Raw genomic sequence first — 230,686 nt, 5'->3', positions numbered from 1 at the left:
AGAGCTTCTACTGGATCCAGCTCTACAAGCTGGCCTGCGCCGCTCGTGAGCACGCGCCCGTCATGGCCACCACCGGCCCGTGGGTGGAGCCGACCCCCTGGCCCGGCGTGTGGTGGAACCTCAACGTCCAGCTCGAGTACTGGCCGGTCTACGGCTCCAACCACCTGGAGCTGGACGCGATTCCGCGCACCCTCGCCGAGAACACCGATGTGCTCATCGGCGGGCTGGGGCCCGAGTACCGCGCCGACTCGGCCGGGCTGCGCCGCTCCACGGACGCACAGTGCGAGGACAACGGCACGGTCCCGGTGCCCGGCGTCGGGGACTCCCCCGAGGTCGGCGATCTGCCCTGGGCGCTGCACAACGTCTGGCTGACCTACCGCCACACCATGGACCGGGGCGTGCTGGAGGATGTGCTCTATCCGCTGCTGCGCCGCTCCACCAACTACTACCTGCACTTTCTCACCGAGCAGTCGGACGGCAAGCTGCATCTGCCGAAGACCTTCTCCCCGGAATACGGCGCGGCCCCGGACTGCAACTACGACCTGGCGCTGCTGCGCTGGTCCTGCCAGACCCTGCTGACGACGGTCGAGTTGCTGGACAAGGACGATCCGCTGGTGCCCAAGTGGCGCGAGGTGCTGGAGAAGCTCGTCGACTATCCGGTGGACGAGAACGGCTTCATGATCGGCACCGGTGTCCCGTTCGCCAAGTCCCACCGCCACTACTCCCATATGCTCTCGGTCTACCCGCTCTACCTGGTCAATTGGGACCAGCAGGAGCACCGGGACCTGATCGCCCGCTCGCTGAAGCACTGGATCAGCTTCGAGGGCGCGCTGCGCGGCTACAGCTTCTCGGGCGCGGCCTCGATCTCGACCCAGATGGGGCGCGGCGATGACGCGCTGAGGTATCTGCGGGAGCTGGTGGCGCGGTTCATCCAGCCCAATACGCACTACTACGAGGCGGGTCCGGTGATCGAGACCCCGCTGTCGGGTGCGCAGGCCATCCACGACATGCTCTGCCAGAGCTGGGGCGGGACCATCCGCTTCTTTCCCGGGGTGCCGGGCGAGTGGCAGGACGTCACCCTGCACGACTTCCGTACCGAGGGCGCGTTCCTGGTCAGCGCGGTGCGGACGGGCGGCAGGACGCGCTGGGTGCGGGTACGCAGCCTGGCCGGGGAGCCGTGCCGGGTCCGCCACTCGATCGGCGGCCGGGTCGCGGTCGCCGGGGTCGGGGGCCCCGCGCCGAAGTGGCGTGACCTGGGGAACGGCGAGATCGAGCTGGAGCTGGACCGGGAGGACGAGGCAGTGATCTATCCGGCGGGCACCCGGCCGGACTTCCGGATCGCCCCGGTGAAGGTCACCACCCCGGCCGAGCCCTGGGGCCTGCCGGAGCTGCCGCAGGCGGGCGCGGTCACCCAGCTCGATCTGACCGGGCACTTCGACAACGACGCCATCACCACCGAGATGTACTACGGGGACGGCGACTTCGACGGTGCGGGCCGCACCTATCCGATGGCGCAGCTCCCGCAGACCGGGCAGACCGAGGACGACGGGATCACCTTCGCGTTCACCAACGGCAGCGAGGGCTCCGACAACAACGTCATCGCGGCGGGCCAGCAGATCACGGTCCCGGCGGGCAGCTACACGAAGCTGCATGTACTGGGCGCGGGCGACACCGGCAATGTGTCCGTGCCCGCCCGGGCCACGTACGCCGACGGCTCCACGGACACGCTGACCATCCAGCTCACGGGCTGGATGTCGGGTCCGGCGTACGGCGAGACGGAGGCGGTGCGGACCGGCCAGATCCACACCCGCACCGGCCCGTTGGGCACCAGGGCCGCGATCTTCCACCAGGTGGTGGAGCTGGACCCGGCCAAGGAGCTGTCGGCGATCACGCTGACCGCCCCCTCGGGCACCGCACGGGCCCATGTCTTCGCGCTCTCGCTGGAGAAAAACGACTGACGAAACGCGCATAACCGCATACCCACCGTGACGGCCGCCCCGCCCAGGGCGGCCGTTATTGCTCATGTGTGCAGCCGAGATGACAACTGAGGGAATTTGTTGGCACGCAGTGTCTTGCGAGGTGGCACAGCGTGCCATACCGTGAGTGGAGTCCGGGCGGCCGGCGCACTGCCAACCTTCGTGCGTCGGCTGTCCCCGCAAACCGCTTTGTGCGCCCGGACAACGCCTGCGTCACCAGGCAACCGGCGCCACCCGCGCCGCATCGAGCACCACCTCCGCCGAACCGACGGCACCGCATCAGCATCACCCGTCACGAGCCCAGCGTTCCCTCAGGCGTCCCCCCTGGACGCCTCGCCGGAGGCACCGATGAACGAGATACTTGACGCGATCCTGGCGTCGGACACAGCACCCGAGGACTTCGCGTCACTGCGCATCCCCGAGTCGTACCGCGCGGTGACCGTGCGCAAGGACGAGGCCGAGATGTTCGCGGGCCTCACCACCCGGGAGAAGGACCCCCGCAAGTCGTTGCACGTGGACGAGGTGCCGGTGCCGGAGCTCGGCCCCGGAGAGGCACTCGTCGCCGTGATGGCCAGCTCGGTCAACTACAACTCCGTGTGGACCTCGATCTTCGAACCGCTGCCGACCTTCGGTTTCCTGGAGCGGTACGGCAAGCTCTCCCCCCTGGCCAAGCGGCACGATCTGCCGTACCACATCATCGGCTCCGACCTCGCGGGCGTCGTGCTGCGCACCGGCCCCGGTGTGAACGCCTGGCAGCCGGGCGCCGAGGTCGTCGCGCACTGTCTGTCGGTCGAACTGGAGAGCTCCGACGGCCACAACGACACCATGCTCGACCCCGAGCAGCGCATCTGGGGCTTCGAGACCAACTTCGGCGGGCTCGCCGAGATCGCCCTGGTCAAGTCCAACCAGCTGATGCCCAAGCCCAAGCATCTGAGCTGGGAGGAGGCGGCCGCCCCGGGCCTGGTCAACTCCACCGCCTACCGGCAGCTCGTCTCCCGTAACGGCGCCGGGATGAAGCAGGGCGACAACGTCCTGATCTGGGGCGCGAGCGGCGGGCTCGGCTCCTACGCCACCCAGTTCGCGCTGGCCGGCGGGGCCAATCCGGTCTGCGTGGTCTCCTCGCCGCAGAAGGCCGAGATCTGCCGGCGGATGGGCGCCGAGGCGATCATCGACCGCACGGCGGAGGACTACGCGTTCTGGAAGGACGACGGCACCCAGGACCCGCGCGAGTGGAAGCGGTTCGGCAAGAAGATCCGCGAGCTGACCGGCGGCGAGGACGTGGACATCGTCTTCGAGCACCCGGGCCGGGAGACCTTCGGCGCCTCGGTCTATGTCACCCGTAAGGGCGGCACGATCGTCACCTGCGCGTCGACCTCCGGCTACACCCACGAGTACGACAACCGCTACCTGTGGATGCAGCTCAAGCGGATCATCGGCTCGCACTTCGCCAACTACCGCGAGGCGTGGGAGGCCAACCGCCTGATCGCCAAGGGCAAGATCCACCCGACGCTGTCCAGGACCTACCGGCTGGAGGACACCGGACAGGCCGCGCACGACGTCCACCGCAACCTCCACCAGGGCAAGGTCGGCGTGCTGTGCCTGGCCCCCGAGGAGGGCATGGGCGTGCGCGACCAGGCGATGCGCGAGCAGCACATCGACGCCATCAACCTATTCCGCGACTCCTCGGAGCGGACCAACAAGCACAGCCGGGACATCTGATGAGTGGCACACCCCGCCCCAAGGACCGGCCCTGGCTGATGCGCACCTACGCCGGGCACTCCACCGCCGAGGCGTCCAACGAGCTGTACCGGCGCAACCTGGCCAAGGGCCAGACCGGGCTCTCGGTCGCCTTCGACCTGCCCACCCAGACCGGCTACGACCCCGACCACATCCTCGCCCGCGGCGAGGTGGGCCGGGTCGGGGTCCCGGTCTCGCATCTGGGCGACATGCGGCGGCTGTTCCAGGAGATCCCCCTGGAGCGGATGAACACCTCCATGACCATCAACGCGACCGCGATGTGGCTGCTGGCGCTGTATCAGGTCGTCGCGGAGGAGCACGGCGCGGACATCGGCAAGCTCCAGGGGACGACGCAGAACGACATCGTCAAGGAGTACCTCTCGCGCGGTACGCATGTCTTTCCGCCGGGTCCGAGCCTGCGGCTGACCACCGACATGATCGCGTACACGGTGAACCACATCCCCAAGTGGAACCCGATCAACATCTGCAGTTACCACTTGCAGGAGGCCGGGGCCACTCCGGTGCAGGAGATCGCCTTCGCGATGTCCACGGCGATCGCCGTCCTGGACGCGGTGTTCGCCTCCGGCCAGGTTCCCGAGGACCGTAAGGGCGACGTGGTGGCCCGGATCTCCTTCTTCGTGAACGCGGGCGTCCGCTTCATCGAGGAGATGTGCAAGATGCGCGCCTTCGGCCGCATCTGGGACCGGATCACCCGTGAGCGGTACGGCATCGAGAACCCCAAACAGCGCCGGTTCCGCTACGGCGTCCAGGTGAACTCGCTCGGCCTGACCGAGGCCCAGCCGGAGAACAACGTCCAGCGCATCGTCCTGGAGATGCTGGCCGTCACCCTCTCCAAGGACGCCCGCGCCCGCGCCGTCCAGCTCCCGGCCTGGAACGAGGCGCTGGGCCTCCCCCGCCCCTGGGACCAGCAGTGGTCGCTGCGCATCCAGCAGGTCCTCGCCCTGGAGAGCGATCTGCTGGAGTACGACGACATCTTCGAGGGCTCCCATGTGATCGAGGTCAAGGTCGCCGCGCTGGTCGAGGAGACCGAGGCCGAGATCGAGCGGATCGAGAAGATGGGCGGGGCGATGGCCGCCGTCGAGTCCGGCTACCTCAAGGCGCAGCTCGTGGCCTCCCACTCCGAGCGCCGGGCGCGGATCGAGGCGGGCGAAGAGAAGATCATCGGCGTCAACTGCTACGAGTCCACCGAGCCCAATCCGCTCACCGCCGATCTCGACACCGCGATCATGACGGTGGACCCGGAGAACGAGGCGCGGGTGGTCTCGGCCCTGCACGCCTGGCGCGAGCGGCGCGACGAGGGCCCCGCCCAGGAGGCCCTCACCGCCCTCCGTAAGGCCGCCGCGGGGACCGAGAACCTGATGCCGGCGACCCTGGCCTGTGCCCGCGCGGGCGTGACCACCGGGGAGTGGTCCTGGGCGCTGCGCGATGTCTTCGGCGAGTACCGCGCCCCCACCGGGGTCGGCGGCGCGCCCCTGGCCGTCGCCACGGAGGCGGGCTCCCTGCTGTCCTCCGTCCGCGAGAAGGTCGAGAAGACGGCGGCCGAGCTCGGCGGCGGCAGGCTGCGGCTGCTGGTCGGCAAGCCCGGTCTGGACGGGCACAGCAACGGCGCCGAGCAGATCGCCGTACGGGCCAGGGACGCCGGTTTCGAGGTGGTCTACCAGGGGATCCGGCTCACCCCCGAGCAGATCGTCTCGGCGGCCGTGGCCGAGGATGTGCACTGCGTCGGCCTGTCCATCCTGTCCGGTTCGCATGCCGAGCTGGTGCCGGACGTCCTGGTGCGGCTGCGCGACGCGGGCGCCCAGGAGATCCCCGTCATCGTCGGCGGGATCATCCCGGCCACGGACGCGGCCGCGCTGCGGGCCGCGGGTGTCGCCGCCGTTTTCACCCCAAAGGACTTCGGTATCACGGAGATCATCGGCCGTATTGTCGATGAGATCCGCGCCGCGAACACGCTTCCCCCTCTGGAGGTTCTCGTATGACCGCCCCCGACCGCGCAGATGCCGCGCCCCGTCTGCGCCCTCGCCGCTCCTGCCTGGCCGTCCCCGGCTCCAATCCGCGCTTCCTGGAGAAGGCCCAGGGGCTCGCGGCCGACCAGGTCTTCCTGGACCTGGAGGACGCCTGTGCGCCGCTGGCCAAGGAGGACGCCCGGCACACCATCGTCAAAGCGCTGAACGAGGGCGACTGGACCGGTAAGACCCGGGTGGTGCGGGTCAACGACTGGACCACCCACTGGACGTACCGGGACGTCATCACGGTTGTCGAGGGCGCGGGTCCCAACCTGGACTGCATCATGCTGCCCAAGGTGCAGGACGCCCAGCAGGTGATCGCGCTGGACCTGCTGCTCACCCAGATCGAGAAGACGATGGGCTTCGAGGTCGGGCGGATCGGCATCGAGGCGCAGATCGAGAACGCCAAGGGCCTGGTCAACGTGGACGAGATCGCGGGCGCCTCGTCGCGCCTGGAGACCATCGTCTTCGGCCCGGCCGACTTCATGGCGTCCATCAACATGAAGTCGCTGGTCGTGGGCGAGCAGCCGCCCGGCTATCCGGCGGACGCCTATCACTACATCCTGATGCGGATCCTGATGGCGGCCCGCACCCATGACCTCCAGGCGATCGACGGCCCCTACCTGCAGATCCGGAACGTGGACGGCTTCCGCGAGGTGGCCGGGCGCGCGGCCGCCCTCGGCTACGACGGCAAGTGGGTGCTGCACCCCGGCCAGGTGGAGGCGGCCAACGAGGTCTTCTCGCCGTCCCAGGAGGACTACGACCACGCCGAGCTGATCCTGGACGCCTATGACTACTGCACCTCGGCGGAAGGCGGCATGAAGGGCTCGGCGATGCTCGGCGACGAGATGATCGACGAGGCCAGCCGCAAGATGGCCCTGGTCGTCGCGGGCAAGGGCCGCGCGGCCGGGATGACCCGTACGTCCACCTTCCAGCCCCCGGAGGCATGAGCCATGCAGTTCGGCCGTACCTATGAGGAGTTCACGGTGGGCGACGTCTACCGGCACTGGCCGGGGAAGACGGTCACCGAGTACGACGACCACCTTTTCTGTCTGCTCACCATGAACCACCACCCGCTGCACATGGACAGCAACTACGCCGAGAAGACGACCGATTTCGGCAAAAACGTGGTGGTCGGGAACTACATCTACTCACTGCTCCTGGGGATGTCCGTCCCCGATGTCTCCGGAAAGGCCATCGCCAATCTGGAGGTCGAGTCGCTACGGCATGTCGCGCCCACCTTCCACGGCGACACGATCTACGGCGAGACGACGGTCCTCGACAAGACGCCGTCGAAGTCCAAGACGGACCGGGGCATCGTGCATGTGGAGACCAAGGGCTACAAGCAGGACGGCACCCTGGTCTGCATCTTCCGGCGCAAGGTGATGGTGCCGACCGCCACGTACATCAAGGAGCGGGGCGGCGAGCAGCCGGGCCGCCCGGAGCTGGGAGAGCAGTGATATGAGCCGCCTGGCGCAGACCGAGGGCCTGACCGACATCCAGCGGGAGATCCTCTCCACGGTCAGGGATTTTGTCGACAAGGAGATCCTGCCGGTCGCGACGGAACTGGAACATCGCGATGAATATCCGACCGCGATCGTCGAAGGACTGAAGGAGCTCGGCCTCTTCGGGCTGATGATCCCGGAGGAATACGGCGGTCTGGGTGAGTCACTGCTCACCTACGCGCTGTGTGTGGAGGAGATCGCACGCGGCTGGATGAGCGTCTCGGGCATCATCAACACCCACTTCATCGTGGCGTACATGCTCAAGCAGCACGGCACCGAGGAACAGAAGGAGTATTTCCTTCCCAAGATGGCGCTGGGCGAGATCCGGGGCGCCTTCTCGATGTCGGAGCCGGGCCTGGGTTCGGATGTGTCGGCGATCACCAGCAAGGCGGTACAGGACGGCGACGAGTACGTCCTGAACGGGCAGAAAATGTGGCTGACCAACGGCGGCACCTCCACTCTGGTGGCGGTCCTGTGCCGGACCGGTGACGCCCAGGAGGGGGTCGCGCCGCACAAGGCGATGACCACCTTCCTGATCGAGAAGGAGCCGGGCTTCGGCGAGGTCCGGCCCGGTCTGACCATCCCCGGCAAGATCGACAAGATGGGCTACAAGGGCGTCGACACCACTGAGCTCATCATGGACGGACTGCGCATTCCGGCCGATCGGGTGCTCGGCGGGATGCCGAACCGAGGTTTTTACCAAATGATGGACGGAGTCGAGGTCGGCCGGGTGAATGTCGCCGCCCGCGGCTGTGGTGTCGCGCGGCGCGCATTCGAGCTGGGCGTTGCATACGCACAGCAGCGGCATACCTTCGGTAAGCCGATCGCGCAGCACCAGGCCATCCAGTTCAAACTGGCCGAAATGGGAACAAAGGTCGAGGCGGCCCATGCGATGATGGTCAATGCGGCCCGGAAGAAGGATTCGGGCGCGCGCAACGACCTCGAAGCGGGAATGGCCAAGTACCTCGCGTCGGAGTACTGCAAAGAGGTCGTGGAGGACGCCTTCCGCATCCATGGCGGGTACGGCTTCTCCAAGGAATACGAGATCGAGCGCCTCTACCGAGAGGCACCGATGCTTCTCATCGGCGAAGGTACCGCCGAGATTCAGAAAATGATTATTGGACGGAGGCTCCTGGAGGAATACCGAACCCAAGACTGAACGTCCCTTTTGGGGTGGTATCCGAGAGAAGAAGGTCACACCGCGCCGAGGGTCTTCGGTCACTGACCAGCCACCGACAGGCCCCGGCGCTTGCCCAGTTACCGCTCGCAACCGATACCATCCGTGAAAGCCGCCGTCCCCAGTCTTGCGTCGCGGCATCCTCCGCTACGAAGGTCATCCATGCCCCACAGCCAATCCTCTGCACAACGCGACAGCCCGGTCGGTGTACGCCTCGCGCGCGGAGCATCGCCGTGGCTCCTCCCGACCGTCGCCACCGCGGCGGTCAGTCTTGCTCGGGCCCGCCGCTCCGGACGCTGGACGGCGGTCGCCGTGCCCGCCACCGCGCTCGCGGCGGGCATGCTGTGGTTCTTCCGCGACCCCGAGAGAGAGATCACGCAAGGCCGTGTGATCTCTCCGGCCGACGGTGTGGTGCAGAGCATCATGCCGTGGAAGGACGGGCGCACCCGCGTCGCCATCTTCATGAGCCCGCTCAATGTCCACGTCAACCGCGCCCCGCTGGCCGGCACGGTGACCTCCGTGGAGCACATCCCCGGCGGCTTCGTTCCCGCGTTCAACAAGGAGAGCGAGAACAACGAGCGGGTCGTCTGGCACTTCGACACCGAGCTCGGCGACATCGAGATGGTCCAGATCGCCGGTGCGGTCGCCCGGCGTATCGTGCCCTATGTGCCACAGGGCACGAAGGTCGAACAGGGTGAGCGGATCGGTCTCATCCGCTTCGGCTCGCGGGTCGACATCTACCTTCCCGAGGGTGTCGATGTCGCGGTCGAGGTCGGCCAGGCCACCACCGCGGGGGTGACACGCCTTGACCGTGATTGATCCCGACACACAGGCCGCCTGGGTCCCCGAGGCCGAGGTGGACGCCGTCGACGAGACGGACGACATGCCGCTGTCGACGCGACTGTCGATAGCCGACACGCTGACCCTGGGCAACGCCACCTGTGGCTTCCTGGCGGTCTACTTCACCACCACCGGCGTCCTCATCCCGCACCTGACGGGCAGCGAGGACGGCGGGATGACCCGGCACAGCGCGGCGTCGGCCGTGATGCTGATGCTGCTCGCCTCCGTCTTCGACCTCTTCGACGGACTGGTCGCGCGGAAGCTGCGCAGCTCGGCGATGGGCGCGGAGCTGGACAACCTCTCCGACCTGATCAGCTTCGGCCTGGCCCCCGCGTACTTCGTCCTCGTCTGGGGCATGGTCTCCGACGACGCGTATCAGCGGGTCTCGGTGGTGGGCGCGATCGTGGTGCTGCTGGCGGTGGTGCTACGGCTTGCCAGATTCTCCTGTGTCACCCTGCGTGACGGCGTCTTCCAGGGCATGCCGAGCCCCTTCGGCGCCCTGACGGTGGTCTCGGTGGTCCTGCTGGGCCTGCCGTTCGTGCCGACGCTGCTCGCGATCATCGGCGTCGCCTGGCTGATGGTGAGCCGGGTGGAGTACCCCAAGCCGCGCGGCCGGCTCGCGGTGGCCATGCTCGGCTGGATCGTCACCAGCATGGCGCTGCTGGCGGCCTGGGCCTTCGAGGCCCCCGGCGGCGAGCTGCTGCTCCAGTCGGCCTGCGCCCTGCAGGTCGTCATGGGCGCGGTGATCCCCCTCTTCGCCACGGCCCGCCGGGTGAACGCCTTCCGTGACAACCGCCGTGAGGCGAGGGCAGCGCAGCTGCCGTAGCGGCCTTCGGCCGCACCTGCCGGATGGGGTGGGCCCGAGCATCGCGCTCGGGCCCACCCCATCCGGCTTTCCCCGGCCCGCCCGCGCAGCGCCTTGACCTCGGGTACCACCCGGCCCAGCCCTCGTGCATCACCGGCTTGCGCGCCGCGCCAGTCGTCCAGGTCGACCGCCACGAGGCGGCGAGCCCACCAGCCGTCGCGTGGGGGTGGGTTTCCCGCGCGGGCCCACGACGTCCGGGGGACGACTGGCGTTACGGCCCGACGTCGAGGATGCGCACCGTCCGCCCTTTCCACTCGTCCGCCGCGGCCGTCGCGACCCTCGCCCCATCGGGGCGCTCTGGGGTCGGCTGAGCAACGTAGGACGTATGGGCAATCGCCCACCCGGCAGGGTCGCGCGCCACCGCGAGGGCAGCAGGCAGGTCCAGGTCCAGGATCCTGAGGCTGGGCAGAGCCGCGAGGTGCTCGGCCGTCCCAGGTCGGGCGCGGTCGGCCTCGACAAGGGCACAGGCGGGTGCGTAGAGGAACCAGCCCGGCTCCGCGTGAGCTCGGTGGACCAGGCGGGAGAGCAGGACATTGCCCCGCCCGGCGGCCACCATGGCCGTGTCGTCCAAAACGATGTGCAGAACGTCGGTCACCGGGGAGCCGCCTCACCCAGACGCCGGTCCAGGTCGGCGTCGAGGTCTGCGATATCGGCTTCGCTCGGGTCGTATCCGTTCCACTCACGCAGCACGGCGCGCGCCTTCTCGGCTCGCTCGGCGCGCTCGGCGGGGGTCAGCGCGGTCTCGGCAATACGAGCCAGGTAGGCCCGTAGGGAGAGCCCCTCGGCTGCCGCTATCTCCGCGAGCCGGTCTCGCGCCTCTGCGGGGATGCGGATGTTGGCGTCGGCCATGACAAGGCTCCTTCTGCTCATGACGGAAAGCGTACGGGTACGTACCCACACCCGTACCCAACTTCCTCGAGCCGATAAGCCTCAGGTCAGGAAGTCCGCCGCCAGGCGTTCTGCCGCGCGTTCCAGGAGGGGGCCGGCCTCGGCGATGCAGCGGGCCGGGTCCGGCTCCAGGTCGGTGAGGGGGTAGGCGCGGCGGATGCCCGCGTTGCCCAGGGCCACCGGGGCGAGGGCCAGACGGCCGCAGACCGCGACCACCTCGATGCCCCGCGCCCGGGCCGCCGCCGCGACGCCCGCCGGGGCCTTGCCGTGCAGGGTCTGCCCGTCCAGCGAGCCCTCCCCCGTGATCACCAGGTCCGCGCCCTCCAGCGCGGCGGGGAAGCCGAGGACGTCGAGCATCACCTCGATGCCGGGGCGGAAGGCCGCGCCCAGGCCGACGAGGGCGCCGAAGCCGATGCCGCCCGCCGCGCCCGCGCCGGGCGCGAGGGCGTACTCGGCGGCCGAGGCCCCGACCGCGCGCTCCAGGACGCGTACGTAGTGGGCGAGGGCGGCGTCCAGGGCCGCCACATCGTCCTCGCCCGCGCCCTTCTGCGGGCCGTAGACCGCCGCCGCGCCCTTCGGACCGGTCAGGGGGTTGTCGACATCGCTGGCCAGGACGGTATCGGTGTCGGCCAGCCGCGGGTCGAGGCCGGACAGATCGGCCGTGGCGAGGTCGCGCAGCGGGCCCCCGCCCGGCGCCACGGGCGTACCGTCCTCGCGCAGGAAGCGCGCGCCGAGCGCGCTGAGCATCCCCGCGCCGCCGTCCGTCGTGGCGCTGCCGCCGACGCCGAAGACGATCGTGCGGGCGCCCGCGTCGAGCGCCGCGCGCAGCAACTCGCCGCTGCCGTACGTGGTCGCGGTGAGCGGCGCGAACACCCCGGCCGGCAGATGGCGCAGCCCGGACGCCTCGGCCATCTCCACCACGGCCGTGGTCCCGCGCAGCGCGTACGCCGCCGTCACCGGCGCGCCCAGCGGCCCGGTGACCCGCGCCTCGCGCCGTTCGAACCCGGCCGCGACCGCCGCGTCCACCGTGCCGTCCCCGCCGTCGGCGACGGGCAGCGCCGCGATCCGCAGCCCCTCGCCGCCTTGGGGCGCGCCGCGGCGCAGCCCCGCCGTGACGTGCTCGGCGACCTCCACCGCCGTGAGCGAGCCCTTGAACTTGTCCGCGGCGATCAGTACGCGCTTCGGGGGCGTCGCCTGCCCCTCCGCCCACGTCTTGGTCTCTGTCGCGGCCGCTGCCTCCGAAGCGTCCGTAGCGTCTGAAGTCTCCGTACCGCCCGAAGTCTCCGTCGAAGCGTCCGTCACCTTGGTAACTCCTCGCATTCGCACAGGCGGTCGCGCCGCTGTGACCCTATCCGGCGCGGGCTCACCGGTACACCCACCTCATATGGGTACACCTGACCCATGGCCCTCAGCGGGAGCGCACTCGCGGACCGGATCCACGGCGGCTGGCTCGGCCGGATCGCCGGGAACATGCTCGGCAAGCCCATCGAAAACGGCGAATACTGGACCCGCGACCGCATCGACCGGTATCTGCGCCGCGCCGACGCCCTGCCGCTGACCGACTACCTCCCCGCGCTGGAGCCGCCGCCCGACCCGGTGGAGTTCGCGCTGCGCCCCGAGTGGCGGAGTTGCGTCCGCGGCCGGATCCACGGCAGCTGCCGCGACGACGACGTGGACTACTCCGTCCTCGGCCTGCACCTGCTGGAGACCCACGGCCCCGGCTTCACCACCGAGCAGGTCGGCGAGGTGTGGCTGCTGCGGCTGCCGTATCTGCAGACCTTCACCGCCGAGCGGGCCGCCTACCGCAACCTCACGGCCGGGGTGAAGCCGCCGCTCAGCGCGACCCTCGACAACCCCTACCAGGAGTGGATCGGCGCCCTGATCCGCGCCGACGTCCACGGCTGGGTCAACCCCGGCGATCCGCACCGGGCCGCCGCGATGGCCCGCCGGGACGCCGTCCTCTCGCACACCGGCAACGGGGTGTACGGGGCGATGTGGGCGGCCGCGCTGATCGCGGCCGCGTTCACGGCGGACGGTCCACGCGCCGCCGTCGCGAGCGCCCTGGACCGGATCCCGCCGCGCTGCCGACTGGCCCGTACGGTGCTCAGGGCCGCGTCCCTGCACGACGCGGGCGTGGCGTGGGCGGACGCGCTCGCCCAGCTGGAGCTGGAGACCGCCGGGCTGCCCTGGATCCATGTCGTCCCCAACGCCGCCGTTCTTACGGCCGGACTGCTCTACGGCGCGGGCGACTTCACGACGACGATCGCCCTGACGGTGCGCGGCGGTCTGGACACCGACTCCAACGGCGCCACGGCCGGGTCGGTCGCGGGGGTGCTGTGCGGCGCGGCGGCCATCCCGCGGCAGTGGACCGAGCCGCTGGAGGACCGGGTGCGCAGCGCCGTCTTCGGCTTCGACGGCGCCCGCATCAGCGACCTGGCGGCCCGTACCCACCGGCTGGCGGTCGCGGTGGAGCGCTAGCCGGTCTCAGTCGGCCCGACGACGGTGTGGGCCGGCCGGATCGGCGATCCGGTCCAGCCACTCCCGCAGGAGGCCGCGTTCGGACGCGGTAAGGGCGTCGGTCCGGGGCAGTGCGGCGCGGAGGGTGACGGCGGCCGCGACGGGACCGGGTTCGGCGGCGGCGGGGGCGGGGGCGTCCGTGGTGATCGCCGCGATGGCCGCCTCGCGGGCGGTGCGGGACAGCTCCGGATCGCGGCGGTCCTCGGGCGTGGCGATGAGCGTGAGCGTCGTACCGCAGCCCGCCGCGTGGACGAGGGCCGCGGCGCGCTCCTCGGGGATGGCGAGCCGCCCCGCCTCGGCGATGCGCCGGATGAGCCGGGCGAGCATCTCGAAGGCGGCGACGGAGGCCGGCGAGGACACGCCGGGGCGGTGCCCGCCGTACATCAGCGAGTACAGCGCCGGGTTGGCCAGGCCGAGGCCGATGTGCAGATCCCAGCCGGCACGCAGGTCCTCGACCGGGTCATCGGTGGGTTCCTCGGCGGTCTTGCTGCTCAGGTACTCCGTGAAGCCGTAGGCGACGACCGCGTCGAGCAGGCCCTGCTTGTCGCCGAAGAGCCGGTAGATGGTCGGCGGCTGCACCCCGGCGGCGGAACTCACCGCCCGGGTCGAGACGGCGTCGGGCCCGCCTTCGGACAGCAGCCGGGCGGCGGCCGTGACGATGCGTTCGCGGTGTCCGTCGCGGTCGCGGCTCGAGTCATGGCCACGGTTCGCGTCGTGGGTCCCGTCACGGCTCCCGTCCGCCGTGGTGACGTCCTCGCTCTCCATGCTTCCGACGATAACAGAATCGCGTTAGCGGTCATTCGTTTCCGGTGATACGTTGACTGCGATATCACTGGAAACAGCGAGGAGAAATCGCCATGATCATCGTTACCGGAGCCAATGGCCAGCTCGGCCGGATGGTCGCCGAGCGGCTGCTGAAGCGCGTCCCCGCCGGGGAGATCGGCGTCAGCGTGCGCGACGTGGTGGCGGCACGGGACCTCGGCGCGCAGGGCGTGCGCGTCCGCCGGGGCGACTTCGACGACCCGGAAACCCTCCCCCACGCCTTCGAGGGCGCCTCGCAGGTCCTGATCGTCTCGACGGGCACCACGGGCGAGGCCGCCGTCCGAGGCCACCGCGCGGCCATCGACGCCGCGGCGGCGGCCGGGGCCAAGCGGATCCTCTACACGAGCCACATGGGCGCGAACCCGTCCTCCCCCTTCCACCCGATGCCCGACCACGCCGCCACCGAGGAGGCGCTGCGGCGGTCCGGTGTCCCCTTCACCTCGCTGCGCAACGGCTTCTACGCCTCATCGGCCCTGGAGCTGGTCAGGGCCGCGCTCGAAACGGGCGTCCTGGCCGTGCCCGAGGACGGGCCGGTCGCCTGGACCGCCCATGCCGACCTCGCCGACGCGGCGGTCCTCGCCCTCACCGACGAGGTCCTGGACGGCCTGAGCCCCGCGCTCACCGGCCCCGAGGTGATCGACATGGCCGGTATCGCGGAGATCCTCACACGGCTGACGGGCCGCCCGATCCGCCGGGTGGTCGTCTCCGACGACGACTACCGCGCGCAGTTGGTCGCCCATGGCGCGCCCGAGTCGGCGGCCGACCTCCTCGTCGGCCTCTTCGCCGCCAGCCGCGATGGCGACTTCGCGCCGGTCGACCCCACGCTCGCCGAACTGCTCGGCCGGCCCACGGTGCGCCTGGAGGACTACCTGAAGTCGGCTGTCGCGCCGCCCCGGTGACGTACCGGACCTAACCCCGGGCCCGGCCGGGGAAAGGCGCTCGCCGTCGGCCGTGCGGCGTGCGTACGCTCGCCGCATGAGCAGCGAGACAACGCACCGGCCGCTGGTGGCGATCCTGAGCGGGGCGGGCATCTCCACCGACTCCGGGATCCCCGACTACCGCGGTCCGCAGGGGCTTTGGCGGCGTGACCCCGAGGCCGAGAAGCTCGTGACGTACGAGTACTACATGACCGACCCGGAGATCCGGCGCCGCTCCTGGCAGATGCGGCGCGACAGCGAGACGCTGCGCGCCCGGCCCAACGGGGCGCACGAGGCCGTCACCCGGCTGGAGCGCTCGGGGGTGCCGGTACGGGTGATCACCCAGAACGTGGACGGGCTGCACCAGATCGCCGGGATGCCCGCGCGCAAGGTGCTCGAACTGCACGGCACCGCGCGGGCCGTGCTGTGCACCCACTGCGAGGCGCGGTCCGGGATGGAGGAAGCGCTGGAGCGGGTTGCGGCGGGGGAGGCGGATCCGGCGTGCCAGGACTGCGGCGGGATCCTGAAGTCGGCCACGGTGATGTTCGGGGAGAGCCTCGATCCGGAGGTGCTGACAGAGGCGGTCGCGGTGGCGCAGGCGTGCGAGATCTTCATCGCCGTCGGCACCAGCCTCCAGGTCCAGCCCGCGGCCTCGCTCGCCGGGCTGGCCGCCGAGCACGGCGCCCGGCTGATCATCGTCAACGCCGAGCCGACGCCGTACGACGAGCTCGCGGACGAGGTCGTCCGCGAGCCCATCAGCACGGCTCTGCCCGCCCTGCTGGACCGCATCGCCGCGGGCTGATCTCTGACTTCAGCTTCAGCTGATCACCGACTTCAGCTTCAGAAGAGGCCGGGCAGTTCTTGCCGCGCCTCGAACTCCAGCAGCCGCCGCTTGCGGTCCAGACCGCCGCCGTAGCCGGTGAGGCTGCCGCTGGAGCCGACGACGCGGTGGCAGGGGACGATGATGCCGACCGGGTTCTTGCCGTTGGCCAGGCCCACCGCGCGGGAGGCGGTCGGCTGGCCGATGTGGTCGGCCAGCCGGCCGTACGACCAGGTCTCGCCGTACGGGATGGCCCGCAGCTCGGCCCAGACGCGGCGCTGGAAGGGCGTGCCGTCCAGGTGCAGCGGCAGGTCGAACTCGGTCAGCTCGCCCGCGAAGTAGGCCGTGAGCTGGCGGATGGTCTCGGCGAAGGGGGCGTCGGCTGGGTCGCCGGGGCCGCCGAAGGTCTCCTCGGGTGGGCGGTGGCGCTGCTCGACCATGTAGAGGCCGGACAGGTCGGTGCCGGTGGCCACGAGCGTGAGGGGGCCGTAGGGGCTGTCGATGGTGGTGTGGGTGCGAATCACGGTGTTCCTCGGCGGGGTCTGGGTGCTGGGTGCTGCGTGCGGTGCGGGTCCGGCGGCTTAGCGGTGTAGCGGGGCGCCGTTTCGTTGCCGGGTGCGGCCCGGTGGCCGCTTTGTGCCCACCCGTCCCGCCCCGCGGAACGATTGCCCACAAAGCGGTCCGCTCTCCGGCTGGAGGCGGGTCATGCCGCGGGCAGGCGGTTGATGGCGTGGGCGGCGTCCGTCGCCCAGAGGTACTGGACGGCGTACGCGCGCCAGGGGCGCCAGCGCGCCGAGTGGCGGGTGAGGGCGCCGGGCGTGGCGGGCAGCCCCAGTTCGGCGGCGGCGCGCCGCACCCCGAGGTCGGTCGGGACGAAGGCGTCCGGGTCGCCGAGGGCGCGCATCGCGATCACCTCTACGGTCCAGGGGCCGAGCCCCGGCAGCGTGCCCAGGGCCGCGCGGGCGTCGTCCCAGTCACTGCCGACGCCAAGTGCGACCCGGCCCTCGGCGAGCGCGCCGACCAGCCCGGTGAGGGTGGCGCGGCGGGTGCGGGGCATGGCCAGCGTCTCGGGGTCCAGTCCGGCGAGGGCCTGGACGGACGGGAAGAGGTGGGTCAGGCCGCCCGCCGGGTCCTCCACCGGCTCGCCGTGCGCCGCCACCAGGCGCCCGGCGTGGGTGCGGGCGGCGGCCGTGGACACCTGCTGGCCGAGCACGGCGCGCACCGCGAACTCGTCCGCGTCCACCGCGCGCGGCACCCGCCGCCCCGGGGCCTTGTCGACCAGCGGCGCCAGTTGGAGGTCCGTACGCAGCAGGTCGTCCACGGCGGCCGGGTCCGCGTCGAGGTCCAGCAGCCGCCGGCAGCGGCTGATCGCCCCGGCCAGGTCGCGGAGGTCGGCCAGCGAGAGCTGGCAGGCGATGTGGTCCGGCCGCGGGCTCAGGGTGACCACCCCGGGCCCGTACGGCAGCCGCAGCGTCCGCCGGTAGGCGCCGTCGCGCCACTCCTCGACCCCGGGGACGCCGGTGGCGGCCAGATGCCCGAAGAGGTTGTCCGGGCACAGCGGTGCCCGGAACGGCAGCCGCAGCGTGAGCGCCCCCGGCACGCTGGTCCGCGGCCCGCGGGTGGCCCGCTGCCGCAGCTCGGTCGGGGAGAGCGCGAAGACCTCCCGTACGGTCTCGTTGAACGCGCGGACGCTGGCGAACCCGGCCGCGAAGGCGATGTCCGCCATCGGGAGCGCGCTGGTCTCGATGAGCAGCCGGGCGGTCTGCGCCCGCTGCGCCCTGGCCAGCGCGAGCGGGCCCGCGCCGAGCTCGGCGAGCAACTGCCGCTCGACCTGGCGGGTGCTGTATCCCAGCCGGGCCGCCAGGCCCGGCACCCCGTCCCGGTCCACCACGCCGTCGGCGATCAGCCGCATGGCCCGCGCGACGAGGTCGGCGCGCTCGTTCCACTGCGGCGACCCGGGGCTGGCGTCCGGACGGCACCGCTTGCAGGCCCGGAACCCGGCCTGCTGGGCGGCCGCGGCGCTGGGGTAGAACCGCATGTTCTCGGCCTTGGGCCCGACGACCGGACAGCTCGGCCGGCAGTAGATCCCGGTGGTCACGACGGCGACGAAGAACCACCCGTCGAAGCGGGCGTCCTTCGCCTGTGCGGCGCGGAGGCAGCGGTCGGTGTCGGTGTGCATGGGTCCAGCATCCGTCAGCGGGCGGGTCCGTTCTCGCGGGAATCCGACATCGACCTCACGGGGCGACGCCCGCCCGTGTCGGCCCGCGCCATGTCCCCGTTCCGGCGGTGTTTGGTGCGAAGGGGCAGACCGGGGGCCTGATGATCGGCATGATGAGGAATGTGACGGAACACCGTGAGATACCCCTGGCGAACGGCACCACCGTACGGCTGGAACTGGCTCCCGTAGGGGACGCCTCTTTCGAGGACGCGTACGGCGGCGTCGGTGGCGTGACCCCGGTGGGGCGCGGTGCGCAGGCCGCGGTCACGCTCGCCAACGCCAGTCTGAGCGTCATCCTCCAAGGGCTGGGGTCGGTGCTGGAGGACGTGCACGACGCCGTCCGCTCGACTCCCCATCCGCCCCAGGAGTTCACCGTGCAGTTCGGGGTGCAGGTCGGCCAGGACCTCAAACTCGGCATCGTGGGCGCCAATGGGAACGCCAACTTGACGCTCTCGGCCACCTGGAGGCCGTCGGAGCAGCCCGAGCCGACGGTGCCACCGCAGCCGCCACAGCCGTCCCGGCCCGGCTCCTCGGCCTGAGCCATGGGGTGGTTCCACGCGCACGGGTCCTTGTCGCGGCCCGCCGTATCCATTCTCGCCAAGGCCGACGGAAGACCGGCGGGCGCGGGCGTCCTGCTGCCCCGCCGCCATCTGCTGACCTGCGCTCATGTGGTCAACAGCGCCCTCGGAAAGGACAGGCTGGCCCCGGATCACCCGGGCCCGATCGCCGTTCCCGTACGGCTCCACGGACCGGAGCACACCGTCGAGGCCGAGGCCGAGCTGGCGGTCTGGATACCGCCCCGGACGGACGACGGCGGCCTGGGCGCCTTCGAGTGGAACGGCGACCTCGCCGTACTGCGGCTGTCCGCGGCCCTGCCGCCCGCGATCGAGCCGCCGCGCTGGCACCCGATGGCCCAGCGGCAGCTCGTACGGGCCTGGCACGGCAGCGGTGAGCCAGGGGTCTTCGCCGATGCCGAAGTGAGCGAATGCGACGGGCGGTTCGGCTACTTCGACGGCGCCGAGCGCGCCCTGGACATCGAACCCGCCTACAGCGGCGGCCCGTTGTGGTCCAACGAGGAGGGCGCCGTCGTCGGGCTCGTGACGGCGAAGCTCCGCATCCAGGGGACGCTGCGCCGCGCCTGGGGAATCCCCTGGCAGCGCGTGGCGCGGGAGCTGCACGACGCCGGGGCGGGCCATCTGCTGCCCCGGCAGCTCGAGGAGGACGTACGCGACCTCCCGGGCTACGCGGAGCTCGTCTCCCTGCTGGACGGGCCGCTGCCGCGGTCCGAGGGCTGGATACGCTCCTGCCGGACGGTCGCCCGGCAGTGCGGCCTCGACCATCGCGCGGACGGCGTGCCCTCCGCCGACGAGTTCGCCCATCTGCTGCTCACCCGGGGGCGTGCCCTGCCCGCGCTGGTCGAGGCGGTGCGCGGCACGGCGGGCACGGCGGCCGACGACCTCCTCGCGATCGGACGCCGTTGCGGTCTGCCCAAACTGCTCTCGCCGGGTGAGCACGAGCGGCTGCTGGTCCTGCTGCGCGCCCTGCCCACGGCCGCCGCGGCCGGTGTCCCCGGGGCCGTACGGGCGGCGCTGCCGCTGGCGGCACTGCCCGCGGCGCTGCTCACGGGCGGTGACGGCGGACATGGCGGCGACGGCGGCCACTGTGGTGAGGGCGGGAACGGCACCGGCCCCGGCGGACGGTTCGAGGCTCTGATCGCCCATCTGGAGGGGCTGCACGGCGACAGCTCGCCGATCGACGACGGGGTCATGGCCGTGCCGGGGCTGCTGCGCGCCGTGGAGTTCGTGGCCGCCGGGTGCTGTCCGGCGGACCGGCGCACCCCGCTGCGGCGGTGGAACGCGGCGGTCGCCCGCCGCCTCGGCGTCCATGACGCCGCCATGACCGAACGCCGCCTCGAGGCCGAGCAGTGGGCACAGAGCGCCTCCCGGGGCTCCGCGCCCCGCGTCGTGGCGAAGCTGGACCTCTGCGGGGCCCCATCGGGCGGCACGTCGGCGACGGCGCGGGAGGAGCCGGAGCGGTACCGGCTGCGGCTGTGGTGCGACGACGGGGACGGGCTGCGCCAGGTGTCGGACGACAGTGAACGGCCGCGCGGCGCCGAGGAGGTGGCCCAGGAGATCTTCGCCGCCGTGGGCTCACTGCGCCGCCCCGACCCCTCGGGGCCACGGCCCGTCATCGAACTGATCGTGGACCGGGACGCCCTGGAGGTGCCCGTGGACCGCTGGAAGGCCGCGGGGCCGGGCGCGGTGCTCCCCATGCGGCTCGGCACTCCGTACCCCCTGGTCGTCAACTGCCCCGAGCTGCGGGAGCTGAACGGCGGCACCATGCTCGACCAGTGGCGGGAGCGCTGGGTCCGGCTGGACGCCGAGGAGCCCGTGCACATCGACGACGCCACGGCCCCGGACCCGGAGGCGGTGTGCGGGCTGGTCATGGAGCGGCTCACCGCCCGGGTCACCATCGATGTGGCGGCCCACCGGCGCACCGGGGTGGTGCAGATGTGTCTCGCCGCGGGCATTCCGGTGGTGCTGTGGGATCGGAGCGGGGAGGCGGGATCCCCGGCCGTGCGGCACACGGCGGAGGTGAGCACCCGTGAACTGCCCGAAGCGGTAAGGACTTATCGCACGAAAACCCTGCAGAGACCCGGGGAGTACAGCGGGCGGCCGGTGCTCGCCTGGGCCGACGCCGGACGGGCGCTGCCACGGCTGGACCTCGCGGACCCGACGGAGTGACGGTGGGAAACCCAGGGACCATGGGACGCGATGGCCGTGCCGGGCGGGGACGGCGGGACGTGATGACGACAGGAGGCGCGCGATGTCCGCTGAGGCGGACCGAAAGGGAGGTTCCCCGATGAATCCACGGGAACGGCACGACTGGCGGCTGTTCCGGGGGGACGGCGTGCCCCGGCACGTGGAGATGCCACCCGCCCCGCCGTGGCGCCGCTTCGGCGGCGGGGAGCCCACGGCCCCGGACACGGGAGCCCCCGACAACGCGCAGGGGTCGCCCGCGTCCGGTCCGGCGGGCCCGGCGCCGTATCTCATCTCGCCCGAACACGCCGACGTGGTCAACGCCGCCCTCCATCTGCGGCGCCCGCTGCTCGTCACCGGCAGCCCGGGGACCGGCAAGTCCTCGCTCGCGCGGGCGGTCGCGCATGAGATGTGGCTGGGCGAGGTGCTGCGCTGGCCGGTCAACAGCCGTTCCACCGTGCAGGACGCGCTCTACCGCTACGACGCGATCGGGCGGCTGCGCGAGACGGCCCTGACCCGCGACCGTGGCGAGGCCGAGCCCGACATCGGCAGCTTCGTACGGCTCGGGCCGCTGGGCACCGCGCTGGTGCCGAACGAACGCCCCCGGGTGCTGCTCGTCGACGAACTCGACAAGGGCGATGTCGACCTTCCGAACGACCTGCTGACCGTCTTCGAGGAGGGCGAGTTCGAGATCCCCGAGCTGGCCCGGCTGCCGGAGGACCAGTCGGTGGTGGAGGTGCTCACCGCACGGGCGGGCGAGCGGGCCACGGTGCGTCGGGGCCGGCTGGTGTGCGAGGAGTTCCCGGTCGTGGTGATCACCAGCAACGGCGAGCGCGACTTCCCGCCCGCCTTCCTGCGCCGCTGCGTACGGCTGGAGCTGCCCACCCCCGACGAGGGGCGGCTGCGGGCGATCGTCACCGCACATCTGGGGGACGACGCGCTGGAGGAGGTCGATCAGTTGCTGGACGCCTTCCTCCGTCGGCGCGCGGCCCGCGAGCTGGCGACCGACCAACTGCTGAACGCCGTGTTCCTGCGGGCGGGCGGCATGGACGTGACGGCGGACGGGCTCCTGGAAGCGGTGCTGCACCGGCTGGGCGGGGCGGTGTAACGACGCATGGGCGGGGGTGACGCTGGGCGGGGCGGCGCCGAGCCGAGCGGCGCAGGGCGGGGCGGCGCCGAGCCGAGCGGCGCAGGGCGGGGCGGCGCAGGGCAGGACGGCGCAGGGCAGGACGGCGCAGGGCAGGACGGCGCAGGGCAGGGCGGCACCGAGCGGTTGGGACGGCTCGACGAGGCGATGGTGGTCCTCGCCTCCAGCGGTCTCGAATTGTCCAGGGAGGAACTGCTCGACGCGCTCTGGCTGGCCGGCCGGCTGCCCGAGGACGGCGTGGAGTGGGCGCCCCTGGCCCGCGCGGTGACAAGTGGCGGGACGGCGCTGCCCGCCACGCGCCCCGAGACCGCCCGTCCCCCCGCCACGGCCTCCCCGGCCGCGTCCGCCCAGCCGTCCCCCGAGCCGACCGCCCCCGCCCGTACCCCCGAGGCCGACGGCCCCGGCGCCCAGCCGTCCGCCCCCGCGAAGGGGCGCCCGGACGACCCGCCGGACCAGCCCCGGCCCCGCCCCCGTGGCGATCAGCGGCCGCGCGGCCTGTACGGCGGAAGCCAGGGCCCCGATGGCCAGGGCCCCGATACGGAAGGGGCGCCCGACGCGCGGCGCGCACTGCCGCTGCGCGTGCCCGAGGACAAGGCGCTGCGCCAGGAGCTGTCCATCGGCCGTGCCCTGCGCCCGCTGAAACAGCACCGCCCCAATCCGCTCAAGCGGGAGTTCGACGAGGCCGCCACCGCCACCGCGCTCGCCGAGACCGGTCTGCCGGACGTGGTGACCCGCCCCGCCCGCGAACGCTGGCTCGATCTCGCGCTCGTCATCGACGACGGGATGTCGATGCTGCTGTGGCGGCGGCTCGCCGTCGAACTGCGCACGGTGCTGCAGCGCTCGGGCGCGTTCCGCGTCGTACGCGTCCTCGGGCTGCACACGCGCGGCGCCGGCGCACCCGCGCTGCGCGCCCGGCCCTACGCCCCGGACGCGCCCAGGCTCCCCACGACGGCGCTCTCGGACCCCTCCGGACACACGCTGGTGCTCGTGGTGAGCGACGGGGTGGGGGGCGCGTGGCGCGACGGGCGGATGGGCCAGGTGCTGGCGCGCTGGGCGGGGGTCGGCCCCACGGCGGTGGTGCACGCGCTGCCGCCCCGGCTGTGGGAGGGCTCCGGGATCCGGGCGCGCCGCTGGCAGGTGCGGACCCGCAGACCCGGCTCGGCCAATACGGACTGGACGGTCGCCGATCCGGTGCTGCCCGCCGCCCTGGCGCGTTTCGAGGGGGTGCCGGTGCCGGTGCTGGAACCGGACGCCGGACCGCTGGCCGACTGGGCCCGGCTGATCGCCTCCGCGAGCGGTACGGCCGTCCTGCCGCTGCTGGACCCGGGGCGCGGCAGCCCCCGCCCCGCCCCGGCCGCCACCGGCCCCGGCCCGGCCACCGCCCCCGCCGTCTCCGGCCCGGCTGCCACCCCGACCCCGGCCGATGAGCTGAGCCGCGTGCAGCGCTTCCGGGACGCGGCGTCCCCGGAGGCGTACCGGTTGGCGGCCCATCTGGCCGCCGTGGCCCCGCTGCCGGTGCCGGTGATGCGGATGGTGCAGAAGGCGGTGGACGGCCGGACCGACACCGGACGTCTCGCCGAGGTGTTCCTGGGCGGCCTGATGCACCCCGTCGAACCGCCCGCCTCGGCGGGACCGGACCCGCTGCCGCCCGAACACCGGCCCTTCACCTTCGCCGACGCGGCGCAGCGGGCGCTGCTGGGCGCGGTACCGCTGCCCGAACTGGTCGCGACCAGCAGGCTGATCGGCCAACGCCTGGAGCGACTGGCGGGCCGCTCCCCCGACTTCCCGGCCTGGCTCGCCCACTCTGCCGGCAGCGACCGACTCCCGCCCGGCGCCCGCCCCTTCACGGCGGTAGAGCAACGGCTGGCGGCCCGGCTGGGGGCACCACCGCAGCCGTCGGTGTTCACGACCCCGACCGCGGCGGTGCAGTGGCGCCGTCTGGAACCCCGCGACCCGCGGGTGATCGGTCCGTACCGCCTGCGGAGGGCCGGCCCCTGGGGCGCGCGCGTCGTTCCCTATCTGGGCCGGGACGCCTATGGCGAGGAGGCCGTCGTCACCGTCCTTCCCGGGCTTCCCGCACCGCAGGCCGCGGCCTTGCTCGGGGTACAGGCGGAGGCACTGCGCCGGATGGACGGACGCCATGCGCCCCGGCTGCTGCGTGAGGGGCTGGACGAGGACGTTCCATGGGTGTCCGAAGAAGCGTTCCTCGGGCACCGGCTGCACGATGTCCTTTTCGAGGACGCCGATCGATGGGACGGGCACACCGCCCTCGCGCTCGCCCGGCGGATCGCGGACGCGGTACGCGTGTGCGCGGCCGAGGGGATGACGCACGGCGACCTCACCGTCCATACCGTGCATGTCGCCGGTGAGGACATCTTCGTGACCGGCTGGTCCTCGGCCTGCATCGACGGCGCCCCGTCCCCGTCGTCCCTCGGGCACCGTCGGCCCACTCCCGAGGACAATGTCGGAGACTTGGGCGACATCCTGCTGTGCCTCGGCGGCGGGGGGCAGATGTATGGGCACGGCCAGGACGCCTATGACATGCCGCGCTGGAGCGGCGCCGCGTGGCAGCCGGTCCGGGGCATGGTGATGGCATGTCTGGAGAGGCAGGGCCGCCCGACGGCCGCGCGGGTCTGGGAGTTCCTCACCGACTTCCGGCCGGACGCCGGGACACCGGAGTCCAGCGCCCGACGCCCCCGGACCGAGCGGCCCATCGTCTGCGCGCGGTGCGGCAGTCCGCTGGCCCCGGACGACCGCTTCTGCGATACGTGCGGTGGGGATGTGTTGACGACCCCACCACAGTCGGCGCCGCCCGACTCCGCTCGCGCCTCCCTCCCGGAGCCCGAGAGCGCCCTGCCGTCGATCAACGCGTATCGGGCCTACCGCAGGCTCGGCGGCAGCCGGGGCGACGGCGTCTATCTGGCCCGTCGGCCGGGCGCGTCGAACGATGTGGTGATACGCATCGCCCCTGACGGCACCGCCCAGGGCGCCGGGCGGCGACTGAGGGCCGAGGCGGACGCGCTGCGGCGAATGGCCGGGCACTACGCCCCCCGGCTCTTCGTCGACGCTTCTTCGCTCAACCCTCCGGGGCTCGTGGTGGAATGCGTCCGGCTCCCCGACGGCTCACCGGCCCCACCGCTGTCCTCGCTCATGGGCCGGAGGCCCGACGGCTCACTCCGGTTGGACGCCGTGCGGGCCGCCACCATCGGCCTCCGTATCGCCGAGGCGGTGAACATGTGCTCGCTGAAGGGCGTCGTTCCCGGGCCGCTCACGGCGGACACCGTGCTCGTCACCGACAGCACGGTGAAGCTGATCGGCTGGACCGACGCGAGCATCGGCAACCGCCTCCCGGGAGCTCCCACCGCCGCGGACAGCGTCTACGCCCTGGGCCAGATCCTCCGCGACCTGAGCGACGCACAGCCGACCGGTGACCTCATCCGCACCATTGAGCTATGGCGCAACCCCCAGCTGCTCTCGACCATCTCCGCCTGTCTGGACGACCGGCCGGGCAGGCGACCGTCGGCGGGGCGGGTGGCGGACGTCTTCGTCCAGTGCCTGGCGACCATGCCGGCGTCGATGTCGTACGAGGCCGAGACCTCGGACACCCCTCAGCCGCCGGCCGAGACGCCGGACGCCGAGCCCGGGTCCCCGGCGGACCCCGGGCCGGCGCTCACGACCGCTCCCGAGCCGCCGCCGAAGCGGTCCGGGCCCGCGTTCACCCGAGCCCTGCGGTCCCTGTTCCAGCGCGGCGGGAGCGCCCCCGAGGCCGACGTGGCGCACAAGCTGGAGCAGGTGCGCCTCCCTCGCACCGACAGCTGCCACCTCGCGGTCATCAGCCGCGCGGTAGGGGCCGGTCGCACCACCACGGCCATCGCGCTCGGCAATGTCCTCGCGAGCGCGCACCAGGGCGAGGTCATCGCGGTCGACGCGATTCCCGGCGGGGACGCCCTGAGCCGCCGTGTTCAGCGTGAGAGCGAGGCGACTGTCCATGATGTGGCCCAGGCCGTCCTCTTCGGCGATTTCAGGTCCGCCCGGCGCTTCACCTCACAGACGCCCGGCGGGCTCGAAGTCCTCGCCGGCGACCCGCGCCCGTCCATTCTGCGGAACCGCAACCACAAGGTGGACAACCGCGAATACCGCACTGTCATCGCCGCTCTGCGCCGACGCTATCCGGTCATCCTGTCCGCTTCGGACACCGGTGGGCTCCGCGACTTCGTGCCCGAGCTCCTCGACCTCACCGACCAGCTGATCATCGTCACCAGCCCCTCCGTGGAACGCATGAGGAGCGCGCACACGACCCTGGACCGGCTTATCGAGGGCGGACGCAGGGACCTCGTCCAGCGCGGCATTGTGGTGCTCAACACACATCGCGAAAACCCTCCGGCGGACCCCGAGGGCCTCGCGGCGGGTTTCCGGGTCCGCTGCCGCGGCGTGGTCGTCGTACCGTACGACCAGCATCTGGCAGCTCCGGGCGAGATCGACCTCCACCGGCTGGCGCCCAGGACCCTCGACGCGTACCTCGAACTGGCGGCGCTGGTCGCGGAGGACTACCCCGGGGCCCGGGATTGAGCGGTCCGCGGAGGGCCTATCCTCTACGCCATGTCCGCCGATTTGATCCGCATCGTCTCGCGCTCCTCCCCCATGGCCCTCGCCCAGGTCGAACGGGTCCGCACCGAGCTGGCCGCGCTGCGACCGGGCATCCGTACGGAGGTCGTGCCGGTCACCACCTCCGGCGACCGGTGGATGGGCGATCTGTCGAAGCTGGGCGGGAAGGGGGCGTTCACCAAGGAGGTGGACGCCGCGCTGCTGGCGGGCGAGGCGGACCTCGCGGTGCACTGCATCAAGGACGTGCCCGCCGACCGGCCGCTGCCCGCGGGCACGGTCTTCGCCGCATACCTCAAGCGGGACGACATCCGCGACGCCGTGATCCACCCCCAGGGGCTGACCCTCGACGAGATGCCCGCGGGAGCCCGGATCGGCACCTCCTCGGTCCGGCGCGTCGCCCAGCTCGCCATCACCCACCCGGATCTGGAATGCGTGCCGATGCGCGGCAACGCCAACCGCCGGCTGGAGAAGCTGGACGCGGGCGAGTGCGACGCGCTGATGCTGGCCGTCTCGGGGCTGGAGCGGATCGGCCGTACGGACCGGATCAGCGAGATCCTGCCGGTGGACACCATGTGCCCGCCCATCGGGGCCGGGGTGCTGGGGCTGCAGTGCCGCGAGGACGACGCCGAGACGATCGAGGCCGTGGCCGGGCTCGGCGACACCGACGTCTGGAAGGAAATCACCGCGGAGCGGATGCTGCTGCATGTGCTGCAGGGGCACTGCAACTCCCCCATCGCGGGCTATGCCAAGGCCGAGCGCGACGGGCGGCTCTCGCTGCGCGCCCGGGTCTTCAGCCCGGACGGCAAGACGGTGCTGGACGCCCACGAGTGGGCGGGCCCGCTGGACCCGGCCACCCTGGGCACGTCGGTCGCGGTGGCGCTGCTGCGGCAGGGCGCCCGCGAGGTCATCGACACGATCCCGCACTGAGGCGGCTCCCGCCGCGGTCCGGGCCCTACCTCCTTCTGGTACCTCCGCCTGGGCCTCCGTCCGGGCCCTACCGCGCCCGCAGCCTCCGCCATACCGCCCGCGCCGCGTGGTGTCCCGACATGCCGTGGACGCCGGGCCCCGGTGGGGTGGCGGAGGAGCACAGGAAGACCGCCGGGTGGGCGGTGGCGTACGGGACGCGGGCGAGCTTGGGCCGTATGACCGCCTGGATGCCCTCGAAGGCGCCGCAGGCGATGTCCCCGTCAATGTAGTTGGCGTTGCGCGCGGCGAGTTCGGGCGGTCCGGCCACCGCGCGGGCCAGGACCAGATCGCGGATGCCGGGCGCGAAGCGCTCGATCTGACGCTCGATCACCTCCGTGGCGTCGCCCTTCCACCCGCTGGGCACATGGCCGTACGCCCAGAAGGTGTGCTTGCCCTTTGGGGCCCGGGAGGGGTCGAGAAGGGTCGGCTGAGAGGTGATCAGGAACGGGACCGAGGGGGCGCGCCCGTCGACGGCGGCCCGTAGCGCCGCGCCGATCTCGCCCGAGGTGGGGCCGACATGGACGGTGCCCGCGCGCCGGGCCTCGGGCGCGGTCCACGGCACCGGGCCGGACAGCGCGTAGTCGATTTTGAAGGCGCCGGCCCCGTAACGGTAGTGGCGGTAGGCGTTGCCGAGACCGGCGATACGGGCCAGGGCGCGCGGCGAGGTGTCGAAGATGTACGCGCGGGCGGGCGGCAGCTCGTCGAGCCGCTTGACCTCGGTCGAGACGTGGATCGTGCCGCCGTTCTCCCGCAGATACGCCCCCAGCGCGTCCACGATCGACTGGGAGCCGCCGCGCGGAATCGGCCAGCCGACCTCATGGGCCGCGACGGCGAAGATCAGGGCGGGTCCGCTGGTGACCAGCGCGCTGGTCGGCGCGATGGTGTGCCCCGCCAGCCCGGTGAACAGGGCGCGCGCCTTCTCGTCACGGAAGCGCAGCGGCCCGGCGAGCAGTGAGACCGGCTGCAGCGCGTGCAGCCCGAAGCGGGCCCAGGTGATCGGGTCGCGGGGCGCCCCGTCCCAGGGGGTGCGCAGTATATCGGGGGCGAGGGTGGCCCATTTGCCCAGGTAGGGCGCGATCAGCCGACGGTAGGTACCGGCGTCGCGCGGACCGAGCGACCTGGCCGTCTCGCCGACCGAGCGGGCCAGCACCGCGGCCGTGCCGTCCGGGAAGGGGTGGGCCAGCGGCAGTTCGGGGTGGAGCCACTCCAGGCCGTGCCGGGCGAGCGGCATCCGGTCGAAGGCCGGGGAGCCGATGGCGAGGGGGTGCACGGCGGAGCAGGGGTCGTGCCGGAAACCGGGGAGGGTCAGCTCTTCGGTGCGGGAGCCCCCACCGATGGTGTCCGCGGCCTCGAAGATCTCCACCGCACAGCCGCGGCGGGCGAGTTCGACGGCCGCGGTCAGCCCGTTCGGCCCGGCTCCCACAACGACCGCGTCGAGCATGGACGGCACCTCGGCCCCCTCGTCCTTGAGGAATCGGTGGAACGATCAGCTGGCGGCGGCCAGCAAGCCCAGGATATGCGCAACGGCCGCCTCGTCCCTGGCCGCCGTGAAAGGAAGGGCATTGCCCCCGGTGATCCGGAACGGCTCGCGGCCGAGCGTGGCATGCGCCCCGCCCGCCTCGCCGACCAGCAGCAGACCGGCGGCGTGGTCCCAGGCGTTCTCCCAGGTGAAGGCGACGGCGTCGAGCAGCCCCCGGGCCACGTTCAGATACTCCAGGCCGGCCGAACCGCAGGGGCGCACCTCAACTCCCGGCACCTGCAGGCCCGACAGGGCGCGCTTCTCCGCGTCGGTGGTGAAGTCGTAGTGGGAGACGGCCACGTGGAGGACCGCGCCGGGCTCCGGGGAGCCGCAGTGGATCGGCTCGCCGTTCAGCAGGGCGCCCCCGCCGCGGCGGGCGATGGCCATCTGGTCGAACACCGGGGCGTAGGTCCAGGACGCGAGGAGCTCTTCGCCGTGGGCGAGGGTGACCAGCGTCGCGAAGCCGGGGTCGCCGTGGACGAACTGCCGGGTGCCGTCGACCGGGTCGACGATCCATACGGGCGCGTCGCCGCCGAGGGCGGTGAGCACGGCCGGGTCGGCGTGCACCGCCTCCTCGCCCACCACCACGGAGCCGGGCAGCAGCTTGGTGAGGGCGCCGGTCAGATGCTCCTCGGCCTGCCGGTCGGCGATGGTCACCAGGTCGTGCGGGCCCTTCTTCTCCACGATCTCGTGGGCGGCGAGCTGCCGGTAGCGCGGCATGACCTCGTCGGCGACCGCCGTGCGGATCGCCTCCTCCACCGCGCCGAGATCACCGGCGAGAAATTCATCGATCATGCGTTCATCGAATCATGTCTCAGCGACGGCAGGTGGCATACCGGCTGCCAGACGGTGTCATCGAGGTGAAGGGAGCGACCGCCGCAAATCCCTTTTTTTTGACCGGCATCCCGGTTCACTCCGCCGGCCTGCGGAAACGGGCGCGGTGCGGGGCGCCGCGGGCGCGGGCGCGGGAACGAGCGCGCCGCCACGCGCCAGGGGCCCGGGTACGGGCACGCCGCCGCGCGCCAGGAGCCCGGGTACGGGCACGCCGCCGCGCGCCAGGAGCCCGGGTACGGGCACGCCGCCGCGCGCCAGGAGCCCGGGTACGGGCACGCCGCCGCGCGCCAGGGGCGGCACGGGAACGGGCCCGGGGCCGGGCGCCGCGGGCGCGGACGGCAGCGCTCCCAGACACCCCCGGCCCGGGAACGAGCACACTGCCGAGCGCCGGAACGAGCGCACGCCGCCGCCCGCCAGGAGCCCGGCAACGGACACGCCACCGCGCGCCAGGGGCGGCACGGGAACGGGCCCGGGGCCGGGCGCCGCGGGCGCGGACGGCAGCGCTCCCAGACACCCCCGGCCCGGGAACGAGCACACTGCCGAGCGCCGGAACGAGCGCACGCCGCCGCCCGCCAGGAGCCCGGCAACGGACACGCCACCGCGCGGGGCCCGGGGGCGGACGACCCGTCGACTGCCAGGGGTGGCACAGGAACGGGCGCGGGGTCGGGCAGGGGGTCAGCGGACGCGCTGGGCGGGGCGGCCGGCGGCCGGGTCCGGGCTGGGCTCCACCGGGCCGCGGGCCCGGGCGCCGGTCGTGACTAGGCCCAGGGTCACGATGGCGAGACCGCAGCCCGTCATGATCGCCCAGCCCAGATGGCTGGCCTCGGGGAAGCCGGAGGCGAAGGGGCCGTGCACCCGGGCGGTGGAGACCGAGCCGAGGACGGCGACGCCGAGGGCCGCCCCCACCTGGCGGCCGGTGGAGGTGACCGCGGCGGCCACTCCGGCCTGGGAGCGCGGCATCCCGGACACGGCCGAGTAGGTGAGCGGGGCGTCGAGCATGCCGAAGCCGATGCCGAACGCCACATAGGCGATCACGAGGTACCAGATCGGGGTGTCCGCGCCCACCTGGGTCAGCAGCAGTCCGCATCCCGCCGTACCCGCTCCGGCGATCACCATGGGGACGCGCGGGCCGCGGGCGCCGACGATACGGCCCGCGAGCGGTGAGGAGACCAGCGTCATGGCCGCCATCGGCAGCGTGAGCAGCCCGGTGTGCAGCGGGGAGAAGTCCCGTACGTCCTGCAGATACAGGGCGTTGAGGAAGAGGAACCCGGCGAGCGCGGCGAAACCGCACACCGCCGAGGCGATGGCGCCGCTGAAGGCCGGGCTGCGGAAGAAGCGAACGTCCAGCAGCGGTTCGGCGCGGCGGAGTTCATACCGGATGAGGGTGGCGGCGGCGACGGCCGCGACGGTGAAGCAGCCGACGATCTGTGCCGAGCCCCAGCCCCTGACCGGGCCCTCGATGATGCCGAACGTGAGCGTCGCCAACAGCACGATCACCAGGAGCTGCCCCACCGGATCGAGCCTGCGCGGCCGGGGAGCCTTGGACTCGGGGACGAAGAGCGCGGTGAGGACGAGGGCGAGGGCGGCGACCGGGAGGTTGACCCAGAAGACGGCCTGCCAGCCGGTCGAGTCCACCAGCGCACCACCGACGACGGGCCCCAGCGCGATGCTCACCCCCGCGACCGCACCCCACAGCCCGATCGCCCTGGCCCGCTCCTTGAGGTCGGTGAAGGTGTTGGCGATGATCGAGACCGCGACGGGGTTGAGCATGGCGCCGCCCATGGCCTGCACCATCCGGAAGGCGATGAGCGAACCGGTGTCGGTGGCGAGCCCGCACAGCAGCGACCCCAGGCTGAACAGCAGCAGCCCGGTCTGGAAGGTCCGGCGCCTGCCGAACCGGTCGGCCATGGAGCCGGAGAGCATCAGCAGACTGGCGAGCACCACGGTGTAGGAGTCCACCGTCCACTGCAGCCCCGAGGGCGAGGCGTCCAGATCGTCCTGGATGGACGGCAGGGCGAGATTCACGATGGTGGTGTCGAGGCCCACCATGAACAGGCTGATGCAGCAGATCCCCAGGATCAGCCATTTGTGGCGGTGGTGCGGCGGCGGGCCGCCTCCCTCGCCGTCCGCGTCGCCCGGGGTGGCTTGGCTCGTGGCGCCGACCATGGTTCGCCTCCTGATCGGGGCGGGTCATGCCCCGGCGCACGGACCGCTGCGACCTCCGCATCGAAGGGTCCGCCCGCCGGGGGTGCCTCGCCTGGTTCCGGACTATGCCTTGCGGCCGGTGATCACGACGGTGTCCGCGCCGAGGGGCAGCCGTCCGGTGGGCTCGAAGCCCACGGCGCGGAACCACTGCTCGTACTCGGCGCCCGTGTAGACCATGCCCTCGCCGGAGGCGATGGTGTGGAAGTAGGCGGACAGCATCGCCGCCCGCTCGGGTCCGGTGCCGTCGTCGTCCTGGCGCGGGGTGACCACGTAGATCCCGCCGCCGGGAGGGAGAGCGCGGGCGGCCTTGGCGAGCAGTTCCTGGATCCGCTCGGGGGACCAGATCTCCAGGAAGTGAGCGAAGAGCACTCCGTCGCAGCCGGTCGGGAACTCGTCGCGGAAGGCGTCGAGGCTCACCGCCCGCGCCCGGTCGGCCAGCCCGAGCTTCTCGATCTTCTCGTTGGCGGCGGTCGCCACGGAGGGCAGATCGGCGATGGTGATGCGCAGGTCCGGCCAGCGGGCGGCGAGGCTCGCGGCGTTGATGGCCGTTCCGCCGCCGATGTCCAGGAGGTGGCCGCACCCCGAGAGGTCCAGCTTCTCCCCCAGCTCGGCGCCCACGAGCCTGCTCACCGACGACATCATGGTGTGGAATGTGCTCTCCAGCTCGGGATTTTCGGCGAGCCGCCCGTAGAGAGTGGGCGCCGTCCCCGGAATTTCCCGCCGCAGTCCGATGTTGGTGTCTTCCTTGAGGGATTCACAGAACCAGGCCATCGCCCGGTAGATACCGTGTTGTTCCCAGGGAATGTTGGACGCGGGCGACTCGTCGAAGTTCGCGGTCAGTGGCTTCGAGAGCGGGGTGGTGTGGTAACCCTCGCCGTCCTTGCGCAAAAGCCCGAATACCGTACAACCGAGAAGGAGGATGCGGGTGGGCTGCTCCTTGAGGTCCAGCCGTGCGGCGATCTCCCGTACGGCCAGGCCGGGCTCCTTCTCCACCAGCGCGAAGAGCCCCAACTGGAATCCCGCACTCAGAAACTGAAACCGATAGTGGGCCTTGTAGAGCCCTCTGAGCTCCACTTCTATCGGTACCTCGGTTTGCGTCATGCCCAACCCTTCTCTGACAAGGAGTCGTTCAGCCGACGGCATATCAGAGCACAAAATCCGAGGTGATTGTAGCCATGTTCGAAGGTTTCAGGGGACGGGAGTGTCTTTTGTTCTCCGGGCCCAAAAAACGGAATTGACCCTTCCTTGGGAAAAGGGCCTTTGTCGGGCTGGGAGGCGGAACCGCGAGAAGGGTACGGCGAATGATCCCGGGAGGCCCGGGTGCCGGCCGGTGGTCGGCCGGCCGGCGGACGCGCGGTGCGCGGGCGTACGGGTGCGCGGGCGTACAGGTGCGGGTGCGCGGGTGCGCGACTGAGCGGTCAGCCGGTGAGCGCGGGGATGACCCGCTCGCCGTACGCGTCGAGCGTGCGCTCCTTCGCGTCATGCATCGCGTAGACGGCGAACTGGTCGACCCCCAGGGCGCGCAGCCGCTCCAGCTTCTCGATATGCGCCTCGGCCGGGCCGAGCAGGCAGAACCGGTCGACGATCTCATCGGGGACGAAGGCCGTGTCCGGATTGCCGCTGCGGCCGTGGTGTGCGTAGTCGTACCCCTGCCGCTCCTTGATGTACGCGGTCAGGGACTCGGGCACGGCACCGGAGTGCTCGCCGTAGCGGGAGACCAGGTCGGCCACATGGTTGCCGACCATGCCGCCGAACCAGCGGCACTGCTCACGGGCGTAGGCCAGGTCGTCGCCGACATACGCGGGGGCGGCGACGCAGATGGTGACCGCGTCCGGATCGCGCCCGGCCTCGGCGGCGGCGGTGCGCACCGCCTTGACCATCCACTCCGTCAGGAAGGGGTCGGCGAGCTGCAGGATGAACCCGTCGGCCTTCTGCCCGGCCAGCGCGAGCGCCTTGGGGCCGTACGCCGCCATCCACACCGGCAGCCTGCTGTCCTCGATCCAGGGGATGCGCATCGGGCTGCCGTCCACGACGGCCTCCCTGCCCTCCGCCAGATCGCGGATGGCGTCGATGGCCTCGCCGAGGCGGGCGAGGGTGTTGGGCTTGCGCCCGGCCACCCGCAGCGCGGAGTCACCGCGGCCGATACCGCAGACGGTGCGGTTGCCGTACATCTCGTTGAGGGTGGCGAAGGTGGAGGCGGTCACCTCCCAGGTGCGGGTGCCCGGATTGGTGACCATGGGGCCGACGATCAGCCGCTCGGTCCGGGCCAGGATCTGGCTGTAGATGACGAACGGCTCCTGCCACAGCACGGCGGAGTCGAAGGTCCAGCCGTGGCCGAAGCCGTTGCGCTCGGCGCGGCGCATCAGCTCGACGACGGCCGAGGCGGGCGGATCGGTCTGCAGGACGAGTCCGAAATCCATGCTCGCTCCCTGGCTCAGTCGAGGTACTGACAGGTGTCGCGGATGAGGAACTGGCCGTGCCCGGCACGCCCGGTGTACTCCCGCCGGTCGATGACGGGGACACCGCGCGACAGCACGGTCTCGACCTGCCCGGTGATTCGCTTGCCCTCGTACGCCGAGTAGTCGACGTCCATGTGGTGGGTCTCGGCGGACAGGGTCTGCTGGGCCCCCGGATCGTAGACGACGATGTCGGCGTCGGTCCCGGGAGCGATGGTGCCCTTCCGCGGATAGAGGCCGAACATCCTGGCCGGGGTGGCGCAGGCGATCTCGATCCAGCGGCGGCGGGAGATATGGCCGTCCACCACGGCCTGATGGAGCAGATCCATCCGGTGCTCCACCCCCGGCATACCGTTGGGGATCTTGGAGAAGTCGCCCCGGCCCAGTTCCTTCTGCCCGGTGAAGCAGAACGGGCAGTGGTCGGTGGAGACCACCTGGAGGTCGTTGGTCCGCAGCCCCCGCCACAGCGCGGCCTGGTGCTCGACGGGCCGAAGCGGTGTGGAGCAGACGTACTTGGCGCCCTCGAAGTCCGGTTCCGCGAGGTTGTCCGTGGACAGGAACAGATACTGCGGACAGGTTTCGCCGAAGACCGGAAGCCCCAGGTCACGTGCCTGCGTCAGCTCCGCGAGGGCCTCCTGGGCCGACACATGGACGACATACAGCGGGGCGCCGGCCACCCGGGCGAGCTGGATGGCGCGATGGGTCGCCTCCGACTCCAGCAGCGCCTTGCGGACCTCACCGTGGTAGCGGGGGTCGGTCCTGCCCTCGGCCAGGGCCTGTTCCACCAGGACGTCGATGGCGATGCCGTTCTCGGCGTGCATCATGATCAGCCCGGCGTTGGCGGAGGCGCGCTGCATGGCCCGCAGGATCTGCCCGTCGTCGCTGTAGAAGACCCCCGGGTAGGCCATGAACAGCTTGAAGCTGGTCACGCCCTCCCCCACCAGGAGATCCATCTCCTTGAGCGCGCTTTCGTTCACATCGGAGAGGATCATGTGGAAGCCGTAGTCGATGGCGCAGTTGCCCCGCGCCTTCAGGTGCCAGGCGTCCAGCCCCTCGCGCAGGGCGTGGCCCACCGTCTGGATGGCGAAGTCCACGATGGTGGTGGTGCCGCCCCAGGCCGCCGCCCGGGTGCCGGTCTCGAAGGTGTCGGCGGCGTAGGTGCCGCCGAACGGCATCTCCATATGGGTGTGCCCGTCGACCCCGCCCGGGATGACGTACTTGCCGGTCGCGTCGATCGTACGGTCGGCCGTCCAGCCCTGGGCGTACGCGCTGCCGGACGAGGCGAGGGCGGCGACCTTCCCGTCCTCGATCAGCACATCGGCCAAGGTCTCCTCGGCGGCGGTGACGACCAGCCCGCCGCGGATCACGGTACGGGACATCAGCTCACGCTCCTTCCGGACCGGGTGGTCTTGAGGGCGGCCTCGAGGATCTCCGCGCCCTCCTCGGCCTCGGCGACGGTGAGGCTGAGCGGCGGGGCGATCCGCAGCACGCTGCTGTTGTGCCCGCCGCCCTTGCCGATGAGCAGCCCGCCCTCCCGGGCGGCCTCCAGAACGGCGGACGCGCCCTCGGGGTACGGGTCGCCGGTGCCCGGCTCGACCAGCTCGATGCCGATCATCAGCCCCCGGCCGCGGACCTCGCGCACGGTGTCCAGACCGGCGCAGGCCGCGCGCAGCCGCTCGATCAGCAGCCCGCCGACCCGGCGGGCATTGCCCTGCAGATCGTGTTCGACCAGATGGGTGAGGTTGGCCAGACCGGCGGCCATCGTGATGGGGCTGCCGCCGAAGGTGGAGATGGAGTTGGCGCCCAGGCAGTTCATGACCTCGGCGCGGGCGACGACACCGCCGATCGACATGCCGTTGCCGATGCCCTTGGCGAAGGTGAGGATGTCGGGCGGCCCGGAGCGGTCGTGTGCCTGCCAGCCCCAGAAGTGGTCGCCGGTGCGGCCCCAGCCCGTCTGCACCTCATCGGTGATCCACAGGATGCCGTGCCGGTCGAGCACCTCGCGGAAGGCGGCGAACAGCCCGTCGGGCGGCGAGGTGAAACCGCCGACGCCCTGGACCGGCTCGGCGATCAGCGCGGCGACATTGCCGTGCGCCTGGCCGAGGACGTCCTCGAGATCGGCGACGCACGCCTTGATGAACTCCCCGTCGGACAGCCCGGCGAACGGCCCCCGGGTGCGCACCCCGCCATGCACGTACAGCGTCTGCAGCGGGGACAGGCTGGTCGGCGACCAGCCGCGGTTGCCGGTGATGCCGACGGCCGAGAAGGAGCGGCCGTGGTAGCTGTTGCGCATCGCCAGGATCTGGTTGGAACGGCGGTAGGTGGTGGCGAGCAGCAGGGCCGTGTCATTGGCCTCGGTGCCGGAGGTGGTGAAGAAGACCCGCGGGTCCGGGATGCCGGACAGGGTGGCGACCCGCTCGGCGAGGTCGACCATGGGCCGGTCGAGGTAGAGCGTGGACGTGTGCAGGATCCGGCCCGCCTGCTCGCTGATGGCCTTGGTGACCTCGGGGAGGGCGTGCGCGGTCATGGTGGTGAGGATGCCGCCGAAGAAGTCGAGGTAGCGGTTGCCCTCGGCGTCCCAGACATGGCGGCCCTCGCCGTGGGTGATCTCGATGGGGCGCTGGTAGTAGACGGCGAGCCAGTCGGGGAGCACGGCTTGGTGCCGGGTGTGCAGGGCCGCGAGGGTGCCGCGGTTGGCATCGCCGCTGCCCGTGGCATCGCTGCTGCTCACGGCATCGCTGCTGCTCACGGCGTCGCTGCTGTTGCTCATGGCTTCACCAGCCCCTCGTAGGCGTCGGGGCGCCGGTCGCGGTAGAACGCCCACTGCTGCCGGACCTCGTCGATCAGACCGAAGTCGAGATCACGGACGATCAGCTCCTCCTCCTTGTCGCTGGCCACGTCGCCGACGAACTGGCCGCGCGGATCGACGAAGTAGCTGGTGCCGTAGAAGTCGTTGTCGCCGTACTCCTCGATGCCGACGCGATTGATCGCGGCGATGAAGTACTCATTGGCGACGGCCGCGGCGGGCTGTTCGAGCTGCCAGAGGTAGGCCGACAGCCCACGGGAGGTGGCCGAGGGGTTGTAGACGATTTGCGCCCCGGCCAGGCCCAGCGCACGCCAGCCCTCGGGGAAGTGGCGGTCGTAGCAGATGTACACCCCGACCCTGCCCACGGCGGTGTCGAACACCGGCCAGCCCACGTTCCCCGGCTTGAAGTAGTACTTCTCCCAGAACCCCTTGACCTGCGGGATGTGGTGCTTGCGGTACTTGCCCAGATAGCTGCCGTCCGCGTCGATCACGGCCGCGGTGTTGTAGTAGAAGCCCGACTGCTCGAGCTCGAAGACCGGCACCACGATCACCATGCCGGCCTCCCGCGCCAGCTCCCGCATCCGCTGCACGGTCGGCCCATCCGGCACCGGCTCCGCCCACCGGTAGTGCTCCGCCTCCTGCACTTGGCAGAAGTACGGCGCGTTGAACACCTCCTGGAAGCCAATCACCTTGGCGCCCTGCGCGGCCGCCTGCCGGGCGTACTCCTCATGCTTCGCGATCATCGATTCGGTATCGCCGGTCCAGGTGGCCTGGACGAGAGCGGCACGTACGAGGTTGGCCATGATCAGCTCCTCAACCTATGTCTACGCACGTAGAATCCGGCTTTGAAGAACGTAAGAGCGCACTGACCACTCTGGCAATACCGCCGCCGTTACTCAACGAAGACGATCACGTTTCCTGTTTTATCGGCTTGCGGGGTGAGCGGATGGGTGCGGGTTTCGTCTCGCGCCTCCGGCGCAAATGAGCAGCGGCGGCGGGAGTGGAGGGCGCGGGCCGCGTCGCCGACCGCCGGGCCGGTTGGGTGGACCTGGGCGGCGGCTCTCGCAATCCGGAGTTGAGACCCATTCGGGCTAACGGCCCCTCTGGGTACCCCCCGAAAAAAACGCCTGATCTGAAGCAACTAATTTGTCAAACGTTTTCAGGAGGGGTACCCCAACCCCCCCTCGGCTGTCCGGCGCCGACCCCAGCCCTCGGCCAGGGAGGCCGCCACCGGGGCCCACACCCACCGGCCCGGCGCCCGGCAGCGGCGCCGCGCCCACCATCACCGCCGCCGCTGCTCAAATGCGCCGAAGGCGCGAAACGGCGCCGCACCCAACCACGAGCGCCACCCGGAGCTCAGGCTCACGCCAGACCGGGTACGCCCGGCAGCCCAGCGGCGCGCAGCGCATGGGCGAGATCGTGGTGACTGCTGGAGGACACACCGGCGGCAGCATCGAGCAGCAGGGGCACCAGCGTGGCGGGGTCCTCTGCCGCCGCCCGCACCACCTCCTCCGGCGCACGGGCCCGCACCAGCGCCTCCAGCAGAAACACCGCCCTGTAAGGGGCGCCCGCCGCGAGGAGCGCCTGGGTGGTGTGGGCCACCTCGGGGACGGGGCGCGAAACGCTCTGCCGTAGCAGCCGCTCGCCGTCGGCCTCGCGGTCCGCCGCGACCAGCGCTTCGGCGGCTGCGGCGAGCCGTGCGGGCGGCAGACACGCCATCTCCCACAGCAGCGTGGACACATCGGCCCCGAGTCCGGCGCGCTCCAGCTCCTCCGCGAGGACGGGCAACCGTGGGGCGGGCCAGGCGGCGGCCTCGCACAGCACCACATGGGCCTCGCCGGATCGGCCTGCCGCCCGGAGTCGGCCGAGCCGTGCGACGGCCTCCTGAGCGGCACGTCGCGCGGCGGCGCGCTCCGCCGCCTCCCGGGCAAGCCGCCGCCCATCGTCCGCCGCCTTGTCCCGCCTACGGCGTTTGCCGCCGCCCTCGCCGTCGTACGCCCCGGCGAACCGAGCACCGCGCGGGGTCGCGGTGACTTCACTCCCGCTCTCCGCCGAGGGCGGGGCAGGCGAGGACGGCGGCGGGGCCGCCGTGCCCCCGCCTCCGGCCCCGGCAAACCGCGCCCCGCGAGGTCTCGGCGCCGTGCCCACCTCCTCGACCCCAGCGAACCGCGCCCCGCGCGGCCGAGGGGAGGCAGCGGCAGGCGCAGGCGGCATGGGCTCCCGGCCCACGGGCGGCTCGAAAGACGCGTCCGCGCCCGAACCCACACCAGACGCGGAGGTACCCGGTGCCATGGGCCCCGCCGTCGGGGCCAACGGCCGGGGCGCCAGGGCGGGTGCGGTCGGGATGGGGTCCGTCGGGGCCGTCGGCCAAGGCGCCGGGGCGGGCGCGGTCGGCGTGGGGCCCACCGGGGCCGTCGGCCAAGGCGCCGGGGCAGGCGCGGTGGGGTCCGTCGGCGGGGTCGGCGCGGCGGGGGGCACGGGCTCCGGGGCCGGTGGATGGGAGGGGCGGGACCCGAGGGCGGTGAGGCGGGCGTGGAGTTCTTCGGTGCGGGCCGTCGCACGACGCCAGTCGTCGTGGGCCCAGGCCAGCTCCGCGCCGAGGCGTTCGCGGTCGGCCGCGGCCTCGGCGGCGGACAACGCCGCCTGGAGGTCGCGTTCGCGACGGTCGGCGTTCCGCTGTTCGCGGAGCATGCCGTCCAGGCGGTCCCGGAGCGCCTCGCGGCTGCCGGGTCCGGCGTCGTGGGCCGCGACCGAGGCACGGTAGAGGGTCGCCGCGCGGGCCGCCGCCTCCTGGGCGGTCCCGACGCCGCGCTGGGTGGAGAGGTCCTGCAGCAGGGATTGGACGACGTCCCACGGCGGCACCTCAAGGCCGTCGAGACAGGCCCGCAGCCCCTCGGGGTCGCGCAGGGCGAAGACGCCGTACCAGCCCGTCCCCGCGTCCAGCCGCCTCGTCAGCGCCCGCAGACATCTCGCGAACTCCTCGGCCTCGGCCGGGAGTTGCCCGCTCGCCATGGCCTCCCCTCCCCCTCGGACGATGCACGGCCCAAGGCCACGCATTCGACACCCTGCGTGTTACGGAATCGGTTACGGCTGCGCTACGAGCGCTTTTCCTGCTCCGCACACGACAGGCAAACTTGCAAGTTTGTCTGTCGAACTCCTAGGCTGAGGGCATGGCCACGTCTGATCACCCGCCCACCGAGCCCGCCCTTCGGTCAGAGCTCGCCCACCAGCCAGAGAGCGAGCCCCGGTCAGAGACCGAGCCCCGGCCAGAGACCGGCCCGCAGGCCGAAGAGCGCATCGCCGTCGACCTCGCCGCGGTCGTCAGTCAGCTGATGCGCCGTATGCGGGCGGCCTCCTCGCAGGGGGCGCTCACCCCCTCCCAGCGCGCGGTGATCAGCCGGCTCTACACCGAGGGGCCGACCACCACCGCCGCGCTGGCCCGCGCCGAGCTGGTCCGGCCGCAGTCGATGCGCATGATCCTTGCCGCGCTGGAGGAGCAGACCCTGGTGGAGCGGGCCCCGCATCCCACCGACGGACGGCAGGTGGTCTTCTCGATCACCGAGCGGGGGCGGGGAGCGATCACCTCCGTACGGCAGGCCAAGCAGAGCTGGCTGCTCGACGCGATCGACACCCGTCTCGACGCCGATGAGCGCCGCACCCTCGCCGAGGCCACCGATCTCCTCAAGCGGCTGGTCCAGGAATGACCGGCACCGCGGGCAAGCCCGCCGTACCCCCGGCGACCGGGACGGGGGCCACGGGGGCCGCGAACCCGGTCCCGGGCAACCCCGCCGACGCCACCGACCCCTTCGGCCCCCGGCTGATGGCCCCGCTACTCATCGGCTCGGTCCTCAACCCCGTCAACTCCACGATGATCGCCACCGGACTGGTGGCCATCGGCCATGACTTCGGCGTCGGCGCCGCCCGGACCGCCTGGCTGGTCGCCTCCCTCTACCTCGCCAGCGCCGTGGCGCAGCCCGCGATGGGCCGGCTCGCCGATCTGTTCGGGCCGCGCCGGATCTTCCTCTGCGGGCTGCTCGTGGTGTGCGCCGCCGGGCTCGTGGGCGCGCTCGCGCCCGCGTTCGGCTGGCTGATCGCCTCGCGGGTGCTGCTCGGCATCGGTACATCCGCGGCGTACCCCGCGGCGATGGCGCTGCTGCGCGCCCAGTCCGTCGCCACCGGACGCGAGACACCGCGCCCCGTGCTCGGCCGGCTCTCGCTCGCCGCGCTCGGCAGCGCGGCGGTCGGGCCGGTGCTGGGCGGGGTGCTCACCGCGACGGCCGGGTGGCGGGCGATCTTCGCGGTCAATGTGCCGCTGGCCCTCATCGGCATCGCCCTCGCGCTGCTCTGGCTCCCCAGGACCCGTATGGCGGGCGCGGACGGCGAGGACGCCGGGGCGCGGACGGCGGGCGCGGCCTTCGATCCGCTGGGGATCGCGCTGTTCACCGGCACCCTCACCACCCTCATGATCTTCCTGATGGACCTGGGGCGGCCCAACTGGGCACTGCTGCCCGTCGTCCTGGTCCTCGCGGCGGCCCTCACCTGGTGGCAGTTGCGCCGCCCCCGCCCCTTCATCGATCTGCGGATGATCGGCCGCAACCGCTCCCTCGCCCTCACCTACCTCCGCCACGGCACGGCGTACCTGGTCATCTACATGGTCATGTACGGATACGCGCAGTGGCTGGAGGAGGGGCACGGCTACTCCGCCTCCCGGGCCGGACTGATCATGCTGCCCATGTCGGGCGCGGCCGCCGTGTGCTCACTGCTCGGGGCCCGTACGAAGGGCATCTACGCACCGCTCGTCCTCGCGGCCGTCCTGCTCGCCGCGGGGAGCGGGGTGCTGCTGCTCGCCGACGAGTCCACCCCGCTTCTCGCGCTGCTGCTGGCCGCGGTCCTCTTCGGGCTGCCTCAGGGGCTGTCCTCGACCGGCAACCAGGCCGCCGTCTACACCCAGGCCCCGCGCGAGAGCGTCGGCGCGGCGGCCGGGCTGCAGCGCACCTCGCAGTACCTCGCCGCGATCACCGCCGCCGGGCTGATCGGGCTCTTCTACGGACAGCGGGCGACCGCCGCCGGGCTGCACGGCATCGCCATGGTGGCGGGTGCGCTCAGCCTCGCGGTGCTGCTGCTGACCGCCACCGACCGGGCCCTGCGCACCCGCGCCCGTACCCGCACCTGACCACCACCCCCTTCCCTCATACGCCCACAGACCCACAGACCCACAGACCCACCCCCGGAGGCACCATGCCCGCCACCACGCTCGACCCGAACACCGCCCTGGTCCTCGTCGACCTCCAGAAGGGCATCACCGGACTCCCCACCGTCCATCCCACCGCCGAGGTCATCGAGCGCGGCGCCCGGCTGGCCGCCGCGTTCCGCAAGCGCGGACTGCCGGTCGTCCTCGTCCGGGTCGTGGCCGGGGCGCCGGGCCGCACCGAGGCGCAGGGGGGCGGCGGAGGCGGGCAGTTCCCGGCCGACTTCGCCGACCTCGTGCCGGAACTCGGCCACGAGGACGGCGACGTCGTGGTCACCAAGCACACCTGGGGCGCCTTCCACGGCACCGACCTCGACCTCCAGCTCCGCCGCCGCGGGGTGACCCAGGTGGTGCTCGGCGGCGTCGCCACCAGCATCGGCGTGGAGTCCACGGCCCGTGGCGCGTACGCGCACGGGTACCACGTGACTCTGGCGACCGACGCCATGACCGACATGGACGCCGAGGCGCACCGCAACAGCGTCGAGAAGATCTTCCCCCGGCTCGGGGAGACCGACTCCACCGACGCGATCATCGGCCTGCTGGGCTGAGAAGCCGCGGAGCTTGGGTCGGCGGGCTCCTGGATCGCACCAGAGCCCGCCGACCCGCCGCGTCAGATCAGCGCTTCGGGCTGACCACCATCGCCGAACCGCCGCCCCGCCGTTCCGTCTCGGCCGCCGCCAGCCACCGTCCGCCGGACAGCCGCTGCACACCGGTCGCCGCCCCGATCTCGGGGTTCTGCTTGAAGGAGTGGCCGAGCGCCTCCAGCTTGGCGCGCTCCGGGCCGTTCCACAGCCCCGGTTCCAGCTCCGTCTGGGCCGCGTTGCGCTGGCTGGCGCGCGGTGCGGCGATCGCGTCCACCAGCGGCATGCCCCGGTCGAGATGGTTCAGCAGGGTCTGCAGCACGGTGGTGATGATGGTCGCCCCGCCCGGGGAGCCCAGCGCCAGCACCGGCTTGTGGCCGTCCAGCACGATCGTCGGCGACATGGACGAGCGCGGCCGCTTCCCCGGGCCCGGCAGGTTCGGGTCGTGGACGGCGGGGTCGGCGGGCGCGAAGGAGAAGTCGGTCAGCTCGTTGTTGAGCAGGAAGCCACGGCCGGGGACGGTGATCCCGCTGCCGCCGGTCTGCTCGATGGTGAGGGTGTAGGCCACGACATTGCCCCACTTGTCGGCGACCGTGAGATGCGTGGTGTTCTCGCCCTCGTACGTGGTCGGGGCGGCGTGGCCGCGGGTGTCGCAGGAGCCGGGCGCGGACGGGCTGTTCGGGTCGCCGGGCGGTACGGGGCTCTTGAGCACCGCGTCGTCCTTGATCAGGCAGGCCCGGGAGTCGGCGAACCGCTGCGAGGTGAGCCCCTTGGTGGGGACGTCCTCGGCGGCGGGGTCGCCGACCCAGCGGCCCCGGTCGGCGAAGGCGATCCGGCTGGCCTCGATATAGCGGTGCAGATACTCGAGGTCGCTGAGCTTGGAGAGGTCGGTCTTCTCCAGGATGTTGAGCGCCTCGGCGACGCTGGTCCCGCCGGAGGACGAGGGCGCCATGCCGTACACGTCCAGACCGCGGTAGGCGGTCCGGGTCGGGGCCTGCCGCTTCGTTCCGTAGGCCCGCAGGTCCTCGGCCGTCAGATCGCCCGCGCGCACGACGCGCTGCGCCTTGGGGTCGACGGGCGGCTTGCGCACGGTGTCGACGATGTCGCGGCCCAGCTCGCCCTTGTAGACGGCGCCGACGCCCTTCTTGGCCAGCAGCGCGTACGTACGGGCGAGGTCGGGGTTGCGGAAGGTCGAGCCAACCGCCGGGAGCTCGCCGCCGGGCAGGAAGAGCTTGGCGGTGGCCGGGAAGTCCTTGAAGCGGGCCTGGTTGTCGGCGGTCTGCTGCCGGAAGGTGCTGTCGACGGTGAACCCGTCGCGGGCCAGCCGCTCGGCCGGCCTGAGCACCTGCCCCAGCAAGCGGGTGCCCCAGTCCTTCAGGGCGTCGTTCCAGGTGGCGGGGGTGCCGGGGGTGCCGACGCTCAGCCCGCTGGTGACGGCGTCGGCGAACGGCAGCGGTTTGCCGTCCTTGCCGAGGAAGAGCTTCTGGTCCGCGCTGCGGGGCGCGGTCTCGCGGCCGTCGAGCGTGGAGACCTTGTGCCGCTTGGCGTTGTAGTAGACGAAGTAACCACCGCCGCCGACACCCGCCGAGTACGGCTCGGTGACCCCGAGCGCGGCGGCGGTCGCGACCGCCGCGTCCACCGCGTTGCCCCCGTGCCGCAGCACGTCGATCCCGGCCGCCGAGGCGTCGGCGTCCACGCTGGAGACCGCGCCGCCGTAGCCGACGGCCACGGGCGTCTTGGCGGGAGCGGGCTTCGCGGTGTCGTCCTGCTCCTGCCCGGCGGCACCGGCCGGGACGACGCCCAGCACCGCGACCATTCCGGCCGCGGCCGCCAGCGCGGGCAGTCGGCGCCGGACGGCCGCCGCGGCGGAGGCGCGAGTGGTGGACGTGGTTGACGATGCGGCTGGTCGTGCGGCGTGCCCCATCCGTGACCTCCAAGCGAAACGACAGGGAGCGGAGCCTACCCGCGAGCCTCATGCCCACGACAGGGGTAGTGGATCGCCGATCCGTCCCGCCATTCGTACATGTGTCCGTTCCCGCCTTCGTTCACCCGTACGCTCGAACGCGTACCCGATCGGCCGCTACGATGCGCGGCCATGACAGACACCCTGCAGGACCTGATCGCCTCCGCGGCGGCCCTGATCGTGGGCCTGGCTGCCGGCTGGGCCGTGCACTCGGCGTTCGGGCGCCGCAAGCGCGCCCGCGAGCAGCGCTTCTTCGGTCTGCCGGACGGTTCGGAGTGCGTGCTGGTCACCCACCGGGACAGCACCTCGGCCCACTGGAGCATCCCCCGCCATGACGCGCTCGCACTGCTCGGTCTCGCGTCGATCGTGGAGAACTGCGGGGCGCATACCGAGGTCGCCCCGCATGACACGGGGCTGCAGGGCTTCGGCGCGCGCACCGAGTTCTGCGTCGGCGATCCGACCGCGCACCGCAGGCTCGCCGCCCATATGACCAATCTACTGCCGGGCGTCACCGTGCACCCGGGGGACGACTCCGGCACGGACCGGGGGATGTTCACCATCGCCGGTACGCACTACCGCCCGGAGCCGGGCACGGTCGAGTATGTGCTGCTGGCCCGGCTGACGGCGGGCGACGACAGCCGGCCGGTCTTCCTGGCGGCAGGCCAGCGTCCGGTCACCCATCGCGCCGCCGTCCGCCATCTCGTCCGCAACCGCGCCCGGCTGGCCCGGAAGTACGGCGCGCAGGGCTCCTTCTGCCTGCTGCTGAAGGTGGTCAACTCCCAGGCGTACGGCCCGGATCTGGTGGAGCTGGTCGCGGATGTGACCAAAGCGGCGACCGCTCCGGCGGGCCCCCGCGCCGCCGCGAAGGCGGCCGCGAAGGACGACTGAGCCCAGCCAAGGACGGCTGAGCCCAGCCAAGGGCGACTGGGTCGGCCAAGGACGACCGGCTCAGCCGCGGACCCGGCCGAACAGGCGCGCCCCGCCCATCAGACACAGCGCCGCCAGGGCCAGGGTGACGGCCGCCCCGACGGCGACCGTGGTGTTGGCGTAGTGCCCCAGGAACACCTGGCGCACCGCGTCGACCGTATAGCGGAACGGCACGGCGCGCGAGACGCCGTCCAGCCAGCCGGGGGCCAGGGCCATCGGCAGCATCAGGCCGGAGAGCAGCATCAGCGGCATGGCCGCCGTGTTGGCGATGGCGGCGAACTCCGGGGACGTACGGACGTTCATGGCCAGCCCGTAGGAGAGCGCGGACAGCGCCGCCGCGAGCACGGCCACGAACAGCAGGCCGATCAGCACACCGGGGAGCGGGGCACGCAGCCCGAAGGCCAGACCGAGCAGCACCAGCAGTACCGACTGGGCCACGAGCTGGACGACATCGCGCAGGGTGCGGCCGAGCAGCAGCGCGAGCGGGCTGACCGGGGTGACCCGCATCCGGTCCAGAACGCCGAGGTTGCGGTCCATCAGCAGTCCGAGTCCGACGTACGACCCGCCGAGCAGGGCGAGCTGGACGAGTACGCCGGGGACCAGCGTCTGCCAGGACGATCCGCTGACACCCATGTCGAGTCCGGTCAGCAGCGGGCCGAAGAGGGCGAGCAGGAGCAGCGGCTGCAGCATCCCGAAGAAGAGATTGGTCTTCGAGCGAAGCGTCGAGCCCAGACAGCGGCCGAAGACGATGCCGGTATGGGCGAGAAGAGTCATAAGGGGCCCTTGGGTGCGTCGGATGTCGTGGCCGGCACTACGGGGTGTCCGGCGGACCACGCGGCGGAGCCGCATGGCAGGGTCTTCGCCCCTGAACCCCGGGGCCTGGGGTCGGGGGCGGAGCCCCAGTTGTGGGAAGGGGCGGGGAGGGGAACAGCCCGCCGCAGGCGGCAGGACCCGCCGAACACCCCTCAGACGGCGAGGGGTTGCTCGGCCGTGGACCGGCCGGTGATGGCGAGGAAGGCGTCCTGGAGACTGGCGGCCGGATCGCCCGCATAGCGGCTCTTGAGCTCGGCGGAGGTGCCCTCGGCGACGACCCGCCCGGCGTCCAGGACCACGATCCGGTCGGCGAGCGCATCGGCCTCGTCCAGATAGTGGGTGGTGAGGAAGACCGTGGTGCCGTGCTCGGCGCGGACGCGCCGCACCAGGTCCCGCAGCTCGGCCCGGCTGCCGGGGTCGAGACCGGTGGTGGGCTCGTCGAGGAAGACCACCTCGGGCCGGTTGACCAGGCCCAGCGCGATCTCCACCCGGCGGCGCTGACCGCCGGACAGGGCGGCGGTCGGGCGGTCCATGAGCCCCGACAGGCCGAGCTCACCGGCGAGTTCATCGGCCCGCCCGGCCGCCGCGCCCCGGGACATCAGATGCAGTCGGCCCTGGGTGACCAGCTCCTCGCGTACGGAACACGCGGGGTCCAGGCCGCCCGACTGGGCCACATAGCCGATCCGCCGCCGCACGCCCGCCGGATCGCGAAGCAGATCGCGCCCGGCGATCTCGGCCTCGCCTCCGCTGGGCGGCAGCAGGGTGGTGAGCATGCGCAGAGTCGTGGTCTTACCGGCTCCGTTGGGGCCCAGGAAGCCGAGGATCTCGCCGCGGCCGACGGTCAGATCGATGCCGCGGACGGCGTGCACGGGGCCGCTGCCCAGCGAGAAGGTCCGGGTGAGGCCGCGGACGCGGATGACGGATGAGGACATGCCCACGATCAGAGCACAACACGCCCCAAACTTGCAATCGACTTAAAGATGAGAAGCGAATGCAAGTTTGCAACGGGATACACTGACGGCCATGAGCGAAGGACTGCGGGAACGGCACAAGCGCCGTACGCGCCGACGGATCGCGGACGTGGCCACCGGCCTGTTCCTGGAGCGGGGCTTCGACCGGGTCACGGTCGCCGAGGTCGCCGCGGCCGCGGAGGTGTCCGTCAACACCGTCTACAACTACTTCCCGGCCAAGGAGGATCTGGTCCTGCCGCCCGACCAGGCGTCCCCGCGGCGGCTCGCCGACATCGTGCGCGAGCGCCCGCCCGGCCGGTCCGCCGCCCAGGCGGTGCTGGACCGGCTGCGCGAGGAGGTGGAGCGCCGCGATCGCTCACTGGGGCTGACCGAGGGCTTCGGCCCGTTCTTCGCGATGATGCGGGCCGCCCCCACGCTTGTCGCCCGGCTGGAGGAGCTCGGCCACCGGATGAACGACGAACTGGCCGCCGTGCTCGCCGAGGAGACCGGTACGGCGCCGGAGGATCCGCTGCCGCGCGTGGTGGCCGCCCAGATCAGCGGCTATCACTCACTCATCTTCGGCGAGATCGGCCGGCGCGTCACGGCGGGCGAGCGCCCCGACGCCATCGCCAAGGCCGTGACGGAACTCCTCGACGCCATCGAGGAGATGCTCGGCGCGCCGATGCTCGGCTACGCCGTACGGGAGGAGCGACCGTGTTCCGAGTGACCATCCGCGGGGCCTTCGAGGAGCTGGGCGAGGAGGATCGCGAGGCGCTGCGCACCGCGGTCGGCTCCTTCCAGGTGGGCTTCACCGAGGCGGGCACCTTCACCTGCGACCAGAGCCTTTCGGCGTTCACCTTCCGCTGCCAGGTTCCGGCGGAGGAGCCGGACGACGGCGAACCCGAGGCGACCGAACGGGCCATCGCGGCGCTGGCCGCGCACGGCTACCCCCATCGGATCCTGCGGGTCGGGGTGACGGACATGCGGGACATCAAGATCCGCCGCAAGGGCAAGCGGAGCTGAACTGCCGTAGGGCGAGCGGGACTCGGCACGGGGCGCGATCCAGCGGCAGGCGGGATTCCGTGCGGGACAAGGCGAGCGGGACTCGGCACGGGCGGCCTCAGCGCGGGACCAACTCGGCCTCAGGCGGCACTGAGCAGCGTACGGACGCGCTCGGGCGGGGCCGGACCCTCGCGGATCCGGCCCCCGGATAGCGCCCCGGGCCGGGCCGGCCCCGGCAGCCGACCACGGCCTCTATCGTTACCCAGGCGTAACTTACCGCGCTATTACCGCCGGTAAACCCCCGAGTTACCGTCAGGTCACCAGCACCGGTGCTCCCCTGCCCCCACGGCACCCCCACCAGGAGCCACAGTGACCCCTGCCCGCAAAGCCCTGCCCCCCACGATGGCCGCCGCCGTCTCGGTGACCGTCCTGGCCGGCGCGGCCTTCGGCCTCGCCCCCTCCGTCCAGGCCGCGGCACCGGCCCCGACCACCGCCACGACCGCCTCCGCCTCCGCCTCCTCGGGCGTCTCCATACGGTTCGTCGACATCCCCGGCGACGGCGGCGTGAAGCTGGCCGCCAACGTCGTGGCCCCCGCGGACGCCGACGCCTCCCGCCGTCTGCCCCTCGTCGTCCTGCCCACCAGTTGGTCCCTGCCCCAGGTCGAATATCTCGCCCAGGCCAAGAAGCTCGCCGAAGCCGGGTATGTGGTCCTCACTTACAACAGCCGCGGCTTCTGGCAGTCCGGCGGGAAGATCGAGACGGCCGGGCCGCCCGATATCGCCGACGCGTCCAAGGTCATCGACTGGGCGCTCGCCCACACTCCCGCCGACCCCGACCACATCGGCATGGCCGGGCTCTCCTACGGCGCCGGGATCAGCCTGCTCGCGGCCGGTGCCGACCCGCGGATCAAGGCCGTGGTGGCCATGAGCGGCTGGGCGGACCTGGTCGGCTCGATCTACAGCGGGCGCACCCAGCACGCCCAGGCCGCCGGGCTGCTCGCCGGGGCCGGGGAGCTGACCGGCCGGCCCAGCGATGAACTCCGGCAGATCCTCGACGACTTCTTCTCCTCCGACCTCGCCAAGGAACCGGAACTGATCGCCTGGGGCAAGAAGCGGTCCCCCGCCGCCCAGCTCGACCGGATCAACGCCAACGGCGCGGCCATCATGCTGGGCAACTCCTGGGGCGACTCGATCTTCCCGCCCAACAGCTACGCCGACTTCTTCGAGAAACTGGCCGGCCCCAAACGGCTGGAGCTGCGGCCCGGCGACCACGCCACCGCCGAGCTCACCGGGCTGCTCGGACTGCCCAACACCACCTGGAGCCACGCCCGGCAATGGCTCGACCGCTACCTCAAGGGCGAGCGCAACGGCATCGACACGCAAGCGCCGGTGCAGCTGATGTCCCGTACGGCGGGCGGCGACGACTACGAGGGCTACCCAAGCTGGTCGGCCGTCCCCTCCGGGCAGCGCCGCGTCCCGCTCGCCACCACCGAGAAGATCACCGCCAACCACGACTCCGGTGCCAACGCCGGAACGGTGCTGCTGAGCGGCGCCCTCGACCAGTTCCTGAAGGTCCCGCCGCTGGCCTCGATCCCGCTGCTGCCCCGGTCCCACGCGGCCGTCTGGCAGACCGGAGCCTCCGCGCGCGAGCAGCGCGTCCGCGGCACCGTGAAGCTCCACACCACCGTGACCAGCGACCGCTCGGACGGTACGGCGGTCGCGTATCTCTACGACGTGGGCCCGCTGGGCGCCGGCAGGCTCATCACCAACGCCCCGGTCACCTTCCACGACCGCACCCCGGGCACGCCGTTCGGAGTGGACCTGGAGCTGTTCTCCACGGCGTACGACGTCCCGGCGGGCCACCGGCTGGCGCTGGTCGTCGACACCGTCGATCCGCTCTACATCGAGCACAACCCCGACGGCGCCCATCTCACGTTCTCGTCCCCGGCCGCCGACCCGTCCTACCTCACGGTCCCGGTCCGCGATTGAGGCACCCTCCGGCCGCCCCGGCTCAGCCGCGGGTGTCCCCCGGCATCGGGGCGGCCGGTTCGGCGGCGGCGACCTCGACCTGGCGGGTCTTCACACTGCGCCGCTCCCGCTTGGCCACCCAGTTGGCGAACCACGACAGCAGCATGCACATCCCGATGTAGATGGGTGAGATCACCATGACCACCGGGATGAACGGCAGGTCGTAGTCGAGATTGGACGCGATCAGCTTTCCGGCGTGCAGAAACTCCTCATAGGTGATGAGGAAGCCGAGCGAGGTGTCCTTCAGGGCCACCACCAATTGGCTGATGATGGCCGGCAGCATCGCCCGCACCCCCTGCGGCACCAGCACGGACGTCATGACCTGGGTCTTCCGCAGCCCGAGCGAGTACGCCGCCTCGCGCTGGCCGCGGTCCACCGAGTTCACCCCGGCCCGGAACACCTCGGCCAGCACCGAGCCGTTGTACAGCGTCAGCCCGGTGACGAGGGCGGGCAGCGGCTGGACCTTCAGCGCCACGAAGACGAAGAAGATCATCACCAGAACGGGCATCGCCCGGAAGAACTCCACCAGCAGCGTGGCCACCCAGCGCACCGGGCGATGCTCGGAGAGCCGCCCGGCGGCGAGCACCCCGCCGAGGGCGAGCGAGAGGACCGCGGCCATGCCGAACGCCTTGAGGGTGCCCGCGAGCCCGTTCAACAGCAGTTCCTGGATGCCCTTGTACTCAAACGGCATCCACTTGCGGTAGGCGAACTGGCCGGTGTGGATGAGGAGATAGATGACCCAGCCGAGCAGGACCAGCAGCACGGCCGTCCCGGCCAGCGCGTAGATCCGGTGCCGGCGCCGGGTGTGGGGGCCGGGGACGTCGTAGAGGGCGGTGGTCGAGGGGGCGGTCATCGCTGCACTCCCCAGCGCCGCTCCAGCAGGGCGAAGATCGCGCTGATGGCGAGGGTGATGATCAGATACCCGACGGCGATCCAGACGAAGGACCAGATGATGCTGTACCCCCGCTCATTGAGGGGTTTATAGGTGCCGAGCAGTTCGGTGACGCTGAACGACCCGGCGATGGCGGAGTTCTTGGCAAGCGCGATCAGGGTCGACCCGATCGGCGGGATGACCGAGCGGAACGCCTGCGGCAGCACCACCGCGCTCAGCGTCTGGTCGAACGTCATGCCCAGGCTGCGGGCCGCCTCGCCCTGCCCCACCGGCACCGTGTTGATGCCCGCGCGGACCGCCTCACAGATGAACGCCGAGGTGTAGCAGCCGAGCGCCATCACCGCGAAGACCGTGAACGGCAGCACCAGCCCGAAGCGCGGCAGCCCCAGCATCACCGCGAAGAACAGCAGCGTCAGCGGGGTGTTGCGGAGCACCATCACCCAGGCGGTGCCGAAGGCGCGCAGCGAGGCGACCGGCGCCACCCGGAAGGCGGCCATCAGGATGCCGAGCGCGAGGGCGAGCAGCGAGGCGTAGACGGTCAGCTCCACGGTACCGAGGAAGCCCTTGCCGTAGAGCGAGAAGTTCTGGGTGAGCACGTCCATGGGAGGGCCTTCAGCCGGTGCGGTAGCGGTCGATGGGGGGCGGCTTGGGGGCGGGCACACCGGAGAGGCCGAGGGTCGCCTCGTACGCCTTCTTCCAGTCGCCGTTTCGCTCATGGACCTGGATCGCGTCGTCCAGCGCGAAGCGCAGCGCGTTGTCCCGCTTGGGCACGCCGATGCCGTACGGCTCCTTGGAGAAGGGCCGGCCCACCACCTTCAGCTCCTCGGGGGCCTTGGCCGCGTAGCCGAGCAGGATGGTGTTGTCGGTGGTCACCGCGTCCACCTGGAAGCTGAGCAGATTGTCCACGCACACCGAGTACGTGTCGTACGCGACCGCGTGGGCCTTGGGGTAGTCGGTCTGGATGCGCTGCAGCGGGGTCGAGCCGGCCACCGAGCAGACGGTTTTGCCCGCGAGGTCGGCGGGGCCGTGGATGTCGTTCTCGTCGGTGCGCACCAGCAGCGACTGACCGGCCATGAAGTACGGCCCGGCGAAGCCGACCAGCCGTTTGCGCAGCGGATTGATGGTGTAGGTGCCGACGTAGTAGTCGATCTGGCCGCTCTGGAGCGCGGTCTCGCGGTTGGCGGAGGCGATGGTCTGGAACCGGATGGTCTTCGGGGCGAAGCCGAGGGAGGCGGACATCATGCGGGCGATCTCGATGTCGAAACCCGAGTAGCGGCCGGTGGCCGGGTCCCGCTCGCCCAGATAGGGCTGGTCCTCCTTGACCCCGACGGTGAGATGGCCGCGCCGCTCGGCCCTGCGCCAGGTGGGCGAGGAGGGCAGCCGGAAGCCGGTCGCCACCTTGTAGGTGGGCAGCTTCTCGGCCCGGGGTCCCTTGGCGGGCGGACTGCCCTCCTTGCCGCAGCCGACCATGAGCAGCAGGGCCAGGGCCGTGGCGAGGGCGGCGGTCGCGCGGCACAGACGCCTCATGTCCGTCATCACCGGCTCAGTGCTTGAGGATCTTGGACAGGAAGTCCTTGGCCCGCTCGCTCTCCGGGGCCCTGAAGAACTCCTCCGGCGAACGGTCCTCGACGATCCGGCCGTCGGCCATGAAGACCACCCGGTTCGCGGCGGAGCGGGCGAAGCCCATCTCATGGGTGACGACGACCATCGTCATCCCTTCGTGGGCGAGCTGGCGCATCACCTCCAGCACCTCGTTGATCATCTCCGGGTCGAGGGCGGAGGTCGGCTCGTCGAAGAGCATCACCTGCGGATCCATCGCCAGTGCGCGGGCGATGGCCACCCGCTGCTGCTGACCGCCGGAGAGCTGGGCGGGGAACTTCCCGGCCTGGTCGGCGAGTCCCACCCGGTCCAGCAGGTCAAGGGCGCGCCGCTCGGCGTCCTGCTTCCCGCGGCGGCGGACCCTGGTCTGACCGAGCATCACATTGGCCACCACGGTCCGATGGGCGAAGAGGTTGAACGACTGGAAGACCATGCCGACCTCGGCCCGTAGCCGCGCCAGCTCCTTGCCCTCGTCGGGCAGCGGCCGGCCGTCGACGACGATGGAGCCGGACTGGACGGTCTCCAGCCGGTTGATGGTCCGGATCAGGGTGGACTTGCCGCCGCCGGAGGGGCCGATGATCACGACCACTTCGCCGCGCCCGACGGTGAGATCGATGTCCCGCAGAACGTGCAGCGCGCCGAAGTGCTTGTTGACGCCGTGCAGCTCGATCAACGGCTCACCGACGGCCATACCCGGCCCCACCCACCTTCCGCTGTGTCCCGATCAGCGCAAGCTACCCGGACAACTATGGAGCTTTGGGTACGGACACGCGTCGATGGGCGGATACCGCCCGACAGGGTTCACGGGGCCGCCGCCGGGGCTCCGCCCCGGACCCCGCTCCTCAAACGCCGGAGGGGCTGGATACCCCGCTACGCCTCGGCGACCTCGGCGTAGCGCTGGCACAGTTCGGGGGCGCCGTCGGCGGCCCACTGCTGACCGGCCTCCACGACGTCGACCTCCCGGCCCGAGGCCAGCATGACGACGGGCCGGCCGTTGGGCCACACCTGCCAGACGGCCCCGGGGACGGTGCGGACGATGACCGTGCCGAGGTAGAGACCGGCGTCGTTGCCGAGCCAGGGGAGCTCGTCCGGGTCGTCGCGCCAGCGCGGCGCCATCTGGTCCAGCGCCTCCAGGGAGGCTGTCGAGTCGTCAAGTCCGATGCCCGCGGCCGCGGCCCGCGCGCGCAGCAGCTCGCATTCGGAGAGCAGTTGGGCGACGCCCTGGGGGTCCTCCTCCTGGGCGCCCATCAGGGCCGTGCCCGAGGCGGGGCCGCGTCGCTTGCGCCAATTGCCCAAGAAGGAGATGTTCATACGACTCAGCGTGGCATCCGCGCCACCGGCGCACCACAGGGCGCGCGGTGTGAGCTGTGACCCGATGCTTGTTGGGCGGCGCGAAAGCGACACGGCGCGGCGCGGCGCGAGACGTGACCCGTTGCTTGTCTTGACGACACCCACCCGCCTTTCTACGTTCTTCCCGCGCCTGTCGAATCACCGGTCAGGTTGGTTGCGAGAGGGGACACTTATGCGCGTCGCGAGACCCTGGACAGCCGCCGGGATCGTCGCGGGAGGTGTCACTCTCGCACTCCTCGCGCCCTCCTCCGCCGCACCGGCCAGCGTGCCGACCCAGCCGACCCGGCCGACCCAGAAGCCGCTCCCTTTGGAGCGGCTTTTCGACAACCGGGCGGTCAGCGATGACGCCCGGCCGGATGACGCCGACTTCGACGGCGCGGGCGCCTCGCTCTCCGCACAGGATCTGCGGGCCGCCGGCTGGACCCCGGGGCGGGACATCGCCCTGGACTCGGCGAGGCTGGCCTGGCCGCGGAGCGCGGGGGCACGGCCCGACAACGTGATCGCCGATGGACAGGCGGTGCGGGTGCGCGGGCGGGGCGAGGCGTTGACCTTCCTGGTGGCGGGCAGTTCACCGGACGGGCCCGGCGCCGGGGCGAGTGGTGTCGGCACGGTGCGCTACCGGGACGGGTCGAGCCGCCCGTACACGCTGAGCGCGCCGGACTGGCGGGCGGGCCCCGCCGCCACCAAGGCCGTCGGGCTCCCCCATCTCAACACCACCGCCGGGCAGCGGCAGGAGACGGCCCGGCTGTACGCGGTGACGGTGCCGCTGGAGCGCGGCCGGGATGTGGCCTCGGTGGTGCTGCCGAGGGATCCGGGCCCGGCGGCCGATCTCCATGTCTTCGCCGCGGCGGTGCGGCAGCCCGCGGACGGCTGGACCGGGAGCTGGGCGGCGAGCACCGCCGGGTACACCAAGGTCGGGCCGTGGACCGATCAGACGCTGCGGCTGGTGGTGCACACCAGCGCGGGCGGGCCGAGGGCCCGGGTCCGGCTGGAGAACACCTTCGCCGCATCGCCCGTGGAGATCGGCCATGCGACGGTCGCGCTCCAGGCGAGCGGCGCGGCGGCGCAGGGCGCACCGGTGCCGCTGACCTTCGGCGGGCGGCCGGGGACGTCGGTCCCCGCGGGCGCGCAGGTGTTCAGCGATCCGGTGGACTTCCCGGTTCCGGCGGACGCCAATCTGCTGGTGAGCATCCATCTGCCGGGTCCGGTCGCGGCGGTGCCGGTGCACAGCCAGGCGACCCAGCGGTCGTATCTGAGCGCGGCGGGCAGCGGTGACCGGACCGGTGAGCCGGGCGCCGAGTCCTATACCGGCACCCTCACCACCTGGCCGTTTCTGACCGGGGTCGATGTGCGGGGCGGGCCGGGTTCGGTGGTGGCGCTCGGCGACTCGATCACCGACGGCACCAAGTCCACCAATGACGCCAACCGCCGCTGGCCCGATGTGCTCTCGCGCCGGCTGCGCGGCCAGTCCGAGATCCCGGCGTACGGCGTGCTCAACGCGGGCATCTCCGCCAACCGCGTGGTCGCCGACCGCTATCCGGGCGAGGGCGTCTCCACGGACACCGGCGGGGTCAGCGCACAGCACCGGCTGGAGCGGGATGTGCTCGCCCAGACCGGGGCCCGTACGGTCGTCGTCTTCCAGGGCATCAACGATCTGCGCCGAGGCAGCTCGGCCGAGGAGCTGATCGCGGGGCTGCGGTCGCTCGCGGCGCGTATGCATGAGCGCGGGCTGCGGGTGGTCGGGGCGACCATCGCCCCGTGCGAGGGCGAGTCGCTGTGCACGGCGGACGCGGAGGCGCGGCGCTCGGCCGTCAACGCCTTTCTGCGGGACAGCGGCGGGGCGTTCGACGCCGTGCTGGACTTCGACGCGGTGGTGCGGGACCCCGGGCATCCGGCGCGGATCCTGCCCGCCTACGACAGCGGGGACCATCTGCACCCGGGGGACGCGGGGTTGCGGGCGATGGCGGAGTCGATCGACCTGCGGAAGCTGGTGGGGTAAAGGGGCGCCTCGGGGGGCTCCCGCGTATGGGGGCTCCCCGTGGAGCACGCCCCCGGGGTCACACCTCCAGGTCGACCCCGGGGTCACACCTCCAGGTCGACGACGACCGGGGCGTGGTCGGAGGCGCCCTTGCCCTTGCGCTCCTCGCGGTCCACATACGCGTCGCCGACCGCCTTGGCGAACACCTCGTTGCCGTAGACCAGGTCGATCCGCATACCGCGGTTCTTGGGGAAGCCCAGCTCCCGGTAGTCCCAGTAGGTGAACGGGCGGTCGTACTTCAGCGGCCGGGGCACCACGTCCGACAGCCCCGCCTCGCGCAGCGCCGCCAGGGCCTCGCGCTCCAGGTCGGTCACATGGGTCAGCCCGTCGAAGGCGGAGCGGTCCCAGACGTCCTCGTCGGTCGGCGCCACATTGAAGTCGCCGAGGACCGCGAAGGGGCGCTCACCGGCCGCGTCTCCGGCGACGGCCGTGCGCAGCGCCTCCAGCCAGCGCAGCTTGTAGTCGTAGTGGGGGTGGCCGATCTCCCGGCCGTTGGGCACATAGACCGACCAGAGGCGGACCGGGCCGCAGGTGGCGCCTATCGCCCGCGGCTCCTGGCCGCCGTCGTAGTCCGGGCCGCCGGGGAGGCCCACGGTGACGTCCGTGAGACCGGCCTTGGAGACCAGCGCCACTCCGTTCCACCGCCCGGTGGCGTTGACCGCGGACTCGTAGCCGAGCTCGCGCAGCGGCTCGTACGGAAAGGCGGACTCGGCGCACTTGGTCTCCTGGACGCACAGGACGTCCGTGCCGCTGCTCTCCAGCCAGGCGAGCAGCCGGGGCAGCCGGGCGGTGATCGAATTGACGTTCCAGGTCGCGATGCGCATAGGGGACAACCTACATCCCGGCTATGACAGCCCGCCCGGCCCGCACAGGGCGCCGCTCTTGGCCTGGTCCCGGCCCTCAGAGGGTGAGGGACTCGCCCGGTGTCAGCCGCAGATGCTCGGCGCCGCCGGTGCCCGGTCCGTCGGGGCCGAGCATGCGGCCGTAGACCATGTGCGCGAGGTCGGACAGCAGGGCGTCGTGGATGTCGACGGCCCGGTGCGGGTCGACCGCGCGGACGTAGTCGAGGACCTCGGCGAGCTTGTTCCAGGGGGCGTGCACCGGCAGCATCAGCGTGTCCACCTGCCGTCCGGCGGGCACGGTGAGCGCGTCGCCGGGGTGGAAGAGCGTGCCGTCCACGAGATAGCCCACATTGGTGATCCGCGGGATGTCGGGGTGGATGACGGCGTGGAGCTGGCCGTGCACCTCGAGGTCGAATCCGGCGGCGGTGAAGGTGTCGCCCTCCCCGACGGTGTGCACCCGCCCGGGGAACGCCGCCGAGATCTGGCCGGAGACGCTGGAGAGCGTCCAGATGTGGGCGGCGGGGTTGGCGTCGAGCGCCATGCGCAGCCGCTCCTCGTTGAAGTGGTCGAAGTGCTCGTGGGTGACCAGGATCGCGTCCGCGCCGACCGCGGCGTCCTCTTCGCTGAAGGTCCCGGGGTCGATGACGAGCGCCTGCCCGTCCTTCTCGATCCGGACGCAGGCATGGCCCTTCTTGGTGAGCTTCATGGAGATCATTGTGCTCCCGCGGGCCCGGTGACCGTACTAGCCCTCCGGGCTTGTCTCCTCGCGGATGATCCGCTGGGCCACGGCGAAGGCGGAGTTGGCGGTCGGCACCCCGCAGTAGACGCCGGTGTGCAGCAGCACCTCCTTGATCTCGGTGGGGGTCAGCCCGTTGCGCAGCGCGGCGCGGGTGTGGAAGGCGAGTTCGTCGAGGTGGCCGCGGGCGGCGAGGGCGGTGAGGGTGACCACGCTGCGGGTGCGCCGGTCGATTCCGGGCCGGGTCCACACCTCGCCCCACGCGTAGCGGGTGATGAAGTCCTGGAAGTCTCCGGTGAACTCGTCGGTCAGGGACTGCGCGCGGTCCACATGGGCGTCGCCGAGCACCTCGCGGCGCACCTTGATGCCCTGGTCGTACGCGTCGGAGTGGGCGTCCAGCAGCGGCTCGGGCACATTGTGGCCGTAACTGACGATCTCGGCGCCGGGCGGTACCGGGGAGAGCACGGGCTTGACCGGGGGCGCGGGGATCGCGGTCATCCCGGTCGGGTGGTCCGGGGACTGCCAGGAGCTGGAGAAGTGGCGCACCAGCAGATCGGTGACGGCCATCGGCTGTTCGACGGGGGTGAGATGGGAGGCGCCGGGGACGAGCGCGAGCCGGGCGTCGGCGATGCCGGCGACCAGGACGCGGGCATCGGCGGCCGGGGTGACCTGGTCGTCGGCGCCGGCCACCACCAGGGTGGGGATGCCGATCCGGCCCAGCTCGGCGCGGATGTCGAAGGCGGCGAGGGCCTCGCAGGCGGCGATGTAGCAGCCGGGGTCGGTGGTGCGGACCATCTGGACGGCCCAGTCGACGATGGCGGGCTGCGCGGCGGCGAAGGCGGGGGTGAACCAGCGCTCGGGGGTGGCGCGGGCGATCGGGTCGAGGCCGTTGGTGCGGACCACGACGCCGCGTTGCCGGAAGGAGTCGGCGGTGCCGAAGCGCGGGGAGGCGGACACGAGGGCGAGTGAGCCCACTCTCCGGGGATGTCGGAGCGCGAGCTCGGCGCCGATGGCCCCGCCGATCGAACAGCCCGCGTAGCCGAAGCGTTCGACCTCGAGCTGGTCGAGGGTGGCCAGCAGCCGGGCGGCGAGCTCGGCCACGGAGGGGGCCGGATGGGCGGGCGCGCCGCCGTGGCCGGGGAGGTCGAAGCGCAGGATGCGCCAGTGGCGGGAGAGCTCGGGTATCTGGCGGTCCCACATATGCCAGGTGGTGCCCAGCGACGGTCCGAGGACGAGCAGGGGCCCGTCCTCGGGTCCATCGGTCCGGTACTGAAGTGTCTTCGTCTCGCTCACCCGAAAACGGTATCCGACAGAGGTGGCGGGGGTTTCGGGCGTGATGCACCCAGGATGTGAAGGACCTACGGCGTGACCGTGGAGACCACGTAAACCTTGGGATGCGCCGGATTGTCGAACTTGACCGTGATCCTCAACTTGGGTTGCGGATCCTTCTGCTTGAGCTCCATTCCGGCCCAGTCGTGACCAGCCTCCCCGACCTGCCAACCGACCTTCTTCGCCTGGTCGCCGGTGATGGTCACCTTGCCCTTGTCCAGGGCGGAGCGGCCGGTGCCGATCCGGTGCAGGAACGAGTCGAGTCCGTCGCGATCCGTGACGAACTGCACGTACAGCGAGCTGACCTTCCAGGAGTTGGTCTCGTAGAACGCGACCTTCTTGGAGTAGGGCGGCACCGGCACGTCGTATATGCGCCGCTGCACCCGGGTCGGATAGCCCGCCTCAAGGCCCTTGGCCGACGCCGCCGCCGCCTTGTCCTCACCGCCGTTGCGGCTCTGGATGGCGGAGATCACCAGATAGCCCGCCGGGATCGCGATCAGCAGGGAGACGATCACGGCCTTGAGCCAGCGGCGGGACGGGCGGCCGCCACCGGGCGTGGACCCGCCGGACATCGACCCGCCAGGCGTGGGCCCACCGGACGTGGACCCACCAGGCGTGGGCGCGCCGGGCGTGGCCCCGTCGGGGTGCCTGCCGTCGGCGGCGAGGGGCATCGGGGCGCCGGGGCGCTGCTCGGCGGCGGTCATTCGCGGCCTGCCTGACCCCGCGGCGCCAGCCGCAGCGGGGAGGAGGACCCGGCGCGCTCGTACCGCTCGACGCGGCGGCGGTTGGCGCGGCGGAAGCGGCGGGCCACCAGCCGGGCGAGGTCGGCGGCGCCGACCATCCCGGCCTCGGGGCCGAGCTGCGCCTTGACGATCCGGGCCTCCGGCCGGTACCCGCGGCCGGTGAGGGTGCGCCGGAAGGCGTCCCGGGCGGGGCCGATCAGCAGATCGTCGGCGGCGCTGACGCCTCCGCCGATGACGAAGCAGGAGGGGTCGAGGGCGGCGGCGAGATTGGCGATGCCGACGCCGAGCCACTGGCCGATGTCCTGGAGCAGTTCGATACACATGGCGTCGCCCTGCCGGGCCAGCTCGGTGATCAGCGGTCCGGTGATCTCCTGGATGTTGCCGCCGACCCGGTCGGTGATCCCGTACGCGACCGGCGATTCGGCGGCGGCCAGTTCGCGGGCCTCGCGGACGAGGGCGTTGCCGGAGCTGTACTGCTCCCAGCAGCCGCGGTTGCCACAGGGGCAGCGGTGGCCGGCCGGGACGACCTGCATATGGCCGAACTCCCCCGCGACGCCGTACTTGCCGCGCTTGACCTGGCCGTCCTCCAGGATCGCGCCGCCGATTCCGGTGCCGAGGGTGATCATGACGAGATGGTCCTCGCCGCGTCCGGCGCCGAACCGCCACTCCGCCCACGCGGCGGCGTTGGCGTCGTTGTCGACCATGACCGGGACGTCGAGCCGCTCGGCGAGCCGGTCGCGCAGCGGTTCGTTGCGCCAGGACAGATGCGGGGCGAAGAGCACCCGGTTGCGGTCGGCGTCCACCCAGCCCGCGGCGCCGATGCCCACGGCGTGCACATCGTGCCGGTCGGAGAGGTCCAGCACCAGTTCGGTGATGGTGTCCTCGACGACCTTGGGGCTCTTGGACTTGTCCGGGGTCTCGGTGCGCAGCTTCTCGAGGATGGTGCCGTCGGCGTCGACCACCCCTGCCATCACCTTGGTGCCGCCGATGTCGATGCCGACCGTGGGCACCCGGGGCGCGCTGAGATGCGAGCGGCGCTCACGGGTGCCGACGGTCCGCAATACGGTGGCCCGGGCCGAGCCCCGGTGCACTCGTTCGCGGTAGATGCTCATCGGCCGGCCCCCTCGCCGGTGTGGGGGGTACGGTCGCTGCGGGTACGTGCTCGCAAGAGTTCGTCGTCCCTGCGGGGGTATCGGGAGGCCGCGCGGCCTCGGGTGCGTCGGTCGTGGCGGGTGGGGCCCGCCGTGCGATTGTGCCTCACCCGTGCCTCACGCCGCATGGCGAGCCTACGGCCCGCGGCCCGCGGAGGCGCCGGAACACGGCCGTCGGCCCGGCCGCTCAGCCCTTCGCGACCCCTTCCGAGAGATCGGGGGCGGGGGTGCGGGCCAGTTCATGGCTGAGCTGTTCCAGCTCGCTGCCGCCCGCCATCTGCCGGGTGAGCTCCTCCAGCGCGATCTCGTCCTTGGCGTGGCTGCCCGCCATGGCACCTCGCTTGAGCAGCACGAAGCGGTCGCCGACGAGATAGGCGTGGTGCGGGTTGTGGGTGATGAGGACCACGCCGAGGCCCGCGTCCCGGGCGGCCGCGACGTACTTGAGCACAACCCCGGACTGCTTGACGCCCAGCGCCGCCGTCGGCTCGTCGAGGATGAGCACCTTCGCGCCGAAGTGGACGGCGCGGGCGATGGCGACGCACTGGCGCTGACCGCCGGAGAGGGTGCCGATGGGCTGGTCGACGTCGCGCAGATCGATGCCCATGCGCAGCAGTTCACGGTGGGTCGTGGCGCGCATCGCCTCCACGTCCAGGCGCCGGAGCGGTCCGCGGCCCTTGTGGATCTCGGAGCCGAGGAAGAAGTTCCGCCACACCGGCATCATCGGGACCACGGCGAGGTCCTGGTAGACCGTGGCGATCCCGCGGTCGAGGGCCTCGCGCGGGGAGCCGAGCCGGGTCTCCTCCCCCTCGATGGCGAAGGTGCCGCCGTCGTGCTGGTGCAGCCCCGCGACGATCTTGATGAGGGTGGACTTGCCCGCGCCGTTGTCCCCGAGGACGCAGGTGATCTCCCCGGCGTGCACCTCGAGGGAGACGCCGTCCAGGGCCTGGACGTTGCCGTAGTACTTACTGATGTCACTGAGCGCGACCAGAGGCGTCCGGGACGCCCGAGATGTCTGGGACGTACTCATTTGCTCTCCTCCGCCCGCTTGCGGACCCACCAGTTGAGCAGCGTGGCGAGCAGCAGCATCGCCCCGAGGAAGAACTTGAACCAGTCGGCGCCCCACTGCGCGTAGACGATGCCCTTGTTGGTCATGCCGAAGATGAACGCGCCGACGGCCGCGCCGACCGCCGAACCGTAGCCGCCGGTCAGCAGGCAGCCGCCGATGACGGCGGCGATGATGTAGAGCAGCTCATTGCCCACGCCCTCGCCGGACTGGACGACGTCGTAGTTGAACAGCAGATGCTGGCCGGAGATCCAGGCGGCCAGCGCGACGCCCAGATAGAGGCCGATCTTGGTGCGCTCCACCGGTACGCCGACCGCGCGGGCCGCCTCCTTGGCGCCGCCCACCGCGAAGATCCAGTTCCCGGCACGGGTGCGCAGCAGGATCCAGGTGGCGAGCGCGATCAGGGCGAACCACCACAGGACGGTGATCTGCACCTCGACGTCCCCGATGGTCAGATGCGAGGCGAAGACCTTATGGGCGGAGGGGAAGCCCTCCATGTCGGCGATGGTCTTGGTGGAGACGGTGTCGCTGATCAGCTTGGTGAAGCCGAGGTTGCAGCCCTGGAGGATCAGGAAGGTGCCGAGCGTGATGATGAAGCTCGGCAGATTGGTGCGGACCAGCAGATAGCCGTTGAAGAAGCCGATCGCGAGGGTGGCCAGCAGGGACACCCCGGCACCGACCCATACGTTCGCCGTCATCTGGTACGAGAACATCGACGAGATCAGCGCCGAGCTGGTCACCAGGACGCCGGTCGACAGATCGAACTCCCCGCCGATCATCAGCAGCGCGACCGGCACCGCCATGATCCCGATGGTCGAGGAGGCGTACAGCACGGTGCTGAAGCTGGACCACTGGAGAAAGGCGTCGGCGACGATCGAGAAGAAGACGAAGACGGCGACGGCGCCGACGACCGCGCCCAGCTCCGGCCGCCCCGCGAGCCGGCGCGGCAGCGAGCCACGGACCGGCTGCCGGCTCGCGAGTTCTTCGACGGGCGGTGCCTCCGCGCTCATCGGGTGCCCCGCTTCGTGTACGACGCGAGCTCGGCGGCGTCGTCCTTGGTGATGATCTGCGGTCCGGTCAGCACCGGATTGCCGCCGCCGAGCACATCGGCGTTGTAGCGGTTGAGCCACAGCAGATCCACGGCCTCATAGCCCTGGAGATACGGCTGCTGGTCCACGGCGAAACCGAGCGTGCCGTCCTGGAGCGCCGCGGCGACCTTGGCGTTGAGGTCGAAGGTGTCGATCTCGGCCTTGCTGCCCGCCTGGTCCGCGGCCTTGGCGGCGGTGTCCGCGAAGGGCGCGCCGAGGGTGAGCACGGTGTCGATGCCCTTGTCCGACTGGAGCTTGGCCTCGATCGAGGACTGCACATCGGGCATGTTGGTGCCCTCGACGTAGATCTTCTCCATCTTGCCGTCGAAGGTCTTGGCCGCGCCGTCGCAGCGCTGCTCATGGCCGACGTTGCCCTGCTCGTGGAGCACGCACAGGGCCTTCTTGCGGCCCCGCTTGTTGAGCTCGTCGCCGACGGCCTCGCCCGCGATGGTCTCGTCCTGGCCGACGTGGGTGAGCGCGCCGAACGCCTTGGACACCTCGGAGCCGGAGTTGACGGTGATCACCGGTATCCCGGCCTTCTGCGCCTTCTTCACCACGGCCTTCATGGCGTCGGGCTTGGCGAGGGTGACGATCAGGCCGTCGACCTTCTGGTCGATGTAGGACTGGACCAGCTGGGACTGCTCCTTGCCCTCCTCGTTGTGGGCGTAGAGGAACCGGATGTTGTCCTTGACCGCGGCCTGCTTGGCGCCGCTCTGGACGATGTCCCAGAAGGTGTCGCCGTCGCCGGAGTGGGTGACCATCGCGAAGGTCCACTTCGGGGTGTTGACCGCCGCCCGCCCCCCGGCGGCCGCCTCCCTCGCGGCCCGCTCCTCGGCACGCTTGCCGCCCGTACTGCTGCAGCCCGCCAACGCCGTACCCAGCACCGCCGCCAGCACGGCGGCGGTCATCGCACGTGCCCCTCTCCGCACCTTCGCCACGAAGACCCGCCCTTCTCACTGTGTGTTCGTCCCGCTGTCACCTTCGCGGCCGGGTCCGGCATGATCGGGCCCGGCCGCCGCCAAGTATCCGTTACCGGCCCTGGCCGGGGCTTCCGGGGTGCTCGGCGGCGCCGCGTACGGTGAAACCCGTGGCGGGCCCGGTGCCCGTCCGGCTGGAGGACTTGTAGCGGGGGACGCGGGACACGTCAAGAACAGCGGCGGGGTACGGCGGGAACGGCGGCCCGCCTGGGCGAGAACAGCGGCCGGTACGGCGGGAGCGAAGGGCTCAGGGGCGTACGAGGAGCTGGAACTCGAAGGCGTAGCGCGAGGCCCGGTAGGTGTGCGAGCCGAATTCCACGGCCCGGCCGGTGTCGTCGAAGGTCGTGCGCTCCATGGTCAGCAGCGGCGCCCCCTCCGGCTCCCCGAGCTGCTCCCCCTCCTCGGCGGTGGCCGCGCGGGCGCCGACCGCCTGGCGGGCGCTGTGCAGGGTGATCCCGGCCGCGCGCATCAGCCGGTAGAGCCCGGTGCCCTCCAGCTCGGCGCTGTCCAGCTTGAGCAGGCCCACGGGGAGGTGGTTGCGCAGATGGGCCATGGGCTCGCCGTGCGCCAGCCGCAGCCGCTCGATCAGCACCACCTCGGCACCCTCGGAGATGCCGAGCGCGGCAGCGACCTCGGCGGTCGCGAGCTCGGTCGTGTTCAGCAGCACCTGGGTGGCAGGGCGCTGACCGGCCGCTTCCAGGTCGTCGTAGAGGCTGCTCAGCTCCAGCGGGCGCTTGACCTGGCTGTGCACCACCTGCGTGCCCACGCCCCGGCGGCGCACCAGCAGCCCCTTGTCGACCAGCGACGAAATGGCCTGCCGGACGGTGGGGCGGGACAGCCCGAGCCGCCCGGCCAGCTCGATCTCATTGCCCAGCAGGCTGCCGGGCGCCAGCCGCCCCTGCTCGATCGCCGCCTCGAGCTGCTGGGACAGCTGGAAATACAGCGGGACCGGACTGCTGCGATCCACGCTGAGCTGGAGCGCCTCAGCCCCGCCCGAAGAGTCTTCTTCCTCCATAGCCACGGGGCGAGGGTATCCGGATGAGCACATGACGGGAAGTCGTGAAGTTCTGTTGTCCGGACAAACTACGCACAGTCGACCCGCCGGGGCCGACAACGCTGTCAGCCAAGGGGCCGTCCCGCCTCCTGAGGGGTCTGCTCGCGCAGCCGGGCGGCGGACCGGGCCAGCCGTATGGCGCCGACCACCGGCAGGGCGAGCGCTATCAGGAGGGAGGCCACGAACGCGGGGGCGCTGATCCCGTCGAACGCCAGGGAGAGGGCGGCCGCCAGCACCGGCACCGTCACCAGCGGCGACAGGACGAACAGCGTGGCCTGCCGCTTCTCGCGCCGCACCCACGGCGCGGACCGCCACAGCCGGACGAGCGCCCCCAAGGCGGCGACCAGCCCCAGCGGTATGCCCACGCCCGGGACCAGGCACAGCGGCACCGGCAGCACGGCGAGGCCGAGCGTCAGCCAGGTGCCGCCGGGGTTCTCCGGCTCGGGGGGAATGCTGCCGGACTCCTCGGCCAGCGCGTCCGCCGCGATCTCCTCCGGGGTTCCGATCCAGTCGAGCGCCCGCCGTACCCGCTCCTCGCTGATCGCCGGGCCGCCGTCCGCGGCGGGATCCTCGGTGACGTCGTCCGCGGCGGGATCCTCGGTGACGTCGTCCGCCAGCGCCGCCGCGATCTCCTCGCGCAGATCCTCGAGCAGTTCCTCCCGCCACGCGGCGGGAAGCGCCGCGGTCCGCCGCTCGACCGAGGCCAGGAAGGTCCGCACGAGGGGGTGGCTGAGGGGGCTGCTCATATCGTCTCTCCGGATGCGAGGAAACGTTCACCGGTCCGGGGCATTACAACCGGCATCCGTCAGCGTGTAGCACCCGCGCAAGGGCCGCGCCCGAATTCGCGCAAATGCGCATCCCGCTGTGGGCGACAGGCTAGTGTCCTGCGCCGGTAGTTGATCGTTAGTAGTGGTGTGACTTCTGCTGCTGGTGCATCAGTTCCTCGTCGGGGCCCGAAGCTGGAGCCGTTGCTGCTCTGTGATGAGGAGCGGGCGGTGTTGGAGCGGTGGACGCGTCGGGCGACATCGGCCCAGGCTCTGGCCCTGCGCGCGCGGATTGTGCTGGCGTGTGCGGGGCCGGAGGTGCCGCCGATTGTGGCGGTTGCTCGGGATCTGCGGGTGAGTGCGGACACGGTCCGCAAGTGGCGGCGCCGGTTCCTCGCTGAGCGGCTGGATGGCCTGGCCGACGAGCCGCGGCCGGGCCGGCCGCCCACCATCAGCATCGATCAGGTGGAGGCGGTCGTGGTCACCACGCTGGAGGAGATCCCGAAGAACGCCACCCACTGGTCCCGTAGGTCGATGGCCGAGCACAGTGGCCTGTCGAAGTCGACCGTTGGCCGGATCTGGCGGAAGTTCCAGCTCAAGCCGCACCAGACAGACACCTTCAAGCTGTCGACGGACCCGTTGTTCGTGGAGAAGGTCTACGACGTCGTCGGCCTGTACTTCAACCCGCCCGAGGGCGCCGTGGTGCTGTCGGTGGATGAGAAATCGCAGATCCAGGCTCTGGACCGGTCCCAGCCGGTGCTGCCGATAATGCCGGGCATGCCCGAGCGCCGGACCCATGATTACGTGCGCAACGGCCTGACCACCTTGTTCGCCGCGTTCGACGTCGCCACCGGCGAGGTCATCAGTGCTCTGCACCGTCGGCACCGGGCAGCGGAATTCAAGAAGTTCCTGATCAGGATCGACAAGGAGGTGCCCGCGCATCTCCAGGTCCATCTGATCTGTGACAACTACGGCACCCACAAGACCCCAGCGATCAGGACGTGGCTGGCCAAACACCCCCGCTTCCACATGCACTTCACCCCGACGGGCTCCTCCTGGATCAACCAGGTCGAGCGGTGGTTCGGCTTCCTGGCCGACCAGAAGATCCGCCGCGGCGCACACAAGAACGTCCAGACCCTTGAAGCCGACATCCGCACCTGGGTCAAGGACTGGAACGCAGACCCCAAGCCGTTCATCTGGACCAAGACCGCCGAGGAGATCCTCGAATCCCTCGCCCAATTCTGCCGACGGATCTCCGGCGCAGGACACTAGTAGGCGGCCCTGTCGCCCCCGCTGTGGGTCATGGCCCGGTCCATCTCGGCACCGGTGAGCCCGGCGGGGAGCGGGGCGGTGCCGGAGCGGGCGCGCAGACCGTCCAGGACGAGCGCGGCGACGCGGCGGGCGGCCCGCTCCCAGGCGTCGGGCGGGAGTTGGGCACGGGCGAGCGTCGCGCCGGTGACGACGAGGTCGGCGGCGGTGGCATCGGGCCGGATCGAGCCGTCGTCGATGCCCCGCTTCAGGACCGCGGCCAACGACCTGGAGATCCGCGGGCCGAGAGGGTCGGCCCCGTTCTGCGGATGCGGGCCGAGGGGGTCGGCCCCGTTCTGCGGGCGCGGGCCGGGGGCACTGAGCAACGGCAGGGCGAGATGGCGACGTTCGGCGAGGAGCCGGTCCAGGAAACCGGCCAGCGCGTCCAGCGGTGGCGCCGCGCTGGCCTCGGCCTCCTCGGCGAGGTCGGCCACGAGCTGGTGGGCGCGGTGGACGACGGCCGCGTATAACTCGTCGCGGTCGGCGAAGTTCCGGTACAGCGTGGCGATGCCGACCCCGGCCTCGCGCGCCACCACGTCCAACGGCACGGCGGGCCCATCGCGGAGCAGGACCCGCTCGGCCGCGTCGAGAAGGGCGGCGCGGTTGGCGACGGCGTCCGAGCGGCGGCGCACGGGCTGGGCGGGACTCATGGTGCCATCTTCCCGCTCCGGGCACCGCGGGGGGCGGCGGACGCAAGAGTCCTACGGCGATGCCCAGATTTTCAGCCGCCGCCCGTCCGCCGCCGGTTCACTGCCCCATCCGCCCCATCCGCCCCTCGCGGCTTCACCGCTTCACCGCTTCACCCATTCATCCTCGTACTTCTTGTACGTACCGTCGTGCGTGGCCAGATGGACCCACTGGTCGACGTACTCCTTGAACTGCGCGTCGCCGCGCGGCAGGGCGTACGCCTTCTCGGAGAAGGAGAACGGCTCGTCGGGGTGGACCGCGCACAGCTCCGGGTGGATCGCGGACTGGTAGCGGGTCTCGCTGGCGTCCGTCATCATCACATCGGCGCGGCCCGCGATGATCTCGTCGAAGATCGTGGTGTTGTCCGGATGGACGGTGAGAGTGGCCCGTTTGACATGGGCTCGGGCGAACTCCTCATTGGTGCCACCCGGGTTGACCACCACCCGCACGCCCGGCCGGTCGATGTCCTCCAGCGTGCGGTACCTGTCCTTGTCCGCGCAGCGCACGATCGGCGTCTTGCCATCGGTGAGATACGGCTCGCTGAAGGACGCCTTACGGGCGCGGGCCAGGGTCACCGACACCCCGCCCATGCCCACGTCGCAGCGTCCGGCGGCAAGGTCGTCCACCAGGGTGGCCCAGGTGGTGGGCACGAACGCCGGTTTGGCGTCCAGGCTCTTGGCGAGGTCCCCGGCCATCTTGATGTCGATGCCGGTGTAGGCGCCGGACTTGGGGTCGCGATGGCTGAAAGGCCGGTAGTCGCCCGTGGTGCACACCCGCAGCACCCCGCGCTCGGGCACCCGGTCGAGCAGGGTGCCGCGCTGCGGCCGGGCGCGGTCGGCGGCGGACGCCCGCGGCGACTCGGGCTTGGACGTGGAGCCGACGGCCAGCGCCGAACCGGCGGCGGTGGCGGCGAGCACGGCGGCGAGGGCGGACAGCATGACGGTACGTCTCACGGCACCTCCTGGGCGCGAGCGGGCGGCCGGTACGAGCCGCATGATCACAGCGCGCTCAGGGTGGCAGAACTCCCGCCCCACGGGAAGCCGTTGACCGCCCGCTGGGATACGCGGACGTACGGCTCGGGCACCGCCATTCGTACGACCCGCGCCCCGCCGTCCGTACAGCCCGCGCGCCCCCTGTCAGTACGGCCCTCCCCGCCGTCCGTACAGCCCGGGCACAGCGGTCCGTACGGCCCGCGCCCCCGTCCGTACAGCCCGCGCACAGCGGTCCGTACGGCCCGCGCCCCCGTCCGTACGGCCCGCGCGCCTCCTCAGTACAGCTCCGGCGCCGAGTCCAGCGGTGGTGCCACATCCGCGAGGCGGGCCAGCAGCTCGGCGGCGCGCTTGCCCACGGTGTCCCGGTCGCCCTCGGACAGCGCGGAGCCCATTCCGCACGCGACGGCCCCGGCCGCGATCCAGTCCGGGGCCTCGGCCAGCGTCACCCCGCCGGTGGGGACCACGGCGGCCTGCGGCAGCGCGGCCCGTACGTCGCTGACCCATCGGGGCCCGTAGGCGGAGGCGGGGAAGAGCTTCAGGGCGTCCGCGCCCAGCTCCATCGCGTGCACCGCCTCGGTGGGTGTGGCCACGCCGGGGAAGACCGGCAGACCGTAGCGGTGGCCGGTGCGGATGACCTCGGGGTCCAGGCTCGGCGAGACGAGGAAGCGGGCGCCCGCGTCCACCGCCATCCGGGCCGAGGCGGCGTCGAGCACCGTGCCCGCGCCGATCACCGCGTCATCACCGACCTCCCGGATCAGTGTGGTGACCGCCTCCAGGGCGAAGGGCGTGGTCAGCGAGATCTCCAGGCTGGTGATACCGGCGGAGAGCAGACTGTCCGCCGTGGCATGGGCGTGGTCGTAGCTGTCGCTACGGACGATGGCGAGAACGCGCTGCGCGAGCGCGGCCCGGGTGATCTCCCAGCGGTACACGGCGGTCGCCGCCTTCCTCTCCCAAGTGCTGCTGGCGATGCCGCCCCGGATTGCCTCCGGGATATGCGGCGGTTTCGGTGTGCGGTGGACGATGTGCGGTGCTGTGATGCGCTTGGTGGATCGATATCTGGCTTGTCGGTGTTACCGGCGCTGTCCGCGCCGTCTGCGCTGTCTCCGTTGTCCGCGTTGCCCGTGTTGTCTGTGTCGGCTCAGCGGTACACCGCGTCCCCGCCCTTGGACAGCTCGGCGAGCGCCCGGTCCCGCGCGGCGGCGGTGGGCAGCCCGTCCGTATCGGTGGCGGCCTGGACGACGAGGGCGGCCACGCACACCGCCTCGGCGAGCGCCTGGTGCTCGTGCAGCCCGCGCAGGCGGGCCGACAGATAGCCGGCCGCGAAGCCGTCACCGGCCCCGATCGGGTCGACGACCGGCACCGCGTGGGGCGCCTGGTCCCAGCCGCCGTCCGCGGTGAGGACGGTCGAGGAGTGGTCGGCGCGCTTGATCACGACCTCGTCGGCCCCGCCGCGCAGCAGCTCCCGCGCGGCCTCGTCGGCGGGTTGGGCGGTCAGCAGCTCCAACTCGTCCTCGCCCGCCAGGACGATGTCGGCGTCGCGCAGCAACGGGCCCGCCGTCTGGGCCCACTGCGCCGCGCCGCCCAGCTTGTGTCGTACGTTCGGATCGAAGGACACCTTGGCCCCGGCCGCACGGGCCAGCTCCACCAGGCGCCGGCTCGCGGCCGCCGCCGTCGGCGAGAGCATCGGCGTGATCCCGGACAGATGCAGCAGCCGGGTGCCTTCGAGGGCCTCGGGGCGTATCTGCTCGGGCGTCAGCCGGGAGGCGGCCGATCCCATGCGGTAGTACTGCACATCGATGGCGCGGTGCGCATGACTGTCCCGCATCAGCAGCCCGGTGGGGGCGTGGTCGTCCACGATCGCGTGGGCGACGTCCACACAGTCGGCGCGCAGCTCGCGCAGCACCGCCTCCCCCGCGGGGTCGGCGCCGACCCGGCCGAGCCAGCGCACCCCGTGGCCGAGCCGGGCGAGGCCCACGGCCACATTGGACTCGGCCCCCGCCACCGACCGGCGGAAATGCACGGCCCGGTCCAGCGGGACCCCGGGCTCGGCGAGCAGCAGGAGCATCGCCTCCCCGCACGTGACCACTTCCGGACCGTTCGCCACCATGCCTCCCCGCACGTCCGCTGCTAACCGAGACGGTATCGGGAAGCAACGACAATGACCCGCGCGGGGTTCCCGGGGCGGTGACCGTTATCGGGGCGGCGACGGGGCGAAGGGCGGTCCGAGGGCGGATCCGAGGGTGGATCTGAGGTCGGGCGCAGACTGCGTTGCGGCCGCTGCCCTGATGAGGGGCAGCGGCCGCGGTGCGGGGGGTGGCGGTCTTCGGTGGGGCCGCGTCAGCAGCCGCGGTCGACCAGGTCGAACGAGGCGTAGTGGTCCGAGGTGTAGTAGTCCTCGTCCGTCTGCTTACCGGTGACGATGCGCCGGGCGCCACGGTCGTCGGAGCCCGGGGTGATCACGGTGTACTCGTGGTAGTAACCGGAGGACTGGGACGGAAGGACGCCTTCACGGTTCTGGAAGACGGTGCCGTCCTGGGGGAACGGGTAGGGGCCACCCTGCTCGATCAGGTCCAGGGTGTCATGGGCCTGGGACGGCAGATCCGAGTAGCAGATGTCGCCGACGGCCGCGATGACCTGCGACGACACAACGGTCTGCGAGGCCGCCGGGGCGACGGCGGTGGCCGCGGTGGCCGTGCCGCCGATGATCAGCGTCGAGACGAGGGCGCCGAGGGCACCGATGCGAGCGATCCGTGGGGGGATTGTCATAGACATAGCATGACGCGCGTAGACGCTGTCGTGTCAATGCCAAGTGACCGCCGTTCGCCGGGAGTTCACAAGAACTGCGCGAAGCGCCAGAGGAGGTAACGAAAGCGCAACCTCCCGTCGCCTCGGCGCGCTTCTTGCCTCTCAGGCAAAACTTTTGCCCGAGAGGTCAAAACTGGCTATACCGGAGACATGCACCCGCTCCCCCACGGTCCCGACGAGGGGCCCACGGACGGACCGGCCGACGGTCACCCCGGCGGACCGTCCGCCGAACTGCCCACCGTCGCTCCCCGCCTGCGTGACCTGCGGCGGCGCAGTGGTCTGACACTCGAGGCCGCCGCCCATCGCGTCGGGCTCTCACCCGCGCATCTGTCGCGGCTGGAGACGGGCCGCCGCCAGCCCTCGCTCCCGATGCTGCTGACCCTGGCCCGTACCTACGGAACCACGGTATCCGACCTGCTCGGCGAGGAGACCTCGGAACGGGACCCGGTCGTGCGGGCCGACCGCATGGAGGCGCAGGAGGCGGGCGGCTGGACCTACTGGCAGGCCGGCGGCTCCGGCCGGGCCATGCAGGCGCTGCGGCTGCATGTGCCGGAGCGCTCCGGCGCCCAGGAGGGCCTGGTGCGGGTCCACCCCGGCGAGGAGTGGCTCTACGTCCTGGGCGGCCGGCTGCGGCTGACCCTCGGCGAGACCGTGCACGCCCTCTCCCCGGGCGACGCGGCCCATTTCGACTCGCTCACCCCGCACCGCATCGCCGCCGCCTCGCCCGGCGGCGTGGATCTGCTCTTCGTCCACACGCTGCTGCAGAGCGGCGCGGCCGAGCTGTGCCTCGGCGACGCCCCTCGCCGAGGAAGGCCCGGTACGCCATGAAGGAGGACGAGAACGACATGACCGCGCACCACATGAGCCCGAGCGATACCCGGACGGACCCGACGGTGCATGCCCGGACCGGCCCGAACGAGGAGGACCGGGCGCCGATGAGCTTCACGGTCCGGGTCTTCATCTACCTCGTGGGCGTCCACTTCATCGCCGCTTTCCTCTTCTTCCTCTTCTACGTCGCGGGCGGGTAATCAGAGGCGGGGGCCCAGGGGCCCAGCCGCTCGTCACCCCGCGTGGGTGGAGAACATCCCACCCGTCGGCCCCTGCTTGTCGCCGCCCTGCGCCTTCTTCAGGGCGTTCGCCAGGCCCTCGATGGTGAGCGACTGCAGGATCACCCGCCCATTGCCCTCCAGCGTGGCCAGCGACAGCCCCTCGCCGCCGAAGACCGCGTTCATCAGCCCCTGGCGGTTGAGCCCGCCGATGCGCTCCACGCCGTACCGGATGCCTTCCTCGAAGGCCACGATGCAGCCCGTGTCGACCTCGATCCGGCCGCCGAAATCGGCCGGATTCAGGTCGATGAAGTTGCCCGCACCACAGATGATCACGGTGCCGTGCCCGGTGAACTTCTCCAGGATGAATCCCTCGCCGCCGCTGCGCCCGGTCTTCCCGCCCTGGAAGGCGATCCCGAACTCCACAGTGGACTCGGCCGCCACGAAGGCGTCCTTCTCCGCGAACCACGCCCGCGCCCCGTCCAGCTCCAGCGCCCGCATCTCACCGGGCAGCACCCCCGCGAAGCCGACGGTGCCCTCGCCGCCGGTGGCGGTGAAGTACTGGAACGCCAGCGACTCCCCGGCCAGCGCCCGCTGCCCCACCTGCATGGCGGTGCCCATGGCCTGGCGCAGCATCCCGCCCATCCCGCCGCCCCCGGCGCTCCCGCCATTGCCCCCGGCGGCCTGACCGCCGCCCCCGCCGGGCCCGGACAGCCGGGTCTCCATCGTCACGTTCGCCGTCTTGAACAGGAACTTCCCGGCCTCGCAGTAGACGGTCTGCCCCGGCTGCAGGGTGCAGACCGCCATCTGCATGGCGTTGCCGACGATCTCTTGCCGCAGGGTCACAGCCAATCTCCTCGAAGGTCGTATCAAGCGCGTCGGCCCGGGTCGGTCGCATCGGCCTCATCGGCCTCATCGCTCCCGTCCGTACCGTCCGTCGCGTCCGGTGCTGCCAGATGGTGTCAGGTGATGTCGTAACCGGACATCCGGGTCAACGTCCGACCCGGATGTCCGGGTTCCGGGAGCTTGGCACAATGCCGGTCGTGGCCCGGCCCCGGGGGCGATGCTGAAGGGAGCATGGCGATGAACACCAGCGCTGCGACGACGGCCCGCACGATGTGGGCCCTTTTCGAGCCGATCCACGCGGTCGCGTACTTCGCGCCGGAGGCCGAGGCCGCGTACGAGGACGTGGGGCTGCGCGGCTTCTGGCGCGGCTACTTCGCGGGCCGCGCCGCGCCGCTCGGACCGGTCGGGCCGGAGCCCGTCGTGGCGGCCTTCTTCACCTTCGCGCCCGCCATGGTCGCCCGCGCCCTGCCCGACGTCTGGTCCCTGACCACGCCCGGGCGGGCCCTGGAGCTCCGCCGTACGGGCGCCGCGGCCGCCCTCGACCGGCTGCTCGCCGGGCGCGAGCGCGAGGTGGAGCGCGCCGCCGAGACCCTGGTCCCCCGCGCGGCGGGCCTGGAGGGGTCCGGCCGGGTGCTGGCCGCCGCGAACGGCGCGCTTGACTTCCCCGACAAGCCGGTCGAGCGGCTGTGGCATGCGACGACCCTGCTGCGCGAGCACCGCGGCGACGGCCATGTCGCGGCCCTGGTCGCCGCCGGTCTCGACGGCTGCGAAGCCCTCGTCCTCCGATCCGCCGTCGACCTCCCCCGCACCGAACTCCAGCCCCACCGCGGCTGGACCGACCAGGAGTGGGACGCCGCCGCCCGGCGCCTGACCGACCGGGCCCTGCTCACCCCGGACGGCACCGCGACGCAGGCCGGACGCGAGCTGCTCAGGACGGCCGAGACCGCGACGGACCGAGCGGCGGAACGCCCTTGGCGACCGATGGGCCCTGACGAGGTGGCGACCCTGGTACGGCTCCTCACCCCACTGGCCACCGCCTGCGCCGCCGCCCTGCGCTTCCCCAACCCGATCGGGGTCCCGGAGCCGACGGGGAGCCGGCGGGCTTGAACCTGGTCGACTGTCCGGACCTGGCACAGGAGGTCCGCCGGGGTGGTGGGAGGCGAGAGTGAGAACCGAAGGCTAGCCGCCGCTCAGCTCCGCATGGCGTGCGGTGAGCCGCTGCGCGCCGTGTTCGGTCAGCGTTCCGTGCAGTCGCAGGCGGGCGACGCCGCCGTCCGGGTAGATGTCGATCCGGACGTGGGTCACGGGCGGGGCCGCGTCGAGGAGGAAGCGGTGGACCGTATCGGGCTGGAGGCGGGTGCGGGGCAGGAGTTCGGTCCAGGCCGGGGAGGTGTGGTCGGCCGGGTCCGCGCCGGAGGTGGCGTCGAGGCCGTACAAGGCCGCCCAGCCCGGTGCGTTGCCCTTGTAGCAGCCGGTGTCGATCTCCACGGCGCGCAGGGACGCCTGGGCGGTGAGGCGGTAGCGGACCCAGTCGTGGCCCGTGTCGCGGCGGCGGCGGGTCTCCCAGCCCTCGTCCATCTTGTGGGAGCGGCCGGGCTGGATGGAGTTGGCGGGCGGGGAGTAGAAGCGGTCGGAGGCGTCCTCGGCCGCGCCGCCGTGCTCCAGCGCCACCACGTCGAAGGTGCCGAGCGCGGTGAGCCACGCCGGGTCGGGGGCGACCTCGCCGTGGACGCGGAGGCGGGCGATGCCGCCGTCGGGGTGCTGCTTGAGGCGGAGATGGGTGAAGCGGCGGCCTACGGAGACCGGGAAGCCGTTGGCCGCGTGGCCGCCGATCCGCGTACGGGGGACGAGTTCCGTCCATACGACGTCGTCGGCGAGGAGTTCCTCGGGGGACGGGGTGCCGTACACCGCCGTCGCCTCGACGCTCACCGCCCGCGGGTAGTTGCCGCGGAAGTGGGCGGTGTCGACGACGATGCCGTGGACGACGCCGGGCGCGCCGAGGCGGATCAGGGCCCAGTCGTGGTCGTCCTCGGCCGGATGCGGGGTGTCGGCCGAGGCTCCGCGCCGCCGCCGGGTCTCCCAGCCGTCCATGACCTTGCCCTTGTGGCCGAAGGCGGCGGGGTCGAAGTGCGGGGGTTCGGGCTTCAGCAGATTCTCGCGCTCGGCGAAGAACTCGTCGTTGGCCGCGACCACGCTTCCGCCGAGCCGCCGGTCGGCCAGGTCCACGAGGTGGGTGAAGGGGAGGTCGGCGGTCCGGTAGTCGGCGTACGGATCGCCACCGCCGTACGGGGCGGCGTCGCCGGTGAAGCGGGGGGTCGGCGCGGTCATGTGCGGGGCTGCCTTTCCAGGAGTCGGCCGGTGGGTTCGCTCGTCGCGCCACGGTCGGCGATCGCGCCATGGTCGGCGATCTTCCGGCCGCGCAGCCAGGTGGACCGTACGACGCCGTAGAGCGTTCTGCCCGCGTAGGCGGTGACCCGGTTGCGGTGGTGCAGGGCGGCGGGGTCGACGGTGAAGGTCTCGTCGGGGGCGAGGACCGCGAAGTCGGCGTCGCGGCCGGCCTCGATGGCGCCCTTACGGTCGAGGCCGACGAGCGCGGCGGGGCCGGTGGACATCCAGCGGGCCACGTCGTGGAGGGTGTGGCCGCGCCGCCGGGCCGCCGTCCAGACGGCGGGGAGGCCGAGCTGGAGCGAGGAGATGCCGCCCCAGGCCCGCCCGAAGTCGTCCACCTTGAGGTCGGCCGTACAGGGCGAGTGGTCGGAGACGACGCAGTCGATCTCACCGGCCGCCAGGCCCGCCCACAGCGCGTCCTGGTTGGCGGCCTCCCTTATGGGCGGACAGCATTTGAACTCCGTGGCGCCGTCGGGGACTTCCTCGGCGGTGAGGGTCAGGAAGTGCGGGCAGGTCTCCACGGTGATCCGGACGCCCTTACGGCGGGCGTCGGCGATCAGCGGCAGCGCGTCGGCGGACGAGAGGTGCAGGACGTGGACGCGGGCGTCCAGCTCGTGGGCGAGGGCGATGAGGCCCGCGATGGCCTCGTTCTCGGCGGCGCGCGGGCGTGAGGCGAGGAAGTCGGTGTAGCGGGGGCCGGTCGGCGGCGGGGCGCCGTCGATGAGATGGGGGTCCTCGGCGTGGACGATCAGCAGTCCGCCGAAGCCCGCGATCTCGCGGAGGGCGGTCTGGAGCTGGTCGGGGGCGAGCGGCGGAAACTCGTCCACGCCGGAGGGGAGCAGGAACGCCTTGAACCCGAGGACGCCCGCGTCGTGCAGCGGCTCCAGGTCCGGGGCGTTCCCGGGCACGGCGCCGCCCCAAAACCCGATGTCGACATGGGCCGACCGCCGGGCGACGGCCCGTTTGACCTCCAGGGCCGGGACGGTGGTGGTCGGCGGGACGCTGTTGAGCGGCATGTCGACGAGGGTGGTGACGCCGCCGGCCGCGGCGGCGCGGGTGGCGGAGCCGAACCCCTCCCAGGCGGTGCGGCCGGGGTCGTTGACATGGACGTGGGTGTCGACGAGGCCGGGGAGCAGGACGTCGTCGCCGAGGTCCTCGACCCTCGCGCCGTCCGGGTCCGGGGTGTCGTACGGCCCGACGGCCACGATGCGGCCGCCGGCGACGGACACGGAGGCCGCGCGCAGTCCGTCCGGCGTGACCACCCTGGCCGAGCGCAGCACCAACTCCACGTCGGGCACCGATATCCTCCTCGCCTCCACCCTCGCCGATTCCGCGAAACGGAATCAACTTTCCGTTGAATGATTCACTCGGTGGACGGCCCGGTCAAGGCCCCACCTGCCGCGACCTGCGACGGAATCGGCGCATCGACCCCTGTCCCGCCGGTCCGGATCCTCGCGGACCTCAGGGCATAGATACCCCCGGCGAGGGCCATTCCGAAGACCCAGGAGAACGGGGCCAGGTCCTCGAACCCCTTGACCAAGGCCAGCACCGCCGCTATCGCGGCCGAGGGCACGAAGGCGATGATCGCCTCCGGATTGAAGCCCTTGCGGTAGTAGTACGCGCCCGACGCATCGGCGCTGAAGAGCGCGTCGACGTCGATATGGCCGCGCCGCACCAGGTAGTAGTCCACGAGCAGGATGGCGACCAACGGGCCGAGGAAGGCGCCGAGGGCGCCCAGGAAGTACTGGATGACGATCGGGCTGGAGTAGAGCTTCCACGGCATGACCACGATCGCGAGCACCGCCGTGATCATGCCGCCGCGCCGGAAGTCGAGATACTTCGGCGCGAGATTGGCGAAGTCGTACGCGGGCGAGACGAAGTTGGCGACGACGTTGATGCCGATGGTGGCGACCATGAACGACAGCACGCCGAGCACCGTGACCACGGGGTTGTCGATCTTCGCGATGATCTCGACCGGATCGGAGATCGCCGCACCGAACACCGAGATCGTGCCGGCCGTCATCAGCACGGAGACGACGGCGAAGGCGGTGAAGTTCACCGGCAGCCCGAGCAGATTGCCGCGCCGGTAGGCCCGGTGATCCGGGGTGAACCGCGCGAAGTCGGCGTAGTTGAGCACGAGGGTGAGGAAGGTGGCGACCGTCAGGCTGACCGCGATCAGGCTCTGATGGAGCTGCTCGCCCCCGCTGAGCCCGGTCAGGCTGTCGGTGAGCGAGATGTCCCCGCCCGCCTTGGCGATCAGCCATACGGCGAGCGCGAGCATCACCAGCCAGACGACCGGGCCGGTGGCCAGGTCCTGCACCTTGCGGATGAACTCCATGCCCCGGGTGAGCAGCACCGCCTGCAGCAGCCACATCACCAGGAAGGCGATCCAGCCGAGGGTGGACAGACCGAGGATGGAGTCGTGGTCGTAGTCGGCGAGCGAGGGCGCCAACTGGACGCCGAGGAGGACCAGGGCTTCGGAGGCCAGCCAGGTCTGGATGCCGTACCAGGCGACCGCCATCACCGCCCGCAGCAGGGCGGGAATGTTGGCCCCGTACACCCCCCAGCTGGCCCGCGCCAGGACCGGGAACGGCACCCCGGTGCGGTGGCCGGCGTGGCCCATGCGGTTCATGAACCAGTAGAGGATGGTGACTCCGGCCAGCAGGGACAGGAACACCTCCCAGGTCGGCAGCCCCAGCACGAACAGGCTCGCCGCGAAGGCGTAGTTGCTGATCGCGTGGGTGTCCGACATCCACATGGCGAAGATGCTGTACGTCCCCCAGGTGCGCTCCACGGCGGGGGCGAGGTCCTCGTTATAGAGACGGGGGTCTGGTGTGGCGGGTGATGCCATGGCGCCCTCCGGGGAACTGGGACGGAAATTCTTTTCCGCATGACGGTGCCGCGAAGGTGTTGCCGATCGATTACGCGGGAGTTGCCGTGAACGTCGCCCGTGGGCCCGGTCCGCCCGGCGGATCGGAAACCCTCGGATCGCGGATCGGAAAACCCTCGGATTCAGGACGGGCGGGCGCTGATGGGCCAGCCGCCGATGGCCTTGGGACGGGGCGCGGCGAAGGCGCGCACCTTGCTGGTGGAGAGCCCGAGCCCGACGACCGCCTCGGCGAAACGCACCGCGGCGGCGACGCCGTCCACCACCGGAACCCCGCCCAGCGCCGCCGAGACCCGCTCCTGGAGCCCCGCCATGCCGCCGCACCCCAGACAGATGACCTCGGCGCCGTCCCGCTCCACGACCTCACGCGCGGTCCGGACGATGAGCTCCACGGTGCGCTCGGGGTGCGCCTCCAGCTCCAGGACGCCGAGGCCGGTGCCGCGCACCGCCGCGCAGCGCCCCAGCAGCCCCGCCACCAGCAGCCGGTCCCGGATCTGCGGAACGGCCCGGTCCAGGGTGGTGACGACCCCGTAGGCATGGCCGAGCATCATGGCCATCTGGGCGGCGGACTCGGTGATGTCGAGGACCGGCACGTCGAGGAGTTCCTGCGCCGCCTCGCGGCCCGGTTCACCGAACCCCGCCATCACCAGGGCGTCGAAGGGCTCTTCCCAGGTGGCCAGCCGGTCCAGTACGGCGGCGGCGCTGAGACATCCCTCGAAGTGGCCCTCGATCGACTCCGGCCCCCACAGCGGCTCGGTCGCGACAATCTCGGTGCCGGGGCTCGCACTCGCCTCCGCGATGGCCCGGATCGCTGCCGTCATGGAGACGGTGGTGTTGGGGTTCAGCACGAGAATGCGCATGGAGCTCCCCTGGCGATTCCATACAATGGAAAGGTAATTTCGCGCCGCAGAAATGTAGCCAGCGATGCCCCCGCGGTCAAGGGGGCCCCGTGTCCGGGAGCGGCCAGTCCCCGGCCGGTCCGGCACACCCGCCGTGACCGGCGCGGACCGTCAGTGCAAGCCCGCTGTGGGCGTCGCCGGGGACCGGTAGGCTGCCCGTGGCCGGTCGGCAGCGGATCGTCACCGTATGCGGGCCGGTGCCGACCGCTGTGAAAGGAACACCGACGTGCCGTCCGCCGAGTCCAAGACCGCCGCCACCACCGCCGGATCCGGTGGCGTCCAGTCCCTGGAGCGCGCCTTCGACCTGCTGGAGCGGATGGCCGACGCCGGGGGCGAGGTCGGGCTGAGCGAGCTCTCCACCAGCAGTGGGCTGCCGCTGCCCACCATTCACCGGCTGATGCGCACGCTGGTGGCCTGCGGCTATGTACGCCAGCAGCCCAACCGCCGCTATGCCCTCGGGCCCCGGCTGATCCGGCTCGGCGAGAGCTCGGCCCGGCTGCTGGGCACCTGGGCGCGGCCGTATCTGGCGCGGCTGGTGGAGGAGACCGGCGAGACCGCGAACATGGCGCTGCTGGACGGCGATGAGGTGGTGTACGTGGCGCAGGTGCCCTCGCGCCACTCGATGCGGATGTTCACCGAGGTCGGGCGGCGGGTGCTGCCCCACACCACGGGCGTCGGTAAGGCGCTGCTGGCGAGCACGCCCCCCGAGGAGGTGCGCGCCCTGCTGGCCCGTACCGGCATGCCCGCGGTGACCGAGAAGACGATCACCTCGCCGGACGAGTTCCTCGACGCGCTGCGGCAGGTCCACGAGCAGGGCTACGCGGTGGACGACAACGAGCAGGAGATGGGCGTGCGCTGCCTCGCGGTCCCGGTGCCCGACTCCCCCGCACCGGCGGCCATCTCCATCTCGGGCCCGGCGGGCCGGGTGACGGACGAGGCCACACAGCAGATCGTGCCGATCCTCAAGGAGGTCGCGGTCGAGCTGTCGGGGGCGCTGGCCAGCACCGGGTCCGCCTGACGGCGGAGGGGACCGGCGGGCGGGCCACCGTCCGCGCGGCTCGATGAGGTGCGGCCTGCGCGGGGCGCACGGGACCGAGTGCGGTGTCGGCGCTGCCGGAAGCACCACCGGGCAACCGGGCGTCCCACTCGACGCAGGCGCGCGGCCGGGCATCCCGCTCGACGCACGCGTCGTCCCATCGCCCGGCGGAAGGCCATGGGGAGCTGGCCACCGGGGCGGGCGGGGCAACGGGGGCAAAGCCACAGGGCCGCCCGCGGCCGGGCGGGACCACGGGCCCCGCTCAGTCTCGCCCGCTGCCCGGCTGCGGCACGTTGTTGAACTGGTCGATCGCCGCGCGGACGCCCGTCAGGGCGGAGCCCAGTGCGCTGACCGAGCCCAGCGCGCCCGCGATGAGCAGCAGCGAGCGGCGCAGGCGGTGCAGCTCCGGTGCGCCGGTGCGGGCCATGGCATCGAGCGCGGCCAGCTCGTCGTCCGCGATCGCCCGGTCCGGTAATTCCGCCGGGTGGGCGGCCAGATCACGCCTGAGCCGGGCCACGGCACGGCGCAGCTCGGCCGCCCTCGGATCGTCATCGGTGCTCGCCACTCGCCTGGCTTCCACGACTGCGGCGCCCTCCACTGACAAGGCACCGGGTTCACCCCAGAGCCTCGCGCCATCGTTGGCCAACACTGCCCTTCGCCCCCTCGCGCCCTCTCCCACAGCCTGCCCCCTTCCCGCATGGCCGCCCCAGCCCTCCACCTCGCGTGGATTCGGACACAAGGGGCCGCGGATCAGTTAACGCCACTCAGTGCACGACGCGCTATACGGAGAGCGAAAATCAGACCGGCTGGGATGAAGCCCCCGCACGGCCCCCAGGTGCGGTAAGCAGGGCCCATGGATCGCACAACGGATGACTCCGCGCAGGTCGCCGGGATCGTACTGGCGGCCGGGGGCGGCCGGCGGCTGGGCGGGCGCCCCAAGGCCCTTTTGACGCATCGGGGGCGGCCGCTGGTGGAGCACGCCGCGCGGGCGCTGCGCGAGGGCGGCTGCGCGCCCGTGCACATCGTGCTGGGCGCCGCGGCCGAGACCGTACGGGCACGGGCCCGGCTGCCCGGGTATGTCCTGGTCGACAACCCCGACTGGGAGCAGGGCATGGGCTCCTCGCTGCGGGCCGGGCTCGGCTCACTGGCCGGTACGGGGGCGCGGGCGGCGCTGATCGCGCTGGTGGACCAGCCGGGGATCGGCGCCGAGGCCGTGGCGCGGGTGGTGGCCGCGTATCACTCGCCGTCGACCCTGGCGGCCGCCGCGTACGGCGGGGAGCGGGGGCATCCGGTGCTGTTCGGCGCGGACCGGTGGGCGGATATCACGGCGAGTGCGGAGGGCGACCGGGGGGCACGCGCCTATCTGCGGGCGCATCAGTCCGCGATCACGCTCGTCGACTGCTCGGATATCGCCCGTACGGACGACATCGACACCCCCGAGGACTTGACGCTGCTGGAATGAGACGTCGAGGGGGCAACGGACGCGGCGTTCAACAGAAGATTGAACTTCCACTATGAGAAACTTATTATCCACAAGACAGAATCACTGCGAGCGTCCAGCTGAGACTCGTCTAAGGAGTGACAGCCCATGTCCGCACCAGCGCCTTCCCCGCTGGCCATCGTCGACGCCGAACCGCTGGAGCGTCAGGGGGAGGTGCTGACCGACGCGGCCCTGGCCTTCCTGGCCGAGCTCCACCACCGCTTCACCCCGCGCCGGGACGAGCTGCTCGCGCGCCGCGCGGAGCGCCGCGCCGAGATCGCCCGCACCAGCACCCTGGACTTCCTCCCGGAGACGGCCCACATCCGCGACGACCCCGACTGGCGCGTCGCCCCCGCCCCGCCCGCCCTCGAGGACCGCCGGGTGGAGATCACCGGCCCCACCGACCGCAAGATGACCATCAACGCCCTCAACTCGGGCGCCAAGGTCTGGCTCGCCGACTTCGAGGACGCCTCCGCCCCCACCTGGTCGAATGTGATCGGCGGCCAGCTCAATCTGATCGACGCCTATGAGCGCCGGATCGACTTCACCTCCCCCGAGGGCAAGAGCTACGCACTGCGGCCCGACGATGTGCTGGCCACCGTCGTCACCCGGCCGCGCGGCTGGCATCTCGACGAGCGCCATCTGCGGGCCGCCGACGGCCGCCCCGTCCCCGGCGCCCTGGTCGACTTCGGGCTGTACTTCCTCCACAACGCCCGCCGGCTGCTCGCCCAGGGCAAGGGGCCGTACTTCTACCTCCCCAAGACCGAGTCGCATCTCGAGGCCCGCCTCTGGAACGACGTCTTCGTCTTCGCACAGGACCATCTCTCGCTTCCGCAAGGGACGATCCGCGCCACCGTTCTGATCGAGACGATCACGGCGGCGTACGAGATGGACGAGATCCTCTACGAGCTCCGCGACCACGCCTCCGGGCTCAACGCGGGCCGCTGGGACTATCTCTTCTCCATCGTCAAGAACTTCCGCGACGGCGGCCCCGGTTTCGTCCTCCCGGACCGCAACGCGGTCACGATGACCGCCCCGTTCATGCGCGCCTATACCGAACTGCTCGTCCGCACCTGCCACAAGCGCGGCGCGCACGCGATCGGCGGCATGGCGGCCTTCATCCCCTCGCGCCGCGACCCCGAGGTCAACGCGGTCGCGTTCGACAAGGTCAAGGCCGACAAGGACCGTGAGGCGAACGACGGCTTCGACGGCTCCTGGGTCGCCCATCCGGATCTGGTCCCGGTCGCCCGCGCCTCCTTCGACGCGGTCCTCGGCGACCGGCCGCACCAGAAGGACCGGCTGCGCGAGGACGTCCGGGTCACCGCGGCCGAGCTGATCGACGTCGCGTCGCTCGACGCCAAGCCCACGCATGACGGCCTGCGCAATGCCGTGCAGGTCGGCACCCGCTATATCGAGGCGTGGCTGCGCGGCCTCGGCGCCGTCGCGATCTTCAACCTGATGGAGGACGCGGCCACCGCCGAGATCTCCCGCTCCCAGATCTGGCAGTGGGTCAACGCGGGGGTGGTCTTCGAGAACGGCGAGAAGGCCACCGCCGATCTTGTCCGTAAGGTCGCCGCCGAGGAGCTGGCGGCGATCCGCGAGGAGGTCGGCGAGGACGCCTTCGCCGCGGGCAAGTGGAGCCAGGCGCACGATCTGCTGCTGAGGGTCGCGCTGGACGCGGACTACACGGAGTTCCTGACGCTGCCCGCGTACGAACTGCTGGGCTGAGCCGGTCCGTTCGGCCGCGAGGGCCCCGGACCGTACAAATACGGTCCGGGGCCCCGGTCGCCCTTACGGCGTGTAGAGCTGGGAGCGCGGCACGATCTGCTGGGGCACGCTGGGGCTGGACCACAGCAGCTTCATATGCGCCTCTCCGGTCTGCTCGGTGTACTCGATCTTGATGGCGTGCTTGGCTCCGGCGCGCAGCGCGACGGTCGCCTTGTCGACCTGTGGTTCATGCGGGGTGGTGTTGTCGATGACCAGACGGCCGTCGATCCACACCCGCGCGGTGTCGTCGGAGACGGTCGTGAGCGTGTAGGTCTCGCTGTGGCGGGGCTGGAGGAAACCGGTCCAGCGGACGCCGAAGTGGTCGGCGGGGACATCGGCGGCCGGGGAGCCGGCAAACCTCCAGATGTGGTTGACGGCCGGGTCGGTCCGGGTGACGGCCGGGGGCCCGGTGAAGGTCTCATTGGCGAAGACCTCCTCCCGCAGCCCCTCGCCCCGGCCCTGGGGCGCGGCCGGGGCCGGTTTCACCGTCAGCTCGATCACCGAGGCGGTGGGGTCGGCCGGTCCGCCGGAGGGGGTGAGATCGAAACCGTCGCCCGCCTTGGCCACCTCGACCCGCTGTCCGCTGCCCAGCACCCGGGCGCCGGTCACCGTGAACGGCGCCCGGGCGGTGAGGTGGAGGGGCTGCCCCGCGGCGGGCCAGGAGGTGACGGACGCGTACAGCCGGTCGCCCGACCGGCTGACCGCGCCCCAGGACGGCTCGTCGACCAGCCCGGTGGCCCCGGCCCCGTACACCGCGCGGCCCTGGCCGGAGGTCCGCAGCCAGGAGCCGATCTCGCGCAGCCGGTCGACGGAGGGCTGGGGAATGCGGCCCAGTTTGTCGGGGCCGACATTGAGGAGGTAATTGCCGCCACGGCTCGCGATATCGAGGAGATTGCGGGTGAGGGTGGCGGGCGACTTCCAGTCCTGGTCGTATTTGGCGAAGCCCCAGTGGCCGTTGAGGGTCATGCAGCTTTCCCACAACTGCCCGGCCACGGGCGCGTCCGGGATTTCCTGCTCGGGCGTTCCGTAGTCGCCGTCGACGACGCGCCGCTTGCCGACCCGGTTGTTGGTGATCAGATCGGGGTCGAGCCCGTGCAGATACGTCTGCAGCCGCTCGCCGTCCCGCGCCGACCAGGTGTTGGTGGGGTTGTCCGCGTCCCATTCCCCGTCGAACCAGAGCAGCGCCGGATGGTAATTGTCGACCAGCTCCTTGAGCTGGGCGTACATCCGCTTCTCATAGCGGGGGAAGGTGGCGGGGTCGGCGAAGTCGGGGTCGTGCCAGTCCCAGATCGAGTAATAGAAGCCGAGTTTGATCCCGGCGGCGTCCGCGGCGGACTTCAACTCGGCCAGGATGTCCCGCCGTTGGTCGAAGGAGGAGTGGTCGCGCAGATTCCAGGTGTTCTGCTTGGTCGGCCACATCGCATATCCGTCGTGGTGCTTGGAGGTGATGACGATGTAGCGCTGCCCGGCGTCCTTGGCCGCCTTCACGACGGCCTTGGCGTCGAAGGACGCGGGATTGAAGTCCTGGGCGGCGTCCTCGTACTCGCTCATCGGGATCTGGCAGCTTCGCTTGATCCACTCCGCGTCGCGGCAGACGGTCCCGTCCGCCCGCTGGTATTCGCCCTCCAGCTGGGAGTAGGCGCCGAAGTGGATGAACATCCCGAAGCGGTCCTGCCGCCACCAGCCGGTGCGGTCGGAGGTGAACGGATCGTCGGTCGCGTAGTCGGTGCCGGGTCCGGGCTCCCGCGCCGTCGCCGGCGCCGACGGCGCCGCGGTGGCGGCGGAAGGGCCGCTGAGGATCGTGGCCAGCACCATGCCGAGCAGAAGGCTGAGCGCTCGGAGGGGGATGACGGCTCGTCGTCTGGACCTGCGCATGGCGGCTCCTGTGCTCATGGGTGGTCGGACAGGAGGGCTGGCCAGCCGCGTACGGGAACCTAGAACCGTAAAGATGGGATGTCAACGGGGCCCGAACGCACCGATGGGCCACCGGTGACCGCGAGAAGCGGCTCACCACGGCGACCCATCCGATGAATCGGCGCGGTGTTCAGTTGTCCGCCGCGATACGGGCCAGGCGTCGCGCCTCGGTGCGTGCCTCCCGCGCGATCTCCTCCTCGTCCACGGTGAGCAGCCGGCCCGACTCCACCACCGCCGCGCCGTTCACCAGCGACAGGGTCACCGGGGCAGGGGCGCCCAGGACGAGGGCCGCGACCGGGTCGGCGATCGACGAATGGCCGAGGCCGTCCAGCTTCCACAGCACCAGGTCGGCCAGTTTGCCCGGCTCCAGCGAGCCGATCTGGTCCTGGCGGCCGAGCACCCGCGCACCGCCGTAGGTGCCAAGTCGCAGCGCCTGACGGACGTTCAGCGCCTTCTCGCGGTGGCCGCCGAGCCGGTTGACCAGCAGCGCGTTGCGCAGTTCGGTGTGCAGCTCACCGGATTCGTTGGAGGCGGTGCCGTCCACGCCGAGGCCGACCGGTACGTCCGCGGCGAGCAGATCGGGGACGCGGGCGATCCCGGCGGCGAGCCGGGCGTTGGACGAGGGGCAGTGGGCCACACCGGTGCCGGTCCGGGCGAACGCCTGGATGTCGGTGTCGCTCATGTGGACGCAGTGGGCCATCCACACGTCCTCGCCCAGCCAGCCGGTGGACTCGAAGTAGTCGGTCGGCCCCATCCCGAACCGCTCCTGGCAGAACTTCTCCTCCTCCACCGTCTCCGAGCCGTGGGTGTGCAGCCGTACGCCCTTGCGGCGGGCCAGCACCGCGGCCTCGCGGAGCAGTTCGGTGGAGACGGAGAACGGCGAGCAGGGCGCGACCGCGATCCGCAGCATGGCGTCGAACCCCGGGTCGTGGTGGGTGTCGATGGCCTTCTCGGTGGCGGCCAGCGCCTCCTCGGTGGACTCCACGGCGAAGTCCGGCGGCAGCCCGCCGTCGGAGGTGCCGAGGTCCATGGAGCCGCGGGCGGCGGTGAACCGCACGCCCAGCTCGCGCGCCGCGCGGATCTCGGCGTCCAGCAGATCGCCGCTGCCGCGCGGAAAGACGTAGTGATGGTCCATGGCGGTGGTGACCCCGCCGCGCACCATCATCGCGAGCGAGCCGCGGGCCGCCGCGTGGATCATCGGCTCGTCGATCCGCGCCCAGATGGGGTAGAGCGCGACCAGCCAGTCGAAGAGGTTGCTGTCCTGGGCCAGGCCGCGGGTGAGCCACTGGTAGAAGTGGTGATGGGTGTTGACCAGGCCCGGGGTGACCAGATGCCCCGTACCGTCGATCCGGCGGACGACGCCCTCCAGCCCCTGCGGCGCGCGCCTCTCGCCCACTGACTCGATGCGGTTGCCGGCGACGACGACATGGCCGGACGCGTACTCGGTGTCCTGCGCGTCCACGGTGGCGACGGCGCAGTTCTCGATGACGATGCGGTGCACGGAGCGTGGCCCTTCCGTCGGGTGGGTCGGTGGGGAGCCGTTCAGTCGGTGGGGAGCCGGGGCTCGGCGCCGTCCCGCAGCACGGTGGCCTCGATGAGCCCGTACGGCCGGTCGGCGGCGAAGTAGACCTCGTTGTCGTTGGTGAGGCCGAAGGGTTCCAGATCGACCAGGAAGTGATGCTTGTTGGGCAGCGAGAGCCGTATCTCCTCGACCTCGGGGCGGCGCTCGATGACCCGCGCGCCCATCTCGTAGAGCGTCTGCTGCAGCGAGAGGGAGTAGGTCTCGGCGAACGCGCTCAGCAGATGGCCGCGCGCCTCCTCGTGGCCGTGGTCCCAGTCGGGCATGGGCCGGGTGTCATCGCTCCAGCCGTAGCGCCAGCGGGCGTGCACATCGGTGGCCAGGACGCGGTCGCGGGTCTCCTCGAGCGTGGTGTACCGGTCCTTGACATAGCCCCAGAACTCGGAGTCCGTGGTGTTCAGGACGGTGAGGCCGGTGAGCCCGGAGACCACCTCCCAGCGCTCACCGTCGTAGGCGATCTGGGCGGTACGGACCTCCTGGCCGCGGCGGACGAAGGAGTGCGCGGCGCTGCCGGCCGTCTCGATCCGCTCCCAGGCGTACTCCTCGATACGGATGCGGGCGCGGTGGATGGGCTCCTGGCTGGTGACGAAGTGGCGGGCCAGCCGGATGCCGAACTCCTCGGCCGTGTCGATGCCGTGCTCCTTGGCGAAGGCGTACACGGTGTTCTTGGTGGCGTCGGTCGTCAGGACGTTGGCGTTGCTGCCGGAGAGGTGGACCGCGTCCATCTCTCCGGACAGCGCCACCGAGACATTGAGGTCCTTGAGGTGGTGCACGGCGCCGTCGCGCACCACCCGCACGACGCGGGTTTCGGCTTTGCCGTAACTGTTCGGGCCGAGCGTGGGCATGGGTGCTAGCTCCCTCGGTAGACGGAGTAGCCGAACGGGGTGAGCAGCAGCGGTACGTGGTAGTGCTCGCCCGGCTCGACGGCGAAGGCGACCGCGACCTCAGGGAAGAAGGCGTGGGTCAGATACGGCCCGGTCTCGAAGCGCAGCCGTGCGTGGGTGGTGCCCTCGGGGAGGTCGGGCAGATCCTTGCAGCGCCCGTCGGCGTCGGTCAGGGAGTCGGCGTGCGCCGTCCACTGCGCCCCGGGCCCCGAGCGGACGGACAGCTCGACGACCACGCCCACCGCGGGGCGGCCGATGCTGGTGTCCAGGATGTGCGTGGACACGGAGGTGGCGCCGCTCGCCATCACCGCTCTCCTTCCGCCGGGGCCCGCGGGGCCCGAAGGGTTTCCGTCAGCCGGGTCAGCCGGATGCGGTTGATCTTTCCCAGTTCGGTGCGGACGATCTCGCGCTCGGTGTCGGCGTCATGGTGGATCCGCGCGCGCAGGGCCGCCAGCATCTCCTCGCCGGTGCGGCCGGTGGCACAGATCAGGAAGACATGGCCGTGGCGCTCCTGGTACGCGAGGTTCAGCTCCAGCAGCTCCGCGCGCTCCGCGTCCCGTACCCCGCTCTGCTCGCGGGCCGAGGCGGCGTCGCCCGGCGCCGGCCGCCCGATGGGCGGATGCGCGGCCATCGCCTCGGCCAGGTCGGCGGCGGTCAGCCCGGCCATGGCCGCGTCGGCGGCGGCGAGCAGCTCCCCGACCGTGGCGTACGGCCGCCCGCGAGCGACCGCGGCGCCCCAGGCCCGGCTGGCGCACACCTCGTGCAGCAGCCCGGCGGCGTCGCGGTCGTCCACCGCGTTGAACCGGGCCAGCCCCGGCGGAGCACTGGAAGTCACTCTCGCAAGCTAGAAGGCGCCCTCGCCGGGCGTCAACACTTTGTTGAAAAATGCGCGTAACGGCGGGGCGCGGTCAGTCCCCGCTCTTCTCCCGGTTGAGGTAGTTGTAGACGGTGAAGCGGCTCACGCCGAGGGCTCCGGCGACCGTCTCGACGCCGTGGCGCACCGAGAAGGCGCCACGCTGTTCGAGGTGACGGACGACGGACTGCTTGGTCTTGCGGTCGAGGGCCGAAAGCGGCACGCCATGGCGGCGCTGGAGGTCGGCGAGGATGTGGTCGAGCGAATCCGAGATATGCGGCAGCCTTACGGCGACCACCGGGCGGCCCTCCCAGGAGAGCACCACATCGTCGCCCCTGGCCCGGTCCGGGGCGATCATCTCGCCGCCCATGGCATCCACGAGCGGTTGCACCGCGGCGGCGAAGGGGTGGTCGGCGGGTACGCTCACGCCTCGCCCTCCCCGATCACGTTGACCTGGAGCGAAATCCGGGTGGCACCAGCTTCGAGGGAGCCGCGCAGGAGCCGGTCGACGGCCGCCAGCACCGCCTCCGCCCCGCCTTCCGCGGTGTTGCCGAAGGGGCCGACGTCGACGGCGTCCAGCGGGGCGGCCTGGACGGTCTCGCGGGCCACGACGGCGTGCGGCGGCACCTCGTCGAGGTCGAACGGTTCGGTGGTGAACTCAACCCTCAATCTCACGCCGCAAACCTACTGCGTCAGCCGTAACACGGCGCCCCCATCGCGGGGGACAGAACGCCCAAGTACCTCGCCGCGGCCGCCCGCTTCGGGGAGCATGGACGCATACCGCATCCGCCCCCCGTCCACGGAGCGCCCCGATGACAGACAACGTGCCGGTGCGTTGTCCCGCGTGCCGTCGCGAGCAGTCGTTCACGCCGCCCACCTTCCCCTGTTCGTGCGGCGCGCCGGTCACCCTGCCCGTCCTCCGCGACGGGGCTCCGGCGGAGGTCGGCCACCGCACCTGGGAGAACCTCTGGGTGGCGGTGAACTGCCCGTCCTGCGGCCACCAGGGCCACTGGCCGCAGCCGGAACTGGGCTGCGACTGCGGCGCGGTGGTCCGCGTCCCCGTCGCCGCCGCGCCGCCCCCGGCCGGCCCGGGCGCGGTGGCCGGGCACGGCGGCCCGGTCGTGCGGCGCCCCGCCTTCCGGCCGGTGACGATCCGTACGGCGCGGGACGCGGTCACCGCCGCCGCGCTGTATCTGAAGTGGCTCGGCTTCCACAGCCTGCGGCCCTCGGAGGACCGGGCCGCGTCCGGGGTGGACCTCTACGGGACGGGCGTCGTCGCCCAGGTCGATCCGACCACCCGTCCCACCGGGCTGCGGGACATCGAATGCCTGTGGCTGAACGGGCTCCAGAAGTCGGCCATGAGCGTCTTCTTCTCGCTCGCGGGCTATGCGCGGGAGGCGCGGGCGCGCGCCGACGCGCTCCATCTGCCGCTGTTCATCATGGACCTCACCGGCACCCCGCAGCCCGTCAACGACCCGGCGGACGTACTGATCCGGATGGGTCCGCCGGACGGCTGACCCCGGTCGGCTCTTGCGCTCAGGACCGGGGAACGCTTCCGTTGAGGCACCGCCCTCCACCGTTCACCCGTCCCATCCGCTCGACCGGCCGGAGGCCGAAACGATGGCTGCTCCGTGGTACCCGAGGTCATGGGCTCCGCTCGTCGCCGCCCTGACCCTGCTTCTGGTGACCGGCTGCGGGGGCGGCGATGTGCCGCCGCCCACGGTGGAGAGCTCCTCGGCCGCACCCGGGCCGCCGTCCGGCGCCACACCGGGCACGCCCACCCCGCTCACCAGCCCTGATGGCACCGACGACGGAAAAGGTGTGGAGGAGGACATCGACGCGGCGGTCTCCGTCACCACCACCTACTGGCAGACCCACTGGCCCGAGCTGTTCACCGGCGGCTACAACCCGCCCAGGATCCTGGGGGCCTACGACGGCGACACCCCCGGTACGCCGGTGTGCGGCAGTGAGCCACTCCCCGACGACAACGCCGTCTACTGCCCGGACGGCGACTACATAGCGTGGGACATGGACCTGATGCGCTGGGGCCATGCGCGGGGCGACGCCTGGGTCTATCTGGTGATCGCCCATGAGTGGGGCCACGCCGTCCAGAATCGTCTGGACGCGGGCCTGGTCGACCTCGCCCGTGAGCTGCAGGCCGACTGCCTGGCCGGGGCGGTCCTCTTCGGCGCCGCCCAGGACGGGACGCTGACCTTCGAGGAGGGTGATACCGAGGAGCTGGCGGACGCCCTGACCGCACTCGCCGACAGGACCCCGTGGACCGACATCTCCGACCACGGCGACGCCTCCCAGCGGGTCTCCTACTTCAGCCGCGGCGCGCGATCCGGGGCGAAGTCGTGCCTGCCGAACGTCGTCCAGTGACGGGCGGGGTGGGGGCCCCTGCTGTGGCGGGGGTGTGGGCCCCTGCTGTAGTAGAGGGGCCCGCAACTCATCAGCTCGGCGCGGTCTGCGGCTCGGCCCGCTCGACCAGCACTTCGGATCTGGCCGGACCGGCCTCCGAGCGGGTCTCGGGCAGCAGCTCCCGGGCGGCCGCCTCGCGCAGCTCGACCTTGCGGACCTTGCCGCTGACCGTCATCGGGAAGCCGTCCATGAGACGCAGATAGCGGGGGACCTTGTAGTGGGCGAGGCGGCCCCGGCAGAAGCGGGCGAGCTCATCGCGGGTGAGGGTCTTGGCGCCCTCGCGGAGGATGACGCAGGCCAGGACCTCCTCGCCGTACTTCTCGTCCGGTACGCCGACGACCTGCACATCCGCCACCTTGGGGTGGGTGTGCAGAAACTCCTCGATCTCCCGCGGATAGACGTTCTCCCCACCGCGGACGATCATGTCCTTGATCCGGCCGACGATCTGGACGTATCCCTCGCCGTCCATCACCGCGAGGTCGCCGGTGTGCATCCAGCGCGCCGAGTCGATCGCCTCGGCGGTCCGCTCGGGCTCCTGCCAGTAGCCGAGCATCACCGAGTAGCCGCGGGTGCACAGCTCGCCGCGGGTGCCGCGGGGCACGGTCGCCCCGGTCACCGGGTCGACGATCTTGACCTCGACATGCGGCAGCACCCGGCCGACCGTCGAGGTGCGGCGGACGAGGTCGTCGTCGGGCCGGGTCTGGGCGGAGACCGGTGAGGTCTCGGTCATGCCGTAGCAGATGGACACCTCCGTCATATGCATCTCGGCGACCACCCGCCGCATCACCTCCACCGGGCAGGGCGAACCGGCCATGATCCCGGTGCGCAGCGAGCTGAGGTCGAAGGTGGCGAAGTCCGGCAGGGCCAGCTCGGCGATGAACATGGTGGGGACGCCGTACAGCGAGGTGCAGCGCTCCCGTTCGACGGCGGCCAGGGTGGCGACGGGGTCGAAGGTGGGGGCGGGGATGACCACGCAGGCGCCGTGGCTGGTGGCCGCGAGGTTGCCCATCACCATGCCGAAGCAGTGGTAGAAGGGCACCGGCACGCAGATCCGGTCCTCGGCGGTGTAGCGGACCGTCTCCCCCACGAAGAAGCCGTTGTTGAGGATGTTGTGGTGGGAGAGGGTGGCGCCCTTGGGGAAGCCGGTGGTGCCGGAGGTGTACTGGATGTTGACCGCGTCGTCGCAGCTGATCCGGGCCTCGCGCTCGGCGAGCCGCTCGGGGGGCACACCGGCCCCGGCGCGCACCAGCCCGTCCCAGGTCCGGTCGCCGATGTAGATGACATCGCGCAGCGAGGAGCAGGCCGATCGCACCTGCTCGACCATCCGCCGGTAGTCGCTGGTCTTGTGCTCGATGGAGGAGACCAGGACCGAGATTCCGGCCTGCTGGAGTACGTACCGCAACTCGTGGACGCGGTATGCGGGGTTGATATTGACCATGATGGCGCCGATGCGGGCGGTGGCGTACTGCAACAGCACCCATTCGGGGCAGTTGATGGCCCAGATGCCGACCCGGTCGCCCTTGGCGACCCCCTTGGCCATCAGCCCGAGCGCGACCTCCTCGACCGACCTGCCGAACTCGGCGTAGGTCCAGCGGCGGCCGGAGGGGACGTCGACGAGCGCCTCGCGGTCGCCGTACAGCTCGACGGCACGGGTCAGATTGGCGCCGATGGTGTCGCCGAGCAGCGGGAGGTCGCCGGCTCCGCTGGTGTAGGAGAGCCCCGCTGGGCTTGGTGGGTCAGACGTGAGGTCGGTCATGGGAGCTCCTTGGGTCATGGGCACGTACGCCTTCACGGTCACGTACGCCTTCACGTTCGTGCGGGTGGGTCATCATATGAGCGTCAGTCATCAGATCTCCTCATAAAACTCGATACCGCCACCCTGTGCCGTACGTTCGCGTAGCTCGATCCGGCGAATCTTCCCGGAAACCGTCTTGGGGAGGTCGGCGAACTCCAATCGGCGGATCCGCTTGTACGGCGCGAGCACCGCCCGGGAGTGCGCGAACAGCGCCTTCGCGGTGTCCGGGCCGGGCTCCCAGCCCTCCGCCAGCACGATGTACGCCTTCGGCACGGCCAGCCGCACCGGGTCGGGGGCCGGTACGACGGCGGCCTCGGCGACCGCCTCGTGCTCCAGCAGCGCGCTCTCCAGCTCGAACGGCGAGATCTTGTAGTCGGACGCCTTGAAGACGTCGTCGGCGCGGCCGATGTAGGTGATGTAGCCGTCCGCGTCGCGCGATCCGATGTCTCCGGTGCGGTAGTAACCGCCCGCGGTGGCCTCGGCGGTGCGCTCCCCGTCGCCCTCGTAGCCGGTCATCAGACCGACGGGACGGCCCTCGGGGCCGGTGAGGTCGAGGCAGATCTCGCCCTCCTCACCGGGCCGGCCGGTCACCGGATCCAGCAGGACGACCCGGAACCCGGGGGTCGGCCGTCCCATCGAGCCGGGCTTGAGCGGCTGTCCGGGGGTGTTGGCCACCTGAACGGCGGTCTCGGTCTGGCCGAAGCCGTCCCGGATGGTCACCCCCCAGGCGCGCCGCACATGCTCGATCACCTCGGGGTTGAGCGGCTCGCCCGCGGCCAGGGCCTCCCGGGGCGGGGTGCGAAGCTGGGTGAGATCGGCCTGGATGAGCATCCGCCAGACGGTGGGCGGGGCGCAGAAGGTGGTGATGGAGCAGCGGTCCATCTCGGCCATCAGGCGGGTGGCGTCGAAGCGCGCGTAGTTGTGGACGAAGACGGTGGCCTCGGCGTTCCAGGGGGCGAAGAGATTGGACCAGGCGTGCTTGGCCCATCCGGGCGAGGAGATGTTGAGGTGGACATCGCCCGGCCTGACCCCGATCCAGTACATCGTCGCCAGATGCCCGATGGGATACGAGATGTGGGTGTGCTCGACCAGCTTGGGGCGGGCGGTGGTGCCGGAGGTGAAGTACAGCATCAGGGGGTCGGTGGCGAGGGTCGGCCCGTCGGGGACGAAGGGCTCGGTGTCCCCCGCGTCGTCCCCGGCGCCGCTCGCCGTGGGGTCCACCGTGATGCCCGCGGTCCCGGCGTCCTCGTAGGCCAGCCAGCCCTCCGGCGCGCCGCCGACCGCGATCCGGGTGTAGTCGCCCGGCACCTCCGCGAACTTCTCCGTGTCCGCGCCCCGTACGACCACATGCGCCGCCCGGCCGCGCTCGATGCGGTCGGCGAGGTCGAGCGGGCCGAGCAGCGGGGTGGCGGGGATGACGACGGCGCGCAGCTTCATCGCGGCCAGCGCGGTCTCCCACAGCTCGACCTGGTTGCCGAGCATGACCACGATGCGGTCACCGGCCCGGACGCCGCGGTCGCGCAGCCAGTTCGCGGCCCGGTTGGAGCGGCGGCGCAGCTCCTCGAAGGTCAGCCGGATCTCGCTGCCGTCCTCCTCGGCGATGTGCAGGGCGGTACGGTCGCCGCTTCGTCCGGCGATCCCGTCGAACCAGTCCAGGGCCCAGTTGAACCGCTCCGGGCGTGGCCAGCCGAACCCTTGGTACGCCGCCGCGTAGTCCTCCCGGTGGTCGAGCAGGAAGTCCCGTGCCTCGCGGAAGTCGTGAGCCGGATTCATTGCTGTCACTTGTCCTCCTGAATGGCGTACCGCTCGCTAGCATCGTGCGACGGGTGATCTGAGTCTCACTACCCCCGGACGGGGGTGGCGCTGGATGCGGGAGGTGGCCGTGACGGGATCGGACGGGGCCGTCGACGTACGGAGCACGCTGCAGCGGATGCGCCGGCGCGGTGGCCTGCCCGTCGCGTTCGGCGGGCTGTTCTCGGGCTCACGGCAGTTCCGGATCTCGGAACTCACCGGCACCACGACCAACTCCCTGCGGGGTCTGGCCATCACACCCGGCAACGGCCTCGGCGGCAAGGTCCTCACCATGTCCCGGCCGATCTCGGTAGCGGACTACCCCACTTCACGGGCGATCAGCCATGAGTACGACGCGGCGGTGGGCGCGGAGGGGCTGCGCTCGATGCTCGCGGTGCCGGTGGTGGTGCGCGGGCGGGTGCGCGGGGTGCTGTACGGCGCGCTGCGCCGGCCGCTGGTGCTCGGTGACCGGGCGCTGAGCGCGGCCGTGGAGTCGGCGCGCGAACTGGAACGCGTACTGGAGAGCGAACTGGCGCAGGAGCTGGCGGTGCGGGAGGAGGCGCAGCGGCTGCTGACGGAGGCGCGCCAGCGGCGGGGGCAGCCGCCGGGACCGCAGTGGGAGCCGTCGGCGGAGGAGACCGACCCGGCGGTGTGGGAAGAGGTGCGCGAGGCCCACGGCGATCTGCGGGCCCTGGCGCACCGGGTGCCCGACCCCCAGCTTCGCGAGGAGATACTCACCGCCTGCTCCCGGCTGGCCAGGGCCTCGTCGAGGCGCGGCCGGGAGCGGCAGCACCGGCACGGGGTGGAGCTGTCGCCGCGCGAGGTGGACGTGCTGGCGTGTGTGGCGTCGGGGGCGACGAATTCGACGACGGCGGAGCGGCTGGGGTTGCGGCCGGAGACGGTCAAGAGCTATCTGCGGTCGTCCATGCGGAAGTTGGGGGCCAACACCCGTCTCCACGCGGTGGTCGAGGCTCGCCGTGCGGGGCTCTTGCCCTGACAGACGGCGGGTGCGGGCGCCGGTGGCGGCTTCCGTGGCCCGGGGACGACGCTCCCGCGAAAAACGCTTGATCTGAGGCAACTATTGCGTCGCCCACCGCTCCCCCGGGACGCACCACGGTCATATAGGGCGATATCCTGCACTGAGGTCAGTGCTCGCGACAGGAGGTGAGGTCCATGGACAGTGAACCTCCCAGTCGTATGCCGCTAGGCGCCGCTCCGGCCCGGACGCGCTGAGCGCGACGCCCGGCTCGACCCGGAGGTGGCGCCCCTCCGACCGAGCCCGCTATCCGTAAAGGACCCCATATGTCCGAGCGCCGCCGCACCCCCCGCCCCACGAGGCGGTACCCCTGGCTGCGCCCCGGTGGGGCGAACCGGGCCGACGCCGCCCCGCACCCCGCCTCGGCGCCCCCGGGTCCACCGCGCGACGACCAGCGGACCGCCTCCGCCGATGGAACCCCGCGTGAGCCGGACGAGCGCAGCGTGGTGGACGCCGCCGTGTACCGCGACGGCCGCCGGGTCGGCACCCCCGGCACCCTGGCCGCCACCTACGGGCGGCTGCGCGAGGAGACGGGTGCGATGGCGTGGATCGGGCTGTACCGGCCGAGCGAGACGGAGCTGCTCTCGCTCGCCGCGGAGTTCGATCTGCACAAGCTGGCCATCGAGGACGCGCTGGAGGCCCATCAGCGGCCCAAGCTGGAGCGCTACGGCGAGACGCTGTTCGTGGTGCTGCGCGCCGCCCGCTATCTCGACGCGCTCGAGGAGGTCGACTTCGGCGAGCTGCATGTCTTCGTGGGCCCCGACTTCGTCATCACCGTCCGGCACGGCGCCGCCCCGGACCTGTCCGCGGTGCGCGCCCGGATGGAGTCGGCCCCCGAGCTGCTGGCGCTGGGCCCGGAGGCCGTGCTGTACGCGATCCTCGACGCGGCCGTGGACGGCTATGCCCCGGTGGTGGCGGGGGTGCAGAACGACATCGACGAGATCGAGACCGAGGTGTTCCGCGGCGACCCCGAGGCGTCGCGGCGCATCTATGAACTCTCCCGAGAAATGGTGGAGTTCCAGCGCGCCACCCGCCCCCTGGTCGGGATGTTGCACGGGCTGATGGCGGGTTTCGACAAATACGGCACCGATGAGGAGCTGCAGCGCTATCTGCGGGACGTCGCCGACCACGTCACCCACACCAGCGAGCGCGTGGACGGCTTCCGCTCGGCCCTCACCGACATCCTCGCCGTCAACGCCACCCTGGTGACCCAGCAGCAGAACGCCGAGATGCGGGCGCTGGCCGAGGCGGGTTTCGAGCAGAACGAGGAGGTCAAGAAGATCTCCGCATGGGCGGCGATTCTGTTCGCCCCCACGCTGGTCGGCACCATTTACGGGATGAACTTCACCCATATGCCCGAGCTGGACTGGGTGTGGGGATACCCGTTCGCGGTCGCGCTGATGGCGGTGGTCTGCGTCAGCCTGTACGTCATCTTCAAGCGCCGCGGCTGGCTCTAGACTTCTCCATCGATCGAACGGGCCCCGGCACGGCCGAGGCCCGTTCGGCTGTCGTGGGTGTGCGCGCGGCTCCGCGGTGGCGGGAGATGGGCAGCCGGGCGGTACGTGCCTACGGCGTGATCGTGATGGGGCCGTAGTCCGAGAGATTGGTCAGGTTCATCTGGGCGGGCGTGGTCGCGGCGGTGGTGCTCGCCGGCATCACGATGTTGCGCAGGGTGACCCCGGTGATGGGGGCACCGGGCCGGCCGTTGATGCGCGCGACGGTGGTACCGGCGTTGCGGACCTTGACGTTCGAGATCGTGACGCCCGTGACCGGACCGACGCCCTGAGTGTTGCCGGTCATCAGGGCCAGCCAGGTCCTGTTGCCGTCGTTGGCGAAGTCCAGTCGCTCGATGTCGATGTCGTCGAAGCGGATGCTCGTGGCGCTCGAAGCTCCGTATTTGTGGTGGACGCCGATGCCCACGGCGGCGTCGTAGACGACGACGTGCTGGAATGTGACGCCGTCCTGTGACTGGATGACGCCCTGGCCCACCTTGGCTCCGTAGCAGTAGGTCCAGGAGACCAGGTCGTCGAAGGTGACGTTCTTCAACGGGCGTGCGGTACCGGGGACGGACTCGTAGATGTCGGCGACATCGCCCCAGGTCTTCGTGCTGAACGGGTCGTCCAGCCCGATGCCGATCGCGTGGGTGACGGTGACGTTCGTGGACTCGGTGACGTCGATCCCGTCGTTCTCACCCATGTCGAACCTGTTGAAGAGCTTGATGTTGCGGAACGTCAGGTTCGAGGACCGCAAGGGGATGACCGCCCAACTGCTCGACTCCCGGAACGTGATGCCGTCGACCGTGAATCCGTCGGTGTAGATGGGCATGAGGAGATTCACGCCCAGGTTGCTGGGCTTGAGCGAGGCCGCTCCGTTGCCGTCGATGATCCCCCGGCCGTAGATCTTGATGTTCGACGACGAGTAGCGGGTGGAGATGAACCAGGTGAGGTCACGCCCCTGGGAGCTCTTGTGTCCGCCCACCACGTAGTGGCCGGCCTCGCCGGTGTAGCGGAGCACCGCGCCGGGGGCGAGGTAGAGGGCGAGGTTGCTGCGCAGGTACAGGTTGCCCAGCGTGTAGACACCGGCGGGCACGTAGACGATGCCCTGCCCGCCGTTGGCGGAGCCCCACGCGGCGGCGTCGTTCAGCGCGGTCTGGAAGGCCGTGGTGCTGTAGGCGCCGGTGTTCGGCCGCACGTTGTACGGGGCGCTCTGCACGTTGAAGATCCCGGTGCCGCCGGACGACGGACGGTTGGTCTCCGCTGGGTCGGCGGCGATCACCAGGTTGGGGCGGCCGTCCAGTTTGACGATCAGGTAGTCGTCGTTCCGCACGGTGAAGGTCAGGGTCGAGCCGCTGACCGACCCGCTGATGTTCAGCTTCTGCGGACTGATGCTGTACGAGCCGATATCGGTGTTGTTGGTCTTGGTCACCGCCATGGTGGCGGTGCCGGTTCCCAGGGCGAACTGGGCGATGTCGTATCCGGGGTACTTGGTGACGGGGACGGACGTTCCGTTGACGGTGAGCGTGTAGTCCGTCGACGCCGAGTAGATCGACGCGACCGGGTACGCCGCCACGCTCGCCGACACGGCCTGGGCGGGACGGGGGAGTCCCAGCAGAGCGGCAACGGCCAGCAGGAGAGCGGTCAGTGCGAGAGCCGGACCGCGTGCGGTACGGCTCTCGGCTCCGCCGTGCGCCGTGAACGGTGATCTCATACGGATTCCTTCCATACCTGGTTGGTGCCGCCGTCGCAGGTCCAAAGCTGCAGCTTGGTGCCGTTGGCGGTGCCGGAGTCGATCGCGTCCAGGCAGGTGCCGGAGCCGAGGTTGACGATCGTGCCGTCGGAGCGCACCCGCCACTTCTGGCCGTAGGTGCCGTCGCAGTCGTGGATCTGTACCGCGGTGCCGTTGGCGGTGGCTCCTCCGGCCGCCTCCAGGCAGCGGTTGGCGAAGACGGTCAGTTCACCGCTCACTGTGGAGTACCAGGTCTGGTTGGGGCCGCCGTTGCAGTCCCACAACGCCGGGCGGGTGCCGTTGGCCTGGTTGCCGCCGGGCAGGTCCAGGCATCGGCCGGACTGTTTCCCCTGGTAGGCGGCGGTGGTGTTCGCGCGGTACCAGGTCTGGTTGGGGCCGCCGTTGCAGGTCCAGATCTGCAGCAGGGTGCCGGTGGTGGTGCCGCCCCCGGTGGCGTCCAGGCACTTGCCCGAGGTGGGGTTGACCACCGTGCCGTCGCTGTTGACGGTCCACTGCTGGGCCGCCGAGTTGTTGCAGTCGTAGATCTGCACCGCCGTACCGTCGGCCGTGACGCCGCCCTTGACGTCCAGGCACTTCGCTCCGCCGTAGACCGTCAACTGACCGGCCGGGGAGGCGGTCCAGGTCTGGTCGGCCTGGCCGTGGCAGTCCCACAGCGCCACCTGCGTGCCGTTGGTCTGGCTCGCCCCCGGCACGTCCACGCACAGGCCGGACTGGCTGCCCTTCAGCGCGCCCGCCTGGCCCCGGGAGGAGCAGGTCGACATGCCGGATGTATAGGGGCAAAGGGCCGTTACGAAGCCGCCGTTGGCGGCCTCCGGGACTGACAGGGTGTCGGAGCTGGTGACGACGCGGGTCTCATGGGTCAGGCCGCCGGAGCCGTCGCGGACCGTCTCGGCCAGCCACTGCCCGGTGCCGAGGAAGGAGAGCTGGGTCTGGAAGGTCTTGGCGGACAGGGCCGAGATGCCGCCGACGAACCAGCGCCCTCCGGAGCGACGGGCCAGGTACGTCTCCTTTCCGGGGCTGCCGCCGAGCGGGCGCGTCTCGTCCCAGGCGGTGGGGAGCTGGTCGAGGATGCGCAGCGCCTCGGGGTGTGCCTCGTAGCTCTCGGGGCTGTCGGCGAAGTGCTGCCAGCCGGACTCGAACACGACGGAGGTGGCGAGTTCGTGGGCGTCGGTGGTGTCGCGGCCGGTCATGCTGAACACCACGGGAGTGAAGTCCATGCTGGAGATCACGTTCCGGGTGTAGGGCAGGAAGGTGTCGAAGGCGGCGCGGTTGCGGAACTGTTCCGCGCCGTACACCGCCTCGGCGGCGACCACCTGGGGCCAGGTGCGCTGCATGCCGCGCGGCATGGCGGTGCCGTGGAAGTTGACCATGAGCTTCAGGTCCGCGGTCCGCGCGAGAACGGCGTCGTACCACTGCAGGGTCGGCTGGGTGTACTCGTCGATGAAGTCGACCTTCACCCCCGCCACTCCCCAGTTCTTGACCTGCGGCAGCCACCGGTCGCGCTGTGCCGCGGTGCGCAGATCGGAGGAGTTGAACCACAGGATGACCTGGACGCCTCTGGCCTTGGCATAGGACACGACGTCCGGGACCCAGGAGGACGACCAGCCCTCGTCGATGAGGACATAGCTCCAGCCGTGGCGCTGGGCGAAGTCGATGTACTGCTTCTGCCGGTCCTCGCTGGACGGGCTGCCGTGTTCGCTCAGCCAGGACCAGGCGACGGCGCCGGGCTTGATCCACGAGGTGTCGGTGACCTTGGAGGGCGCGGCCAGGTCGTCGACGATCGTGGACTGGGTGACGCTCGCCAGGTCGCCGATCGCCGCCGTGCGCCACGGCGTCGACAGCGGCAGCGTGGTGGTGATCCCGCCCTCGAGCTGGGCGGTGTAGGTGGCGGAGCCGGACGTGTGGGACAGGTAGGAGGCGGCGTACCGACCGTCGAGGTCCGTCTCGGCCACCAGCGCGTAGGCGTCGCCGACCTGGAACAGCGCGGGCAAGTGGTACGTGTTCGTGGGAGCGGCGGCGGCGGTGGTGGCGAACCACTGGCCCTGGTCCTCGCGGTCGGGCGGCACGAGCCATGCGTTCGAGGAGGCCGGGACCGTCCACGACGACGCCTCACCGGTCACGGTCACCGATCCGCTGCCCGGCAGCACGTAGCGGTAGGCCACACCGGTGTCCGAGGCACGGACCACGACGTCGAGCCGGGCGCCGCCGGTGCCCGAGAAGGACAGCGTCGTCTCGGTGTACGCGGTCTGCCGGTTGCGCTGCTTGCCCGTGGTCATCGTGTACGACTCGGTGACCGTCCGGTCGCCGCGCCGCAGGAACGTCAGGTTCTTCGTCAGGTCGACGGCGCTGGTGCGGATCCCTATCGGGGACGGGGACAGCACGGTCTGGCCGTGGCTCGATGCGGCGAAGGTGAGGGTGCCGTTGTCCAGCATGACCTGTGCCGCGGTCGGGGAGCCCGCGGACGGGCCGGTGACGGTCCAGCCGGTGGCCGCGGCCGCGGCGTGCGCCGGCACGACCAGGAGGGCCAGGGGCAGCAGCAGTGCCGTCAGGCAGCATTGCAGCAGGCGTCTGAGCGGGGTGGTGGGCATGGGCCTCCTTCATCGAGGTGAGTGGTGATGACGGCAGTTGGTGAAAGCGCGGCCCGGCGGGGGCCAGGGCGGTTAGGACAGCCGCCAGATCTGGTTGGCGCCGCCGGTACAGGCCCAGATCTCCAGCGCCGTGCCATTGGCCGTGCCGTGCCCGACCGCGTCCAGGCACTTGCCGTCGAACGCCCGGCCGCCCTGACCGCCGTCCACGGTGATCGTCGTGGCCGTTGCCGCGCGGGCCGGCGGGACACCGGCCGTGCGAAGGGCGGCCACAAGAGCCGCGAGCCACAGGGGCAGGAGGCTTTTCAGGGTTCGCTGCACAGCGTCGTCCTTGTCCAGTGGGGGTGAGGACCGCTTCGGAGAGCTCTCGCATGGGCGCAACGTCGAACCGTGCGTGCAGGTTTGGGCGTCAGTGTGGAGTCCTGTTGATTCACCGTCAAGGTCTGTACCAAAGAACCCATTTGGATCAGTTGGAATGTGTTGATCCCGTCAGGCCGCAAGCGGTCGACGTCGAATGCCTTGGATCAGGACTCCACCCACGACTCGCGGTCGTCCTGATGGCGGTGGTCCGCGTCAGTCTGTACGTCATCTTCAAACGCCGCGGCCGGCTCTGACGGTGCCACAACTCCCCGGCGGGATCGGCGATTCAAGGGATTTCCTCGATGAATCGTTGATTCAGCCGCTTTCCGTAGCCCCTCCCCCTCGTTTGTGCTTCGATGCCGTGCGGCACGGCACGGCACGGCACGGCACGGGCAGGCGAGCGACGGGAGTACGCGTATGGACCGGCGAGGGTTCCTCAGGGGCGCGGCCGCGCTGTCCACCGCGGGGCTGGTCACCGCCGTCGGCGGTACCGCGACGGCCACGGCCGCCGCGCCGCCCCGGCTGTCGGCCGCCCAGGACTGGCTGTCGGCCATCGCCGACGCCACTCCGGTCCAGCGGCTGACCCTGCCCGGCACCCACGACTCCGGCGCCCGTTTCGGCGGCCCGTGGACCGAGTGCCAGAACACCACCATCGCCGACCAGCTCGGCAGCGGCATCCGCTTCCTGGACGTCCGCTGCCGCGCCTTCGAGAACGCCTTCCCCATCCACCACGGCGCCTTCTACCAGAACCTCAACTTCGACGATGTGCTCGGCGCCTGCCGCTCCTTCCTCTCCGCGCATCCGTCGGAGACCGTGCTGATGCGGGTCAAGCAGGAGTACTCGGAGGAGAGCGCCGCGGAGTTCCGCCGGATCTTCGACATCTATCTGGACGACAAGGGCTGGCGCTCGCTGTTCCGCCTGGACAACACCCTCCCCACCCTGGGCCAGGCCCGGGGCAGGGTGGTGCTGCTCGCCGACTCGGACAACATGCCGGGGGTGCGGTACGGCGACGGGGGGCTCTTCGACATCCAGGACGACTACATGGCGGAGCCGTTCGGCAAGTACCCGAAGATCGAGGCGCAGTTCCGCAAGGCGGCGGCCCAGCCCGGCAAGCTCTTCATGAACTATGTCTCCACCGCCGCCCTGCTGCCGCCCCGCTCCAACGCGGACCGGCTCAACCCGCAGGTGAAGTCGTTCCTGGAGGGCGCCGAGGCTCAGGGCTGGACCGGGCTCGGGATCGTTCCGATGGACTTCCCGAACACCGCGTCCGGCCTGGTCGACGCCCTCGTCCGGCACAATCCGGCCGGCTGACCGCGGAGCGTCAGCGGCCGGGGAACCGGCGGAAGACCTTGACCGACGGTTCCGCGTAGCGGACCAGTTCCAGCGCCTGCTCGGGGAACCACTCCCCCGCGTCGGGGTTGACGGTCCCGCGCACCGGGTCCAGGGGCCCGTCGGTGCCGCGCAGGCACCGCCCGTCCGACTCGCCCGGCGTCTTCACCCACAGCGCGGCATCCAGCAGTGCGTCGCCCGTGCGGGTGGTGGGACGCCTGCCCAGGCCCCGCGCCGGGGGGTTGCACCACGACTGCGTGTCGGCGTGCGCCCCGGCCCTGGGGGCCCAGGGGCCCTGGCCGTTGCGGCTGGTGTCGGTGACGAAGTGCTTCATACGGCCCGGGTCGTCCGGTACGTGGGCGTGCAGCCAGCGGCGGGCGTGCCGCCGTGACCAGCTCTGGTCGGCGCAGTCCTCGGGGTCCCCGCCCTCGTCGGCGTAGGCGAGGCAGGAGGAGATCAGCCGGCCGTACCAGGCGCTGTCCGGGTCGGTCTGGTAGTGGGAGACGTTGAGGGCGAAGCCGGTGGCGCGGTCGATCCCGGCCTTGATGAGACGCGGCACGATGCTCCTGACGGAGTGCCAGCCGGCGTGGCCCGCGTCCAGGTATACCGAGGTATTGCCGAGCGCGGTAAGGGAGTCGACCGCGTAGTTGATCTCGGAGTAGCGGGCTGCGGTCTCCTGGTCCTCGACCACCGGGGTGTCCAGGTCGCCCACGTCCTCGAGGTCGGGGGTCATGGGGTCGGGCGTGGGGAGCGGGGGCAGCTCGGGGAGGGTGCTCGGCTGCTCGGCGGAGGGCTCGGGGGCGGGGCTCTGAGACGCGGAGGGCTGGAGGCCGGAGGGCTCCTGGGCCTCGGCGGGCTTGGGGGCCGGGCTCTCGGAGGCGGGGAGTCGCGGGTCGGGGAGCCGCGGGTCGGGGGACTGGGCGTCCGGGGACTGCGCGGTGTCCTGGCCGGTGCCCTGGGCGTCCGATGCGGCGGGCGGGGCCGTTGACGCGCCGGGGTCGGGCAGCGGGGGCAGATCGGTGGGCGGTGCCTCGGCGGCGGGCTGCTGCTCGATGGCCGTCTGCTGCTCGCCGGCGAGTTGTTCCTCGGCGGGCTGCTCCGCGGCGGGCTGCTCCTCGACGGCGGTCTGATCGGCGTTGGATTCGTCGGCGCAGTCGGAGGGCAGCAGCGCCAGCGAATCGGGTTCGAGGACGATGAGCACCTTACGGCCGCCGATGCCCTCGGCGACGGCGTCGATCCACGCCTCGTACGCGGCGAGTCCGTCCGCTCCCCCGCTCGAGTAGCTGCCGCAGTCACGGCCCGGGATGTTGTAGAGGGCGAGGACCGGCAGCTTCCCCTGCACGTCGGCGCTCCGCGTCGTCCTGCGGACCAGCCGCTCGATCTGCTCCGGGGTCTCGTCCCCGTACCAGACCGCCTGCGGCGTCCGCACCATGGCGAGGAGCCCGGCGGAGTCGCGGAAGTCGCCCCGCCAGGCGAGCCGGGCCACCTGGCGGAAGGAGTCCCGGTCGGGGGGCGGGGCATAGAGGCGGGCGATGCGGGAGGAATCGTCGTCGTCCTCCCGCGCGGCCGCGCTCACCACGGGGCTGATCAACAGGGGCAGGGTGGCCGCGGCCACGACGGCCGTCGACACGGTGAGAATCTTGCGTCTCTTACGCACGTGCGCACTCCAGGGGGCGGCAGAACCAAGGTCGATTTCTGACTCTCACTCAGAAACCGGCGTCCGGCAAGAGAAGCCTCCGCCAGGTGGCGGAGGGTTTTTCCCGCTCAGGAGTGGCCTTATGTCAGACGATCCTTCTGTGATCTGATCTGATGTCAGGTGACGTCAGGTCACGTCAGGCGACCGAGTCGATCCGGTCCGAGGCCGCCCGGGTGTCGTGGTGGATCGGGGTCCGGGCACCCGTCAGCGGTGTTCCGCTGCCGCCCCGCCGGTTCGCGACGATCTCGCCGGCGATGGACAGCGCGGTCTCCTCGGGCGTACGGGCGCCGAGGTCGAGGCCGATCGGGGAGCGCAGCAGGGCCAGCTCCGGCTCGCCCACCCCGGCCTCGCGCAGCCGCCGCAGCCGGTCCCGGTGGGTGCGGGCGGAGCCCATCGCGCCGACGTACGCCACGGGCAGCCGCAGCGCCCGCTCCAGCAGCGGCACGTCGAACTTCGGGTCGTGGGTGAGCACGCACAGCACCGTGCGGGCGTCCACCTCGGTCTTCTCCAGATAGCGGTGCGGCCAGTCGACGACCACCTCGTCGGCGTCCGGGAAGCGGAGCGCGGTCGCGAAGACCGGACGGGCGTCGCAGACCGTGACGTGGTAGTTCAGGAACCTCCCGATCCGTACGAGCGCGCTCGCGAAGTCGACCGCCCCGAAGACGATCATGCGCGGCGGCGGGACGCTGGCCTCGGCGAGCAGGGTGACGGGCTGCCCGCAGCGGCTTCCCTCGGCGCCGATGACCACGGTCGCGGTGCGCCCGGCGTCCAGCAGGGCGCGGGCCTCCGCGGCCGCCGTACGGTCCAGCTCGGGGTGGCCGCCCAGGGTGCCGTCCCAGCCGTCGTCCGGGCGGACGAGCAGGGCGCGGCCCAGCAGCTCGGGCGGGCCGTCCACGATCCGGGCCAGCGCCGCCGTCCGGCCGTCGGCGGCGGCCGACGCGGCGGCGGCCAGCACCGGGCGCACCCGGCGGTCGGCCGCCGGGGCCGGGGTGACCAGGACATCGATGACTCCGCCGCAGGTCAGGCCGACCGCGAAGGCGTCCTCGTCGGAGTAGCCGAAGGTCTCCCGTACGGTCTCGCCGGTGCGCAGCGCCTCCTGGCACAGCTCGTACACCGCGCCCTCGACACAGCCGCCGGACACGCTGCCGATCGCCGTGCCCTCGGCGTCCACGGCGAGGGCGGCCCCGGGCTGCCGGGGCGCGCTGCCGCCCACGGAGACCACGGTGGCGACGGCGAAGTCCCGGCCCTCCTCGCACCAGCGGTGCAGCTCGGCGGCGATGTCCAGCATGGTGATCAGCTCCTTGGGCGGCGCATCGATACGCGGCACATCGATATCCGGAACAACGCACTCGGCTCCCGATATCTGCCCTCAGGTACCCGTCAGGTGCTCCGGGCGCACGGGCACGCGCTTCAGGGGCAGGCCCGTCGCCGCGCGGATGGCGGCGACGACGGCCGGGGTCGAGGAGAGCGTGGGCGCCTCGCCGACCCCGCGCAGCCCGTACGGGGCGTTGTCGTCGGCCAGCTCCAGCACGTCCACCGGCATGGCGGGGGTGTCCAGGATGGTGGGGATCAGATAGTCCGTGAACGACGGATTGCGCACCCGCGCCCCGTCCGCCGAGACGACGATCTCCTCCATCACGGCGAGCCCGAGCCCCTGCGTGGAACCGCCCTGGATCTGCCCGACCACCGACAGCGGGTTGATCGCCTTGCCCACGTCCTGCGCCGCCGCCAGCTCGACCACCTTGACCAGGCCCAGCTCGGTGTCGACCTCGACGACCGCGCGATGGGCGCAGAAGGAGTACTGCACATGGCCGAAGCCCTGGCCGGTGCGCAGATCGAACGGCTCGGTCGGCCGGTGCCGGAACTCCCGCTCCAGGTCGATCGCCTCGTCGCCGAGGATCCCGGCCAGGTCGCCGATCACCTCACCGCCGTCGGTGACCACCTTGCCGTCCGCCAGCCGCAGCCGGGCGGGCTCCGCCCAGGCGGGGTGGGAGGCGCCGAACCGCTCCCGGCCGCGCCGCAGCACCTCCTCCCGGACCGCCTCGCAGGTGTGCTTGACGGCACCGCCCGTCATATACGTCTGGCGGGAGGCGGAGGTGGAACCGGCCGAGCCGACCCGGGTGTCGGCCGGGTGAATGGTGACCTGGTCGACGCCCAGCTCGGTGCGGGCGATCTGGGCGTGCACGGTGACGCCGCCCTGGCCGACCTCGGCCATCGCGGTGTGCACCAGGGCGACCGGCTCGCCACCGATCACTTCCAGCCGGATCCGGGCGGTGGAGTAGTCGTCGAAGCCCTCGGAGAAGCCGACGTTCTTGATGCCGACCGCATAGCCCACCCCGCGCACCACGGCCTCGCCGTGGGTGGTGTTGGACAGCCCGCCCGGCAGGGCCCGTACGTCCACGGGGCCGCCCGCCGCCTCCCACCCGCGCTCGGGCGGCATCGGCAGCGCCTTGACCCGGCGCAGCAGCTCGGCGACCGGGGCCGGGGAGTCGACGAGCTGTCCTGTGGGCATGGTGGCGCCCTGGGACATGGCGTTGCGCTGCCGGAACTCCACCGGGTCCAGGCCGAGTTCGGCCGCCACCGCGTCCATCTGCGCCTCGTAGGCGAAGCATGCCTGGACGGCGCCGAAGCCGCGCATCGCCCCGCAGGGCGGGTTGTTGGAGTAGAGCGCGATGGCCTCGACGTCGACGTTCTCGACGACGTAGGGGCCGATCGACAGGGAGGCGGCGTTGCCGACGACCGCCGGGGAGGAGGAGGCGTACGCCCCGCCGTCCAGGACGATGCGGCACTGGACGTAGAGCAGCGTGCCGTCGCGGCTCGCGCCGTGTTCATAGGTGAGCTTGGCGGGGTGGCGGTGGACATGGCCGAAAAAGGATTCGTACCGGTTGTAGACGATCTTGACGGGCTTTCCGGTCCGCAGCGCCAGCAGACAGGCGTGGGCCTGCATGGACAGGTCCTCGCGCGCGCCGAACGCCCCGCCCACCCCCGACAGCGTCAGCCGCACCTTGTCGGCGGGCAGCCCGAGGACCGGGGCGAGCTGATCGCGGTCGACATGCAGCCACTGGGTGGCGATGTAGAGGTCCACACCGCCGTCCTCGGCGGGCACCGCGAGCCCCGACTCCGGGCCGAGGAACGCCTGGTCCTGCATGCCCACCTCGTAGTCCCGGCGGACCACCACATCGGCGCGGGCCCGGGCGGCGGCGACATCGCCGCGCAGGACGGGCTGGCGGTGCACGATGTTCGGATGCGGGGCGTGGGCGGCGTGGTGGTCCCGGCGGCCGGGGTGGAGCAGCGGCGCGTCCGGCGCGGTGGCGGTGGCCTCGTCGACGACCAGCGGCAGCTCCTCGTACTCCACCGCGATCCGGGCGGCGGCGCGGCGGGCGGTCTCGGGGTGGTCGGCGGCGACGATCGCGACGGGCTCGCCGTGGTAGCGGACCCGGTCCTTCGCGAGCACGGGCTGGTCGTGGATCTCCAGGCCGTAGTGGGTCTCGGCGGGCAGATCGTCATGGGTCATGACGGCGTACACCCCGGGCAGGGCGAGCGCCTCGGCGGTGTCGATGGCCCTGATCGCGGCGTGGGCGTACGGGCTGCGGAGGGTGAAGCCCCACAGCATGTCCTCGTGCCACAGGTCCGAGGAGTACGCGAACTCGCCGGTCACCTTGAGGGTGCCGTCGGGGCGCAGAGTGGACTCGCCGATCGTCCCCCTGGTGGCGCCGGTGGCCTGGGTGAGGGCGGTGGGGGCACTGGCGGTGCGGTCGGCTGCCATGGTCAGACCGCCTTCCCGGTGCGGGCGGCCGCGAGCCGGACCGCGTCGAGGATCTTCTCGTAGCCGGTGCAGCGGCAGAGGTTGCCGGAGAGCGCCTCGCGGATATCGGCGTCGGAGGGGTCGGGGGTGCGCTCCAGCAGCTCATCGGCGGCCACGAGCAGTCCGGGGGTGCAGAAGCCGCACTGGACGGCGCCGGCGTCGATGAACGCCTGCTGGACGGGGGCCAGCGGGGCGACCTGCCCGGGGCGGGATGGCTCGGGGCGGGATGGCTCGGGCGGCCGGGGACGGACGGCCTCGGGCTCTCCGGGGTGACCCGCCCCAGGTTCCCCGGAGCGGATGGCCTCGGGCTCCGCGGGACGGACCTCGGGCTCCCCGGTGCGGCCCGTCCCGGGCGCTCCGGGGCGGACGGCCTCGGACACGCCGGAACGGCCCGTTCCCGGCTCCCCGGAGGGGCCTGCCCCGGGCTCCCCGGGGCGAACGGCCCCAGCCGCGTGGGCGGCCGACCGCTGCCGGGCGTGGTCCGCGAGTCCCTCGACGGTGACCACTTCGCGGCCCTCGGCCTGCCCCGCCGCCACCAGACAGGCGCATACCGGCACCCCGTCGAGGCGGACCGTGCAGGATCCGCATTCGCCCTGCTCACAGGCGTTCTTCGAACCGGGAAGCCCCATCCGCTCGCGCAGCACGTACAGCAGGGACTCGCCCTCCCAGACGTCATCGGCCTCGTACGGCCGCCCGTTGACCGTGATGTTCACGCGCACTGTGCGGTCCTCCCGTCTCCCTCGCGATACGCCTCCCAGGTCCAGCCGAGCGTGCGGCGCGCCATGACCCCCACCGCGTGACGGCGGTAGGCGGCACTGCCGCGTACGTCGTCGATCGGGCGGCACGCCCCGGCGCACAGCTCGGCGAACCGCCGGGCCATCGACGGGTCGAGGGGCGCCCCGCTGTCCCAGAAGCCGCCCTCCTCGAGCGCCGCGCCCAGGAACTCCTCGGCCTCATGGGCCCGTACGGGCGTGGGCGCGGCCGATCCGATGCCGGTGCGCACGGTGCGGGTGCGCGGATGGAGCGCGACGGCGAAGGCACAGACCGCGATCACCATGGCGTTCCGGGTGCCGACCTTGGAGAACTGCTGCGGACCGTCCGCCTTCTGGATGTGCACCGCCCGGATCAGCTCATCGGGCTCCAGGGCATGGCGCTTGACCCCGGTGAAGAACTCCTCGACGGGGATGCGCCGGGTGCCGCGCACCGAGGCCGCCTCCACCTCGGCCCCGGCCGCCAGCAGCGCGGGATGCGCGTCCCCGGCGGGCGAGGCGGCGCCGAGGTTGCCGCCGACGGTGCCGCGGTTGCGGATCTGCGGTGAGCCGACGGTGTGCGCGGCGAGCGCCAGCCCCGGCAGCTCGGTCCGGAGCTCCTCGATGATGCGCGTGTACGGGACGCCCGCGCCCAGCCGGACCGTACGGTCGGTGGCCTCCCACTCGGCCAGTTCGGCGACGCGGGTCAGATCGAGCAGATACTCGGGCCGCCGGTGATCGAAGTTGATCTCGACCATCACATCGGTGCCGCCCGCGATGGGCACGGCGGTGGGGTGCTCGGCCTTCGCGGCGAGCGCCTCCTCCCAGCCGGCGGGGCGCAGGAAGTCCATGGGTCTCTCTTCTCGGATCGTCGGCGTCGCCGTCGGCAGGCGGGAGCCCCCTCCCAGAACTCTGCACGCGACTCAACGCCAGTAGACCGAGGTGTGGGCCACATGGTGCAGTCACCGAAGACATGAAGCAATTGGCTGGCCAGGGGGCGGGTCTTGTAGATTCGAACGAACGGCGGGGCCCCGAAACCTCGCGGTATTCGACCGGCAACACGGAACAAGATCGGCTGGCATCCCATGCGGCTGCGCGCACTGCTGGAGAACGACACCCTGGGCCTGCGCCTACTCGGTGGCGAGAGCGAGCTGGACCGTACCGTACGCGGCGTCATGACCACCGACCTGCGCGACCCCAGCCGCTATCTCTCGGGCGGTGAACTCGTGCTGACCGGGCTCGCGTGGCGGCGTGAGCCGGAGGACTCCGAGCGGTTCGTCCGCATCCTCGCGGCGGCTGGGGTGGCGGGGCTGGCGGCGGGCGAGGCGGAGCTGGGTGCCGTACCCGAGGATCTGGTGCTGGCCTGCGGACGGCATCGGCTGCCGCTGTTCTCCGTGGTCGAGGACGTCGCGTTCGCCACGATCACCGAGCATGTGGTGCGCCAGGTCTCCGGTGAGCGGGCCGGGGATCTGGCGGCGGTCGTCGACCGGCACCGCCGGCTGATGACGTCCGGGCCCGCGGGCGGCGGCCCCGAGGTGGCCCTTGACCTGCTCCGCTCGGACCTGGACCTGACCGCGTGGGTGCTCTCCCCCACCGGCCGCCGGATCGCCGGACCCACCGCCGCCGGAGCGGCGGCGGAGCCGCCCGCGGCGGTCCGCGCCCAGCTTGCGGGCGAGCATCTGGCCGCCCGGCGCGACGGGCGGCGCGGCCCGCACCGGATGACCGCCGCGGACGGCATGACGTACTCCCTCTTCCCCATCCGCAGCGGTGACACGGGCGAGGAGGTGCGCGAGACCGTGCTCTCCGACTGGCTGCTGGTGGTCGGCGCGGACGCCGACGAATGGCCGGAGGAACGGCTGGATCTGCTCTACGGGGTCACCCAGCTGATCGCGGTCGAGCGCGACCGGCGGAACGCGTCGCGCACCGTGCGGCGCAGGCTCGCCCAGGAGGTGCTGGAGCTGGTCCAGACGGGCGCGCCCCCCGCCGAGATCGCGGCCCGGCTGCGGGTGGCCACCCCGGTGCTGCTGCCGGGGCTCGGCACGGCGCCGCACTGGCAGGTGGTGGTGGCCCGGGTGGAGTGGGGCGTCACCGCGGAGGCGGAGCGCGGCGCGGACGGCGGGGCGCGCGAGGGCACCGCGGGCTCCATGCGGGACGGCGCCACGCGGGACGGCGCCGCACGAGACGGCGCCACGCGGGACGGCTTCACTCGTGAGGGCGGGGCCGTCCTCGGCGCCCGGGCCGCCCAGTCGCTGCTGGAGGAGATCCTGGTCGCCCCGGCCGCGCCCGGGCCGGAGCTCTCGGACCGGATCGCCGTGGCCCACACCGGGGACGAGGCGGTGGCACTCGTCCCCCTCCCGGCGCTCACCGACGGCCCGTGGGAGGGCGGCGGCATGGACCACGCCACGGCGGGGCTGCAGGCCGACGCGCTGCTCACCGCCGTCCGGGAGCCGCTCTCCCGCGGTCTGGACGGCGACGGCCGGCTGACCCTCGGCGTCAGCGCCGCCGTCCACTCCGCCGACGGGCTGCGCGGCGCCCTGGAGGAGGCCCGGCACGCCCGGCGCGTCGCCGCCGCCCGCCCCGGGCGGGTCTGCGCGGCCGGGCATCAGGAGCTGGCCTCGCACGTACTGCTGCTCCCCTTCGTCCCGGACGATGTGCGGCGCGCCTTCACCGCCCGGCTGCTGGACCCGCTGCGCGAGTACGACCGGCGCCACCGGGCCGAGCTGATCCCGACCCTGGAGGCGTTCCTGGACTGCGACGGCTCCTGGACGCGCTGCGCCTCCCGGCTGCATCTGCACGTCAACACGCTGCGCTACCGGATCGGCCGGATCGAGCAGCTGACCGGGCGCGAGCTGTCGCGCCTGGAGGACAAGCTGGACTTCTTCCTCGCGCTGCGCATGAGCTGACGCCCGGCGGGGCGTGGCCGTGGCCCGGGGACACGCCCGGACGCGTGACAACGCGCCATCACTCTTGCCAGGGGTTTGTGAATTGATTCACACCAACCTCTTGGCCGGGCGCGCGCATTCATGCTGAGATTCGCCCACAGCTTCCGGCTCGATGGCGCGCTTGGGGAGGGCAATGTGGCGGACACCGCCATGTCACCACCTGGATCGTCCGATCCTCATTCCGAGGTACCGGCGGGGCGCGGGTTCGACCCGCTCGTGGACGACCCACTCGACACGGCGGTGTGGCGGCTGCGTTCGCGCGGCTGCTGGAAAGACGCCGCCGAACTGCTCACCCCGCATGCGGTGGACGACGCCGCCGCCGCGCTCAAGCGCAGCGCCGTCCTGATCGAACGGTGCATGTACACCTCCGCGGGCTGGGACGCGGCCGATGACGCCCTGCGGGCGGCGGAGGCGCTCGCGCTCACCGACACCGAGCGGGGCGCGACCGCGTGCGAACGCGGCTATCTGGCGTACGCGTCCACGCTGGTCGGGGTGCGGGACCGGGCCGACGAGGCGCGGACCGCGCTCGGACGCGCCGCCGCGCTGCTCTCACCGGGCTCCCCGATCCGGCCGCTGCTGGACTTCCGGCGCGGGCTGATCTCCCAGCACCTCGCCCACAACCCGACCGGCGCCCTGGCCGCCTTCCAGCGCGCCCACGCGGGCGCGGCGGCCCACGGCGACACCCTGCTGCGCTCGTTCACCTGGCGCCATCTGGCCGCCATGGCGGAGGCGGACGGCGATCTGCCCGAAGCGCGCCACGGCTTCGCCGAGTCGCTGCGGATCCGTGAGGAGCTGGGCTATCTGGTCGGCATCGCCCCGGCCCTGGCCGCCCTGGCCGATGTCGAACCCGACCCCGACGAGGCCACCCGCCTGCGCACCGAAGCGGCCCGCCTGGTCCGCCTCCTGGGCGGCGTCCCCGTCTGGCTCGCGGAACAGCTCACCCCTGCGGACACCACCGACTGACCCGCACCGGCCGCCCCGGGGCGGGGCACACCACGCCCCGGGGCGGGGCACACCACGCCGCGGGGCGGGGCACACCACGCCGCGGGGCGGCCGGATCAGCCCCCGCCTTCGACCCGAGGTCCGTCGGTCCACCGGGCAACGCCCGCGAGGCCCGACGGCAACGTGGCGGACCTGTCACGGCCGTCACGGAGGCGGCCGCCGCGCCTTCACCCCGCCGCCGCCGCGGGCGTCCGTACGACCGCGCCCACGACGGAGCAGGGCGGGGTGGGTCCACCTCCCGCCCCGGCCAGGGCGAGGCCCTCGGAGGGGGTGACGCACGCCGAGCCCGGGCGCAGCGGGCGGCCGCCCGCGCGGCAGGGCGGATGCCGACCGGGAGCCGGTCGGCTCCGGCCCGGGCGGGACGCCCCCGGAGGCAGTGGTGCGCACGGGCCCGGGGACGGCCGGGGTGTGGGGGCCTACGCTCCCACAGCCCTCAGACCGTCGGGACGAAGTGGGCGCGGGTGAGGGATTCGACCGTGTCGAGGTCGCGGGCGGCCAGGGCGTCGAGGAGGGCCATATGCTCCTCCGCGTCGGCGACGAGGTCGGCGGTGCGGGTCGCCCGGCCGCAGGCCAGGGGCCACTGGGCGCGGCGGTGCAGGTCGTCGGCGACGATCACGAGCTGCTGGTTTCCGGCCAACCCGAGCACGGTCTGGTGGAAGGTGCGGTCCGACTCCAGATAGGCGGCCCGGTCACCCGTCATGGCGGCAGCCGCCGTCGCCTCCGCGAAGGGCCGCAGCCCGGCCCAGCGCTCGGGCGCGATCGCCTCCGCCAGGCTGAGCATCACCGGGACCTCCAGCAGCGCCCGCACCTCGGCGAGCTCGGCCAGATCGCGCTCGCTGCGGCGGGAGACCCGGAAGCCGCGGTTCGGCACCACCTCGACGGCGCCCTCGCCCGCGAGCTGCTGCATGGCCTCCCGTACGGGGGTGGGCGAGACGCCGAAGCGCTCGGCAAGGACCGGGGCCGAGTACACCTCGCCCGGGATCAGCTCACCGCCGGCCAGCGCCTCCCGCAGGGCATCCAGGATCTGGCCGCGCACCGAATGGCGGCGCGGAGACCTGCGTGCCGCGGGCACGCCACAGGAGGGCGGCGGCTCCATCGCCACCTGTGCTTCGGACTGCTCCACTCCGGTCCTCCTGACATCCCGTCGAACGATATGCGGAGGCCGCTCCCGGGCAAAGCCCGTAAACATCATTTAAGGTCGCGGTAACGTTACGCCGCGTACACGGACCGTACGCCGACGGCAAGCCGATCGGTCGGATTACCCGCGATCGAGTTCCGTGAATAGAATCAAGCCGCTTGCTCAGCGCGAGTGTTCGGATCGCATCGCACCTATTCGCGTGTCCCCCCGCCTACTTGGCGGCCTCTTGTCCCAAAACCGCTCGAGGCCCGGCAGGATTCCGCCAGGATGTCGCGCGCGGTAGGCCGCACTGCGGCCAGAACTTCATGGAAGCCAATCAAGGGGCACCGGATGAGACTGACCGACATATCGCTGGTTCTGCCAGTCGTCGTGGCGCTCGCCGGCGTCGTGGGGGCGGCGGTTGTCCTCGCGCGCGGCCGACGGAAGAAGGACGAGAGCGTCATCACCGACTCCTGGGAGCGCAGCGAAGAGCGTCGGCGCCGTAAGGAGGCCGTCTACGGGATGGCCGCCTATATCCTGCTGTTCTGCTGCGCCGGGGTGGCCGCAGCGCTCTCCTTCCAGGGCCTGGTGGGCTTCGGGCGGGAGAACCTCGCGCTGACCAACGGCTGGGAGTACCTGGTGCCGTTCGGCCTCGACGGCGCGGCGATGTTCTGCTCGGTGCTGGCGGTGCGGGAGGCCAGCCACGGTGACGCGGCGCTCGGCTCGCGCATGCTGGTGTGGCTGTTCGCGGGTGCGGCGGCCTGGTTCAACTGGGTGCACGCGCCGCGCGGCATGGGCCACGCGGGCGCCCCGCAGTTCTTCGCGGGCATGTCGCTCTCGGCGGCGGTCCTCTTCGACCGGGCCCTGAAGCAGACCCGCCGGGCGGCGCTGCGCGAGCAGGGCCTGGTGCCGCGGCCGCTGCCGCAGATCCGCGTCGTCCGCTGGCTGCGCGCTCCGCGCGAGACCTTCGCCGCATGGTCGCTGATGCTGCTCGAGGGCGTGCGGACGCTGGACGAGGCGGTCGAGGAGGTCCGCGAGGACCGGCGCGAGAAGGAGCACAACCGCACCCGCCGGCGCGATCAGGAGAAGCTGGACCGGGCCCGGATCCGGGCGATCAACCGGCAGCACCGGATGTGGGGCCGTCGTGGCGGCCGTCAGGTGGAGGTCACCGCCGCCGCGCAGCCCGCGCAGCTCAGTTCGGAGCCTGCCATAGGCGAGAAGGTGCTGGAGACCGCCGGGGCCCCGGACCAGGGTCAGCTCTCCGCGGCCTCCGCCCGGCCCGCCCTGCGGTCCGCGGGTGGCGCCGAGGCCGGGCTCGGCGACCTGGACCGCGACCGGAAACGGGACCGCGACCGGGATTTCAGCTTCGGCTTCGGTGAGAAGGACAAGGACTCCGAGGCCGGCCGTCCCCACACCATCGACCTCACGGCCGAGGACGACACGCTCACGATCCCGCGGCTGGACTCCCTCGAGGAGAAGCTGGCGCAGATCGAGCGCGCCTTCGGCTGAGCGGGCGGCCGGGGCGGGGACGCGTGTCCCCGCCCGCCGCTCGGCGGCTCCGTAACCCCACGGCCTACGCGCCACGCGTCGCACGTCCCCAACGCGGCGCACGCCCAACGGGCCACGCGCCGTGGAGCGCGGCTACGGAACGCCTTCCGCTTCGAGTTCGAACCACAAGACCTTGCCCACCCCGTGCGCCCGCACGCCCCAGGCGTCCGCGAGCGTATGCACCAGCAGCAGTCCGCGCCCGGATGTGCTGTCCTCCGCGGGCCGGTCGCGCAGCGTCGGATGCCGGGACACGAAATCCCGCACCTCCACCCGTAATCGTCCGGTGACGCGCGCGCCCGGCCCGTCCCCCAGCGAGGCCGTGATCTGTGCGCCATGGCCGGTGTGCACCAGTGCGTTGGTCACCAGCTCGCTGGTGAGCAGCTCGGCGAGGTCGCCCCGGCCGGGCCCGCCCCAGTGCCGCAGCAGCTCGCGCAGCTCCGCGCGGACCTGCGCCACCACCGCCAGATCGTCGTGCGCCAATCGTTTGGTCAGGACCGGGCCACGCTCCACCGGAACAGCCTCCGCAGCCTCCGCGGCCTTCGGCCTCGCATCCGGCCGACCGTGCCCGGGCATCCGGCCCGGCCGTACAGGCTGACGCTTCATCCTCCCCCGCCCCGGCCGCCCCGAGGCGGCGGCCAGCGTCAAATGTCGTCGAACACGCTCACGGAAATGCATGCCCGGGTGTTGCCATCCACACACCGAGGGAAATGCTGGGAGTGATCCGCTGAGTGATCCACCGAGCTCGAGCCGAGGAGCCGTGATGCACGACGACCGACCATTGGTGGAGGGCCGCCTGGACCGCGCGCTGCGCCAGTTCATCAGGCCCGCCCAGTACACGGCCCGGGTGCCGCTGACCCTCTCCGCGTGGCGCACCCCCGGTGAGCCGGTGCCGGTCGCGGAGGCGCTGACCGGCACCTACGAGCCGTTCACCACCGGCACGGACTGGGGCAGTCCGTGGTCGACCTGGTGGTTCCGGCTGGAGGGCAGCGTGCCCCAGGAGTGGGCGGGGCGGCGGGTGGAGGCCGTCATCGACCCGGGCTTCACCGACGACGCCCCGGGGTTCCAGGCCGAGGGGCTGGTGTACGACGCGGAGGGCGTGCCGATCAAGGGCATCCATCCACGCAACCGCCATATCCCGGTCGCGGCCCCCGCGGCCGGCGGCGAGCCCGTACGGCTGCTGCTGGAGGCCGCCGCCAACCCGTCCGTGCTGCGTGACGGCTTCATCCCGACCCGGCTCGGCGATGTGCTGACCGCCGGGGACGAGCCGCTGTACCGCTTCGCCTCGGCGGAGCTGGCGGTCCTCGACGAGACCGTCTGGCATCTGATCCTGGACATCGAGGTGCTGTCGGAGCTGATGGGCGAGCTGCCGGCGGACCGGCCGCGCCGCCATGAGATCCTGCGCGCCCTGGAGAACGCGCTGGACGCGCTCGATCTGCACGATGTCCCCGGCACCGCGGCCGCCGCCCGCGCCGAGCTGACCGACGCGCTCAGCCGTCCCGCGCACTCCAGCGCGCACCGGGTCTCGGCCGCCGGGCACGCCCATATCGACTCGGCGTGGCTGTGGCCGCTGCGCGAGACGGTGCGCAAGGCGTCCCGCACCTTCGCCAATGTCACCGCGCTCGCGGGCGAGTACCCGGAGCTGGTCTTCGCCTGCTCACAGGCGCAGCAGTACGCCTGGGTCAAGGAGCACCAGCCGCATATCTGGGAGCGGATCAAGAAGGCGGTGGCTGACGGCACCTGGGCGCCGGTGGGCTCGATGTGGGTCGAGTCGGACGCCAATATGCCCGGCGGCGAGGCGCTGGCCCGGCAGATCGTGCACGGCAAGCGGTTCTTCCTGGAGGAGCTGGGGGTGGACACCGAGGAGATCTGGCTGCCGGACTCCTTCGGCTACACGGCCGCCTTCCCGCAGCTCGCCAAGCTGGCGGGGGTGAAGTGGTTCCTCACCCAGAAGCTGTCGTGGAACCAGGTCAACAAGATGCCGCACCACACGTTCTGGTGGGAGGGCATCGACGGCACCCGGGTCTTCACCCACTTCCCGCCGGTGGACACCTACAACGCCCAGTTCAGCGCCTCCGAACTCGCCCACGCCGAGCGGAACTTCGCCGACAAGGGACTGGCGACCCGCTCGCTGGTGCCCTTCGGCTTCGGCGACGGCGGTGGCGGTCCGACCCGCGAGATGATGGAGAAGGCTCGGCGGCTCGCCTCCCTGGAGGGCTCGCCGACCGTCGAGATCCAGCCACCTTCGGTGTTCTTCACGGAGGCCGAGCGGGAGTACGGGGCCAAGGCGCCGGTGTGGTCGGGCGAGCTGTATCTGGAGCTGCACCGGGCCACGTACACCACCCAGGCCAAGACCAAGCAGGGCAACCGGCGCAGTGAGCATCTGCTGCGGGAGGCCGAGCTGTGGGCCACGGCCGCCGCGCTGCACGCGCCCGGCTACGCGTATCCGTACGACGACCTGGACCGGATCTGGAAGACGGTGCTGCTGCACCAGTTCCACGACATCCTGCCCGGCTCGTCGATCGCCTGGGTGCACCGCGAGGCGCGGGACAGCTATGAGCAGGCGCGCGCCGAGCTGGCGGGGATCGTCGCGGAGGCGGTTGCGGCGCTGGGCGGCGACGGGCCCGCCGTGCTCAACGCCTCGCCGTACGAGCGCGAGGAGATCGCCGTCCTGGACGCGGAGACGGCGGCCGCCCTGCCGTCCGGGGCCCCGGTCCAGCCGCTGGGCGACGGCCGTACGGCGGTCGCGGTGCGGGTCGCCGGGCTGGGCGCGGCACCGCTGGGCGCCGCCCCGCGGGCGGCGGCGGCCACCACCACCGGCGCGCCCCACGGGGCACCGCCGGTGACCGCGCTGAGCGACGGTCAGTCCATCGTCCTCGACAACGACCGGCTGCGGGTGACCATCGACGCCGAGGGGCTGCTCACCTCGGTGCTGGACCTGGACGCGAGCCGTGAGGTGCTGGCCCCGGGCGCTCGCGGCAACCTTCTCCAGCTCCACCCCGACCACCCCAACCACTGGGACGCCTGGGACATCGACCGGCACTACCGCCGCAGCCACACCGATCTGACCGACGCCGAGTCCGTCGAGCTGATCGAGTCCGGTCCGCTGCGCGCCACGGTCCGGGTCATACGGTCCTTCGGCGCCTCGCGCATCACCCAGGAGCTGACGCTGGCCGCGGGCGACCGGCGCCTCGACATCGCCACGGAGGTGGACTGGCAGGAGTCGGAGAAGGTCCTCAAGGCGGCGTTCCCGCTGGACATCCACGCCCAGGTGTCCACCGCGGAGATCCAGTTCGGCCATGTGGACCGCGCCACCCACACCAACACCAGTTGGGACGCGGCCCGGTTCGAGATCTGCGCGCACCGCTGGCTGCGGGTCGCCGAGCCCGGCTACGGGGCGGCGGTGCTCAACGACTCGACGTACGGCCACGATGTGACCCGTACGGCGCACGACACGGACGACGGCGAGGTACTGGGCACCACCGTGCGGCTCACCCTGCTGCGCGCCCCGCACAGCCCCGACCCGGAGACCGACCTGGGCGTCCACCGCTTCCGCTACGCCCTGCTGCCGGGCGCGGGCGTCGCCGAGGCGGTCGCCGAGGGGCTCGCCCTCAACCTGCCGCTGCGCGCCCTGCCCGCCGGACCGGCCGAGCGGGCGCCGCTGGTGTCGGTGGACAACCCCGCGATCACGGTCGAGTCGGTCAAGCTCGCCGAGGACCGCAGCGGCGATGTGGTGGTGCGGCTGTACGAGTCCCACGGCGGCCGGGCGGCGGGCACGCTGGTCACCGGCTTCCCGGTGCTCGGGGCGGATGTGACGGATCTGCTGGAGCGTCCGCTGCACGAGGCGGCCACGGGTCCGGGCGGGCTGACGCTGGCCCTGCGCCCGCACCAGATCCTCACGCTGCGGCTGCGGCCGGTGCGGTGAGGGGGCCGGTGCGGTGAGGGACTGATACAGGGGCCGGGGCCGGGCGGCGGTCAGTGAGCGGCTGACCGCCCGCCCGGCCCACGGCCTGGAGTTTGCGCCCTGGAGGCTGATCACGGGCGCGGCATGTTGCGGAGGTTCGAGCGGGCCATCTGGACCATCCTGCCGACGCCCCCTTCCAGCACCATCTTGCTGGCCGAGAGCGCGAAGCCGGTCACCATCTCCGCCTTGATCTTGGGCGGGATGGACAGCGCGTTGGGGTCCGTGACGATGTCCAGGAGCGCGGGCCCCTTGTGGCGCAGTGCGGCGCGCAGCGCGGACCGCAGGTGTTTGGGCTTCTCCACCCGCTCGCCGTACGCCCCGGCGGCGCGGGCGATCTGGGCGAAGTCGGGGTTGCGGTAGCCGGTGCCGTGCGCGGGCAGGCCCGAGACCAGCATCTCCAACTCGACCATGCCCAGCGCGGAGTTGTTGAAGAGGATCACCTTCACCGGCAGGTCGTACTGGACGAGGGTGAGGAAGTCGCCCATCAGCATGGTGAATCCGCCGTCGCCGGACATCGAGACCACCTGGCGGCGGCGGTCCAGGAACTGGGCGCCGATCGCCTGCGGCAGCGCGTTGGCCATCGAGCCATGGGTGAAGGAGCCGATCACCCGGCGGCGGCCGTTGGGGGACAGATAGCGCGCGGCCCACACATTGCACATCCCGGTGTCCACGGTGAAGATCGCGTCGTCGGCCGCCTCCTCGTCCAGCATCGAGGCCACGTACTCCGGGTGGATCGGGATGTGCTTGTCCACCCTGCGGGTGTACGCCTTGACCACGCCCTCCAGCGCGTCGGCGTGCTTCTTCAGCATGCGGTCGAGGAAGCGGCGGTCGGTCTTCGGGCGCACCTTCGGCGTCAGACAGCTCAGCGTCTCGCGGACATCGCCCCAGACGGCCAGGTCCAGCTTGGAGCGGCGGCCCAGATGTTCGGCTCGGACGTCCACCTGCACGGTCCGCACATCGTCGGGCAGGAAGGCGCCGTACGGGAAGTCGGTGCCCAGCAGGATCAGCAGATCGCATTCGTGGGTGGCCTCGTACGCCGCGCCGTAGCCGAGCAGACCGCTCATGCCGACGTCGTACGGGTTGTCGTACTGGATCCACTCCTTGCCGCGCAGGGCGTGCCCCACCGGTGCCTTCACCAGCTCGGCGAAGGCCATCACCTCGTCATGCGCCCCGGCGCAGCCCCGGCCGCAGAACAGCGTCACCCGCTCCGCCTCGTTGACCATACGGGCCAGCCGGTCGATCTCCGCGTCGCCCGGGCGCACGGTGGGCCGGGAGGTCACCAGGGCGTGCTCCTCGGCGCGCTCGGGCGCCGGGCGGGCGGCGATGTCGCCGGGGAGGGCGACCACGCTGACCCCGCTGCGGCCGATCGCGTGCTGGACGGCGGTCTGCAGCACGCGCGGCATCTGCTGAGGGTTGGAGATCATCTCGCAGTAGTGACTGCACTCCTGGAACAGCCGCTCGGGGTGGGTCTCCTGGAAGTAGCTGGTGCCGATCTCGCTGCTGGGGATGTGCGAGGCGAGGGCGATGACCGGGGCCATGGAGCGGTGGGCGTCGTAGAGCCCGTTGAGCAGATGGACATGCCCGGGGCCGCAGGAGCCCGCGCAGGCGGCGAGGGACCCGGTGAGCTGCGCCTCGGCACCGGCGGCGAAGGCGGCGGTCTCCTCGTGCCGCACCTGGATCCACTCGATCGCGGCGTTGCGGCGGATCGCGTCCACCACGGGGTTGAGGCTGTCGCCGACGACCCCGTACATCCGCCGCACGCCGGCGCGCACCAGGATGTCCACGTATTGCTCCGCCACGGTCTGCTTGGCCATCGCGCGCCCTCATCCCTTTCGTCCCGGGTCGGTCGGACCGGTGACGCTCGTCCGGTCACCTTTCGTCCATCAACCCATGGACGGCGCGCTTACGCCTCCCAGACGGCGGCCGCCGTACGGTCGTCGGCGTATCCCTTCACCCCCGTCTGGGCGTCGGCGAGGAACGCGGCGAGGCCCGGCGCCTCCGCGGTGTCCCAGCGTTCGGCCAAGCGGTCGGCGAGGGCTGCCTCGCCGCGCAGGGGTTCGGCGAGGCCCGCGCTGCACACCAGAAGGGTGTCGCCCGGTCGGGCGACGGAGGCGCGGAAACGGAAGGGTTCGTGGGCGGGATCGGGGTTGGGGGCGGGCGCGGAGGGTGCGGCAGGCCCGGCGGATGAGGGATCGGCCTGCGTATAAGGCGGTTGGGGCGGGAGGGGCGGTTGGGGCTGTTCAGGCGGTTGCTGGGCGGTGGGGCGACCGCTGCCGTAGCCGAGGACGGGGCCGCCCACGGTGTCCCGCTCGCCCCCGGCCGGTTCCAGGTCCTGCCAGACGCCGTCCCGCAGCCGGAACAGCCCGCCGTCGCCGACGCCGAAGAACACCCGGGTACGGCAGGCCGGATGCGCCGGAAGCAGCAGACAGCGCACCGACGCGGTGTGGTCGGCGGGAGCGAGGCCGCGTACGGTCGCGCCGGCGCGCAGCCGTCCGTAGGCACGGCCGGTGAGCCGGTGCAGCCCGGAGCTGAGGGCGCCGCGGTTGGCGGTGTGGATGTCCTCCGTCAGCCGGGCCTGATTGCGGCCGACCGCCGCGGCGATCCACTCGCACAGCTCCCGTGCCACCCGGTGCGCCCCCGGCGCCGCGGGCTGCCCGCTCGCCATGGCCACCAGGACGAGGGCGCTGTCCCCGATCCCGAACCGCACCGCGAGCAGCGCGTCCCGCCGCGGCTCGCCCCGGTAACGGGCCGAGTCGCCGCGCAGTGAGGTCGCCCGGAGCGTCAGCGTGCCGTAGCGGGCGCCCTCCAGCACGGTGTCGGGGACCAGGTCCCGGAGCTCCTCGGGGTCGACGACGGGAAGCGTGGTCGGCTCGGCCTCGTACGTGGGCGGCTCGTCGCCGACGTACGAGGCCGCCGCGGACCGCCAGGGCCGGGAGGGGTCGGGGTGGAGGTCGGGCCGGGGCGGAACGGACGCCCGGGCGCCACGTGGAGGCGGCGATGGCGGCGATGGCGGCGATGGCGGCGGCGGGACGGAAGCCCCCGCACGCCCGGGTGCACTCCCCGGACCGGAGCGTCCGGGTGCGTCCCCTGAACCGGTGCGGTCGGGTGCGCCTCCGGGGCCGGAGCGTCCGGGTGCGCTCCCTGGCCCCGCGCGGTCGGGTACCTTTCCCGGGCCCGCGCGTCCGGGTCCGTCCCCTGAACCGGTGCGTCCCGGTGCGCCCCCTGAACCCGCGTCACCCTGTGGGGCACCGGCTCCCGCGCGGCTCTCTGCTGCACCGGAGCCCGCACCACCCTGGGAGGGCAATGCGGCGCCGGGGCCCTCGTCGCCCTGCGCGGACCCCGAACCCGCGCCGCCCCAAGCCGCACCCGAGCCCCCGCCGCCCCAAGCGGCACCCGAGCCCGTACGTCCCGGTACGGCACCGGAACCCGCGTTGCCGCCCTGCGTTGCATCGCCGGACCTTCCGCCGCCCCGAGAGGGCGGGGCCGCTCCGGAGCCCGCATCGCCCCCGCGCGCGGCGCCAGGCCCCGCCCCTTCCCGGAAAGGCGATGCGGCACCGGGCTCCTCGTCGGCGGGAGATCGCCACCCCTGCGGGCCACCTCCCGTGTCGGCGTCGGAGCCCGGGGCGGCGTCGCCCGGTTCCCCCGTCCGCGGGCCCCAGGGGGCGCCCGCGGCCGGTCTCTGGTTGTCGGCGTCCTCGGCGCCGGCGAGCGTGCGGGAGGCCGAATCGAACCGGTCGTCCACGGAGTCCGAGGCCGCAGCGGGCCCCGCGTCGGCACGCCGTGGGTCGTACAACTCGCCCCACCAGTCGTCCTCATGACGGCGTCGGTCGCCCTGCTGGCTCATCCCCACATTGTCCACAGGGAGGCTCCACGGGAACACCACGCGATGACCGGCACGAGGCCCGCCCAAGACCCGCTCAAGCCCGCGGGATGTGCCCTCGGGGACATCGGGCGGAGCCAAAAAACAGACCAGGAAGGGGCCAGGGGCCGGGCCCAAGGCGATCCCACGCACCCCGAACGCGATGCGGCCCCTCGCGCCCCAGGCCCAAGGAGACCCCATGTGACCCGGGCCCATGTGGCCCGGGGCCCACGTGCCCTGGGCCCACGTGCCCTGGGCCCCAGTGGGCCCAAAGCGGCCCACGCCCCCGCCCTCAGCCCTCAGCTCAGCCCCGGTACGCCTCCAGGAGCCGCAGCCAGACCTCGCTGATCGTGGGGAACGACGGCACCGCATGCCACAGCCGCTCGATGGGCACCTCGCCCGCAATGGCGATCGTCGCCGAGTGGAGCAGTTCGCTGACCCCGGGCCCGACGAAGGTGATGCCGATCGGATGACCCCGGTCCAGGTCGACGACCATACGGGCCTGGCCGCGGTAGCCGTCCGCGTACAGCACCGCGCCCTCGACCCTCCCCATGTCGACGTCGACGACGCGGATGCTGCGGCCCTCGGCCTCGGCCTGCTCGGCGGTCAGCCCGACCGCGGCGACCTCCGGGTCGGTGAAGACGACCTGCGGTACGGCCGCCTTGTCCGCGGTGGTCGCGTACTCGCCCCAGCGGTCCGTGTCCAGCCGCGTGACGCCCCGCGCGCGTGCCCCGATCGCCGCGCCCGCGATCCGCGCCTGGTATTTGCCCTGGTGGGTGAGGAGCGCCTGGTGGTTGACGTCGCCCACCCCGTACAGCCAGCCGTCCGGCACGTCCCGCACCCGGCAGGTCTCGTCGACCGTCAGCCAGCCGCCCGGTTCGAGGCCCACCGTCTCCAGGCCCAGGTCATCGGTGTGCGGGGTGCGCCCGGTGGCGAACAGCACCTCGTCCGCCTCGAGCCGTTCCCCGCTCTCCAGGGTCACCGTGACCGGTCCGTCCGTCCCACCCGGCCGGGCGAGGTCCTTCACCGACGTACCGGTGCGGATCTCGACCCCGGCCTCCCTCAGCGTCTCGGCCACCAGCTCGCCCGCGAACGGCTCGATCCGCTCCAGCAGCCCGGAGCCGCGCACCAGCACGGTGACGCGCGAGCCGAGGCCGTTCCAGGCCGTGGCCATCTCGCAGGCCACCACACCGCCGCCCACGATGATCAGCCGCTCCGGCACCGAGGAGGAGCTGGTGGCCTCCCGGCTGGTCCAGGGGCGGACGTCGGCGATCCCGGGCAGGCCGGGCAGCGAGGCCCGGGTTCCGGTGCAGACGGCCACGGCGTGCCGGGCGGTGAGGATCCGCTCGTCGCCGCCGGATCCGTCCGGCGGCGTCACCGCGACCCGCTGCGGCCCGACCAGCCGCCCGTGGCCGCGCACCAAGTCGATTCCGGCCGACTCCAGCCAGGGGAGCGCACCGTCGTCCTTCCAGTTGCCGACCTGCTTGTCGCGGTACGCGAAGACATCGGCCGCGGACAGCGCTCCGCCGACCGCCTGCCGCAGCCCCGGCACCTGGCGTGCCTCGGCCCGCGCGAGCACCGGGCGCAGCAGCGCCTTACTGGGGACGCAGGCCCAGTACGAGCACTCACCGCCGACCAGTTCACGCTCCACGATCGCCGTGGAGAGCCCGGCCGCGCGGGTCCGGTCGGCCACATTCTCGCCGACCGGGCCCGCGCCCAGCACGATGACGTCGTACTCGTCCCTGGCCTGGTTCATCGCAACTCGCTCTCTCGTTCCGTATCACCGTCTCAGGGCCATCGTGGCGCCGAGTTACCGCGCACAGCCACCCGAATCGGCGTTTCGGTCGAGCGCTCTTGGCGCAGGTGGTGCCGGTCCCTCAGCTCATGCGCGCCGGTCGCGGACGCGCGACAGTGATCGCATGACTGTTTTCGCGGAACCCGAGGCCGGATATCTCAGATCGCAGCGGATCGGCCGGTTGGCCACCGTGGACGCGGACGGCCAGCCGCAGGCGAACCCGGTGGCGTTCTTCCTCAACGAGGACGGCACGGTCGACATCGGCGGCTTCGCCATGGGCAGGACGAAGAAGTGGCGTAACACCGGGACGAATCCGAAGGTGGCGCTGGTCGTCGACAGCCTGGTGAGCGAGCAGCCGTGGATGGTGTGCGGGGTGGAGATCCGCGGGGAGGCGGAGCGGCGTGTGGGGCCGCATGACCTCGGCGCCCAGGCGAGCGACGAGGTCATCCGGATCCATCCGCGCTGGGTGTACAGCTGGGGGCTGGAGGACGTGCCCGGGGCCACGAGCCGGACCGTGAGCTGACGCAACGATCCGGGCCGTGAGCCGACCGGCGCCGATGCCTCCGCACGCCGATGAGCCGACGCCCGGACGCCCAGGCCGACCAGACGGGGTACCCGACCGGCGTCACCCCACCGACGTAACCCGACGGCACCTGCCCCCAGCCCCCCGGGGGGGCGCCCCCAGGGCGTACCGCTACGGCTTGCGCATCGGTCCGCGCTTGCGCTCCATCATGTGGCGGCCGAGCGCCTGCCGCTGCTTCCAGTCCCGCCGCATCTCGGCTCGCAGCCGCGCGTCCGTACGGGCCGCGAGCCGCTCGTTCTCCCGCAGCAGCTTGCGGTAGCTCTCCAGCCGCCGCTCCGGCAGCGAGCCGTCGTCGATCGCGGCGAGCACCGCGCACCCCGGCTCGACCTCGTGTGCGCAGTCGGGGAAGCGGCACCGCTCGGCGAGCTCCTCGATCTCGGCGAACGCCTGTGCGACACCGCCTTCGGCGTCCCACATCCCCACCCCGCGCAGCCCCGGGGTGTCGATCAGCACCCCGCCCGAGGGCAGGGGCAGCAGATCGCGGGTGGTCGTGGTGTGCCGCCCCTTGCCATCGCTGTCACGGATGGCGTGTACGTCCTGGACGGCCGCGCCCACCAGCGCGTTCGCCAGCGTGGACTTGCCCGCGCCGGACTGGCCGAGCAGCACCGAGGTGCCGGGGGCGAGCAGGGCGCCGAGCTCCTCCAGCCCCTCCCCCGTGGCGGAGCTGACCGGCAGCACCCGCACACCGGGCGCCGCCGTCTCGGTGTCGGACACCAGATGGCCCAGGGTGTCCGGATCGGGCACCAGGTCGGCCTTGGTGAGGACGAGCAGCGGCTGGGCGCCGCTCTCCCAGGCCAGCGCGGTGAACCGCTCCACCCGGCCCAGGTCGAGTTCGGCGGCGAGGGAGACGGCGATGACGGCGTAGTCGGCGTTGGCCGCCAGCACCTGGCCGTCCGAGCGCTTCGACGAGGTGGACCGTACGAGGGCGGTACGGCGCGGCAGCAGCGTCCGGACGTAGCGCGGATCGCCCTCGGCGTCCACGGCGGCCCAGTCGCCGGTGCACACGATCCGCATCGGATCGCGCGGCGTCACCAGCTCGGTGTCCGCCCGTACGGTGCCCAGGGGCGTGACGAGATCGCACAGGCCACGGTCCACGCGGAGCACCCGCCCGGGCATCAGGTCCTGCGCGGCGTACGGGGCGAACGCGTCCGCCCAGCCGTCGTCCCAGCCATAGGCGGTGAGAGCGTGCGAAGACGCGGAGTCAGGGGAAGTGTTGAACACGGAGGAAACCCTTCGAAGAGCGGCCTCCGAAGAGGTGTCAGCCGGAGGCCGCAGGGGTGGAAACGAGGAACTCCTGAACGCGAGCGGCGCTCGCCACCGTGACCGTCATCAATGTCCTCACCTCCTGCTTTCCTCAACGCGTAGCAACACGGGCCAACACTGAACGGGGAAACCGTAGCCCATCCCCGCGCGAGGGCGCCATCCATTTTCTTTCGTTGAAAGCGAACGGTCGCCACCAACGGCCCTATCAGCAGCGGAACATGGCTCCCGCACAGGGTTCCCGAACATGCTTGCGCGTCTCTCGGACGCTGAGGTACCTTCACGACAGTTGATCTTTGTCGTGCCATGACCACCATCCAGCCGTCATGTCAATCGGTTATTCGCGTTCCGCCGTTCCATCGAGTCATCACGTCACCGATCAAGGCCGGATTGCACGGTGCGATAAATACGTCAGGTCACCAGGTCACGGGGGAGTGTACCTAGTTGTCCACAGTCGCCGATTCGCCATGGCATCACCATTTCCATGATTCGGTAGCGGTCATCGGTTTCTCTTGTCGTTTACCGGGAGCCCGGACGCCCGAGGAATTCTGGCGGCTGCTCAACGACGGCGCGGACACGGTGACTTCCGTACCGGAAGATCGATGGGCGCCACATCAATCCGGCGGCGGGTCCGGGCCCGAAGCCGAAGCGGGGATGGAATTCGGCGCCTTCCTGGACCGGGTGGACCACTTCGACGCCGACTTCTTCGGTATATCGCCGCGCGAGGCCGCCGTCATGGACCCCCAGCAGCGGCTGATGCTCGAACTCGGCTGGGAAACCCTGGAAGACGCGGGCCTCACCCCGGCCCGGATCGCGCAAGGGCGGACAGGGGTGTTCGTCGGCGCCATCAACGACGACTACGCCACGTTGCTGCGGCGGCACGGCGATTCCGCGGTCACCCATCACACCCTGACCGGCCTCCAGCGCGGCATGATCGCCAACCGGCTCTCCTATCTGCTGCGGACCCGCGGCCCCAGCATGGTGGTGGACTCGGGTCAGTCGTCCTCGCTGGTCGCGGTGCACACGGCCTGCCAGAGCCTGCGCAACGGCGAATGCGACACCGCTCTCGCGGGCGGTGTCCACCTCAATCTCGCGTACGACGGCGCGCTCAGCGCCGCCCGCTTCGGTGGGCTCTCCCCGGACGGCCGGTGTTTCACCTTCGACGCCCGGGCCAACGGCTTCGTCCGAGGCGAGGGCGGCGGTCTGGTGCTGCTCAAACCCCTCGCCCGCGCGCTCGCCGACGGCGACCGGATCCATGGGGTGCTGCGCGGCGGCGCGGTCAACAACGACGGCGGCGGGGACAGTCTCACCACCCCCAGCCGGACCGCCCAGGAGGAGGTGCTGCGCCGGGCGTACGCCGCGGCCGGGGTCGGCCCCGACGAGGTGCAGTACGTCGAACTGCACGGCACCGGCACGGCCGTCGGCGACCCCATCGAGGCGGCGGCGCTGGCCGAGGTGGTCGGCACCGCGCGCACGAAGGACCGCCCGCTGCTGGTGGGGTCCGCCAAGACGAACGTGGGCCATCTGGAAGGGGCCGCGGGCATCACCGGCCTGATCAAGGTCCTGCTCTGCCTCAAGGCGGCGCACCTCCCGCCCAGCCTCAACTTCCACACCCCCAACCCCGCGATTCCGCTGGAGGAGTGGAATCTGCGGGTGCAGACCGAGCTGTCGGCGTGGCCGCGCCCGGATGCGCCGCTGATCGCCGGGGTGTCATCCTTCGGCGTCGGCGGGACCAACGCCCATGTGATCGTGGAGCGGGCCCCGGCGGCGCGGCTCGCGGAGGGTGGCGCGGGCGTGCGGGGCGGTGTCCCGGGCGTGCGGGGCGGTGCCGGGGGCGCCCGCAGCCGTGTCCCCTATGCCCTGGCCGGTGGGGTGCTGCCGTGGGTGGTCTCGGGTCGGTCGGCCGCCGGAGTGCGGGCGCAGGCGGCGCGGCTACGGGAGTTCACGGCGGACGGTGAGGTCTCCCCCGCCGACATCGCTTGGTCGCTCGCGGAGCACCGAACGGCACTGGAACACCGTGCCGTGGTGGTGGCCGGGGACCGCGACGGGTTCCTGGCCGGGCTGGACGCGCTGGCCTCCGGTGAGCCCTCCGCCCATGTGGTCAATGGGGTGGCCGCGAGCGAGTCGACCGCGGGTCCGGTGTTCGTCTTTCCGGGTCAGGGATCGCAGTGGGTGGGCATGGCCGCCGAACTGCTCGACGTCTCGCCCGTGTTCGCCGCATCCATCGACCGGTGCGCCCGGGCCCTGGCCCCGCACACCGACTGGGACCTCCTCGACGTTCTGCGGGAGACCGAGGACGGCGCCGCGCTGGAGCGGGCGGAAGTGCTGCAGCCCGCGCTCTGGGCAGTGATGGTCTCGCTGACGCGGGTGTGGCGTTCGCTCGGCGTCGTCCCGTCGGTGGTGGTGGGCCACTCACAGGGCGAGATCGCGGCGGCCTGCGCGGCCGGAGCGCTGTCCCTGGAGGACGGCGCCCGGCTGATCGCCGTGCGCAGCCGACTCGCCGGGGCGCTGATCGGCCGGGGCGGTCTCGCGTCCATCGGCGCGTCGGCGGAGCGGGCGGCCGAGCTGTTCGCGGGCCGGGACGACGTATGGATCGCCGCGGTCAACGGTCCCGGCGCGACGGTGGTCGGGGGCAGCCTGGAGGGGCTGGCCGAGGTCATGGCCAGGGCGGAGGCCGCCGGGCTGCGCCACCGCGCGGTGGCCACGGCGTATGCCTCGCACACCCCGCATGTCGAGGCGATCCGCGAGGAGTTCCTGCGGCTCGCGGCGCCGATCGCCCCGCGCGCCGGGGACGTGCCGATGTACTCGACCGTCACCGCCGCCCCCATCGCGGGCGAGGCGCTGGACGCCGCGTACTGGTACCGCAACCTCCGCGAACAGGTCCGCTTCCACGGCACCGTCCAGCGCCTGATCGCCGACGGCAACTCCTTCTTCCTGGAGAGCAGTTCGCACCCGGTGCTCGCCACCGCCGTCCAGGAAACGGGCGGCCTCGCCGTCGGCACTCTGCGCCGGGGCGAGGGCGACACCCGGCGACTGCTCCTCTCGCTGGCCCAGCTCTGGGTGTACGGGGCCGCCCCCGACTGGGCGACGGTGTTCGCCGGGACCGGCGCCCGCCGGGCCGAGCTGCCCGGCCGGGCCTTCCAGCGGCGGCGCCACTGGTTCGACACCGTGGCCTCCCCGGCGGCCACGGACCGCGCCCCGGGCCTTGCCCCGGACCTCGCCCAGGGCCTCGATGTGGCCCATCAGGTGCGGGCCCAGGCCGCCGCCGTCCTCGGACATACGACGGCGGCCGAGCTCGACACCGGGCGGACCTTCAAGGACCTCGGCTTCGACTCGATCTCGCTCAGCGATCTGTGCAACCGCATCAACACCGCACTGGGCACCCGCCTCTCCCCCGCCGCGCTCTTCAGCCACCCGACCCCGGCCAGGCTCGCGGAACACCTCGCCGCCACCACGTCCACGTCCGCCGCCGGGCCCGCGCCCTCCGGGGCACCCCCCGCACCCGCCGCGGCCACCGGCAGGGACGAGCCGATCGCCATCATCGCGATGAGCTGCCGCCTCCCCGGCGGTGTGCGGTCCCCGGAGGACCTGTGGCGGCTGGTGGCGGACGGACGGGACGCCATCTCGCCGTTCCCGGACGACCGGGGCTGGGACCTCGAACGGCTGCACGCCGCCGAGGGCGCCGGCAGCAGCTTCGCCCGCAGCGGTGGATTCATCGACGGGGCCACGGACTTCGACGCCCGCTTCTTCGGCATCTCCCCGCGCGAAGCCCTGGCGATGGACCCTCAGCAACGGCTGCTGTTGGAGACCTCCTGGGAGCTGCTGGAACGCGCGGGCATCGCCCCGGGCGCGCTGCGCGCCAGCCGTACCGGTGTGTTCGTCGGCACCATGGACCAGGAGTACGGGCCACGGCTGCACGAGGCGCCGGAGGCGGTGGACGGCTATCTCCTCACCGGCAAGACCGCCAGTGTCGCCTCGGGCCGGATCGCCTATCTGCTCGGGCTCACCGGGCCCGCCATCACCCTGGACACCGCCTGCTCGTCCTCGCTGGTGGCCCTGCATCTCGCGGTGCAATCGCTGCGGCGGGGCGAATCCTCACTGGCCCTGGCCGGCGGGGTGACGGTCCTCAACACCCCGGGAATCTTCACCGAGTTCAGCCGCCAGGGCGGGCTGTCCCGCGACGGCCGGTGCAGGGCGTTCGCGGCCGGGGCCGATGGCACCGGAATGGCGGAGGGCGTCGGCATGCTGCTGGTGGAGCGGCTGTCCGACGCCCGCCGCAACGGCCGTCGGGTGCTCGGGGTGATCCGTGGCACGGCGGTCAACCAGGACGGCGCCTCCAACGGCCTCACCGCGCCCAACGGCCTCTCGCAGGAGCAGGTGGTCCGGCAGGCGCTGGCCGACGCGCATCTCACGCCGTCCGATGTGGATCTGATCGAGGCACACGGCACGGGCACGGCACTCGGCGATCCGATCGAGGCACAGGCGCTGCTCGCCACGTACGGCCGGAACCGGCCCGACGATCGGCCCGTACTGCTGGGCTCGGTGAAGTCCAACATCGGCCATACGCAGGCGGCGGCCGGGGTCGCGGGCGTCATCAAGTCGGTCATGGCGATGCGGCACGGGGTCGTCCCCGCCACGCTGCATGTGGACGAGCCGACCCCGCATGTCGACTGGGCCTCCGGCGGTGTGGAGCTGGTGACCGAGGGGCGTCCGTGGCCGGAAGCCGGACGGGCGCGGCGGGCCGGGGTCTCGTCGTTCGGCATCAGCGGGACCAACGCCCATGTGGTCCTGGAAGAGCCTCCACCGGCCGCCGTCCCCTCCCCCGCTGCCCGTCCCGCCACCTCGGCCGTGTCCGTGCGGACGGAGGGGGTGCTGCCATGGGTGGTGTCGGGCCGGACGCCCGCCGCGTTGCGGGCGCAAGCGGCCCGGCTACGGGAATTCACCGCCACCGCCTCCGACGCCTCGCCGTCGGACGTCGGGTGGGCGCTGGCGACACAACGGGCCGCCCTGGAACACCGTGCGGTGGTGGTGGCCGGGGACCGGGACGACTTCCTGGCCGGGCTGGACGCGATCGCCTCCCGTGAGCCCGCGGGCCAGGTGATCGGCGGCGCGGTCCAGGGTGCGTCGGAGGGCGCTGCTGGTCCGGTGTTCGTCTTTCCGGGGCAGGGGTCGCAGTGGGTCGGTATGGCCGCCGAACTGCTGGTTGTCTCACCGGTGTTCGCCGAATCCATCGACCGCTGTGCTCAGGCCCTGGCCCCGCATATCGGCTGGGATCTGCTCGATGTGCTGCGGGAGACCGGGGATGACGCGGCGCTGGAACGGGTGGATGTGGTCCAGCCCGCCCTCTGGGCCGTGATGGTGTCCCTCGCCCAGGTGTGGCGTTCGCTCGGCGTCGAGCCCTCCGCCGTTGTAGGCCACTCTCAGGGCGAGATCGCGGCCGCGTGCGTGGCCGGTGTGCTTTCCCTGGAGGACGGCGCACGGCTCGTGGCACTGCGCAGCCGCCTCATCGCGCGGGAACTGGCCGGACTCGGCGGCATGGTCTCCCTCGCCACCTCCACCGACCAGGCGCATGAGCTGCTGACCGGCCGCGATGACGTATGGATCGCCGCCGTCAACGGACCCACCGCCACCGTCGTCGCCGGAAGCCCCACCGGGCTCTCCGACGTCATGGCACAAGCCGAGGCCACCGCGATCCGGGCCCGAGCGGTCGCCGTCGACTACGCCTCCCACACGCCCCACGTCGAACGCATCCGGGAACAGCTCCTCCAGCTCGCCGCGCCCATCACCCCCCGCACCGGCGACATCCCCATGTACTCCACCGTCACCGCCACCCCCGTCAACGGCACAACCCTCGACGCCGAGTACTGGTACCGCAACCTCCGCCAACCCGTCCGTCTCCACCACACCCTCCAAGCCCTGCTGGGAGACGGCCACACCCGCTTCCTGGAGTCCAGCGCGCATCCGGTCCTGACCACCGCCGTCGAGGAGACCGGCCACGCCGCCGACCGGCCCGTCCTCGCCACCGGCACCCTGCGCCGTGACCACGGTGGCGTCCGGCAACTCCTCGGCGCGCTCGCCACCCTGTGGGCCCATGGTGTGGACCCCGACTGGACGGCGGTGTTCGCATCCGGCGCCACCGCACTAGTCGATCTGCCCACCTACGCCTTCCAGCGCGAGCGCTACTGGCTCACGCCCATCGGCCCCGCCTCCGCCGTGCGGGTCGATCTGCCGTCCGCCGCGGCGACCGAGGGGCCCGAGGCGGCCGAAGGACCCGAGGCGCTCGACGGCTTCGCACGCCGGGTGACCGACGCGGCCGAGGGCGCGTCGCGGTTGCGGGTGGCGCTCGACGAGGTGTGCCGCCACGCGGCCGCCGTGCTGGGTCTGTCGTCGGTGGGCGAGGTGGAGACGCGGAAGGTCTTCCGGGACCTCGGCTTCGACTCGCTGACCGCCGTGGAGCTACGGAACCGGCTGGCCACGGCGACGGGTGCGGCGCTCGCGCCATCCGTCGTCTTCGACCATCCGACGCCCCTGGCGCTGGCCGAACATCTGCTGGACCGGATCACGGGCCGGGACACCGCCGGAGCGGACCCGTACGCGACGGGCGCCGTTGTGCCGGGGGCCGTTGTGCCGGGGGCCGCCGCCATGGACGAGCCGATCGCGATCGTGGCGACGAGCTGCCGTTTCCCCGCGGGCGTACGGTCGCCCGAGGACCTGTGGCGGCTGCTGATGTCCGACCAGGACACGCTCTCCCCCTTCCCGGCGGATCGCGGCTGGGATCTCGACGCGCTGTACCACCCCGACCCCGAACGCCCCGGCAGCAGCTATGTCCACCAGGGCGGATTCCTCCCGGACGCCGCCGACTTCGACGCCGACTTCTTCGGCATCTCACCGCGCGAGGCGACGGCGATGGACCCCCAGCAGCGGCTGCTGCTGGAGACGTCCTGGGAAGCCCTGGAACACGCGGGCATCGACCCGCTGTCGCTGCGCGGCAGTCGCACCGGGGTGTTCATCGGCCTCGTACCGCACGGCTATGGCGGTGAGGGCGCCGACACCAAGGGCGCCGAGGGCTATCTCTTCACCGGGGCCGCGGGAAGCGTGGCATCCGGCCGGGTCGCCTACAGCCTCGGGCTGACCGGCCCGGCCGTCACGGTGGACACGGCGTGTTCGTCCTCGCTGGTGGCGCTGCATCTGGCCGTACAGGCGCTGCGCAACGGCGACTGCGGGATGGCGCTCGTGGGCGGCGTCTCGGTGATCTCCACACCGGGTGTGTTCTCCGAGTTCAGCCATCAGCGCGGGCTCGCCCCCGACGGCCGCTGCAAGCCGTTCGCGGCGGCGGCGGACGGCACCGCGTGGGCGGAAGGCGCGGGCGTACTGCTGGTCGAACGGCTGTCGGAGGCCCGCCGCAACGGCCACCAGGTGCTGGCCGTCGTCCGTGGCTCGGCGGTCAACCAGGACGGTGCCTCCAACGGCCTCACCGCGCCCAACGGTCCCGCCCAACAGGCGGTTGTCCGGCAGGCGTTGGCGAACGCACGCCTGACGCCCTCCGACGTGGATGTGATCGAGGCACACGGAACGGGCACGGCCCTGGGCGACCCCATCGAGGCCCAGGCCCTGCTCGCCACCTACGGCCAGGACCGATCCGCCGACCGGCCCGCGCTGCTGGGCTCGATGAAGGCCCATGTCGGCCACACCGGCGCGGCGGCCGGGGTCGCGGGCATCATCAAGATGGTGCTGGCCCTGCGCCACGGTGTCGTTCCACGCACCCTGCATGTGGACGAGCCGACCCCGCAAGTGGACTGGGCCTCCGGCGCGGTGACGCTGGTGACCACGAACACGCGCTGGCCCGAGGCCGAACGGGCACGCCGCGCGGCAGTGTCCTCGTTCGGAGTCAGCGGCACCAACGCACACGTCATCCTCGAAGCGGCACCACGCGCAGAGACCACGACCGAATCCACGCCCACCGAGGGCGCGCTGCCGTGGGTCATCTCCGCACGCTCCGAGCCCGCGCTACGAGCACAGGCAGCGCAATTGCGCGCCTTCGCCGCCACCAGCGACCGGCATCCCGCCGACATCGGCTGGACCCTCGCACAACACCGCGCCGCGCTGGAACATCGGGCGGTGGTCGTGGCCGCCGACCGGGACACGTTCCTGGCCGGCCTGGACGCCATCGCCACCGGCGAACCCGCCGCCCATGTGGTCAGCGGAGTGGCCCCGGCAGAACCGCCCTCCGGCGCGGTCTTCGTCTTTCCGGGGCAGGGATCGCAGTGGGTCGGCATGGCCGCCGAACTCCTCACCACCACACCGGTGTTCGCCGAGTCCATCGACCAATGCGCCCAGGCCCTCGCCCCGCACATCGACTGGAACCTCCTCGACGTCCTGCGCGAGGCCTCCGACGACACCGCGCTGGAACGGGTGGACGTGGTCCAGCCCGCCCTCTGGGCCGTCATGGTGTCCTTGGCGCAGGTGTGGCGTTCGCTCGGCATCGAGCCCTCCGCCGTCATCGGCCACTCACAGGGCGAGATCGCCGCCGCATGCGTAGCCGGTGCCCTCACCCTCGAAGACGGCGCCCGACTCATCGCCCTCCGCAGCCGCCTCATCGCGGAGGAACTCGCCGGACACGGCGGCATGGTCTCCCTCACCACCCCCGCCGACCAGGCACACGAGCTACTGACCGGCCACGACGACGTATGGATCGCCACCGTCAACGGACCCACCGCCACCGTCATCGCCGGAACCCCCACCGCACTCACCGACGTCATGGCACAAGCGGAAGCCACCGGGATCCGGGCCCGAGCGATCGCCGTCGACTACGCCTCCCACACCCCTCACGTCGAACGCATCCGCGACCAACTCCTCCAGCTCGCCGCACCCATCACCCCGCGCACCGGCGACATCCCCATGTACTCCACCGTCACCGCCACCCCCATCGACGGCGCAACCCTCGACGCCGAGTACTGGTACCGCAACCTCCGCCAACCCGTCCGCTTCCATCAGACCCTGCACACCCTCCAGGCCGACGGACACACCCTCTACCTCGAAACCAGCCCCCACCCCGTCCTCACCACCGCCATCCAAGAAACCGGCACCCACGCCACCGGCACCCTCCGCCGCAACCACGGTGGCCTCCAGCAACTCCTCACCACCCTCGCCACCCTCTGGACCCACGGCCTCACACCCAACTGGCCAACCCTCCTCACCCCCCACACCCCCACCCCAACCAACCTCCCCACCTACCCCTTCCAACGCCACCACTACTGGCTGGACACCGCGGCCCCGCACCGGCACCGCGATACGGCGGGCCCGGATGCGCACGCGGGTTTCTGGGCGGTCGTGGAGCGCGAGGACCTGGAGGGGCTGGCGCGGACCCTGCGGTTGGAGGAGTCACAGGCGGAGTTGACGACCCTGCTGCCCGCGCTGTCGGCGTGGCATCGACGGCAGAGCGCGGCATCCACGATGGATGCGTGGCGGTATCGCGAGGACTGGAGGCCGCTACCCGAGACCACCGCGCCCGCGCTGTCCGGCACGTGGCTCGTGGTCCTCGCGCCGGAGCAGAAGGGCGGGGCGCTGCATGAGGCGGTCGCCACGGCCCTGAACCGGCACGGGGCCATGGTGGAGACGGTGGTCGTGGCGCCCGACGATCCGCGCCGCTGGGCCGACACCCTCGCCGCGCTCGCCCCGCACACCACGGCGCCCGTCGTCGGTGTGCTCTCGCTGCTCGCCCGTGACGAGGCCGCCGGGCTGCACCGCACCCTGCGGCTGATCCAGGGCCTGGAGGCGGCGGGTCTGTTCGCGCCGCTGTGGTGTGTCACCCAGGGCGCGGTGTCCGTCGGCGGCCACGATCCGCTGACCGGCCCGGCGCAGGCGCTGGTGTGGGGTCTGGGCCGGGTGGCGGCGCAGGAACTCGCCACTCGCTGGGGCGGGTTGGTGGATCTGCCCCAGGAGCTGGACGAACGGACGACGGCCCGGCTGTGCGCCGTACTGGCCGCCGGTGCCCACGAGGACCAGGTGGCGGTCCGCGCCGCCGGGATCCTCGGACGCCGTATCGTCAGGGCGCCACGCCTCGGCGATGTGCTCGACGACGGCTGGGCCCCCGGCCCTGGCACGGTCCTGATCACCGGTGGCACCGGAGCCCTCGGCAGCCAGGTGGCCCGTCGGCTCGCGGCCCGTGGCGCCGAGCATCTGCTGCTCGTCAGCCGCCGGGGCGACACCGCGCCGGGAGCGGCCGAGCTGGTGGCGGAGCTGACCGCCTCGGGGGCCAAGGCGACGGTGGCGGCCTGCGACGTCGGGGACGCCGACGCGCTCCGCGCGCTCGTGGCTTCGATTCCGGCCGCGTACCCGCTGGCCTCGGTCTTCCACACGGCGGCCGTCCTGGACGACGCCGCCATCTCCGCCCTCACCCCCGAGCAGGTGAACCGCGTGCTGCGGGTCAAGGCCGATGCGGCGTGGCGGCTGCATGAGCTGACCCGGGACCTGGAGCTGTCCGCGTTCGTGCTGTTCTCCTCCCTGGCGGGCACCGTGGGCATGGTGGGCCAGGGCAACTACGCGCCCGGCAACGCCTATGTGGACGCCCTGGCCCGCCACCGCCGCTCGCGGGGGCTGGTGGCCACCTCCGTGGCCTGGGGTTCGTGGGGGCGGGGCGGTATGGCCGAACGGGACGCGGTGACCGAGCTGCGGCTGCGCCATGGCGTACCGCTGCTGCCGCCGGAGTCGGCGATCCGTGCGCTGGAGGCGGCGCTGGCGGACGGCGAGACGGCCCTGGTGATCGCCGATGTCGACTGGGACCGCTTCGCCCACGCCTACACCGCCGCCCGCCCCAGCCATCTGCTCGATGAGATCCCCGAGGCCCGGCGGGCGCTCGGCCCGGTCGACGGTGCGGGGGCCGGGGCTCCGGGCGGCGATACGGTGGCCTCCCTGCGCGACCGGCTCGCCGACGCGAAGCCCGAGGAACGCGAACGGCGGCTCCTCGATGCCGTACGCGGCCAGGTGGCCGCCGTCCTCGGCCATGACTCGGCCGAGGCCGTGGGCACCAGGCGGCCGTTCCTGGAGCTCGGTCTGGACTCGGTTACCGCGGTGGAGCTGCGCAACCGGCTCGGGAGCGTCACGGGGCTCCGGCTGCCCGCCACCATGATCTTCGACTTCCCGACGGTGGCCGAACTCGTCGGCTATCTGAGCACACAGCTCTTCCCCGGCACCGCGCCCGATACCAGCGGCCCGGATGGCGCCGTCGAAGCGGCCACGAGCGATGGCACGGCCGAACTCGACCGTTTGGAACGGCTGTTGGGGACACTGCCGAGCGACGCCCCCGCCCGTTCCGAGATCGCCGACCGACTGCGCCGGCTGCTCCGGTCCGCCGTGGACTCCGTGGACACCGTGAACGCCGTCGAGGAACCGGTGGCGTCCGAGGACCTCGAAGCGGCCACCAACGACGAGCTCTTCGACTACATCGAGAAGGAATTCGGGATCTCCTGACCCCGTTCCGCCCCGCCCGCTCACCAGCCGGTCTGTCCCGCCTAACCACCTCTCACCGCCGACTCTTCGCATGGAGCACCGACATGGACGATGTGCACAAGCTCCGCCACTATCTGACCCGTGTCACCGCGGAGCTCAAGGAGACGCGGGCGCAACTGCGGGCGGCGGAGTCGGCGGCCGGTGAGCCGGTGGCGATCGTCGGAATGAGCTGCCGCTACCCCGGCGGAGTGGCCTCACCCGAGGCGCTGTGGGAGCTCGTCGAGGGAGGCGGGGACGCCATTTCCGGGTTCCCGGCCGACCGTGGCTGGGATCTGGCGGCGCTGGTCGACCCGGACGGCGAACGGCCGGGCACCTCGTACACCGCCGAGGGCGGATTCCTCCATGACGCGGGCGAGTTCGACGCCGACTTCTTCGGCATCTCACCACGTGAGGCGCTTGCCATGGACCCCCAGCAGCGGCTGCTGCTGGAGACCTCCTGGGAGCTGTTCGAACGATCGGGCATCGATCCGGAGTCGCTGCGCGGCAGCCGGACCGGGGTGTTCATCGGCGCCAGCTTCCATGACTACGGCAGCAGGCTGCCCGCGATCCCGGAGGAGGTCGAGGGCCATGCCATGACCGGTGTCGCGGGCAGTGTCGTCTCGGGCCGTATCGCCTACACCTTCGGGCTGACCGGCCCGGCCCTCACCGTGGACACCGCGTGTTCCTCCTCGCTGGTGGCGCTGCATCTGGGAGTGCGGGCGCTGCGCAACGGCGACTGCGGGATGGCGGTCGTCGGCGGTGTCGCCGTGATGTCCACACCGGATCTGTTCACCGAGTTCAGCAGGCAGCAGGGGCTGGCCCGGGACGGCCGGTGCAAGGCGTTCGCGGCCGCCGCGGACGGCATGGGCGCGGCGGAGGGCGTGGGGCTGCTGCTGGTGGAACGGCTCTCCGACGCCCGCCGCAACGGCCACCAGGTGCTCGGCGTGATCCGTGGCACGGCGGTCAACCAGGACGGCGCCTCCAACGGCCTCACCGCGCCCAACGGCCCCGCCCAACGGCGGGTGATCCGGGACGCGTTGGCCGACGCGGGCGTGGCTTCGTCCGAGGTGGATGTGATCGAGGCGCACGGAACGGGCACGGCGCTCGGCGATCCGATCGAGGCCCAGGCCCTGCTCACCACCTACGGCCAGGACCGGCCCGCCGAACGCCCCGCGCTGCTGGGCTCGGTGAAATCCAACATCGGCCACACCCAGGCCGCGGCGGGCATGGCCGGTGTGATCAAGATGGTCCTGGCCATGCGCAACGACGTGGTGCCGCGCACCCTGCATGTGGACGAGCCGACCCCGCAGGTGGACTGGGCCTCCGGCGCGGTGACGCTGGTGACCGCGAACACACCCTGGCCCGAGGCCGAACGGGCACGCCGCGCGGCAGTGTCCTCGTTCGGAGTCAGCGGCACCAACGCACACGTCATCCTCGAAGCGGCACCACGCGCAGAGACCACGACCGAATCCACGCCCACCGAGGGCGCGCTGCCGTGGGTCATCTCCGCACGCTCCGAGCCCGCGCTACGAGCACAGGCAGCGCAATTGCGCGCCTTCGCCGCCACCAGCGACCGGCATCCCGCCGACATCGGCTGGACCCTCGCACAACACCGCGCCGCGCTGGAACATCGGGCGGTGGTCGTGGCCGCCGACCGGGACACGTTCCTGGCCGGCCTGGACGCCATCGCCACCGGCGAACCCGCCGCCCATGTGGTCAGCGGAGTGGCCCCGGCAGAACCGCCCTCCGGCGCGGTCTTCGTCTTTCCGGGGCAGGGATCGCAGTGGGTCGGCATGGCCGCCGAACTCCTCACCACCACACCGGTGTTCGCCGAGTCCATCGACCAATGCGCCCAGGCCCTCGCCCCGCACATCGACTGGAACCTCCTCGACGTCCTGCGCGAGGCCTCCGACGACACCGCGCTGGAACGGGTGGACGTGGTCCAGCCCGCCCTCTGGGCCGTCATGGTGTCCTTGGCGCAGGTGTGGCGTTCGCTCGGCATCGAGCCCTCCGCCGTCATCGGCCACTCACAGGGCGAGATCGCCGCCGCATGCGTAGCCGGTGCCCTCACCCTCGAAGACGGCGCCCGACTCATCGCCCTCCGCAGCCGCCTCATCGCGGAGGAACTCGCCGGACACGGCGGCATGGTCTCCCTCACCACCCCCGCCGACCAGGCACACGAGCTACTGACCGGCCACGACGACGTATGGATCGCCACCGTCAACGGACCCACCGCCACCGTCATCGCCGGAACCCCCACCGCACTCACCGACGTCATGGCACAAGCGGAAGCCACCGGGATCCGGGCCCGAGCGATCGCCGTCGACTACGCCTCCCACACCCCTCACGTCGAACGCATCCGCGACCAACTCCTCCAGCTCGCCGCACCCATCACCCCGCGCACCGGCGACATCCCCATGTACTCCACCGTCACCGCCACCCCCATCGACGGCGCAACCCTCGACGCCGAGTACTGGTACCGCAACCTCCGCCAACCCGTCCGCTTCCATCAGACCCTGCACACCCTCCAGGCCGACGGACACACCCTCTACCTCGAAACCAGCCCCCACCCCGTCCTCACCACCGCCATCCAAGAAACCGGCACCCACGCCACCGGCACCCTCCGCCGCAACCACGGTGGCCTCCAGCAACTCCTCACCACCCTCGCCACCCTCTGGACCCACGGCCTCACACCCAACTGGCCAACCCTCCTCACCCCCCACACCCCCACCCCAACCAACCTCCCCACCTACCCCTTCCAACGCCACCACTACTGGCTTTCGGCGGCGGAGCGAATCGGGGATCTCGCGGGCGCGGGGCTGTCCGTGGTGGGTCATCCGCTGGTGGCGGCCGGGGTGAGCATGGCCGAGGGCGGCGGGTTCGTCTTCACCGGCCGGCTCTCCAGCCGTACGCAGCCATGGCTGGCCGACCACACGGTGCTGGGCCGGGTCCTGGTGCCGGGCGCGGCCCTGTTGGAGCTCGTGCTGGGGGCCGGGCAGCACATGGGCGCCGAACGGCTGGAGGAGCTCGTCCTGCATGCCCCGCTGAGCGTGCCGTCCGACGACACCGCCCTCGACCTCCAGGTGGCGATCGACGCGGCGGACGAGCGGGGCGCGTATGCCGTACGGCTGCACTCCCGGCCACACCGCCCGGGGCAGGACGACGACCCGGCGGACTGGGTGTGTCATGCCACGGGGACGCTGACGGCGTCCCCGCCGCCGCCCGGCGACGAGCACATGGGCGCGGAGCCCGAGGCCCAGTGGCCGCCCACCGGCGCGGAGCCGGTGGACATCGGCGCGTTCTACGAGCGGCTGGCGGACCACGGCTATGGCTACGGCCCGGTGTTCCGTGGCGTGCGGGCCGTGTGGCGCCGGGGCGAGGAGATGTTCGCCGAGGTGGGGCTTCCGGAGTCCGCCGCCGGTGACGTGGGGCGGTTCGGTGTGCATCCGGCGCTGGTGGACGCGGCGCTGCAGACGCGGCTGGTGGCGCTGTTGGAGGGCGATACGGAGCGGATGATGCCGCTGTCGTTCTCCGGGGCGCGGCTGCACGCCACGGGCGCGACCGTCGCCCGGGTGCGGACGGCGCCGACGGGGCGGACGGGGGCGACCGGGCCGGGCGGGATCTCGGTGCGGATGACGGATCTCGCCGGTCTGCCGGTCCTCACCGTCGATGAGGTGGTCTCGCGTCCGCTGGCGGCCGACGCGCTGACGGTGGCAGCCGGACCGGCCGCCGACTCACTCTTCGAGGTGGCGTGGGCACCGCTGCCGCTCCGGCCGTCCGAGGCCACGGAACACTTGGCGGTGCTCGGTGACACCGCCCTGCCCGCCGCACCCGACGCGTCCGTCCACCCAGACGTTGCCGCGCTTCTCGACGCCGTACGCACGGGCACACCCTTGCCACCGCTGGTGCTGCTGCCCGCTCTCGCGGCGTCGGCACCGGACGGTGCCGCCGATGTGCCCGCCGCGAGCCGGGAGCGGCTGGCGGCCGTGCTGGAGACGGTGCGGGAGTGGCTGAGCCATCCCGAACTCGACGGCGCCCGGCTGGCGTTGGTCACCCGAAACGCGGTAGCGGGGTTCTCGGGCGAGCGGGCCGATCTGGCGCTGGCCGGGGTGCGGGGGCTGTGGCGTTCGGTGTGTTCGGAGCACCCGGGCCGGTTCGCGCAGGTGGATCTGGACGGTGCGCCCGAGTCGGCGGCGGCGCTGACCGCCGCCCTCGCCACCGGTGAGCCCGAGCTCGTGGTGCGCGCGGGAGCGGTGTCCGTGCCACGGCTGGCCCGGGTCTCGCCGTCGGACCCCGGAGTGCTGGCCGTCCCCGACGGGGCCGCGGCCTGGGGCCTGGACCTGGACACCGGGGGCACGGTCGAGGGGCTGCGGCTGGTGCCCGCTCCGGGAGTCGAGGAAGCCCTGGCCGCTGGCCAGGTACGGATCGCGGTACGCGCCACGGGCGTCAACTTCCGCGATGTCCTCGCCTCGTTGGGCGTCGTTCCCAGCGTGGTTCCCAGCGGTGACGGGCGCTTCGCCGCCGAGGGTGCCGGTGTGGTGCTGGAGATCGGCCCCGGTGTCGACGGCCTCGCGGTGGGCGACCGGGTGATGGGCCTGGTGTCGGGCGCGTACGCGGGCCCGGTGGCGGTGGCCGATGCCCGGATGGTCGTGCGGATGCCGCGCGGCTGGACGTATCCACAGGCGGCGTCGGTGCCCGCCGCGTTCCTGACCGCGTACTACGCCCTGGTCGAGCTGGCCGGGGTGCGCGCGGGCGAGTCCGTCCTGGTGCATGCCGCCGCGGGTGGCGTGGGGATGGCGGCGGTGGGGCTGGCGCGCCATCTCGGGGTCGAGGTGTACGCGACGGCGAGCGAGCCGAAGTGGCCCGTGGTGCACGGCATGGGCGTTCCGGCCGGGCGGGTGGCCTCGTCGCGCACTCTGGAGTTCGCCGAGCGCTTCCGTGCCGAGACCGGTGGCCGGGGCGTCGATGTCGTCCTGAACTGTCTGGCCGGGGAGTTCGTCGACGCCTCGCTGGCGCTGCTGCCGCGCGGCGGCCGGTTCGTCGAGATGGGCAAGACGGATGTCCGGGACGCCGATGAGGTGGCAGCGCGGTGGCCGGGCGTCGGCTATCGGGCGTTCGACCTCGGCGAGGCCGGGGCGGAGCGGCTGGGCGCGATGCTCACCCATCTCGCCGAGCTGTTCGAGGCGGGCGTGCTGGCGCCGCTGCCGGTGACGGCATGGGACACCCGTCGCGCGCGGGAGGCGTTCCGCCATGTCAGCCAGGCGCGGCACACCGGGAAGGTGGTGCTCACCCCGCCCCGGGACGCGATCGACGGCACCGTGCTGATCACCGGTGGCACGGGGGTCATCGGCTCGGCGGTGGCCCGGCATCTGGTCACCGGCCATGGCGTCACCGACCTCGTCCTCGTCGGCCGCCGAGGGCCGGACGCTCCCGGCGCGCGCGAACTCATCTCCGAACTGGCAGAGTTGGGCGCCACGGCCCGTGTGGTGGCGTGTGATGTGTCCGACCGTGCGGCGCTGGGCGCGCTGCTGGACGGCCTGCCGCGGCTGCGCGGTGTGGTGCACGCGGCCGGGGTGCTGGACGACGGTGTGGTCTCCGCGCTGTCCCCCGAGCGGCTGGACACCGTGCTGCGCCCCAAGGCGGACGCGGCCTGGTATCTGCATGAGCTGACCCGGGACCGGGATCTGGCGCTGTTCGCGCTCTGCTCCTCCGCCGCCGGGGTGCTGGGCGCGGCGGGCCAGGGCAACTACGCGGCCGCCAACGCGTTTCTGGACGCCCTCGCCCGGCACCGCCGTGATCAGGGCCTGCCCGCGCACGCGCTCGCCTGGGGCCTGTGGGGTGAACGCGGCGCGATGACCGGTGGCCTGGGCGCCACCGACCTCGACCGGATGCGCCGTCTGGGAGTGCGGCCACTCACCGCCGACCAGGGTCTCGCGCTCTTCGACGCGGCCATCCGGGCACCCCGTGCGCTCAGCGTTCCGGTGCGGCTGGATGTCGCCGCGCTGCGTCGCCACGGCGAGCCCGCGCCGCTGCTGCGCGGACTGGTCCGTACGACGGTCCGGCGCGGCGCCGCCAACACGGCCACGGGCGGCGGTCTGCGGGATCGCCTGGCCACACTGTCCGCGGCCGACCGCGAACGGACGCTGAGCGACCTCGTACGGGCCCAGGCCGCCGTGGTGCTCGGGCACCAGGGCGGTGACGCGGTGGCCGAGGACCGTTCCTTCAAGGACCTGGGCTTCGATTCCCTGACGGCCGTGGAGCTGCGCAACCGGCTCGGCACGGCCACCGGGCTGCGGCTTCCGGTGACCACCGTCTTCGACCATCCGACCCCGGCCGCACTGGTGGCCGAGCTGCTGCGGCTGCTGGTGCAAGACGGCGAAACCACCGCCGCCCGGCCCGCCGCCCCGGCCCGTGCGACCGTGGCCGCCGATGACGACGACCCGATCGCGATCGTCGGCATGAGCTGCCGTTTCCCCGGCGGGGCGCGCTCACCCGAGGAACTGTGGCGGCTGCTCGCCGAAGGGCGGGACGCCATGGGCTCCTTCCCCGACGACCGCGGCTGGCACGCCGAGCTGGGCCGCCCCGGCGCCACCGGGGACTTCGCGACGATCGGTGGCTTTCTGTACGACGCGGCCGACTTCGACGCCGAGTTCTTCGGCATCTCGCCCCGTGAGGCGCTGGCCACGGACCCGCAGCAGCGGCTGCTGCTGGAGACCACCTGGGAGGCGTTCGAACACGCGGGCGTCGACCCCACCACCCTGCGCTCCACCGCCACCGGGATCTTCGCGGGGCTGATCTACCACGACTACGCCACGCGCTTCCCCGAGCAGTTGGCCGACGGCTTCGAGGGCTATCTCGGCAACGGCAGCGCGGGCAGCGTGGCCACCGGCCGGGTCGCCTACGCCCTCGGGCTCGAGGGCCCGGCCATCACCGTGGACACCGCCTGCTCCTCGTCCCTGGTGGCGCTGCACCTGGCCGCGCAGGCGGTCCGGCAGGGCGAATGCACCCTCGCGGTGGCCGGCGGGGTGACGGTCATGGCGACCCCGCGGCCGATCGTCGAGTTCAGCAGGGTCGGCGGGCTCGCCCCCGACGGCCGCTCCAAGGCGTTCGCCGCCGAGGCCGACGGGATGGGCTTCGCCGAGGGCGTCGGCATGCTGGTGGTCGAGCGGCTGTCCGACGCCCGCCGCCACGGCCACCGGGTGCTCGCGCTGGTCCGGGGCTCCGCGCTCAACCAGGACGGTGCGTCCAACGGCCTCACCGCGCCCAACGGCCCAGCCCAACAGCGCGTCATCCGGCAGGCGTTGGCGAACGCGGGCCTCATGCCTGCCGATGTGGACGTGGTCGAGGCACACGGGACGGGCACGCCGCTGGGCGACCCGATCGAGGCGCAGGCCCTGCTGGCCACGTACGGCCGGGACCGGCCCGCCGACCGGCCGGTGGTGCTGGGTTCGGTGAAGTCCAACATCGGCCACACCCAGGCAGCGGCCGGGGTCGCGGGTGTCATCAAGATGGTGCTGGCCCTGCGCCACGGTCTCGTACCCCGCACGCTGCACGCCGAACGCCCCACCGCGCAGGTGGACTGGACGGCCGGGGCACTGCGACTGGCCGCCGAGAACGAGCCCTGGCCCACGGCCGGTGGGCCCCGGCGCGGCGCGGTGTCGTCGTTCGGCATCAGCGGCACCAACGCCCATGTGATCCTGGAGGAGGCGCCGGACGCGCCCCTTTCCCACACCCCCGGTGAACCGACACGGGTAGCCGTGCCGTGGGTGCTCTCGGCGAAGAGCGCCGACAGCCTGCGCGACCAGGCCCGCCGGCTGCTGGCGCGGCTGGCCGCCGACCCGGACCTGGCGCCCGTCGATGTGGCCCGCTCGCTGCTGTCCCGGGCCGTCTTCGGCCACCGCGCCGTGGTGATCGGCCGCACCCGGGAGGACTTCCTGGACCGGCTGGCGGCGCTCGGCCGTGGCGAACCGGCCACCGGCGTGGTGCGGTCCGTCTCCCCCGAACACTCCGTCTCCTCCGACCGCTCCGCGTCCCCCGAACGCTCCGCGTCCGCCGACCGGTCGGGGCCGGTGTTCGTCTTCCCCGGACAGGGCTCGCAGTGGGCCGGGATGGCGGCCGAACTCCTCGACAGCTCACCGGTGTTCGCCGACTCCCTCACCACCTGCGCCCACGCGCTCGCCCCGTATGTCGAGTGGTCGCCGCTCGATGTGGTGCGCGGACGTCCGGGCGCGCCGTCCCTGGACCGGGTCGATGTGGTGCAGCCGGTGCTCTGGGCGGCCATGGTGTCCCTGGCGCGGGTGTGGCGGTCCCATGGGGTCGAACCCGCCGCCGTGGTGGGGCATTCGCAGGGCGAGCTGGCGGCGGCGTGCGTCGCGGGGGTGCTCTCGCTGGACGACGCCGCCCGCGTCGTCGCGCTGCGCAGCCGGCTGATCGGGAGCGAACTGGCGGGGCGCGGCGGGATGGTCTCGCTGCCCCGCCCGGTGGACGAGGCCGAAAAGCTGGTGGCGCCCTGGGGCGAGCGGATCTGCGTGGCCACCGTGAACGGGCCCGGCTCGACCGTGGTCGCCGGGGACGCGGCGGCGCTGGACGAGCTGATGGCGGTGTGTGAACGGGACGGGGTACGGGCGCGCCGTATCCCGGTGGACTACGCCTCGCACACTCCGCAGGTCGAACGGATCCGTGAGCGGCTGCTGGAGCTGGCCACGCCCGTCACGCCCCGCCGCGGCGCGCTGCCGATGTACTCGACGGTGACCGGCGCCCTCCTCGACGGTGCGAGCGCCGACGCGGAGTACTGGTACCGGAACCTCCGCGAGACCGTGCGATTCGAGCAGGCGACACGCGCCCTGGCCGCCGCCGGGCACACGGTGTTCGTCGAGGTGAGCCCGCACCCCGTGCTGATCCCGGGGATCGAGCAGACGGTCGAGCAGGCCATCGAGCACACGCCGCCGGACACCTCGGCGGCCCGCGCGGCCGTGGCGGTGGGCACACTGCGGCGGGACGAGGGCGGCCGGGAACGACTGCTCACCGCGCTCGCGGAGCTGTTCGTGGCCGGGGGCGCGGTGGCGTGGCCGACCACGTTCGAGGGCGGGCGGCCGGTGGACCTGCCGACGTACGCCTTCCGCGCGCGGCGGTATTGGCTGGACGCGCCCGAGCGCACCGGGGACGCGGGCGGCGCCGGGCTCACGGCGGTGGACCATCCGCTGCTGGCGGGGGCGGTGGCTCCGGCCGGGAGCGACACGGTGCTGTTCACCGCGCGGCTCTCGCAGACCACGCACCGCTGGCTCGCCGACCATGCGGTACTGGGCGGTGTGGTGCTGCCCGGCAGCGTGTTCCTCGACTGGGGGCTGTACGCGGGGCGCGCGGTCGGCTGTCCGTATCTGCCCGAACTCACCCTCCAGGAGCCGCTGTTCCTGCCCGCCACCGAGGCGGCGCAGCTCCAGATCCAGGTGGGCGGGCCCGACGAGGAGGGCCGTCGGGTGCTCACCGTGCACTCCCGCCCCGAGTCCGCGGCCGGGGACACGGCGGACGGCTGGACGTGCCATGTGCGGGCCGTCGTGGCACCGGACGGCCACGCGAGCAGCGAGGACGGTGGCCAGGGCGGCGCCGACCCGGCCGCGTTCGCGGAGCTGGCGGCCGTGTGGCCGCCGCCCGGTGCCCGCGCCGTCGACCTGACGGGCTTCTACGACCGGCTGGCGTCCGACGGCTTCGACTACGGCCCGGCCTTCCGCGGTCTGCGGGCGGCCTGGCGGCGCGACGGGGACGTCTTCGCCGAGGTGGCCCTCGGCGAGGGGGCCGGTGGCGGCCCGGTGGACGGCTTCGCGCTGCACCCCGCGCTGCTGGACACCGCCCTGCACGCGATCGGCCTCGGCGGGTTCTTCGACCGGGCGGAGGCGGCGGGCGCGCCGATCCGGATGCCGTTCTCCTGGACCGGTGTCCGGCTGCACTCCACCCCGGAAACTCCGGACGCCACTCCACCGGCCGCCGTACGGGTGCGGCTGTCCGCCGCCGGACCGGATGCCGTCGGCGTCCATCTCACGGACGGTGACGGTCAGCCGCTCGCGCACATCGAGGAGTTGACGCTGCGGCCGGTGTCCGCGGACCGGCTGCAGGCGGCCGCGGAGGAGCGTGCGGCCCGCCCCGTACGGCGCGTGCGGCCCGGCCCCCGGCCGCAGGACACCGCCGCCGCCCAGCGCGTCCTGGACGCCACGCCCACGGAGCGGGAGCGGCTGCTGGCGGAGCTCGTCCGGGAACAGCTGCGCGCGGTGCTCCACCACGAGGCGGCGGCGGAGATCGGCCCGGACACCGAGTTCCTGGCGCTCGGTATGGACTCGGTACGCGGAATCGATCTGCGCGACCGGCTCGCCACGCTGCTGGGGCTCCGGCTGTCGGCCACGGCGACGTTCGAACACTCGACCGTGGACCAGCTCGCCGGGCATCTGGCCACCTTGCTCGCCGAACACCTGACCACGTTGGCGGTCAGCCCGGCCGCCACCCGCCCGAGCGTCCCGGTGGCCGAGGAACCCGCACCCGCGGAGCAGGCCACCCCGGAGCAGACCCCGCCGAAAGCCTCCGCACCCCCGTCCGCCGTTGAGCTGGAGCTGGCGAAGGCCACCGCGGCCCCGGCGGCGGACCCCTACGACAGCCTCACCACCCTCTACCACCAGGCGTACGCCATGGGCCGGGCCCAGTCGGCGGGCATGGCGCTCATCCAGGCCGCGGGCCGGCTCCGGCCGTCCTTCACCGCCGAGGACGCCGCCGGCCACACCCTCCCGCCGGTGAAGATGGCCGGTGGCGACGGCACCCGGGCGACGCTGGTGTGTCTGCCCGCCATCACCGCCACCGCCGGGCCGATCCAGTACGGAATGATGGCACAGATGTTCGAGAGCAGGCGGGATGTCCTCTCGCTGGTCAACCCCGGCTATCTCGAAGGCGAGTTGGTGGCCGACAGCTTCGACGCCCTGATCGAACTGCACCTCCACCAGCTGCGCGCCGCCATCGGCACCGAGCGCTATGTCCTGGTCGGCCACTCCATGGGCGGGCTGCTCGCCTACGCCCTCGCGGAACGGGCCGAGCGGGCGGGGCTGCCGCCCGGCGCGGTCGTGCTGCTCGACACCTTCGAGGCCACCCACCAGTTCTCCGAGAAGACCCACATCGCGCTGAACGAGGGCCTGGACTCCCGGGAACAGCTACTGGGCGACTTCGCGCTGACCGGCGCGAAGCTCTCGGCGAGCGGGCGCTACAACGCCATGCTGATGGAGGAGTGCGTGCTGCGGCCCGTCGAGAGCCCGACGTTCTTCCTGAGCGCGGCCGAGCCCATGCCCCACCAGGACGAGGGGTTCGAGGGCGACGCGTGGCGCGCGTCCTGGCCCTTCCCGCACACCGCCAAGGCCACCCCGGGAGACCACTTCACGATCATGGAACACCACCTCCCCCTGACCACCGGCGCCATCGAGGAATGGCTCACCGAACGCGGTCTGTGACCCGACGAGCCGCGCGCTTCGCCGACCGACCCCGACCGTTTCGACATCCGCCGGGACGCGCGGGGCCACCTGGGCTTCAGCCGGTGCCCTTGGGCGCGGTGCTGTCCGTGGCGCCGCCCGAGCCGTCCGCCGCGGACCGTACGTCCGGACGCCTCGGCGCCTGCCGGGGCGTCCGGGGCTCCCCGGACGCCTTCCCCGGGGGCTCCGGGGGCTCCGGGGGCTCCGGGGGCTGACCGGCGGGCCTCCCGGCCGACGACTCCGAGGGCTTGCCCGGGGGCTTCCCCGCAGGCTTCCCGGCGGCCTTCTCCGCCGCCTCGCGCTTGGCGTGCAGCCGGGAGCGTATGTCCCCGTGCGGCAGGAACTGGGCCCAGCGCTCGGGGAACTCCGACGGCGGGGTGATCTCCGCCGCGCCGTCGTCCGCCGTGCGCTGGTCCTTCGCCCGCAGCCGGGCCGCCTCCTCCCGGGCACGGGCGGCGCGCTCCGCCCGCCCGGCGGCCGTGGCCACCGAGGGCCAGACCCGGTCGATCGCGGCGTTGACCGCCGCCCCGACCAGCACCGCGAAGGCGGACACCCCGATCCACAGCAGCACCGCGACGGGTGCGGCCAGCGAGCCGTAGATCGTCGGGCCCTCGACCGTATGGACCAGGTAGATCCGCAGCAGAAAGCTGCCCAGCACCCACATCGCGAGGGCCACCAGCGCCCCGGGGATGTCCTCCCGCCACGGCGAGCGCACCGGGACGGACACGTGGTAGAGCGTGGTGAGGAAGGCGATGGACAGCACTATCACCACGGGCCAGTACAGGACCCGTACCGGGTCCGCGCTGGACGGCAGCAGGCCCAACACCGCCTCCGGCCCGATCACCATCAGCGGCAGCGCCACCGCCCCGACCAGGAGCGCCACCAGATAGAGCAGGAACGACAGCAGCCGGGTCCTGACGATCCCGCGCCGCCCCTCCAGCCCGTACATGATGGTGATGGTGTCCACGAACACGTTCACCGCGCGGGAGCCGGACCACAGGGCGATGGCGAAGCCGAGCGAGATCACATCGGGGCGGCCGCCCTTGATGACATCGTCCAGCAACGGGCGGGCGATCTCCTTGACGCCCCGGTCGGACAGCACGGTCGCGGAGGCGTCGAGGATGTTCTGCCGGATGGTGGCCACCGTGTCGGTGCTGGTCCACGCGTCGAAATAGCCGAGCAGCCCGATCAGGCCGAGCAGCAGCGGCGGCAGCGACAGCAGGGTGAAGAAGGCCGCTTCGGCGGCGAGCCCGGTGACCCGGTACTCCATGCAGGAATCGACGGTGTCCTTCAGCAGCAGCCAGGCCATCCGGCGCTTGGACACATTGCGGTACAGGGCGCGGGCTTTGCGGAGCCGGCCGGACGGCTTCGGTGTTTCTTCTGCTGGCTGCACCTTCTCACCGTATCGGGCCTGTTCACCGCCGCTCATCCGGTGACCAGGCCGAACCTTTGGCAAAGGCGTCGGCGGAGGGGATGCCGCGCCGACTCGGCACCACCCTCCGCCCGCCGGGCCCACTGTCTGTGCCGGATACAGCCATGCGCAAAGGTTGCGCCGCGTTGCAGCCGTCCGGACGGCCGGTGGGAGCGTGCGGCCGCGAGTCAGCAGCCTCCGCAGTTGTAGTAGGTCACGTCCCAGTGGTTGCTCTCGCGCGCGTAGACGTTGCCCGAGCCGGACTTGTACTGCTGGGCGCCGTCACCGGGGCGCGGGCCGATGTTGGTGAAGGTGCCGGTGATGTAGTTGCTGAGGCAGCTCGTGGGGCTGAAGTCCAGCTTGTAGCCGTTCCAGTGGCTGTACGTCCCGGAGGCGTGCCCGGTCTCCGTGCCGCCGGTGATGGTGAGCGCGCAGCCGCTGGCCCCCTTGAGGGTGATGGCACCCTGCACACTGGTCAGGTTGATCTGCTCGAACGAGGTGCAGGTGGAGTTGTTACGGTCCGAGCAGCCCCCGCTGGAGGTCCAGGAGATCCCGGCGCCGCGCAGCCGGTTCGCCGCGTCGGAGTGGCTGAGCTTGGCCGCCGCGACGGCCGAGGAGGTGTCGGAGGCCACGGGGGCGCTGGGGGCGGCCACCGCGCTCTGAGCGGTGAGAACGCCGGTGGTGGCGAGGACCGCGCCGCCGAGCAGGGCGCCGAGTCTGATCCGGGTGCTGGTCACAGCCATGGTCGTCTTCGTCTCCTTCATTTGCGGATCCGTCATTTGCGGATCCGTGGGCCGTCTGGGACGGCGGCAGCACGATCCCAGCCCTCCGGGTCGGGCGGGCGACCGGCTGGGGAAATCGGGACAGCGGGATCGGAAACCGTCCGCGACCTGCGAAGACGGCGGGCGCTGGGATGGCCGATGGGATGCCGGGCGGCGCTGAGAGCGGCGATCAGCGCCCCTTGGCCGCCTTGCTCTCCTCAACCGCTTTGGACTTCTCGGCGCCCTTGTCCCCCTTCGATCCGGCACGATAGGCGCGGTCGCAGGCTTTCCAGGCGCTGAAGTCATGGGTGAGCGCCCACAGCCGATGGGCCGCCCGGATGTTCCAGTCCGGGTCCAGCGCCTGCTCCCGGGTGCCGCCCAGCTTGCGCAGGGTGCCGTCGTAGAGCTGGAAGACGCCCCAGTTCCGGGTGGCGTTGGAGTTGGGCAGGGTGTAGAGGGGATCGAGATACGAGGCGCAGTCCGCGATGCCGACCGCGCGCTCGGGGTCCTCGGTGAAGACCTCGCGGATGCGCCGGGTGACCCGCTCGGGCGTCCAGGTGTCGAGCGGCTTCCCCTCGTTCTCGTAGAGCGCCCGCTTCGTCCGCTCGTCCACCGAACCGTTCGCCGTCAGCCCGCTGCGGAGCTGGAACACCACGACACGCATCTGGGTGGCCGGTCCGAAGGCCCCGTCGATGTCGAGTTCGCCGCCCGCGCGGGCGAGCAGCGACTGGAGCTCATGCACACACCCGTCCGACTGCCCCATGCTCACCACGACCGGACAGCGGGAGGACAGCAGCAGCCGATCGTCCGAGGCCCCGTCCGAGCCGTCCGAGGACGTCAGCGCCTTGCCCACTAACAGCACGACGGCCGCCCCGGCGGTGAGCACGGCCAGGGCGAGCACGGCGATCAGTGGCCGACGGCGCCACGGCGGCGGGTCAGACCCGGGTTCCGGGGCCGACTCCGGGGCAGAAGCCGGGACCAGAGGCTCCGGCCCCGCTTCCGGCCCCGGCTCGGGCAATACGCCGCCGGTCTCCGACTCCGCCCCCGCTCCCGTCTCGGCATCCGGCCCCGCCCCCGTCTCGCCCCGTGAGACGGCCGGGACGGCAGACGCGGCGGGCCCCGTGCGGGCGGCGGATGCGGATACGGCGGCCGGGGCGCGGGAGACGTCCCGTTTGCGCTCGGCGTCGGCCAGCACCCAGCGCCGGTGCAGCTCCAGCAGCTCCTCGCTACTGGCCCCGCACACCTTGCCGAAGCGCGCGATCACCTCGTAGTCGCCGGGCACGCTCGTCCCCGAGCAGTAGCGGTGCAGCGCCGAGCCGCTGACCCCGCTACGCGCCGCCAGCGCCGCGTAGCTGCGGTTCGTCCTGCCCTTGAGCTCGCGCAACAGCTCGGCGAACTCCTCCACATCCCCGGTCCCGGACACCCCGTCCCCGCCCTCCCCGCTTGAGCGATACCCGTCAAGGCGAGTCAACGGCGTCCATGGTTATCTGTCCACCATGAGCATCACCGTGACCACCTGGCACCTGGAGCAGACCGCTCCCTCGGATCTCAGCCCGGCGGAGGAGCCGCCCGCCGCGGCGGGGGTGCGCATCGCCCGGGCCGAGGTGCCGAGCCCGGAGTTCAGCCACTTCCTCTTCACCTCGGTGGGCTCGGACGTGTCGTGGACCGACCGGCTGGTGTGGTCGCGTGAGGCGTGGGAGGAGCATCTGCACCGGCCCGGTGTGGAGACGTGGGTGGCGTACGAGCGCGGGACCCCGGCCGGGTACATCGAGCTGGAGGGCCAGGACGAGGGCGTGGTGGAGATCGTGTACTTCGGTCTGCTGCCCGCCTTCCGGGGCCGCCGCATCGGCGGGCACCTGCTGACCTGGGGGACCTCCCGCGCCTGGGACATGGCCGACCGCTGGCCGGACCGCGTGCCGACCAAGCGGGTGTGGCTGCACACCTGCAGCAAGGACGGGCCGTACGCGCTGGACAACTACCGCCGCCGGGGCTTTCGGGTCTTCGACGTCAAGACCGCGGACGAGGAGTGACCAACACCACAGCGTCTTGCGATGCGAGACAGATTCGTCCGCATAGTGGATAAAGGTGGACTCGCCAGAGACCACCATGCGACGCTTCCGTCATGTCTCGAGCTGGAATTGCCTTGGTGAGTCGACGCCACGTCGACCTCGGCCGCATGTCCAGCGCCATCTGTCCGGCGGGCTGACCCGCACCTTCACAGGGCACTGAAGCCCCGGGCAGCACCTCCGCATCCCCCGCACCCCTCGCCGCCCCCGACGACGTGGGCGAGCGCGCGCGCCTCGACATCTCCCCGCCGCATCTCGCACCGGCCACCGCCGTACACCCTGCCCGCCTGCGCACGCGCAGGTCAGACGGTGCGCGCCGACGTACCGCCCGCCGCACCAGAGTCGCTCAGAAGGACACACACCGCCATGGCTGCCACCCCGGAACGCGCAAGCGCAACGCCCCGCCGCAAGGCCGGACGCCACCGCGGCGAAGGCCAGTGGGCCGCGGGGCACTTCACCCCCCTCAACGGCAATGAGCAGACCAAGAAGGACGACGACGGTCTCAATGTGCGGACACGCATTGAGACGATCTACGCCCATCGCGGATTCGACTCCATCGACGGCGCCGATCTGCGCGGCCGGATGCGCTGGTGGGGTCTGTACACCCAGCGCAAGCCCGGGATCGACGGCGGCAAGACCGCGATCCTGGAGCCGGAGGAGCTGGACGACGAGCACTTCATGATGCGCGTCCGGATCGACGGCGGCCGGCTGACCACCGAGCAGCTCCGCGTCGTCGGCGAGATCTCGGAGGAGTTCGCGCGCGGCACCGCGGACATCACCGACCGGCAGAACGTCCAGTACCACTGGATCCGGATCGAGGACGTGCCCGAGATCTGGAAGCGCCTGGAGGCCGTCGGGCTGTCCACCACCGAGGCGTGCGGCGACACCCCACGCGTGATCGTCGGCTCCCCGGTCGCCGGGATCGCCGAGGACGAGATCATCGACGGCACCCCCGCCATCGACGAGATCCACCGCCGCTACATCGGCAGCAAGGAGTTCTCCAACCTGCCGCGCAAGTTCAAGACCGCGATCTCCGGATCCCCGGTGCTCGACGTGGTGCACGAGATCAACGACGTCGCGTTCGTCGGGGTGCGCCACCCCGAGCACGGCCCCGGTTTCGACCTGTGGGTCGGCGGCGGTCTGTCCACCAACCCCAAGATCGGCGTCCGGCTCGGCGCCTGGGTCCCGCTGGAGGACGTCCCGGAGGTCTGGGCCGGGGTCGTCTCCATCTTCCGTGACTACGGCTACCGGCGGCTGCGCACCCGCGCCCGGCTGAAGTTCCTGGTCGCCGACTGGGGCCCCGAGAAGTTCCGCCAGGTGCTGGAGGACGAGTACCTGAAGCGCCCGCTGTCCGACGGCCCGGCGCCCGAGGAGCCCGTCCAGCGGTGGCGCGACCACATCGGCGTCCACCGCCAGCGGGACGGCCGCTACTACGTGGGCTTCGCGCCGCGCGTCGGCCGGGTGGACGGGGCGACCCTCACCAAGATCGCCGACCTGGCCGAGGCGCATGGCTCCGGGCGGCTGACCACCACTGTCGAGCAGAAGATGATCGTGCTCGATGTGGCCGAGGACCAGGTGGAGCCGCTGGTCGCCGGGCTGGAGGCGCTGGACCTCCAGGTCAAGCCGTCCCCGTTCCGGCGCGGCACGATGGCCTGCACCGGGATCGAGTTCTGCAAGCTGGCGATCGTCGAGACCAAGGGGCGCGGCTCCTCGCTCATCGATGAGCTGGAGCGCCGGCTGCCCGAGTTCGACGAGCCGATCACCATCAACCTCAACGGCTGCCCGAACGCCTGTGCCCGTATCCAGGTCGCGGACATCGGTCTCAAGGGCCAGCTCGTCATGGACGCCAACGGCGAGCAGGTCGAGGGCTACCAGGTGCACCTGGGCGGCGCCCTGGGCCTGGAGCCGGGCTTCGGCCGCAAGGTGCGCGGGCTGAAGGTCACCGCCGCCGAACTCCCCGACTATGTGGAGCGGCTGCTGCACCGCTTCCAGAAGGAGCGCGAGGACGGCGAGCGCTTCGCCACCTGGGCGGCACGGGCCAGTGAGGAGGCTCTCAAATGAGCGAGCGTGCCGCGCCCTTTTACTGCCCTTACTGCGGGGACGAGGATCTGCGTCCATCGGAGGAGGGGCATGGCGCGTGGGAATGCGCGTCCTGCAATCGAGCGTTCCGCCTGTCGTTCCTCGGGCTGCTGGCCAAGGGCCTGCGGCGCGACCCGATCGATGAAGGGGACACGGCGATATGACCCGGCTTGCGCACACCGACCTCGAGGGGCTCGCCGAGAAGGCGGGCCACGACCTCGAGGACGCCCCCGCGCTGGAGATCCTGCGCTGGGCGGCGGACACCTTCGGATCGCGTTTCTGCGTCACCTCCTCGATGGAGGACGCGGTGGTGGCGCATCTCGCCTCCCGCGCCTTCCCCGGTGTCGATGTGGTCTTCCTCGACACCGGCTACCACTTCCCCGAGACCATCGGCACCCGTGACGCGGTGGCCGCCGTGATGGATGTCAACGTCATCACCCTGACCCCCCGTCAGACGGTGGCCGAGCAGGACGCCGAATACGGCGCCCGGCTGCATGACCGCGACCCCGACCTGTGCTGCGCGCTGCGCAAGGTGCGGCCCCTTGAGGAGGGGTTGCGGGAGTATGACGCCTGGGCCACGGGATTGCGTCGGGACGAATCGCCAACCCGCGCCAATACCCCGGTCGTTGGCTGGGACGATCGGCGCCGTAAGGTGAAGATCTCCCCGATCGCCCGCTGGACCCAAGCGGATGTCGACGCCTACATCGCCGAGCACGGTGTGCTGACCAACCCCCTGCTGATGGACGGCTATCCCTCGGTAGGCTGCGCGCCCTGCACCCGCCGGGTTCTGGAGGGCGAGGACATCCGGTCCGGCCGCTGGGCGGGGAGCAATAAAACCGAATGCGGGCTGCACGGCTGATGGCTGTCGACCAGGAGAACGAGATGAGCGCCCCCACGACCACCGGTGCCACGGTGTGGCTGACCGGTCTGCCGAGCGCGGGAAAGACCACGATCGCCTATGCGCTGGCCGAGCGGCTGCGCGGCGAGGGGCGCCGGGTGGAGGTGCTCGACGGTGACGAGATCCGCGAGTTCCTCTCCTCGGGGCTCGGTTTCTCCCGCGAGGACCGGCACACCAACGTCCAGCGCATCGGCTTCGTCGCCGAGCTGCTCGCCTCCCACGGCGTCACGGTGCTGGTGCCGGTCATCGCGCCGTACGTGGACAGCCGCGAGGCGGTGCGCAAGCGCCACCAGCGCGAGGGCACCCCGTATCTGGAGGTGCATGTCGCCACGTCGGTGGAGGTGTGCTCGGAGCGGGACGTCAAGGGGCTGTACGCGAAGCAGGCCGCGGGCCAGATCTCGGGACTGACCGGTGTGGACGACCCCTACGAGGCCCCTGCCGACCCGGATCTGCGCATCGAAACCCACAGGAACAGCGTGCAGGAGTCGGCGGCCGAGGTGCGGTTGCTGTTGAGTGAACGGGGACTGCTGTGAGCCACGCACGCGCGGCCATCGCAACGCGGGCCATGGCGCTCCCCGCACCCGGGGGCCATGCCCACGGCGAGGAATCCGCCGATATGACGGGAAGCTACTACCGCAGCCGAGCGAACGAAAGGGGCGCGGCATGACGACCGTGACGGCGATCAACGCGGAAGAGGGCGCGGGCCTGTACGCGCTCGCGCACTTGGACGCGTTGGAGTCCGAGGCGGTGCACATCTTCCGTGAGGTGGCGGGTGAGTTCGAGCGGCCGGTGATCCTGTTCTCCGGTGGCAAGGACTCCATCGTCATGCTCCATCTCGCGCTCAAGGCGTTCGCCCCGGCGGCGGTGCCGTTCTCGCTGCTCCACGTGGACACCGGCCACAACTTCCCCGAGGTCATCGACTACCGGGACAACACGGTCGCCCGGCACGGCCTGCGGCTGCATGTGGCCTCGGTCCAGGAGTTCATCGACGACGGCCGGCTGCGCGAGCGCCCGGACGGGACCCGCAATCCGCTGCAGACGGTGCCGCTGCTGGACGCCATCGAGAAGAACCGCTTCGACGCGGTCTTCGGCGGTGGCCGCCGGGACGAGGAGAAGGCCCGCGCCAAGGAGCGGGTGTTCTCCCTCCGGGACGAGTTCGGCGGCTGGGACCCGCGGCGGCAGCGTCCGGAGCTGTGGCAGCTCTACAACGGCCGCCACTCCCCCGGTGAGCATGTCCGGGTCTTCCCGCTCTCCAACTGGACCGAGCTGGACGTGTGGCAGTACATCGCCCGGGAGAAGATCGACCTGCCGCAGATCTACTACGCACATGAGCGCGAGGTCTTCCGGCGTAGTGGCATGTGGCTGGCGCCCGGTGAGTGGGGCGGTCCGAAGGACGACGAGACCGTGGAGCGGCGCATGGTGCGCTACCGCACCGTGGGCGACATGTCCTGCACCGGTGCCGTCGAGTCGGACGCGGTGACCATTGAGCAGGTCATCGATGAGATAGCCGCCTCCCGGCTGACCGAGCGGGGTGCGACCCGCGCCGACGACAAGCTGTCGGAGGCCGCGATGGAGGACCGCAAGCGCGAGGGGTACTTCTAACGATGACGAGCAATCTGACGTCCGAGGAGCAGGCCGCCGCGGCCGCCGTGGAGCGGTCCGCGGCCACCTCGCAACTGCGCTTCGCCACCGCGGGCTCGGTGGACGACGGCAAATCCACCCTGGTCGGCCGGCTGCTGCACGACTCCAAGTCGGTACTGGCCGATCAGCTCGAGGCCGTGGCGCACGCCTCGCGCAGCCGTGGCCAGGAGGCGCCTGATCTGGCGCTGCTGACGGACGGGCTGCGCGCGGAGCGGGAGCAGGGCATCACCATCGATGTCGCCTACCGCTACTTCGCCACTCCCAAGCGGCGGTTCATCCTCGCCGACACCCCCGGCCATGTGCAGTACACCCGCAACATGGTCACCGGCGCCTCCACCGCCGAACTCGCGGTCGTCCTGGTGGACGCGCGCAACGGCGTGGTGGAGCAGACCCGGCGGCATGCCGCGGTCGCCGCCCTGCTGCGGGTCCCGCATGTGGTCCTCGCCGTCAACAAGATGGACCTGGTGGACTACGCGGAGCCGGTCTTCGCGGCCATCGCCGAGGAGTTCACGACCTACGCGGCCTCGCTGGGCGTCCCAGAGATCACCGCCATCCCGATCTCTGCGCTCGCCGGGGACAATGTGGTGACCCCGTCGGCGAACATGGACTGGTACGGCGGCCCGACCGTGCTGGAGCACCTGGAGACCGTGCCGGTGGGCACCGACCCGTCCCAGGACCCGGCGCGTTTCCCGGTGCAGTACGTGATCCGTCCGCAGACCAGCGAGCACCCCGACTACCGCGGCTACGCGGGCCAGATCGCCTCCGGTGTGCTGCGCGTGGGCGACGCCGTCACCGTGCTGCCGTCCGGCCGGACGAGCACCGTCACCGGGATCGACGCGCTGGGCGCGATGGTGGACGTGGCGTGGGCGCCGCAGTCGGTGACCGTCACGCTCGCCGACGACCTGGACATCTCGCGCGGGGATCTGATCGCGCCGAGCGACCACGCCCCGGAGACCACCCAGGACGTCGAGGCCACCGTCTGCCATCTGCACGACCGTCCGCTGCGCGTCGGTGACCGGGTGCTGCTCAAGCACACCACCCGCACGATGAAGGCGATCATCAAGGACATCCCGTCGCGGCTGACGCTGGCCGATCTGTCGCACCACCCGGCACCGGGTGAGCTGGCCGCCAATGAGATCGGCCGGGTCGTGCTCCGTACGTCCGAGCCGCTGGCGCTGGACGCGTACGAGGACTCGCGGCGCACCGGTTCCTTCCTGCTGATCGACCCGGCCGACGGCACCACGCTGACCGCCGGGATGGCGGGCGACTCCTTCGCGGCGTCGGCCGACGGTGCCGAGGCGGCGCGGGACGACGAGGGATGGGACTTCTGACGATGGCCGGTGAGGTGTTCTCGACGTTCGCCAAGGAGGGCGGCCGCGTAGGCAGCGGGGCGCTCGGCAGCGGTCAGGGCGGGGTCGGACGATGTGTGCGCTGACGCCGCAGTCCGCCCCTGTCCAGCACCGCCGCCGAAAACCGTCTGATCTGCCGGGCGTCCTCTGACGCCGCCCCGGCCCGTCGAGAGGAACACCTCCGTGTCGTCTGCCGAGCGCCTGCTCTCCCCGCGACCAGCCAAGCGCCCCCGCCGCCACACCCGGCTCCTGGCGGCGGCGGCCGTCCTTCCCCTGCTGATGGGCGCGCTGGGCGCCTGCGGCTACGGATCGGAGAAGAAGTCCGACGAGACGGGATCCTCAGCGGTCCCCGCGGCAGGCGGTGAGAAGGTCGACGGCCTGGACAAGGTGAAGGTCGGCTACTTCGCCAACCTCACCCACGCCACCGCCCTGGTGGGGCTGCGCAAGGGCGGCCCGATCCAGCAGGAGCTCAAGGGCACGAAGGTCGCGCCGTACATCTTCAACGCCGGGCCGTCGGAGATCGAGGCGCTCAACGCGGGCTCCATCGACATGGGCTGGATCGGCCCGTCGCCGGCCATCAACGGCTATGTGAAGTCCCACGGCTCCAGCCTCAAGATCATCTCGGGTTCGGTCTCGGGCGGTGTCAAGCTCGTGGTCAACCCGAAGAAGATCAAGACACTGAACGACGTCAAGGGCAAGAAGATCGCCACCCCGCAGCTCGGCAACACCCAGGACGTGGCGTTCCTCAACTGGATCGCGAGCAAGGGCTGGAAGGTCGACGCCCAGAGCGGCAAGGGCGATGTGTCGGTGGTCCGCAGCGACAACAAGGTGACGCCCGACGCGTACAAGTCCGGTGCCATCGACGGCGGGTGGGTGCCCGAGCCGACCGCGTCCAAGCTGGTCGCCGACGGCGGCAAGGTGCTGCTGGACGAATCCTCGCTGTGGCCGGACAAGAAGTTCGTGATCACCAACCTGATCGTGAAGCAGTCGTTCCTCAAGGAGCACCCGAAGGTCGTCGAGGCCGTGCTGCGCGGCTCGGTGAAGACCAACGCCTTCATCAAGGCCAACCCCGAGCAGGCGAAGAACGCGGCCAACGCGGCGCTCAAGGAAGAGACCGGCAAGCCGCTGCCCGCCGAGGTGATCGACCCGGCGTGGAAGTCCATCCAGGCCATCGACGACCCCCTGGCCTCGACGCTGAACACCGAGGCCGCCCACGCGGTCCAGGCAGGTCTCCTGGAGAAGCCCGATCTCAAGGGCATCTACGACCTGGCCCCGCTGAACAAGGTCCTCAAGGCCGAGGGCAAGCCGACCGTCTCCGACGCGGGTCTCGGCGCCAAGTAGCCGCCCTGTTCGTCCCCGTACGCACCGTACGCATGTACACGCATGTACGCATCCATCAGGAGGTGACCGGATGTCCCCGGCACTGACCACCGAGAAGGACGACCGGGCGGGCGCCGCGGCGGCGGGCTCGGCCGGCCCCACCGGATCCGCCGGATCCGCCGGATCCGTATCGATCGCCCATGTCCACAAGTCCTTCGGCCGTCCCGGGGCGGCCCAGCCCGTGCTCGAGGACATCAACCTCCAGGTGCGGCCCGGGGAGTTCGTCTGCATCCTGGGGGCCTCCGGCTGCGGTAAGTCGACCCTGCTCAATCTGATCGCCGACCTGGACAAGCCGTCCTCGGGGGCCATCGAGGTCCCCGGCGGCCGGCCGGCCCTGATGTTCCAGGAGCACGCCCTGTTCCCGTGGCTGACCGCGGGGAAGAACATCGAGCTGGCGCTGCGGCTGCGCGGTGTGCCGCGCGCGGAGCGCAGGCCGCAGGCCGAGCGGCTGCTGGAGCTGGTGCGGCTCGGCGGCGCCTACGGCAAGCGGGTGCACGAGCTCTCCGGCGGTATGCGGCAGCGCGTGGCGCTGGCCCGCGCGCTGGCGCAGGACTCGAGCGTGCTGCTGATGGACGAGCCGTTCGCCGCGCTCGACGCCATCACCCGCGATGTGCTGCACGAGGAGCTGACCCGGATCTGGAGCGAGACCGGCGTCTCCGTGCTGTTCGTGACCCACAACGTCCGCGAGGCCGTCCGGCTGGCCGAGCGCGTGGTGCTGCTGTCCTCCCGGCCGGGGCGGGTCGTCCGCGATTGGACGGTGGACATTCCGCAGCCGCGCCGCATCGAGGACGCGGCCGTCGCCGACCTGTCCGTTGAGATCACCGAAGAACTGCGTGGGGAGATCCGCCGCCATGGCCAGCAGTAAGACCACCCCCGGCACCGCGGTCGACGAAGCCGACGGCGGGAACGGCGACGAGCAGTCCATAGCGAAGTCCGTCGAGAAGTCCACGGCGAAGGCGCGTGCGGGGAACTCCCAGGACCTGGCGGGCCTGGAGGCCGGTCTGGACGCCCTGGACACGGTGCAGATCAAGCGTGTCTCACCGGTCGAGGTGCTGGTCCAGAAGGTGCTGCCGCCCATCGTGGCCGTGGCCGTCGTCCTGGGCCTGTGGAAGGTGCTCGTCCTCGCGAAGGTCACCGACGACTACAAGCTGCCCGACCCGGGTCTGGTCTGGGACGCGCTGCGCCAACTGTGGCTGCGGGGCGAGCTGTTCGACATCGTCTGGACCAGTGTCTCGCGCGGTCTGTTCGGCTTCGTCATCGCGCTGGCGATCGGGACCCCGCTGGGGCTGATCGTGGCCCGGGTGAAGTTCATCCGCGCCGGTCTCGGCCCGATCCTGTCCGGGCTGCAGTCGCTGCCCTCGGTCGCCTGGGTGCCGCCCGCGGTGATCTGGCTGGGCCTGAACGACCAGATGATGTACACCGTCATCCTGCTGGGCGCGGTCCCCTCCATCGCCAACGGACTGGTGGCCGGCATCGACCAGGTGCCGCCGCTCTTCCTGCGAGCCGGACGCACGCTCGGCGCCCGCGGTCTGGTCAGCGCCTGGCACATCCTGCTGCCCGCCGCGCTGCCGGGTTACGTCGCCGGGCTCAAGCAGGGCTGGGCCTTCTCCTGGCGCTCGCTGATGGCCGCCGAGATCATCGCCAAGTCCCCGGACTTGGGCCTGGGGCTCGGCCAGTACCTGGAGAACCAGCGCAACAACTCCGATATGGCGGGGGTGCTCCTCGGCATCCTCATGATCCTCGTCGTCGGCATCGCCATCGAGCTGCTGATCTTCGCCCCGATCGAGCGTCGGGTGCTGCGCAGCCGCGGCCTGCTGGCGAGCGCTCGCTGACCAGAAAGCACTGACCAGAAAGCACTGACCGCAGAGCACTGACCCGAAAACCGCCGAACAGAACACCGCCGAACGGAAAGCCACGGAACGGAAAGCCACCATGTCTGCCCCGACCCTGCTGATCATCGCCCACGGCAGCCGCGACCCCCGCCATGCGGCGACCGTCGACGCGCTGCGCGCGCGGGTGCGGTCGCAGCGGCCGGGGCTGCGGGTGGAGGCGGCGTTCCTGGAGTTCAACGCGCCACGCGTACCGCGGGTGCTGGCCCGGCTCGCCACGGAGGACGCCACCGAGGTGATCGCCCTCCCGCTGCTGCTGACCCGCGCCTTCCACGCGAAGACCGACATCCCGGCGGTACTGCGCGAGGCCACCGCCCGCCACCCCCGCCTGTCCGTCCGCCAGGCCGAGGTCCTGGGCCCGTCCCCGCTGCTCATGGACGCCCTGGAACGCCGTCTGCACGAGGCGGGACTGCGCCCCGCCGACCGCCCCTCGACCGGGGTCGTCCTGGCCTCGGCGGGCTCCACCGACCCGGAGGCGATCGCGGTGATCGCTGAAATCGCGCGGGAGTGGCGGCACACCGGATGGTGCGCCGTGCGACCCGCGTTCGCCTCCGCCTCTCTTCCCCGCACCGAGGACGCCGTCCGCGCCCTGCGCGCGGACGGGGTCGCCCGGGTGGCCGTGGCCCCCTACGTCATCGCCCCCGGCCGTCTCCCCGACCGCATCGCCCACGGCGCCGAGGCGGCGGGCGCCGACCTCCTGGCCCCCGTCCTGGGCCCCGCCCCGGAACTGGCCCGCCTCCTGCTACGCCGCTACGACGAGGCGCGCACGGCACCCCCGGCCCTGCTGACGGCCTGAGAACTCCGAAACGGTGATCCGGAGGCGCGGGCGGACAAACTCAGATGCAGACCACGATCTTCCCCCGCGTGTGTCCGCGCTCGGCGTATGCGTGCGCTTCCGCGATCCGTTCGAGGGGGTAGGTCCGCTCGATGCGCGGTGTGTAGCGGCCTTGCCGGCCGAGTTCGCCCGCTTCGGCGAGGAGCGTGGAGTCGTTCTCCGCGTTGGCCAGACGCACACCCAGGCGCTGCGCGTTGGTGTAGTCGGCGATCGTCGACACGCGAGCAGGGTCGCCCACGATCGCGATGAGGTCGGCCAGGGACCCGGAGGCCGCGGTGTCGAGCGCGATGTCGACACCGTCCGGAGCCAGGGTGGCGAGGCGCTCCGCGAGGCCGGTGCCGTAGGCGGTGGGAACGGCTCCGAGCGAGGTGAGGAACTCGTGGTTGCGCTCGCTGGCCGTCCCGATCACGGTGGCGCCCTGAGCCACCGCGATCTCGACCGCGGCACTGCCCACGCCTCCGGCGGCGCCCTCGACGAGCAGGGTGCGCCCCCGCAGGGGACCGAGCGCCCTCAGCCCGCCCATCGCGGTCACGGATGCCAGACCGGCGCCAGCGGCCTCCTCGTCGGTCCACGTGGTGGGCGCGTGGGCCCAGGCCGAGAGCACGGCCAGCTCCGCTGTCGCGCCGGTGACACCGCCCAGCCCGAAGACACGGTCGCCGATGCTCACTCCCTGCACGCCCACACCGGTCTCATCGACCACACCGACGACATCACGCCCAGGAATCGCGGGCAGGTCCACCGGGAACACCTCGCGCACCGCACCGGAACGCACCTTCCAGTCGACGGGATTGACGCCGGCCGCCGCGACGCGGACGCGGATCTCGCCGGGCCCGGGATGCGGGTCCGGCACCTGCTCGACCACAAGGGTCTCCACACCGCCGTACTCGTGATAACGGGCTGCGCGCATGACGGTCTGCCTTTCCACACGGCCTGAACCGGCCGTTCGTGAGATCAGTGGGGAGAATGCTCGGCGGGCGCCGACGCCCACTACGCTAAAAGCTGACGTTGGCGTCAGGTGCAAGTCGCCCGGGCAGCATGCCCCCGATCGTGCCCAGACGCCTACCAGGGCAGTTCTCCGTTTTCGTCCTGGAAGGTTCCTGTCGGGCCGTCCGCGTCGAGAGTTGCCAAGCGCACGACGACCCTGGCACTCTCCTCCGGCGCCCTTCCGATTCCGAACGCCGCGGTCAGGTCGGTCGCGGTGGTGCCGGGCTCGACCGCGTTGAACTTGATGCCCGGCTGGGACTTGGCGTACTGGACCGTAAGCATGGTGGCCGCGGACTTGGAGGCGGAGTAGAGCGCCAGCGGCAAGCCGAACTCCGGCCGGTCCGGATTGGTCACCGCCCAGAACGACCCGGCGCTGCTCGAAACGGTGACCACGGTTGGGTTCGAGGATTTGCGCAGCAGCGGAAGCGCCGCCTCCGTGACGCGTACGAGTCCCACCGCGTTGGTGTCGAAGGCCCGGAGAGCCGTGGGACCGTCGGTGGCTCCGTCCCCCAGGATGCCCGCGTTGTTCACCAGGACGTCCAGTCGGCCCTCGGCCGAGTCGATCGTCGCCAGCGCGCCGCTCACCGACGCGTCGTCGGTCACGTCGAGCTGTACGAATCGCGCGCCGAGCGCTGCCGCCGCCTTCTCGCCTCGTTCGACATCACGCGCGCCGATGTAGACGACGTGGCCCAACGCAAGAAGCTGTCTGGCCGTCTCGAAGCCGATTCCCTTGTTGGCCCCGGTGATCAGCGTGATGGTCATGCGTGTCCTCCCGAATGTGGCCCGCGTGGGCCGTGAGCGGTGTTCGGAGTTGTTCTTTGGGCTGTCGGCGCTGATTCCGGAGGTCAGCCGGTCAGTAGGGCATTGAACGCCTCGGTATAGCGCAGGTAGAACGCGCGCAGATCGCTGTCGGACATGCGGGAACCCCTCTCAGATCTGGTTCAGCCCGCCGTCGATGTACAGGCTCGAACCGGTGATGAAGCTGCTCTGCTCGGAGGCGAGGAAGGTCACGGCGGCGGCGACCTCCTCCGGGCGCCCGAGCCGGCCCAGCGGCACACGCGTTGCCAGTTGCCGCTTGAACTCCTCCGGGTCGGGGCTGAGCCCTGACATCCCGGGTGTATCGGTCGGGCCGGGCGTGATGGTGTTGACCCGGATGCCGCGTCCCTTGAGTTCGTTGGCCCAGGTGCGGGAGAACGATCGGGTGGCGGCCTTGGTTGCCGCGTACACGCCGAGCGCCTCGTCGCCCACGTCCACGTTGGTAGAGCCGTTCAGGATGACCGAAGCGCCGTCGTTGAGCAGTGGCAGAGCCTTCTGCACGGTGAACAGCGTGCCCCGAACGTTGATGCCGAAGAGGGTGTCGAAATGCTCCTCGGTGACCTGCTCGAGCGGCACGAGCGAGGCGACGGAGGCATTCGCGAACAGTACGTCCAGGCCCCGCCCCCGGCTGCGGATCGTCTCGTAGAGCCGGTCCAAGTCGGCCAGGTTCGCGATGTCGCCGATCACCGCGGTAGCCGCCTGGCCAATCACCTGGACGGCCGCGTCGAGTTCGGTCTCGCGTCGGCCGGTGATGAAGACGTGTGCGCCCTCGGCCGCCAGCCGTACGGCACTGGCCAGGCCGATGCCGGTGCTGCCCCCGGTGACGAGAGCGGTCTTTCCCTCAAGAAGTCCCACGTGAGTAGCTCCTCCGATTTTTGTAGCGATCGCTGCGGAAGGTGGATACTAGCACTTCTGCAGCGATCGCTACGGAAGGAGTACGCTGGAAGAGTGGAGACGAAACAGAACGGCCCCATCGGCCGACCGCGAGGTTTCGACGCCGACGAAGCTCTCGAGCGCGCCATGCTGGTCTTCTGGAAGCACGGCTACGAGGGGGCCAGCACGGCCAACCTGACGAACGCGATGGGCATCTCCACCACCAGCATGTACGCGGCCTTCGGCAACAAGGAGAAGCTGTTCCGCAAGGTCTTGGAGCGCTACACCGAAGGCCCGAGCGCATACCTGGCCCGAGCCATGGAGGAGCCGACCGCCCTCGGCGTCGCCACCGCGATCCTGACCGGCACCATTCGAACCACCACCCGCCCGGCCAGTCCCCACGGATGCCTGGGTGTCCAGAGCGCCCTGACCGTCAGCGACTCCGGGCAGGAAGTCCGTGACCTCCTCGTCGCCTGGCGCAACGACGGCTGCTGCCGTGTCCGAGAGCGGTTCCAGCGAGCCGTCGACGACGGCGACCTGCCCCCGGACACCGATCCGGGGCTACTGGCCCGCTACGTCACCACCTTGGCCTTCGGCATCGCCGTACAAGCCGCGAGCGGTCTTGGCCGCGATGAACTCCAGGAGATGGCCGATGCCGCTCTGCGCAGCTGGCCACTCTCCTGAGCTCGTTCCTCAGCCTCGGGCTCGATGGCTCACCCGGCTCCGCGCCGGATGCCACGACCTCAGGAACGACGGACACGGTGCCGCCACCGGTCACGGGGAGCAGCAGCAGTTTCCCGGTGGTCGTACGCGACTCGATGTCCGCGTGGGCCCTTGCCGCCTCCGCCAGCGGGTACCGACCCCCGATCCGGACGACCAGCTCGCCCCTCTCTACGAGCGCGAACAACTCGGCCGCGCGCGCCGCGAGTTCCTCGGGTGTGCGGACATGGTCCTCGGTCACGGCGTAGGTGAGGCGGGTGCTGCGGGGGATGTCGTTCATCGCGATGGTCGGCACGTCCCCGATCAGCGGCCCGTAGAACACCAGCGTGCCGTGCGTGCGCAGTACCCGCAGCGATGCGGCGAACGTGGTCGCGCCCGCACCGTCGAAGACCACATGCACACCCTCGCCGCCGGTCAGCTCGTGCACCGGCTCGACGAACGCGTCACCGGAGGAGATCAGGACGTGGTCGGCGCCCGCGTCGGCGGCGACCCTGATCTTCTCCGGTCGCGACACCAGGCCGATCACGGTGCCGCCGCGGGCCTTGATGATCTGGGTGAGCATCATCCCGACCCCGCCGGCGGCCGCGTGCACGAGCGCGACGTCCCCCGGCTGCACGGGGTGGGACACGGTGGCGAAGTGGTGCGCGGTCAGACCCTGCAAGAGCAAGGCCGCGGCCGTCTCGTCGTCGACGGCGTCGGGCACCGGGACGACGCCGCTCGCCGGGAGCACGATCTGCTCGGCGTAGCTGCCGTGGCTATTGATCGTCAACCACGCGACACGATCCCCCGGGGCGAACCCGTGCACGCCCTCGCCCGTCTCCGCCACCACGCCGGCGCCTTCCGCGCCCGGCACCTCGGCCAGGGCCTGTCCGCGGATGGCGGTGTCGAAGAAGTTCACACCCGCCGCACGGACGTCCACCAGGACTTCTCCCGGGCCCGGGCGAGGTGCCGGCCGCTCTCGCAGCCGCAGCACTTCCGGTCCCCCTGCTTCGTTGATGACTATCGCTTTCATGCGGCCGAAGGTATGTTCCAAAAAATGTACCCACAAGTACACTTTGGTCGGTGACCATGAGGAAAGGCGCCGCGACCCGCCTGCGCATTGTCGAAGCCGCCGCGGCCGAGATCCGGGAACGCGGCACGAACGCCACCACGCTCGACGACGTGTGCCGACGCAGCGGCACCGGCAAGGGGCAGATGTTCTATTACTTCCCGGGAGGTCGGGAACAGCTTCTGCTCGCGGTCGCCGAACTCGAAGCCGAGCGAGTCTTCGACGACCAGCAGCCGTATCTGAACGAACTCACCTCACGCGCGGCCTGGGAGGCGTGGCGCGACCTCATCGTCGAGCGCTACCGCGACCAGGGGCTGCACTGCCCGCTCGGGGTGCTGATCGCCGACGTGGGCCGGTACAGCCCGGCCGCGCAGGCGGTGTCGGCGCAACTGGTGCGGCGGTGGCAGGAGTGCGTCCGAGCCGGTATCGAGGCCACGCAAGCGGCCGGCGAGGCCAACCCGGCACTCGACGCCGATCGCACGGCCGCGGCCGTGATCGCCACCGTCCAGGGCGGTGTCACCGTCCTGCTCTCCACCGGCTCCGCGGAACATCTGGAGGCCGGGCTGAACCTCTGCCTCGACCACCTGCTGTCGTAGCCCGCGACCAACGAAATCGCGTCTAGCCCTCCGCCGAGGCGAACTTCCAGGACCGGCAGTCCGGCTCGTGCCGCGAAGTCTGCTGAGGAATGAACAGCGGCTTGGCTACCGGCTGTCCGTACAAGGCGCGCAGAGCCTCGATGGCGGCCTCGTTCCCGAGGGCCACGGCTGCCGAGGGCCGGTCCGCGACGCGCCGAAGCTCTCGCAGAACGTCGGCGAGGGGCTGTTTCACCGTTCGGCCGTCGAGTGGTGATCGTTCCAGCCGGATCATTCGTCACGCCCCAGATGGGCGGCCACTTCGCTCACCCGCGCCGACAACGAGCTGTTCAACTGGCCGCTCAGCCGACGGTACTCGGCCAATTCCGCTCACCTCGTGGTCATCGGGCAACAATCCATCCCCGAGCAGCAGCTTCACCGTGTCCACCAGCTCACGTGCACCGGGACGTCCCTCGAGGCCGCGCAGGTGCTGGTCGATCAGCCAGGTGACGCCCTCGGCCAGGCAGACGTTCTCGTCGAAGAGCGTTGCCAGCCGGTCGACACGCTCGAGTCCGGCGGCGGACCGCAGGGAGGTCCCACCATCGAGTCGGCGGTACGGGCCGTACCCAAGGCACAGCCACCCCTGCGGGGTCTCCTGCCACGGCCCGGACTCGGCTCTCCGTTGAAGTGCGAAGGCGTTCGTCGTGGACGGGCGCCGCAACCGGACATGACTCTCGCCGCGCTTTGTCATCCGCTCCCAGACCATGCGGACGCTCCCGGTCTCCGGAAACCAGTCGTGGGGTGAGTCATCCGCGCTGACCCACCGGGCGTCCACATGGTCCGGCCCGACCACCGACGCCTCGACGACCGCCTTACGCGCCCCTCGTGTCATCCACTCACTGGCGTCCTTGAGCAACGCATGGGTGATGGCGGGGCCCTGCAGAACCAACGCGAGGGCTTGCAGCACCGTCGACTTGCCCGAGCCGTTCCGCCCGGCCAGCACGGTCCAGCCCGCGTAACTGCCGTCCTCACGTCGCGGGAATCGCAACCGGGCCGCCCGGTGACCGTGGAACTCCCGGACGCCGGACAGCTCCAAGTCCGTCACGTACATGTCCGTGCCCTCCTACGGACCGGAGCGAGTGCCTCTGGGCAGACTATCGATCCAGGCACCCCGGCATGGCCCATGAGCGGGGCAGCGCGCCCCGCCCTCTCGGGTGTTCAGGCGGCCTCGGCGTGGTCGAGCGCGGCGGCCCCGGACCGGCTGAGCCACACCAGCCTCGCCGTCACGCCGTCCTCGTCACCGCCGCGGGTGAACCATCGCAGGGCCCGCTCCGGCGAGTTGAGGACCATCTGTCCCGTACCGTCGGCCGTGGTCACGTGGACGGGGCCCTCATCGAAGGCCAACCCCCACGCCGCGACACACCCGTCTTTCAGCCCTGGCCGCACCTCGCGCTCCTGGACGACGGCGAAGATCCTGGGCGCGATGGCGAGGACGAGGTCGCAGAGTTCCTTGTCGAAGAGTTCTGAAGTGTCCGGTGTCTGCATGTGGGCCTCCGAGAGAGCAGGCATGAAGGGGCAGATACGCTTCCGGCTTGCTGACCACCACTACGTGATGAGCACGTCACTCACGGTAGAGCATAAGGTTATGTCGACACAACCTTATGCTCGCAGCTACGGGGCGTTGGACCTGCGTCGCCGCGCACGGCAGACTGCCGAACAGCCTGGAGGGAAGAGAGCATGCCGAGAAATCAGCCCACAGCACGACAGCGCCGACTCGGCACTGAGTTGCGGAAGATGCGCGATGCGGCTGGTGTGACCGCCCGCCGGGCGGCCGAGCTGATCGGTACGAATCCCATCCAGATGAGTCAGGTCGAAGCGGGCAAGGCCGGGATCAGCGAGGCACGGCTGCGCTATATGGCTTCTCAATACGCTTGCCTCGACACCGCGCTGATCGACGCGCTGGTTGCCATGGCCGCCGAGCGCGGCAAGGGGTGGTGGGAGGAGTACCGGGGCCTCCTCGCGCATGGCGCGCTGGACCTTGCCGAGTTGGAACACCATGCGACGTACCTGCGCATGCTTCAAGCCTCCTACGTTCCGGGGCTTCTGCAGACCGAGGCGTACATCCGGGCGCTCATGGCCTACGCCGTTCCTCCGCTACCGCCACAGCATCTCGACGCGCTGGTCTCCTTCCGCGTACGGCGGCGGGAAGTGCTGTCCCAGGACGCGGCGATCGCGTTCTCGGCGTTGATTCATGAAAGTGTCCTGCGCACCCGCGTAGCCGACCGGAAGGTCGCACGCGAGCAGCTCTCCTTCATCCTGGAGCAGTCGGAGTGCCCGAACGTCACCGTCAGGGTGATCCCCTTTGATGTGGACGGTTTCGGCGGAGCCGGGAACTCCATGCTCTACGTCGGCGGGCCCGTCCCCAAGCTCGATACCGCGCAGATCGATGCCATGCACGGCTCGTTCTGGATGGACGCTGAGTCAGAGCTCACGAGATACCGCGCGCTACTGGACAAGGCCGAGGCTTCTTCCCTCGCGGCAGAGGCGTCTCGGGATTTCATCCACCGCATCGCGCAAGAAATATGAGAGAGGTAACCATGTCGCGCCCGGCCAAGTGGCGAAAGTCCTCGTTCTCCGGCAACGGGGAGGACAACCATTGCGTCGAACTCCTCCCCGTCGACGGCAAGATCAAGCTCCGCGAGAGCGACACCCCCGCCGACATCCTCACCACCACACCGGGCCCACTCGGAACCTTCATACGCGCCGTCAAGGCCGGGGCGCTCGACCGCCTCGGGCAGTAGCCACCAGAGCGGCATCACCGGTGCAACGCGCGCACCTCCGGGTAGTCCACCTCGTCGGGCAGCCGGTAGCCCAGCGCGGTCAGCCGCGCGGCGACGTCGGCCGGGCTCCGCCCGGTCCGGCTCGCGCTGCGCAGTACGTGCTCAGGGTGGACGGCGTCCAGGAACGAGCGGTCGACCGTCTCCAGGAGCCGGATGTCCGCCACGTCCGCGACGCCGGGCTGCTTCGCGTTCTCGTGCAGCCAATGGCCCAGCGCGTCCAGGCGCTTGGCGATGTCGGCGGGGCTGCGCCCCGTGGCGAGCGCGGCGCGCAGGATGTGCCGCAACTGCACTCCTCCGACGGTGTTCCGCTCCAACCAGGGGGACCGGCCGTCGAGTTCCTCGCTGAGGATCCGCAGGTCGTCCGCCTCCAGGGTGTCCGGCACGGTACTCGGACGGGGGTGGCCCAGCTCCGCCAGGCGGGACACGATATCCGCCGGACGACGGCCGGTCTCCTGGGCGATGGCGAGGATGGGCTCACCCGGGTCCTGGAGGATCCGCTCGTCCTCGGGTTCGGGGGTGTACGGCAGCCGGATGCCGAGCGCGGTCAGTCGCGTGGCGACGGTGTGCGGGTTGCACTGCAGCGTCCAGGCCACGTTGCGCACATGCCCGATCGACGCCTCCGCGCCCCACTCCAGCCACTCGCCATTGCCCCCGGGGCCGGTGCGGATCAGCACGATGTCCCGGGTGTCCGGGGTGTCGGGCAGCGGATGGTCGGCCGGGACCGGGCAGCCGAAGGCGGTCAGCCGCCGTGCGGCCTCGGCGGGGCTTTGGCCCTGCCGCCCCGCGGAGGCGGGCAGATTCCGCAGCGACACGTGCTTGCCGACCTCGAGCCAGGAGAGGTTGAACGTATCCGCCTTGAGCAGCAGGGCGTCCCCCGGGTCCACCGTGCGGGGCAGCGGGGTGGCGGGAAGCTCGATGTCGTCATAGCCGAGTTCGGTCAGCCTCGAGGCGCCAGGCGACGGAAGCGGCATCGGGCAGAAGCGTAGCGGGGGTATACGGCGGAACGGTCAGCACCGGTAATCCGTGGAAATGCTGGGCGTGTTGCACATAGGACAAGAAGAGGCTCCCGAGGCTCCGTGTCCGACAACTGGTGCGCCATGTTCTGTCAGCGGCCTCTGACACGACCTCGGCCGTCCCCCCCGGCCGTTCACCGTACGTTCCGCGGGCCGCCCTCCTTGTGTGTCGGCCCGGCCTACGGGCGGCGCTGGACTTCCGCTCATGCGCAACGAAGAGAGCACCACCCGCCGTCGTCTCGGCGTCCGGATGGGGGCCGCACTGGGGGCCGCCGTCGTCGTCGCGGTCATCCAGCCCCCGGCGCTGGCGGCGCCGGATGCCGGATCCTGGACGACGGAGACGGTGGCCCCGGGGGTGCGGGTGCGGGCCGGGGTTCTCCGGGACGCGGACGCCAAGCCGGTCTGGACCGTCACCGTGCAGGGGCCCGGCTCCGCGCCACTGGGCGAGCGGTCCTGGGCGGACGCCACGGCGGGGCGGCTGCGCGACGCCGGGTTCGAGCCGCGGGTCGAGCGGGTGATGTGGCCCGCCTACGCGGATACGCCGCACGGCACCATGGGGTGGCGGGTGCGGGTGGGCTCGTACGCGGCCTCCGACGAGGCGCAGGGCACGCGCGAGAAGGTCGCCGCGGCCGGGTTCACGGCGGTGGCGGAGTGGACCGGCTACGACGCGCAGCAGCCCGCCGACCGGGAGAGCGTCCATGTGGCGGTGATCGACCCGGCCCGGTTCACCGGCACGGTCGAGGGCACCCACGACGACAGTGTGGCGGACCGCGAGAAGACCTCTTCGGTCGCCGCGAAGCTGAGCTCCCTGATCGCCGTCAACGGTGGCTTCTTCGTCACCGCCGACGCCGACGGCGTCCAGGGAACGATGGCCGGAATCTCCGCGTACGACGGGGAGCTGGAGTCGATGGCCGCCGGTTCGCGGGCCGCGCTGATCCTCGCGGACGGCGGCCGGCACGCCCGTATCGCCGACCTGACCAGCACGGTCACCGCGCGGGCGGGGTCGTCCACGTATGCGGTGCAGGGCATCAACCGGGTGCCCGGCAAGGTGCGCAACTGCGGCCGCCCCGGGGCCACTCCGACCGAGCTGCCCCGGCAGGATCTGACCTGCTCCGAGGCCGACGACCTGGTGAAGTTCACCCCGAGGTTCCGCGCCGAGCTGCCCACCGGGCCCGGCACCCAGGTCGTGCTCGACGCCGACGGCCGGGTGGTCTCCACCGGCCCGCGCGGCGGCACGGTCCCGTCCGGGGGCTCCGTGCTCCAGGGCATCGGCGCCGCGTCCGACTGGCTGACGGCCCACGCCCGGCGGGGCGAGCGGATCGCGCTGGCGGAGGTCGTCCGGGACAACTCCGGCCGCCGGGTCCGGCTCGACTCGGACGACAGCATCGTCAGCGCCGCCCCCACGCTGGTGAAGGACGGCCGTATCGCCGTCGACGCCGCCACCGAGGGCACCCTCGACCCGAAGAACCTCTCCTTCGGCTACGCCTGGTCGAACGTGCGGCAGCCCCGCACGATGGCCGGGCTCGACAAGAAGGGGCGGCTGATCCTGGCCACGGTGGACGGCCGGCAGCCCGGTGTGAGCGAGGGCTTCACTCTGGAGGAGGCCGCCCGCTTCATGCGCTCCCAGGGCGCCGTCCAGGCCCTCAACCTGGACGGCGGCGGCTCCACCGCCATGGCCGTGAACGGCAGGCTCGCCAACATCACCTCCGACGCGACGGGCGAACGCGCGGTGGGCGACACGGTCCAGGTGCTGCCGTAAGCGCGGACCGGCGGTCATCGCCGCGTGTTCAGATCACTCCTGTGGGTGATATTCACACCTTTCGGCCCGAGTGCCACGGCTCGGGCTGGAAGTGTCGGCGGTCGTCAGAGCTGCGTGCCATGCTGGAGCCAAGGAACACACGAGGAGGCGGTGGTGGCGATCATGAGCGTCGCTGAGACGCGAGTCGACGATCACGAAGGCCCCTGGACGGTCGAGGACGTTCTTGCACTCCCGGAGCATCCGGCACGAGCCCGCTTCGAACTCGTGGACGGTGTCCTCATGATGTCCCCTGCCCCCAGCCTGGCCCACCAGACCGTGGCCTACGAGTTGCACAAACAGCTCGAGGGCGCCTTGGAGCGGTCTGGCGCACCGTTCGTGGCCGCCGAGACGGTGAATGTGAGGACCGAATCCAGGCTCTTCATCCCGGACATCGCAGTCATGGACCACTCCGCCGTCGAGTGGGACACGCTGGTCGTGCCGCTGGAGGCGATGCTCCTGCTGGTGGAGATCGTGTCCCCGTTCAATCAGGCCAGCGACCGCATCCTCAAGCCCGCGCTCTACGCCCAGGCGAAGGTGCCCGCCTACTGGCGGGTCGAGCTGCAGCCCGACCTGCATGTGGTGGCGCATGAGCTGGCGACGGACACGTACCGCGAGGTGGCCACGATTACAGGTAAGCAGGCCGTGGAGGTCGCCGGAGAGTTCAGCGTCGACCTCGATGTTCCCGCGCTGCGCGGCAGGCTGGCCAGCGACGATCGGCCCTGACCTGCTACGTAGAACACGAACCGCGTCCAGCATGCCAAGGGCGCAACCGGTTGCCCGGCTGCGCCCCTGGGGTTGATCACTTCACCTGCATGAGCCTTGGTGAGCCTTACTTGGGCTTACTCGACGACCTTCAGCAGCTTGTTCGGCGTGCCGTCACCGGGGTTGGAGATCTTGTCGGCGGTCGCGCCGTCCGTCAGCGCCTTCGCCACGTCGGCCGGCTTGGCGTCCTGGTGGCCGCTGAGGTAGACGGCGGCGGCGCCCACGACGTGCGGGGTGGCCATCGACGTACCGGAGATGGTGTTGGTGGCGTCGTCGTCGGTGTTCCAGTCGGAGGTGATGTCCGAGCCGGGGGCGAAGATGTCCACCACGTCGCCGTAGTTGGAGAAGTCGGACTGCTCGTCCTGGTCGGTGCTGGAGGCGACCGTGATCGCGTCCTTCACCCGGGCGGGAGAGCTCTGGCTGGCGTCGGAGGACTCGTTGCCCGCCGCCACGGCGAAGGTGACACCGGAGTCGATGGCCTTCTGCACGGCGGCGTCGAGGGCCTCGTCGGGGGTGCCGCCCAGGCTCATGTTGGCGACGGACGGGCCCTCGTGGTTCTCGGTGACCCAGTCGATGCCCGCGACGACCTGCTCGGTGGTGCCCGAGCCCTGGTCGTCCAGCACGCGCACCGCGACGATCTTGGCCTTCTTGGCGACGCCGTGCTCGGCTCCGGCGATGGTGCCGGCCACGTGGGTGCCGTGGCCGTTGCCGTCGTCGGCGTCGTCGTCGTTGTCGATGGCGTCGAAGCCGGACGTGGCCCGGCCCTCGAAGTCCTTGTGGCTGGTGCGGACACCGGTGTCGACGACGTAGGCGGTGACGCCCTCACCCGCGCTGTCCGGGTAGTTGTACGCCTTGTCGCCCTCGGTGTCTTCCTGGTCGATCCGGTCCAGGCCCCACGACGGCGGGTTCTCCTGGGTGCCCTTGACCGTGTAGCGGTGGTTCTGGACCACCTTGGCGACCGACGGGTCGGCGGCCAGCCGCTTGGCCTCGGTGTCGCTCAGCCCGCTGGCCGAGAAGCCGTTGATGGCGGAGTCGTAGGTGCGGCTCAGCTTCCCGCCGTACTGCTTGGCGAGGTCCTTGCCCTCGGCGGCGGCCTTGACGCTCTTGCCGCCCTTGAGCATGACGATGAAGCTGCCGTCCACGGCGCTCTTCGACTGGGTGCCGTAGACGGTGCCCTCCGCGGGCTTCGCGGTGGTGGCCCCGGCCGGAACGGCCACGAAGACACCGGCGGTGACGGCGGTCGCGGCGGCTACGGCGAGGCCGAGTCGACGCGCGTTGCGCTGCTTGTGAACTGCCATGACGAGGGTTCCTCCTCGTGCGGTTGTGGGGGGGTAATCCGCACCGGGATCGCGGTTTCGGATCCCGTAAGTGCGAAAGAGCCGGAGTGTGTTGGGGCCACTCCGGTTCTCACACGACCCTGACTGATGAGTACGGGTCAATTCAAGATCCCCGGCGATGTGTGACATAGGCAACGTTCTCGCGCCCGCCGCGCTCCCGACCGCAAGGTCAACGCCCTTTAGGTGTAAGGGGCTTGAATCGGGAAGGTAGGGCTGTCCCCCCTTCTCCGGATGGAGGGAACCACCGGAGGGTTCACCGGTCAGCAGGATGGGTCGGCCCGCCGCCGCGGCCTAGCGTCATCCATGAGTGGCGGGGACGTTCCGCCACCAGGGCATAAGGGGATGTCGTGGCGGACACAGGCCGCTTGGAGAGGCCGCGCGGGATAGCCGCTCGCGCGGGCAGTTGGAGCGCCCGTCACCGATGGGCGGCGGTCGGGGGCTGGGTGCTGCTCGTCATCCTCGCCCTGGCCGTCGGCTCGATGACGGGCCGGGTGGATGTGACGGACAGCGAGCAGGTTCCCGGCGAGTCCGGGCGCGTCTCGACGATTCTCGACGAGGCGGGCATTGACGCCGCAGCCGGGGAAACCGTCCTGATCCAGGCGAAAGACGGCGGGCTCACCGCGAACGACCCGGCCTTCCACAAGGCGGTCGACGCCGTGATCGGCGGCGTACGCGACACCGGCCAGGTGACCGCCCTCCGGTCCCCTTACGAGACGAAGACCATCTCCGCCGACCGGCGCTCCGCGCTGGTCCAGTTCGAGATGCGCGGCGACCCGGAGAAGGCGCCGGAACACATCCAGCCGGTCCTGGACGCGGTGGGCAAGGCCCAGGGCCGCCACCAGGACCTGCGGATCGAGGAGTTCGGCGACGCCAGCGGCCAGAAGGCGTTCGACGACGCGTTCGGCGACGACTTCACCCAGGCCGAGTTCTCCGCCCTGCCGGTGGCCCTGGGCATTCTGCTGATCGTCTTCGGTGCGCTGGTGGCCGCCCTGCTGCCGGTCGTGCTCGCGATGACGGCGTTCCTGGCCACCACCGGTCTGGTGGCGGTGGTCAGCCACTGGGTGCATATGAGCGACACCGCCAACTCCGTGATGCTGCTGGTGGGGCTGGCCGTCGGCGTCGACTACTGCCTGTTCTACCTGCGCCGGGAGCGTGAGGAGCGCGCCGCCGGGCGGGACGCGCAGACCGCGCTGCGGATCGCGGCGGCCACCTCCGGCCGCGCCGTCCTGGTCTCCGGTGTCACGGTGATCGTGGCGATGGCGGGCATGCTCTTCACCGGGATCGCGGAGTTCAAGGCGATGGGGCTCGCCACCTTGATGGTGGTGGCGGTGGCGATGGTCGGCTCGGTGACGGTGCTGCCCGCGCTGCTCTCGCTGCTCGGTGAGCGGGTGGAGAAGGGCCGGTTGCCGTTCCTGGCCCGCGCCAAGCGGCGCGGCGGCGGCGAGAGCCGGGTCTGGCGCACCGTACTCGGCCCGGTGCTGCGCCGCCCCAAGCTGTCGCTGGCCCTCGCCAGTGGCGCGCTGATCGCGCTGGCCGTCCCCGCCGTGGGGATGAACACCGCGAACCTCACCCTGGACCAGGAGTTCGGCGACCGGCTGCCGGTCGTCACCGCGTACAACCACATCGACGAGGCGTTCCCGGGCGGGTCCGACCCGGCCAAGGTCGTGGTGAAGGCGGACGACATCGAGGCGGCGCCGGTGCGCGACGCCCTCGCCCGGTTCCGTACCGAGGCCGTGGCGAAGGGCGCCTCCAAGGGCCCGGTCGAGGTGACCGTCCACCGGAAGCAGAACGTGGCCGTGGTGGAGGTCCCGCTGATCGGCGGCTCGGACGAGGGCAAGGCCGAGCGGAGCCTGAACGTGCTGCGGGACGAGGTGCGCCCGGCGACGCTCGGCACGGTGGACGGGCTGGACGCCCCCATCGGCGGTTCGACCGCCTCCTCCAAGGACTTCAACGACAAGCTCGGCTCGGCCGTCCCCCCGGTCTTCGCCTTCGTGGTGGTCTTCGCCTTCCTGCTGATGCTGATGTCCTTCCGGTCGCTCACCATCGCCGTGACCTCCATCGTGCTCAACCTGCTGTCGGTGGGCGCCGCGTACGGCATCCTCACCGCGGTCTTCCAGCACGGCTGGGGCGCGGGTCTGGTGGGCGCGGAGGGCGTGGGCGCGATCGTCTCGTGGCTGCCGCTGTTCCTCTTCGTGATCCTGTTCGGGCTGAGCATGGACTACCACGTCTTCGTGGTCTCCCGGATCCGCGAGGCGCGCCTGGCCGGGCGCAACACCAAGGACGCGGTGGTGCACGGTGTGGTCACCACGGCGGGCGTGGTCACCAGCGCCGCCGTCATCATGGTCGCGGTCTTCTCCATCTTCGGAACGCTGTCGATGCAGTCCATGAAGCAGATGGGCGTGGGCCTCGCGGCCGCGGTCCTCATCGACGCCACCGTCATCCGGGGAGTGCTCCTCCCGGCCGTGATGCTGCTGCTGGGCGAGCGCAACTGGTACCTGCCGAAGTGGCTGCGGTGGCTCCCCGACCTCGCCCACGACGAGCCCGCCCCGGCCCAGCGGCCCACCGCCCCGGTGGGTGCCCCCGCGAGGCCGGACGCGGACGACCGGCCCCGGCACGCCAGGGTCTGACCGCTCCAGGCGCCCGAGCGCCCGCACACCCGGTCACATGGCCTTCGGGCCGTGTGACCGGTTCGGTGTGTGGGGTGGAGAAGACTGCGGGATGTCCTGGCCGCGGTCCGACACGGTGCCCACCCTGCCGGTCGCCTCCTCGATCCGGGCGTTCAGCGCGCCGACGAGGCGTACTTCTCCGCCGAGCACCTGGCCTGGCGCCGCGAGCCCGGCATCGTCCCGCGCAGCGCGCGTCCAGGGACCGAATCGAGCCAACGGCTCGGCCGCCGGCGTTGGAAGATCGATCGGTCGATCGCCCGGCTCTTCAGCTACCGGCGGCTCACCGTCCGGTACACGAGCGCAAGGGGACGCATTTCCTCGCCTTCCTCGGCCCGGCAGCCGCCCCGACCGCTACAAGAAGCTGGCAAAACTCGCCACGCGAGAAACACTCTTAAGGGTGACGTCTCGGTGCGCGAAAAGATCAGGTGGATTCTTGGCCCCTTCTCGCTCGGGAATTTCGTTCGCTCCGCTACTGTCGAATGGTCCGTTCCACTTCGGTCCATGGAACGACAGTCTTCTCAATGCCGCCTAGTCCCAGTGCGGCAAGTTGGCTGGAAGTTGCGTGAGCATTCTGGTTGCTTTGCATATCCATAATGCATAGCGTCGCACCACCGTTGTTGTCTGAGAGGGAGTCAGGATGACGCAAGCTCATACCGCGGAAATGGCCACGTACGAGTCGCTGGTCGAGGACGCACTGCGCGAGCTCTCCGCAGCCGAATCGGACGAGGTCCTCGTGCCGGTCGGCAGTGGTGACGAGGGGCCGCTGATGGCGTGGTTCGTCTCCACCTGACAGTGCCGGCAAGGCTCTCGGGGTTCCGGCCGCGCGTGATCCCTGCGGCCGGATCCCTCCCTTTGCCCGGAACTCCCATCGACCCGGCCCGAAGCAGGAGGAGCACGTCTTGACCGCTGTGCAGTCCAGCCGCGACGTACAGGATGGAGTCGACGCACTCCTCAACCGGTATGCCGGCCTCTCCGTCCGCGATCACTGCATCGTCGTCTTCACCCCGGACAGCAGGGAGGCAGCCGCCTGGCTAGTCGCCGGACTGAAGCAGCGAAAGATCAGCAGCCAGTTCATCGCCATGCGACCACTTGTGGATCTCGGATTCGCCGCACGCCTGAAGTCCGCCGTACCGGACGCTGAAACCTTCACCGGCCGGCTCGTCATATTCACGCTCGAACGAGACACGATGTCCCACTTCTCGCCGCTCCTGCACGTCATGCAACAGTTCGGTAGTGACCGGTGCATGGTGGTCCGCGTCATCAGCGCGTCCCGAGAGTTCTTCGAGCAGGCCCTCAACCTCGGACCGGACGAACTCAGTGCCCGCAACGCCGCACTGCTGACCCGCCTGACCAAGGCCGACAGCATCAGAGTCCGCAGCCGAGGCGGCACCAACCTCCGTATCCAGCTTGACGCCGGGCGGTACGACTGGATCAGCAATCGCGGCGTGTGGCGGCCGGGCGGCTTCACCATCCTTCCTGCGGGGGAGATCGCCACTTACCCCGCCAGGATCGACGGCCGCCTGGTGGCGGACGGGGCTCTCAACTGCAACGTCATCACCCGCATCGACACACGGCTGACGGCCCGCCCGCTGACGGTTGACATCATGGACGGGCGCGCTACGGGCTTCACCGGTGGCGATGACGACGTCCGTGAGCTGGTGGCACTGTGTTTCAAGCAGCCGTACGGCACCCGGGTGGGCGAACTGGGCTTCGGAACGAACTCGGGCATCGACCGGTTCATCCCGGCCAACTCGCACATCAATGAACGGCGAGTCGGAGTGCACATCGGGTTCGGGCAGCACAATCAGGATCGTGCCGTGGTCGACTACGAGGAGAAGGTGCACCTCGACCTCATCACCGACGGCGCGGAGATCTACATCGGCGATGAGCCCGAACCCGTCGATCTGGCCAACCTCCAGCTGTCCGGCGCCGACCACCCTGAGCTGGTGCGGGACGAGGACATCACGGGCGACTGCTGTGGGTTCGGCTACGGAGAGCTGACGGATCCCGCGGCGGCGAGCACGGTCGGCTGAGCATGCCCAACCTCAAGACTCTCCTGGCCGGCCGCCTGGCCGGCAGCGCAATGGAGCTGCGCAGCTTTCGGTTCCTCTGGGCGGGGCAAGCGGTCAGCGCCGTGGGAGACCAGCTCTTCAACGTGGCCGTATCGCTCCGGGTGATCGAGAGCGGCGGAGACGCCGGCGACGTCGGGCTGGTGATCGGCGCCCGGATGCTCGCCACGGTCCTGTTCGCACTGCTCGGCGGTGTCTGGGCAGACCGCGTGCCCCGGCGACGGGCGATGGTGCTTGCCGACGCGTTCCGGATGGTGGCCATCACCGTGGTGGTGCTGGGCGCGTTCGACACGGCGACCCTGTCGCTCGCTGTGATGACCTTCCTGGTGGGCAGCGGTGAGGCGTTCTTCCGGCCCGCGTACGGCGGTCTGGTGCCCTCAATCGTGCCCGAGGACCGGCTGCTCAGCGCCAACGTCTGGCGAGGCAGCATGGAGAGCGCGGCAGCCGTGGTGGGGCCGGCGCTCGGCGGCGTACTGGTGGCCACCGTCGGCACCCGGGTGGCCTTCGCCGTCAACGCGGCAACGTTCGCGGTCAGCCTGCTGTGTGTCCTCGCGGTCACCGAACCGCCGATGAATCGGCCGACGACCCGCTCCTCCATCATCCAGGAGGTCAGCGAAGGACTGTCGGCGGTACGCCGCGTCCGCTGGACATCGGCCATCCTCGCCATGACCGCCGTGCAGACCATGCTGGTCGTCGCCCCCCACATGGTCCTCCTGCCGATCATCACCCAGGAGGAGTTCTCCGGGCCCTCCACCTACGGCTTCGTCATCGCCATGTTCAGCCTCAGCGGCTTCATCGGCACGATCGTCGTCGGACGGATCCGGCTGAAGCATCCCGGAACGAGCGCGATGATCTTCAATGCCCTCTTCGCGCTCGTACCACTCGTCCTGCTCAGCCCGTTCTCACTGTGGTGGGTGGTAGCCGGGTACATGATCGCCGGATTCGCGATGATGCCCTTCAACACGCTCCTCCACACAGCACTCCAACGCCAGTTCGCCCCGTCGATCCTCGGCAGGGTCAGCTCGGTCGACTGGCTGTGCAGCCTCGCTCTGCTGCCGCTGGGCCTGGCCTTCATCGGGCCGCTGGCAGAAGCAGTGGGCCGCACGACCGTCCTCGTCGTCGCCGCGGTCGTCCAGCTCGGCGCCGCATTGCTGGCGCTGACGGTGCCCGGGGTGCGTGATTTCCATCAGGAAGAACAGTCGGTCCCCGAAAACGCGAAGGTATGAGATGGCAGTGGAGATGCTCCTCGACGACCCGTCGAAGCTGGTGTCCATACGGGACACCCAGCCGTACGTCAGCCGAGCCATGGGCGAGTTGGGCCATGTGTTCTCGACGGACCTCGCACAACAGCTCCTCTTCGAACGAGGACTGCGCACCCCCTACATCAGGCTGTGGCGTCATGGCCAGGACATCGGGGTCCGGAATGCCACCAAGCCAGGGGACGACGGGGCCGACGAGCGCCGGGTGTTGTCCGGGCTCGCGGATCCGGGATACGTCGTGGCGCAGATGCAGGAGGGCGCGACCCTCGTCTTCCAGGCGATGTCCACCTATTGTCCCGAGGTGGAAGCCTTCTGCGCGGAGCTCTCCGAGGACATTGGAGTCCCCGTCGCCGCCAACGCCTTCCTGACCCCACCACACTCCAAGGGCGCCGAGGCCCACTACGACCTTGCGAGTATCTTCATACGCCAGCTCGCCGGCTCCAAGACTTGGCGCCTGCACGAGCCGCCGAAGCAGTGGCCGGTCAAGCGCTCGAAGCCGGGCGTCGCCCCGCAGACCCCGCTGTGTCTCGAAGTGACCCTCCACGCCGGTGATTGCCTCTACCTGCCGCGTGGCTATTACCACGAGGGCACCACGGGAGCCGAGGGTTCCGTCCACATCGCCTTCTCCGACGGGGTGGAGGACACCTGGACCCAGATCCTGCATGACGTCCTGGACCTCGCCGCCGAACGGAGCGTCGCCCTGCGTGGCCGGCTGCCCAGCAAGTCCGAGGCGCTGAGCGGCCAGTCGAAAGAGATCTGGAGGGAGGTCCGGGAAGACATCTTCCGCACCTTGGAGAGTCTGGGCGACGAGCTGATCTCCGCTTTGGTGGTGCGGCGTCTCCAGGCCCGCGAACAGCAGCTCAAGAAGGCGGAGACAGCCTCGCTCGGCAAGATCCTCGCAGTGGAGCCCCGGTCGGGTGACGCCTGATGGGTGCCGGGCAGGATGAGGCGGTCCGGGTCGGCATCACGCCGGCCGGCACCTTGAGCCTGGTCCGTGGCCACTACCGGGAAGTCCTCCGGCGCTTGGAGTCGACCTTCCCGGCCGGGCCCGAACCGGCCTGTCTGCACCCCGCCCTGGTCTGGGCGGCGACCCGCACGCCCCCCGGCAGCGGTGCGGATCCCGCCCACCTCGCAGAGCTGGGCCGCGCTCTGGCGAGCGCCGGCCTGATGCCTCCGCTCGAACACCTCACACCCGACGGTTCGTCCTCGTTCCCCGACTGGTGCCGATGGGGTACGGACCAACTGCTCGCCGACATACGGAGGACCAGAGGAACGGACGACGCCGACTTCGGCGCCCCGGACCTGACGGAGGGGATCGCGCATCTGGAAGCCGCCCGCGAGATCTTGCGGCGGGTCTGGCCGGAAGCCGCTCTGGAAACGGACCTGCTGATCCGCGTCATCGTGTACGTCCAGGGCGGCGCCTTCCGGTCGGCCACGCTCCGCCAGACTTTCGGAGCCATTTACCTCGGCGCCTCCAGCGTCGAGAGTACCCCGGCCGCCTTCGAGGCACTCCTGCACGAGACCGGCCACCATGCCCTGTACCTGCGGAACTTCTTCGCCACGTTCGTCACCAATGGCGACGTCGTCATCAGCCACCCGCTGCGTCCCGATCCGCGACCGGTCGCCGGTGCCGTGCACGCCGCCCACGTCCTGGCCCGCATGGCGTACGGACTCACTCGCTGGGCGGCGGAGCCGATGGCACCGCCCGAAGTCACCGCACGGCGCGACGACGCCCTACGACGCCTCAGGGGCACCATCACGGCCCTGGAGCCGGCCGCCGAGTGGACGGACGAGGGCCGGCGGTACTTCGACGGCCTTCTCCGCTGGGAGAAGGAATTGACCGCCACCCACCTGCCCTGACGGGGCAGGAGGTGGTGGTGGCGTATGTGACGCCGGAGCAGTGGCTGATCCTCGCTCAGGAGTTGACCGAGGTGGCGACCGGAACGCGATCGGGTGTCTCGAAGGAGTTGATGGTGCGGGTGAAGTCCCGGGTGGACAGCAGCAATTTGTAGATGATGGCCAGCTCGAAGACGAGCAGTAGCACACCGGATACGACGGTCGTCGCCACCACCGCGTCGACGGCCGGGCCGATGATGAACACGCCCATCTGGAACTCGATGCCGCTGATGAGATGAGCGCGGATGCGGTGGCGCAGCAGGAAGTTCCGGCACCGGACCCACCACGGGAAGCGGCGCCGGAACTCCTGGTGCAGATCGACGACGGCGGGGCGGCGGCGCTGGGCCGCCGTGGTCTCCAGGGGAGCCGTGTCAGCCACCGCGGCCTCCAGAGGTGCCGTGTCAGCCACCGCGGCCTCCAGGGGAGCCGTGTCAGCCGCCATGGTCTCCAGCGGCGCCACCGGCTCCAACGGAGCCACCGTGTCGCGGTCCGTCTCCAGATCGGCCTCGGGGTTCTCCCGCAGCAGGTCCTCCATGAAGGCCAGCTCGGCCTGGTTCTCGGCCTTGCGGGCCGCCCGCATCCGGGCCTTGATCTGCTTGCGCATCCCATGCCGGATCTTGAAGATCTCCAGCGAGTCGATGTAGCGCAGCGAGTCCAGGGACGCGACGGCCAGCGCCAGCCACAGATACAGGACGTCGTCCGTGCGCGCGTACTGGCCGCCCATCAGGGCGACCGAGCAGACCAGCACCCGGATCCGGTCGAAGACGAAGTCCAGCCAGGCCCCGAAGACCGAGCCGGTGCCGGTCAGCCGGGCCAGCTTGCCGTCCATGCAGTCGAAGATGAAGCTCACGTGGTAGAGCACGGCCCCGAGCAGCAGCCATCTCCAGTCGCCCTGAGCGAAGCACGCGGCGGAGCCGAGGCCCACCAGGAACGCACCCCAGGTGAGCTGGTTGGGGGTGGCCCGGGTGTGCCTGGCGGTCCAGCGGACCAGCGGTGTGGCCACCGGGTCCACGAGCATGACGGTCCACCACGCGTCTCGCTTCTTCTCGGTGATCCGGCGGACCTCGGCGAGCGGCGGTATGTCTCGGGGCATGAGCAATCTTCCTGGCGTTCGAAAAGAGTTCACTCGAACGTAAGAAGTCGTTAAGAGAAGAGACAAGGCCGGGCGAGGGCAACCTTTGCCGGGGGGTAGCGGTCTGCTGGGGAGACCGGGTCCATGGCACGGCCAGGTGCGCCGGACGGCGAGGCCGTCACGGTGGCCGACGTGTGGTGATTCCTACCGCTGGTAGCGGGCGAGCACCAGATTGCCGTCCTCGACCAGCCGCTCCCGTAGCTCCCGCATCCCGATCGCCCCGCTGTAGTACTCCTGCAGCGCCGGGGTGGCCACCTTGTCCTTCCACTCCGGATAGCCGCGCACCGACTGGGCGGGCGCCGGGCGCAGCCGTCCGGCCAGGGCGGCGCCGGTGGCCCAGCCGTGCCGGCGGGTGTGCAGGGCGGGGTCGCGCAGCGCGGTCAGGCCCGTGGGCAGCATCCAGTCGCCGCGGGCGAGCCGCACCATATGCGGTGGGCGCAGGAAGAAGTCGATGAAGCGGGCCGCCTCCCGCTGGTACGGGCTGTCGGCGGCGATGGACAACGTCTGCGGGCTGACCCCCTGCCGCTGGTCGCCGCCGGGTCCGGCCGGGGACGGCAGTACGGTCCAGGCGAAGCCCTTGGGCGCCTGCTGCACGATCTGCTGGCGGTAGGAGAAGCCGAGGGGCACCATCGCGTACTTCCCGCCGAAGAAGCCGGGGAGGGTGTCCGAGCCGCCCATGCCGAGGGTGGTCCGCGCGGCGCTGCGGTCGCCGCCCAACTGGTCGTGGATGACGCGGGGCACCCGCTGGTCGGCGGCGTCGAACCGGACGGTGACCTTGCCGTCCGCGCCCCGGTGGAAGACCTTGCCGCCGGTGGACAGGGAGAGGTTGAGGGTCGCGGAGACGGGCTCCTTGAGCGGCCAGGCCACGCCGTACGTCCCGTCGCGGGTCAGCTCCTTGGCGGCGTCCTCGAACTCCGCCCAGCTCCAAGGCCGTTCGGGGGTGGGGATCCGCACCCGGGACCGCTCCAGCAGGGCGCGGTTGGCGATGAGCACGCGCGGCTCCTGCAGGAACGGCACACCGTGGACGGCACCGCCGAAGGTGGCGGTCTGCCAGGTCTGGGACGGGATCTCGTCCTTGAGCCGCCGGGGCAGCAGGTCGGTGAGGTCGGCGAGATAGCCGCCGTAGGCGAAGTCGGCGAGGTCGTCGGAGGCGTCGTGGATGATGTCGGGCGCCTCACCGCCCTCGAAGGAGGTGAGCAGTTGGTCGTGGACGCTGTCCCAACTCCCCTGGACGTGGTCGACGCGGATGTCGGGATGGGCCTCGTTCCACTCCGCCACGAGCTGCTTGTTGGCCTCGATGGATTCCTGCTGCCAGGCCAGGGACTGGAAGCGGAGGGTGATCCGGCCGTCGGCCGCCCGCCGCCGTCCGGGCGCGCAGGCGGAGAGCAGGGTCCCGGCGGCGGACAGCGTCCCGGCGGCGGACGCGGCCAGCAGTGTTCGGCGGCGCATCAGTGCTTCACCGCCCCGGCCAGGGTGCCGCTGGTGATCCGGCGCTGGATGACCGCGAACAGCACGAGCGAGGGCAGCGTCGCCAGCAGTGAGGCGGCGGCGAGCGGGCCGAGGTCGGCGACGCCCTCGGTGCCGATGAAGTGCGTGAGGATGATCGGCATCGTCTGTTTCTGCGGGGACTTGAGCAGGACGAGCGCGAAGAAGAACTCGTTCCAGGCGGTGATGAAGGCGAAGAGGGCGGTGGCCACGATGCCGGGGGCCAGCAGCGGCATGGTCACCGAGATCAGCGTCCGCAGTCTGCTCGCGCCGTCCACGGCCGCGGCCTCCTCCAGCTCGCGCGGTACGGCCCGGGCGTACCCGGCCAGCATCCACAGGGCGAACGGCAGGGACCACACCACGTACACCATGATCAGCCCGGAGAGGGAGTCGATCAGACGGACCTCCTTGAGCACCAGGAACAGCGGGATGATCACCAGGACGAAGGGGAACGCCTGGCTGACCACGATCCAGCCGGTGGCCGCCCGGGACAGTGGGGAGCGGTGGTGCCGGGCCATCACATAGGCCATCGGGGTGGCGATGACGACGGTGATCGCCGCGGCGGCGAGGGAGGCGATCAGGCTGTTCCCGGCGGACCGCAGCAGCGGCTGCTCGTCGAACGCCTGGCGGAAGTTGTCGAGGGTGGGGTGGTCGGGGATCCAGCCGGGGTGGAGGCTCGCCAGCTCGCGCGGCGGTTTGAACGCGGTGGAGACCAGCCACAGCAGCGGGAAGGCGAGGAAGACCAGATAGCCGAGGAGGGCGAGGTACTGGCCGGTGCGGGCCGCGCGGCGCCGGGCGGTGGGGCCGCGACGCACAGCGCTGGGGCGGGGACTCCTGGCGGTGGGGCGGGTGGTCATGCGTCGTCGTCTCCCTTCAGCCGGGCGACGAGATGGACGGCCAGCAGGATGGAGACCACCGCCACCAGCACACAGCCCATCGCCGCCGCGTAGCCGAACTGGCCGTAGCGGAACGCCTCTTCATAGGCGAAGAGCATCGGCAGCCGGGTGCGCCCGCCGGGCCCGCCGCCCGTCAGGACGTAGACCAGCGCGAAGGAGTTGACGTTCCAGATGAAGCTGAGGGCGCTGATGGCGAGGGCGATGGGTCTGATGGCGGGCCAGGTGACGGTGCGGAAGCGGCGCCAGGCACCGGCGCCGTCCATGGCCGCGGCCTCGTGCAGTTCGCGCGGCACATTGGAGAGCCCGGCCAGCAGGGTGACCGTGACCTGCGGAAGGCGTGCCCAGATGCCGACCACGACCACGGCGGGCAGGGCGGTGGACAGGCTGCCGAGCCAGTCGCGGTGGGTGCCGAGCGTCTCGTTGAGCAGCCCCGCGTCGGGGTGGTAGACCAGCCGCCACATGATGCCGACCACGACCTCCGGCATCGCCCAGGGAACGATCGCGAGCGCCCGCGACAGCCAGCGGAACCGCAGGTTCTGATTGAGCAGCAGCGCGAGTCCGAGCGCGAGCAGGAACTGCGGTACGGAAACGGCGACCGCCCACACCAGGCCGATCCGGAAGGACTCCCAGAAGAGGGTGTCGCGCAGCAGGTCCTGGAAGTTGAGCAGCCCGATCCACTGGGTGGGGTCGGTGCGGCCCGCCTGGGAGTCGGTGAAGGCGAGCACGATGCCGTAGAGCAGCGGGCCGACGCTGAGCAGGAGGATCGGGATCAGCGCGGGCAGCACCAGGAACCACGCCCGGTGGCCGCTCGCCGCGCGGCCCGGGCCCTTGCCGGGGGCGGCCGACGGGGGTGGGGCGGAGCCCTGGTCCGAGCGCGCCGAGGCGGCGGTCACGGGTATCACGGCAGGGCCCTCCTTCGGACGCGGTGGGAGGGCGGTCCGGTGGGAGAGCCCACGTCATCGTGCGGAGGGCGGGCGGTGCAGTCAAGCGGTTCACCTGCGGTAGCCGATGCGAGACTTGGGCGGGAGGACTGGGGACGACCGAGACGTGGGCGGGCGGGACGACGAGGAGTGAGGGGTGTGGCGGTGGCGGATGTCGCCTTGACGGAGGAGCGGGCGCGGGCGGTGCTCTCGGCCGCGCTGCCGCCCTACCGGGCCGGTACGGCGGAGGCCCGGCTGCTGGCCCTCGGTGAGAACGCCGTCTTCGCCGTCGACAGCCTCTCCCTGGTGGTCCGGATCAGCCGCGATCTGGAGGTGTGGGACCGGGCCGCCCGGGAGCTGAGGATCGCCGACTGGCTCGCCCGGGAGGGGCTGCCCGCGGTACGTCCCGACCGGCGCTTCGGCTCCGAGCAGCCGCTTCCGTTCGCCAACCATCTCGTCACGTACTGGCAGCGGCTTCCCGATCCCGTACGCCCCGCCGGGCCGCGCGACCTCGCGGAGCTGCTGCGGATGGTGCACGCGCTGCCCGACCCGCCCGCCGATCCGGCACCGCTCCCGCTGCCGCGCCGCGATCTGCTGGGCGGGATCGAGCGCTGGCTGCGGCTGGCCGGGGACGCGATCGACCCGGCGGACGCGGCGTATCTGCGCACCCGCCGGGACGACTTCGCGACCGCCGTCGAGGAGCTGACCCCGCGGCTCACCCCCGGCCCGATCCACGGCGACGCGCTGCCGCGCAATGTGCACATCGGCCCGGACGGCCCGGTGCTGGTGGACCTGGAGACCTTCTCGCACGATCTGCGCGAGCACGATCTGGTGGTGATGGCGCTGTCCCGGGACCGCTATGGGCTCGGCGCGGCGGCGTACGACGCGTTCGTGGCGGAGTACGGCTGGGACGTCCGGGAGTGGCCCGGCTGCGCGGTGCTGCGCGGCGCGCGGGAGACCGCCAGCTGCGCCTGGGTCGCCCAGCACGCCCCGGGCAACCCGGCGGCGCGCGCCGAGTTCACCCGCCGCATCGCCTCCCTGCGGGAGGACGACCCGACGGTGCGCTGGCACACGTTCTGAACGAACGGCTCCGGTTCAGCGGCCACCCTGCGCCGCACCACGCAGCACGCGGCGGGTGCGGCTCTTCTGGAGGGACGCTGAGATGGCCGGTCACCTGCGAGTTCCGCAACCTGGGTGTTCTTGAGGGGCTCCTAACTGCTGCGGGAACATCTGGACCTGCGGGCACAACGCGAACGACGACTCGGGGCCCTGCCGTCAGCCGGCGGAGAAGTAATGGCCGTTGTCCAAATCGGCGAGCACGCTGGGCTGAGCGGGTTCCCAGCCGAGGGTCCGGCGGGTGATGAGGTTGGACGCCGGGAGATCCAGCGTGACCAGATTCGCGAGGAACCCAAAGTATCCCGGCAGCATCAGTACGTCCGCGGGAATGCTCACGGCGGGCAGACCCAGACGGCTGCCAATGGCCTCGGCGATCTCGCGGAACGGGATGCCCCCGTCCTCAATCGCGTGCCAATATTTGCCAGCCGGACCCTTCTCCAGCGCCAGGCGGAACAAGGAGGCGACATCGCGGATGTGCACGGCGGGCCACAGGTTCGCGCCGTCTCCGGGGTAGCCGGCGACGCCCTTCTCCTTCGCGAGCGCGATCAGCAGGGGGAGGAATCCGGCACTGTCGGTCGTGCTGTGCGCGATGGTGGGAAGCCGCACGATCGAAGACCGTACTCCCCGCTCGGCGAGGCCGACTACGGTGGTTTCCACGACGTTACGAACCCGCAGGGTGCCCTTGTAGTCGTCGCCGCCGGGAAGGGCCGGGTCCTCCTCGGTGGCCGGCCGACCCAGGTTTTCCCACCCGGGCGAGCCTATGCTCCCCGCCGCGACCAGCGGCTTTCCGGTTCCCGCGAGTGCCTCGCCGAACGCAAGCACGACCGGAAGCTCCGCGGCGGCCACGGCGTCGATCCCGCCGGACGGAAGCAGGTCTTGCCTGTGCGCGACGTGGATGACGCCGTCGGAGTCCGCGGCCGCCTCCTTGAGCCCGTCGAGGTCCTCGAGGTCACCGCGACGCACCTTCGCGCCATGCGCCGACAGCGCCGCCGCGGCCGTGTCCGACCGGGCCAGGCCGGTGACCTCGTGCCCGGCGGCGATGAGCTCGGGGATGATGTGCGAACCGGCATGGCCGGTCCCGCCAGTGATGAAAACGCGCATGCGACTGTCCTTGTGAGGGTGGGTGGAGGGGCTGTCCTTCTCGTGCCGTAGATCGACTGGCGTGATGTGGCGCGAGAAGTGGTGGTGCGGGTGCGCTCAGCCGAGAATGCTGACGCCGAGGAAAAAGTTGGTGTGCTTGACGGAGTGGGCGACGAGGCCCAGCTCCAGCAGGGCGGCGTTCTCCAGTGCCCGCGCCATTGGCAGCCGCCCGGTGTCCATCGGGCGCAGTCCCAGGCTCTCGATGAACGCCGACACGCGGGCCTTTGCCTGCGCGTCGTCGCCGGCGATGAACACGTCCAATGGGCGACCCTCGGCTGGGCCGGCGGCCAGAACATTGGAGTACAGGGTGTTGAACGCCTTGACGACATGCGCGCCGGCGGGGGCGGCCTTGGCGATCTCCTGCGCGCCGGAACTGCCCTCGGGGGTGACAAAGCCCGTGAAATCGGCGTTGACGGGGTTGGTGATGTCGATAATCACCTTGCCGCGCAGTGCGTCCCCGTACTCACCAACCACCGCCGCCGCGCTGCCGTACGGCACGGCGAGGATAACGATGTCCCCGGCCGGGGCGGCGCCGGCCGTCCCGACAGTGGCGCCGCCGAGCGCGGCGGCCAATTCCTTGGCCTTGGCCCGGTCACGGCCGATGATCTCGACGGCATTGCCGCCGGCGAGCGCCCGGCCGGCCAGGGCGCCGGCCATGTTCCCCAAGCCGATAATGCTGATGCTGCTCATTGGTGTGCCTGCTTTCTGGAACTGAATAGGACGCCATGCCCACCCCGTCGTTGTTAACGGTTGCGTCGTCGACGCCGTCGAATGACGCGACGGGCCTGGCTCAATTTATGATGTGCTCATTCTGGTTCCGGGGCCCTGCTATCAAGTCCCGATGTCGAACTCTTATGCCGAATTCGCTCCGGCCCCATTAGGTCCCTATTAAAGGTGCCATTGGCCTGAGCGGGTGTCCAAGACCTATTTCATCCGTTGCGATACCCTGGAGGCATCGCCGGACCGGGAGGCTCCATGGATCTGGACCTGCGCAAATTGCGCTACTTCGTCGCCGTCGCCGACAAGCTGCACTTCGGCCGCGCCGCCGATGAGCTGCACATCGCGCAGCCGGTGCTCAGCCGGCAGATCCGCGCGCTGGAACAGGATCTCGGCACCCCGCTGCTGACAAGGGACAGCCACGGCGTGGCGCTGACCGACGCCGGCAGGCAGTTGCTGACCGACGCCGGCCCGCTGCTGGCCTCCACGCACGCGGTCCGCCGCCGGGTGACCGTGGCCGCGCGCGGCAGCCAGCGGCTCATGGTCGGCTTCCGGGCGGGCATCGCGGTCACCCCAGCGGTGCGGCTGTTCGCCACCCGGCACCCGGGCGTGATCGTGGACGTGCAGCGGATTGAATGGGACGACCAGGCCACGATGCTGCTCGACGGCCGCATCGACGTCGGCTATGTGCGGCTGCCCATCGACGAGGCCGGCCTGCGCGTCACCCCGCTGTACACCGAGCCGCGGGTGGCGGTGCTGCCCATCGGCCACCGATTGGCCGGCCGGGAGCAGATCACCGAGGCGGACCTGGCCGGCGAGCCGCTGGTCTGGCATGCGGACACGAGCACGCAGCCCACCAGGCGCCCGCACCCCAACGCCGGATACCTGGTGCGCGGGGTGGACGAGACGCTCGAGCATGTCGCGGCCGGCCGGGGCATCTCGTTCCTGGCCCGTTCGGCGACCGTGTTCTACTCACATCCGGACGTCAGCTATGTGCCCATCCCGGATCTGGCGCCCGACCAGGTGTGCCTCGCGGTGGCGGCATCGCGCACCTCGCCGGTGGTCGACGACTTCTTCACCGCGGCTCAGGCGACGGCCGAGACCACGGCAGAATGTGGGAACTATGAAATGTGGCAGCTTGGAAGCGGTGCCATTTCAGAGCACGGTTGAGCAGTTCGACTGACAACAGCAGCGCCAACAGAAGGCACGCGGCCACAGCAATCGTGTTGCCGCCTTTGGTGGCGGCGGCCTTCGCGGTCGCTGCGCGCAGGTCGCTCGTAGAGCGCCACATCCCGCCCAGCCCCGCGCACCGCCGCACCCGGCGCAACGCCGGCGTCAATAAACTGATCCGATTCCGCATCCAGGACCTCGGCCACCGTCTCACGGGCGATCACCAGACGAGAGCAATTCGTCGGCTGCTGCCAACGCCCCGGCCGGGACGAACGGGTTGGGCCCGGGGCCGCCAACCGGGCCCCGGCCGCCCGCACACGGACGGGCGGCCCGACGGACTCGCCGTGCGGCGTTCCCTCAGCCCCTCCACCCCGGGTCGCGGCCGCTCAAGGCAATCGCGCGGTCCAGCGGCGGGGCGTCGTCCGGGACGGAGACCATGGGGCCGAACGCGCCCTCCGGGCGCTGCTCGTCCGGGAACGCCGACAGCCACCCGATGATGGCCTCGGCGCTGCGGGGATCGCAGTCGTAGGGCTGGCCGGTGGCGCGGGCGAGATCCCAGCCGTGGATCAGCAGCTCGTCCAGCGCCACGACGCCCATCATCTGGGCGGGCATGGTGACGCCCCCGGCCTCCGTGGTGCCCTGCCAGGCGGACGGCTCGCGCCAGGCCGCCGCCAGCGCGTCGAGCCGGCGCGGCAGCTCCTGCCGCCACTCGGGGTCAAGACGGTCCGCCGCCCCCTCCCCGGGGGCGGGGTCGTCCGGGCCCGCTTGGGCCGTGGTCTTCTCGGCGGCGTGGCGCATGCCGATGGCGAACCCCATGAAGTGGTCGAGCAGATCTCCCACGGAGTAGATGCCACACGGTGTGGGCGCGGTGAGCTGCTCGTCCGAAACGCCGCTGAGCAGCGCCGTCACCCGGTGGACGGTGGGTGCGAAGTCGATCATCGTGGTCTGGTCGTCGGTCACGGTCGGTTTCTCCTCATCGAGTCCGTGGTGCCCCCAGTGCCCTTCAGTGCCCCTCACCCATTCCGACCGGCCGGGGGCCGGAAACTCATCGGTGCGGCGCGCTCCGCTCTTCGCAGGGCGGGCGCCGCCACCCCACTACCCCACCACCGCGCCGGCCTCCCGCAGGGGCCAGCCGCCGTCCACGACCGCGTCCGGGGTGCCCTTGCGGCGCAGCCAGGACTGGAAGTCGGCCGCCCAGCCCGCGTACCACCCCACCTGCTTGCGGTGGAGGTCCCACAGCTCGAGCCCGGCGACCTCGCGGTGCCGCTCGGCGAGCGCGCGGGCGACCCGCACCGCCGCCAGCGCGTCCGCACCGGCGTCATGGGCTCGGTCGTGCACGACCCCGTACTCCCCGCAGACGGCCTCCAGCGTGCGCTTGCCCTTGCGATAGCGGTCGACGGCGCGGTCTATCGTGTACGGATCCACCACGGGGCCGGTCTCCGCGCCCTCCAGCCGCTCGCTCAGCGGGCGCAGCCCGTGCCGCCCCAACTCGGCGGCGAGCAGGCTGAGATCGAACGCCGCGTTGTACGCCACCACCGGGGCGCCGGCGTGCCAGTGGGCCACCAGCACCTCGGCGACCTCCTCGACCACCTCACGCGCGGACCGGCCCTCCGCCGCCGCCCGCTCATTGGTGATCCCGTGCACCGCCACGGCTCCGTCGGGGATGGGCACTTGGGGATCGGCCAGCCACTCGCGCCGCCCTATCGGCTCCCCGTCCCTCACCTCGACCACGGCCGCCGTCACGATCCGTGACGTCCGTGGATCGGTGCCCGTCGTCTCCAGATCGAATCCGATCAGCAGCCCCCGATGCCAGCCCATGACCGCCCCTCCCTTTGTCGTACTTCCCCCAGGTGTGCACCACCTTCCCACGCACCACTGACAACGACCGGTGAGGCCACCCGAGCTACCGGCCCGGTGAGCCATGGCAAGTCCTCAGACGTCTGAGGACTCTGTGTTAAAGTCCCGCCGTCCTCGGAAGATCGTTCAGGAAGGCGCGACGCGGTGGCGGAGACGGCACGGTTGCGGCACGGGCCCGTGGTGCCGCGGGTCGAGAGCGCCCTGCGCGCGATGCTCGCGGAGGGCCGCTGGCGGCCCGGTGAGCGGCTGCCCAACGAGGTGGCGCTCGCCGCCGAACTGGGCGTGGGCCGCTCCTCGGTGCGGGAGGCCGTGCGGCTGCTGGCCCATGACGGGCTGGTGGAGGTGCGCCATGGCTCGGGCACCTACGCCGCCGAGCCCCCGGCCCCCGCCGCGGAAGGCGATATGCGGCGGCTGCTGCGCCGGGCCCGGCTACGGGAGGTGTACGAGGTGCGCCGCGCCCTCGAGGTCGAGGCCGCCCGGCTGGCCGCCGGGCGCCTGCGCCCCGAGGACATCGGGCGGCTGCGGGACCGTCTCGCGCTGCGCGAGGAGCGGACCGGAGGCGATCCGGCCGCCTTCGTGGACGCCGATCTGGCCTTCCACCGGGCCGTGGTGGAGCTGTCCGGGAACGCCGTGCTGCTCGGCCTGTTCACCTCCGTCCTGCCGGTGCTGCGCGCCGCGCTGGTGGAGATGGTCAGCTACGAGACTGCACTGCCCGATGTGTCGTGCGCCCACGCCGAGCTGCTGGACGGGCTGGCGCGCGGGGACGCCGACGCCGTGATCGCGGCCACGGTCTCCCATCTCGAGGCCGTCATGGAACTCTTCGACAGCGAAAAGGAGGTGGCGGCCCCGTGACCGCCCCGGCCGTCCCCGTACTCAGGCTCAGCGATGTGGATGTGGTGCGCGACGGCACCCCGCTGCTGCGCTCGATCTCGCTCACCGTCCACCAGGGCGAGCACTGGGCGCTGCTCGGCTCCAACGGCGCTGGCAAGTCCACCCTGCTGAGCCTCGCGGGCGCGCTGGTGCACCCGACGCACGGCACGGTGGAGGTCCTCGGCCGCACGCTGGGGCGGGTGGATCTGCGGGAGCTGCGGTCGTTCGTGGGCCATGTCGATCCCCGGCATCCGCTGCGCTCCCCGCTGCGGGTGCGGGACGTGGTGCTCACCGGGCTGACCAACACCGTGGAGCCGGTCCCCCGCCGCCACCCCACCGCCGAGCAGCGGGACCGGGCCGACCGGCTGCTGACCACCCTCGGCATGGGCGGGAAGCTGGACGCGCGCTGGCCGACCCTGTCGCAGGGCCAGCGCGGCCGGGTGCTGATCGCCCGGGCGCTGATGCCCCTCCCCCGGCTGCTGCTGCTCGACGAACCGGCCACCGGTCTGGACCTGGCCGCCCGTGAGCAGTTGCTGGAGAGCCTGGACACCCTGCGCCGCGAACACCTCGAACTGGCCACCGTCCTGGTGACCCACCACCTGGAGGAGCTGCCCGCCAGCACCACCCACGCGATGCTGCTGCGGGAGGGCGAGTGCCTGAGCGCGGGGGAGGTCGACGCGGTCCTGACCACCGACGCCATCAGCAAGTGCTTCGACCACCCGGTGCACATCAGCCGCACCGACGGCCGCTGGGCCGCCCGGGCGCTGCGGCCGCCGTACCAGAGCACCGACCGGCCGGTTCAGGTCACCGGGCCGTAGGGTCAGGACACCGAGCCGTAAGGTCAGGACACCGGCCGGGAGTCCGCCCAGACGCTTTCGAACTCCTCGCGGTAGGTGCCGAAGAGCCCGCCCTCGCCCTCTTGGCCCCCGCCCTCGCGGACGACGTCGCTGCCCCGCCCGCCACCGCGCAGCACCAGGACCGGGGCCTCCATGCCCCGGGCCTTGCGCAGATACGGCTGGACGACCGCGAGGCCGTCCGCGCCGTCGCCGTTGACCAGGTAGGCGGTGAAGCGGGGGGTCTCGTCGAAGACATGGATCTCGAACGCGTCCGGGTCCCGCAGCCGGGCGCGCACCCGCCGCATATGGAGGATGTTCATCTCCACCGAGCGGCTCATCTCGCCCTTCTTCAGGCCGAGTTCGCGCTCCCGGCGCCGTACCGCGCTGCTCGCCGGGTTGAGGAAGAGCAGCCGGGCCCGGCAGCCGGATTCGGCCAGCCGGACCAGCCGGCGGCCCGAGTAGTTCTGGACCAGGAGGTTGAGCCCGATGCCGACGGCGTCGAGGCGGCGGGCGTTGCCGAAGAGGTCCTCGGCGGGGAGCTGGCGCTGCAGCCGCACCCGGTCGGGATGGACGCCCACGACATCGGCGTAGCGGTCGCCGACGAGGTCCTCGACGGCGTCGATCGGCAGCCGGTCGGCGGAGGGGGAGCCGGTGCCGCTGCCGAGGATCTCCAGCAGCCGGGCGGAGGCGCGCTCGGCCTGGGCGAGCACCGTCACGGACAGGGCTCGGTTGCGGGAGACCACATTGCGGGCGACCTCCAGCTCGTCCAGGGCCAGCTCCACCTCACGGCGGTCGTCGAGGTACGGCTCGAAGCACGGCCAGTGCTGGACGAGGAGTTCCCGCAGTTGCGGCAGGGTCAGAAAGCTGACGACATTGTCGTCGGCGGGGTCGAGCAGATAGCCCTTGCGCCGGCTCACCTCCCGGACCGCGACCGCCCGCTGCACCCACTCCTGCCCGGCGGGGCCGGCGGCGGCGATGACCCAGTCCTCGCCGTGGACCGGTTCGTAGATGGGCCGCAGTACGGCGTTGACGACCGCGCGCAGCCGCTGTTCCACGAGGTTGAGCCAGATATAGGCCCGCCCGGCCCGGCGTGCGCGTGTGCGCACCTCGCTCCAGGCGTCGGCGCCCCAGTCCAGTTCCGCTCCGATCTCCATCGGCCGCACCAGGGACACTGCGCCGGGAGGTGTGTCGGTGGAGCCGTCACCCCCGGGACCTCCGTCACCGGGGGGCAGCTCCAGCCCGCCCGAGCTCACCTGTGCACCGCCTTCCGCCCCCATCCAACGATCACCGCAGACTACTGCGCTGGCGGGGGCGGTGCGACACTCAGGTCCTGCCTATCGGGTCAACGTTCCTCTTCTGTATGACCGTTGTGTCCGGACAGTGCAGGAGGCGTGAGGGGATTCATAGCGGTGACGTCGCGCGGGGAGAGCTGGAAGCCCTGCCAGTGCAGCGGCATGGGCTCCTGATCCTCATCCCGGGCGATGTGATGGAACCCGATGTTGACCCATGCGATCGGGTGTTTGAGGGTCTGACCGTTGACCCACTTGTCGACGCTCTTGCCCGCCCCGGCGCCACAGTTGCGCAGATTGTTGCTGGCGAACTGCTCACACTTGTTGTACTCGGTGAAGTAGACGTCGTGTTTGGTGAAACTACGACCCTGGTACTTGGTGGTGTGGCCGGGGACGATCTCGTAGCTGCGCGGATGGCCGTCCTTGTTCTTGCCCGCCGCGCTGACCACGCGCCACCACCGCGCCGGCGCCGCGTCGCCCGCCAGCTCCTTGGTGACCTTGGTACGGGTGGTCTTGGTCTTCGGGATCTGCCCCGAGGTCGCGGTGGTCTTCGAGTCGTACTGCTCGACCTTGCTCTTGGACGAGCCGTCGAGCCCGAAGTTCAGCCGCCAGAAGACGTTGTGGGCGTGGCTGGTGGCGTAGTCCTTGGCACCCTTGCCGATGGGCCAGCCGCGGCCGTCGCCCGCGTCGTAGTCCATCGGGGAGAGCGTGCCGGTGGCGCCGACCTGCATGGTCATGGTGCCGTCACCGGCGAACCGCCACTCGGTGATGTACTCGTACCAGCCGACCTGGTTGACGGTGTAGACCAGCAGGTCCTTGCCCTGTAGCTGGTAGACCTTGTTGTCCTCGCCGCCTCCGAAGCCTCCCGCGCCCATGCGGTAGGCGTGGCCGCGGGCCCGGGTGGTGGCGCACAGACCCTTCACATTCGGGTGCTCGGGGTCCCAGGCGTCGGGCACCCGCACGTTCTTGATGGTGCCGCCGGGGCATTCGGCCGGGTCGAGCTGCTGCAGCCCCTGGGCGAAGCCCTGCCCTGTGAGGTCGTCGTACTCATTGCTGCCGTCGTCGTACGGCACATGGATCTGACCCAGCTTGGCCGAGGTCAGCACCTTGATCGGGGCGCTTTCGCCCTTGGGCTGGTACGAGACTTTGTCGAGCACCAGCCCGGCCTTGCTCTCGTAGTGCCAGCACATCCGCCAGGTGGTGCCGCCGTCCAGCTTCTGCTCGATTCTGTACGGGGTGCTGCAATCCGCCGCGGCCGGGCTCTGCGGGGCCGCCTGGGCGGTGCCGACCGGCCCGGCGGCGACCGCCACGGTGCCGAGCAGCGCCGAGGCGCCGATGGCCGCCGCGACCCGGGCACGGGCGCGGCGGAGCCTGCTTTCAGGCATGGGGAGACTCCTGTGATGAAGGTGAGGCGTAGGGGTGTGCGATGCGCTAGTGCCTGGCACCCAGCTCAGCCGAGCTTGGCTACCTTGCGGGCGCTCAGGTCGATCACCATCTGCCGGGTGTCGATCCACGGGCCGTTCACCACCCGGGTGAACAGCCGTACGCAGCGGTGCGCGCCGCAGTCCCCGACCGAGGCCGGACCAGGGTTGCCCTCGCCCGCGCGGTAGACGAAGCCGGTGACGGTGAGCTGGTCCGGGCGGGTCAGCGCCTTGCCCGTGGCGTCCTTGAAGTCCTTCTTCAGCCCCTCGCCCAGCTTGTCGGCCATCAGCAGCCGCGCGGCCTCCATCACCTCGTCGCGGTTGGGCGGCGGCTGGACCCCGTGCTGGGTGTCAGTGCTGGTCACCTTACCGCTGCCGAGGTCGACCGTCTTGGTGACGTAGGTGTCGTCCTTGTAGTCGTAGTACGTGACGTCGGCGCGGCGCGGCGCGTCGGCGGCCCCCACCTCGTCGGGGCCGAGCTCCGCGAGGTCGGTGGACAGCCGCTCGGGTCCCTTGGCGCCCTTGACGTCCTCGCTGCTCAGCCGGAAGCCGCCGCCACCCGTGAGGGTCTGGGCGCGCTTCATCTCATCGTCGGTCAGTGGATCGCGGCCGGTGCCGGTACGGCCCTGCTCGGGCGTGTCCTCCACCACACCGGGCAGCTGGCGGGCCGCCTGGCCCTGCTCCGCCGCCGAGCCCTGGGGTCCCCCACCCGAGCCCTCTTTGCCGGACGCGCTCCCCGGGAGCGTCACCCCGATCACGACCGCCGTGGCGGTGGCCGCCACGGCCGCGCCGGCCACCATCTTGCCCAGGTGGCGGTGCATCATCTTGCGCACATCCTCCCCCAATCCCCCCTGTCATCACATCGGACCGCATAGCGGGATACGCGTACGCGGAGGTCACCCGGTAGGACGAACCGATATGGCCGTAGGTTGCCTCCCTTTTGAGGAAGTTCTGTTGAAAGAGCGGATGGGTCCGGCCAGTTGGGCAAGGATGCAGGGTCGGTCAGGTTCCGTCCGGTGCCTGGGGTGCTCGCGGCCCCCGGAGAAGAAGTGGAAGAGTCGACGTATGCAGGTCTGGCCGGGGCAGGCTTACCCCCTTGGCGCCACGTACGACGGCGCCGGAACCAACTTCGCGGTGTTCTCCGAGGCCGCTGTCCGCATCGAGCTGTGCCTCCTGCACGACGACGGCTCGGAGACGGCGGTCGAGCTGCGGGAGTCCGACGCGTTCGTGCGCCACGCCTATCTGCCGGGGATCATGCCGGGGCAGCGCTACGGCTTCCGGGCCCACGGCCCGTACGAGCCGGAATCCGGCCACCGCTGCAATTCCGCCAAGCTGCTGCTGGATCCGTACGCCAAGGCGATCAGCGGGCGGATCGGCTGGGGCGAGGAGGTCTACGGCTACCACTTCGGGCGGCCCGACAAGCGCAATGACCTCGACTCCGCCCCGCACACCATGGCGTCCGTCGTGGTCAATCCGTACTTCGACTGGGGCGACGACCGCCCGCCGCGCACCGACTACCACCGCACGGTCATCTACGAGGCGCATGTCAAGGGGCTGACCATGCGCCATCCCCGGCTGCCGGAGGAGCTGCGCGGGACGTACGCGGCGCTCGCCCATCCGGCGATCATCGAACATCTGACGGAGCTGGGCGTCACCACACTGGAACTGATGCCCGTGCACCAGTTCGTCCACGACCACCGGCTCGCCGACGCGGGCCTTGCCAACTACTGGGGCTACAACACCATCGGCTTCTTCGCCCCGCACAACGCCTACGCCTCCTGGGGCGACCGGGGCCAGCAGGTGCTGGAGTTCAAATCGGCCGTCCGGGCGCTGCACCAGGCGGGCATCGAGGTCATCCTGGACGTGGTCTACAACCACACGGCCGAGGGCAACCACCTGGGCCCCACGCTCTCCTTCCGGGGCCTGGACAACGCCTCGTACTACCGGCTGACCGAGGACCGCCGGTACTACATGGACACCACCGGCACCGGGAACTCCCTGCTGATGCGCTCCCCGCACGTACTGCAGCTGATCATGGACTCGCTGCGCTACTGGGTGACCGAGATGCATGTGGACGGCTTCCGCTTCGATCTGGCGGCGACGCTGGCCCGGCAGTTCCACGAGGTGGACCGGCTGTCCTCGTTCTTCGACCTGGTCCAGCAGGATCCGGTGGTGAGCCAGGTGAAGCTGATCGCCGAGCCCTGGGACGTCGGCGAGGGCGGCTATCAGGTCGGCAACTTCCCGCCCCTGTGGACCGAATGGAACGGCAAGTTCCGGGACACCGTGCGGGACCTGTGGCGCGGTGAGCCGAGGACACTGGCCGAATTCGCCTCCCGGCTGACCGGCTCCTCCGACCTCTACCAGGGCGACGGGCGGCGCCCACTGGCCTCGGTCAACTTCGTCACCTGCCATGACGGCTTCACCCTGCGCGACCTGGTGAGCTACGACGAGAAACACAACGAGGCCAACGGCGAGTCCAACCAGGACGGCGAGAGCTACAACCGGTCCTGGAACTGCGGGGTCGAGGGCGAAACCGACGATCCGGCGGTGCGGACGCTGCGCGAGCGCCAGATGCGCAACTTCGTCGCGACCCTGATGCTCTCCCAGGGCGTGCCGATGCTCAGCCACGGCGACGAGTTCGGGCGCACCCAGGGCGGCAACAACAACGCGTACTGCCAGGACAACGAGGTGTCCTGGGTGCGGTGGCCGGATCACGTCAAGGGGCAGGACGGCGAGTGGGAGGACCGCTCGGCGCTGGAGCTGCTGCGCTTCACCCGCTCGCTGGTGTGGCTGCGCCGCGACCATCCGGTCTTCCGGCGCCGCCGCTTCTTCCACGGACGGCCGGTGGAGGGCACCCATGACGAGCTGTCGGACATCGCCTGGTTCACCCATGAGGGCGAGGAGATGATCCCGCGCGACTGGCAGGCGGCGCATGCCAAGTCCCTCGCGGTCTTCCTCAACGGCAGCGCGATCTCCGAACCGGGCGTGCGCGGTGAGCGGATCACCGATGACTCGTTTCTGCTGCTGTTCAACGCGCACCATGAGCCGCTGGACTTCGTCGTGCCCATCGACCACGGCAAGCAGTGGCAGGTCATCGTGGACACGGCGGTGCCGGAGGGCGTGGAGCCGGGCAGCGGGGCGAAGGTGGCGGCGGGCGATGTGCTGACCCTGGTGGACCGCAGCCTGATGGTGCTGCAGCGGCCGGCCTAGCTCCGGGCATCGTCAGGGGGTGCGTGTCGCGTCCGTTCGGGTGCGCGGACCTCTCATGGGACGCGCCCAGTGGGTACGTACGTTCCTATGACGGCTGACCCCGGCACACCCACCGCCACCTATCGCCTCCAGCTCCAGCCCGCCTTCCCGTTCGCGGCGGCGGAGCGAGCGGTGCCGTATCTGGCCTCGCTCGGCGTCTCCCATCTGCATCTGTCCCCCGTGCTGGAGGCGGTGCCCGGCTCCACCCACGGCTATGACGTGGTGGACCACTCCACCGTCCGGGCCGACCTGGGCGGCGAAGAGGGGCTGCGCGCACTCGCCCGTACGGCGCGGGCGCACGGCCTCGGGCTGATCGTCGACATCGTCCCGAACCATATGGCCGCCCCCGCCCCCGAGCGGCTCAACGCCCCGCTGTGGGAGGTGCTGCGGGACGGGCCGCAGTCGGCGTACGCGCGGTGGTTCGACATCGACTGGCAGGCCCAAGGCGGCAAGGTGCTGCTGCCGGTGCTCGGCGGTCCGCTCGGCGAGGAGTGGGAGCGGCTGCGGATCGAGGACGGGGCGCTGCGCTACTACGACCACGCCTTTCCCCTGCGGCCCGGCACCGAGGGGCTGCCGTTCGCCGAGCTGCTGGACGCCCAGTGGTACCGGCTCGGCTGGTGGCGGCTGGCCCGCACCGAACTCAACTACCGGCGCTTCTTCACCATCTCCGAGCTGATCGCGGTGCGGGTGGAGGATCCCGAGGTCTTCGACGCCACCCATGCCACGCTGCTGGAGCTGATGCGGGACGGGGTCGTGGCCGGGCTGCGGATCGACCATCCGGACGGGCTCGCCGATCCGGAGGGCTATCTGCGGCGGCTGGACCGGGCGGTGCGGGCGGCGACGGGAGACGGGGAGCGCGGGGGCGGGAGCGCGCAGCGGGCCGCGCCAGAGGGCGAGGAAGGCCGGGGGTCACGCCAGGGGGCGGCGGCGGGCGGCGGATCGCGCCAGGGGGCGGCGGGCGTCGGACCGCGTCAGAAGGTGACATCGGCCGGTGGACAGCGCCGGAAGGCGGGGGCGGCCGCTGGACCGTCGTCGAGAAGATCCTGGCCCGGGACGAGCGGCTGCCCACCACCTGGCCGGTCGCCGGGACCACCGGCTATGACGCGCTGCACCACATCGACGGGCTCTTCGTCGACCCGGACGGACTGGAGAAGCTGACCGCCCTCTACCGCGCCTTCGCCGCTCCCCCGGCCGACCTGGGCGGCGACTGGGCCGCCACGGTCCGCCGCGCCGCCCATGAGGTGGTCACGCATGAGCTGGCGGCCGAGGTGGCGCGGCTGACGCGCGTCGCCTCCCGTATCTGCGCGGCCGACCCCCGGCTGCGCGACCACGCGCCCTGGGCGCTGCGCACGGCGATCCGCGAGGTGCTGGTCCGGCTGCCGGTCTACCGTCCGTACGCCTCGGTGGGCGGCCCGCCCGCCACGGACGCCGACGCGGTGATGCTGCGCTCGGCGGCGGCGGACGCCCGGGAGGCGTACACGGTGGAGCAGGAGGCCCAGGTGGTGCGGGTCGTACGGGACGCGGCGCTGGGCAGGCTCGGGGACGGCCCGGACCAGCGCGACTTCTGCGCCCGCTTCGCCCAGACGGCGGCCGCGCTGCGCGCCAAGTCGGTGGAGGACACCGCCTTCTACCGCTACACCCCGCTGCTGTCGGCCGCCGAGGTGGGCGGCGATCCGGGGCGGCCGGCCGTGACCCCCGAGGAGTTCCACGCCTTCGCCGCCCGGCTGCTGCGGGACTGGCCCGCCACCGGCACGGTGCTGTCCACGCATGACACCAAGCGCAGCGCGGACGCCCGGGCCCGGCTCGCGGCGCTCACCGAATGCCCGGGCTGGTGGGGGCGGATGGTGGCGGAGCTGACCCGCTCGGTGCCCGCCCCCGATGCCCATCTGGCCTGGACGGCCTGGCAGACCGCGCTCGCCCTGGGCCACGGGGACGCCGAACGGCTGGTCCCGGCCGTGCTCAAGGCGGTGCGCGAAGCGGGGCTACGGACCACGTGGACGGAGCAGAACGCGGCGTACGAGGCGGAGATGACCGCCTTCCTGGAGGCGGGGCCGTGCGCCGCCGACCCGTCGGTGTGGGCCGCGATCGGCGCCGAACTCGACGGTCCGGCGCGGGCCAATGCGCTCGGCGCCGCCCTGCTCCAGCTCACCATGCCGGGCGTCCCCGACCTCTATTTGGGCACCGAGCGCGTCTATACGGCCCTCGTCGACCCGGACAACCGCCGCCCGCCCGAGCTGGGCGGCGAACCGGCGGACGGCCCGTCGGCCGAGAAACTGCTGCTCACCCGGGCGGCACTGAACCTGCGCCGGGAACGTCCGGAGTGGTTCGGCCCGGGGAGCGGCTATGCGCCGCTGACCGCCGAGGGGCCTTCGGCGGCGCACTGCGTGGCCTTCGTACGGGCGGGCGCCGGGGCCGGGGCCGCGAACGAGGGCGGGGGCGGGGCGGTCACCGTCGTCACCCGGTTGTCGCGGCGGCTGGCGGAGGCGGGCGGCTGGGGCGCCACCCGGCTGCCGCTGCCACCGGGCCGCTGGCGGGATCTGCTGTGCGGGCGGACGGCCGAGGGGTCCGAAGCGCTGGATGAGCTGCTGTCCCGGCTTCCGGTGGCGCTGCTGGTCCGGAGCTGACGGGCAGTTCCCGGGCCGGGGCACCGGGACCCCGGGACGCCGGAACGCCGGAACGCCGGAACGCCGGAACGCCGGAACGCCGGGGTGCCTCCGCTCTCCCTGACGGCCCGCCAGAAACCCGCCGCGTTCACGTCCTGAAGCATTTACAGCTGGGCGGGGGCGCGCTACGTTCACCAAGCAATTGGGAGCGCTCCCACACCGACGGTTCCTGACCCGTTCACGTCGAAGGGAAACACGCGCAATGCCTCGACGATTACTGGCTCTCGCCACTTCCGCACGCCCACTGGGCCCCTCCCGTGCGCGCAGGTCCGTACTTCTGGTCCTGCTCTCGGTCCTGCCCGCCCTGGGCCTCGTCTTCTTCTCCTCGAGCGGCGCTTCCGCGCATGGCGCGCCGATGGCGCCGGGCAGCCGTACCTATCTCTGCTGGAAGTACAGCCTGTCCTCGACCGGTGAGGTCAAGCCGACCAACCCGGCGTGCAAGGCCGCGTACGACAAGAGCGGTGCGACGCCCTTCTACAACTGGTTCGCGGTGCTGCGCTCGGACGGCGCGGGCCGCACCAAGGGGTTCATCCCGGACGGCAAGCTGTGCAGCGGCGCGGCCACCGTCTACGACTTCTCCGGCTTCGACGTGGGCAGCAAGGACTGGCCGGTGACCCATCTGACGGCCGGCAAGTCGATGCAGTTCTCGTACAACGCCTGGGCCGCGCACCCGGGGTCGTTCCGCAGCTATGTCACCAAGGCCCCGATCGACCCGACCAAGCCGCTCACCTGGAACGACCTGGAGGACCAGCCGTTCAACACGGTGACGGACCCGCCGCTGTCCGGTCAGGTCGGCACGGTCGACGGCAAGTACACCTGGACGGCCAATCTGCCCTCCGGCAAGAGCGGGCGCCACATCATCTACACCGTGTGGACGCGCTCGGACAGTCAGGAGACCTTCTACAGCTGCTCCGACGTGGTCTTCGACGGCGGCAACGGCGAGGTGACGGTCCCGGGAAGCAGCGGCGGGGGCAGCGACCCCACGGACCCGCCGGGCAACCCGCCGACGGCCTCCTGCTCCGCCGCCCAGAAGGTGACCAGCACCTGGAACGGCGGCTATCAGGCCGAGGTGACGGTCACCAACTCCGGTGCCACGCCCATCTCCTCGTGGATGGTCGACTGGACGGTGCCGTCCGGGCAGCGGATCGACAGCGTCTGGAACGGCAAGCTGTCCGCCACCGGTTCATCGGCATCGGTCACCAACGCCGACTGGAACGGTTCACTGGCCGCCGGGGCGTCGACGACCTTCGGCTATACGGGCGGCGGCGGCTCCCCGGACACGGCGGCCGCGCCGATCTGCATGGTGCACTAGTCTGCCTCTCACACCAGGCCACGCAGGTGCTCCGACCCGCTCAGATATCTGTCAGGTGCACCTCACCCCATGCCGGTCTGCCGCCCCCTTCCCCCTCGCGGGCGGCAGACCGGCCCCCGGGAAAATGGCGTGGACACAGCGGCATCGGCGGCCATAGAGTGCGGGCACGCCCTGAAACGAGGAAGGAGGCGAGAGCAATGGACATCACGACGTATCCGCGCTCCCGCCCCCTGTCCGCCGGGCGTATTCGCGTCTGATCCCCATCGATCAGGCATCCGACCGGGAGCGCATCACTTTCCTGGAAGGAACCCCCATGACCGATCTGGTCATCCGTCCTCTCACCGAGGACGACGCCCATCTGTTCCACACCCTGCGGGTCCCCGCGCTCGTCGGCCGGGGCTGCCTCGGCCACACCTACGCCACCATCGGCCAGGGCGGCGAATACCGCCCCGAATGGACCTGGGTGGCGCTGCGCGAGGAGCGGGTCGTGGCCCGCGCCGCGTGGTGGGCCGGGCCCGAGGACACCGCGCCCATCGCCCTGGACTGGTTCGACTTCGCCGACGGCGAGGCCGACGCCGCCGCCGAACTGCTGCGCACCGCACCGCTGCGCACCGAGTACAGCCTGCTGGCTCCGCCCGGCTGGCGGGATCAGCCCGAGGTGCGGGCCGCCGGGCAGGCCCGTATCGACGCCGCCGTGTTGGGCGGGCTCGAGCCCCTGGTCGAGCGCTACCGCTATGAGTGGACGCCGGAGTGCGGGCTGCCCGAGCGCCCGGGGCGGCTGGAGTTCCGGCCGGAGCCCGATGACGCGGCGGTCGAGGACGCGCTGCGCCGCATCATGCCGGACACGCTCGACGCACACGACCGGCGCGCCATCGCCCGGGGAGGTGTCGATGCCGCGGTACGGGAACTCATGGACATCCTCGCCTGGTTCCCGTCACCGCGCGAGTGGTGGCGGCTGGCCTGGACGCCCGAGGGCGAGCTGGTCGGCATCCAGGTGCCCGCGCGCAATCCGGGCGGCCCCTGCGTGGGCTACATAGGGGTCGTCGCCGAGCAGCGCGGCCACGGCTACGCGTACGACCTGCTCGTGGAGTGCACCCACGATCTGGTGGAGCAGGGCGCCACGAAGATCGCGGCGGCGACGGACCAGCCCAACCTCCCCATGGCCGCCCACTTCGCCAGGGCGGGGTATCCCGTCACACAGGAGCGCATCGACCTCATCTGACCGGTGCCGCCCTGCTGCGCCGCCGGCGCCGCGTCCCGCAGCATGGTCGGGGACCGTCGGTCGAGATGAGGAGACGCCAGTGCTGTTCGAGGTGTGGGCGCCGCACGCCGGGCGGGTCGGGCTCCATGTGGACGGGCATGACCGCCCCATGGAGCCCGACCCGGGCCGCGAGGGGTGGTGGCGGGCCAAGGCCGAGGCCGGGCACGGGACGCGGTACGGCTTCGCGCTGGACGGCGGCCCGCCGCTCCCCGATCCGCGCTCCCGCCGCCAGCCGGACGGCCCCGAGGGGCTGAGCGCGGTGGTCGACCACTCCCGCTTCCGCTGGGAGCGGGAGTGGTTCGGGCGGCCGCTGCCGGGCGCGGTCCTCTACGAGCTGCACATCGGCACCTTCACCCACGAGGGCACCTTCGACGCGGCGGCCGAACAGCTCCCGCACCTGGCCGAGTTGGGCATCACGCATGTGCAGCTGATGCCCGTCTGCCCGTTCCCCGGGACGCACGGCTGGGGGTACGACGGCGTGGCGCCCTGGGCGGTGCACGAGCCGTACGGCGGGCCGGAGGGGCTGGCGCGGTTCGTGGACGCCGCGCACGGGCACGGCCTCGGGGTGGTCCTCGACGTGGTCCACAACCATCTGGGCCCCTCCGGCAACCACCTCCCGGCCTTCGGCCCGTACTTCACCGAAACCCACCACACCCCCTGGGGCGCGGCGGTCAACCTCGACGCGCCCGGCTCCGACGAGGTGCGCGCGTACTTCACCGGCAGCGCGCTCGCCTGGCTGCGCGACTTCCGCCTGGACGGGCTGCGGCTGGACGCGGTGCACGCGCTGCGCGACAACCGGGCCCGGCACTTCCTGACCGAGCTGTCGGCGGCCGTGGACGCGCTGGCCGCCCGCACCGGCCGTCCCCTGTTCCTGATCGGCGAGTCGGATCTCAACGATCCGCGCACCACCACCCCGCGCGAGGCGGGCGGCCACGGGCTGCACGCGCAGTGGAACGACGACTTCCATCACGCCCTGCACACCTTTCTCACCGGTGAGCGGCAGGGCTACTACGCCGACTTCGCGGCCGAGGGGCCCGGGGCGCTGGTCAAGACGCTGATGGGCGGCTTCTTCCACGACGGCACCCATTCGACGTTCCGGGGCCGCCGCCACGGCACTCCGCTGACCCCCCACACCACCCCCGCGCACCGGCTGCTCGGCTATGCCCAGACGCATGACCAGGTCGGCAACCGGGCGGTCGGCGACCGGCTCGCCGCGAGGCTCTCCCCCGGGCTGCTGGCCTGCGCGGCGGCCGTGGTGCTGTGCGCGCCCTTCACCCCCATGCTCTTCATGGGCGAGGAGTGGGGCGCCCGCACGCCCTGGCAGTACTTCACCGACCACCAGGATCCGGAGCTGGCCGAGGCGGTGCGGTCCGGCCGCCGCCGGGAGTTCGCCGCCCACGGCTGGGCGGAGGGGGACATCCCCGACCCCCAGGACCCGGCCACCCGGCTGCGGTCCTGCCTCGACTGGCGGGAGGCGGAGCGGGAGCCGCACCGGGCGCTGCTCGACTGGTACCGCCGACTGATCGCGCTGCGCCGCACCGAACCGGCCCTGACCGACCCCACCTGGGCGTATACGGGTCTGTCCACCGGTTCGGACGGCTGCTTCAGCTTTCAGCGCGGCCCGCTGCGGGTCCTGCTCAACCCGGGCGACCGGCCGGTCGAGACCTGGCTGGGGCCCCGGACGGGCGAGGTCACCGAGGTGGTCGCCGCGTGGCGGCGGATCGAGCTCCCGGGCCCGGACGGCATGCTGAGGCTGCCGCCCGAGACCGCCGCCGTGCTGCGGCTCGGGCCGCGGCTCTGAGGCTCAGCCCTCCTCGGGGGTCAGCCGCAGCGAGATGGAGTTGATGCAGTAGCGCTGGTCGGTCGGGGTGGGGTAGCCCTCGCCCGCGAAGACATGGCCGAGGTGCGAACCGCAGCGGGTGCACCGCACCTCGGTGCGGGCCATGCCGTGCGAGCGGTCCTCCAGCAGCTCGACGGCCGAGCTGTCCGCCGGGTCGTAGAACGACGGCCAGCCGCAGTGGCTCTCGAACTTCGTCTCCGAGCGGAAGAGCTCGGCCCCGCACGCCCGGCAGGAGTAGACGCCGACCGTCTTGGAATCGGTGTACTCACCGGTGAAGGCACGCTCGGTGCCGGCTTCCCGCAGTACGTGGTACTCCTGCGGGGTCAGCTCGGCGCGCCACTGCTCCTCCGGCTTGTCGATCTCGTACGCCATGGGGACGGACCTCCTCAGTTCTCCGGGCTCTGCAGACGGGCGAGAATCTCCGGACCGAGATCGGTCACATCGCCCGCGCCCATGGTGAGAACAAGGTCACCGGGCTTGGCCATTCCGGCGATCAGCTCGGGCACCGCGTTCCGGTCGTGTTCGGCGGTCACATCCGCCCCGTGGCGGGCCGCGGCGTCGATGACCAGGGCGCTGGTGATGCCGGGGACCGGGTCCTCGCGGGCGGGGTAGATGTCCAGGACCACGGAGGCGTCGGCGAGCGCGAGCGCCTCGCCCATCTCGGTGCCCAGCTCCTGGGTGCGGCTGAACAGATGCGGCTGGAAGACCACCAGCACCCGGCCCTCCCCGGCGCCGCCGCGGATCGCCTCGAGATCCGCGGCGATCTCGGTGGGGTGGTGGGCATAGGAGTCGATCACCTGCACCCCGGCCGCGGTGCCCTTGAGCTGCAGCCGCCGCTTGACGCCCGTGTACGAGGCGAGGGCGGGGGCCAGCTCGCGAGCCGGGACGCCGAGGGCGGCGCCCGCGGTGAGGGCGGCGACGGCGTTGAGCGCGTAGTGGCGGCCGGGGACGGAGACGGTGAAGGTGATCTCCGCGCCGCCCAGGGATTCCGCGAGCCGGACGGTGACCTCGCTGGTCAGCCCGTGCGGCTCGATGGCCAGGACCCGTACGTCGGCGCTCTCGTCCTCGCCGTAGGTGAGCACGCGCGGCGGCTCCTCGCCCGCGGTGACCCGGGCGGTCAGCTCACGGGCGCCGGACTGGTCGGCGGAGATCACCAGCGCGCCACCGGGCCGGATCCGGCCGACGAAGGTCTCGAACGACGCGTAGATCTCGTCCATCGAGGCGTAGTTGGCGTGGTGGTCCAGCTCCACATTGAGGATGATCGCCACCTCGGGCGCGTACTTGTGGAAGCTGCGGTCGCTCTCGTCGGCCTCGGCGACGAAGATCTCGCCGTCGCCGTGGCGGGCGCTGGAGCCGGGGGCGTCCAGATCGCCGCCGATGACGTACGACGGGTCCAGGCCCAGGGTGCGCAGCGATACGGCCAGCATCGAGGTCGTGGTCGTCTTGCCGTGGGTGCCCGCGACCGCGATCGGCCGGGAGCCGTCCATCAGCGCGGCGAGCGCGTCGGAGCGGTGCACCACCGGGATGCCGCGCTCGTGCGCCGTGACCATTTCGAGGTTGTCGGCGCGGATGGCGCTGGAGACGACGACGCTGGTGGCGTCGGCGGCGATGTTCCCGGCGGCGTGGCCGATGTGCACCGTCGCGCCGAGCTCGCGCAGCGCCCCGACGATCGGCGAGTCCTTGGTGTCGCTGCCCGAGACCCGTGCGCCACGCATGGCGAGGACCTTCGCCACGCCCGACATCCCGGCGCCGCCGATGCCGATGAAGTGCGGTCGATCCAGCGCGTCGGAGGCGGTGCCGGCCGGTGCCATGTACGGGTCTCCCCTGGTTCTCGGTGTGTGCTGTCGGCCCGATTCTCGCACCCCCGGCGGCCCGCCCCGCCGATGGCCGCGGGGACCCGTGCCGCGGCTCAGCCGCCGGCCGTGGTCTGGTCCTCGTCCACCGCGTGCGAGAAGAGCTTCAGCACCGGGACCCCCACCTTGTGGCGCGCCCGCGAGGCCCAGTCCCGGTGGAAGAACTCCTCCACGAAGTGCGGGGCGGTGAGCACGATCACCTCATCGGCCCGGGTCTCCTCCACGACACCGCGCAGCACCTCCAGCGGACGGCGCTGGACGACATGGCCCCGGGCCCGGCTCCCGGCCGCCTCGAGCGCGGCCACCGAGTGGGTCAGTGCCTGCTCGGCGGGCTCCAGCGCCTCCCTGCCCTCCGGCTCCTCCCCCTCCTGGGCGGCCTGCTCCAGCTCGCCGAGGGCAATGTCGTCGATCGCGCGCAGCAGCCGGTCCTTGCTGCCCCGGGGCTGCATCAGGACGACGAAGGAGACCGGGTCATCGCCGTGCAAGGTGGTGACGAATTCCACGTCGGCGGGGGTCAGGGGCTTCTCAATCATCAATACGCTCGTGAACACGGCGGATGCCCTTCTCCTTCGCGATCCTTTTCGCGGGTTTACGGACGTTTTTATAAGTTATTGGTAAATCCGACGGTAGCGGGTGAAAAGAAACCCGGCTTCCTCCAGGACGGAATCGAGAGTGAACTGTTCCGGTTCCCCCAGTTCTGCTCCGTCCATGATCCGCTTCGCGTCGCCCGCGGTGACCAGGGGTGCCACCGCCAGACACAGCTCGTCCAGCACCCCGGCCGCCGCGAACTGCGCCAGCAGCGTGGGGCCGCCCTCGGTCAGCAGCCGCGTGTGGCCGAGCTCCGCGAGCGCGGTCACGACCGCCGCCGCGTCGACCCGTCCGGACGGCCCCGCCCCGGCGAAGACCACCTCGGCCCCCGCGGCACGGGCCCGCTCGATCCGCTCCGCCGCGGCCGCCGCGCCCGTGATCACGATCGTCGGGGCCGGCGGCTCGGTGAACAGCGGCATCGAGAAGTCCAGGTCCAGGCTCGCACTCACGACGGCGATCGCGGGCGCGGGCGCCTGCCCGAGCGCCGCCCGCCGCTCGGCGAACGCCTTACGGGCGCGTGCCGGGCGGTAGCCCTCGAGGCGCACGGTCTCCGCGCCCACCACCACGGCGTCGGCGAGGCCGCGCAGCACCCCGAAGATCCGCATATCGGCGTCGGAGGACAGGGGCTTGGACCGGCCGTCGTGATGCGCCGCCCCGTCCAGCGAGGACACCATGTTGGCCCGCAGGAAGGCGCCCGAGGGGCCGTGCGGCGGCTCCGGATACGCATAGGCGTCGGCCAGTTCGTCGAGACCCCATTCACGGTCTTCGGCTGTGCGCTCTCCGGCCGCGCGGTCTTCGGCTGCGCGCGCTCCGGCTTCACGCTCTCCGGCTTCACGCTCTCCGGCGGTCGTTTCGGCGGAGCTGTCGGCAGACGTTCGGGCAGGCACGGGGAACAGGCGTCGCATAGGCCGCAGTGTGACATGCCTCCCTCTCGGACAGTGCTCGAGTGAAGAGCGACTACCCTGGATATCCGTGTCTGCACCAACCACCGCATCCGGCTCGGCAGGCCGCATAGCCGCCGAAGCCCCCGCTGCCCCCGCCGCTCTCACCGCCCGTGCGCCGCAGGTTCCCGCGGAGCGCCTGGTCGCCGAGATGGTGCCGCCTCCCCGCTTCGCCACCGTGAGCTTCGACAACTACATCACCGACCCCGGCCAGCCCAGCCAGGCCGAGGCGGTCGAGGCACTGCGAGGCTTCGCCGGACAGCTCGACGGCGGGGCGGACGCGAAGGGCGGCCGCCGCAGGCGCTGGTTCCGCCGGGAGACCAGGCCCGCGGCAAGCGGCGGCCCGCGCGGGATGTACCTCGACGGCGGCTACGGCGTCGGCAAGACCCATCTGCTGGCCTCCCTGTGGCACGCCACCCCGGCCGCCCCCGAGCTGAAGGCGTTCGGCACCTTCGTGGAGCTGACCAACCTGGTCGGCGCGCTCGGCTTCCAGCAGACCGTGAAGACCCTGAGCGGCCACCGGCTGCTGTGCATCGACGAGTTCGAGCTGGACGACCCGGGCGACACCGTCCTGGTCTCCACGCTGCTGGGCAAGCTGGTCGAGGCGGGCGTGGCGCTCGCCGCGACGTCCAACACGCTGCCCGGCAAGCTGGGCGAGGGCCGGTTCGCCGCGGCCGACTTCCTGCGCGAGATACAGGGGCTGTCCGCCCACTTCCGTGCGCTGCGCATCGACGGCGAGGACTACCGCCACCGCGGTCTGCCCGCGGCCCCGGCCCCGCACTCCGACGAGACGGTCACCCGGGCCGCGCGCCACATACCCGGCGCCTCCCTGGACGACTTCCCCGCCCTGCTGGACCATCTGTCCCGGGTGCATCCGAGCCGCTACGGCGCGATGTGCGACGGCGTCCAGGCCGTCTGCCTGACCGGGGTCGGCCCGATACCCGACCAGTCGACCGCGCTGCGGCTGGTGGTGCTGGCCGACCGGCTCTACGACCGCGAGGTGCCGGTGCTGGCCTCCGGGGTGCCGTTCGACCAGCTCTTCAGCGAGGAGATGCTGAACGGCGGCTACCGGAAGAAGTACTTCCGCGCGATATCCCGGCTCACGGCCCTCGCCCGGGACGCGAAGGGGCTGGCCGACGCGTCGTACGGCCGTTGATCGGATGGTTCCCGCGCACCCGCACCCGTGATACACACGTGCGGTCATATTCTCTGTCCGCCAGCAGGGAGTTACCGCATGTCAGCGACACGACGTCAGCTTCTCGGCCGCACCGGTGCGCTGGGGGCCTCCATCGCCTCGATCGCCTTCACCGGCAGCGTCTCCGAACTCTTCGCCGGAACGGCCGCGGCCGCCGAACCCGATTCCCCGCCACTCGGCCGGGGCGGCTACGGCCCCCTGGTCCCCGACCCCGATGAACTGCTCGACCTGCCCGAGGGATTCCGCTACCGGGTGCTCTCTCGTGAAGGCGACGAACTCCGCTCCGGCGAGGGCAAGGTCCCCAGCCACTGCGACGGCATGGCCGCCTTCCCGGGCCGCACCGGCGGCCACCACGGCCGTACGCATCTCGTCCGCAACCATGAGAACCGTAATGACGCCGCGATCCGCGTCCCCGCGGTCAGCGGCCTCACCTACGACCCGATGGGCCTGGGCGGCTGCACCGCCCTGGAGCTCGACTCCGGCAACCGCGTACTGTCCGAGCGGGTGGCCATCGCGGGCACCGCGGTCAACTGCGCGGGCGGCCCCACGCCCTGGCACACCTGGCTGACCTGCGAGGAGACCGAGGACCGGGCCGGTACCAACGGCTACACCAAGGACCACGGCTTCATCTTCGAGGTCGACCCCTACGATCCGCGCCGCACCGGCGCCGTACCGCTCACCGCCATGGGCCGCTTCCAGCACGAGGCCATCGCGGTCGATCCGCGCAGCGGCGTCGTCTACGAGACCGAGGACGCCTTCGAGAAGCCCTTCGGGCTCTTCTACCGCTTCCGGCCGAAGAAGCCGCTCGGCGGCATCGGCTCGCTACGGGCGGGCGGGGAGCTGCAGGCGCTGCGGGTGCCGGGGGTGCCCGATCTGTCCACCGTCCAGGAGCCCGGCACCACCTTCGACCGCGTCGAGTGGGTGGACGTCCCCGACCCGCTCGCCCGCCAAACCCCCATCCGCTTCCAGGACTTCGGCCCCGGCGGCATCACCCACGCCCAGAAGCTGGAGGGGTGCTACTGGGGCGGCTCGTCCGTCTACTTCGTCTCCAGCTTCGCCAAGAGCGCGGACGGCTCGGCGGCCGATCACTTCGGCCAGATCTGGCGCTACGACCCCGATCGGCGGCGCCTCACGCTGGTGATCGTCTTCGGCCCCGAGACGGATGTCCAACTGCCCGGGGAGTCCCCCGACAACATCACACTCGCGCCCAGCGGCGGCCTGATGGTCTGCGAGGACGGCAACGGCGCCCAGCACGTCTTCGGGCTGACCCGGCGCGGCGAGGTCTATCCGATGGCCCGGGGTGCACAGAACATCGGCACACCGGAGGAGCCCGAGTGGGGTGAGTTCGCGGGCGTCACCTTCGCGCCGGACCGCCGCACGATGTACGTGAACTGCTACACCCCGGGCACGACGTTCGCCGTGACCGGGCCCTGGCGCCACTAGCGCCGTTCCGCGGCGCTGGTTGGGCCCTGTCCGGCGGCTTCGTCGGGCAGGGCCTACGGGGTGTCCGGCGGGTCTTTCCCCTCCCCACCCCTTCCCGATACCAGGGGCTCCGCCCCTGGACTCCGGGTCTGAGGCAGAGCCCTGCCACGCGGCGGAGCCGCGAATCGATGCCGCGGGAAGGGACGAGGAGGGGAGCAGCCCGCCCGCCCGTCCGTCCCCATTGCCAGGGGCTTCGCCCCTGGACTCCGGGGTCTGGGGCAGAGCCCCGGTTGGGGAAAGGGCGGGGCGGGGAGCAGACAGCCGCCGGCGGCAGGATCCGCCGGACACCTCCTAGCCGGAGCACGCGGTGCGCTGGGCCTCCTGCCACTCGCAGACGGGGCACAGCGTCGCTCCGGGGCGCGAGGCGGGGTGCTCGGTGGGCTCGCCGCACAGCACGCAGTCCGCGTACGGCGGGCCCTCGGGAAAGCCCTTACGGTCGTCATGGACCAGTCGGTCGTCCACGACTCGTCGATCGTTCACGGCCCGGCGATCGTCCATGACTCCTCGCTCGTCCACGACTCGTCGCTCGTCCATGGCCCGAATCCTACGACCGGCGGGAGCTGAGCGCGCAGACCAGCGCGGTCGCCCCGGCGGCGGCCGCGGCGGTCAGGGCCAAGGGCAGCAGGGGCATCGTCACGGCGCCGCTGCGCGAGCCGTCGACCAGCCCCGACACGGCGGCGTTCGCGGGCGATGCACCGGCCACCGACACCAGCAGCGCGGCGAGCATGGTGACCGGGATCGCCCAGCCGGGGCGGCGCAGCAGCGGCCGGTTGCACAGCGCGCCGACGGCCGTGCCGAGCAGAGCGCACGCGACCGCGGCGAGCAGCCCGGCGACGGTCGCCTCCGGCACGGGAACCTCGTGCTGGTGGTCCGCACTGTGCGGATCGCTGACCGCCGCGACGAGCAGCGTCCCGGGGGTGCCGAGCAGCAGCGCCGCGCCCAGCGCGGTCAGCACAGCGGCGAGATGCACCCGGGCCGGTCCGACCGCCGCCGAGGCGCAGTCGCGCGCCGCGGCGGGCTCCTGGGTGACGCACACCCGCACCAGCCAGGCGGCGATGGGCAGCAGCGCGGCGGCAGCGTAGCCGAGCGAGTCGAGGATCGGCTGCCCGGACTGCACCCCGATCCCCAGGAACGCGCCGTAGAGCAGCAACGGCGGCAGCCAGCGGTGCGAGCGTGCCAGCAGGGCCGCCTGATAGCGCAGCAACGCGGTCATGCCTTCTCCTTCGGCTCCTCGGCGGGCCCGTAAAGCGCTTCGGTGGACTCCTGGGGCGCCTTGTTGGGTTCCTGAGGCCCTTCGGTGCGCTCGTGAGGCGCCTCGGCGGGCTCGCGAGACGCCTCGGCGGGTTCCTGAGGCGCTTGGGCGGGTTCCTGAGGCCCTTCAGCGGGCTCCTGGGTGTCACCGATGGTCGTCACCGCGCGGATGTGCCACGGCGGGTCGGCGGCCAGGAGGGTACGGAGCAGGGTGTCGGAGTCGGCGGCGCCGACCTCGGCCGTCAGCCACACGACGCGGCCGGCCGGACCGGCGGCCGCGCTCCCGGGTGCCGCCGCGGGCCCGTACTCGTGCACCACCGCGCCCGGCAAGGCGGCGGGCAGCCCGGCCCCCGGCGCTCCTTCGGCCTCCACCCGCATCCGTGGCCCGACGGCGGGCAGGTGATGCGCCACCGGTGGCCGAGCCGTGCCCGGCACCGCGGGCTCCCCGCCCGGCGCCTCCGCCGACTTCGCGCGGGGCGCGCGCGAAGCCTGGTCCCTGCCCAGGAGCCGGACGGCGGCGGCGGGGGGATTGACGTGCGCCGCCGAGGATCGAGCCGCCGCCAGGTCCGGGGCGCTTCCGGCCGGGTGAGGATGTCCGGCTTCCCCGGGCGCGCCGGGATGCCCGGCCTCCCCGTGCGCGCCGTGCGCGTCCACGTCCACGTCCACGTCCACCGGCACCAGCCGGGTCCCGGCGACGCGCAGGACCCGGTCCGGGGCCCCGGCGAGGCGGCGTGGGTCATGGTCGACGAAGACGACCGCGCCGCCGTCGGCCACCCGCTCGGCGACCGCCGCATCCAGCACCCCGCGCGCGGCCTGGTCGAGGCCCGTCCAGGCCTCGTCCAGGACCAGCAGCCCGGGGGCGGCCAGCAGCGCCTGTGCCACGGCGATCTTCTGGCTGGTGCCCTTGGACAGCTCGGCGAGCGGGGTGGCGGCGTAGCCGTCCGCCCCGAACCGCTCCAGCCACTCCCCCGCCCCGCGCACCGCCGCGGCGCGGGACAGCCCGTGGATCCGGCCCAGGTGGGTGAGGTAGCCCAGGGCGGAGAACGGCAGCTCGGCGGGGAATCGCTCGGGCACGTAGGCGGTGGCCGGGCGGCCGGTGATCCGGCCCGTGCTGGGGGCGTCGATCCCGGCGAGCAGCCGCAGCAGCGTGGACTTGCCGCTGCCGTTACGCCCCTCGACTCGGGTCAGCGAACCCGGCCGTACGTCGAGATCGACACCGCTCAGCACCCAGGGCCCGCCCAGGCCGTAGCGGCGGCCGACTCCTCGCAGTCTCATGTCGGTTGAGCATAGGCGCGCGCCCGGCAGCCCGGCGGCCCCAGCACCCCCTCCGGCGAATCTTCGCGGGCCCGCGACGCCTGGCGCGGCGCCCCCCAGCTACCGCTGGGAGGTGCCCCCGGCCGCGTTGTCGGGATCGTCCGAGTACGAGATCCATCGGACAGGACCTGGCGGCGGTCCTGGCACACTGGGCGCGTGACCAGCACCGACGCCAGCGCCGAAGTCCACAGCGAGACCGGCACCGAGACCAGCACCCGGGCAACCGCTCACCACGGCACCGGATCCGGTGCCGACAGCAGCCCCTTCCGGCACTCCGAGACCGACCGGGACGCCGCGCCGCAGTTCGTCCTGCCCCTGGTGGTCCGGATCGAGAAGGCCGCGCCCCCGGCGCGCACGGACGCCCTGGAGACGGCGGCGCGCGCGGTGCTGGTGCTGCTGTCGGACGAGCGGGCGACGGCCGCGGACGGCGAGTGGGCCCAGGCCGTACGGGACTGGCAGGACGCCCGGATCCGCAAGGTCGTGCGGCGGGCGCGCGGCGCGGAGTGGCGGCGCGCGGCCGAGCTGCCGGGCATCACGGTCACGGGCCGGGCGCCCGCCGCGACCGCTGCCGAGGACGCGCCGCCGCCGGCCGCCGAGGTGCGGGTGTTCCCGCCGGTGCCGCTGGACGGCTGGCCCAAGGAGCTGGCCAAGCTCCAGGTCTCGGGCACCGACCTGGACGACCCCGAGCCGCCGCCCGCCCCCGATCTCACCGGTCCGGTGCTGTGGCTGAGCCCCCATGTGGAGATGTCAGCGGGCAAGGCGATGGCCCAGGCCGGGCACGGCGCGCAGTTGGCCTGGTGGGAGCTGGACGACGCGGTGCGGGCGGCCTGGCGCGAGGCCGGGTTCCCGCTGGCGGTGCGTACGGCGTCGGCCGAGCGGTGGGACGAGCTCACCACGAGCGGGCTGCCGGTGGTGCGCGACGCGGGGTTCACGGAGATCGCACCGGGGTCCTGCACGGTGGTGGCGGACCACCCGGCACTGCGGCGGCCGTAAGGCCGTCGCGCGGAGCCGGGGTTCCTTGCGCGCGGGGGCAACTCCCGCGGCGCCGGGGGCCGTATTTCCGGTGGCCCGCGGAATCCCGTCTCACGTGCCGTCCGCCCAATGCACCGTCCCACGTGCCGTACGACGGCCACCGGCGGCGCCTGTCGTGCGTCGTCTTCCCCTCCCCGAACCGCGTTGGCGGATCCCGGCACGCCGGACGTGGTGCATGCGTTTGAGCCACCACGGGCACCAGCAGCGTGCGGTGGGCGTGATGGCAGGATGAGGGAATGGTGACGAATCAGCCGTGGGCAGAGCTCCACCGTGATCTCTCGGCGGCGCGGACATGGGTGTACGACCCGGTCGGTTTTGCCTGCTCACAGCCGGTGTCCGAGCCGGAGAGCGCCGAGTACGCGGCTCACGGGTTCACGCTCGACGGGCTCTCGGTCAGGTTCCGGGTGGCCAAGACCACCCCGACGAAGGTTGGCCAGTTCGTCACCGTCTGGCAGCGGTCTGCGGAGGGGCCGATCCGGCCCTTCGACGCCGACGACGGGATCGACCTCATCGTCATCAGCAGCCGCGACAGCGGCCACTTCGGACAGTTCGTGTTCCCGAGCGAGGTGCTGTGCGAGCGCGGGATCATGTCCCGGAACGGCTCCGCCGGGAAGCGAGGGTTCCGCGTCTACCCGCCGTGGGTGACCACGACCAATCGCCAGGCCCGCAGCACTCAGGCGTGGCAGGTGAACCACTTCCTGCGCCTCGGCGAGGACGGGCTTGTCGACCTGGCGCGCGCCCGCGCCCTCTACTACGCGTAGATCCACGCATAGGTCCACCACGCGTAGGTCCACGCCTCGGTCTCGGCCAGGCAGCCGGAACCACCCGGCGCCGCGGCGGCCGTAAGGCCGTCCGCCGCGCCGGGGCTCCTTCCGCTCCCAGCGGCTATCGCTTGCGGCGGCGGATCGCTCGGGTGACGACCGGCGGGAGCACGTCGGCGGCGAGCCGCCGGACCGCGGTGGGGCGGCGCGCCGCGGCGGCGGACGCCGGTGCGGTGGGCGCGGAGCGCTGCTCGGGGGCGGGGTCGCGCGGCTCATCGGCGTAGCGGGACGTGGGCGGGATCGGGTTCGCGGGCTTCCCCGAGAACCGCAGCACCCTGCGGCCCGCGATCTCCTGCACGCTGGTGTGCATCCCCTTGCGCCACTCCTCGTCCGCGAGCAGCTCGTCCTGGATCGGCTCCGGATCGCCCCAGGTGCCGTAGAGCTTCTGCGTCGTCAGGCAGATCGGCCGCAGGCCCCGGGTGAACACCGCCTCCCAGGTCGCGGCGGCCACCCCGGGGGTGTGCTCGGAGCGGAAGTCGTCGAGGACGACGAGACCGCCGGGCACCAGCGTGCTGTGCGCGGTGCCGATGTCGCCCGCCACATGCTCGTACAGGTGCGAGGCGTCCACGTGGATGAAGCGGCAGGTGTCCGCGCCGACGTGGTCGGGCACGACGGAGGTCGGCCCCTGGATGACGAACGGCAGCTCGTCCCAGAAGGCCAGGTAGTTCTGCTCGAATGCGGTGCGGGTCAACGTGGAGTACGACTTGCGTGCCTCCGCCGCGTTCTTCTCGTCCGGCGCGTCCGCGTCGAAGAGGTCACAGACCGTGAACCGCTCGTTCGCCCGCAGATACGCGGCGGTGAAGATGGCGCTCTTGCCCATGTAGGCGCCCATCTCCATCAGGTCCCCGTGCTGCCCGAGGCGCTCCTGGCGGGTCAGAAAGCGGTCGAACAGTACTTGGTCAAGGCTGGGGAACCAGCCCTTGACGTCATTCAGGCTGCGGGGACGCTGGGCCGCGGGGGCGGTGGTGACCGTCATGTGGCTCTCTGTTCGTCGATGGCGGCGGTCCGGAGAGACGTGTCCGGTAATCGTGTCCGGGAGCCCCTGGGGGAAAGGATCCTCGGGGACGGGGTCCTGGGGGACGCGAGTGGCCGCCACGGTCGCAGTGAAAGGCAACGCGGGACCGTCTCTCCTGTGACCATTTTGTGACCACGCCTCCTCCGGAAGGTCTTACGGAGCGGTGACGGAACGGCGCGGGGGCGGGCCCCGGCGCCCGCTCGGGCCTAGCGTCGTCCCCATGCGTGTACTGGTCACCGGAGGTGCGGGCTTCATCGGCTCGCATATCGTCACCGCCCTCACCGAGCACGGCCATGAGCCGGTCGTCCTCGATGCCCTGCTCCCGGCCGCTCATCCGACGCCGCCTGTGGTGGACGGGGAGTGGATCCATGCCGATGTGCGGGACCGGGAGGCGGTGGTCGCGGCGCTGCGCGGCGTGGACGCCGTATGCCACCAGGCGGCGATGGTCGGTCTCGGCAAGGACTTCGCGGACGCCCCGGCCTATGTGGGCTGCAACGACCTGGGCACCGCGGTGCTGCTGGCGGCGATGGCGGAGCGCGGGGTGCGCGAACTGGTGCTGGCCGGGTCGATGGTCGTCTACGGGGAGGGCCGCTACGACTGCCCCCGCCACGGCCGGGTCCGTCCCGGTCCGCGCGCCGAGGCGGATCTCGCGGCGGGCCGCTTCGACCCCCGCTGCCCCGAGTGCGGCACATCGCTGCGGCCCGGCAAGGTGGAGGAGGACGCACCGGTCGATCCACGCAATGTGTACGCGACGACGAAGCTGGCCCAGGAGCATCTGGCGGCGGCCTGGGCCCGGTCGGTGGGCGGCCGTGCGGTGTCGCTGCGCTACCACAATGTGTACGGGCCGGGGATGCCGCGCGACACCCCCTACGCGGGGGTCGCCTCCTTCTTCCGCTCCGCCCTGGCGCGCGGCGAGGCGCCCACGGTCTTCGAGGACGGCGGCCAGCGCCGGGACTTCGTCCATGTCCGGGACGTGGCCGCGGCCAATGTCGCCGCCCTGGAGGCGGCGCCGGAAGTGGTGGCGCCGTCCACGCTGACCGCGTACAACACCGGCAGCGACGACCCCCATACGGTGGGCGAGATGGCCGCGGCCCTGGCCACGGCGTTCGGCGGCCCGGCGCCCGTGGTGACGGGCGGGTACCGGCTGGGCGACGTACGGCATATCACCGCGTCGTCGCGGCGGATCCGCGAGGCACTGGGCTGGCGCGCGGCGATCTCCTTCACGGAGGGCATGACCGCGTTCGCCCGCGCCCCACAGCGCGCGGGGGTGTGAGGCTGACGGGGTCTGAGGCCGCGGCGGGGCGGGTTGGCCTGGGCGTGCGGGGGCCGGGGCTGAGGTGACGGCGGCCTGAGGGGAGGAGCCGCTCACGTGACGGCGGACCAAGTGGCCGAGGGGCTGAGCCGCTCACGTGACGGCGGTCTGAGCGGCCCCAGGGGCCGAGTCGCCTAAGGGACCGAGTCGCTTAAGTGACGGCGGCGGGAAGGCGGACCTCGAAGCGGCAGCCGCCGTCGACGTTGCGGACCGCCGCCTGGCCGTCGTGCGCCTCGACGATGCCGCGGACGATGGCGAGGCCCAGACCGGCGCCCGCCGGGGGTGTGCGGGCGTTGCTGCCGCGCCAGCCGGTGTCGAAGACGCGCGGAAGGTCCTCCTCCGGGATCCCGCCGCAGCCGTCGGTGACCGACAGCACGACCGTGTCCGCCTCCCGCTCCGCGGTCACCGCGACCGTGCCGTCCGCCGGGGTGCGGCGGACGGCGTTGACGAGCAGGTTTCCGAGCACACGGGTCATCTCCTTGCCGTCGACCTCCACCGGGACGGGGTCCACACGGTCGCCGATCAGCTGGACGCCCAGCTCTCGGGCGAGCGGATCGACCCCGGCGAGGGCGTCGCCGATCAGGTCGTAGACGGATATCCGGGTGGGGCTGAGGGAGAGCGCCCCGGCGTGGATGCGGGAGAGCTCGAAGAGGTCGCCGACCATCGTGTTCAGCCGCTCCACCTCGGTGCGGATCCGGCGGAGGTAGCGGTCCGGGTCCGGGGCCACCCCGTCCTCCAGCGCCTCGGACATCGCGCGCAGCCCCGCCAGCGGGGTGCGCAGATCGTGGGATATCCAGGCGACCAGCTCCCGGCGGGAGGACTCCAGGGCGCGCTCACGCTCGCGGGAGGCGGCCAGCTTGGCGCTGGTGGCGGCCAGTTCACGGCCGAGCGCGGCGAGTTCGGCGGTGGCCTGGCCGTCGGGGGCGGCGAAGCTCCCGCCGTCCCCGAAGGAGCGGGCGGCGAGGGCCAGCGCGTTGCTGCGCGCCACCACCCAGCGGCCCAGCAGCAGCGCGGTGGCCAGGGACACCACGGCGGCCATGGCGCAGACGGTCGTGACCACCGTCAGGTCGTGCGGGGACAGGAACATCGCCCAGGCGACGGCCAGCGTCCCGGTGAGCATCGCCGTGACCGCGACGGCGGCGACGACGGCGAGGGACACCGCGACCGAACGCCCGCGCACCAGCCGCAGCGCCAGCGCACCCAGCAGACCGGCCGCCGCCGCGCCGAGGAAGGCGAACGCCGCCATGAGGACCACATCACGCATCGGAACCCGCCCCCCGCCCGTCGCCGTCCCGTCGCCCCTCGTCCCGTCGGCCGTCGTCCGGTGACCCCTCGCCGTCGGCCTCGGGCGGGGCGTCGAAGCGGTAGCCGATGCCCCAGACGGTCTGGATGAGCCGGGGCGCGGCGGGATCGTCCTCGACCTTTCCGCGCAGCCGCCGCACATGGACGGTGACGGTGGACAGATCCCCGAAGTCCCAGCCCCACACCTCGCGCATCAGCTCCTCGCGGGTGAAGGCCACCCCCGGGTGGCGCAGCAGAAAGGACAGCAGGTCGAACTCGCGAACCGTCAGGGCGAGTTCCCGGCCGTCCCGGGTGGCGCGCCGGGCCAGGGGATCGAGGCTGATCCCGGCACGGTGTGCCACACCGTCCGGGGCGGGGGCGGACGAGCCGGGGACCTGTGCACCGGTCCGGCCGCGGCGCAGCACCGACTCGACGCGCAGCACCAGCTCCCGTGGGCTGAACGGCTTGGTGACGTAGTCGTCCGCGCCGATCTCCAGACCGAGGATCCGGTCCTCCTCGTCGCCGCGCGCGGTGAGCATGATGACCGGCACCGGGCCCTTGTCCCGGAGCGCGCGGCACACCGCCAGCCCGTCCATACCGGGCAGCATCAGATCGAGGACGACCAGGTCCGGCCAGCGGGTGGCGGCGCGGGCGAGCGCCCCGGGGCCGTCGGCGGCCTGGTCCACGGCGAATCCGGCCCGGCCGAGGTACCCGGCGACGACCTCGGCCACGGTCGGATCGTCGTCCACGATGAGCACGCGGGTGGGAGACGGGGTCTGCTGCATGCCCCACAGCGTGACACCAGGTCCGGCGCCAAGGGGCGGCAGGGAGCCCGCGAACCGGGCGACGTCCGTGTTTCGTAAGAACCTGAAGCCCGAAATGTCGCTTTCTCCTTCGTAGTGTGGTGCGGGTGACAAACTCGACCACCCCCTGTGCGGACGTCGTCCTGCCCTGTCTGGACGAAGCCGCCGCCCTGCCCTGGGTGCTGGCCCGCATCCCGGCCGGCTGGCGCGCCATCGTCGTCGACAACGGCTCCACGGACGGCTCGGCCGCGATCGCCCGCGCCCACGGCGCCACCGTCGTGCACGAACCGCGCCGTGGCTTCGGCGCCGCCTGCCACGCCGGGCTCCTCGCCGCCGAGGCCGACATCGTCTGCTTCTGCGACTGTGACGCCTCGCTCGACCCCGGCCTGCTGACCGCCTTCGTGCGGACCGTCGCGGAAGGCGGCGCCGACCTCGTGCTTGGCCGGCGACGTCCCCAGGAGCGGGGGGCCTGGCCGATGCACGCCCGGCTCGGCAATATCGCGCTGACCCGCATGCTGCGGCGGCGCACCGGCCTCACGCTGGGCGACCTCGGCCCACTGCGGGCCGCGCGGCGCGAACCGCTGCTCGCCCTCGGCCTCACCGACCGCCGAAGCGGCTACCCGCTGCAGATGGTCGTGCGGGCCGCGGACGCGGGATGGCGGGTCGAGGAGCGGGAGGTGCCGTACCGGCCGCGCACCGGGAAGTCGAAGGTCACCGGCACCTGGCGGGGCACCTGGCACGCGGTGCGCGATATGCGCGCCGTGCTGCGCCAACCGCCGGTGGCCCACGGCCTGGCCGCCTCCACGAGGGCCGCACGGTGAGCGCCGCGCCACGCGAGGGTGCGAACGCGGGAGAGGCCCTCTCGACTCCCGACCGCCCCGGCTCCGGACCCGATACCGCCGACGGGCCGGTCCCCGGTGCGGATATCCGTGCGGACACCGGCTCCCAGTCCACCAACGAGGACGGGACGACGCTGCTCATCATCGCCAAGGAACCGGTGCCCGGGCGGGTGAAGACCAGACTCACTCCCCCGTACACCCCCGCCGAGGCCGCCTCGCTCGCCGAGGCGTGCCTCGCCGACACGCTGCACGCCGCGCTCGCCATGCCCGCCCGCCGCAGGGTGCTGGTGCTCGACGGGCACCCCGGGCCGTGGCTGCCGCCGGGATTCGACGTGGTGCCGCAGTGCGACGGCGGTCTGGACGAACGGCTGGCCGCGGCCTTCGCCGCCTGCCGGGGCGCCGCCCTGCTGATCGGCATGGACACCCCGCAGGTCACCCCCGCTCTGCTCGCCCCCGCGCTGGGCCCGAACGGCTGGCACGACTGCGACGCCTGGTTCGGCCCGGCCGCCGACGGTGGCTTCTGGGCCCTGGGCCTCGCGCAACCGGACCCCGGGCTGCTGCGGGGCGTGCCGATGTCCACCGCCACCACCGGTGCCGCACAGCGGCGCCGGCTGACGGACGCGGGGCTGCGGGTGCGCGACCTGCCGATGCTGCGCGACGTGGATACGGCGGAGGACGCCGCACGCGTGGCGGCCGATGTCCCGGGCGGCCAGTTCGCCCGGACCCTCGCCCGGCTGTCCCGGACCACCGCCCGATGAGCGCGGCGGAGACGGTGCGAGACGGATCCGTACGCGACGGATTGGTGAGAGACCGATCCGCACACGACGGATCGGTACGAGACGGGCCGGTACGCGAGCGGACTCCCGCTCGCCGTGCGGCGGCCGCCTGGCACGCCGACCCCTATGTCCGGGCGCTGCACGCGGGCCGAGGTCCGCTGTTCCTGCGCCGAGCCGACGGCTGGATGCTGCCCTTGGACGTCGAACGCTGGTGTGCGGACGCCGACGCGGCCGACCGGACCGTGCTCCGGCGCTGCCAGGGCCCGGCCCTCGACATCGGCTGCGGACCCGGTCGGCTGGTGGCCGCGCTGGCCCTGCGCGGGCGCCCCTGCCTGGGCATCGACGTCAGCCAGGCCGCGGTCGCCCGAACGGTCCGTGCGGGTGGGCCCGCGCTGTGCCGCTCGGTCTTCGAACCGCTGCCCGGCGAGGGACGCTGGGGCACGGCGCTGCTGATCGACGGCAACATCGGCATCGGTGGCGATCCGCAGGCACTCCTCGCGCGCGTCGCTCAACTCATAGCCCCCGACGGGCTGCTGCTCGTGGAGGCCGCGACGGCCGATGTGGACGAGCGGGTGCGGGTGCGCGTGGACGACGGCCGGGGCGACGTGGGAACGGCCTTCCCCTGGGCCCGGGTCGGCGTCCCGGCGCTGCTGCACCACGCGCGCGCGGTGGGCTGGAACCCGGTCGAGCAGTGGACCGCGCGGGACCGGAGCTTTGTGTCGCTGCGCCGCACACCGCCCCTGCCCCGGTCCGCCACGGAGCGCTGAGCCGTGCCCGCATCGCTGCGCGGCCTGCTGCGGCCCGGCCGACTCGCCCGATGGACCGGCCGGGTGCCTGATCAGCACTCCGGCCCGGGCCCTCGCCCACCGGCCCGCGACCGCCTCGCACCACCGCCTGGCAGCATGGACGAGCCGCGCCCGACAGAACGTCCCACCCGGGCCGCGCGGGCGCGGCCCACCCACCCGTGGATCACCCCGCTCGCGCTGGCCACGCTGCTCGGCTCGCTGGTCGCCGTCCTCGCCCTGACCTTCCGCAGGGACGACTTCCACACCGCGCCCGGCACGCTCTCCCGCTGGTACGCCCTCGCCTGGGTGCTGTTCGCCGCGGCGGCATGGACGGTCCGCCGCCTGGGCGCCCGCCACGCCGCCGTCTTCGTGCTCGTGGGGAGCGCCGTGGTCGCCGCCACGGGCCTGCTCGCGCCGCCGCGCACCAGCACCGACGCGTACCGCTACGCCTGGGACGGACGTGTGCAGGCCGCGGGCATATCCCCCTATGACCACGCGCCCGAGGACCCCGCGCTCGCTTCGCTCCGCGACCGCTGGCTCTTCCCGAAGGGCCCCGCCTGCCATGGCCCCGACCGCGCCCCCGTCCGCACCGCACCCGGCGCCCACCCGGGCGCCAATCCAGCGCCCGACCACCCCCACGGCACCCCCGACCACACGCGCGGCACCTCCGGCCCCGCCGAGCCGCAGTGCACCCGCCTCAATCGCCCCGCGGTCCATACGATCTATCCTCCCGTCGCAGAGGGCTATTTCCTGCTTGTACACCGCTCGGCGCCGTCAGGTTCCACCCTCCTCCCCCTGCAGACCGGCGGCGCACTGCTGTCCGTCGCCACCACCGCCGTGCTGCTCGCCGCGGCACGCCGCCGCCCCGATCCCCGCCTCGCGACCGCCCGCGCGGCGCTGTGGGCCTGGTGCCCGGCCGTGCCGGTGGAGGCGGTGAACAACGCCCATGTCGACGCGCTGGGCGTGCTGTTGACCGTCGCGGGCCTGGTCGCCGTCCCCCGCCGCCGCGCTCTGGGCGGCGTGCTGCTCGGCGCGGCGATCGCGGCCAAGCTGCTGCCCGCCATGGCCCTGCCGGGTGCGCTCTCCGGCGTCCTCGCCATGAGCCCCAAGACCCCCAAGGCCCCTGAAAACGCCGGGAGCCCCGCCCCTCCGACCGCCCGGATCCGCCGCGCGGCGGCAGCGGCGGTGCGCCCTGCCGCGGCGATCGTGCTGCCCGCCGCGGCCGTGGTCGCGCTCGGCTACCTCCCGTACGTCCTGCTCTCGCGCTCCTCCGTGCTCGGCT

General features: G+C 71.9%; 180 protein-coding genes and 8 pseudogenes (2 of these 188 running past the window's edge). 87 read left to right on the top strand and 101 right to left on the bottom strand.

Annotated elements, in window-relative coordinates; translation table 11 throughout:
* The 8 genes from CGL27_RS36125 to pssA all read left to right on the top strand — a co-directional run.
* Window positions 1–1,958 carry the 3' portion of a twin-arginine translocation signal domain-containing protein gene (locus CGL27_RS36125; protein WP_119991939.1) on the top strand. Its footprint begins 910 nt before the window's first position, so the window shows 1,958 of its 2,868 coding nt (coding positions 911–2,868); its start codon lies beyond the left edge, outside the window; it ends in the stop codon at window positions 1,956–1,958.
* A 366-nt stretch (window positions 1,959–2,324) separates the two neighbouring features.
* Window positions 2,325–3,695 carry a crotonyl-CoA carboxylase/reductase gene (ccrA, locus tag CGL27_RS36120; protein WP_119991938.1) on the top strand — a complete coding sequence of 457 codons (1,371 nt, stop codon included), beginning with the start codon at window positions 2,325–2,327 and terminating at the stop codon, window positions 3,693–3,695.
* Complete coding sequence (locus tag CGL27_RS36115) at window positions 3,695–5,713, top strand: protein meaA (protein WP_119991937.1); 2,019 nt, start codon at window positions 3,695–3,697, stop codon at window positions 5,711–5,713. The genes ccrA and CGL27_RS36115 overlap by 1 nt, the downstream gene beginning before the upstream one ends.
* Window positions 5,710–6,690, top strand: a complete 981-nt coding sequence (locus CGL27_RS36110) for a CoA ester lyase (RefSeq protein WP_119991936.1) — start codon at window positions 5,710–5,712, stop codon at window positions 6,688–6,690. The genes CGL27_RS36115 and CGL27_RS36110 overlap by 4 nt, the downstream gene beginning before the upstream one ends.
* Window positions 6,691–6,693: 3 nt before the next feature.
* Window positions 6,694–7,200: a MaoC family dehydratase gene (locus tag CGL27_RS36105; protein ID WP_078640333.1), complete on the top strand. Its 507-nt coding sequence runs from the start codon at window positions 6,694–6,696 to the stop codon at window positions 7,198–7,200.
* Window position 7,201: 1 nt separating this feature from the next.
* A complete protein-coding gene (locus CGL27_RS36100) occupies window positions 7,202–8,404 on the top strand; it encodes an acyl-CoA dehydrogenase family protein (protein ID WP_119991935.1) in 1,203 nt (400 codons plus the stop codon).
* A 180-nt stretch (window positions 8,405–8,584) separates the two neighbouring features.
* A complete protein-coding gene (locus CGL27_RS36095) occupies window positions 8,585–9,241 on the top strand; it encodes a phosphatidylserine decarboxylase (protein ID WP_078640337.1) in 657 nt (218 codons plus the stop codon).
* Window positions 9,228–10,088: a CDP-diacylglycerol--serine O-phosphatidyltransferase gene (pssA, locus tag CGL27_RS36090; protein ID WP_185929962.1), complete on the top strand. Its 861-nt coding sequence runs from the start codon at window positions 9,228–9,230 to the stop codon at window positions 10,086–10,088. The genes CGL27_RS36095 and pssA overlap by 14 nt, the downstream gene beginning before the upstream one ends.
* A 250-nt stretch (window positions 10,089–10,338) precedes the next feature.
* Here pssA and CGL27_RS36085 read toward each other — a convergent pair whose 3' ends face one another.
* The 3 genes from CGL27_RS36085 to CGL27_RS36075 form a co-directional block, all read right to left on the bottom strand.
* A complete protein-coding gene (locus CGL27_RS36085; RefSeq protein WP_203348387.1) occupies window positions 10,339–10,722 on the bottom strand; it encodes a hypothetical protein in 384 nt (127 codons plus the stop codon).
* Window positions 10,719–10,976 carry a hypothetical protein gene (locus CGL27_RS36080; RefSeq protein ID WP_107439020.1) on the bottom strand — a complete coding sequence of 86 codons (258 nt, stop codon included), beginning with the start codon at window positions 10,974–10,976 and terminating at the stop codon, window positions 10,719–10,721. Before CGL27_RS36080 ends, CGL27_RS36085 begins: the two co-directional genes overlap by 4 nt.
* An 81-nt stretch (window positions 10,977–11,057) precedes the next feature.
* Window positions 11,058–12,317 carry a glycerate kinase gene (locus tag CGL27_RS36075; RefSeq protein ID WP_240450750.1) on the bottom strand — a complete coding sequence of 420 codons (1,260 nt, stop codon included), beginning with the start codon at window positions 12,315–12,317 and terminating at the stop codon, window positions 11,058–11,060.
* Window positions 12,318–12,416: 99 nt separating this feature from the next.
* On the opposite strand from CGL27_RS36075, the gene CGL27_RS36070 reads away from it, so the two are divergent.
* The gene (locus CGL27_RS36070; RefSeq protein ID WP_119991934.1) at window positions 12,417–13,493 is read left to right on the top strand and encodes an ADP-ribosylglycohydrolase family protein; all 1,077 of its coding nucleotides are present in this window, start codon (window positions 12,417–12,419) and stop codon (window positions 13,491–13,493) included.
* 6 nt (window positions 13,494–13,499) lie between these two features.
* Here CGL27_RS36070 and CGL27_RS36065 read toward each other — a convergent pair whose 3' ends face one another.
* Window positions 13,500–14,297, bottom strand: a complete 798-nt coding sequence (locus tag CGL27_RS36065; RefSeq protein ID WP_119991933.1) for a TetR/AcrR family transcriptional regulator — start codon at window positions 14,295–14,297, stop codon at window positions 13,500–13,502.
* Between the two features lie 92 nt (window positions 14,298–14,389).
* On the opposite strand from CGL27_RS36065, the gene CGL27_RS36060 reads away from it, so the two are divergent.
* Both CGL27_RS36060 and CGL27_RS36055 read left to right on the top strand, forming a co-directional pair.
* Window positions 14,390–15,253, top strand: a complete 864-nt coding sequence (locus CGL27_RS36060) for an NAD(P)H-binding protein (RefSeq protein ID WP_119991932.1) — start codon at window positions 14,390–14,392, stop codon at window positions 15,251–15,253.
* A 76-nt stretch (window positions 15,254–15,329) separates the two neighbouring features.
* Window positions 15,330–16,073, top strand: coding sequence for a Sir2 family NAD-dependent protein deacetylase (locus CGL27_RS36055; RefSeq protein ID WP_119991931.1), 744 nt, complete (start codon window positions 15,330–15,332; stop codon window positions 16,071–16,073).
* Window positions 16,074–16,111: 38 nt separating this feature from the next.
* Here the strand turns inward: CGL27_RS36055 and CGL27_RS36050 are convergent, their stop codons facing one another.
* Entirely contained in the window at window positions 16,112–16,615 is a 504-nt protein-coding gene (locus CGL27_RS36050; RefSeq protein ID WP_276147891.1) for a methylated-DNA--[protein]-cysteine S-methyltransferase, read from the bottom strand.
* 179 nt (window positions 16,616–16,794) lie between these two features.
* Window positions 16,795–18,270, bottom strand: a complete 1,476-nt coding sequence (locus CGL27_RS36045; RefSeq protein WP_078640346.1) for a DNA-3-methyladenine glycosylase 2 family protein — start codon at window positions 18,268–18,270, stop codon at window positions 16,795–16,797.
* A 152-nt stretch (window positions 18,271–18,422) separates the two neighbouring features.
* Between CGL27_RS36045 and CGL27_RS36040 the strand changes: the two genes are divergently transcribed.
* The 5 genes from CGL27_RS36040 (at window position 18,423) to hemC (ending at window position 27,747) form a co-directional block, all read left to right on the top strand.
* Complete coding sequence (locus CGL27_RS36040) at window positions 18,423–18,848, top strand: CU044_2847 family protein (protein WP_237298738.1); 426 nt, start codon at window positions 18,423–18,425, stop codon at window positions 18,846–18,848.
* Between the two features lie 3 nt (window positions 18,849–18,851).
* A complete protein-coding gene (locus CGL27_RS36035; protein ID WP_119991930.1) occupies window positions 18,852–21,053 on the top strand; it encodes a trypsin-like peptidase domain-containing protein in 2,202 nt (733 codons plus the stop codon).
* 118 nt (window positions 21,054–21,171) lie between these two features.
* Complete coding sequence (locus tag CGL27_RS36030) at window positions 21,172–22,176, top strand: MoxR family ATPase (RefSeq protein ID WP_240450749.1); 1,005 nt, start codon at window positions 21,172–21,174, stop codon at window positions 22,174–22,176.
* A gap of 6 nt (window positions 22,177–22,182) precedes the next feature.
* Complete coding sequence (locus tag CGL27_RS36025; protein ID WP_119991928.1) at window positions 22,183–26,784, top strand: SAV_2336 N-terminal domain-related protein; 4,602 nt, start codon at window positions 22,183–22,185, stop codon at window positions 26,782–26,784.
* Window positions 26,785–26,814: 30 nt separating this feature from the next.
* A complete protein-coding gene (gene hemC / locus CGL27_RS36020; protein WP_119991927.1) occupies window positions 26,815–27,747 on the top strand; it encodes a hydroxymethylbilane synthase in 933 nt (310 codons plus the stop codon).
* A gap of 67 nt (window positions 27,748–27,814) precedes the next feature.
* Here the strand turns inward: hemC and CGL27_RS36015 are convergent, their stop codons facing one another.
* The 9 genes from CGL27_RS36015 to CGL27_RS35975 all read right to left on the bottom strand — a co-directional run bounded on the left by CGL27_RS36015 (window position 27,815) and on the right by CGL27_RS35975 (window position 40,618).
* The gene (locus tag CGL27_RS36015; protein ID WP_205587804.1) at window positions 27,815–29,227 is read right to left on the bottom strand and encodes an NAD(P)/FAD-dependent oxidoreductase; all 1,413 of its coding nucleotides are present in this window, start codon (window positions 29,225–29,227) and stop codon (window positions 27,815–27,817) included.
* 45 nt (window positions 29,228–29,272) lie between these two features.
* Window positions 29,273–30,100: an inositol monophosphatase family protein gene (locus tag CGL27_RS36010; protein WP_119991925.1), complete on the bottom strand. Its 828-nt coding sequence runs from the start codon at window positions 30,098–30,100 to the stop codon at window positions 29,273–29,275.
* Between the two features lie 714 nt (window positions 30,101–30,814).
* Entirely contained in the window at window positions 30,815–32,305 is a 1,491-nt protein-coding gene (locus CGL27_RS36005) for an MFS transporter (protein ID WP_119991924.1), read from the bottom strand.
* Between the two features lie 102 nt (window positions 32,306–32,407).
* A complete protein-coding gene (locus tag CGL27_RS36000) occupies window positions 32,408–33,445 on the bottom strand; it encodes a methyltransferase (RefSeq protein ID WP_119991923.1) in 1,038 nt (345 codons plus the stop codon).
* Window positions 33,446–33,762: 317 nt separating this feature from the next.
* Window positions 33,763–34,764, bottom strand: a complete 1,002-nt coding sequence (locus tag CGL27_RS35995; RefSeq protein WP_078640358.1) for a TIGR03842 family LLM class F420-dependent oxidoreductase — start codon at window positions 34,762–34,764, stop codon at window positions 33,763–33,765.
* Window positions 34,765–34,778: 14 nt separating this feature from the next.
* The gene (gene hydA / locus CGL27_RS35990) at window positions 34,779–36,182 is read right to left on the bottom strand and encodes a dihydropyrimidinase (protein ID WP_119991922.1); all 1,404 of its coding nucleotides are present in this window, start codon (window positions 36,180–36,182) and stop codon (window positions 34,779–34,781) included.
* Window positions 36,179–37,570: an aspartate aminotransferase family protein gene (locus tag CGL27_RS35985; protein WP_240450747.1), complete on the bottom strand. Its 1,392-nt coding sequence runs from the start codon at window positions 37,568–37,570 to the stop codon at window positions 36,179–36,181. The genes hydA and CGL27_RS35985 overlap by 4 nt, the downstream gene beginning before the upstream one ends.
* Window positions 37,567–38,409 (bottom strand): nitrilase-related carbon-nitrogen hydrolase, encoded by an 843-nt coding sequence (locus tag CGL27_RS35980; RefSeq protein WP_119991921.1) that lies wholly within the window; start codon window positions 38,407–38,409, stop codon window positions 37,567–37,569. Before CGL27_RS35980 ends, CGL27_RS35985 begins: the two co-directional genes overlap by 4 nt.
* A 559-nt stretch (window positions 38,410–38,968) precedes the next feature.
* On the bottom strand, window positions 38,969–40,618 hold the full coding sequence (locus tag CGL27_RS35975) for a hypothetical protein (protein ID WP_119991920.1): 1,650 nt from the start codon (window positions 40,616–40,618) through the stop codon (window positions 38,969–38,971).
* Window positions 40,619–40,776: 158 nt separating this feature from the next.
* Here CGL27_RS35975 and CGL27_RS35970 point away from each other — a divergent pair, with 158 nt between their 5' ends.
* The 3 genes from CGL27_RS35970 (at window position 40,777) to CGL27_RS35960 (ending at window position 43,402) form a co-directional block, all read left to right on the top strand.
* Window positions 40,777–41,310: a MarR family transcriptional regulator gene (locus CGL27_RS35970; protein WP_205587803.1), complete on the top strand. Its 534-nt coding sequence runs from the start codon at window positions 40,777–40,779 to the stop codon at window positions 41,308–41,310.
* Window positions 41,307–42,779 carry an MFS transporter gene (locus tag CGL27_RS35965; protein WP_119991919.1) on the top strand — a complete coding sequence of 491 codons (1,473 nt, stop codon included), beginning with the start codon at window positions 41,307–41,309 and terminating at the stop codon, window positions 42,777–42,779. Before CGL27_RS35970 ends, CGL27_RS35965 begins: the two co-directional genes overlap by 4 nt.
* A 65-nt stretch (window positions 42,780–42,844) precedes the next feature.
* Window positions 42,845–43,402 (top strand): isochorismatase family protein, encoded by a 558-nt coding sequence (locus CGL27_RS35960; RefSeq protein WP_119991918.1) that lies wholly within the window; start codon window positions 42,845–42,847, stop codon window positions 43,400–43,402.
* A gap of 67 nt (window positions 43,403–43,469) precedes the next feature.
* Here the strand turns inward: CGL27_RS35960 and ggt are convergent, their stop codons facing one another.
* Entirely contained in the window at window positions 43,470–45,251 is a 1,782-nt protein-coding gene (gene ggt / locus CGL27_RS35955; RefSeq protein ID WP_119994719.1) for a gamma-glutamyltransferase, read from the bottom strand.
* A 279-nt stretch (window positions 45,252–45,530) separates the two neighbouring features.
* Here ggt and CGL27_RS35950 point away from each other — a divergent pair, with 279 nt between their 5' ends.
* Window positions 45,531–46,286, top strand: coding sequence for a hypothetical protein (locus tag CGL27_RS35950; RefSeq protein WP_119991917.1), 756 nt, complete (start codon window positions 45,531–45,533; stop codon window positions 46,284–46,286).
* Window positions 46,287–46,346: 60 nt separating this feature from the next.
* Here the strand turns inward: CGL27_RS35950 and CGL27_RS35945 are convergent, their stop codons facing one another.
* Window positions 46,347–47,099, bottom strand: coding sequence for an ABC transporter permease (locus tag CGL27_RS35945; RefSeq protein ID WP_119991916.1), 753 nt, complete (start codon window positions 47,097–47,099; stop codon window positions 46,347–46,349).
* 191 nt (window positions 47,100–47,290) lie between these two features.
* Window positions 47,291–48,070, bottom strand: a complete 780-nt coding sequence (locus tag CGL27_RS35940) for an ABC transporter ATP-binding protein (RefSeq protein ID WP_119991915.1) — start codon at window positions 48,068–48,070, stop codon at window positions 47,291–47,293.
* A gap of 91 nt (window positions 48,071–48,161) precedes the next feature.
* Between CGL27_RS35940 and CGL27_RS35935 the strand changes: the two genes are divergently transcribed.
* The 3 genes from CGL27_RS35935 (at window position 48,162) to CGL27_RS35925 (ending at window position 51,079) form a co-directional block, all read left to right on the top strand.
* Entirely contained in the window at window positions 48,162–48,815 is a 654-nt protein-coding gene (locus CGL27_RS35935; RefSeq protein WP_078640367.1) for a TetR family transcriptional regulator, read from the top strand.
* Entirely contained in the window at window positions 48,803–49,111 is a 309-nt protein-coding gene (locus CGL27_RS35930) for a DUF6204 family protein (protein WP_119991914.1), read from the top strand. Before CGL27_RS35935 ends, CGL27_RS35930 begins: the two co-directional genes overlap by 13 nt.
* A 381-nt stretch (window positions 49,112–49,492) precedes the next feature.
* Window positions 49,493–51,079: an alpha/beta fold hydrolase gene (locus tag CGL27_RS35925; protein WP_162953340.1), complete on the top strand. Its 1,587-nt coding sequence runs from the start codon at window positions 49,493–49,495 to the stop codon at window positions 51,077–51,079.
* Window positions 51,080–51,101: 22 nt separating this feature from the next.
* On the opposite strand, the gene CGL27_RS35920 is transcribed toward CGL27_RS35925, so the two are convergent.
* From CGL27_RS35920 to CGL27_RS35900, 5 genes are all read right to left on the bottom strand, one after another.
* On the bottom strand, window positions 51,102–51,971 hold the full coding sequence (locus tag CGL27_RS35920) for an amino acid ABC transporter permease (protein WP_078640369.1): 870 nt from the start codon (window positions 51,969–51,971) through the stop codon (window positions 51,102–51,104).
* Window positions 51,968–52,612 (bottom strand): amino acid ABC transporter permease, encoded by a 645-nt coding sequence (locus tag CGL27_RS35915; RefSeq protein ID WP_119991912.1) that lies wholly within the window; start codon window positions 52,610–52,612, stop codon window positions 51,968–51,970. Before CGL27_RS35915 ends, CGL27_RS35920 begins: the two co-directional genes overlap by 4 nt.
* A gap of 10 nt (window positions 52,613–52,622) precedes the next feature.
* Window positions 52,623–53,480 carry a glutamate ABC transporter substrate-binding protein gene (locus CGL27_RS35910; protein ID WP_240451037.1) on the bottom strand — a complete coding sequence of 286 codons (858 nt, stop codon included), beginning with the start codon at window positions 53,478–53,480 and terminating at the stop codon, window positions 52,623–52,625.
* Window positions 53,481–53,553: 73 nt separating this feature from the next.
* Window positions 53,554–54,300, bottom strand: coding sequence for an amino acid ABC transporter ATP-binding protein (locus CGL27_RS35905; protein ID WP_119991911.1), 747 nt, complete (start codon window positions 54,298–54,300; stop codon window positions 53,554–53,556).
* Between the two features lie 179 nt (window positions 54,301–54,479).
* Window positions 54,480–54,920, bottom strand: coding sequence for a DUF6278 family protein (locus CGL27_RS35900; RefSeq protein WP_119991910.1), 441 nt, complete (start codon window positions 54,918–54,920; stop codon window positions 54,480–54,482).
* A gap of 211 nt (window positions 54,921–55,131) precedes the next feature.
* On the opposite strand from CGL27_RS35900, the gene CGL27_RS35895 reads away from it, so the two are divergent.
* Window positions 55,132–56,958 carry an SGNH/GDSL hydrolase family protein gene (locus CGL27_RS35895; RefSeq protein ID WP_119991909.1) on the top strand — a complete coding sequence of 609 codons (1,827 nt, stop codon included), beginning with the start codon at window positions 55,132–55,134 and terminating at the stop codon, window positions 56,956–56,958.
* A gap of 83 nt (window positions 56,959–57,041) precedes the next feature.
* Here the strand turns inward: CGL27_RS35895 and CGL27_RS35890 are convergent, their stop codons facing one another.
* The 10 genes from CGL27_RS35890 to CGL27_RS35845 form a co-directional block, all read right to left on the bottom strand.
* Complete coding sequence (locus CGL27_RS35890; protein WP_078644604.1) at window positions 57,042–57,821, bottom strand: exodeoxyribonuclease III; 780 nt, start codon at window positions 57,819–57,821, stop codon at window positions 57,042–57,044.
* A 76-nt stretch (window positions 57,822–57,897) separates the two neighbouring features.
* A complete protein-coding gene (locus CGL27_RS35885) occupies window positions 57,898–58,545 on the bottom strand; it encodes an MBL fold metallo-hydrolase (protein WP_119994717.1) in 648 nt (215 codons plus the stop codon).
* Window positions 58,546–58,581: 36 nt separating this feature from the next.
* Window positions 58,582–59,868 (bottom strand): 4-carboxymuconolactone decarboxylase, encoded by a 1,287-nt coding sequence (gene pcaC, locus CGL27_RS35880; protein ID WP_119991908.1) that lies wholly within the window; start codon window positions 59,866–59,868, stop codon window positions 58,582–58,584.
* A gap of 65 nt (window positions 59,869–59,933) precedes the next feature.
* Window positions 59,934–60,608 (bottom strand): hypothetical protein, encoded by a 675-nt coding sequence (locus CGL27_RS35875; protein ID WP_240450746.1) that lies wholly within the window; start codon window positions 60,606–60,608, stop codon window positions 59,934–59,936.
* Window positions 60,605–61,759 carry an ROK family glucokinase gene (locus tag CGL27_RS35870; protein WP_078644599.1) on the bottom strand — a complete coding sequence of 385 codons (1,155 nt, stop codon included), beginning with the start codon at window positions 61,757–61,759 and terminating at the stop codon, window positions 60,605–60,607. The genes CGL27_RS35875 and CGL27_RS35870 overlap by 4 nt, the downstream gene beginning before the upstream one ends.
* Window positions 61,760–61,985: 226 nt before the next feature.
* Window positions 61,986–62,825, bottom strand: coding sequence for an ATP-binding cassette domain-containing protein (locus CGL27_RS35865; RefSeq protein ID WP_119991907.1), 840 nt, complete (start codon window positions 62,823–62,825; stop codon window positions 61,986–61,988).
* Window positions 62,822–63,871, bottom strand: coding sequence for an ABC transporter permease (locus CGL27_RS35860; protein ID WP_119991906.1), 1,050 nt, complete (start codon window positions 63,869–63,871; stop codon window positions 62,822–62,824). Before CGL27_RS35860 ends, CGL27_RS35865 begins: the two co-directional genes overlap by 4 nt.
* On the bottom strand, window positions 63,868–64,857 hold the full coding sequence (locus CGL27_RS35855; RefSeq protein ID WP_119991905.1) for a sugar ABC transporter substrate-binding protein: 990 nt from the start codon (window positions 64,855–64,857) through the stop codon (window positions 63,868–63,870). The genes CGL27_RS35860 and CGL27_RS35855 overlap by 4 nt, the downstream gene beginning before the upstream one ends.
* Before the next feature lie 316 nt (window positions 64,858–65,173).
* Window positions 65,174–65,941 (bottom strand): GntR family transcriptional regulator, encoded by a 768-nt coding sequence (locus tag CGL27_RS35850; RefSeq protein WP_078644592.1) that lies wholly within the window; start codon window positions 65,939–65,941, stop codon window positions 65,174–65,176.
* A 104-nt stretch (window positions 65,942–66,045) separates the two neighbouring features.
* Window positions 66,046–66,726, bottom strand: a complete 681-nt coding sequence (locus tag CGL27_RS35845) for a hypothetical protein (protein ID WP_119991904.1) — start codon at window positions 66,724–66,726, stop codon at window positions 66,046–66,048.
* Between the two features lie 213 nt (window positions 66,727–66,939).
* Here CGL27_RS35845 and CGL27_RS35840 point away from each other — a divergent pair, with 213 nt between their 5' ends.
* Entirely contained in the window at window positions 66,940–68,016 is a 1,077-nt protein-coding gene (locus CGL27_RS35840; RefSeq protein WP_162953282.1) for an IS630 family transposase, read from the top strand.
* Here CGL27_RS35840 and CGL27_RS35835 read toward each other — a convergent pair.
* The 5 genes from CGL27_RS35835 to CGL27_RS35815 all read right to left on the bottom strand — a co-directional run bounded on the left by CGL27_RS35835 (window position 68,013) and on the right by CGL27_RS35815 (window position 72,497).
* Entirely contained in the window at window positions 68,013–68,702 is a 690-nt protein-coding gene (locus CGL27_RS35835; protein ID WP_119991903.1) for a TetR/AcrR family transcriptional regulator, read from the bottom strand. The genes CGL27_RS35840 and CGL27_RS35835 overlap by 4 nt on opposite strands.
* A 141-nt stretch (window positions 68,703–68,843) precedes the next feature.
* Complete coding sequence (locus CGL27_RS35830) at window positions 68,844–69,692, bottom strand: transporter substrate-binding domain-containing protein (RefSeq protein ID WP_205587802.1); 849 nt, start codon at window positions 69,690–69,692, stop codon at window positions 68,844–68,846.
* 314 nt (window positions 69,693–70,006) lie between these two features.
* The gene (eda, locus tag CGL27_RS35825; protein ID WP_059141809.1) at window positions 70,007–70,660 is read right to left on the bottom strand and encodes a bifunctional 4-hydroxy-2-oxoglutarate aldolase/2-dehydro-3-deoxy-phosphogluconate aldolase; all 654 of its coding nucleotides are present in this window, start codon (window positions 70,658–70,660) and stop codon (window positions 70,007–70,009) included.
* 209 nt (window positions 70,661–70,869) lie between these two features.
* Window positions 70,870–71,838, bottom strand: coding sequence for a sugar kinase (locus tag CGL27_RS35820; RefSeq protein WP_078644588.1), 969 nt, complete (start codon window positions 71,836–71,838; stop codon window positions 70,870–70,872).
* 230 nt (window positions 71,839–72,068) lie between these two features.
* Window positions 72,069–72,497 carry a ribonuclease gene (locus CGL27_RS35815; protein WP_078644587.1) on the bottom strand — a complete coding sequence of 143 codons (429 nt, stop codon included), beginning with the start codon at window positions 72,495–72,497 and terminating at the stop codon, window positions 72,069–72,071.
* A 189-nt stretch (window positions 72,498–72,686) separates the two neighbouring features.
* Between CGL27_RS35815 and CGL27_RS35810 the strand changes: the two genes are divergently transcribed.
* The gene (locus CGL27_RS35810) at window positions 72,687–73,364 is read left to right on the top strand and encodes an XRE family transcriptional regulator (protein ID WP_240450745.1); all 678 of its coding nucleotides are present in this window, start codon (window positions 72,687–72,689) and stop codon (window positions 73,362–73,364) included.
* Window positions 73,365–73,381: 17 nt separating this feature from the next.
* Window positions 73,382–73,564 carry a DUF6126 family protein gene (locus CGL27_RS35805; protein WP_240450744.1) on the top strand — a complete coding sequence of 61 codons (183 nt, stop codon included), beginning with the start codon at window positions 73,382–73,384 and terminating at the stop codon, window positions 73,562–73,564.
* Window positions 73,565–73,597: 33 nt separating this feature from the next.
* Here the strand turns inward: CGL27_RS35805 and CGL27_RS35800 are convergent, their stop codons facing one another.
* On the bottom strand, window positions 73,598–74,428 hold the full coding sequence (locus tag CGL27_RS35800; protein WP_078644583.1) for an AIM24 family protein: 831 nt from the start codon (window positions 74,426–74,428) through the stop codon (window positions 73,598–73,600).
* Window positions 74,429–74,665: 237 nt separating this feature from the next.
* On the opposite strand from CGL27_RS35800, the gene CGL27_RS35795 reads away from it, so the two are divergent.
* Complete coding sequence (locus tag CGL27_RS35795) at window positions 74,666–75,535, top strand: hypothetical protein (protein ID WP_119991901.1); 870 nt, start codon at window positions 74,666–74,668, stop codon at window positions 75,533–75,535.
* A 72-nt stretch (window positions 75,536–75,607) separates the two neighbouring features.
* Here the strand turns inward: CGL27_RS35795 and alc are convergent, their stop codons facing one another.
* From alc to CGL27_RS35775, 4 genes are all read right to left on the bottom strand, one after another.
* The gene (alc, locus tag CGL27_RS35790) at window positions 75,608–76,756 is read right to left on the bottom strand and encodes an allantoicase (RefSeq protein ID WP_119991900.1); all 1,149 of its coding nucleotides are present in this window, start codon (window positions 76,754–76,756) and stop codon (window positions 75,608–75,610) included.
* The gene (allB, locus tag CGL27_RS35785; RefSeq protein ID WP_205587801.1) at window positions 76,753–78,114 is read right to left on the bottom strand and encodes an allantoinase AllB; all 1,362 of its coding nucleotides are present in this window, start codon (window positions 78,112–78,114) and stop codon (window positions 76,753–76,755) included. The genes alc and allB overlap by 4 nt, the downstream gene beginning before the upstream one ends.
* Before the next feature lie 65 nt (window positions 78,115–78,179).
* The gene (locus tag CGL27_RS35780; protein WP_119991899.1) at window positions 78,180–79,667 is read right to left on the bottom strand and encodes an NCS1 family nucleobase:cation symporter-1; all 1,488 of its coding nucleotides are present in this window, start codon (window positions 79,665–79,667) and stop codon (window positions 78,180–78,182) included.
* A gap of 161 nt (window positions 79,668–79,828) precedes the next feature.
* Window positions 79,829–80,563: an aspartate/glutamate racemase family protein gene (locus CGL27_RS35775; RefSeq protein ID WP_119991898.1), complete on the bottom strand. Its 735-nt coding sequence runs from the start codon at window positions 80,561–80,563 to the stop codon at window positions 79,829–79,831.
* A gap of 226 nt (window positions 80,564–80,789) precedes the next feature.
* Here CGL27_RS35775 and CGL27_RS35770 point away from each other — a divergent pair, with 226 nt between their 5' ends.
* Entirely contained in the window at window positions 80,790–81,620 is an 831-nt protein-coding gene (locus CGL27_RS35770) for an IclR family transcriptional regulator (protein WP_078644571.1), read from the top strand.
* Between the two features lie 280 nt (window positions 81,621–81,900).
* Here the strand turns inward: CGL27_RS35770 and CGL27_RS35765 are convergent, their stop codons facing one another.
* The gene (locus CGL27_RS35765; RefSeq protein ID WP_205587800.1) at window positions 81,901–82,203 is read right to left on the bottom strand and encodes a DUF5955 family protein; all 303 of its coding nucleotides are present in this window, start codon (window positions 82,201–82,203) and stop codon (window positions 81,901–81,903) included.
* Window positions 82,204–82,491: 288 nt separating this feature from the next.
* Between CGL27_RS35765 and CGL27_RS35760 the strand changes: the two genes are divergently transcribed.
* Both CGL27_RS35760 and aceB read left to right on the top strand, forming a co-directional pair.
* On the top strand, window positions 82,492–83,100 hold the full coding sequence (locus CGL27_RS35760) for a nucleotidyltransferase family protein (protein WP_119991896.1): 609 nt from the start codon (window positions 82,492–82,494) through the stop codon (window positions 83,098–83,100).
* Window positions 83,101–83,226: 126 nt separating this feature from the next.
* Window positions 83,227–84,846, top strand: coding sequence for a malate synthase A (gene aceB / locus CGL27_RS35755; protein ID WP_119991895.1), 1,620 nt, complete (start codon window positions 83,227–83,229; stop codon window positions 84,844–84,846).
* Between the two features lie 63 nt (window positions 84,847–84,909).
* On the opposite strand, the gene CGL27_RS35750 is transcribed toward aceB, so the two are convergent.
* The 7 genes from CGL27_RS35750 to CGL27_RS35720 all read right to left on the bottom strand — a co-directional run bounded on the left by CGL27_RS35750 (window position 84,910) and on the right by CGL27_RS35720 (window position 90,790).
* Window positions 84,910–86,760, bottom strand: a complete 1,851-nt coding sequence (locus CGL27_RS35750; protein WP_119991894.1) for an alpha-L-fucosidase — start codon at window positions 86,758–86,760, stop codon at window positions 84,910–84,912.
* 169 nt (window positions 86,761–86,929) lie between these two features.
* On the bottom strand, window positions 86,930–88,300 hold the full coding sequence (locus CGL27_RS35745; RefSeq protein WP_119991893.1) for an 8-oxoguanine deaminase: 1,371 nt from the start codon (window positions 88,298–88,300) through the stop codon (window positions 86,930–86,932).
* A 41-nt stretch (window positions 88,301–88,341) separates the two neighbouring features.
* Window positions 88,342–89,223 carry a factor-independent urate hydroxylase gene (pucL, locus tag CGL27_RS35740; protein ID WP_119991892.1) on the bottom strand — a complete coding sequence of 294 codons (882 nt, stop codon included), beginning with the start codon at window positions 89,221–89,223 and terminating at the stop codon, window positions 88,342–88,344.
* 5 nt (window positions 89,224–89,228) lie between these two features.
* Entirely contained in the window at window positions 89,229–89,567 is a 339-nt protein-coding gene (gene uraH, locus CGL27_RS35735) for a hydroxyisourate hydrolase (protein WP_059141798.1), read from the bottom strand.
* Window positions 89,567–90,097 (bottom strand): 2-oxo-4-hydroxy-4-carboxy-5-ureidoimidazoline decarboxylase, encoded by a 531-nt coding sequence (uraD, locus tag CGL27_RS35730; RefSeq protein ID WP_119991891.1) that lies wholly within the window; start codon window positions 90,095–90,097, stop codon window positions 89,567–89,569. The genes uraH and uraD overlap by 1 nt, the downstream gene beginning before the upstream one ends.
* Window positions 90,098–90,170: 73 nt before the next feature.
* Window positions 90,171–90,542, bottom strand: a complete 372-nt coding sequence (locus CGL27_RS35725) for a helix-turn-helix domain-containing protein (RefSeq protein WP_119991890.1) — start codon at window positions 90,540–90,542, stop codon at window positions 90,171–90,173.
* On the bottom strand, window positions 90,539–90,790 hold the full coding sequence (locus CGL27_RS35720) for a hypothetical protein (protein WP_078644557.1): 252 nt from the start codon (window positions 90,788–90,790) through the stop codon (window positions 90,539–90,541). Before CGL27_RS35720 ends, CGL27_RS35725 begins: the two co-directional genes overlap by 4 nt.
* 137 nt (window positions 90,791–90,927) lie before the next feature.
* Here CGL27_RS35720 and CGL27_RS35715 point away from each other — a divergent pair, with 137 nt between their 5' ends.
* Entirely contained in the window at window positions 90,928–91,632 is a 705-nt protein-coding gene (locus tag CGL27_RS35715) for a hypothetical protein (protein ID WP_078644556.1), read from the top strand.
* A gap of 103 nt (window positions 91,633–91,735) precedes the next feature.
* The gene (locus CGL27_RS35710) at window positions 91,736–92,497 is read left to right on the top strand and encodes a neutral zinc metallopeptidase (protein ID WP_119991889.1); all 762 of its coding nucleotides are present in this window, start codon (window positions 91,736–91,738) and stop codon (window positions 92,495–92,497) included.
* A 70-nt stretch (window positions 92,498–92,567) separates the two neighbouring features.
* Here the strand turns inward: CGL27_RS35710 and CGL27_RS35705 are convergent, their stop codons facing one another.
* Both CGL27_RS35705 and CGL27_RS35700 read right to left on the bottom strand, forming a co-directional pair.
* On the bottom strand, window positions 92,568–94,292 hold the full coding sequence (locus tag CGL27_RS35705) for an AMP-binding protein (protein ID WP_078644553.1): 1,725 nt from the start codon (window positions 94,290–94,292) through the stop codon (window positions 92,568–92,570).
* Window positions 94,293–94,382: 90 nt separating this feature from the next.
* Window positions 94,383–96,104, bottom strand: a complete 1,722-nt coding sequence (locus tag CGL27_RS35700) for an AMP-binding protein (protein ID WP_119991888.1) — start codon at window positions 96,102–96,104, stop codon at window positions 94,383–94,385.
* 94 nt (window positions 96,105–96,198) lie between these two features.
* Between CGL27_RS35700 and CGL27_RS35695 the strand changes: the two genes are divergently transcribed.
* Together CGL27_RS35695 and CGL27_RS35690 are read left to right on the top strand one after the other, a co-directional pair.
* A complete protein-coding gene (locus tag CGL27_RS35695) occupies window positions 96,199–97,119 on the top strand; it encodes a helix-turn-helix transcriptional regulator (protein WP_119991887.1) in 921 nt (306 codons plus the stop codon).
* 305 nt (window positions 97,120–97,424) lie between these two features.
* Window positions 97,425–98,615 (top strand): magnesium and cobalt transport protein CorA, encoded by a 1,191-nt coding sequence (locus tag CGL27_RS35690; RefSeq protein ID WP_119991886.1) that lies wholly within the window; start codon window positions 97,425–97,427, stop codon window positions 98,613–98,615.
* Between the two features lie 109 nt (window positions 98,616–98,724).
* Here CGL27_RS35690 and CGL27_RS35685 read toward each other — a convergent pair whose 3' ends face one another.
* From CGL27_RS35685 to CGL27_RS53640, 3 genes are all read right to left on the bottom strand, one after another.
* Window positions 98,725–100,365 (bottom strand): glycosyl hydrolase family 28 protein, encoded by a 1,641-nt coding sequence (locus CGL27_RS35685; protein ID WP_119991885.1) that lies wholly within the window; start codon window positions 100,363–100,365, stop codon window positions 98,725–98,727.
* Window positions 100,362–102,992: a glycoside hydrolase family 97 catalytic domain-containing protein gene (locus CGL27_RS35680; RefSeq protein ID WP_119991884.1), complete on the bottom strand. Its 2,631-nt coding sequence runs from the start codon at window positions 102,990–102,992 to the stop codon at window positions 100,362–100,364. The genes CGL27_RS35685 and CGL27_RS35680 overlap by 4 nt, the downstream gene beginning before the upstream one ends.
* A 72-nt stretch (window positions 102,993–103,064) precedes the next feature.
* Window positions 103,065–103,310, bottom strand: coding sequence for an RICIN domain-containing protein (locus CGL27_RS53640; protein ID WP_078644545.1), 246 nt, complete (start codon window positions 103,308–103,310; stop codon window positions 103,065–103,067).
* Between the two features lie 456 nt (window positions 103,311–103,766).
* Here CGL27_RS53640 and CGL27_RS35670 point away from each other — a divergent pair, with 456 nt between their 5' ends.
* Window positions 103,767–104,660, top strand: coding sequence for a phosphatidylinositol-specific phospholipase C (locus CGL27_RS35670; RefSeq protein ID WP_078644543.1), 894 nt, complete (start codon window positions 103,767–103,769; stop codon window positions 104,658–104,660).
* A gap of 10 nt (window positions 104,661–104,670) precedes the next feature.
* Here the strand turns inward: CGL27_RS35670 and CGL27_RS35665 are convergent.
* From CGL27_RS35665 to CGL27_RS35635, 6 genes and pseudogenes are all read right to left on the bottom strand, one after another.
* Window positions 104,671–105,351 (bottom strand): annotated as a pseudogene (locus CGL27_RS35665) (glycoside hydrolase family 6 protein); the annotation flags it as partial.
* A 462-nt stretch (window positions 105,352–105,813) separates the two neighbouring features.
* Window positions 105,814–106,164 (bottom strand): annotated as a pseudogene (locus CGL27_RS35655) (glycoside hydrolase family 6 protein); the annotation flags it as partial.
* A 346-nt stretch (window positions 106,165–106,510) separates the two neighbouring features.
* Complete coding sequence (locus CGL27_RS35650) at window positions 106,511–107,662, bottom strand: XdhC/CoxI family protein (RefSeq protein ID WP_078647739.1); 1,152 nt, start codon at window positions 107,660–107,662, stop codon at window positions 106,511–106,513.
* 81 nt (window positions 107,663–107,743) lie between these two features.
* Window positions 107,744–110,140 (bottom strand): xanthine dehydrogenase subunit D, encoded by a 2,397-nt coding sequence (gene pucD / locus CGL27_RS35645; RefSeq protein WP_119991883.1) that lies wholly within the window; start codon window positions 110,138–110,140, stop codon window positions 107,744–107,746.
* A 2-nt stretch (window positions 110,141–110,142) separates the two neighbouring features.
* Window positions 110,143–110,898, bottom strand: coding sequence for a (2Fe-2S)-binding protein (locus CGL27_RS35640; RefSeq protein ID WP_119991882.1), 756 nt, complete (start codon window positions 110,896–110,898; stop codon window positions 110,143–110,145).
* Window positions 110,889–111,779: a xanthine dehydrogenase family protein subunit M gene (locus tag CGL27_RS35635; protein WP_119991881.1), complete on the bottom strand. Its 891-nt coding sequence runs from the start codon at window positions 111,777–111,779 to the stop codon at window positions 110,889–110,891. The genes CGL27_RS35640 and CGL27_RS35635 overlap by 10 nt, the downstream gene beginning before the upstream one ends.
* A gap of 234 nt (window positions 111,780–112,013) precedes the next feature.
* On the opposite strand from CGL27_RS35635, the gene CGL27_RS35630 reads away from it, so the two are divergent.
* Both CGL27_RS35630 and CGL27_RS35625 read left to right on the top strand, forming a co-directional pair.
* On the top strand, window positions 112,014–113,831 hold the full coding sequence (locus tag CGL27_RS35630) for a PucR family transcriptional regulator ligand-binding domain-containing protein (protein ID WP_119991880.1): 1,818 nt from the start codon (window positions 112,014–112,016) through the stop codon (window positions 113,829–113,831).
* Window positions 113,832–113,951: 120 nt separating this feature from the next.
* Window positions 113,952–114,833 carry a hypothetical protein gene (locus tag CGL27_RS35625; RefSeq protein ID WP_078644535.1) on the top strand — a complete coding sequence of 294 codons (882 nt, stop codon included), beginning with the start codon at window positions 113,952–113,954 and terminating at the stop codon, window positions 114,831–114,833.
* Between the two features lie 472 nt (window positions 114,834–115,305).
* On the opposite strand, the gene CGL27_RS35620 is transcribed toward CGL27_RS35625, so the two are convergent.
* A complete protein-coding gene (locus CGL27_RS35620; protein ID WP_240451036.1) occupies window positions 115,306–115,968 on the bottom strand; it encodes a GntR family transcriptional regulator in 663 nt (220 codons plus the stop codon).
* A 372-nt stretch (window positions 115,969–116,340) separates the two neighbouring features.
* On the opposite strand from CGL27_RS35620, the gene CGL27_RS35615 reads away from it, so the two are divergent.
* A complete protein-coding gene (locus CGL27_RS35615; RefSeq protein WP_119991879.1) occupies window positions 116,341–117,498 on the top strand; it encodes a DUF2637 domain-containing protein in 1,158 nt (385 codons plus the stop codon).
* A 132-nt stretch (window positions 117,499–117,630) separates the two neighbouring features.
* Here CGL27_RS35615 and CGL27_RS35610 read toward each other — a convergent pair whose 3' ends face one another.
* Window positions 117,631–118,047 (bottom strand): ATP-binding protein, encoded by a 417-nt coding sequence (locus CGL27_RS35610; RefSeq protein ID WP_119991878.1) that lies wholly within the window; start codon window positions 118,045–118,047, stop codon window positions 117,631–117,633.
* A gap of 250 nt (window positions 118,048–118,297) precedes the next feature.
* Here CGL27_RS35610 and CGL27_RS35605 point away from each other — a divergent pair, with 250 nt between their 5' ends.
* A complete protein-coding gene (locus tag CGL27_RS35605; protein WP_119991877.1) occupies window positions 118,298–121,459 on the top strand; it encodes a glycoside hydrolase family 38 C-terminal domain-containing protein in 3,162 nt (1,053 codons plus the stop codon).
* A gap of 110 nt (window positions 121,460–121,569) precedes the next feature.
* On the opposite strand, the gene CGL27_RS35600 is transcribed toward CGL27_RS35605, so the two are convergent.
* The 3 genes from CGL27_RS35600 to CGL27_RS35590 all read right to left on the bottom strand — a co-directional run bounded on the left by CGL27_RS35600 (window position 121,570) and on the right by CGL27_RS35590 (window position 127,113).
* Window positions 121,570–123,312, bottom strand: coding sequence for a pyruvate dehydrogenase (locus CGL27_RS35600; RefSeq protein WP_119991876.1), 1,743 nt, complete (start codon window positions 123,310–123,312; stop codon window positions 121,570–121,572).
* 89 nt (window positions 123,313–123,401) lie between these two features.
* Window positions 123,402–125,342 (bottom strand): protein phosphatase 2C domain-containing protein, encoded by a 1,941-nt coding sequence (locus CGL27_RS35595; protein ID WP_119994711.1) that lies wholly within the window; start codon window positions 125,340–125,342, stop codon window positions 123,402–123,404.
* A 319-nt stretch (window positions 125,343–125,661) separates the two neighbouring features.
* Window positions 125,662–127,113, bottom strand: a complete 1,452-nt coding sequence (locus tag CGL27_RS35590; RefSeq protein ID WP_119991875.1) for an NAD(P)/FAD-dependent oxidoreductase — start codon at window positions 127,111–127,113, stop codon at window positions 125,662–125,664.
* 163 nt (window positions 127,114–127,276) lie between these two features.
* Between CGL27_RS35590 and CGL27_RS35585 the strand changes: the two genes are divergently transcribed.
* Entirely contained in the window at window positions 127,277–127,675 is a 399-nt protein-coding gene (locus CGL27_RS35585) for a PPOX class F420-dependent oxidoreductase (protein WP_119991874.1), read from the top strand.
* A gap of 171 nt (window positions 127,676–127,846) precedes the next feature.
* Here the strand turns inward: CGL27_RS35585 and rsgA are convergent, their stop codons facing one another.
* Window positions 127,847–128,956: a ribosome small subunit-dependent GTPase A gene (gene rsgA, locus CGL27_RS35580; RefSeq protein ID WP_119991873.1), complete on the bottom strand. Its 1,110-nt coding sequence runs from the start codon at window positions 128,954–128,956 to the stop codon at window positions 127,847–127,849.
* Between the two features lie 483 nt (window positions 128,957–129,439).
* Here rsgA and CGL27_RS51115 point away from each other — a divergent pair, with 483 nt between their 5' ends.
* Together CGL27_RS51115 and CGL27_RS52455 are read left to right on the top strand one after the other, a co-directional pair.
* Window positions 129,440–140,464, top strand: coding sequence for a type I polyketide synthase (locus CGL27_RS51115; protein ID WP_205587798.1), 11,025 nt, complete (start codon window positions 129,440–129,442; stop codon window positions 140,462–140,464).
* Window positions 140,465–140,547: 83 nt separating this feature from the next.
* Complete coding sequence (locus CGL27_RS52455; RefSeq protein ID WP_240450743.1) at window positions 140,548–151,962, top strand: type I polyketide synthase; 11,415 nt, start codon at window positions 140,548–140,550, stop codon at window positions 151,960–151,962.
* 76 nt (window positions 151,963–152,038) lie between these two features.
* Here CGL27_RS52455 and CGL27_RS35510 read toward each other — a convergent pair whose 3' ends face one another.
* The 3 genes from CGL27_RS35510 to CGL27_RS35500 all read right to left on the bottom strand — a co-directional run bounded on the left by CGL27_RS35510 (window position 152,039) and on the right by CGL27_RS35500 (window position 155,575).
* Window positions 152,039–153,373 (bottom strand): YihY/virulence factor BrkB family protein, encoded by a 1,335-nt coding sequence (locus tag CGL27_RS35510; RefSeq protein WP_240450742.1) that lies wholly within the window; start codon window positions 153,371–153,373, stop codon window positions 152,039–152,041.
* A gap of 206 nt (window positions 153,374–153,579) precedes the next feature.
* The gene (locus CGL27_RS35505; RefSeq protein ID WP_078647738.1) at window positions 153,580–154,134 is read right to left on the bottom strand and encodes a hypothetical protein; all 555 of its coding nucleotides are present in this window, start codon (window positions 154,132–154,134) and stop codon (window positions 153,580–153,582) included.
* A gap of 208 nt (window positions 154,135–154,342) precedes the next feature.
* The gene (locus CGL27_RS35500) at window positions 154,343–155,575 is read right to left on the bottom strand and encodes a helix-turn-helix domain-containing protein (RefSeq protein ID WP_162953139.1); all 1,233 of its coding nucleotides are present in this window, start codon (window positions 155,573–155,575) and stop codon (window positions 154,343–154,345) included.
* 73 nt (window positions 155,576–155,648) lie between these two features.
* Between CGL27_RS35500 and CGL27_RS35495 the strand changes: the two genes are divergently transcribed.
* From CGL27_RS35495 to CGL27_RS35445, 12 genes are all read left to right on the top strand, one after another.
* Window positions 155,649–156,182, top strand: coding sequence for a GNAT family N-acetyltransferase (locus CGL27_RS35495; RefSeq protein ID WP_119991870.1), 534 nt, complete (start codon window positions 155,649–155,651; stop codon window positions 156,180–156,182).
* Window positions 156,183–156,274: 92 nt separating this feature from the next.
* On the top strand, window positions 156,275–156,358 hold the full coding sequence (locus CGL27_RS53635; RefSeq protein ID WP_309471194.1) for a putative leader peptide: 84 nt from the start codon (window positions 156,275–156,277) through the stop codon (window positions 156,356–156,358).
* Between the two features lie 226 nt (window positions 156,359–156,584).
* Window positions 156,585–158,279 carry a nitrite/sulfite reductase gene (locus tag CGL27_RS35490; RefSeq protein WP_078644509.1) on the top strand — a complete coding sequence of 565 codons (1,695 nt, stop codon included), beginning with the start codon at window positions 156,585–156,587 and terminating at the stop codon, window positions 158,277–158,279.
* A complete protein-coding gene (locus tag CGL27_RS35485; protein ID WP_014055605.1) occupies window positions 158,276–158,461 on the top strand; it encodes a hypothetical protein in 186 nt (61 codons plus the stop codon). The genes CGL27_RS35490 and CGL27_RS35485 overlap by 4 nt, the downstream gene beginning before the upstream one ends.
* Window positions 158,458–159,156, top strand: a complete 699-nt coding sequence (locus CGL27_RS35480) for a phosphoadenylyl-sulfate reductase (protein WP_078644508.1) — start codon at window positions 158,458–158,460, stop codon at window positions 159,154–159,156. Before CGL27_RS35485 ends, CGL27_RS35480 begins: the two co-directional genes overlap by 4 nt.
* On the top strand, window positions 159,138–159,728 hold the full coding sequence (cysC, locus tag CGL27_RS35475) for an adenylyl-sulfate kinase (protein WP_203348552.1): 591 nt from the start codon (window positions 159,138–159,140) through the stop codon (window positions 159,726–159,728). Before CGL27_RS35480 ends, cysC begins: the two co-directional genes overlap by 19 nt.
* Window positions 159,729–159,858: 130 nt before the next feature.
* The gene (gene cysD, locus CGL27_RS35470; protein WP_078644506.1) at window positions 159,859–160,797 is read left to right on the top strand and encodes a sulfate adenylyltransferase subunit CysD; all 939 of its coding nucleotides are present in this window, start codon (window positions 159,859–159,861) and stop codon (window positions 160,795–160,797) included.
* Between the two features lie 2 nt (window positions 160,798–160,799).
* On the top strand, window positions 160,800–162,167 hold the full coding sequence (locus CGL27_RS35465) for a GTP-binding protein (protein ID WP_078644504.1): 1,368 nt from the start codon (window positions 160,800–160,802) through the stop codon (window positions 162,165–162,167).
* 297 nt (window positions 162,168–162,464) lie between these two features.
* Entirely contained in the window at window positions 162,465–163,526 is a 1,062-nt protein-coding gene (locus CGL27_RS35460) for an aliphatic sulfonate ABC transporter substrate-binding protein (protein WP_240451034.1), read from the top strand.
* Between the two features lie 70 nt (window positions 163,527–163,596).
* Window positions 163,597–164,430, top strand: coding sequence for an ABC transporter ATP-binding protein (locus CGL27_RS35455; protein ID WP_119991869.1), 834 nt, complete (start codon window positions 163,597–163,599; stop codon window positions 164,428–164,430).
* Window positions 164,417–165,397, top strand: coding sequence for an ABC transporter permease (locus CGL27_RS35450; RefSeq protein WP_240450741.1), 981 nt, complete (start codon window positions 164,417–164,419; stop codon window positions 165,395–165,397). The genes CGL27_RS35455 and CGL27_RS35450 overlap by 14 nt, the downstream gene beginning before the upstream one ends.
* A gap of 100 nt (window positions 165,398–165,497) precedes the next feature.
* The gene (locus CGL27_RS35445) at window positions 165,498–166,250 is read left to right on the top strand and encodes a sirohydrochlorin chelatase (protein ID WP_119991868.1); all 753 of its coding nucleotides are present in this window, start codon (window positions 165,498–165,500) and stop codon (window positions 166,248–166,250) included.
* 40 nt (window positions 166,251–166,290) lie between these two features.
* Here the strand turns inward: CGL27_RS35445 and CGL27_RS35440 are convergent, their stop codons facing one another.
* From CGL27_RS35440 to CGL27_RS35430, 3 genes are all read right to left on the bottom strand, one after another.
* Window positions 166,291–167,196 carry an NADP-dependent oxidoreductase gene (locus CGL27_RS35440; protein ID WP_119991867.1) on the bottom strand — a complete coding sequence of 302 codons (906 nt, stop codon included), beginning with the start codon at window positions 167,194–167,196 and terminating at the stop codon, window positions 166,291–166,293.
* Window positions 167,197–167,348: 152 nt separating this feature from the next.
* A complete protein-coding gene (locus CGL27_RS35435) occupies window positions 167,349–168,035 on the bottom strand; it encodes an SDR family NAD(P)-dependent oxidoreductase (protein WP_119991866.1) in 687 nt (228 codons plus the stop codon).
* A 168-nt stretch (window positions 168,036–168,203) separates the two neighbouring features.
* Window positions 168,204–168,944 (bottom strand): SDR family oxidoreductase, encoded by a 741-nt coding sequence (locus CGL27_RS35430; RefSeq protein WP_119991865.1) that lies wholly within the window; start codon window positions 168,942–168,944, stop codon window positions 168,204–168,206.
* A gap of 93 nt (window positions 168,945–169,037) precedes the next feature.
* Between CGL27_RS35430 and CGL27_RS35425 the strand changes: the two genes are divergently transcribed.
* Window positions 169,038–169,646 (top strand): TetR/AcrR family transcriptional regulator, encoded by a 609-nt coding sequence (locus tag CGL27_RS35425; RefSeq protein ID WP_119991864.1) that lies wholly within the window; start codon window positions 169,038–169,040, stop codon window positions 169,644–169,646.
* A 94-nt stretch (window positions 169,647–169,740) separates the two neighbouring features.
* Here the strand turns inward: CGL27_RS35425 and CGL27_RS35420 are convergent.
* Window positions 169,741–170,694, bottom strand: a pseudogene (locus CGL27_RS35420) (quinone oxidoreductase); the annotation flags it as partial.
* 56 nt (window positions 170,695–170,750) lie between these two features.
* Between CGL27_RS35420 and CGL27_RS35415 the strand changes: the two are divergent.
* Entirely contained in the window at window positions 170,751–171,326 is a 576-nt protein-coding gene (locus CGL27_RS35415) for a TetR/AcrR family transcriptional regulator (RefSeq protein ID WP_162953338.1), read from the top strand.
* A 22-nt stretch (window positions 171,327–171,348) separates the two neighbouring features.
* Here CGL27_RS35415 and CGL27_RS35410 read toward each other — a convergent pair whose 3' ends face one another.
* The 3 genes from CGL27_RS35410 to CGL27_RS35400 all read right to left on the bottom strand — a co-directional run bounded on the left by CGL27_RS35410 (window position 171,349) and on the right by CGL27_RS35400 (window position 172,847).
* Window positions 171,349–171,558: a hypothetical protein gene (locus CGL27_RS35410; protein WP_162953138.1), complete on the bottom strand. Its 210-nt coding sequence runs from the start codon at window positions 171,556–171,558 to the stop codon at window positions 171,349–171,351.
* Window positions 171,559–171,600: 42 nt separating this feature from the next.
* Window positions 171,601–172,413: an AAA family ATPase gene (locus CGL27_RS35405; protein ID WP_119991861.1), complete on the bottom strand. Its 813-nt coding sequence runs from the start codon at window positions 172,411–172,413 to the stop codon at window positions 171,601–171,603.
* Between the two features lie 107 nt (window positions 172,414–172,520).
* The gene (locus CGL27_RS35400) at window positions 172,521–172,847 is read right to left on the bottom strand and encodes a hypothetical protein (RefSeq protein WP_119991860.1); all 327 of its coding nucleotides are present in this window, start codon (window positions 172,845–172,847) and stop codon (window positions 172,521–172,523) included.
* 192 nt (window positions 172,848–173,039) lie between these two features.
* Between CGL27_RS35400 and CGL27_RS35395 the strand changes: the two genes are divergently transcribed.
* Window positions 173,040–173,888, top strand: a complete 849-nt coding sequence (locus CGL27_RS35395) for a helix-turn-helix transcriptional regulator (RefSeq protein ID WP_119991859.1) — start codon at window positions 173,040–173,042, stop codon at window positions 173,886–173,888.
* An 11-nt stretch (window positions 173,889–173,899) separates the two neighbouring features.
* Window positions 173,900–174,103, top strand: coding sequence for a DUF397 domain-containing protein (locus tag CGL27_RS35390; RefSeq protein WP_119991858.1), 204 nt, complete (start codon window positions 173,900–173,902; stop codon window positions 174,101–174,103).
* A gap of 14 nt (window positions 174,104–174,117) precedes the next feature.
* Here CGL27_RS35390 and CGL27_RS35385 read toward each other — a convergent pair whose 3' ends face one another.
* Window positions 174,118–175,113, bottom strand: a complete 996-nt coding sequence (locus CGL27_RS35385; protein ID WP_119991857.1) for a hypothetical protein — start codon at window positions 175,111–175,113, stop codon at window positions 174,118–174,120.
* Window positions 175,114–175,360: 247 nt separating this feature from the next.
* Here CGL27_RS35385 and CGL27_RS35380 point away from each other — a divergent pair, with 247 nt between their 5' ends.
* Entirely contained in the window at window positions 175,361–176,914 is a 1,554-nt protein-coding gene (locus CGL27_RS35380) for a phosphodiester glycosidase family protein (protein ID WP_119991856.1), read from the top strand.
* Between the two features lie 162 nt (window positions 176,915–177,076).
* Entirely contained in the window at window positions 177,077–177,676 is a 600-nt protein-coding gene (locus CGL27_RS35375; protein ID WP_162953137.1) for a Uma2 family endonuclease, read from the top strand.
* A 116-nt stretch (window positions 177,677–177,792) separates the two neighbouring features.
* On the opposite strand, the gene CGL27_RS35370 is transcribed toward CGL27_RS35375, so the two are convergent.
* Entirely contained in the window at window positions 177,793–179,013 is a 1,221-nt protein-coding gene (locus CGL27_RS35370; RefSeq protein WP_119991854.1) for a S8 family peptidase, read from the bottom strand.
* A 386-nt stretch (window positions 179,014–179,399) separates the two neighbouring features.
* Here CGL27_RS35370 and CGL27_RS35365 point away from each other — a divergent pair, with 386 nt between their 5' ends.
* From CGL27_RS35365 to CGL27_RS35345, 7 genes and pseudogenes are all read left to right on the top strand, one after another.
* Window positions 179,400–181,679 (top strand): MMPL family transporter, encoded by a 2,280-nt coding sequence (locus tag CGL27_RS35365; RefSeq protein ID WP_119991853.1) that lies wholly within the window; start codon window positions 179,400–179,402, stop codon window positions 181,677–181,679.
* A 210-nt stretch (window positions 181,680–181,889) separates the two neighbouring features.
* A pseudogene (locus tag CGL27_RS52450) lies at window positions 181,890–182,012 on the top strand (IS5/IS1182 family transposase); the annotation flags it as partial.
* Window positions 182,013–182,355: 343 nt separating this feature from the next.
* Window positions 182,356–182,508, top strand: coding sequence for a hypothetical protein (locus tag CGL27_RS50370; protein ID WP_159037871.1), 153 nt, complete (start codon window positions 182,356–182,358; stop codon window positions 182,506–182,508).
* Window positions 182,509–182,617: 109 nt separating this feature from the next.
* The gene (locus CGL27_RS35360; RefSeq protein ID WP_078644481.1) at window positions 182,618–183,751 is read left to right on the top strand and encodes a hypothetical protein; all 1,134 of its coding nucleotides are present in this window, start codon (window positions 182,618–182,620) and stop codon (window positions 183,749–183,751) included.
* A 2-nt stretch (window positions 183,752–183,753) separates the two neighbouring features.
* Window positions 183,754–185,013, top strand: coding sequence for an MFS transporter (locus CGL27_RS35355; protein ID WP_119991852.1), 1,260 nt, complete (start codon window positions 183,754–183,756; stop codon window positions 185,011–185,013).
* A 1-nt stretch (window position 185,014) separates the two neighbouring features.
* Window positions 185,015–185,974: a cupin domain-containing protein gene (locus CGL27_RS35350; RefSeq protein WP_078644478.1), complete on the top strand. Its 960-nt coding sequence runs from the start codon at window positions 185,015–185,017 to the stop codon at window positions 185,972–185,974.
* Window positions 185,974–186,906: an HEXXH motif-containing putative peptide modification protein gene (locus tag CGL27_RS35345; RefSeq protein WP_119991851.1), complete on the top strand. Its 933-nt coding sequence runs from the start codon at window positions 185,974–185,976 to the stop codon at window positions 186,904–186,906. The genes CGL27_RS35350 and CGL27_RS35345 overlap by 1 nt, the downstream gene beginning before the upstream one ends.
* A gap of 55 nt (window positions 186,907–186,961) precedes the next feature.
* Here the strand turns inward: CGL27_RS35345 and CGL27_RS35340 are convergent, their stop codons facing one another.
* The 4 genes from CGL27_RS35340 to CGL27_RS35325 form a co-directional block, all read right to left on the bottom strand.
* Window positions 186,962–188,035 carry a CDP-alcohol phosphatidyltransferase family protein gene (locus tag CGL27_RS35340; protein WP_119991850.1) on the bottom strand — a complete coding sequence of 358 codons (1,074 nt, stop codon included), beginning with the start codon at window positions 188,033–188,035 and terminating at the stop codon, window positions 186,962–186,964.
* Between the two features lie 183 nt (window positions 188,036–188,218).
* A complete protein-coding gene (locus tag CGL27_RS35335; RefSeq protein ID WP_119991849.1) occupies window positions 188,219–189,523 on the bottom strand; it encodes an extracellular solute-binding protein in 1,305 nt (434 codons plus the stop codon).
* Complete coding sequence (locus CGL27_RS35330) at window positions 189,523–190,416, bottom strand: carbohydrate ABC transporter permease (protein ID WP_205587796.1); 894 nt, start codon at window positions 190,414–190,416, stop codon at window positions 189,523–189,525. The genes CGL27_RS35335 and CGL27_RS35330 overlap by 1 nt, the downstream gene beginning before the upstream one ends.
* Window positions 190,413–191,357 carry a sugar ABC transporter permease gene (locus CGL27_RS35325; RefSeq protein ID WP_107439161.1) on the bottom strand — a complete coding sequence of 315 codons (945 nt, stop codon included), beginning with the start codon at window positions 191,355–191,357 and terminating at the stop codon, window positions 190,413–190,415. Before CGL27_RS35325 ends, CGL27_RS35330 begins: the two co-directional genes overlap by 4 nt.
* Window positions 191,358–191,555: 198 nt before the next feature.
* Here CGL27_RS35325 and CGL27_RS35320 point away from each other — a divergent pair, with 198 nt between their 5' ends.
* Entirely contained in the window at window positions 191,556–192,455 is a 900-nt protein-coding gene (locus CGL27_RS35320) for an aminoglycoside phosphotransferase family protein (RefSeq protein WP_119994707.1), read from the top strand.
* Between the two features lie 195 nt (window positions 192,456–192,650).
* Here CGL27_RS35320 and CGL27_RS35315 read toward each other — a convergent pair whose 3' ends face one another.
* Window positions 192,651–193,592: an SDR family oxidoreductase gene (locus CGL27_RS35315; protein ID WP_119991847.1), complete on the bottom strand. Its 942-nt coding sequence runs from the start codon at window positions 193,590–193,592 to the stop codon at window positions 192,651–192,653.
* Between the two features lie 96 nt (window positions 193,593–193,688).
* On the bottom strand, window positions 193,689–194,321 hold the full coding sequence (locus CGL27_RS35310; protein WP_119991846.1) for an NAD(P)-binding domain-containing protein: 633 nt from the start codon (window positions 194,319–194,321) through the stop codon (window positions 193,689–193,691).
* A gap of 285 nt (window positions 194,322–194,606) precedes the next feature.
* On the opposite strand from CGL27_RS35310, the gene CGL27_RS35305 reads away from it, so the two are divergent.
* Window positions 194,607–195,518: a LysR substrate-binding domain-containing protein gene (locus CGL27_RS35305; protein ID WP_119991845.1), complete on the top strand. Its 912-nt coding sequence runs from the start codon at window positions 194,607–194,609 to the stop codon at window positions 195,516–195,518.
* A gap of 357 nt (window positions 195,519–195,875) precedes the next feature.
* Here the strand turns inward: CGL27_RS35305 and CGL27_RS35295 are convergent, their stop codons facing one another.
* Both CGL27_RS35295 and CGL27_RS35290 read right to left on the bottom strand, forming a co-directional pair.
* A complete protein-coding gene (locus tag CGL27_RS35295) occupies window positions 195,876–196,478 on the bottom strand; it encodes a TIGR03086 family metal-binding protein (protein ID WP_240450740.1) in 603 nt (200 codons plus the stop codon).
* Window positions 196,479–196,613: 135 nt separating this feature from the next.
* Window positions 196,614–197,336: an exonuclease domain-containing protein gene (locus tag CGL27_RS35290; RefSeq protein WP_119991843.1), complete on the bottom strand. Its 723-nt coding sequence runs from the start codon at window positions 197,334–197,336 to the stop codon at window positions 196,614–196,616.
* A gap of 183 nt (window positions 197,337–197,519) precedes the next feature.
* On the opposite strand from CGL27_RS35290, the gene CGL27_RS35285 reads away from it, so the two are divergent.
* Both CGL27_RS35285 and CGL27_RS35280 read left to right on the top strand, forming a co-directional pair.
* Window positions 197,520–198,227, top strand: a complete 708-nt coding sequence (locus tag CGL27_RS35285; protein ID WP_119991842.1) for an FCD domain-containing protein — start codon at window positions 197,520–197,522, stop codon at window positions 198,225–198,227.
* On the top strand, window positions 198,224–199,063 hold the full coding sequence (locus CGL27_RS35280; RefSeq protein ID WP_119991841.1) for an ATP-binding cassette domain-containing protein: 840 nt from the start codon (window positions 198,224–198,226) through the stop codon (window positions 199,061–199,063). Before CGL27_RS35285 ends, CGL27_RS35280 begins: the two co-directional genes overlap by 4 nt.
* A gap of 23 nt (window positions 199,064–199,086) precedes the next feature.
* On the opposite strand, the gene CGL27_RS35275 is transcribed toward CGL27_RS35280, so the two are convergent.
* From CGL27_RS35275 to CGL27_RS35265, 3 genes are all read right to left on the bottom strand, one after another.
* On the bottom strand, window positions 199,087–200,334 hold the full coding sequence (locus CGL27_RS35275) for an SAV2148 family HEPN domain-containing protein (protein WP_078644460.1): 1,248 nt from the start codon (window positions 200,332–200,334) through the stop codon (window positions 199,087–199,089).
* Between the two features lie 89 nt (window positions 200,335–200,423).
* Complete coding sequence (locus CGL27_RS35270) at window positions 200,424–201,755, bottom strand: copper amine oxidase (protein WP_119991840.1); 1,332 nt, start codon at window positions 201,753–201,755, stop codon at window positions 200,424–200,426.
* A gap of 65 nt (window positions 201,756–201,820) precedes the next feature.
* Window positions 201,821–202,615 (bottom strand): Tat pathway signal sequence domain protein, encoded by a 795-nt coding sequence (locus CGL27_RS35265; RefSeq protein WP_205587795.1) that lies wholly within the window; start codon window positions 202,613–202,615, stop codon window positions 201,821–201,823.
* Window positions 202,616–202,856: 241 nt separating this feature from the next.
* Here CGL27_RS35265 and glgX point away from each other — a divergent pair, with 241 nt between their 5' ends.
* The 6 genes and pseudogenes from glgX to treZ all read left to right on the top strand — a co-directional run bounded on the left by glgX (window position 202,857) and on the right by treZ (window position 212,077).
* The gene (gene glgX, locus CGL27_RS35260) at window positions 202,857–205,001 is read left to right on the top strand and encodes a glycogen debranching protein GlgX (RefSeq protein WP_059141748.1); all 2,145 of its coding nucleotides are present in this window, start codon (window positions 202,857–202,859) and stop codon (window positions 204,999–205,001) included.
* Between the two features lie 87 nt (window positions 205,002–205,088).
* Window positions 205,089–205,859, top strand: a pseudogene (locus tag CGL27_RS35255) (alpha-amylase family glycosyl hydrolase); the annotation flags it as partial.
* A 194-nt stretch (window positions 205,860–206,053) separates the two neighbouring features.
* Window positions 206,054–207,664: pseudogene (locus CGL27_RS35250) on the top strand (malto-oligosyltrehalose synthase); the annotation flags it as partial.
* 241 nt (window positions 207,665–207,905) lie between these two features.
* A complete protein-coding gene (locus CGL27_RS35245) occupies window positions 207,906–209,015 on the top strand; it encodes a lytic polysaccharide monooxygenase (RefSeq protein ID WP_119991839.1) in 1,110 nt (369 codons plus the stop codon).
* A gap of 313 nt (window positions 209,016–209,328) precedes the next feature.
* Window positions 209,329–210,237: a GNAT family N-acetyltransferase gene (locus tag CGL27_RS35240; protein ID WP_078644454.1), complete on the top strand. Its 909-nt coding sequence runs from the start codon at window positions 209,329–209,331 to the stop codon at window positions 210,235–210,237.
* A gap of 79 nt (window positions 210,238–210,316) precedes the next feature.
* Window positions 210,317–212,077 carry a malto-oligosyltrehalose trehalohydrolase gene (gene treZ / locus CGL27_RS35235; protein ID WP_119991838.1) on the top strand — a complete coding sequence of 587 codons (1,761 nt, stop codon included), beginning with the start codon at window positions 210,317–210,319 and terminating at the stop codon, window positions 212,075–212,077.
* A 3-nt stretch (window positions 212,078–212,080) separates the two neighbouring features.
* Here the strand turns inward: treZ and msrB are convergent, their stop codons facing one another.
* From msrB to CGL27_RS35215, 4 genes are all read right to left on the bottom strand, one after another.
* Window positions 212,081–212,488 carry a peptide-methionine (R)-S-oxide reductase MsrB gene (msrB, locus tag CGL27_RS35230; RefSeq protein WP_078644451.1) on the bottom strand — a complete coding sequence of 136 codons (408 nt, stop codon included), beginning with the start codon at window positions 212,486–212,488 and terminating at the stop codon, window positions 212,081–212,083.
* Window positions 212,489–212,502: 14 nt separating this feature from the next.
* Window positions 212,503–213,927, bottom strand: a complete 1,425-nt coding sequence (gene murC, locus CGL27_RS35225; RefSeq protein WP_119991837.1) for a UDP-N-acetylmuramate--L-alanine ligase — start codon at window positions 213,925–213,927, stop codon at window positions 212,503–212,505.
* A gap of 98 nt (window positions 213,928–214,025) precedes the next feature.
* A complete protein-coding gene (locus CGL27_RS35220) occupies window positions 214,026–214,502 on the bottom strand; it encodes an indole-3-glycerol phosphate synthase (protein WP_119991836.1) in 477 nt (158 codons plus the stop codon).
* A 75-nt stretch (window positions 214,503–214,577) separates the two neighbouring features.
* Window positions 214,578–215,462 (bottom strand): pyrimidine reductase family protein, encoded by an 885-nt coding sequence (locus tag CGL27_RS35215; protein ID WP_119991835.1) that lies wholly within the window; start codon window positions 215,460–215,462, stop codon window positions 214,578–214,580.
* A 67-nt stretch (window positions 215,463–215,529) separates the two neighbouring features.
* Here CGL27_RS35215 and zapE point away from each other — a divergent pair, with 67 nt between their 5' ends.
* Window positions 215,530–216,654: a cell division protein ZapE gene (gene zapE / locus CGL27_RS35210; protein WP_119991834.1), complete on the top strand. Its 1,125-nt coding sequence runs from the start codon at window positions 215,530–215,532 to the stop codon at window positions 216,652–216,654.
* 78 nt (window positions 216,655–216,732) lie between these two features.
* Window positions 216,733–218,136, top strand: a complete 1,404-nt coding sequence (locus tag CGL27_RS35205; protein ID WP_119991833.1) for a PhoX family protein — start codon at window positions 216,733–216,735, stop codon at window positions 218,134–218,136.
* A 330-nt stretch (window positions 218,137–218,466) separates the two neighbouring features.
* Here the strand turns inward: CGL27_RS35205 and CGL27_RS35200 are convergent, their stop codons facing one another.
* The 3 genes and pseudogenes from CGL27_RS35200 to CGL27_RS35190 form a co-directional block, all read right to left on the bottom strand.
* Window positions 218,467–218,709 carry a hypothetical protein gene (locus CGL27_RS35200; RefSeq protein ID WP_162952803.1) on the bottom strand — a complete coding sequence of 81 codons (243 nt, stop codon included), beginning with the start codon at window positions 218,707–218,709 and terminating at the stop codon, window positions 218,467–218,469.
* Window positions 218,710–218,719: 10 nt separating this feature from the next.
* Complete coding sequence (locus CGL27_RS35195; protein ID WP_119991831.1) at window positions 218,720–219,388, bottom strand: ABC transporter; 669 nt, start codon at window positions 219,386–219,388, stop codon at window positions 218,720–218,722.
* Window positions 219,389–220,137: 749 nt separating this feature from the next.
* A pseudogene (locus CGL27_RS35190) lies at window positions 220,138–220,701 on the bottom strand (ATP-binding cassette domain-containing protein); the annotation flags it as partial.
* Window positions 220,702–220,896: 195 nt separating this feature from the next.
* Here CGL27_RS35190 and CGL27_RS35185 point away from each other — a divergent pair.
* Both CGL27_RS35185 and CGL27_RS35180 read left to right on the top strand, forming a co-directional pair.
* Window positions 220,897–221,733, top strand: coding sequence for a peptidyl-tRNA hydrolase (locus tag CGL27_RS35185; RefSeq protein ID WP_203348549.1), 837 nt, complete (start codon window positions 220,897–220,899; stop codon window positions 221,731–221,733).
* 275 nt (window positions 221,734–222,008) lie between these two features.
* The gene (locus CGL27_RS35180) at window positions 222,009–222,533 is read left to right on the top strand and encodes a MepB family protein (protein ID WP_119991830.1); all 525 of its coding nucleotides are present in this window, start codon (window positions 222,009–222,011) and stop codon (window positions 222,531–222,533) included.
* Between the two features lie 124 nt (window positions 222,534–222,657).
* Here the strand turns inward: CGL27_RS35180 and CGL27_RS35175 are convergent, their stop codons facing one another.
* Window positions 222,658–223,569 carry a class I SAM-dependent methyltransferase gene (locus tag CGL27_RS35175; protein WP_078644435.1) on the bottom strand — a complete coding sequence of 304 codons (912 nt, stop codon included), beginning with the start codon at window positions 223,567–223,569 and terminating at the stop codon, window positions 222,658–222,660.
* Window positions 223,570–223,828: 259 nt separating this feature from the next.
* On the opposite strand from CGL27_RS35175, the gene CGL27_RS35170 reads away from it, so the two are divergent.
* Entirely contained in the window at window positions 223,829–224,881 is a 1,053-nt protein-coding gene (locus CGL27_RS35170; RefSeq protein ID WP_119991829.1) for an NAD-dependent epimerase/dehydratase family protein, read from the top strand.
* A gap of 190 nt (window positions 224,882–225,071) precedes the next feature.
* Here CGL27_RS35170 and CGL27_RS35165 read toward each other — a convergent pair whose 3' ends face one another.
* Window positions 225,072–226,184, bottom strand: coding sequence for a HAMP domain-containing sensor histidine kinase (locus CGL27_RS35165; RefSeq protein WP_119991828.1), 1,113 nt, complete (start codon window positions 226,182–226,184; stop codon window positions 225,072–225,074).
* A complete protein-coding gene (locus CGL27_RS35160) occupies window positions 226,177–226,986 on the bottom strand; it encodes a response regulator transcription factor (RefSeq protein ID WP_119991827.1) in 810 nt (269 codons plus the stop codon). The genes CGL27_RS35165 and CGL27_RS35160 overlap by 8 nt, the downstream gene beginning before the upstream one ends.
* A gap of 116 nt (window positions 226,987–227,102) precedes the next feature.
* Between CGL27_RS35160 and CGL27_RS35155 the strand changes: the two genes are divergently transcribed.
* The 4 genes and pseudogenes from CGL27_RS35155 to CGL27_RS35140 form a co-directional block, all read left to right on the top strand.
* Window positions 227,103–227,825, top strand: a complete 723-nt coding sequence (locus tag CGL27_RS35155) for a glycosyltransferase family 2 protein (RefSeq protein ID WP_119991826.1) — start codon at window positions 227,103–227,105, stop codon at window positions 227,823–227,825.
* Window positions 227,826–227,977: 152 nt separating this feature from the next.
* The gene (locus CGL27_RS35150) at window positions 227,978–228,601 is read left to right on the top strand and encodes a DUF2064 domain-containing protein (protein WP_119994704.1); all 624 of its coding nucleotides are present in this window, start codon (window positions 227,978–227,980) and stop codon (window positions 228,599–228,601) included.
* Entirely contained in the window at window positions 228,598–229,386 is a 789-nt protein-coding gene (locus tag CGL27_RS35145; RefSeq protein WP_119991825.1) for a methyltransferase domain-containing protein, read from the top strand. Before CGL27_RS35150 ends, CGL27_RS35145 begins: the two co-directional genes overlap by 4 nt.
* 135 nt (window positions 229,387–229,521) lie before the next feature.
* Window positions 229,522–230,686 (top strand): annotated as a pseudogene (locus CGL27_RS35140) (glycosyltransferase 87 family protein); its annotated part runs 425 nt beyond the window's last position; the annotation flags it as partial.

Origin of the sequence: Streptomyces sp. 11-1-2, assembly GCF_003595545.1 — a bacterium.
Taxonomy (GTDB): Bacteria; Actinomycetota; Actinomycetes; order Streptomycetales; family Streptomycetaceae; genus Streptomyces; species Streptomyces hygroscopicus_B.
This window is presented reverse-complemented; position numbering and strand designations above follow the sequence as displayed.

What these genes read in the sequence shown, in the direction of transcription:
- CGL27_RS35960 (WP_119991918.1), top strand. Translation starts at nt 42,845, where the DNA reads ATGCCCGCCACCACGCTCGACCCGAACACCGCCCTGGTCCTCGTCGAC.
- CGL27_RS35810 (WP_240450745.1), top strand. Translation starts at nt 72,687, where the DNA reads ATGCACCCGCTCCCCCACGGTCCCGACGAGGGGCCCACGGACGGACCG.
- CGL27_RS35905 (WP_119991911.1), bottom strand. Translation starts at nt 54,300, where the DNA reads ATGGCCGTCGGTGAGCCGTTGATCGAGCTGCACGGCGTCAACAAGCAC.
- CGL27_RS35685 (WP_119991885.1), bottom strand. Translation starts at nt 100,365, where the DNA reads ATGAGATCACCGTTCACGGCGCACGGCGGAGCCGAGAGCCGTACCGCA.
- CGL27_RS35195 (WP_119991831.1), bottom strand. Translation starts at nt 219,388, where the DNA reads ATGACCGCGTTGCTGCGCTATCAGGCGGCCCTGCTGGCACGCTCGCAC.
- CGL27_RS35695 (WP_119991887.1), top strand. Translation starts at nt 96,199, where the DNA reads ATGCGGGAGGTGGCCGTGACGGGATCGGACGGGGCCGTCGACGTACGG.
- CGL27_RS35630 (WP_119991880.1), top strand. Translation starts at nt 112,014, where the DNA reads ATGCGGCTGCGCGCACTGCTGGAGAACGACACCCTGGGCCTGCGCCTA.
- CGL27_RS35385 (WP_119991857.1), bottom strand. Translation starts at nt 175,113, where the DNA reads ATGCCGCTTCCGTCGCCTGGCGCCTCGAGGCTGACCGAACTCGGCTAT.
- CGL27_RS35505 (WP_078647738.1), bottom strand. Translation starts at nt 154,134, where the DNA reads ATGGCTGTGACCAGCACCCGGATCAGACTCGGCGCCCTGCTCGGCGGC.
- CGL27_RS35700 (WP_119991888.1), bottom strand. Translation starts at nt 96,104, where the DNA reads ATGAATCCGGCTCACGACTTCCGCGAGGCACGGGACTTCCTGCTCGAC.
- CGL27_RS35170 (WP_119991829.1), top strand. Translation starts at nt 223,829, where the DNA reads ATGCGTGTACTGGTCACCGGAGGTGCGGGCTTCATCGGCTCGCATATC.
- CGL27_RS35760 (WP_119991896.1), top strand. Translation starts at nt 82,492, where the DNA reads ATGGATCGCACAACGGATGACTCCGCGCAGGTCGCCGGGATCGTACTG.
- CGL27_RS35220 (WP_119991836.1), bottom strand. Translation starts at nt 214,502, where the DNA reads ATGATTGAGAAGCCCCTGACCCCCGCCGACGTGGAATTCGTCACCACC.
- CGL27_RS35775 (WP_119991898.1), bottom strand. Translation starts at nt 80,563, where the DNA reads ATGCGCATTCTCGTGCTGAACCCCAACACCACCGTCTCCATGACGGCA.
- CGL27_RS35805 (WP_240450744.1), top strand. Translation starts at nt 73,382, where the DNA reads ATGACCGCGCACCACATGAGCCCGAGCGATACCCGGACGGACCCGACG.
- CGL27_RS35435 (WP_119991866.1), bottom strand. Translation starts at nt 168,035, where the DNA reads ATGACCATCACGCTGATCACCGGGGCCAACAAGGGAATCGGCTTCGAG.
- CGL27_RS35680 (WP_119991884.1), bottom strand. Translation starts at nt 102,992, where the DNA reads ATGCCCACCACCCCGCTCAGACGCCTGCTGCAATGCTGCCTGACGGCA.
- glgX (WP_059141748.1), top strand. Translation starts at nt 202,857, where the DNA reads ATGCAGGTCTGGCCGGGGCAGGCTTACCCCCTTGGCGCCACGTACGAC.
- CGL27_RS35480 (WP_078644508.1), top strand. Translation starts at nt 158,458, where the DNA reads ATGACCCGGCTTGCGCACACCGACCTCGAGGGGCTCGCCGAGAAGGCG.
- pucD (WP_119991883.1), bottom strand. Translation starts at nt 110,140, where the DNA reads ATGGCAGCCGACCGCACCGCCAGTGCCCCCACCGCCCTCACCCAGGCC.
- CGL27_RS35845 (WP_119991904.1), bottom strand. Translation starts at nt 66,726, where the DNA reads ATGAGCAGCCCCCTCAGCCACCCCCTCGTGCGGACCTTCCTGGCCTCG.
- CGL27_RS35835 (WP_119991903.1), bottom strand. Translation starts at nt 68,702, where the DNA reads ATGAGTCCCGCCCAGCCCGTGCGCCGCCGCTCGGACGCCGTCGCCAAC.
- CGL27_RS35165 (WP_119991828.1), bottom strand. Translation starts at nt 226,184, where the DNA reads ATGCGTGATGTGGTCCTCATGGCGGCGTTCGCCTTCCTCGGCGCGGCG.
- CGL27_RS35710 (WP_119991889.1), top strand. Translation starts at nt 91,736, where the DNA reads ATGGCTGCTCCGTGGTACCCGAGGTCATGGGCTCCGCTCGTCGCCGCC.
- CGL27_RS35415 (WP_162953338.1), top strand. Translation starts at nt 170,751, where the DNA reads ATGAGGAAAGGCGCCGCGACCCGCCTGCGCATTGTCGAAGCCGCCGCG.
- CGL27_RS36005 (WP_119991924.1), bottom strand. Translation starts at nt 32,305, where the DNA reads ATGGTCGGCGCCACGAGCCAAGCCACCCCGGGCGACGCGGACGGCGAG.
- CGL27_RS35705 (WP_078644553.1), bottom strand. Translation starts at nt 94,292, where the DNA reads ATGACCGACCTCACGTCTGACCCACCAAGCCCAGCGGGGCTCTCCTAC.
- CGL27_RS35215 (WP_119991835.1), bottom strand. Translation starts at nt 215,462, where the DNA reads ATGCGACGCCTGTTCCCCGTGCCTGCCCGAACGTCTGCCGACAGCTCC.
- CGL27_RS35945 (WP_119991916.1), bottom strand. Translation starts at nt 47,099, where the DNA reads ATGACTCTTCTCGCCCATACCGGCATCGTCTTCGGCCGCTGTCTGGGC.
- CGL27_RS35265 (WP_205587795.1), bottom strand. Translation starts at nt 202,615, where the DNA reads ATGATGCACCGCCACCTGGGCAAGATGGTGGCCGGCGCGGCCGTGGCG.
- CGL27_RS35935 (WP_078640367.1), top strand. Translation starts at nt 48,162, where the DNA reads ATGAGCGAAGGACTGCGGGAACGGCACAAGCGCCGTACGCGCCGACGG.
- CGL27_RS35715 (WP_078644556.1), top strand. Translation starts at nt 90,928, where the DNA reads ATGACAGACAACGTGCCGGTGCGTTGTCCCGCGTGCCGTCGCGAGCAG.
- CGL27_RS35405 (WP_119991861.1), bottom strand. Translation starts at nt 172,413, where the DNA reads ATGTACGTGACGGACTTGGAGCTGTCCGGCGTCCGGGAGTTCCACGGT.
- aceB (WP_119991895.1), top strand. Translation starts at nt 83,227, where the DNA reads ATGTCCGCACCAGCGCCTTCCCCGCTGGCCATCGTCGACGCCGAACCG.
- CGL27_RS35340 (WP_119991850.1), bottom strand. Translation starts at nt 188,035, where the DNA reads ATGCCCCGAGACATACCGCCGCTCGCCGAGGTCCGCCGGATCACCGAG.
- murC (WP_119991837.1), bottom strand. Translation starts at nt 213,927, where the DNA reads ATGGCACCGGCCGGCACCGCCTCCGACGCGCTGGATCGACCGCACTTC.
- CGL27_RS35175 (WP_078644435.1), bottom strand. Translation starts at nt 223,569, where the DNA reads ATGACGGTCACCACCGCCCCCGCGGCCCAGCGTCCCCGCAGCCTGAAT.
- CGL27_RS35585 (WP_119991874.1), top strand. Translation starts at nt 127,277, where the DNA reads ATGACTGTTTTCGCGGAACCCGAGGCCGGATATCTCAGATCGCAGCGG.
- CGL27_RS35985 (WP_240450747.1), bottom strand. Translation starts at nt 37,570, where the DNA reads ATGAGCAACAGCAGCGACGCCGTGAGCAGCAGCGATGCCGTGAGCAGC.
- CGL27_RS36060 (WP_119991932.1), top strand. Translation starts at nt 14,390, where the DNA reads ATGATCATCGTTACCGGAGCCAATGGCCAGCTCGGCCGGATGGTCGCC.
- CGL27_RS35895 (WP_119991909.1), top strand. Translation starts at nt 55,132, where the DNA reads ATGCGCGTCGCGAGACCCTGGACAGCCGCCGGGATCGTCGCGGGAGGT.
- CGL27_RS50370 (WP_159037871.1), top strand. Translation starts at nt 182,356, where the DNA reads ATGACGCAAGCTCATACCGCGGAAATGGCCACGTACGAGTCGCTGGTC.
- CGL27_RS35445 (WP_119991868.1), top strand. Translation starts at nt 165,498, where the DNA reads ATGTCTGCCCCGACCCTGCTGATCATCGCCCACGGCAGCCGCGACCCC.
- CGL27_RS35795 (WP_119991901.1), top strand. Translation starts at nt 74,666, where the DNA reads ATGAACACCAGCGCTGCGACGACGGCCCGCACGATGTGGGCCCTTTTC.
- CGL27_RS35965 (WP_119991919.1), top strand. Translation starts at nt 41,307, where the DNA reads ATGACCGGCACCGCGGGCAAGCCCGCCGTACCCCCGGCGACCGGGACG.
- hemC (WP_119991927.1), top strand. Translation starts at nt 26,815, where the DNA reads ATGTCCGCCGATTTGATCCGCATCGTCTCGCGCTCCTCCCCCATGGCC.
- CGL27_RS35885 (WP_119994717.1), bottom strand. Translation starts at nt 58,545, where the DNA reads ATGAAGCTCACCAAGAAGGGCCATGCCTGCGTCCGGATCGAGAAGGAC.
- CGL27_RS35450 (WP_240450741.1), top strand. Translation starts at nt 164,417, where the DNA reads ATGGCCAGCAGTAAGACCACCCCCGGCACCGCGGTCGACGAAGCCGAC.
- CGL27_RS35750 (WP_119991894.1), bottom strand. Translation starts at nt 86,760, where the DNA reads ATGCGCAGGTCCAGACGACGAGCCGTCATCCCCCTCCGAGCGCTCAGC.
- CGL27_RS35380 (WP_119991856.1), top strand. Translation starts at nt 175,361, where the DNA reads ATGCGCAACGAAGAGAGCACCACCCGCCGTCGTCTCGGCGTCCGGATG.
- CGL27_RS35625 (WP_078644535.1), top strand. Translation starts at nt 113,952, where the DNA reads ATGCTGAGATTCGCCCACAGCTTCCGGCTCGATGGCGCGCTTGGGGAG.
- CGL27_RS36045 (WP_078640346.1), bottom strand. Translation starts at nt 18,270, where the DNA reads ATGCACACCGACACCGACCGCTGCCTCCGCGCCGCACAGGCGAAGGAC.
- CGL27_RS35200 (WP_162952803.1), bottom strand. Translation starts at nt 218,709, where the DNA reads ATGGACGAGCGACGAGTCGTGGACGAGCGAGGAGTCATGGACGATCGC.
- CGL27_RS35205 (WP_119991833.1), top strand. Translation starts at nt 216,733, where the DNA reads ATGTCAGCGACACGACGTCAGCTTCTCGGCCGCACCGGTGCGCTGGGG.
- CGL27_RS35335 (WP_119991849.1), bottom strand. Translation starts at nt 189,523, where the DNA reads ATGCGCCGCCGAACACTGCTGGCCGCGTCCGCCGCCGGGACGCTGTCC.
- pucL (WP_119991892.1), bottom strand. Translation starts at nt 89,223, where the DNA reads ATGCCCACGCTCGGCCCGAACAGTTACGGCAAAGCCGAAACCCGCGTC.
- CGL27_RS35925 (WP_162953340.1), top strand. Translation starts at nt 49,493, where the DNA reads ATGGCCGCCGCCGTCTCGGTGACCGTCCTGGCCGGCGCGGCCTTCGGC.
- CGL27_RS35160 (WP_119991827.1), bottom strand. Translation starts at nt 226,986, where the DNA reads ATGCAGCAGACCCCGTCTCCCACCCGCGTGCTCATCGTGGACGACGAT.
- CGL27_RS35875 (WP_240450746.1), bottom strand. Translation starts at nt 60,608, where the DNA reads ATGACCGCCGCCGAGCAGCGCCCCGGCGCCCCGATGCCCCTCGCCGCC.
- CGL27_RS36025 (WP_119991928.1), top strand. Translation starts at nt 22,183, where the DNA reads ATGGGCGGGGGTGACGCTGGGCGGGGCGGCGCCGAGCCGAGCGGCGCA.
- ggt (WP_119994719.1), bottom strand. Translation starts at nt 45,251, where the DNA reads ATGGTCGCGGTGCTGGGCGTCGTCCCGGCCGGTGCCGCCGGGCAGGAG.
- CGL27_RS36010 (WP_119991925.1), bottom strand. Translation starts at nt 30,100, where the DNA reads ATGATCGATGAATTTCTCGCCGGTGATCTCGGCGCGGTGGAGGAGGCG.
- CGL27_RS35860 (WP_119991906.1), bottom strand. Translation starts at nt 63,871, where the DNA reads ATGAGCGCGGAGGCACCGCCCGTCGAAGAACTCGCGAGCCGGCAGCCG.
- CGL27_RS35920 (WP_078640369.1), bottom strand. Translation starts at nt 51,971, where the DNA reads ATGACCGCCCCCTCGACCACCGCCCTCTACGACGTCCCCGGCCCCCAC.
- CGL27_RS35770 (WP_078644571.1), top strand. Translation starts at nt 80,790, where the DNA reads ATGCGGGCCGGTGCCGACCGCTGTGAAAGGAACACCGACGTGCCGTCC.
- CGL27_RS36035 (WP_119991930.1), top strand. Translation starts at nt 18,852, where the DNA reads ATGGGGTGGTTCCACGCGCACGGGTCCTTGTCGCGGCCCGCCGTATCC.
- CGL27_RS36030 (WP_240450749.1), top strand. Translation starts at nt 21,172, where the DNA reads ATGAATCCACGGGAACGGCACGACTGGCGGCTGTTCCGGGGGGACGGC.
- CGL27_RS35600 (WP_119991876.1), bottom strand. Translation starts at nt 123,312, where the DNA reads ATGGCCAAGCAGACCGTGGCGGAGCAATACGTGGACATCCTGGTGCGC.
- CGL27_RS35240 (WP_078644454.1), top strand. Translation starts at nt 209,329, where the DNA reads ATGACCGATCTGGTCATCCGTCCTCTCACCGAGGACGACGCCCATCTG.
- CGL27_RS36065 (WP_119991933.1), bottom strand. Translation starts at nt 14,297, where the DNA reads ATGGAGAGCGAGGACGTCACCACGGCGGACGGGAGCCGTGACGGGACC.
- CGL27_RS35910 (WP_240451037.1), bottom strand. Translation starts at nt 53,480, where the DNA reads ATGGTCGGCTGCGGCAAGGAGGGCAGTCCGCCCGCCAAGGGACCCCGG.
- CGL27_RS36080 (WP_107439020.1), bottom strand. Translation starts at nt 10,976, where the DNA reads ATGGCCGACGCCAACATCCGCATCCCCGCAGAGGCGCGAGACCGGCTC.
- CGL27_RS35870 (WP_078644599.1), bottom strand. Translation starts at nt 61,759, where the DNA reads ATGAGCATCTACCGCGAACGAGTGCACCGGGGCTCGGCCCGGGCCACC.
- CGL27_RS35975 (WP_119991920.1), bottom strand. Translation starts at nt 40,618, where the DNA reads ATGGCGAGCGGGCAACTCCCGGCCGAGGCCGAGGAGTTCGCGAGATGT.
- CGL27_RS35330 (WP_205587796.1), bottom strand. Translation starts at nt 190,416, where the DNA reads ATGACCACCCGCCCCACCGCCAGGAGTCCCCGCCCCAGCGCTGTGCGT.
- CGL27_RS35865 (WP_119991907.1), bottom strand. Translation starts at nt 62,825, where the DNA reads ATGAGTACGTCCCAGACATCTCGGGCGTCCCGGACGCCTCTGGTCGCG.
- CGL27_RS35900 (WP_119991910.1), bottom strand. Translation starts at nt 54,920, where the DNA reads ATGAACATCTCCTTCTTGGGCAATTGGCGCAAGCGACGCGGCCCCGCC.
- CGL27_RS35995 (WP_078640358.1), bottom strand. Translation starts at nt 34,764, where the DNA reads ATGGATTTCGGACTCGTCCTGCAGACCGATCCGCCCGCCTCGGCCGTC.
- CGL27_RS35950 (WP_119991917.1), top strand. Translation starts at nt 45,531, where the DNA reads ATGACAGACACCCTGCAGGACCTGATCGCCTCCGCGGCGGCCCTGATC.
- CGL27_RS35485 (WP_014055605.1), top strand. Translation starts at nt 158,276, where the DNA reads ATGAGCGAGCGTGCCGCGCCCTTTTACTGCCCTTACTGCGGGGACGAG.
- CGL27_RS35850 (WP_078644592.1), bottom strand. Translation starts at nt 65,941, where the DNA reads ATGGAGGAAGAAGACTCTTCGGGCGGGGCTGAGGCGCTCCAGCTCAGC.
- CGL27_RS35290 (WP_119991843.1), bottom strand. Translation starts at nt 197,336, where the DNA reads ATGGGCTGGCATCGGGGGCTGCTGATCGGATTCGATCTGGAGACGACG.
- ccrA (WP_119991938.1), top strand. Translation starts at nt 2,325, where the DNA reads ATGAACGAGATACTTGACGCGATCCTGGCGTCGGACACAGCACCCGAG.
- CGL27_RS35940 (WP_119991915.1), bottom strand. Translation starts at nt 48,070, where the DNA reads ATGTCCTCATCCGTCATCCGCGTCCGCGGCCTCACCCGGACCTTCTCG.
- CGL27_RS35350 (WP_078644478.1), top strand. Translation starts at nt 185,015, where the DNA reads ATGGCAGTGGAGATGCTCCTCGACGACCCGTCGAAGCTGGTGTCCATA.
- CGL27_RS36110 (WP_119991936.1), top strand. Translation starts at nt 5,710, where the DNA reads ATGACCGCCCCCGACCGCGCAGATGCCGCGCCCCGTCTGCGCCCTCGC.
- CGL27_RS35605 (WP_119991877.1), top strand. Translation starts at nt 118,298, where the DNA reads ATGCACGACGACCGACCATTGGTGGAGGGCCGCCTGGACCGCGCGCTG.
- CGL27_RS36000 (WP_119991923.1), bottom strand. Translation starts at nt 33,445, where the DNA reads ATGACGCAAACCGAGGTACCGATAGAAGTGGAGCTCAGAGGGCTCTAC.
- CGL27_RS35915 (WP_119991912.1), bottom strand. Translation starts at nt 52,612, where the DNA reads ATGGACGTGCTCACCCAGAACTTCTCGCTCTACGGCAAGGGCTTCCTC.
- alc (WP_119991900.1), bottom strand. Translation starts at nt 76,756, where the DNA reads ATGACCGCGCCGACCCCCCGCTTCACCGGCGACGCCGCCCCGTACGGC.
- CGL27_RS35690 (WP_119991886.1), top strand. Translation starts at nt 97,425, where the DNA reads ATGTCCGAGCGCCGCCGCACCCCCCGCCCCACGAGGCGGTACCCCTGG.
- CGL27_RS35615 (WP_119991879.1), top strand. Translation starts at nt 116,341, where the DNA reads ATGAGACTGACCGACATATCGCTGGTTCTGCCAGTCGTCGTGGCGCTC.
- CGL27_RS35890 (WP_078644604.1), bottom strand. Translation starts at nt 57,821, where the DNA reads ATGCGCATCGCGACCTGGAACGTCAATTCGATCACCGCCCGGCTGCCC.
- CGL27_RS35180 (WP_119991830.1), top strand. Translation starts at nt 222,009, where the DNA reads ATGGTGACGAATCAGCCGTGGGCAGAGCTCCACCGTGATCTCTCGGCG.
- uraH (WP_059141798.1), bottom strand. Translation starts at nt 89,567, where the DNA reads ATGGCGAGCGGCGCCACCTCCGTGTCCACGCACATCCTGGACACCAGC.
- CGL27_RS35395 (WP_119991859.1), top strand. Translation starts at nt 173,040, where the DNA reads ATGCCGAGAAATCAGCCCACAGCACGACAGCGCCGACTCGGCACTGAG.
- CGL27_RS35780 (WP_119991899.1), bottom strand. Translation starts at nt 79,667, where the DNA reads ATGGCATCACCCGCCACACCAGACCCCCGTCTCTATAACGAGGACCTC.
- CGL27_RS36095 (WP_078640337.1), top strand. Translation starts at nt 8,585, where the DNA reads ATGCCCCACAGCCAATCCTCTGCACAACGCGACAGCCCGGTCGGTGTA.
- CGL27_RS35440 (WP_119991867.1), bottom strand. Translation starts at nt 167,196, where the DNA reads ATGCGCGCAGCCCGTTATCACGAGTACGGCGGTGTGGAGACCCTTGTG.
- CGL27_RS35370 (WP_119991854.1), bottom strand. Translation starts at nt 179,013, where the DNA reads ATGGCAGTTCACAAGCAGCGCAACGCGCGTCGACTCGGCCTCGCCGTA.
- CGL27_RS36070 (WP_119991934.1), top strand. Translation starts at nt 12,417, where the DNA reads ATGGCCCTCAGCGGGAGCGCACTCGCGGACCGGATCCACGGCGGCTGG.
- CGL27_RS35305 (WP_119991845.1), top strand. Translation starts at nt 194,607, where the DNA reads ATGGATCTGGACCTGCGCAAATTGCGCTACTTCGTCGCCGTCGCCGAC.
- CGL27_RS35455 (WP_119991869.1), top strand. Translation starts at nt 163,597, where the DNA reads ATGTCCCCGGCACTGACCACCGAGAAGGACGACCGGGCGGGCGCCGCG.
- CGL27_RS35390 (WP_119991858.1), top strand. Translation starts at nt 173,900, where the DNA reads ATGTCGCGCCCGGCCAAGTGGCGAAAGTCCTCGTTCTCCGGCAACGGG.
- CGL27_RS35270 (WP_119991840.1), bottom strand. Translation starts at nt 201,755, where the DNA reads ATGCCTGAAAGCAGGCTCCGCCGCGCCCGTGCCCGGGTCGCGGCGGCC.
- CGL27_RS53635 (WP_309471194.1), top strand. Translation starts at nt 156,275, where the DNA reads ATGTCTCGAGCTGGAATTGCCTTGGTGAGTCGACGCCACGTCGACCTC.
- CGL27_RS35490 (WP_078644509.1), top strand. Translation starts at nt 156,585, where the DNA reads ATGGCTGCCACCCCGGAACGCGCAAGCGCAACGCCCCGCCGCAAGGCC.
- CGL27_RS35855 (WP_119991905.1), bottom strand. Translation starts at nt 64,857, where the DNA reads ATGACCGCCGCCGTGCTGGCGGCGGTGCTGGGTACGGCGTTGGCGGGC.
- CGL27_RS35310 (WP_119991846.1), bottom strand. Translation starts at nt 194,321, where the DNA reads ATGAGCAGCATCAGCATTATCGGCTTGGGGAACATGGCCGGCGCCCTG.
- CGL27_RS35635 (WP_119991881.1), bottom strand. Translation starts at nt 111,779, where the DNA reads ATGGACTTCCTGCGCCCCGCCGGCTGGGAGGAGGCGCTCGCCGCGAAG.
- CGL27_RS36100 (WP_119991935.1), top strand. Translation starts at nt 7,202, where the DNA reads ATGAGCCGCCTGGCGCAGACCGAGGGCCTGACCGACATCCAGCGGGAG.
- CGL27_RS35345 (WP_119991851.1), top strand. Translation starts at nt 185,974, where the DNA reads ATGGGTGCCGGGCAGGATGAGGCGGTCCGGGTCGGCATCACGCCGGCC.
- CGL27_RS35980 (WP_119991921.1), bottom strand. Translation starts at nt 38,409, where the DNA reads ATGGCCAACCTCGTACGTGCCGCTCTCGTCCAGGCCACCTGGACCGGC.
- CGL27_RS35590 (WP_119991875.1), bottom strand. Translation starts at nt 127,113, where the DNA reads ATGAACCAGGCCAGGGACGAGTACGACGTCATCGTGCTGGGCGCGGGC.
- CGL27_RS35650 (WP_078647739.1), bottom strand. Translation starts at nt 107,662, where the DNA reads ATGCTGGACATCGCCGCCGAGCTGCACCGCTGGTGCGAGGAGGGCCGG.
- CGL27_RS36015 (WP_205587804.1), bottom strand. Translation starts at nt 29,227, where the DNA reads ATGCTCGACGCGGTCGTTGTGGGAGCCGGGCCGAACGGGCTGACCGCG.
- CGL27_RS35815 (WP_078644587.1), bottom strand. Translation starts at nt 72,497, where the DNA reads ATGACAATCCCCCCACGGATCGCTCGCATCGGTGCCCTCGGCGCCCTC.
- CGL27_RS35620 (WP_240451036.1), bottom strand. Translation starts at nt 115,968, where the DNA reads ATGGAGCCGCCGCCCTCCTGTGGCGTGCCCGCGGCACGCAGGTCTCCG.
- CGL27_RS35595 (WP_119994711.1), bottom strand. Translation starts at nt 125,342, where the DNA reads ATGAGCCAGCAGGGCGACCGACGCCGTCATGAGGACGACTGGTGGGGC.
- CGL27_RS35145 (WP_119991825.1), top strand. Translation starts at nt 228,598, where the DNA reads ATGAGCGCGGCGGAGACGGTGCGAGACGGATCCGTACGCGACGGATTG.
- CGL27_RS35355 (WP_119991852.1), top strand. Translation starts at nt 183,754, where the DNA reads ATGCCCAACCTCAAGACTCTCCTGGCCGGCCGCCTGGCCGGCAGCGCA.
- cysC (WP_203348552.1), top strand. Translation starts at nt 159,138, where the DNA reads ATGCGGGCTGCACGGCTGATGGCTGTCGACCAGGAGAACGAGATGAGC.
- msrB (WP_078644451.1), bottom strand. Translation starts at nt 212,488, where the DNA reads ATGGCGTACGAGATCGACAAGCCGGAGGAGCAGTGGCGCGCCGAGCTG.
- CGL27_RS35400 (WP_119991860.1), bottom strand. Translation starts at nt 172,847, where the DNA reads ATGCAGACACCGGACACTTCAGAACTCTTCGACAAGGAACTCTGCGAC.
- CGL27_RS35820 (WP_078644588.1), bottom strand. Translation starts at nt 71,838, where the DNA reads ATGGTGGCGAACGGTCCGGAAGTGGTCACGTGCGGGGAGGCGATGCTC.
- CGL27_RS35245 (WP_119991839.1), top strand. Translation starts at nt 207,906, where the DNA reads ATGCCTCGACGATTACTGGCTCTCGCCACTTCCGCACGCCCACTGGGC.
- CGL27_RS36105 (WP_078640333.1), top strand. Translation starts at nt 6,694, where the DNA reads ATGCAGTTCGGCCGTACCTATGAGGAGTTCACGGTGGGCGACGTCTAC.
- CGL27_RS35970 (WP_205587803.1), top strand. Translation starts at nt 40,777, where the DNA reads ATGGCCACGTCTGATCACCCGCCCACCGAGCCCGCCCTTCGGTCAGAG.
- CGL27_RS35375 (WP_162953137.1), top strand. Translation starts at nt 177,077, where the DNA reads ATGAGCGTCGCTGAGACGCGAGTCGACGATCACGAAGGCCCCTGGACG.
- CGL27_RS35670 (WP_078644543.1), top strand. Translation starts at nt 103,767, where the DNA reads ATGGACCGGCGAGGGTTCCTCAGGGGCGCGGCCGCGCTGTCCACCGCG.
- cysD (WP_078644506.1), top strand. Translation starts at nt 159,859, where the DNA reads ATGACGACCGTGACGGCGATCAACGCGGAAGAGGGCGCGGGCCTGTAC.
- CGL27_RS36115 (WP_119991937.1), top strand. Translation starts at nt 3,695, where the DNA reads ATGAGTGGCACACCCCGCCCCAAGGACCGGCCCTGGCTGATGCGCACC.
- CGL27_RS35315 (WP_119991847.1), bottom strand. Translation starts at nt 193,592, where the DNA reads ATGCGCGTTTTCATCACTGGCGGGACCGGCCATGCCGGTTCGCACATC.
- CGL27_RS35495 (WP_119991870.1), top strand. Translation starts at nt 155,649, where the DNA reads ATGAGCATCACCGTGACCACCTGGCACCTGGAGCAGACCGCTCCCTCG.
- CGL27_RS35465 (WP_078644504.1), top strand. Translation starts at nt 160,800, where the DNA reads ATGACGAGCAATCTGACGTCCGAGGAGCAGGCCGCCGCGGCCGCCGTG.
- CGL27_RS36055 (WP_119991931.1), top strand. Translation starts at nt 15,330, where the DNA reads ATGAGCAGCGAGACAACGCACCGGCCGCTGGTGGCGATCCTGAGCGGG.
- CGL27_RS35460 (WP_240451034.1), top strand. Translation starts at nt 162,465, where the DNA reads ATGGGCGCGCTGGGCGCCTGCGGCTACGGATCGGAGAAGAAGTCCGAC.
- CGL27_RS52455 (WP_240450743.1), top strand. Translation starts at nt 140,548, where the DNA reads ATGGACGATGTGCACAAGCTCCGCCACTATCTGACCCGTGTCACCGCG.
- CGL27_RS36040 (WP_237298738.1), top strand. Translation starts at nt 18,423, where the DNA reads ATGAGGAATGTGACGGAACACCGTGAGATACCCCTGGCGAACGGCACC.